Origin of the sequence: Arcicella sp. BE140 (assembly GCF_031456255.1) — a bacterium.
GTDB classification, from domain to species: Bacteria; Bacteroidota; Bacteroidia; order Cytophagales; family Spirosomataceae; genus Arcicella; species Arcicella aquatica.
On record NZ_JAVDUE010000003.1, the window covers coordinates 57,672 to 288,357 of the forward strand.

General features: G+C 35.0%; 203 protein-coding genes, 9 tRNA genes and 1 riboswitch (2 of these 213 only partly in view). Of the genes, 130 read left to right on the forward strand and 82 right to left on the reverse strand.

Annotation, left to right across the window (positions count from 1 at the left end; genetic code table 11):
* Positions 1 to 82: the start of a sigma-70 family RNA polymerase sigma factor gene (locus J2Y60_RS06125; protein ID WP_309914845.1), read on the reverse strand. 518 nt of this gene lie to the left of the window's left edge; only the first 82 of its 600 coding nucleotides appear in the window; the start codon lies at positions 80 to 82; its stop codon lies off the left edge, out of view.
* Between the two features lie 261 nt (positions 83 to 343).
* Here J2Y60_RS06125 and J2Y60_RS06130 point away from each other — a divergent pair, with 261 nt between their 5' ends.
* Together J2Y60_RS06130 and ppk1 are read left to right on the forward strand one after the other, a co-directional pair.
* The gene (locus J2Y60_RS06130; RefSeq protein WP_309914848.1) at positions 344 to 832 is read left to right on the forward strand and encodes a DUF6438 domain-containing protein; all 489 of its coding nucleotides are present in this window, start codon (positions 344 to 346) and stop codon (positions 830 to 832) included.
* 149 nt (positions 833 to 981) lie between these two features.
* A complete protein-coding gene (gene ppk1, locus J2Y60_RS06135; RefSeq protein WP_309914850.1) occupies positions 982 to 3,192 on the forward strand; it encodes a polyphosphate kinase 1 in 2,211 nt (736 codons plus the stop codon).
* 72 nt (positions 3,193 to 3,264) lie between these two features.
* Here the strand turns inward: ppk1 and J2Y60_RS06140 are convergent, their stop codons facing one another.
* The 5 genes from J2Y60_RS06140 to J2Y60_RS06160 form a co-directional block, all read right to left on the reverse strand.
* On the reverse strand, positions 3,265 to 3,558 hold the full coding sequence (locus J2Y60_RS06140; protein WP_309914853.1) for a hypothetical protein: 294 nt from the start codon (positions 3,556 to 3,558) through the stop codon (positions 3,265 to 3,267).
* Positions 3,559 to 3,812: 254 nt separating this feature from the next.
* The gene (locus J2Y60_RS06145) at positions 3,813 to 4,841 is read right to left on the reverse strand and encodes a PDDEXK nuclease domain-containing protein (protein ID WP_309914856.1); all 1,029 of its coding nucleotides are present in this window, start codon (positions 4,839 to 4,841) and stop codon (positions 3,813 to 3,815) included.
* A gap of 149 nt (positions 4,842 to 4,990) precedes the next feature.
* Positions 4,991 to 6,310 (reverse strand): Gfo/Idh/MocA family oxidoreductase, encoded by a 1,320-nt coding sequence (locus tag J2Y60_RS06150; protein WP_309914858.1) that lies wholly within the window; start codon positions 6,308 to 6,310, stop codon positions 4,991 to 4,993.
* Between the two features lie 221 nt (positions 6,311 to 6,531).
* Positions 6,532 to 7,470, reverse strand: a complete 939-nt coding sequence (locus tag J2Y60_RS06155; protein WP_309914860.1) for a formylglycine-generating enzyme family protein — start codon at positions 7,468 to 7,470, stop codon at positions 6,532 to 6,534.
* Positions 7,471 to 7,545: 75 nt separating this feature from the next.
* The gene (locus J2Y60_RS06160) at positions 7,546 to 8,451 is read right to left on the reverse strand and encodes an FAD:protein FMN transferase (protein ID WP_309914863.1); all 906 of its coding nucleotides are present in this window, start codon (positions 8,449 to 8,451) and stop codon (positions 7,546 to 7,548) included.
* A 192-nt stretch (positions 8,452 to 8,643) separates the two neighbouring features.
* On the opposite strand from J2Y60_RS06160, the gene guaB reads away from it, so the two are divergent.
* From guaB to J2Y60_RS06215, 11 genes are all read left to right on the forward strand, one after another.
* Positions 8,644 to 10,113: an IMP dehydrogenase gene (guaB, locus tag J2Y60_RS06165; RefSeq protein WP_309914867.1), complete on the forward strand. Its 1,470-nt coding sequence runs from the start codon at positions 8,644 to 8,646 to the stop codon at positions 10,111 to 10,113.
* A 60-nt stretch (positions 10,114 to 10,173) separates the two neighbouring features.
* Complete coding sequence (locus J2Y60_RS06170; RefSeq protein WP_309914869.1) at positions 10,174 to 11,130, forward strand: DUF3078 domain-containing protein; 957 nt, start codon at positions 10,174 to 10,176, stop codon at positions 11,128 to 11,130.
* A gap of 60 nt (positions 11,131 to 11,190) precedes the next feature.
* Positions 11,191 to 11,505: a large conductance mechanosensitive channel protein MscL gene (gene mscL, locus J2Y60_RS06175; protein WP_309914873.1), complete on the forward strand. Its 315-nt coding sequence runs from the start codon at positions 11,191 to 11,193 to the stop codon at positions 11,503 to 11,505.
* Between the two features lie 138 nt (positions 11,506 to 11,643).
* Positions 11,644 to 12,987: a UDP-N-acetylmuramoyl-L-alanine--D-glutamate ligase gene (murD, locus tag J2Y60_RS06180; protein ID WP_309914876.1), complete on the forward strand. Its 1,344-nt coding sequence runs from the start codon at positions 11,644 to 11,646 to the stop codon at positions 12,985 to 12,987.
* A gap of 32 nt (positions 12,988 to 13,019) precedes the next feature.
* Positions 13,020 to 14,165, forward strand: a complete 1,146-nt coding sequence (locus tag J2Y60_RS06185) for an FtsW/RodA/SpoVE family cell cycle protein (protein ID WP_309914879.1) — start codon at positions 13,020 to 13,022, stop codon at positions 14,163 to 14,165.
* Positions 14,166 to 14,275: 110 nt separating this feature from the next.
* Positions 14,276 to 15,370: an undecaprenyldiphospho-muramoylpentapeptide beta-N-acetylglucosaminyltransferase gene (gene murG, locus J2Y60_RS06190; protein ID WP_309914882.1), complete on the forward strand. Its 1,095-nt coding sequence runs from the start codon at positions 14,276 to 14,278 to the stop codon at positions 15,368 to 15,370.
* Positions 15,371 to 15,449: 79 nt separating this feature from the next.
* Entirely contained in the window at positions 15,450 to 16,181 is a 732-nt protein-coding gene (locus J2Y60_RS06195; RefSeq protein ID WP_309914885.1) for a hypothetical protein, read from the forward strand.
* A 196-nt stretch (positions 16,182 to 16,377) separates the two neighbouring features.
* Entirely contained in the window at positions 16,378 to 16,803 is a 426-nt protein-coding gene (locus J2Y60_RS06200; RefSeq protein ID WP_309914888.1) for a hypothetical protein, read from the forward strand.
* 189 nt (positions 16,804 to 16,992) lie between these two features.
* Positions 16,993 to 17,823, forward strand: a complete 831-nt coding sequence (locus J2Y60_RS06205) for a group 1 truncated hemoglobin (protein WP_309914889.1) — start codon at positions 16,993 to 16,995, stop codon at positions 17,821 to 17,823.
* Between the two features lie 512 nt (positions 17,824 to 18,335).
* A complete protein-coding gene (hemA, locus tag J2Y60_RS06210; RefSeq protein WP_309914892.1) occupies positions 18,336 to 19,622 on the forward strand; it encodes a glutamyl-tRNA reductase in 1,287 nt (428 codons plus the stop codon).
* 80 nt (positions 19,623 to 19,702) lie between these two features.
* Complete coding sequence (locus tag J2Y60_RS06215; RefSeq protein WP_309914895.1) at positions 19,703 to 20,314, forward strand: DUF4230 domain-containing protein; 612 nt, start codon at positions 19,703 to 19,705, stop codon at positions 20,312 to 20,314.
* 44 nt (positions 20,315 to 20,358) lie between these two features.
* On the opposite strand, the gene J2Y60_RS06220 is transcribed toward J2Y60_RS06215, so the two are convergent.
* Positions 20,359 to 21,027: a YggS family pyridoxal phosphate-dependent enzyme gene (locus J2Y60_RS06220; protein ID WP_309914897.1), complete on the reverse strand. Its 669-nt coding sequence runs from the start codon at positions 21,025 to 21,027 to the stop codon at positions 20,359 to 20,361.
* Positions 21,028 to 21,153: 126 nt separating this feature from the next.
* Between J2Y60_RS06220 and J2Y60_RS06225 the strand changes: the two genes are divergently transcribed.
* A complete protein-coding gene (locus J2Y60_RS06225; protein ID WP_309914899.1) occupies positions 21,154 to 22,122 on the forward strand; it encodes a hypothetical protein in 969 nt (322 codons plus the stop codon).
* Positions 22,123 to 22,172: 50 nt separating this feature from the next.
* On the opposite strand, the gene J2Y60_RS06230 is transcribed toward J2Y60_RS06225, so the two are convergent.
* A complete protein-coding gene (locus tag J2Y60_RS06230; protein WP_309914901.1) occupies positions 22,173 to 23,042 on the reverse strand; it encodes an AraC family transcriptional regulator in 870 nt (289 codons plus the stop codon).
* Positions 23,043 to 23,231: 189 nt separating this feature from the next.
* Between J2Y60_RS06230 and J2Y60_RS06235 the strand changes: the two genes are divergently transcribed.
* The 6 genes from J2Y60_RS06235 (at position 23,232) to J2Y60_RS06260 (ending at position 29,943) form a co-directional block, all read left to right on the forward strand.
* Positions 23,232 to 25,658: an outer membrane beta-barrel family protein gene (locus J2Y60_RS06235; RefSeq protein WP_309914903.1), complete on the forward strand. Its 2,427-nt coding sequence runs from the start codon at positions 23,232 to 23,234 to the stop codon at positions 25,656 to 25,658.
* Between the two features lie 115 nt (positions 25,659 to 25,773).
* On the forward strand, positions 25,774 to 26,580 hold the full coding sequence (locus J2Y60_RS06240; protein WP_309914906.1) for a crotonase/enoyl-CoA hydratase family protein: 807 nt from the start codon (positions 25,774 to 25,776) through the stop codon (positions 26,578 to 26,580).
* A gap of 72 nt (positions 26,581 to 26,652) precedes the next feature.
* Positions 26,653 to 28,317 (forward strand): DNA repair protein RecN, encoded by a 1,665-nt coding sequence (gene recN / locus J2Y60_RS06245; protein WP_309914909.1) that lies wholly within the window; start codon positions 26,653 to 26,655, stop codon positions 28,315 to 28,317.
* An 82-nt stretch (positions 28,318 to 28,399) separates the two neighbouring features.
* A complete protein-coding gene (locus J2Y60_RS06250) occupies positions 28,400 to 28,792 on the forward strand; it encodes a hypothetical protein (RefSeq protein WP_309914911.1) in 393 nt (130 codons plus the stop codon).
* Between the two features lie 21 nt (positions 28,793 to 28,813).
* Positions 28,814 to 29,473, forward strand: coding sequence for an SCO family protein (locus J2Y60_RS06255; RefSeq protein WP_309914914.1), 660 nt, complete (start codon positions 28,814 to 28,816; stop codon positions 29,471 to 29,473).
* Positions 29,474 to 29,496: 23 nt separating this feature from the next.
* Complete coding sequence (locus tag J2Y60_RS06260; RefSeq protein WP_309914917.1) at positions 29,497 to 29,943, forward strand: cytochrome c; 447 nt, start codon at positions 29,497 to 29,499, stop codon at positions 29,941 to 29,943.
* Between the two features lie 37 nt (positions 29,944 to 29,980).
* Here J2Y60_RS06260 and lptC read toward each other — a convergent pair whose 3' ends face one another.
* The 3 genes from lptC to J2Y60_RS06275 are packed head-to-tail and all read right to left on the reverse strand — an operon-like array spanning position 29,981 to position 32,685.
* Positions 29,981 to 30,589 carry an LPS export ABC transporter periplasmic protein LptC gene (gene lptC, locus J2Y60_RS06265; protein WP_309914921.1) on the reverse strand — a complete coding sequence of 203 codons (609 nt, stop codon included), beginning with the start codon at positions 30,587 to 30,589 and terminating at the stop codon, positions 29,981 to 29,983.
* 13 nt (positions 30,590 to 30,602) lie between these two features.
* The gene (locus tag J2Y60_RS06270) at positions 30,603 to 31,943 is read right to left on the reverse strand and encodes a hypothetical protein (protein WP_309914924.1); all 1,341 of its coding nucleotides are present in this window, start codon (positions 31,941 to 31,943) and stop codon (positions 30,603 to 30,605) included.
* 13 nt (positions 31,944 to 31,956) lie between these two features.
* Positions 31,957 to 32,685 carry a type III pantothenate kinase gene (locus J2Y60_RS06275; protein ID WP_309914927.1) on the reverse strand — a complete coding sequence of 243 codons (729 nt, stop codon included), beginning with the start codon at positions 32,683 to 32,685 and terminating at the stop codon, positions 31,957 to 31,959.
* A gap of 168 nt (positions 32,686 to 32,853) precedes the next feature.
* Here J2Y60_RS06275 and J2Y60_RS06280 point away from each other — a divergent pair, with 168 nt between their 5' ends.
* Positions 32,854 to 33,930 carry a mechanosensitive ion channel family protein gene (locus J2Y60_RS06280; protein WP_309914930.1) on the forward strand — a complete coding sequence of 359 codons (1,077 nt, stop codon included), beginning with the start codon at positions 32,854 to 32,856 and terminating at the stop codon, positions 33,928 to 33,930.
* 83 nt (positions 33,931 to 34,013) lie between these two features.
* Positions 34,014 to 35,027 (forward strand): SMP-30/gluconolactonase/LRE family protein, encoded by a 1,014-nt coding sequence (locus J2Y60_RS06285; RefSeq protein WP_309914932.1) that lies wholly within the window; start codon positions 34,014 to 34,016, stop codon positions 35,025 to 35,027.
* Positions 35,028 to 35,380: 353 nt separating this feature from the next.
* Here the strand turns inward: J2Y60_RS06285 and J2Y60_RS06290 are convergent, their stop codons facing one another.
* The 3 genes from J2Y60_RS06290 to J2Y60_RS06300 form a co-directional block, all read right to left on the reverse strand.
* Positions 35,381 to 38,008, reverse strand: coding sequence for a valine--tRNA ligase (locus J2Y60_RS06290; RefSeq protein ID WP_309914934.1), 2,628 nt, complete (start codon positions 38,006 to 38,008; stop codon positions 35,381 to 35,383).
* A gap of 237 nt (positions 38,009 to 38,245) precedes the next feature.
* The gene (locus J2Y60_RS06295; RefSeq protein WP_309914937.1) at positions 38,246 to 39,229 is read right to left on the reverse strand and encodes a ribonucleoside-diphosphate reductase small subunit; all 984 of its coding nucleotides are present in this window, start codon (positions 39,227 to 39,229) and stop codon (positions 38,246 to 38,248) included.
* A gap of 519 nt (positions 39,230 to 39,748) precedes the next feature.
* A complete protein-coding gene (locus tag J2Y60_RS06300) occupies positions 39,749 to 40,723 on the reverse strand; it encodes a hypothetical protein (protein WP_309914939.1) in 975 nt (324 codons plus the stop codon).
* A gap of 170 nt (positions 40,724 to 40,893) precedes the next feature.
* Here J2Y60_RS06300 and J2Y60_RS06305 point away from each other — a divergent pair, with 170 nt between their 5' ends.
* Both J2Y60_RS06305 and J2Y60_RS06310 read left to right on the forward strand, forming a co-directional pair.
* On the forward strand, positions 40,894 to 42,516 hold the full coding sequence (locus J2Y60_RS06305; RefSeq protein WP_309914942.1) for a sodium/sugar symporter: 1,623 nt from the start codon (positions 40,894 to 40,896) through the stop codon (positions 42,514 to 42,516).
* 122 nt (positions 42,517 to 42,638) lie between these two features.
* Positions 42,639 to 43,511, forward strand: coding sequence for an inositol oxygenase family protein (locus J2Y60_RS06310; RefSeq protein WP_309914944.1), 873 nt, complete (start codon positions 42,639 to 42,641; stop codon positions 43,509 to 43,511).
* A 56-nt stretch (positions 43,512 to 43,567) separates the two neighbouring features.
* Here J2Y60_RS06310 and J2Y60_RS06315 read toward each other — a convergent pair whose 3' ends face one another.
* Entirely contained in the window at positions 43,568 to 48,961 is a 5,394-nt protein-coding gene (locus J2Y60_RS06315; RefSeq protein ID WP_309914947.1) for a T9SS type A sorting domain-containing protein, read from the reverse strand.
* A 287-nt stretch (positions 48,962 to 49,248) separates the two neighbouring features.
* Here J2Y60_RS06315 and rpsA point away from each other — a divergent pair, with 287 nt between their 5' ends.
* From rpsA to J2Y60_RS06405, 18 genes are all read left to right on the forward strand, one after another.
* On the forward strand, positions 49,249 to 51,066 hold the full coding sequence (gene rpsA, locus J2Y60_RS06320) for a 30S ribosomal protein S1 (protein ID WP_309914950.1): 1,818 nt from the start codon (positions 49,249 to 49,251) through the stop codon (positions 51,064 to 51,066).
* A 221-nt stretch (positions 51,067 to 51,287) separates the two neighbouring features.
* Positions 51,288 to 51,358, forward strand: a tRNA-Cys gene (locus J2Y60_RS06325).
* A 708-nt stretch (positions 51,359 to 52,066) separates the two neighbouring features.
* Entirely contained in the window at positions 52,067 to 53,272 is a 1,206-nt protein-coding gene (locus J2Y60_RS06330; RefSeq protein WP_309914951.1) for a cytochrome c3 family protein, read from the forward strand.
* Positions 53,273 to 53,341: 69 nt separating this feature from the next.
* Positions 53,342 to 56,422 carry a TAT-variant-translocated molybdopterin oxidoreductase gene (locus J2Y60_RS06335; protein WP_309914954.1) on the forward strand — a complete coding sequence of 1,027 codons (3,081 nt, stop codon included), beginning with the start codon at positions 53,342 to 53,344 and terminating at the stop codon, positions 56,420 to 56,422.
* 105 nt (positions 56,423 to 56,527) lie between these two features.
* Positions 56,528 to 57,937, forward strand: coding sequence for an NrfD/PsrC family molybdoenzyme membrane anchor subunit (gene nrfD / locus J2Y60_RS06340; protein ID WP_309914956.1), 1,410 nt, complete (start codon positions 56,528 to 56,530; stop codon positions 57,935 to 57,937).
* 59 nt (positions 57,938 to 57,996) lie between these two features.
* Positions 57,997 to 58,521 carry a DUF3341 domain-containing protein gene (locus tag J2Y60_RS06345; RefSeq protein WP_309914958.1) on the forward strand — a complete coding sequence of 175 codons (525 nt, stop codon included), beginning with the start codon at positions 57,997 to 57,999 and terminating at the stop codon, positions 58,519 to 58,521.
* 56 nt (positions 58,522 to 58,577) lie between these two features.
* Positions 58,578 to 59,195, forward strand: a complete 618-nt coding sequence (locus J2Y60_RS06350; RefSeq protein WP_309914961.1) for a c-type cytochrome — start codon at positions 58,578 to 58,580, stop codon at positions 59,193 to 59,195.
* Positions 59,196 to 59,274: 79 nt separating this feature from the next.
* Positions 59,275 to 60,606, forward strand: a complete 1,332-nt coding sequence (locus J2Y60_RS06355) for a quinol:cytochrome C oxidoreductase (protein ID WP_309914963.1) — start codon at positions 59,275 to 59,277, stop codon at positions 60,604 to 60,606.
* Between the two features lie 92 nt (positions 60,607 to 60,698).
* Positions 60,699 to 61,805, forward strand: a complete 1,107-nt coding sequence (locus tag J2Y60_RS06360; protein WP_309914965.1) for a cytochrome c oxidase subunit II — start codon at positions 60,699 to 60,701, stop codon at positions 61,803 to 61,805.
* A 35-nt stretch (positions 61,806 to 61,840) separates the two neighbouring features.
* The gene (locus J2Y60_RS06365) at positions 61,841 to 63,724 is read left to right on the forward strand and encodes a cbb3-type cytochrome c oxidase subunit I (RefSeq protein ID WP_309914968.1); all 1,884 of its coding nucleotides are present in this window, start codon (positions 61,841 to 61,843) and stop codon (positions 63,722 to 63,724) included.
* Between the two features lie 150 nt (positions 63,725 to 63,874).
* Positions 63,875 to 64,858, forward strand: a complete 984-nt coding sequence (locus J2Y60_RS06370; RefSeq protein WP_309914971.1) for a COX15/CtaA family protein — start codon at positions 63,875 to 63,877, stop codon at positions 64,856 to 64,858.
* 38 nt (positions 64,859 to 64,896) lie between these two features.
* Positions 64,897 to 65,784, forward strand: a complete 888-nt coding sequence (gene cyoE / locus J2Y60_RS06375; protein ID WP_309914974.1) for a heme o synthase — start codon at positions 64,897 to 64,899, stop codon at positions 65,782 to 65,784.
* A gap of 30 nt (positions 65,785 to 65,814) precedes the next feature.
* Positions 65,815 to 66,408, forward strand: coding sequence for a heme-copper oxidase subunit III (locus J2Y60_RS06380; RefSeq protein WP_309914978.1), 594 nt, complete (start codon positions 65,815 to 65,817; stop codon positions 66,406 to 66,408).
* Between the two features lie 53 nt (positions 66,409 to 66,461).
* Positions 66,462 to 67,220: a cytochrome c oxidase subunit 3 gene (locus J2Y60_RS06385; RefSeq protein WP_309914981.1), complete on the forward strand. Its 759-nt coding sequence runs from the start codon at positions 66,462 to 66,464 to the stop codon at positions 67,218 to 67,220.
* A 27-nt stretch (positions 67,221 to 67,247) separates the two neighbouring features.
* The gene (locus J2Y60_RS06390) at positions 67,248 to 67,565 is read left to right on the forward strand and encodes a cytochrome C oxidase subunit IV family protein (RefSeq protein WP_309914983.1); all 318 of its coding nucleotides are present in this window, start codon (positions 67,248 to 67,250) and stop codon (positions 67,563 to 67,565) included.
* A gap of 101 nt (positions 67,566 to 67,666) precedes the next feature.
* On the forward strand, positions 67,667 to 68,392 hold the full coding sequence (locus J2Y60_RS06395) for an SCO family protein (protein WP_309914987.1): 726 nt from the start codon (positions 67,667 to 67,669) through the stop codon (positions 68,390 to 68,392).
* Positions 68,393 to 68,412: 20 nt separating this feature from the next.
* Positions 68,413 to 68,949, forward strand: a complete 537-nt coding sequence (locus tag J2Y60_RS06400; protein WP_309914990.1) for a DUF420 domain-containing protein — start codon at positions 68,413 to 68,415, stop codon at positions 68,947 to 68,949.
* Between the two features lie 21 nt (positions 68,950 to 68,970).
* Positions 68,971 to 69,240 (forward strand): hypothetical protein, encoded by a 270-nt coding sequence (locus J2Y60_RS06405; RefSeq protein ID WP_309914993.1) that lies wholly within the window; start codon positions 68,971 to 68,973, stop codon positions 69,238 to 69,240.
* Positions 69,241 to 69,277: 37 nt separating this feature from the next.
* On the opposite strand, the gene murI is transcribed toward J2Y60_RS06405, so the two are convergent.
* On the reverse strand, positions 69,278 to 70,084 hold the full coding sequence (gene murI, locus J2Y60_RS06410; RefSeq protein WP_309914996.1) for a glutamate racemase: 807 nt from the start codon (positions 70,082 to 70,084) through the stop codon (positions 69,278 to 69,280).
* 206 nt (positions 70,085 to 70,290) lie between these two features.
* Between murI and J2Y60_RS06415 the strand changes: the two genes are divergently transcribed.
* The 10 genes from J2Y60_RS06415 (at position 70,291) to nusG (ending at position 76,212) form a co-directional block, all read left to right on the forward strand.
* Positions 70,291 to 70,839 (forward strand): RNA polymerase sigma factor, encoded by a 549-nt coding sequence (locus tag J2Y60_RS06415; RefSeq protein WP_409014215.1) that lies wholly within the window; start codon positions 70,291 to 70,293, stop codon positions 70,837 to 70,839.
* Between the two features lie 26 nt (positions 70,840 to 70,865).
* Positions 70,866 to 71,663 carry a hypothetical protein gene (locus J2Y60_RS06420; RefSeq protein WP_309915001.1) on the forward strand — a complete coding sequence of 266 codons (798 nt, stop codon included), beginning with the start codon at positions 70,866 to 70,868 and terminating at the stop codon, positions 71,661 to 71,663.
* Positions 71,664 to 71,823: 160 nt separating this feature from the next.
* Positions 71,824 to 73,032: an outer membrane beta-barrel protein gene (locus J2Y60_RS06425; RefSeq protein WP_309915004.1), complete on the forward strand. Its 1,209-nt coding sequence runs from the start codon at positions 71,824 to 71,826 to the stop codon at positions 73,030 to 73,032.
* A 227-nt stretch (positions 73,033 to 73,259) separates the two neighbouring features.
* Positions 73,260 to 73,342 (forward strand) — tRNA-Tyr (locus J2Y60_RS06430).
* A 74-nt stretch (positions 73,343 to 73,416) separates the two neighbouring features.
* A tRNA-Gly gene (locus J2Y60_RS06435) sits at positions 73,417 to 73,489 on the forward strand.
* A 113-nt stretch (positions 73,490 to 73,602) separates the two neighbouring features.
* Positions 73,603 to 73,674: transfer RNA gene (locus J2Y60_RS06440), tRNA-Thr, on the forward strand.
* Positions 73,675 to 73,834: 160 nt separating this feature from the next.
* A complete protein-coding gene (tuf, locus tag J2Y60_RS06445) occupies positions 73,835 to 75,022 on the forward strand; it encodes an elongation factor Tu (RefSeq protein ID WP_309915007.1) in 1,188 nt (395 codons plus the stop codon).
* 121 nt (positions 75,023 to 75,143) lie between these two features.
* Positions 75,144 to 75,214, forward strand: a tRNA-Trp gene (locus J2Y60_RS06450).
* Positions 75,215 to 75,374: 160 nt separating this feature from the next.
* Positions 75,375 to 75,560 carry a preprotein translocase subunit SecE gene (secE, locus tag J2Y60_RS06455; protein WP_309915010.1) on the forward strand — a complete coding sequence of 62 codons (186 nt, stop codon included), beginning with the start codon at positions 75,375 to 75,377 and terminating at the stop codon, positions 75,558 to 75,560.
* 100 nt (positions 75,561 to 75,660) lie between these two features.
* The gene (nusG, locus tag J2Y60_RS06460) at positions 75,661 to 76,212 is read left to right on the forward strand and encodes a transcription termination/antitermination protein NusG (protein WP_309915013.1); all 552 of its coding nucleotides are present in this window, start codon (positions 75,661 to 75,663) and stop codon (positions 76,210 to 76,212) included.
* A 187-nt stretch (positions 76,213 to 76,399) separates the two neighbouring features.
* Here nusG and J2Y60_RS06465 read toward each other — a convergent pair whose 3' ends face one another.
* The 7 genes from J2Y60_RS06465 to J2Y60_RS06495 form a co-directional block, all read right to left on the reverse strand.
* The gene (locus tag J2Y60_RS06465; protein WP_309915016.1) at positions 76,400 to 77,278 is read right to left on the reverse strand and encodes a MerR family transcriptional regulator; all 879 of its coding nucleotides are present in this window, start codon (positions 77,276 to 77,278) and stop codon (positions 76,400 to 76,402) included.
* A 226-nt stretch (positions 77,279 to 77,504) separates the two neighbouring features.
* Positions 77,505 to 78,188, reverse strand: a complete 684-nt coding sequence (locus J2Y60_RS06470) for a carotenoid biosynthesis protein (protein WP_309915019.1) — start codon at positions 78,186 to 78,188, stop codon at positions 77,505 to 77,507.
* 53 nt (positions 78,189 to 78,241) lie between these two features.
* Positions 78,242 to 78,317 (reverse strand) — tRNA-His (locus tag J2Y60_RS06475).
* 97 nt (positions 78,318 to 78,414) lie between these two features.
* The gene (locus J2Y60_RS06480; protein ID WP_309915022.1) at positions 78,415 to 79,023 is read right to left on the reverse strand and encodes a superoxide dismutase; all 609 of its coding nucleotides are present in this window, start codon (positions 79,021 to 79,023) and stop codon (positions 78,415 to 78,417) included.
* 87 nt (positions 79,024 to 79,110) lie between these two features.
* The gene (locus J2Y60_RS06485) at positions 79,111 to 79,551 is read right to left on the reverse strand and encodes a nucleoside deaminase (protein ID WP_309915025.1); all 441 of its coding nucleotides are present in this window, start codon (positions 79,549 to 79,551) and stop codon (positions 79,111 to 79,113) included.
* A 6-nt stretch (positions 79,552 to 79,557) separates the two neighbouring features.
* Complete coding sequence (gene aroC, locus J2Y60_RS06490) at positions 79,558 to 80,667, reverse strand: chorismate synthase (protein WP_309915028.1); 1,110 nt, start codon at positions 80,665 to 80,667, stop codon at positions 79,558 to 79,560.
* 56 nt (positions 80,668 to 80,723) lie between these two features.
* A complete protein-coding gene (locus J2Y60_RS06495) occupies positions 80,724 to 82,178 on the reverse strand; it encodes a BatD family protein (protein WP_309915031.1) in 1,455 nt (484 codons plus the stop codon).
* Positions 82,179 to 82,333: 155 nt separating this feature from the next.
* Between J2Y60_RS06495 and J2Y60_RS06500 the strand changes: the two genes are divergently transcribed.
* Positions 82,334 to 82,552: a hypothetical protein gene (locus J2Y60_RS06500; RefSeq protein WP_309915034.1), complete on the forward strand. Its 219-nt coding sequence runs from the start codon at positions 82,334 to 82,336 to the stop codon at positions 82,550 to 82,552.
* 83 nt (positions 82,553 to 82,635) lie between these two features.
* Here the strand turns inward: J2Y60_RS06500 and J2Y60_RS06505 are convergent, their stop codons facing one another.
* Positions 82,636 to 87,351: a hypothetical protein gene (locus J2Y60_RS06505; protein ID WP_309915037.1), complete on the reverse strand. Its 4,716-nt coding sequence runs from the start codon at positions 87,349 to 87,351 to the stop codon at positions 82,636 to 82,638.
* A 1,049-nt stretch (positions 87,352 to 88,400) separates the two neighbouring features.
* Here J2Y60_RS06505 and J2Y60_RS06510 point away from each other — a divergent pair.
* The 4 genes from J2Y60_RS06510 (at position 88,401) to J2Y60_RS06525 (ending at position 95,144) form a co-directional block, all read left to right on the forward strand.
* A complete protein-coding gene (locus tag J2Y60_RS06510; protein WP_309915040.1) occupies positions 88,401 to 92,456 on the forward strand; it encodes an ATP-binding protein in 4,056 nt (1,351 codons plus the stop codon).
* A gap of 355 nt (positions 92,457 to 92,811) precedes the next feature.
* A complete protein-coding gene (locus J2Y60_RS06515) occupies positions 92,812 to 93,285 on the forward strand; it encodes a response regulator (RefSeq protein WP_309915043.1) in 474 nt (157 codons plus the stop codon).
* 111 nt (positions 93,286 to 93,396) lie between these two features.
* On the forward strand, positions 93,397 to 94,740 hold the full coding sequence (locus J2Y60_RS06520; RefSeq protein ID WP_309994571.1) for a PAS domain-containing sensor histidine kinase: 1,344 nt from the start codon (positions 93,397 to 93,399) through the stop codon (positions 94,738 to 94,740).
* On the forward strand, positions 94,737 to 95,144 hold the full coding sequence (locus J2Y60_RS06525) for a response regulator (protein WP_309915049.1): 408 nt from the start codon (positions 94,737 to 94,739) through the stop codon (positions 95,142 to 95,144). Before J2Y60_RS06520 ends, J2Y60_RS06525 begins: the two co-directional genes overlap by 4 nt.
* Positions 95,145 to 95,210: 66 nt before the next feature.
* Here the strand turns inward: J2Y60_RS06525 and J2Y60_RS06530 are convergent.
* The 3 genes from J2Y60_RS06530 to J2Y60_RS06540 all read right to left on the reverse strand — a co-directional run bounded on the left by J2Y60_RS06530 (position 95,211) and on the right by J2Y60_RS06540 (position 96,554).
* Positions 95,211 to 95,294: transfer RNA gene (locus J2Y60_RS06530), tRNA-Leu, on the reverse strand.
* Between the two features lie 66 nt (positions 95,295 to 95,360).
* Positions 95,361 to 95,433 (reverse strand) — tRNA-Gly (locus tag J2Y60_RS06535).
* A 347-nt stretch (positions 95,434 to 95,780) separates the two neighbouring features.
* Positions 95,781 to 96,554 (reverse strand): T9SS type A sorting domain-containing protein, encoded by a 774-nt coding sequence (locus J2Y60_RS06540; RefSeq protein ID WP_309915053.1) that lies wholly within the window; start codon positions 96,552 to 96,554, stop codon positions 95,781 to 95,783.
* 272 nt (positions 96,555 to 96,826) lie between these two features.
* Here J2Y60_RS06540 and J2Y60_RS06545 point away from each other — a divergent pair, with 272 nt between their 5' ends.
* The 3 genes from J2Y60_RS06545 to J2Y60_RS06555 all read left to right on the forward strand — a co-directional run bounded on the left by J2Y60_RS06545 (position 96,827) and on the right by J2Y60_RS06555 (position 100,018).
* Complete coding sequence (locus tag J2Y60_RS06545; RefSeq protein ID WP_309915057.1) at positions 96,827 to 98,578, forward strand: HAMP domain-containing sensor histidine kinase; 1,752 nt, start codon at positions 96,827 to 96,829, stop codon at positions 98,576 to 98,578.
* A 175-nt stretch (positions 98,579 to 98,753) separates the two neighbouring features.
* Entirely contained in the window at positions 98,754 to 99,437 is a 684-nt protein-coding gene (locus J2Y60_RS06550) for a response regulator transcription factor (RefSeq protein WP_309915060.1), read from the forward strand.
* A gap of 86 nt (positions 99,438 to 99,523) precedes the next feature.
* Positions 99,524 to 100,018 (forward strand): DUF456 domain-containing protein, encoded by a 495-nt coding sequence (locus J2Y60_RS06555; protein ID WP_309915063.1) that lies wholly within the window; start codon positions 99,524 to 99,526, stop codon positions 100,016 to 100,018.
* On the opposite strand, the gene rlmN is transcribed toward J2Y60_RS06555, so the two are convergent.
* The gene (gene rlmN / locus J2Y60_RS06560; protein ID WP_309915066.1) at positions 100,008 to 101,087 is read right to left on the reverse strand and encodes a 23S rRNA (adenine(2503)-C(2))-methyltransferase RlmN; all 1,080 of its coding nucleotides are present in this window, start codon (positions 101,085 to 101,087) and stop codon (positions 100,008 to 100,010) included. The two genes, J2Y60_RS06555 and rlmN, sit on opposite strands and share 11 nt — an antisense overlap.
* A gap of 286 nt (positions 101,088 to 101,373) precedes the next feature.
* Between rlmN and J2Y60_RS06565 the strand changes: the two genes are divergently transcribed.
* Positions 101,374 to 101,787 carry a hypothetical protein gene (locus J2Y60_RS06565; RefSeq protein ID WP_309915069.1) on the forward strand — a complete coding sequence of 138 codons (414 nt, stop codon included), beginning with the start codon at positions 101,374 to 101,376 and terminating at the stop codon, positions 101,785 to 101,787.
* Positions 101,788 to 101,853: 66 nt separating this feature from the next.
* Here J2Y60_RS06565 and J2Y60_RS06570 read toward each other — a convergent pair whose 3' ends face one another.
* The 5 genes from J2Y60_RS06570 to J2Y60_RS06590 all read right to left on the reverse strand — a co-directional run bounded on the left by J2Y60_RS06570 (position 101,854) and on the right by J2Y60_RS06590 (position 106,797).
* A complete protein-coding gene (locus J2Y60_RS06570) occupies positions 101,854 to 102,651 on the reverse strand; it encodes a (Fe-S)-binding protein (RefSeq protein WP_309915072.1) in 798 nt (265 codons plus the stop codon).
* Between the two features lie 173 nt (positions 102,652 to 102,824).
* Positions 102,825 to 103,709 carry a sterol desaturase family protein gene (locus J2Y60_RS06575; protein ID WP_309915075.1) on the reverse strand — a complete coding sequence of 295 codons (885 nt, stop codon included), beginning with the start codon at positions 103,707 to 103,709 and terminating at the stop codon, positions 102,825 to 102,827.
* Positions 103,710 to 103,785: 76 nt separating this feature from the next.
* Positions 103,786 to 104,778, reverse strand: a complete 993-nt coding sequence (locus J2Y60_RS06580) for an alpha/beta fold hydrolase (RefSeq protein WP_309915078.1) — start codon at positions 104,776 to 104,778, stop codon at positions 103,786 to 103,788.
* The gene (locus J2Y60_RS06585; protein WP_309915081.1) at positions 104,778 to 105,440 is read right to left on the reverse strand and encodes an NAD(P)H-binding protein; all 663 of its coding nucleotides are present in this window, start codon (positions 105,438 to 105,440) and stop codon (positions 104,778 to 104,780) included. Before J2Y60_RS06585 ends, J2Y60_RS06580 begins: the two co-directional genes overlap by 1 nt.
* A gap of 28 nt (positions 105,441 to 105,468) precedes the next feature.
* A complete protein-coding gene (locus J2Y60_RS06590; RefSeq protein ID WP_309915084.1) occupies positions 105,469 to 106,797 on the reverse strand; it encodes a (Fe-S)-binding protein in 1,329 nt (442 codons plus the stop codon).
* Between the two features lie 262 nt (positions 106,798 to 107,059).
* Between J2Y60_RS06590 and J2Y60_RS06595 the strand changes: the two genes are divergently transcribed.
* From J2Y60_RS06595 to J2Y60_RS06620, 6 genes are all read left to right on the forward strand, one after another.
* Positions 107,060 to 107,132, forward strand: a tRNA-Phe gene (locus J2Y60_RS06595).
* A gap of 1,126 nt (positions 107,133 to 108,258) precedes the next feature.
* Positions 108,259 to 109,992: a CFI-box-CTERM domain-containing protein gene (locus J2Y60_RS06600; protein WP_309915088.1), complete on the forward strand. Its 1,734-nt coding sequence runs from the start codon at positions 108,259 to 108,261 to the stop codon at positions 109,990 to 109,992.
* Positions 109,992 to 110,894 (forward strand): hypothetical protein, encoded by a 903-nt coding sequence (locus tag J2Y60_RS06605; protein WP_309915090.1) that lies wholly within the window; start codon positions 109,992 to 109,994, stop codon positions 110,892 to 110,894. The genes J2Y60_RS06600 and J2Y60_RS06605 overlap by 1 nt, the downstream gene beginning before the upstream one ends.
* Positions 110,895 to 110,914: 20 nt before the next feature.
* On the forward strand, positions 110,915 to 113,446 hold the full coding sequence (locus J2Y60_RS06610; RefSeq protein ID WP_309915093.1) for an Hsp70 family protein: 2,532 nt from the start codon (positions 110,915 to 110,917) through the stop codon (positions 113,444 to 113,446).
* Positions 113,447 to 113,501: 55 nt separating this feature from the next.
* Positions 113,502 to 114,317, forward strand: a complete 816-nt coding sequence (locus tag J2Y60_RS06615) for a KilA-N domain-containing protein (RefSeq protein WP_309915097.1) — start codon at positions 113,502 to 113,504, stop codon at positions 114,315 to 114,317.
* Positions 114,318 to 114,320: 3 nt separating this feature from the next.
* A complete protein-coding gene (locus J2Y60_RS06620; protein ID WP_309915100.1) occupies positions 114,321 to 116,099 on the forward strand; it encodes an AAA family ATPase in 1,779 nt (592 codons plus the stop codon).
* A gap of 299 nt (positions 116,100 to 116,398) precedes the next feature.
* Here J2Y60_RS06620 and J2Y60_RS06625 read toward each other — a convergent pair whose 3' ends face one another.
* The 7 genes from J2Y60_RS06625 to J2Y60_RS06655 form a co-directional block, all read right to left on the reverse strand.
* A complete protein-coding gene (locus tag J2Y60_RS06625; protein ID WP_309915103.1) occupies positions 116,399 to 117,997 on the reverse strand; it encodes an ISL3 family transposase in 1,599 nt (532 codons plus the stop codon).
* A 92-nt stretch (positions 117,998 to 118,089) separates the two neighbouring features.
* Positions 118,090 to 118,368 carry a transposase gene (locus J2Y60_RS06630; protein ID WP_309915106.1) on the reverse strand — a complete coding sequence of 93 codons (279 nt, stop codon included), beginning with the start codon at positions 118,366 to 118,368 and terminating at the stop codon, positions 118,090 to 118,092.
* Entirely contained in the window at positions 118,352 to 118,630 is a 279-nt protein-coding gene (locus J2Y60_RS06635) for a transposase (RefSeq protein ID WP_309915109.1), read from the reverse strand. Before J2Y60_RS06635 ends, J2Y60_RS06630 begins: the two co-directional genes overlap by 17 nt.
* 111 nt (positions 118,631 to 118,741) lie before the next feature.
* Positions 118,742 to 119,575 (reverse strand): hypothetical protein, encoded by an 834-nt coding sequence (locus J2Y60_RS06640; RefSeq protein WP_309915113.1) that lies wholly within the window; start codon positions 119,573 to 119,575, stop codon positions 118,742 to 118,744.
* 5 nt (positions 119,576 to 119,580) lie between these two features.
* Positions 119,581 to 121,572, reverse strand: coding sequence for a type IV secretory system conjugative DNA transfer family protein (locus tag J2Y60_RS06645; protein ID WP_309915116.1), 1,992 nt, complete (start codon positions 121,570 to 121,572; stop codon positions 119,581 to 119,583).
* A 4-nt stretch (positions 121,573 to 121,576) separates the two neighbouring features.
* Positions 121,577 to 122,392, reverse strand: a complete 816-nt coding sequence (locus tag J2Y60_RS06650; protein ID WP_309994574.1) for a hypothetical protein — start codon at positions 122,390 to 122,392, stop codon at positions 121,577 to 121,579.
* Between the two features lie 121 nt (positions 122,393 to 122,513).
* Complete coding sequence (locus J2Y60_RS06655) at positions 122,514 to 123,413, reverse strand: hypothetical protein (protein ID WP_309915120.1); 900 nt, start codon at positions 123,411 to 123,413, stop codon at positions 122,514 to 122,516.
* Between the two features lie 1,081 nt (positions 123,414 to 124,494).
* Here J2Y60_RS06655 and J2Y60_RS06660 point away from each other — a divergent pair.
* Entirely contained in the window at positions 124,495 to 125,274 is a 780-nt protein-coding gene (locus tag J2Y60_RS06660) for a hypothetical protein (RefSeq protein WP_309915123.1), read from the forward strand.
* Between the two features lie 411 nt (positions 125,275 to 125,685).
* Here the strand turns inward: J2Y60_RS06660 and J2Y60_RS06665 are convergent, their stop codons facing one another.
* From J2Y60_RS06665 to J2Y60_RS06690, 6 genes are all read right to left on the reverse strand, one after another.
* Positions 125,686 to 125,889: a hypothetical protein gene (locus J2Y60_RS06665; protein ID WP_309915127.1), complete on the reverse strand. Its 204-nt coding sequence runs from the start codon at positions 125,887 to 125,889 to the stop codon at positions 125,686 to 125,688.
* A 369-nt stretch (positions 125,890 to 126,258) separates the two neighbouring features.
* Positions 126,259 to 126,708, reverse strand: coding sequence for a hypothetical protein (locus J2Y60_RS06670; protein ID WP_309915130.1), 450 nt, complete (start codon positions 126,706 to 126,708; stop codon positions 126,259 to 126,261).
* Positions 126,705 to 127,700 (reverse strand): DUF6371 domain-containing protein, encoded by a 996-nt coding sequence (locus J2Y60_RS06675; RefSeq protein ID WP_309915133.1) that lies wholly within the window; start codon positions 127,698 to 127,700, stop codon positions 126,705 to 126,707. Before J2Y60_RS06675 ends, J2Y60_RS06670 begins: the two co-directional genes overlap by 4 nt.
* A gap of 244 nt (positions 127,701 to 127,944) precedes the next feature.
* Positions 127,945 to 129,219: a VapE domain-containing protein gene (locus J2Y60_RS06680; protein ID WP_309915136.1), complete on the reverse strand. Its 1,275-nt coding sequence runs from the start codon at positions 129,217 to 129,219 to the stop codon at positions 127,945 to 127,947.
* Positions 129,220 to 129,244: 25 nt separating this feature from the next.
* Positions 129,245 to 129,565, reverse strand: coding sequence for a helix-turn-helix domain-containing protein (locus J2Y60_RS06685; RefSeq protein ID WP_309915139.1), 321 nt, complete (start codon positions 129,563 to 129,565; stop codon positions 129,245 to 129,247).
* A 533-nt stretch (positions 129,566 to 130,098) separates the two neighbouring features.
* Positions 130,099 to 131,313: a site-specific integrase gene (locus J2Y60_RS06690; RefSeq protein ID WP_309915142.1), complete on the reverse strand. Its 1,215-nt coding sequence runs from the start codon at positions 131,311 to 131,313 to the stop codon at positions 130,099 to 130,101.
* A 527-nt stretch (positions 131,314 to 131,840) separates the two neighbouring features.
* On the opposite strand from J2Y60_RS06690, the gene J2Y60_RS06695 reads away from it, so the two are divergent.
* The 14 genes from J2Y60_RS06695 to prmA all read left to right on the forward strand — a co-directional run bounded on the left by J2Y60_RS06695 (position 131,841) and on the right by prmA (position 143,349).
* Positions 131,841 to 132,416 (forward strand): TerD family protein, encoded by a 576-nt coding sequence (locus J2Y60_RS06695; RefSeq protein ID WP_309915145.1) that lies wholly within the window; start codon positions 131,841 to 131,843, stop codon positions 132,414 to 132,416.
* A 42-nt stretch (positions 132,417 to 132,458) separates the two neighbouring features.
* The gene (locus J2Y60_RS06700; RefSeq protein WP_309915148.1) at positions 132,459 to 133,157 is read left to right on the forward strand and encodes an HAD family hydrolase; all 699 of its coding nucleotides are present in this window, start codon (positions 132,459 to 132,461) and stop codon (positions 133,155 to 133,157) included.
* Entirely contained in the window at positions 133,157 to 134,002 is an 846-nt protein-coding gene (locus J2Y60_RS06705) for a phosphoribosyltransferase family protein (protein WP_309915150.1), read from the forward strand. Before J2Y60_RS06700 ends, J2Y60_RS06705 begins: the two co-directional genes overlap by 1 nt.
* Position 134,003: 1 nt before the next feature.
* Positions 134,004 to 134,558 (forward strand): TerD family protein, encoded by a 555-nt coding sequence (locus J2Y60_RS06710; protein ID WP_309915154.1) that lies wholly within the window; start codon positions 134,004 to 134,006, stop codon positions 134,556 to 134,558.
* 16 nt (positions 134,559 to 134,574) lie between these two features.
* Positions 134,575 to 135,234: a TerD family protein gene (locus J2Y60_RS06715; RefSeq protein WP_309915157.1), complete on the forward strand. Its 660-nt coding sequence runs from the start codon at positions 134,575 to 134,577 to the stop codon at positions 135,232 to 135,234.
* Positions 135,235 to 135,256: 22 nt separating this feature from the next.
* Positions 135,257 to 135,706, forward strand: a complete 450-nt coding sequence (locus tag J2Y60_RS06720) for a hypothetical protein (RefSeq protein ID WP_309915160.1) — start codon at positions 135,257 to 135,259, stop codon at positions 135,704 to 135,706.
* Between the two features lie 86 nt (positions 135,707 to 135,792).
* Positions 135,793 to 136,431 (forward strand): VWA domain-containing protein, encoded by a 639-nt coding sequence (locus J2Y60_RS06725; RefSeq protein WP_309915163.1) that lies wholly within the window; start codon positions 135,793 to 135,795, stop codon positions 136,429 to 136,431.
* Positions 136,432 to 136,443: 12 nt separating this feature from the next.
* Positions 136,444 to 137,079, forward strand: a complete 636-nt coding sequence (locus tag J2Y60_RS06730) for a VWA domain-containing protein (RefSeq protein WP_309915165.1) — start codon at positions 136,444 to 136,446, stop codon at positions 137,077 to 137,079.
* Positions 137,079 to 137,333, forward strand: a complete 255-nt coding sequence (locus J2Y60_RS06735) for a hypothetical protein (protein WP_309915169.1) — start codon at positions 137,079 to 137,081, stop codon at positions 137,331 to 137,333. Before J2Y60_RS06730 ends, J2Y60_RS06735 begins: the two co-directional genes overlap by 1 nt.
* A 9-nt stretch (positions 137,334 to 137,342) precedes the next feature.
* Positions 137,343 to 138,434: a TerY-C metal binding domain-containing protein gene (locus tag J2Y60_RS06740; protein ID WP_309915172.1), complete on the forward strand. Its 1,092-nt coding sequence runs from the start codon at positions 137,343 to 137,345 to the stop codon at positions 138,432 to 138,434.
* 8 nt (positions 138,435 to 138,442) lie between these two features.
* Complete coding sequence (locus J2Y60_RS06745) at positions 138,443 to 139,867, forward strand: PP2C family serine/threonine-protein phosphatase (protein ID WP_309915176.1); 1,425 nt, start codon at positions 138,443 to 138,445, stop codon at positions 139,865 to 139,867.
* 190 nt (positions 139,868 to 140,057) lie between these two features.
* Entirely contained in the window at positions 140,058 to 141,566 is a 1,509-nt protein-coding gene (locus tag J2Y60_RS06750; protein WP_309915179.1) for a protein kinase domain-containing protein, read from the forward strand.
* A 22-nt stretch (positions 141,567 to 141,588) separates the two neighbouring features.
* Positions 141,589 to 142,383, forward strand: coding sequence for a DUF475 domain-containing protein (locus J2Y60_RS06755; protein WP_309915181.1), 795 nt, complete (start codon positions 141,589 to 141,591; stop codon positions 142,381 to 142,383).
* 132 nt (positions 142,384 to 142,515) lie between these two features.
* The gene (gene prmA, locus J2Y60_RS06760) at positions 142,516 to 143,349 is read left to right on the forward strand and encodes a 50S ribosomal protein L11 methyltransferase (RefSeq protein WP_309915184.1); all 834 of its coding nucleotides are present in this window, start codon (positions 142,516 to 142,518) and stop codon (positions 143,347 to 143,349) included.
* Positions 143,350 to 143,473: 124 nt separating this feature from the next.
* Here the strand turns inward: prmA and J2Y60_RS06765 are convergent, their stop codons facing one another.
* Complete coding sequence (locus J2Y60_RS06765) at positions 143,474 to 143,953, reverse strand: flavin reductase family protein (protein WP_309915187.1); 480 nt, start codon at positions 143,951 to 143,953, stop codon at positions 143,474 to 143,476.
* Between the two features lie 248 nt (positions 143,954 to 144,201).
* On the opposite strand from J2Y60_RS06765, the gene J2Y60_RS06770 reads away from it, so the two are divergent.
* From J2Y60_RS06770 to J2Y60_RS06785, 4 genes are all read left to right on the forward strand, one after another.
* On the forward strand, positions 144,202 to 145,410 hold the full coding sequence (locus J2Y60_RS06770; protein ID WP_309915945.1) for a 4-hydroxy-3-methylbut-2-enyl diphosphate reductase: 1,209 nt from the start codon (positions 144,202 to 144,204) through the stop codon (positions 145,408 to 145,410).
* A 379-nt stretch (positions 145,411 to 145,789) separates the two neighbouring features.
* Positions 145,790 to 146,311 carry a gluconate 2-dehydrogenase subunit 3 family protein gene (locus J2Y60_RS06775; RefSeq protein WP_309915190.1) on the forward strand — a complete coding sequence of 174 codons (522 nt, stop codon included), beginning with the start codon at positions 145,790 to 145,792 and terminating at the stop codon, positions 146,309 to 146,311.
* 81 nt (positions 146,312 to 146,392) lie between these two features.
* Entirely contained in the window at positions 146,393 to 148,108 is a 1,716-nt protein-coding gene (locus J2Y60_RS06780) for a GMC family oxidoreductase (protein ID WP_309915193.1), read from the forward strand.
* 296 nt (positions 148,109 to 148,404) lie between these two features.
* Complete coding sequence (locus J2Y60_RS06785; RefSeq protein ID WP_309915195.1) at positions 148,405 to 149,247, forward strand: sialate O-acetylesterase; 843 nt, start codon at positions 148,405 to 148,407, stop codon at positions 149,245 to 149,247.
* Positions 149,248 to 149,403: 156 nt separating this feature from the next.
* On the opposite strand, the gene J2Y60_RS06790 is transcribed toward J2Y60_RS06785, so the two are convergent.
* Positions 149,404 to 149,769 carry a helix-turn-helix domain-containing protein gene (locus J2Y60_RS06790; RefSeq protein WP_309915197.1) on the reverse strand — a complete coding sequence of 122 codons (366 nt, stop codon included), beginning with the start codon at positions 149,767 to 149,769 and terminating at the stop codon, positions 149,404 to 149,406.
* 160 nt (positions 149,770 to 149,929) lie between these two features.
* Between J2Y60_RS06790 and J2Y60_RS06795 the strand changes: the two genes are divergently transcribed.
* The gene (locus J2Y60_RS06795) at positions 149,930 to 150,805 is read left to right on the forward strand and encodes an SDR family oxidoreductase (protein ID WP_309915199.1); all 876 of its coding nucleotides are present in this window, start codon (positions 149,930 to 149,932) and stop codon (positions 150,803 to 150,805) included.
* Between the two features lie 131 nt (positions 150,806 to 150,936).
* Here the strand turns inward: J2Y60_RS06795 and J2Y60_RS06800 are convergent, their stop codons facing one another.
* Together J2Y60_RS06800 and J2Y60_RS06805 are read right to left on the reverse strand one after the other, a co-directional pair.
* Positions 150,937 to 152,223 (reverse strand): O-acetylhomoserine aminocarboxypropyltransferase/cysteine synthase, encoded by a 1,287-nt coding sequence (locus J2Y60_RS06800; RefSeq protein WP_309915203.1) that lies wholly within the window; start codon positions 152,221 to 152,223, stop codon positions 150,937 to 150,939.
* 136 nt (positions 152,224 to 152,359) lie between these two features.
* Positions 152,360 to 153,241: a fructosamine kinase family protein gene (locus J2Y60_RS06805; protein WP_309915205.1), complete on the reverse strand. Its 882-nt coding sequence runs from the start codon at positions 153,239 to 153,241 to the stop codon at positions 152,360 to 152,362.
* A 167-nt stretch (positions 153,242 to 153,408) separates the two neighbouring features.
* On the opposite strand from J2Y60_RS06805, the gene J2Y60_RS06810 reads away from it, so the two are divergent.
* Both J2Y60_RS06810 and J2Y60_RS06815 read left to right on the forward strand, forming a co-directional pair.
* Entirely contained in the window at positions 153,409 to 153,711 is a 303-nt protein-coding gene (locus J2Y60_RS06810; protein WP_309915208.1) for a (2Fe-2S) ferredoxin domain-containing protein, read from the forward strand.
* 58 nt (positions 153,712 to 153,769) lie between these two features.
* Positions 153,770 to 154,387 (forward strand): hypothetical protein, encoded by a 618-nt coding sequence (locus J2Y60_RS06815; protein ID WP_309915211.1) that lies wholly within the window; start codon positions 153,770 to 153,772, stop codon positions 154,385 to 154,387.
* A gap of 189 nt (positions 154,388 to 154,576) precedes the next feature.
* Here the strand turns inward: J2Y60_RS06815 and J2Y60_RS06820 are convergent, their stop codons facing one another.
* Positions 154,577 to 155,272 carry a YjjG family noncanonical pyrimidine nucleotidase gene (locus J2Y60_RS06820; protein WP_309915214.1) on the reverse strand — a complete coding sequence of 232 codons (696 nt, stop codon included), beginning with the start codon at positions 155,270 to 155,272 and terminating at the stop codon, positions 154,577 to 154,579.
* Positions 155,273 to 155,432: 160 nt separating this feature from the next.
* Here J2Y60_RS06820 and J2Y60_RS06825 point away from each other — a divergent pair, with 160 nt between their 5' ends.
* From J2Y60_RS06825 to J2Y60_RS06880, 12 genes are all read left to right on the forward strand, one after another.
* The gene (locus tag J2Y60_RS06825) at positions 155,433 to 155,756 is read left to right on the forward strand and encodes a DUF3467 domain-containing protein (RefSeq protein ID WP_309915217.1); all 324 of its coding nucleotides are present in this window, start codon (positions 155,433 to 155,435) and stop codon (positions 155,754 to 155,756) included.
* 177 nt (positions 155,757 to 155,933) lie between these two features.
* On the forward strand, positions 155,934 to 157,391 hold the full coding sequence (locus J2Y60_RS06830; protein ID WP_309915220.1) for a tagaturonate reductase: 1,458 nt from the start codon (positions 155,934 to 155,936) through the stop codon (positions 157,389 to 157,391).
* Entirely contained in the window at positions 157,388 to 158,395 is a 1,008-nt protein-coding gene (locus tag J2Y60_RS06835; protein WP_309915223.1) for a sugar kinase, read from the forward strand. Before J2Y60_RS06830 ends, J2Y60_RS06835 begins: the two co-directional genes overlap by 4 nt.
* An 8-nt stretch (positions 158,396 to 158,403) precedes the next feature.
* Positions 158,404 to 159,060, forward strand: a complete 657-nt coding sequence (locus J2Y60_RS06840) for a bifunctional 4-hydroxy-2-oxoglutarate aldolase/2-dehydro-3-deoxy-phosphogluconate aldolase (protein ID WP_309915226.1) — start codon at positions 158,404 to 158,406, stop codon at positions 159,058 to 159,060.
* 191 nt (positions 159,061 to 159,251) lie between these two features.
* Positions 159,252 to 160,277, forward strand: coding sequence for a rod shape-determining protein (locus tag J2Y60_RS06845; protein WP_309915228.1), 1,026 nt, complete (start codon positions 159,252 to 159,254; stop codon positions 160,275 to 160,277).
* 120 nt (positions 160,278 to 160,397) lie between these two features.
* Positions 160,398 to 161,246 carry a rod shape-determining protein MreC gene (mreC, locus tag J2Y60_RS06850; RefSeq protein WP_309915230.1) on the forward strand — a complete coding sequence of 283 codons (849 nt, stop codon included), beginning with the start codon at positions 160,398 to 160,400 and terminating at the stop codon, positions 161,244 to 161,246.
* Positions 161,247 to 161,302: 56 nt separating this feature from the next.
* On the forward strand, positions 161,303 to 161,809 hold the full coding sequence (locus J2Y60_RS06855; RefSeq protein WP_309915233.1) for a hypothetical protein: 507 nt from the start codon (positions 161,303 to 161,305) through the stop codon (positions 161,807 to 161,809).
* A gap of 166 nt (positions 161,810 to 161,975) precedes the next feature.
* Positions 161,976 to 162,593 (forward strand): sigma-70 family RNA polymerase sigma factor, encoded by a 618-nt coding sequence (locus tag J2Y60_RS06860; RefSeq protein ID WP_184129601.1) that lies wholly within the window; start codon positions 161,976 to 161,978, stop codon positions 162,591 to 162,593.
* Positions 162,594 to 162,752: 159 nt separating this feature from the next.
* Positions 162,753 to 163,019: a phosphohydrolase gene (locus tag J2Y60_RS06865; RefSeq protein ID WP_309994576.1), complete on the forward strand. Its 267-nt coding sequence runs from the start codon at positions 162,753 to 162,755 to the stop codon at positions 163,017 to 163,019.
* 109 nt (positions 163,020 to 163,128) lie between these two features.
* Complete coding sequence (gene gmk, locus J2Y60_RS06870; RefSeq protein ID WP_309915237.1) at positions 163,129 to 163,698, forward strand: guanylate kinase; 570 nt, start codon at positions 163,129 to 163,131, stop codon at positions 163,696 to 163,698.
* Positions 163,699 to 163,800: 102 nt separating this feature from the next.
* On the forward strand, positions 163,801 to 164,373 hold the full coding sequence (gene nadD / locus J2Y60_RS06875) for a nicotinate (nicotinamide) nucleotide adenylyltransferase (protein WP_309915241.1): 573 nt from the start codon (positions 163,801 to 163,803) through the stop codon (positions 164,371 to 164,373).
* Positions 164,370 to 165,179 (forward strand): SDR family NAD(P)-dependent oxidoreductase, encoded by an 810-nt coding sequence (locus tag J2Y60_RS06880; RefSeq protein WP_309915244.1) that lies wholly within the window; start codon positions 164,370 to 164,372, stop codon positions 165,177 to 165,179. The genes nadD and J2Y60_RS06880 overlap by 4 nt, the downstream gene beginning before the upstream one ends.
* 111 nt (positions 165,180 to 165,290) lie before the next feature.
* On the opposite strand, the gene J2Y60_RS06885 is transcribed toward J2Y60_RS06880, so the two are convergent.
* Positions 165,291 to 167,639 (reverse strand): prolyl oligopeptidase family serine peptidase, encoded by a 2,349-nt coding sequence (locus tag J2Y60_RS06885; RefSeq protein ID WP_309915247.1) that lies wholly within the window; start codon positions 167,637 to 167,639, stop codon positions 165,291 to 165,293.
* Positions 167,640 to 167,995: 356 nt separating this feature from the next.
* Between J2Y60_RS06885 and J2Y60_RS06890 the strand changes: the two genes are divergently transcribed.
* A complete protein-coding gene (locus J2Y60_RS06890; protein ID WP_309915250.1) occupies positions 167,996 to 169,786 on the forward strand; it encodes a hypothetical protein in 1,791 nt (596 codons plus the stop codon).
* 69 nt (positions 169,787 to 169,855) lie between these two features.
* On the opposite strand, the gene murC is transcribed toward J2Y60_RS06890, so the two are convergent.
* Positions 169,856 to 171,229: a UDP-N-acetylmuramate--L-alanine ligase gene (gene murC / locus J2Y60_RS06895; RefSeq protein WP_309915252.1), complete on the reverse strand. Its 1,374-nt coding sequence runs from the start codon at positions 171,227 to 171,229 to the stop codon at positions 169,856 to 169,858.
* A 112-nt stretch (positions 171,230 to 171,341) separates the two neighbouring features.
* Here murC and J2Y60_RS06900 point away from each other — a divergent pair, with 112 nt between their 5' ends.
* Complete coding sequence (locus J2Y60_RS06900; RefSeq protein ID WP_309915255.1) at positions 171,342 to 171,848, forward strand: PAS domain-containing protein; 507 nt, start codon at positions 171,342 to 171,344, stop codon at positions 171,846 to 171,848.
* 286 nt (positions 171,849 to 172,134) lie between these two features.
* Positions 172,135 to 173,610, forward strand: coding sequence for a pyruvate kinase (pyk, locus tag J2Y60_RS06905; RefSeq protein ID WP_309915258.1), 1,476 nt, complete (start codon positions 172,135 to 172,137; stop codon positions 173,608 to 173,610).
* 138 nt (positions 173,611 to 173,748) lie between these two features.
* Here pyk and J2Y60_RS06910 read toward each other — a convergent pair whose 3' ends face one another.
* From J2Y60_RS06910 to J2Y60_RS06960, 11 genes are all read right to left on the reverse strand, one after another.
* Positions 173,749 to 174,258 carry an NADH-quinone oxidoreductase subunit J gene (locus tag J2Y60_RS06910; RefSeq protein WP_309915261.1) on the reverse strand — a complete coding sequence of 170 codons (510 nt, stop codon included), beginning with the start codon at positions 174,256 to 174,258 and terminating at the stop codon, positions 173,749 to 173,751.
* 51 nt (positions 174,259 to 174,309) lie between these two features.
* A complete protein-coding gene (locus tag J2Y60_RS06915; RefSeq protein ID WP_309915264.1) occupies positions 174,310 to 174,828 on the reverse strand; it encodes an NADH-quinone oxidoreductase subunit I in 519 nt (172 codons plus the stop codon).
* A 66-nt stretch (positions 174,829 to 174,894) separates the two neighbouring features.
* Positions 174,895 to 176,088, reverse strand: coding sequence for an NADH-quinone oxidoreductase subunit NuoH (nuoH, locus tag J2Y60_RS06920; RefSeq protein ID WP_309915267.1), 1,194 nt, complete (start codon positions 176,086 to 176,088; stop codon positions 174,895 to 174,897).
* A gap of 38 nt (positions 176,089 to 176,126) precedes the next feature.
* The gene (locus J2Y60_RS06925; protein ID WP_309915270.1) at positions 176,127 to 177,143 is read right to left on the reverse strand and encodes a 2Fe-2S iron-sulfur cluster-binding protein; all 1,017 of its coding nucleotides are present in this window, start codon (positions 177,141 to 177,143) and stop codon (positions 176,127 to 176,129) included.
* A gap of 95 nt (positions 177,144 to 177,238) precedes the next feature.
* Positions 177,239 to 178,429 carry a glycosyltransferase family 4 protein gene (locus J2Y60_RS06930; protein ID WP_309915273.1) on the reverse strand — a complete coding sequence of 397 codons (1,191 nt, stop codon included), beginning with the start codon at positions 178,427 to 178,429 and terminating at the stop codon, positions 177,239 to 177,241.
* Positions 178,430 to 178,439: 10 nt separating this feature from the next.
* A complete protein-coding gene (gene nuoF, locus J2Y60_RS06935; protein ID WP_309915276.1) occupies positions 178,440 to 179,780 on the reverse strand; it encodes an NADH-quinone oxidoreductase subunit NuoF in 1,341 nt (446 codons plus the stop codon).
* A 154-nt stretch (positions 179,781 to 179,934) separates the two neighbouring features.
* Positions 179,935 to 180,429, reverse strand: coding sequence for an NAD(P)H-dependent oxidoreductase subunit E (locus tag J2Y60_RS06940; protein WP_309915279.1), 495 nt, complete (start codon positions 180,427 to 180,429; stop codon positions 179,935 to 179,937).
* A 24-nt stretch (positions 180,430 to 180,453) separates the two neighbouring features.
* The gene (nuoD, locus tag J2Y60_RS06945) at positions 180,454 to 181,689 is read right to left on the reverse strand and encodes an NADH dehydrogenase (quinone) subunit D (RefSeq protein WP_309915282.1); all 1,236 of its coding nucleotides are present in this window, start codon (positions 181,687 to 181,689) and stop codon (positions 180,454 to 180,456) included.
* A 12-nt stretch (positions 181,690 to 181,701) separates the two neighbouring features.
* Complete coding sequence (locus tag J2Y60_RS06950; protein WP_309915286.1) at positions 181,702 to 182,202, reverse strand: NADH-quinone oxidoreductase subunit C; 501 nt, start codon at positions 182,200 to 182,202, stop codon at positions 181,702 to 181,704.
* A gap of 53 nt (positions 182,203 to 182,255) precedes the next feature.
* Positions 182,256 to 182,804 carry an NADH-quinone oxidoreductase subunit B gene (locus tag J2Y60_RS06955; protein WP_309915287.1) on the reverse strand — a complete coding sequence of 183 codons (549 nt, stop codon included), beginning with the start codon at positions 182,802 to 182,804 and terminating at the stop codon, positions 182,256 to 182,258.
* Between the two features lie 152 nt (positions 182,805 to 182,956).
* Positions 182,957 to 183,346: an NADH-quinone oxidoreductase subunit A gene (locus J2Y60_RS06960; RefSeq protein ID WP_309915291.1), complete on the reverse strand. Its 390-nt coding sequence runs from the start codon at positions 183,344 to 183,346 to the stop codon at positions 182,957 to 182,959.
* Between the two features lie 393 nt (positions 183,347 to 183,739).
* Between J2Y60_RS06960 and J2Y60_RS06965 the strand changes: the two genes are divergently transcribed.
* Positions 183,740 to 184,216: a nucleoside deaminase gene (locus J2Y60_RS06965; RefSeq protein WP_309915295.1), complete on the forward strand. Its 477-nt coding sequence runs from the start codon at positions 183,740 to 183,742 to the stop codon at positions 184,214 to 184,216.
* 39 nt (positions 184,217 to 184,255) lie between these two features.
* A complete protein-coding gene (locus J2Y60_RS06970) occupies positions 184,256 to 185,125 on the forward strand; it encodes an SMP-30/gluconolactonase/LRE family protein (RefSeq protein ID WP_309915298.1) in 870 nt (289 codons plus the stop codon).
* Positions 185,126 to 185,281: 156 nt separating this feature from the next.
* Here J2Y60_RS06970 and J2Y60_RS06975 read toward each other — a convergent pair whose 3' ends face one another.
* The 4 genes from J2Y60_RS06975 to J2Y60_RS06990 form a co-directional block, all read right to left on the reverse strand.
* On the reverse strand, positions 185,282 to 185,803 hold the full coding sequence (locus tag J2Y60_RS06975) for an acyl-CoA thioesterase (RefSeq protein ID WP_309915301.1): 522 nt from the start codon (positions 185,801 to 185,803) through the stop codon (positions 185,282 to 185,284).
* Positions 185,804 to 186,022: 219 nt separating this feature from the next.
* The gene (gene nuoK, locus J2Y60_RS06980) at positions 186,023 to 186,334 is read right to left on the reverse strand and encodes an NADH-quinone oxidoreductase subunit NuoK (protein ID WP_309915304.1); all 312 of its coding nucleotides are present in this window, start codon (positions 186,332 to 186,334) and stop codon (positions 186,023 to 186,025) included.
* 30 nt (positions 186,335 to 186,364) lie between these two features.
* On the reverse strand, positions 186,365 to 186,886 hold the full coding sequence (locus J2Y60_RS06985; protein WP_309915307.1) for an NADH-quinone oxidoreductase subunit J: 522 nt from the start codon (positions 186,884 to 186,886) through the stop codon (positions 186,365 to 186,367).
* Positions 186,883 to 188,454: a 4Fe-4S binding protein gene (locus tag J2Y60_RS06990; protein ID WP_309915310.1), complete on the reverse strand. Its 1,572-nt coding sequence runs from the start codon at positions 188,452 to 188,454 to the stop codon at positions 186,883 to 186,885. Before J2Y60_RS06990 ends, J2Y60_RS06985 begins: the two co-directional genes overlap by 4 nt.
* 484 nt (positions 188,455 to 188,938) lie before the next feature.
* Between J2Y60_RS06990 and rplM the strand changes: the two genes are divergently transcribed.
* The 11 genes from rplM (at position 188,939) to J2Y60_RS07045 (ending at position 201,086) form a co-directional block, all read left to right on the forward strand.
* Positions 188,939 to 189,382: a 50S ribosomal protein L13 gene (gene rplM, locus J2Y60_RS06995; protein WP_309915314.1), complete on the forward strand. Its 444-nt coding sequence runs from the start codon at positions 188,939 to 188,941 to the stop codon at positions 189,380 to 189,382.
* A gap of 84 nt (positions 189,383 to 189,466) precedes the next feature.
* Complete coding sequence (gene rpsI / locus J2Y60_RS07000; RefSeq protein WP_309915319.1) at positions 189,467 to 189,856, forward strand: 30S ribosomal protein S9; 390 nt, start codon at positions 189,467 to 189,469, stop codon at positions 189,854 to 189,856.
* Between the two features lie 265 nt (positions 189,857 to 190,121).
* Complete coding sequence (rpsB, locus tag J2Y60_RS07005; protein ID WP_309915322.1) at positions 190,122 to 190,925, forward strand: 30S ribosomal protein S2; 804 nt, start codon at positions 190,122 to 190,124, stop codon at positions 190,923 to 190,925.
* 222 nt (positions 190,926 to 191,147) lie between these two features.
* Positions 191,148 to 191,981 carry a translation elongation factor Ts gene (gene tsf, locus J2Y60_RS07010; protein WP_309915324.1) on the forward strand — a complete coding sequence of 278 codons (834 nt, stop codon included), beginning with the start codon at positions 191,148 to 191,150 and terminating at the stop codon, positions 191,979 to 191,981.
* Between the two features lie 211 nt (positions 191,982 to 192,192).
* Positions 192,193 to 192,801, forward strand: coding sequence for a PepSY-like domain-containing protein (locus J2Y60_RS07015; protein WP_309915326.1), 609 nt, complete (start codon positions 192,193 to 192,195; stop codon positions 192,799 to 192,801).
* 326 nt (positions 192,802 to 193,127) lie between these two features.
* The gene (locus J2Y60_RS07020; RefSeq protein WP_309915330.1) at positions 193,128 to 194,177 is read left to right on the forward strand and encodes a hypothetical protein; all 1,050 of its coding nucleotides are present in this window, start codon (positions 193,128 to 193,130) and stop codon (positions 194,175 to 194,177) included.
* Entirely contained in the window at positions 194,174 to 194,713 is a 540-nt protein-coding gene (locus J2Y60_RS07025) for an SdpA family antimicrobial peptide system protein (RefSeq protein WP_309915333.1), read from the forward strand. Before J2Y60_RS07020 ends, J2Y60_RS07025 begins: the two co-directional genes overlap by 4 nt.
* Entirely contained in the window at positions 194,698 to 195,630 is a 933-nt protein-coding gene (locus tag J2Y60_RS07030; RefSeq protein WP_309915336.1) for a sporulation-delaying protein SdpB family protein, read from the forward strand. The genes J2Y60_RS07025 and J2Y60_RS07030 overlap by 16 nt, the downstream gene beginning before the upstream one ends.
* 151 nt (positions 195,631 to 195,781) lie before the next feature.
* Positions 195,782 to 196,984, forward strand: coding sequence for an exonuclease subunit SbcD (gene sbcD, locus J2Y60_RS07035; protein ID WP_309915338.1), 1,203 nt, complete (start codon positions 195,782 to 195,784; stop codon positions 196,982 to 196,984).
* A gap of 3 nt (positions 196,985 to 196,987) precedes the next feature.
* Positions 196,988 to 200,047: an AAA family ATPase gene (locus J2Y60_RS07040; RefSeq protein WP_309915341.1), complete on the forward strand. Its 3,060-nt coding sequence runs from the start codon at positions 196,988 to 196,990 to the stop codon at positions 200,045 to 200,047.
* Between the two features lie 187 nt (positions 200,048 to 200,234).
* The gene (locus J2Y60_RS07045) at positions 200,235 to 201,086 is read left to right on the forward strand and encodes a hypothetical protein (protein ID WP_309915344.1); all 852 of its coding nucleotides are present in this window, start codon (positions 200,235 to 200,237) and stop codon (positions 201,084 to 201,086) included.
* Positions 201,087 to 201,209: 123 nt separating this feature from the next.
* On the opposite strand, the gene J2Y60_RS07050 is transcribed toward J2Y60_RS07045, so the two are convergent.
* Entirely contained in the window at positions 201,210 to 202,010 is an 801-nt protein-coding gene (locus J2Y60_RS07050; protein ID WP_309915347.1) for a glycosyltransferase, read from the reverse strand.
* A 190-nt stretch (positions 202,011 to 202,200) separates the two neighbouring features.
* Here J2Y60_RS07050 and J2Y60_RS07055 point away from each other — a divergent pair, with 190 nt between their 5' ends.
* Positions 202,201 to 203,181, forward strand: coding sequence for a glycosyltransferase (locus tag J2Y60_RS07055; RefSeq protein ID WP_309915350.1), 981 nt, complete (start codon positions 202,201 to 202,203; stop codon positions 203,179 to 203,181).
* Positions 203,182 to 203,185: 4 nt separating this feature from the next.
* Positions 203,186 to 204,058 (forward strand): glycosyltransferase family 2 protein, encoded by an 873-nt coding sequence (locus tag J2Y60_RS07060; RefSeq protein WP_309915353.1) that lies wholly within the window; start codon positions 203,186 to 203,188, stop codon positions 204,056 to 204,058.
* Positions 204,059 to 204,160: 102 nt separating this feature from the next.
* Here J2Y60_RS07060 and J2Y60_RS07065 read toward each other — a convergent pair whose 3' ends face one another.
* The 6 genes from J2Y60_RS07065 to J2Y60_RS07090 all read right to left on the reverse strand — a co-directional run bounded on the left by J2Y60_RS07065 (position 204,161) and on the right by J2Y60_RS07090 (position 212,991).
* On the reverse strand, positions 204,161 to 205,096 hold the full coding sequence (locus J2Y60_RS07065; protein WP_309915355.1) for an ABC transporter substrate-binding protein: 936 nt from the start codon (positions 205,094 to 205,096) through the stop codon (positions 204,161 to 204,163).
* A gap of 140 nt (positions 205,097 to 205,236) precedes the next feature.
* Positions 205,237 to 205,830 carry a DUF6580 family putative transport protein gene (locus J2Y60_RS07070; protein ID WP_309915358.1) on the reverse strand — a complete coding sequence of 198 codons (594 nt, stop codon included), beginning with the start codon at positions 205,828 to 205,830 and terminating at the stop codon, positions 205,237 to 205,239.
* Between the two features lie 61 nt (positions 205,831 to 205,891).
* Positions 205,892 to 206,995 (reverse strand): DUF5074 domain-containing protein, encoded by a 1,104-nt coding sequence (locus J2Y60_RS07075; RefSeq protein WP_309915361.1) that lies wholly within the window; start codon positions 206,993 to 206,995, stop codon positions 205,892 to 205,894.
* 121 nt (positions 206,996 to 207,116) lie between these two features.
* A complete protein-coding gene (locus J2Y60_RS07080; protein WP_309915364.1) occupies positions 207,117 to 209,066 on the reverse strand; it encodes a TonB-dependent receptor plug domain-containing protein in 1,950 nt (649 codons plus the stop codon).
* A 109-nt stretch (positions 209,067 to 209,175) separates the two neighbouring features.
* Positions 209,176 to 209,493: riboswitch (cobalamin riboswitch) on the reverse strand.
* Between the two features lie 107 nt (positions 209,494 to 209,600).
* Positions 209,601 to 209,987, reverse strand: a complete 387-nt coding sequence (locus tag J2Y60_RS07085) for a response regulator (protein WP_309915367.1) — start codon at positions 209,985 to 209,987, stop codon at positions 209,601 to 209,603.
* Positions 209,974 to 212,991 (reverse strand): PAS domain S-box protein, encoded by a 3,018-nt coding sequence (locus tag J2Y60_RS07090; RefSeq protein ID WP_309915371.1) that lies wholly within the window; start codon positions 212,989 to 212,991, stop codon positions 209,974 to 209,976. The genes J2Y60_RS07085 and J2Y60_RS07090 overlap by 14 nt, the downstream gene beginning before the upstream one ends.
* 418 nt (positions 212,992 to 213,409) lie before the next feature.
* On the opposite strand from J2Y60_RS07090, the gene J2Y60_RS07095 reads away from it, so the two are divergent.
* From J2Y60_RS07095 to J2Y60_RS07105, 3 genes are all read left to right on the forward strand, one after another.
* Positions 213,410 to 216,259 carry a TonB-dependent receptor domain-containing protein gene (locus J2Y60_RS07095; protein WP_309915375.1) on the forward strand — a complete coding sequence of 950 codons (2,850 nt, stop codon included), beginning with the start codon at positions 213,410 to 213,412 and terminating at the stop codon, positions 216,257 to 216,259.
* Positions 216,260 to 216,319: 60 nt separating this feature from the next.
* On the forward strand, positions 216,320 to 218,053 hold the full coding sequence (locus J2Y60_RS07100) for an Ig-like domain repeat protein (protein WP_309915379.1): 1,734 nt from the start codon (positions 216,320 to 216,322) through the stop codon (positions 218,051 to 218,053).
* 85 nt (positions 218,054 to 218,138) lie between these two features.
* On the forward strand, positions 218,139 to 218,687 hold the full coding sequence (locus J2Y60_RS07105) for a hypothetical protein (RefSeq protein ID WP_309915382.1): 549 nt from the start codon (positions 218,139 to 218,141) through the stop codon (positions 218,685 to 218,687).
* Between the two features lie 95 nt (positions 218,688 to 218,782).
* Here J2Y60_RS07105 and J2Y60_RS07110 read toward each other — a convergent pair whose 3' ends face one another.
* The gene (locus tag J2Y60_RS07110) at positions 218,783 to 219,295 is read right to left on the reverse strand and encodes a hypothetical protein (RefSeq protein ID WP_309915385.1); all 513 of its coding nucleotides are present in this window, start codon (positions 219,293 to 219,295) and stop codon (positions 218,783 to 218,785) included.
* Between the two features lie 232 nt (positions 219,296 to 219,527).
* Here J2Y60_RS07110 and J2Y60_RS07115 point away from each other — a divergent pair, with 232 nt between their 5' ends.
* Positions 219,528 to 220,313: a DUF3050 domain-containing protein gene (locus J2Y60_RS07115; protein ID WP_309915388.1), complete on the forward strand. Its 786-nt coding sequence runs from the start codon at positions 219,528 to 219,530 to the stop codon at positions 220,311 to 220,313.
* 100 nt (positions 220,314 to 220,413) lie between these two features.
* Here the strand turns inward: J2Y60_RS07115 and J2Y60_RS07120 are convergent, their stop codons facing one another.
* Positions 220,414 to 220,860, reverse strand: a complete 447-nt coding sequence (locus J2Y60_RS07120; RefSeq protein WP_309915391.1) for a DoxX family protein — start codon at positions 220,858 to 220,860, stop codon at positions 220,414 to 220,416.
* Between the two features lie 165 nt (positions 220,861 to 221,025).
* Here J2Y60_RS07120 and J2Y60_RS07125 point away from each other — a divergent pair, with 165 nt between their 5' ends.
* Genes J2Y60_RS07125 through J2Y60_RS07135 form a run of 3 tightly spaced genes read left to right on the forward strand, consistent with a single transcriptional unit; the run spans position 221,026 to position 222,574 of the window.
* Positions 221,026 to 221,481: a YHS domain-containing (seleno)protein gene (locus tag J2Y60_RS07125; RefSeq protein WP_309915394.1), complete on the forward strand. Its 456-nt coding sequence runs from the start codon at positions 221,026 to 221,028 to the stop codon at positions 221,479 to 221,481.
* Positions 221,482 to 221,485: 4 nt separating this feature from the next.
* On the forward strand, positions 221,486 to 221,881 hold the full coding sequence (locus J2Y60_RS07130) for a DoxX family protein (RefSeq protein ID WP_309915395.1): 396 nt from the start codon (positions 221,486 to 221,488) through the stop codon (positions 221,879 to 221,881).
* A 9-nt stretch (positions 221,882 to 221,890) separates the two neighbouring features.
* Positions 221,891 to 222,574, forward strand: a complete 684-nt coding sequence (locus tag J2Y60_RS07135) for a Crp/Fnr family transcriptional regulator (RefSeq protein WP_309915398.1) — start codon at positions 221,891 to 221,893, stop codon at positions 222,572 to 222,574.
* Here J2Y60_RS07135 and J2Y60_RS07140 read toward each other — a convergent pair.
* Entirely contained in the window at positions 222,571 to 223,206 is a 636-nt protein-coding gene (locus tag J2Y60_RS07140) for a LysE family transporter (protein WP_309915401.1), read from the reverse strand. The genes J2Y60_RS07135 and J2Y60_RS07140 overlap by 4 nt on opposite strands.
* Positions 223,207 to 223,386: 180 nt before the next feature.
* Here J2Y60_RS07140 and J2Y60_RS07145 point away from each other — a divergent pair, with 180 nt between their 5' ends.
* Both J2Y60_RS07145 and J2Y60_RS07150 read left to right on the forward strand, forming a co-directional pair.
* Positions 223,387 to 223,770: a RidA family protein gene (locus J2Y60_RS07145; RefSeq protein WP_309915403.1), complete on the forward strand. Its 384-nt coding sequence runs from the start codon at positions 223,387 to 223,389 to the stop codon at positions 223,768 to 223,770.
* A gap of 191 nt (positions 223,771 to 223,961) precedes the next feature.
* Positions 223,962 to 224,222, forward strand: a complete 261-nt coding sequence (locus J2Y60_RS07150; protein WP_309915406.1) for a hypothetical protein — start codon at positions 223,962 to 223,964, stop codon at positions 224,220 to 224,222.
* A gap of 168 nt (positions 224,223 to 224,390) precedes the next feature.
* Here J2Y60_RS07150 and J2Y60_RS07155 read toward each other — a convergent pair whose 3' ends face one another.
* From J2Y60_RS07155 to moaA, 3 genes are all read right to left on the reverse strand, one after another.
* On the reverse strand, positions 224,391 to 224,846 hold the full coding sequence (locus J2Y60_RS07155) for a GNAT family N-acetyltransferase (RefSeq protein ID WP_309915408.1): 456 nt from the start codon (positions 224,844 to 224,846) through the stop codon (positions 224,391 to 224,393).
* 12 nt (positions 224,847 to 224,858) lie between these two features.
* Positions 224,859 to 225,848 carry a bifunctional ADP-heptose synthase gene (locus tag J2Y60_RS07160; RefSeq protein ID WP_309915411.1) on the reverse strand — a complete coding sequence of 330 codons (990 nt, stop codon included), beginning with the start codon at positions 225,846 to 225,848 and terminating at the stop codon, positions 224,859 to 224,861.
* A 106-nt stretch (positions 225,849 to 225,954) separates the two neighbouring features.
* Positions 225,955 to 226,938, reverse strand: coding sequence for a GTP 3',8-cyclase MoaA (gene moaA / locus J2Y60_RS07165; protein ID WP_309915948.1), 984 nt, complete (start codon positions 226,936 to 226,938; stop codon positions 225,955 to 225,957).
* A 139-nt stretch (positions 226,939 to 227,077) separates the two neighbouring features.
* On the opposite strand from moaA, the gene J2Y60_RS07170 reads away from it, so the two are divergent.
* Positions 227,078 to 227,320, forward strand: coding sequence for a MoaD/ThiS family protein (locus J2Y60_RS07170; RefSeq protein ID WP_309915414.1), 243 nt, complete (start codon positions 227,078 to 227,080; stop codon positions 227,318 to 227,320).
* Positions 227,321 to 227,372: 52 nt separating this feature from the next.
* On the opposite strand, the gene J2Y60_RS07175 is transcribed toward J2Y60_RS07170, so the two are convergent.
* Positions 227,373 to 227,912 (reverse strand): hypothetical protein, encoded by a 540-nt coding sequence (locus J2Y60_RS07175; protein ID WP_309915417.1) that lies wholly within the window; start codon positions 227,910 to 227,912, stop codon positions 227,373 to 227,375.
* 749 nt (positions 227,913 to 228,661) lie between these two features.
* Here J2Y60_RS07175 and J2Y60_RS07180 point away from each other — a divergent pair.
* Positions 228,662 to 230,686: the 5' portion of a prolyl oligopeptidase family serine peptidase gene (locus tag J2Y60_RS07180; protein WP_309915420.1), read on the forward strand. 354 nt of this gene lie beyond the right edge of the window; 2,025 of the gene's 2,379 nt are visible here — the first part of the coding sequence; its start codon is at positions 228,662 to 228,664; the stop codon falls past the right edge of the window.

Sequence of the window (230,686 nt, forward strand, 5' to 3'; positions counted from 1 at the left end):
ATAACTGTTCAAAATAGCTGTTGTTTTGACTTTCTATAAACAGGGAAACTAATCGTTCGTCACTTAATTTTTTAAGGCTCATTAATACTAAAGCTAAATGCTATAAATGAATTATTAATCGTATTTGGTGACTAACCAATGCGATTGTTGGTCTTATACTTTAAGGAAGAATTTTGGTGGGCAGTGACGCTATGTGTTATTGGAATACGAAAATAACAAAAAATATTTACTTTCTATTATATATTTAAAAAGCGAAAAGCCTTAAATTAGCTAAATCGCAAGGTTTTATATAATATTTTTAATACCAGAGGCGTTGAAATTTATATGATAATACCTACAGCACATGAAATTATTCTTAAGTTTTTGTTTATTAAGTGCCTTTTTTCTAGGAGCTTGTAAAGCTACACAAAAAAGGACATCGTCAGATACTGAGCAATCGTCTTCAAATACCGATTTACCAGTCAAAATTATTTTTACTTTAAGTAAAACTCCATGTTATGGAACGTGCCCAGTATTTAAAATGACTGTATTTGAAAATGATAGCTTAGTGTATGAAGGTGAAAGATTTGTTGATAAAATAGGCGTATCTTCAAAGTCTTTACCAAAAGGAAAAGTAAAAGAGCTTGTTAGTAAATTTAAAGCCGCTAATTTTTTTGAGTTCAAAACTGAATATAGCGCTCCTATTACCGATATGCCTACTACATATATTTCTTTTACTGATAAGACCAAGACGCTGAAAATTAAAGATTATCATGGAAGTCCAGAGGAACTAAAGCAATTAGAACAACTGCTTGTTGATTTAGTATCTGACGAGATAAAAGTTAAAAAATAGATAGCGTGAAATTTAATGATTTTATAATAAGGATATCTTCTTATTAGATTTAACTTTGTTGAGGCATGAGTGTAATTCCCAAATACAGAAAACGCAGTAGAGTAAAGGATTCTCTTGTGGGGAATCTTTTTTCCTTTCTAAACAATTTTATGAATACAAAGCAAACACCCGAAGAGAAACGTCGTCTCGAAAAGGTCATTAATAAGTCATATGACGTTATTGAGAAGTCTGACTATATCAGCCGTGATTTAAGTTGGTTGAAATTTGATGAAAGAGTACTTGATCAAGCTAGAGATACACGTAGAAATATTTTCGATAGATTAAAATTCTTAGCGATTACAGCTTCAAACCTTGATGAATTTTTTACGATTCGTGTAGGGTCATTGTATAACTATATCGATTACGGTAAAGAGCGTACAGATTATTCGGGTCTGAGAGAATTGCCTTTCAAAAAAACGTTAATGGCTGCCACACAATCTTTTGTATCAGAAACACAAAGGTTGTATAACGAGGAATTGTTCCCAGAATTTGTGGAAAATGGTTTTAGAGTAGTCGGACTGAATGACCTCAATGATGAGGAAATGGAGCAAGTCCTTGATTACTTTAATCGTACTATTTACCCAATGCTTACGCCTATGGTTTTCGACCATACGCATACTTTCCCGAGTTTACTTGGTAAAACCTTGATTTTCGGAGTAGTTACTAAAAGTGAAGGGGAACGCACTGAAAGCAATATTAACGAAAGCAGAAAAATAAGTTTTGTTCAGATACCACAAAACCTAAAACGTTTTTATGTGGTAGAGCGCGAAGAAGAAGTATTGTTTTTGCCTATTGAAGAAATCATCCGTCACGAAATCTGGAAACTCTATAAAAACGTAGAAATTGAATCAGTTGCTTTGTTCAGAATTACGAGAAACGGTGATTTTGATGTAGTAGAACATGAAGACTCTGAAACTGATTTTATCGACGAAATCAAGAAGAAAATCAAAGACCGTCGTTTGGGTAGAGTTACCCGTATCGAAATGGAAGATGGTTGTTCAGAGTGGATGTTGCAAATGATGCTAAAGCGTTGGAAGCTAGAAAAGAACGATATATTTTTTAGCAGTACGCTAATTGACTTTACAGCCTTCTGGCAAATTATTAAGCATAGCGAATTAAAGTCGAGACAAGATGTTCAAAGAGCGTCTGTTCCAGCGTTGGGTCAACTTACCCAAAAGCCAGAACATATCTTTGAAACGATGAAACAAGGGGATATCCTTTTGCATCATCCCTTTAACAACTTTGAGCCAGTCCTTCAGTTATTAGAACAAGCCGCAGAAGACCCACAGGTATTGGCCATTAAAATAACGCTTTACCGAATTTCAAAACATTCGCGTATTGCGGAGGCACTATTACACGCCGCTGAAAATGGCAAACACGTGTCGGTATTATTTGAAGTAAAGGCACGTTTTGATGAGGAAAATAATATTCGTGAAGCCCTCCGCTTACAAAAAGCAGGTTGCTTTGTGATTTATGGAATACCGGGACTTAAAACCCATACCAAACTGTTGCAAGTAATCAGAAATGAAGGTGACAGAGTAAAAAGCTATGCCCATTTGTCTTCAGGGAATTATAATGAAGATACTGCTAAGCTTTATACTGATATTGGCTTATTAACTACTGACGAAGTATTAACAAGAGATATTTCAGAATTCTTTAATGTTATTACTGGTCATTCGCAACCGCACTCTTATGAAAGATTGATTACTGCTCCTAGAGATATGCGTAAGCGTTTGGTAGAAATGATTCAGCATGAAGCTGCTAATGCAAAAGCTGGTTTGCCAAGTGGAATTTGTCTGAAAATCAATTCATTACAGGATAAAATTACGATTGATGAATTATACAAAGCGTCGCAAGCGGGTGTGAAAATTCAATTGATAGTAAGAGGGATTTGCTGTTTGCGTCCACAAAGAAAAGGGTTGTCTGAAAACATTACGGTGCGTTCTATCGTAGGAGATTTCCTTGAACATACCCGTATTTATTATTTCCATAACAATGGCGAGCCTAAAGTATACGGAGGTTCAGCAGACGTAATGGTAAGGAGTTTTGACAGAAGAATAGAATCTCTTTTTGAAATATATGGGGTTCAAGTAAAACAACAAGCCATTCATATTTTAGATTGGAACCTGAAAGACAATGTAAATGCTTATACCATGCAAGAAGATGGGTCGTATATGCGTTGTGCCTCGCCAGCAGAATGTGGGGCTAAGGAGTTTGATATTCATAAAAAATTCTTTGAAGTAAGTATGGCAGATGTAATGGAAGCCAAATTGTTTCAAGAAGAAGAGATAATTGAAGAGGAAGTAAGTACTGAAGTTTAATTCAGGTTATATCAATAATAGATTAAAGGCGACTATTTGATAAAAATAGCCGCCTTTAATTTTACTTGAAAATTAATTTAATGAACCCTTATAAAAAGGTTTTAAAAGTTTTGATGTTTTTGATGAAAGTAAACGGTATTGCTCCATTTTTACTTGAGAAGGCGTCTTTTCTAGTTTTCGGATGATAAATTTTAAAGGAGTTTCTCTAGAAACAAACACCAAAGAAATCAGCCAATCTTGTGTTTGTGATTCTACTAGATATCCAACTAAAGATTCTCCTAGCCATTTTTCTTCTAATAATAGTAAATCATTACCTCCTCCTTGGGAGTTTTCCTGAAAATTATAGTCAAAATCAAAAATATCCATAGTTTTATTTTTTCAAGATTATTTATAAATATAACGATATTTTTAATTGATTGTTATTTTTATAAAAAAAATGCAAAAAACTACATCCATTTTAAATACTGATTTATGAAGGTATTGATGCTTATTACCTTTTAAGATAATAAGACTATTTAATTTATAATGTACGTGCAATGGTAAAAAGTACTATGAAGAATTTGTAAGTGTAGAAAATGCTTTTTATTTATAAAGTCGGGGACTATTAAATACTTGGATCTCTATTTTTTTTCTTTGTCACTATCAAATAGTTCGTGTAATTTTTGTTGCAAGAGTTTTTTGTCAGGAAGTTGAGTTTTGTATTCAGAAACCATTGTTGGTGAAAGACTTCTACTTAAAGCATACTCTACGACTTCAGTATCTTTGTCTTTGCATAACAAAATTCCAATACTAGGATTTTCATTTTGCTTTTTAACGTCTCTGTCCAAGGCTTCCAGATAAAAATTCAATTGCCCCAAATGTTCAGGCTTGAATTTATCTGTCTTTAATTCAAAGGCTACCAAACATTGTAAACCACGATGATAAAATAAAAGGTCAATGTAAAAATCGCTATAGCCAACTTGTAACCTATATTCTTCTCCAATAAAAAGGAAGTCTTTCCCAAGTTCCAGAATAAAGTTTTTCATTTGTTTTACAAGTCCATCTTGCAAATCGCTTTCACTGTGTTTTTCTGGTAAACTCAAAAATTCAAATACATAGCTATCTTTAAAGGCATTTGAAAAATCATGGTTAGATTCACTTAGTGTTGTTGAAAACTTTGAGTTTCCTATCATAATCCGCTCAAAAAGACTAGCTGATATTTGTCGTTCGAGTTCTCTAAAACTGTAATTTTCTTGTTTTGAAAACTTTAAATAAAATTCTCTTTCTTCAATCGTCTTACATCTTGAAAAGATAGCTAAATTGTGAGACCAGCTAATTTCTCTCAACAGTGTTGAGAGTTTTGGAAAGTCCTTGTAAGCTTCGTAAAATTGTTTCATCCTCCAAATATTCTTATTGGAAAAACCTTTTAAGTCTGGTTCGTTTTGTTGGATGTATTTTGCTAATTCAGTAACTACAGAGTCTCCCCATTCAGATTGTTCAATTTTACTGCTAATATATTCTCCAATGTTCCAATAAAGATTTATCAATTCAGCATTGACGGCTCTTATTGCATTCGCCTGAGATTGTTTAATTAGTTGTATAATATCAGTAAACCGATTGTCCATATTTTTCTTGTATGCTACAAATTTATAAATTAATCCATTGTTCATTAGCTTGTTGGAATTAATTATATAATAGCGATGATAAGTTCAAAGGAACAAAATAGCAAGACCAGCAACTTATGCCATGAGTTGCTGGTCTGAACATAATTGTTTCTAAAAATAATGATGCTTTAATCTACACTTTTGCACTTGTTATATTATGAAAAATACTTCGTTTTCCCCGGAATAGCTACAGGATAATTTCCATTAGCATCTGGTTTCAAAGGCATATCAGCATCCCATGCCAAAGTTTTTGGCATAATATCAATCCCTGAATTAATGGCTTTGTCCCATTCAATCACTTGTCCTGAATAAGTAGCCATTCTGCCTAAAATAGAAGTCATTGTTGACTTCGCACCGTTTTCGGCATCAGCAAATTTGTATTCACCTTTAGCAATGGCTTCAAACAGTTCATCATGTTCGGTTTGATAAGGTTGATTCTCCTTATTTTTCTTATCAAATGCATATAACGAGTTGCCTTTATGGTCCGTGATTTTAGCGGCATCAAACTGAATTTTACCTTTAGTTCCTACCACCAATTCATCTACTTTAGCCCAAGTGCCTTTCATGTGACGGCATTGAGAATTCAAAATAGTGCCATCGGCATATTCAAATTCTACCAAGTGGTGGTCAAATATTTCACCAGTATCTTTTCCTTTACGTACTTCTCTACCACCAGTACCCCTTGCTCTAACTGGATAACCATTTTTTGCCCAATTGATTACATCAATATTATGGATATGTTGTTCAGTAATATGGTCGCCACAAAGCCAGTTGAAATAATACCAGTTGCGCATTTGATAGTCCATTTCAGTTTGCCCAGGTTTGCGAGGATTCGTCCAAACGCCATCATTATTCCACCAAGCAGAAGCCGAAACAATATCTCCGACCATGCCATCTTGCAGGCGTTTCATCAATTCGCGGTACGAATTCTGATAATGTCTCTGTAAACCAACTACCACATTTAGCTTTTTAGCCTTTGCTTTTTCGGCAGCGGCTAATACTCTTTGGATACCCGCAGGGTCTGTAGCCACAGGTTTTTCCATGAAAATATGTTTTCCTGCATTTACGGCTGCTTCAAAGTGCATCGGACGAAACCCTGGAGGCGTAGTAAGAATCACTACATCAGCCAAAGGAATAGCTTTTAGATAAGCATCGAATCCCGTAAATTTATGGTCTTCAGGTACATTGATTTTTGCTTTTAAATGCGCTTGGTCATCACTCGTTATATTTTCATAACACTGATTCAAGCGGTCTTTGAAAGCATCGGCCATCGCTACTAGCTTAACATTCTGCTTAGTGCTTAATGCCTGAACTACTGCTCCTGTGCCTCTACCTCCGCAACCAATGACAGCAATTTTTATGGTATCATCCGAATTGCTATTGAAGAATGAAGCTTCAGATAAAAACGGAGTGGTTAATAATCCACCAGTTATGATGGAAGTACTTTTTACGAAATCTCGTCTATTAAAATTCATAGTAAATAAGAGTTGTGAATTGTGAATGATGAATTTTGAGTGATGCTTTAATTTACTCAATAAAGTCGTTTTATATATTAAATGCTTTTTTGGTTTAGTTAGTAAGCTAAAAATATATTTCCCGCTGATTTCCGCTGAAAAAAATACGCTGATTAATACTTAAAAAAATCTGTGTAAATCAGCGGTTTAAAATCTCTAAAATCTGCGGGTAAATCTCTTCCTTACTTCAATACACTTTCAAAAAAAGCATCAACCTCTTCCTTTGTTGGTTGTTTTACAGGTCTGATGATTCTGAAACCTACGAAGGGAGAATCAGCATTCCACCATTTACTTTTTGGAATTTGTGGGTCTCTTCTGTTCCAAATGGCATCAGATTTCAGACGGTTGGCACTACGCAATTGTATGGCTTCATCTTGATAATTCCCCCCTTTCACAGTGCTTGGATAACGTTTTAATTTTGTATTATAAGGATTAACCTCATTCGCTTGTATCTTCTGATAAAAGCTTTCATCGTATTGATCAAGCGTCCACTCCGCTACATTGCCTAGCATATCATATAATCCCCAAGCATTAGGCTTTTTCTCGCCTACGTGATGGTATTTATCCTCTGAATTACTTTTAAACCAAGCATAATCTCCTATTTTAGCAGCATCATTGCCAAAGAAATAAGCTGTATTACTTCCAGCCCTACACGCATATTCCCATTCGGCTTCCGTTGGTAGTCTGTGAAAAATACCTGTTTTATAATATAACCATTTGCAATACATCAATGCGGCGTATTGTTGCATAGAATTAGCAGGAAAGCCTCCTACTTTTCCCATACCCAAAGTAAAATCTATATAAGGTGGACTAGGACGAGTAATAGCATCTGGTTTAGGCTCTGGGTCTCTTTCCTCCTCAAAAAATAACTGATATTCGTCGTAAGTTACTTCATATGCTCCCATCCAAAAGGGCTCAATTTTTACTTTTACTTGTGGACTTTCATCGGCTTCGTGTCCTTGTTCTGACGCTGGACTTCCCAAGGTGAATGTTCCCGCAGGAATAGGCACCATTTTATATTTTACGGTAGTGTTCGGAATAGTTTGCTCGTAAGGCTTAAAATCTTGAGCAACAGTTTCTTGAAAAAGAATAATTAAAAAGATTAAGAGTGTTTTTTGCATAGTATGTTTAAAGTAAGCTGTGGTAAAATTAAAAAAAATATTTTTTGACCATATCCTGTTTAATCTGTGCAAAACTTATTGGGCAAAGTAGGCATTAAAGCCCTTTGATTGCCATTTCAAGATTTTTTCATCCTTTATTTCAGCAATCATTACTTCACAATGGGGCATGGCTTTTATCAGTTTCAACGCCTTTTTTATACTTAACACACTACAAGCAGTAGCCAACCAGTCGGCAGTTGCACCATCTGGAGCGATGACTGTTACATTTTTGCGTTCGGTTAAGCCCATTCCAGTAGCAGGATTTACGATATGGGAATAATACTTTCCATTGAATGTTACATATTGATACATATCGCCAGACGTAGCTACGGCTTGATTTTGTAGCACTAAATATTGTTGTATTAGCTCTTCTGAATTGGGGACATTAATCCCAATTTTCCAGCCCGATGTGCCTTCCCAACTCATGGCTAAATCTCCTCCAGCATCTACCAAAACTTTTTTAAATCCTTTTGCTCGATAAAAATCTACAATTACTTGCGCAATATATCCTTTGGCAATTCCGCCTAAATCTAATAAAGTATTAGGATTTGATAGTCTGACACTTTTATTAGCAGGGTTCATCTGGATAGCACGATAGCCTACCGTTTTAATGGCCTCTTGCAAAACTATAGGTTGGGGTAAAATTTTATCTTTTCTGGTTTTTCTCCATAGCTTTACCACCCTACCAATACTAATATCAAAAGCACCATTGCTTTTCTGAGAAGCTTGTACTGATTTTTGTAAAATATCCCACAAGGCAGGCGTCACCTGTGTAAAAGATTTTTGTCCTGCTTTTGTACTCAATTTTGAAAGCTCACTATTTTCAAGATAATCGCTATAAATAAGGTTGAGCGAATCTACGAGCAGATAAGCCTGTTTCGTAACTTCTTTAATTTGGATAGAGTCGTTTGCGTAAACAGTAATGTTAAAAGGAGAGCCCATTTTGGGCTGTGAGAAATTAAATTTTAGTGACTGACCAAACGAATATGTTAGTGGAAATAATAAAAAAATAAAAAACAGTTTCATGAATTGGAATTTTACAATCATTTAATAAGAATTTTTATCGAAATCTTTTAAAAGTACAAAAAAGATAGTAATTTTGTCTTGCAAATAACAATATCAACGATATTTGCCATGTTAGATACATCCAAGTTCCTTTTCGAAGCCCTCACATATGACGACGTGCTTCTTCTTCCTGCTTATTCAGAAGTTCTTCCACGAGATACAAGTACGCAATCAAAACTTACTCGTAACATTGTTTTAAATACCCCAATTGTTTCCGCTGCGATGGATACTGTTACCGAAGCTGATTTAGCCATTGCTATGGCACAAGAAGGTGGTATCGGAATCATTCATAAAAATATGACTATTGCCCAACAGGCTGCCCAAGTAAGAAAAGTAAAACGTTCGGAATCTGGAATGATTATAGATCCGATTACCCTTACTGAAGGACAAACCTTAGGTGATGCACATCGTATCATGCGTGATTTTAAAATTGGTGGTATTCCAGTAGTTAACGATGGCGGAAAACTGATTGGTATCCTTACTAACAGAGACTTACGTTTCCAAAAAGATTTGACAAAATTGGTTACAGAAATAATGACCAAAGTAAATCTTATTACTGCCAAAGAGGGGATTTCATTAGAAGATGCTGAAAGCATTTTACAAGAATATAAAATTGAAAAATTACCAATCGTTGATGCCAACCAAACATTGATTGGATTGATTACGTACAAAGATATTTTGAAGAGAAAAAGTCACCCAAATGCTTCAAAAGATTCTTTAGGTCGTTTAAGAGTAGGTGCTGCTGTAGGCGTAACAGCAGATTTATTAGAAAGAGTAGCTGCTTTAGTAAAAGTTGGCGTAGATGTAGTAAGTATTGATACTGCCCACGGACATTCTAAAGGAGTAATTGATGCGTTGAAATCAGTAAAAGCGACTTTCCCTAATTTAGATGTTATTGTAGGTAACGTTGCTACTGGCGACGGTGCAAGAGCGTTAGCGTTAGCTGGTGCAGATGCTATTAAAGTAGGAGTAGGCCCAGGTAGTATTTGTACAACGCGTATTATTGCTGGCGTTGGGATGCCACAATTAACCGCAGTTTATGAAGCAGCCTTGGCTGTTGCCGACTTAAACGTACCTATTATTGCAGATGGTGGTATTCGTTTTTCAGGTGACATTGTAAAGGCTATTGCTGGTGGAGCAAGTACTGTGATGATTGGTTCGATGTTAGCAGGCACAGATGAAGCACCGGGCGAAATAGTACTTTTTGAAGGACGTAAATATAAAACTTACCGTGGTATGGGTTCTGTTGAAGCGATGGAGGATGGTTCTAAAGACCGTTATTTCCAAGATGCTGAAGACGACATCAAGAAATTGGTGCCAGAAGGTATTGTAGGCAGAGTACCATTCAAAGGAGCAGTTTCTGAAATCATTTATCAGATGGTAGGAGGATTGAAGGCTGGAATGGGCTATTGTGGTGCTGGCAACATAGAAGCGATGCAAAAAGCAAAGTTTGTAAAGATAACAGCAGCAGGTTCAAGAGAGAGCCATCCACACGATATTACTATTTCAAAAGAGGCACCTAACTACAGTGCCAAATAAGAATAAATTATTTTAGTCCGTTATTTGTAAAAATTAATAACGGACTAAAAATTATATTATATGAAGAAACAACATTTGCTATTCATTATTGTAAGCCTACTTTATTCATTGAATACTTTTTCACAGGATAAAAAAAACCAAGAAACTAAACCTCAGGAATCAAAGCCTCAAGAAGTAAAACCTCAGGAAATAAAGCCTAAAGAAATAAAAAAAGATACTTCGTACTGGAAGAAGAAAACACAATATGGTGCTAATTTCAGTAATGCAGGTTTTAGTAATTGGAGCCCCGGAGGACAAAATGCCACAGGTTTTACGGTTTTTTTCAATACAAAAAGAGAATACGCCAGAGATAAAACTACTTGGGTAAACGATTTGCAAATGCAATACGGCTTACTTGATAATGGAAATGGTTTTAGAAAGAGCATCGACCGTTTGTTCTTTGATTCTAAGGTTGGTCATAAATTATCCACACACTGGGCTTTGGTAGGTGTGTTTAACTTTCAGTCGCAGTTTACTTCGGGTTATAAATATGGAGATGTAGCAGCGAATGATATAAAAATCTCTAATTTTTTATCACCTGCGTATATTACCGAATCGATAGGGTTTGAATGGAAGCCCAAGCCATATTTTGGAATGGTATTTTCTCCTGGTGCTATCCGTCAAACAATCGTTACTGATGATGGTGTAAGAGAAAGAGACCCCGTAACGGGTGCTTTGCAAGTAGCTTATGGTGTTCATGTAGGTTCGAAATTTAGAAATGATTTTGCCCTTATCCAAATTGTCTCGAATTTTGATAAAGACATTGCCAAAAATATCAATCTAAAATTACGTCATCAGGTTTTTATTAATGCCAACTCTTTGGTGCATATTGATAACAGAATAGATGCGAAAATAGCAGCAAAAATTAATAAATATTTTAGTGCTACTTTTGATTTAATTGTATTGTATGACGACGATTTGAGTACGAAAATCCAACAGGCAAGAAATTTAGGGCTTGGCTTTTTGTATACATTTTAAGAATTTTCACCATATTAGCATTGTTAACTCATTTCATAGTTTTCAAAAAACACTCAGACAATGCTAAAAGAATTTAGAAAATTTATTGCCCAAGGAAATGTTCTTGATTTGGCAATAGGAGTAATTATCGGAGGTGCTTTCGGTAAAATTGTTACTTCATTAGTAGATGATATCCTAATGCCATTAATTGGAATAGCAATGGGAGGAGAAGATTTTGCAAAACTATCAGTCATGGTAGGCAAAGCCGAGGTAAAGTATGGAAGTTTTATTCAAGTTGTTGTGCAGTTTTTGATTATTGCTTTTGTGATTTTTATGATTGTAAAAGTTGCGAATAAAGCTGGATTGACTGATAAAACGACAGAAGAAAAAGCATAAAATGATTTAATATCATTCAATGAAGCCCAAAGTGTAATAACTTTGGGCTTTTATTTTTCCGATGGAAATAGTAGAAGAGGGCAGAGATTTTGGTTACTTTGCAAATTGAATTTTTAGAGATTAATAAAAGGCTGTAATATGAAAAAAATCGCAATCTTGGGCGGAGGAGAAAGTGGCGTTGGGGCAGCATTATTGGCAAAAGCAAAAGGCTTTGAGGTTTTCTTGTCAGATAAAGGTATTTTATCAGATAAGTACAAAGAGATATTGAATCAGAACGAAATTCCTTTTGAAGAAGGAGAACACACTGAAAGCAGAATCCTGGATGCTGATGAAGTAGTAAAAAGCCCTGGTATTCCAGACAAAGTAGCATTAATTCAGAAGTTAAAATCACTCAGAATCCCTATTATTTCTGAAATAGAATTAGCCTCTCGTTATACCAAAGCAAAAATTATCGCTATTACAGGGAGCAATGGAAAAACTACAACTACACTCTTGACCTATCATTTACTGAAAAATGCGGGCTTGAATGTTGGCTTAGCTGGAAATATAGGCGAAAGTTTTGCCAAGCAAGTAATTGAAGATAAGCTTGATTATTTTGTGCTGGAACTTAGTAGCTTCCAGTTAGATAATTGCTTCGAGTTTAAGGCTGATATTGCTATTTTGTTGAATATCACGCCTGATCATTTGGATAGATATAACTACGAATTTCAGAACTATATTGATTCTAAGTTTAGGGTATTACAAAATATGACGCCAACGGATAATTTTATTTTTTATCAAGAAAGCGAAGCACTGGCCAATGAACTGACTAAAAAAACATTTCCGATAAATTATCTACCAGTTTCATTACAAGAAGAAGTAGCTGAAGGAGGTTATTTTCTGGATGAAAACCTAGAAGTTACTTACCAAGGTAATCATTTTTCATTTCCTCAGGCAGACTTACCTATCAAGGGTTCACATAATGCGATTAATGCGATGTCTGCTATATTAGTAGCCAAGGTATTGGGTATAGCAAACGATAAAATAACTGAAGGGCTGAAGAGTTTTAAAAGCGTTGAACATCGACTAGAACCTTGTGGCGAAATAGGAGGCGTAAAATTCGTGAATGATTCAAAGGCAACTAATGTAGATTCTGTTTTTTATGCTTTAGGAAGTTTCAACGAGCCAATCGTGTTGATTATGGGTGGGGTTGATAAAGGAAATGATTACAGGCAGATTGAAGCGTTGGTAGAACAAAAAGTAAAGGCTTTAATCTGTATGGGTACGGATAACCAGAAACTATTAGATTTCTTCGGAAAAAAAGTACCCTTGATTTTTTCGGTGGATAGCCTAATAAAAGCCGTAGATTTAGGACAAGAACTTGCTAGTCAGGGAGACGTAGTGTTGCTTTCGCCAGCTTGTGCTAGTTTTGATTTATTTAAAAATTATGAAGACCGCGGTCGTCAATTCAAACAAGCTGTAGCAGCCCTGACAATTGCTTAAAGAGAAATTTCATTCAAAAATATTAGTGACAAATGGTGACAAATTGGTTAAAGGATAACCTAAAAGGTGATCATCAAATATGGACGATTGTGGCTACCTTATCAATGATAAGTATCATTGTAGTAGCAAGTGCTTCGGGAAAGTTAGCGGTGATGGTTAATGGCGGAGGTATTTTTTATCATATTATCAAGCATATTATTCTGGTATCATTGGGGCTTGGGTCTATGTGGTTTTTTCATCGATTAGACTACCATCGTTTTGCGATGTATTCCAATGCAGGCGTAATTCTGTCTTTTGTGCTATTGATTTATGCTTATAAATTTGAACAAGGAATCAACCATGCCAATCGTTGGATTCACGTAGGAGGATTAACTTTCATGCCCTCCGATTTAGCCAAATTGTCTTTAATCACCAACTTGGCAGCCATGCTAGCCAAGCGACAGCACGTTAATTATACTTTCAAAGAAATTTTACCAATGATTATCAAAATCATTTTGGTATGCTCGGCCATTGCACTTACTAACGTTTCTACGTCTTTACTTTTATTTACTACTTGTTTCTTATTGATGTTTTTTGGGCGAGTTCCCAGTCAATATTTGCTCATGGCCTTAGTAGGTATTTTTATTACCGCTACTTTGCTGGTCATGACAGGAACGGGGAGTCGTATTGAAACGGCTCGAAATCGTGTGATTAACTTTGCCAGTAATTGGAATGGTAGTAAACGTAAAGATGCTTCACAGACTACCGACTATCAAATAGAGCGGAGTTTCTATGCGATTGCTAACGGAGGAATAGTAGGAAAAGGGCCGGGAAAAAGTCAGCAACGATATTTTTTGACAGAATCTGAATCTGATTTTATTTATGCCATTATTATTGAAGAATGGGGCATGATTGGTGGAGTCGTTGTGTTGGGACTTTACCTCTGGTTTTTGTACAGAGGCATGAAGGCCGTAGATAGTTCTGGACGAGCCTTCGGTGGATTGCTTTCAGCGGGACTAACCTTTAGTTTAGTCATTCAGGCCATGGTACACATGGGCGTTGCTACAGGACTTGGGCCAGTAACAGGACAAAACCTACCTTTATTAAGTATGGGGGGTAGCTCGTTGTTATTCACTGGGGCAATGGTAGGCATTATTATTGCAGTGAGTAGAGACAAAGTGAAAAATCCAATTTTATAGGGTAACTAAACTATTTATGTTTAGTCAACAACTTATATTTTAGCATACAGTTGCCTAAAAAGGGATTACCCAACCATAACTTTTTAAGCACATCATTAATAAACATTCAAATGACAAAAGTCATCATCTCTGGTGGAGGAACAGGCGGACACATATATCCAGCCATTGCTATTGCTAATGCATTAAAAGAAATAAATCCTGACATTGAAGTTTTGTTCGTAGGAGCAGAAGGAAAAATGGAAATGGAAAAAGTCCCTAAAGCAGGTTATCCCATTATTGGTTTACCTATTGCAGGCATCAACCGTTCTAATGTATTGGCTAACCTTAGTTTTCCACGGAAATTAATAGCCAGCTTAAGCGAAGCACGAGACATCATCAAAGATTTTAAACCTGATGTAGCGGTTGGTGTAGGCGGATATGCCTCTGGACCTTTGCTATTGGCAGCCTCTATGATGGGGATACCTTACCTGATTCAAGAACAAAATTCTTATGCGGGTGTTACTAATAAATTTTTGGCTAAAAAAGCCCGAAAAATTTGTGTAGCCTATCCAAAAATGGATGCCTTTTTTGCAGCTGAAAAGATAAGAATGACGGGTAACCCTGTTAGAAAAGATATTTTGGAGGTAAGTTCTAAACGAGACGAAGCACTAAAACACTTTGGACTAGATGCTGATAAAAAAACAGTATTGGTGATAGGTGGAAGTCAAGGAGCAAGGACAATTAACGAAGCGATTGATGCAGGCTTGACCAACTTGGTGGGTGCAGGCTATCAGGTTGTGTGGCAAACTGGCAAACTTTATATAGAAAGAGCCAAAACCACTGCTAGTGTTTTTAAAGGACAAGTATATGTGTCTGACTTTATCTATGAAATGGATTTAGCCTATGCTGTGGCCGATGTAGTAGTTTCTAGAGCAGGGGCTTTGTCGGTTTCTGAATTATGTTTAGCGGCTAAACCAGCTATCCTAGTGCCTTTGCCTACAGCCGCTGAAGACCATCAGACGATGAACGCCATGAGCTTGGTAAACAATGATGCCGCTATTTTAGTGAAAGATATCACCGCCCGAGAAACCCTTGTGAAAGCAACCATAGATTTGCTTCAAGATGTAGAAAAGCAAGCTATTTTGAGTAAGAATATTCATCAGCTAGCCAAACCAGAGGCCGCCAAAGAAATAGCAGGAGAAGTATTAAAGTTAATTAAAAAGTAAAAGCCGATGAATGTTTTATGCGAAAGTCCATTCAACCTTCGTTCATTACTTAATCGTAATTCATATCCTGAACATTTCAATGAATAGAAAAATATTATTGTTCATTTTAGGCTTTTGCTTATGTATCAACAATTTTTTGAACGCCCAGTCGATTGCGGGTGTATGGCAACAAATAAATGCGAGTGGTAATACAGCGACACTGATTTGCACTGAAAATTATTTGATGTTTGCTGTGTATAAAATAAGCGACAAAAAACTTGTCAGTAGTGGCGGAGGGAGCTTTGAAATATTGAAAGCTGATGCTAAAACGATTTTGTCTTACAAAAGAGACTTCAACACAGAAGATTCTACGTTGGTTGGTTTAACAGTAGCGAATATATTTTCTATTGACAACAAGAAGTTGACAGTTGCTCAAGGCCCTCTAGCAGGTACTTGGTCTCGCATAGAAGAAAAAGCTAATCCAACGCCTCTTTCAAATGCTCTGTGGCGATTACGTGCGAAGGAAGATAAAGACTTTAAAATGCAAACCGTATTTAAAGGACCTTTTAAAACAATAAAAATATTATCAGGTCAATACTTTCAGTGGGCGAGTTTCAATATTGATACTCATCAATTTTTTGGCACTTTTGGAGGTGTTTTTAGCAAAAACAAAGAGAAGTATACTGAAAAAATCAATTTTTCGTCTAACAATATCAAAGTAATAGGTACTTCATTTGAATATGATTGTGTATTAAATGGCAAAGACTGGATTCATGCTGGACAAACGTCAAAAGGTGAAAGAACACATGAAATATGGGAAAAAGGCTATTAATCATTAAGCTAATCATTTAAGCTTTAAACATTAAAAAAGGGATAATGTCTAATCAGACATTATCCCTTTTTTAGTTTAGACAAAAAAATAATGCTCTATGCAATCCAAGCTTAAATGTATTGCGTAGATATGTTTGAAAGCGTGAAAGAATTGAATGATTAAAACGATAATGATTTTTAAATAAATAAATGCCGCCATGCAAAAGTTAACAAAAATATTCAGAATAACGGGCATAATCATTTTAAGCCTTTTTGTAGGTTTCGTTGTGTATGCAAATTGGGAAGAACCCCCATTATCAGACCGCCTCAATCTAAAACCAATTTCTCTAGCTGTTTTTAACCTCAATCGTGAATTGTCTGAACATGATAGTTTAAATATCGCCAATAAACTATCCACTAACACAGGTATTACTGCTGCCACAGTAAATCGTATGGGAAGAACAGTTAGTGTTACTTTCCACGGAGATGAAACCTCAGAAGAAGCGCTCAATAAAGCGATTACTTCTGAGGGCTTCAGTCCAATGAAAGTAGATTTTACGGCTTTTAAAGGGCCACAATGCCCCGTACCGACCGAATACATTGATTTTATTTTAAATGCCAAGAAAGCTTTATGCTTTAGATAATGCATTTATTCCATTATCCATCCCATTTTAAACGATATACTTCGTCTATAGTTACGTCAATTATTATTACTCACTAGTTGTTTTAATTACTCAATGCTCTTTTTGCTCGTATATTTCTAAAACTAATCGTAAAAGTTAGGCATCTCGAGCGTGCACTACTTTTGCAATCATCGGTAAAATTTTAATAACATGAAAAAAACAATGCAACTATGGGGGGCTTTCCTCATGGCAGGGATACTTGTGTTTACATCTTGCAAAAAAGATGAAGAAGTAGTAGCTCCAAAATCTCTGTATGAACGCCTAGGTGGAAACGCAGCTATATCGGCTGTTATCGACCAGTTTATTGCCAATGTAGCTGCTGATGCTAGGATTAATGCTTTTTTTGCAGATGCAGCGGCTGACCCTGCACGTTTGACTAGATTACGCAATAACCTGATTAATCAAGTTGGAATGGCTACGGGTGGGATGGAAAAATACACAGGACTTGACATGAAAACAGCTCACAAAGGGATGGGAATAGAGGAGGTACACTTTAATGCTTTGGTAGAAGATTTATCTTTATCATTGGATAAATTCAAAGTGCCTTCTACTGAAAAAACAGAGTTGTTAACTGCTTTAGCAGCCCTTAAAGGTGATATTGTCGAGGGTTCTACGAGTGTTTATACACGTTTAGGAGGAAATGCCGCAATTACGCTAGTTATCGATGATTTTATCGGAAAAGTAGCTGCAGATGCTCGTATTAATTCATTTTTTGCTGCGGCAGCAGCTGATCCAGCTCGTTTGAATCGTTTGAAGATGAACCTAGTCAATCAGGTTGGACAAGCTTCTGGTGGACCGGAGAAATACACAGGCAAAGATATGAAGACAGCCCACAAAGGCATGAATCTAACAGATGCTCATTTTAATGCATTGGTAGAAGACCTGACGGCATCTTTGGTGAAATTTAAAGTAGAGTCGAGGACTAAAATTCAGTTATTGACAGTTTTAGCAAGTTTAAGAGGCGATATTGTAGGACAATAATTTTACGGCTAAAGGGTAAAGGGTTTTCTAGCATAGAATATAGTATTCCATCTTAATAATCCCTTTACCCTTTTTTTAAAGTATTCTATAGTTAAAAACTATTATTATATATAAATTATCAATTTTTACTATTGAAAATCATTCTGTAATTTTGTTTCAGGTTTATATGGAAGAGTAAATTGCTAATGAATATTAACAATAAAGTTGACAAAAATCAGTTTCGAATATTTAAAACAAACCTACCTTTCGGGCAGAATTTAAAAGGCTTAAAAATTGTTTTTTTTTTATAAATGAAGCCAAAGAATGGGCTTGTTATTTATAAGTATTCTAAATTATTGATAAGTATAAATAATTAGCCGTTATTAGAACCAATCATAATCATTCGTGTTGTAATTTTACACAATTATTCAATTTGTGAAAATATGGCACACAGCATTACAAATTGTTTAATTATATAGCGACCAACAGAGGTAATTAAACCTCATTGAAGCGAATCGGAATTGTAAGGAGTCATGGAAAATATTTTCAAAGCATTAAGTTTATCATATAAGTCTGCCCCTTTAGCGGTGCGAGAACAAGTAGCTCTTACTGAGGAGGAAATTAAAAATTTCTCACTTAAAATCAGAGATTTATTTGGCATTCAAGAAAGCCTTGTTGTTTCTACTTGCAACCGTACAGAAGTATACTACGTATCAGAACAGAACATCACGGCGGCATTAATCAAAGTGTTATTAATCGAAAAAGGGATTACTGATACTGCTTTATATTTTGATTATTTCCATCAACTAAATACACAATCAGAGGCTGTTCAGCACCTTTTTGAAGTAGCAACAGGTTTGCATTCAAAAGTAGTTGGTGATTTACAAATACCTAACCAAGTTAAACAATCTTATCAAATCGCTGCTGATTTGAATATGGCTGGCCCATTCCTTCACCGTTTGATGCACACTATCTTTTTTGCAAACAAACGTGTTGCACAAGAAACATCTTTCCGCGACGGGGCAGCTTCAACATCGTATGCTGCAGTAGCTTTAACAGAAGAAGTAACTAGGAATATCAATAATCCCAAAGTATTAATTTTAGGGTTAGGCGAAATAGGTATTGATGTTTGTAAAAACATGGCGGACCAAGAATTTGCAGAGATTACGGTAATGAATCGTACGCTTGCGAAAGCAGAAAAAATTGCAGCTGGTCGTAATTTCAGAGTTGCAGATTTTGCTACGTTAGAAAGAGAAATTAAAAGAGCTGATGTAATTATTTCTTCTGTAATGATTGATAAACCAATCGTTACCAAAGAATTGATTGAAAAAATAGGTATCCTTACGTTTAAATATTTTATAGATTTATCAGTTCCTAGAAGTGTAGAAGACAACGTAGAGGATATTCCAGGAGCATTAGTATATAACATCGATAGCCTTCGTGTACGTGCTGATGAGGCATTGAAAAGTCGTTTAGCATCAATTCCTCACGTACAACGTATTATTGCAGAAGCCATCGTAGGATTTGATGATTGGTCGAAAGAAATGGTTGTTTCGCCAACGATTAATAAATTGAAAAATGCTTTAGAGCAAATTCGTAAAGAAGAGATGGCTCGCCATTTAAAGAATCTTTCACCAGAAGAGTCTGAGAAAATCGAGAAAATCACGATGGGAATTGTTCAGAAAATCATGAAGCTACCTGTACTTCAATTAAAGGCAGCTTGTAAACGTGGAGACGCAGACCAATTAGTAGATGTCATCAATGAATTATTTGATTTGGAAAAACAATCAGATACTTCAGGTTATAGTCACAGTCACTAATAGGAGAGATATAATACTTTGAGAACCTGCGAATTATTTCGCAGGTTTTTTGTTTTTAGGTAAATATACATTTCAACACTATGCTTATAATTCGCAGATTTGTTCGTATTCTTCCTTTTGTATTGCTGATATTATTAGCGATATGGGCTTGGGAGAAATTTAAAAGTTTAAAGAATCCTTTTGGTGATACTGAGCCCGAGGTATCGCATAGCGTATTGCTACAAAAAATAACCTCGATGGGTAAATTGGAGTTGGTAAAATATAACTTTAGAGATGTGGTTGAAAGTCGTATTAAAAAGAATTTTTTACCAGATGCCAAAGTATTACTAATTGTAACGGGCGAGGCCACAGGGTGTTTGGATTTAACTAAGATTAGAGTAGCTGATATTACCGAAGAGGATAGTGTGCTAGTAGTTCATCTGCCAGAACCAGAGATTTGTAATTATAAAATCGACCACTCTAAGTCAAGGGTTTATAATACTGAATATGCTTTTATGGACGAAGCAAAGCTAGTAGATGATGCTTTTAAAAAAGCAGAGGTACAAGTAGCACAATCAGCCAGAGAAATGGGGATTTTAGACCAAACAAAAAAATCGGCAGAACAGATTTTAAAACCATTTTTGGAAACAGTATCGAAGAAAAAAGTGATTTTGAAATATTCGATGAAAGATAAAAAAAGAGAATTGGGTTAAAAAAATAGTGGATTAGTCGTCAACAACTAATCCACATGAAATTATTATCTATGCCCGAAAATAGCAGAGCCTACTCTTACTAAAGTAGCTCCTTCTTCTGCAGCAATCAGAAAATCACCTGACATTCCCATAGAAATTTCTTTTAACTGAAAGTTCTCTGTTTCAGGAGTTTGTTGTTTTAGTTCGTCAAAAAAAGTCTTTAAACTTCTGAATTCTAACCTGATTTGATTTTCGTCATCGGTGTTAGTAGCCATGCCCATTACACCCACAATTCTGATGTTGTTCATGCTGTGGAATTCATCGGAATTTAAGAGTTCTTTGGCTTCATCTTGTGATAATCCAAATTTTGTTTCCTCCTCAGCAATATAAATTTGCAATAAACAGTCAATTATTCTATTATTTTTAGTAGCTTGTTTATTAATTTCCTGAAGTAGTTTTAAAGAATCAACAGAATGTATCATTGTTACAAAGGAAGCCATATACTTTACTTTATTGCTTTGTAAATGACCAATCAGATGCCATTCAATATCTTTAGGCAGTATTTCCCATTTTTCAACCATTTCTTGGACTTTGTTCTCACCAAAGATTTTACAGCCAGCTTGATAGGCTTCTTCCAAATCAGCAATAGGTTTGGTTTTAGTAACAGCTATCAAACGGGCAGATGTGCCTTGTAACTGAAACTTGATATTATCTAAATTTTTTGCGATGCTCATTCTTCAAAAATTTTGGTAAATACTTGTATTTTTGTGTTATCGGGGGTAAACACTTAGTTTTACAAAATTAAACCAAACTTATAACGTTTAAAGTTAATACAACCATAAATTATCAAATACTAGCCAATGGAGGAGTATAATCCAAATAGACAAAGTGAACAGAAACTTAAAATCGCCGTTGCTGTATTGATTATTTTAGTAACAGCACTAGGGTTTTTATATTTCAGAGAACGACAGTTTAATAAAAGAAATGAAGAACTAGGTATTTTACACGCAAAGGACTTATTAGTCGCCACTACTAAATTAGACTCTATTGAAAACCAATTAAATACCAAAATAATTGAGATTAAACGGTTAGGAGGTGACGTAAGCGAGCTAGTTCGTGCTAAAGAACAATTGCAAAAAGACAAAATAGCCTTACAAAAATCAGAAGGATTTTCGATGAAAAGGTATGAGTCTAAAATCAAGAAGTATCTTACTTTACTCGGCGAAAAAGATAATGAGCTAATCAACCTAAGAAAAGAGAATGGTATTTTAGCAGCCATGAACGATTCGCTCAGCAAAGAGGCTCAGGCATTACTTCAAGACGTTACTTATGCCCAAAAAGCGCTGAACGATTCTGCCATCAATTATACGCTTCGCCAAAAAGAATTATCAGAAAGAAATAGAGAGTTATCCGAGAAGGTTTCGCAAGCATCTGCTTTGCATGCTGAAAGCATTAATGTGTATGCGATTTCTACCAAAGGAAAAGAAAGCGACGGGGGTGTATATAAATCAAAGAAGGTTGATAAAGTAAGAATCACCTTTTATTTGCAAGAAAATCCTTTGACAAATCGTGAAGCAAAAGTAATCTTTTTAAGAATTATCGACCCACAAGGACAGTCAATTGCTGATATGAGCACTGGTTCGGGGAGCTTTACTTATAAGAATAAAGAGGTTACCTATACTGCTAAACAGAAAATTGTTTACGATAATAGTCACCAATCTGTTGAGTTTGTATATAGCCGTGGACAAGCCTATAAAGAAGGCAGACACATCATAGAACTATACGCTGAAGGCTATAAAATAGGGGATGGCTTCTTTGAAGTAAAGTAATGAATAAAGGGATTTACTACGGTGAATCCCTTTAATTTTGGTATATAATATCATTTCTTCAAAGCCGAAGGCGTATAACCATATTTCTCTTTGAAAGCTTTGATAAAGTGAGACACACTTTCGTAGCCTATTTCCATACTGATTTCCGACACATTCTTCTCTGTTTTTTCAATCTGCAAACAAGCGTATTCTAGTCGTTTATTTTTTATCCACAAAGCAGGAGTCGTATTGAACTCTTGTTGAAAATCTCTTTTAAAAGCAGATAAACTTCTTCCTGAAAGCCTTGATAGTTCCTCTAACGACAGCGGTTTTAGATAATATGAATTCATCAAAAACGCCAAATCAGGCTTTTCCCCTTTATACAAGCTAAATAGGATAGATTTAAACTGTTTGGAATGGTCTATTTCTAGGATGTGCAAAAGTAACTCTTGAAGTTTTAGCCGTAAGAAATGATTCAAATACTGGGTTTCATGATGAAAATAAGGAAAGATGGATTCCGTAAATTTATCCAAACTCTCCGTGATTTCTAAGACCAATAGTTCATTAGTGTTGTTCCACATTCCTTGCAAAGTTTGGCTACGCTGATATTCTTCAAAGAGGTCTAAGTGTTGACTAACAAATTCCTTCAGAAGTTTTTCATTAAAGAAAAACACTAAGCTCCTATAGCTTGCGTCAATCGTTTCTTGCATCAGATAATACCCCCTCGGAATAAAAACAACACTGCCCTTGCGGACAAGGATAGTTTGGCTAGGTAAAGTAAAACGCTTTTCGCCATCTAGTACAAAAATCATGGCGTGTTCTTCAAAAAACACTTCGTTTTTTAGCGGTGGGTCTTGATCGCGATAAGCAACGAAGGTCATATCCTGAATTTTCAAGGACTGAAATTCACCAGCATGTATAAGGGAAGGGACTCTAATCATAGCAAAAATTTATACATTTCTTTTGGTATTTCAATGGTATTTAGACAGAAAAATTGCATCGCTATGACGCATTTTTTGCAATGTCCTGTCCTGAGGTTCAATCTTTGTTAATAGTTTTTAACTTTTTGAATGCAACATTCTGCATAAACTTTGCATCTTCTTAAAAAAATCATCAAAACACTAAACGCTATGATCTTTAAACCTACGTTATTTGTATTATTCCTACTTATTACCATTCAGACCTTCGGACAGTCAACTATCTCAGGAATAGTAGTTGACGAAAAAAAGCAAGCTGCTTCTTTTGCCAATATATTAATTTTGAACGAAAAAGATTCTACGATGCTAAAGGGAGCTGTGGCAGACGTCGATGGCAATTTTACCGTTTCACAAATCCCTCATAATTCCTATTTGTTATCTATTACGGCAATCGGATACAAAAAATATTATCAAAAAATTGATGTACGTGCTAATCTGAATGTTGGAAGTATTCAACTGGCGTTAGAGTCTAAAAACCTTGCAGAAGTAGAAGTAACCGTTAAGAAACAATTAATAGAACGAACGGGCGATAAAATGATTATGAATGTGGATGCTAGTCCTGTTACTTCTGGTTTGAACGGTTTAGAGCTGATGGAAAAAGTGCCGGGTGTTACGGTAGATAGAAATGCAGAGACGATTAAAGTAAATGGCAAAGCGGGGGTCATGGTGATGATTGATGATAGAAAAACCTATCTAAGCGAAGAGCAATTGGCCAATTTCTTGAAAACATTAAAAAGTGACGACATTGATAAAATAGAAGTAATCACAAACCCATCAGCCCGTTACGATGCCTCAGGTACTACGGCCATTATCAACATCAAAACCAAGAAAGGAAAGAATTTTGGGACTAATTACATCATTGATATGGGTGTTGGCTATAGTAATTATAAAGAATATGGTAGTTTCCCTAAAAACAGTCAGGGAATTACGATGAATGCTAAAAAAGGAAAATACACCGTTTATGCCAATCTTAGCCGAAATTATATGACTTGGCTAAATGCCGCCAATGAATACCAAGAATTATTTAAAGGAGACCAAGTTGTTGAAACACGTAAAAACGTTGGTAAATCTTTAGGAAGTGGCGAATCGTGGTCATCTAAATTTGCCTTTGACTATGACTTTAGCAAGAATACAAGCCTTGGCGTATCGTTACAAGGAGCTATTTCTGATAACCCCCTAGACAGAACGACCAACCAAGTTAATAAGCAAGAGAATGTAACTCAGTTGATAGAAATGATTCGTAACAGAGATTATACTAATAAAAACTTCTTGATTAATACCCATTGGAAACAAAATTTTGATACATCAGGAACAGTGCTGAATGTTGATTTTGATATAATTGTAAACAGAACAAAATCCAATGATCGCTTTCAAACATCTACGGTATTTGAAAGTCAAACAGATTTGGTGAAAAACCAAATTATTGCTCCTGATAACGCATTGACTTATGTTTTTAAAGCAGATTTTGTTAAAAACCTTACTAAAAAAGTAAAGCTAGAGACTGGGCTTAAAACAAGTTTTTCGGATAATGAAAAAGACTTTAACGACAATTTTAGAGATAATGGCACATTAGTAAACTCTTATTTCCGTTTTAGACAAAATATCTATGCAGGGTATTTTATGCTAAACGCTGAACTAAGTAAAACCCTGAACTTACAACTAGGTTTAAGAGGAGAACAAACTGATAATTCAGGAAAAGATAGAGATGGAGTTCAGCTTTCAGCACAAAATTATTTTAACCTGTTTCCTACTCTTTCATTAAATAAAAAAGTAACGAAAGACTATGCCATTTCTTTTGGGTTTTCTAGAAGAATTAACAGACCAGATGCTAACAATTATAATACATTCAATCGTTTCTTTTCGCCACAACAATATTCAAGAGGTAATCCAAATTTGTTACCATCTATCCAAAACAAAGTTTCTTTGACACACACTATTAAAGATGCTTTTAGCTTTAGTTTTGATTATGTAAAGATAGACCAGTTTTTTTCAGATGTTTATGACCTCGATACTACTTTTATTACAGGACGCAGGTATATCCGCGAATCTGTTGAAAACGTAAATGGGAAAATATCATGGTGGAGTTTCAGTACATCATTACCATTTAATTTGACCAAATGGTGGAATGTTAATATCAACATTTGGAGTGGTATTAATGTGTATAATTATCAAAGAGAAAAGGCTGTAGTAGATGTCAATCAGTTTTATAGCGGGATTTATCTTCAACAAACATTTACGCTTAATAAAACACTTTCTGCGGAAATTTCAGGTTATATAAATTCAGGTGAAACATGGGGTTTTGAAACTAGCAAAGCTCAAGGTGCTTTCGATTTAGGTATCAAGAAATTCCTGTGGGATAAAAAAGGTACCTTGAAGATTTCTATCCAAGACCCTGCTGACTTGAACCGTTATAAAAATGTAGCCCGCACGACCGAGTTGACTTCTGCAGGGGAGTACCGTTGGGATAACCGTAGACTAAGAATCAATTTTACGTATAATTTTGGTAATACCAATGTAAAAGTCAATCAGCGCCCAAGCGATAATGGTAATGATGGGGGTGGGTCTAGAGGCAGAAATTAATCGAAATATTTTGCTTTAATCTTGCGTTCCCAATCTATATCTTCTAACTTCAACATTCACAGAGAAATTGCTGATTTTCAGTTTTTTCTCTGTGAATTTTTTTATACTCAAAGCTATGGAAACTCTTCAATTAACCATCCAGCATCATATTGCTCATCTTGTTATCAATCGTCCAGATAAAGCCAATGCACTCAATCAAACGGCGTGGAATGAAATTTTGAATGTATTTACTGAACTCGATGAAAACCCAGAAGTAAGGGTGATTGTCTTGGAAGGAGGTACAAGCAAGCATTTTTGTGCAGGAATTGATTTAAGCTTGCTAATGTCAGTTACGCAAACACAAATACCTTGTGATGCTCGGCGAAGAGAAAAAATACGTAAAGATATTTTAAGCCTACAAGCACCTATCAATGCCATTGAAAATTGCTCAAAACCAGTTTTAGCAGCTATTCACGGAGGTTGTATTGGCGGAGGAGTAGATTTGATTTGTGCGTGCGATATGCGCTATTGTACAGATGATGCTTTTTTCACGATTAAAGAAATTGACATGGGGATGGTAGCAGATTTAGGTACTTTGCAAAGATTGCCCAAACTCATTAGTGATGGCTTAGTACGAGAAATGGCATACACAGGTAGAAATGTAGACGGCAAAGAGGCTAAAGAAATTGGGATAGTAAACCGCACCTTTGGCGATAAAGAAACGATGTTGGTGGAAGTAATGAAATTAGCAGAAACAATAGCACAGAAATCTCCTGTTGCTATCAGAGGAACTAAGCATATTTTATTACATACGCGTGACCATTCAGTAGCCGATGGACTAAATTATATGGCTACTTGGAATGCAGGAATGTTACTTTCTGCCGATTTACAAGAAGCTTTTGAGGCTAAAATGACAAAAAGAGCGACGAAATTTGAAAATTGAATAATAATGTACTCCATATACCTTAGTATATTTGTGAAGAATTGACAGACAAGGCTTTTACGCCAACAACTTATGCTAACGAAGTTACAAATAAAAAACTATGCTTTAATTGAGCATCTCGTACTAACCCCTGATGTTGCCTTGAACATTGTTACAGGCGAAACGGGTGCGGGAAAGTCTATTATGTTGGGTGCCATAGGATTGTTATTGGGCAATCGTGCTGATACTCGTACACTTTTTAATCCTAACGAAAAATGTATCATCGAGGGCGAATTTGATGTTTCTGGCTATATTATCAAGAATATTTTTGAAGAAGAAGAGTTGGATTATGATGAACATTGCGTGATTCGCCGTGAGATTTCCCCACAAGGCAAAACCCGCGCTTTTGTCAATGATACGCCTGTAAATTTGGAGACACTTCGCAGAGTAGCCACCCAATTGATGGATGTGCATTCACAACATGATAATTTACTATTGGGTGCCAACGACTATCAGCTAGAAATTGTAGATACTTTTGCACAAAATCATGAATTGCTAGATACCTACAAAAAGGATTATCAGGCTTTTTATAAGGCACAAAGAGTATATGACCAACTGAAAATTGAAGCGAAAGAAAGTAAAAAAGAGTTTGACTATAATGCATTCCTGTTAGATGAATTGCAAAAAATCAAACTAAAAGCTGGCGAATTAGAAGTATTAGAACAAGAGTTAAATAAGCTAGAGAATGCGGAGGACGTAAAGTCAAAGTTACTATTATCAGCCGAGTATCTTAATGCAACTGAACAATCAATCATTCCATTGTTGACTTCAACGTTAGCGAATTTGAATAGCATCAGTGCTTTTGGGGAACAATATTTACAATTAAAGCAACGTCTGCAAAGTTGCTTGATTGAGCTAAAGGACATAGCAGTAGAAGTAGAAAATGAGGCAGAAGAGGTAGAATTAGACAACGAAAAAATTGCTACTATTCAGCAACGCCTTGATATTATCTACAACCTTTTACAAAAGCATCAAGTAAAAACAGATGTTGAATTGTTGATTATTCAGAAAGAGTTAGAGCAAAAAGTAAATAAGGTACTGAATATCGACGAAGCCCTTGAAACGGCAAAAGGCGAGGTAGAGAAAACGGAAAAACAAGTATTAAAAAGTGCTGAGGCTTTGTCAGCATCAAGACTTTCGGCTTTGCCTATCATCGAAAAACAAATAGCTGATTTGTTGAAAGACCTAGGAATGCCTAATGCTAGCTTGAAAATAGAAAATGAAATCATCAAGCCTTCGCCAATGGGGATTAATGTGATTAATCTATTATTCTCAGCCAATAAAGGCGTTAAGCCACAACCTATCAAAAATGTAGCCTCTGGTGGGGAATTTAGCCGTTTGATGTTGGCGATAAAATATATATTGGCTAATAAACGAGCATTACCAACGATTATTTTTGATGAAATTGATACAGGAATCTCTGGTGAAGTATCCATAAAAGTGGGTAATATGATGCGGGAAATGAGCCGGAATCACCAATTAATAGCCATTACCCATCTTCACCAAATTGCAGCACAAGGGTCAGCACACTATTTTGTGTATAAAGATAATTCTTCAGACAGAACCGTTTCAAGAATTAGAAAATTGACTAGCGAGGAGCGAGTAATGGAAATAGCCCAAATGATTGGAGGCGAAAACCCATCCAGAGCAATTGTTGAAAATGCTCGTGAAATATTAGGCAAACACCTTGTCAGCTAAAAATATTGACACAACTAAACGTTAAGACTTAAAAGTTTGTTATAAAAATATCGCATTTCATACTAAACTGAAAACCATCAATATGAAGAAAATACTGTTGCCAATTTTAATGCTACCGTTTGTTTTTGCCTGCTCGAAGTCAGAAGACAAACAAAAAAAGATGATTGATGAAGTAATGGCTGTTCATGATGAAGTAATGCCCAAAATGGATGAAATTATGACTTTAAAAGGACAGCTAGATTCTGTTGCCAAAGTATCACCTGATTCCCTAAAAGCAAAAGACCTGTATGTAGCCTTGGATTCTGCGGATGTGCAGATGATGAATTGGATGGAGAAATATAACCCAGAAGAGGTAAAAGGTAAATCGGAGGAAGTAGTAGTAAAATATTACGAGGAAGAGAAAAACAAAATTATAAAAGTAAAAGAGTTAACTAATGCTAGTATAGAAGAAGCAAAAGCTTTTTTGAAAAAATAGCACTCGTGCTTGCAAATTATTATGAAGGTAAATGTTGTTCAGTCTTTGTCAGTAATCTTTTTAATTGTGGCTTTAGCGAGTTGTAGTAAAGCGCCTAAAGAATTACCTTATTTAGGTAATAAAGAACCTATTAAAAAAGTGGTTGATGGTGGTAAAGAAGTAGTTGATACGCTTTATCATACCATTCCAGATTTTGAATTTATCAATCAAGACTCTGTGAAAATTACACAAGAGTTTGTTGCAGGCAAAATTTATATAGCAGATTTCTTTTTTACGACTTGCCCTACCATTTGCCCAAAAATGAAAACGCAGATGTTAAGGATTTATGAAAAGTATAAGGATAATCCTAACGTAGTATTATTGTCGCATTCTATTGACCCACGTCATGATACCCCTGCTGTTTTAAAAGAGTTTAGAAGTAATTTAGGCATCAAAGGCAATAGTTGGCAAATGGTTACGGGCGATAAAGCTAAGATATACGAAATCGGACAAAAAAGCTATATGGTATCAGCCGCCGATGACCCTACACAGCCCGGTGGCGTAGTACATAGCGGAGCCTTCATTTTAGTAGATAAAAATCGTCATATTCGTGGCCTTTATGATGGAACTGTCGCTGCAAAAGTAGATAATTTGATGGAGGATATGGAGATACTTTTAAAAGAAACAAGTTCAAATAAATAATTACATTATTGAAACACATTTTGATGTCAACCCGATATATTACCCATAAATTAGGTTTTGCTTTGTGCTTAATTACCTTGTTTGCCATGACTGCTTGTGATAGCAAAGAGGAGATTAAACGAAAACAGTATTTTGTTGATGGACAGGCTTTGTATAAAATGCACTGTGCGAACTGTCACCAAGAAAAAGGAGAAGGCTTGGCAGGATTGTATCCGCCGATTGCAGGTTCTGACTTTTTGACCAAGAATAAAGAATTAGTACTGTGTTCGATGCGAAATGGTTTAATGGATACCATTGTAGTAAATGGCAAAACTTATCATCAACCAATGCCTGCTAATACGCAATTACAAGCACTAGATGTAGCCGAAATAGCAACGTTTATTTATAATGAATGGGGTGGCGAAAAAACGATAACTAATGTAAAAGATGTTGAGAAGATATTAAAGACCTGTAAAAATAAGGTAGAATAAACAAAAGAGGCGATGTTCAATACATCGCCTCTTTTGTTTATGGCAAACTATTCACCTTAACTGTACCAGTTACTTTTCTAATAGTATATTCTGTAAAATCCTGATTTGAATCCATTCCTATGCCATGTAATATATTTTCAGGGGTTTTTACATCAACGGGCTTATCTGTATAAATCCTCTTGGTATCTGGGTTCCAGTATAGTTCGTCGGTAGCTAAGGTCTCGTGTTTTATCTGGTTGTTGATTAGTACCCTTCCCATGATGTGGTACACATTCCTAATACGAATATACCTTGCTGAATCACTCCTCAAAGTAGTACTATTATTCCCCAGTTTATCAAAAAAGAAAACCCTTACTTCATTAGGATACACCTTATCTTCATTCGGCATTGTTAATTGACTTTCTGTTGACATTCTAACAACTAATCTGGCAGAATCTGAATAAACCATGTTTACACCATATATTTCAGACAGAGGGCCATTATACAGCTTTTTGACGATTTCTTTTTTCTCTTCATAGCAAGCTGTTAGGAAAATACTCAATAAACCAATAAAGACGAATAAAAATGGGCGTAAAACAGATTTGACAACCCTTGTCTGAGTTGTCAAATCTGGAAATAGCTTCATGTATATTTTTAATTGATTCATACAATTAGAATAATTAATCAATTTTTGGTTTACGGAACCAGTAAAAATCACCTAATGAGAAGCCAACAACTACTTTGCTATATTGCTCTTCTAAGCCGTTACTCGAAAGTACTCCTCTTTTCCCTCTAACAAAAGCAATGTTTACGTAAGAAATAGTACGCAAAGGCAACGATACTCCTACAGAAAAGCTCATGTCTTTGGCCGCTTCATTACCATTATAGCTATAAGGAGATTGTGTATAGTTAGCTCCTACACGATACATTACATGATTGAAATAACCAGAAATAGCATCAAACTTTGGAATATACTCAGCACCAACAGCTACAGTATAAGCATCTCTAAGACCTTCCGATGAGCCATTTAAGTTTTTATAGCCAGTCCATTTTGTAGTAGAGTAATCTAATGAAACCACTAATTTTCCTGGTTTTTCAAGGCTAACACCAAATTTATAATTGGCTGGAAGCGTTATACTTGCATTCGGGTTTGATAGGGTATCAGCATTAATAAGGGTAATGCCCGTGGCATCATAAATATCGAATCCTCCAAGATTCTTTAAACCAATCTTTTGGGCAAATTCAGCTGTTGCTCCCACATTCAAAAAATACTCTTTGCTGATTTTTGGTCTCCAAAGGTAGCCTAATTTAAAGTGGACACTTGAGTAATTAGAACGGTTAAAATATTTTACCTGATAATTTTGTCCGTCAGTAAGATTTTGTGTAGTAATATCCCGGTTGATTACACCGAATAAATAAGAGGTTTCAAGCCCCACATACATATTTTTAGTAATCCTTACACCATTGCTAACAATCGCTTTATTAAGACCACCATCACCATTGTAAGTAGTTGTCGAGCTGTCTGTTCCAATTACGTTAAGTTTTCTAGAAGTAACAGTTTTATACTCTACGTTAGAGTAAGGTGTTAAACCCAATGCTAATGTCCAACGTGGTGAGGCAGGTAAAGATAACATTACAGGGCCTAAAGTTCCGTTATAGGTATTAGAACGTTGTTTGCCATCTTGCATCGCTTTGAATTCGGTATTTACACCCATTTCAAAAACAGTATAGCGGTTTCGTGCTAACATGGCTGGGTTCAATGTATTTACATAAATACCATTAGAACTAGCAACACCTAAGCCACCCGACATTGAACTTACTGCTGTTCCACCATTGTAAACCTCACCAATTCCTAAGAATGAAAATGGAGAATTTGTTTGTTGAGCTTGTATTGAATGAAATGCCAAAAGGCAAGAAACAGCCAAAAATAAACGAGAGAACGACTTGAATAGGAACTTAGCAGAAAATGCTTGATTGTAACTTTTTCTATTTACAACCCTTGAAGGGATTGTTGCTCGCATAAAATTTGAAATACTATTTATTTTGTTCGACATTATATTCTAAAATTCTGTTAAGTCCAATCAGCACCAACTCTGGAATTACAAAGTTCGGGTATTTTATGCGGTTTGCAAAGAATGTAGCATCTCCGCCACATAAAATGACGTTAATTTTTGTTAAAAGCTTGTTATATTCTTCAATAAATCCATTAATCTCAGCAGTTATGCCGTTCATTACGCCACTTTGCATGGCATGGGCTGTACTTTTTCCCAAAATAATAGGGGCTTCTGCTGGTTCTAATAACGGCAAACGTTTCGTAAAAGTATTCATAGCAGTAAAACGCATCCGTACGCCAGGAGAGATAATGCCGCCATGAAAATTTTCTTCAATATCAACCAAATCGTAAGTAATACAAGTCCCCATGTCGATAATCATGGCATTGTTTTCAGGGAAAACCACTCTGGCACCAATCGCCGCAGCAATGCGGTCGGCTCCAAGGGTTTCGGGCGTATCATACAATTTAGTGATGGGTACAGGCGTGGTATTTTTTAAAAATAATAATTTAGCCTCAATATTATCAAAATCCTGCCTTAATTGCTCCTCTGAATAACTAACTGTTGAAATAATAATATTGCTTGGCTTCAAGTGTGTTACATATTCCAATAATGCCTGATATGTAAAAGAGCCTTTTGTTTCTATCAGTTTTCCTTGTTCAAAAAGACCAATTTTAGCAAAAGTGTTTCCTAAATCTATAGCTAAATTCATATAAAATAGAAGGTAAAAAATTGCCTTAGGAATAATTTTTTCACATAAAAGTGAAAGTACATCGTTTAAAATAAAAGCAAATTTTACAATTTTGGGAACGAGTTTTTAAAATTCTTGTGTTCACTCCAAAAGATGATTACCATCTTTGCAGAAAAAAAAATAAATATTATGGAATTCTTAGAGTCTGAAATTCTTGAAAATAAAGTTAATGATATTCTCTGGTTTATTGGAATTATAATTGTTGGCCTATTAATAAAGCGTTTGTTGTCCATATCGTTAAGTAAAATACTTTATCGTTTTATTAGGCACGATAAAGTATCTTTTCATACTTGTATTGAGATGCTCAGAAAGCCCGTCGAGCTTTTTATCATTCTATTGATGGTTTATATTGCTTTTCAATACCTACACTTTCCTACTTCTTGGAATTTGGTTGCTAGAGAAACATTTGGACTGAGAATGGTAGTATTGAAATGTTATCAATGTATCCTGATTTTCTCTATTTCTTGGATTCTGATTCGATTGATAAAATTCATTGCCTTGATTTTTCAAGAACGTGCCGCACTGACAGAAACTAAGCTAGACGACCAGTTTGTGCCTTTCTTCAAAGATTTGGCCATTGTGACGTTATCTGTTACTACCTTCTTTACCATGCTCGGGATTGTCTTCAAGATAGATGTAGTGGCTTTGGTTACAGGGCTTGGTATTGGGGGGTTAGCTATTGCCTTGGCAGCCAAAGAAACCTTGGAAAACTTGTTTGCGTCATTAATGCTTTTTATGGATTTGCCTTTTGTGGTTGGCGATAATATCCAAATAGATAAGGTAACGGGTGATGTCGAAAAAATTGGCTTTAGGAGTACTCGAGTAAAAACGGTAGACGGTAGTGTCGTTACGATTCCTAACCGCCTACTTACTGCTCAAGCGTTAGAGAACATGAGTACCCGACAATTCCGCAGGGTAAAATCATCAATCAGACTTCAACAGGATACGCCTGCTGATACCATTCAAAAAATTGTATCTGAGATTCAGGAAACAGTAATGGCTCATAAAAATATCTATACTCCAGACCCTGGCGTTACTCGTTTTGATGGTATTGGTGATGGTTCATTAGACATTCAGGTGGCTTACAATGTTGATAGCAACAACGTGGTTATTTTAAACACTACTCGCGAAGAAATTAATTATAAAATTGTAGATATCGTAGAAAGAAACGGAGCAAAGTTCGCTAATCCTGTTGGCAGGCTATAATTTGGAATAATATTTTTTATAGATAGCATTGTGTTTTTTGTATATTTGCACAACTAACTGTTTATAAATAATATACTATCTTAATGAAAAAAAAATTAACCACATTGCTTACCGTTGTTACAATGTCAACAATTCATGCCCAAAAAGTTTATCCAACACTAGGAAAAATCACTCAGTTTGATGCCACACTTGGAAGTTTACTTCCAGTGGATTCAAGAATTGAAATTTTGTCATCAGGCTATGTCTGGTCTGAAGGACCTATCTGGAATAAAAAAGGTAAGTATTTACTATTTTCAGATGTTCCTGCTAATACTATTTTTAAATGGGATGAATCAGAAGGAGCGACAGTTTTTTTATCGCCTTCTGGCTATACAGGCTTAGGAGAATATAGTGACGAACCTGGGAGTAATGGATTGACGATTAATAAAAAAGGCGAATTAGTAGCCTGTGAACACGGTGACCGCAGGGTATCATCAATGTCGCTAACTAAAGGTGGTAAAAGAACATTGGCTGATAATTATCAAGGGAAAAGGTTTAATAGTCCTAACGATGTAGTACAGCATTCAGGCGGAGCTTATTATTTTACAGATCCCCCTTATGGATTGGCTAAAAAAGATAAAGACCCAAGTAGAGAACTTGAATTTGGCGTCTATCGTATTGGTACAGATGGTGAAGTAACATTGGTCGCTAATGATTTGATTAGACCAAATGGTTTAGCATTTTCGCCAGATGAAAAGACTTTATATGTTGCACAGTCACATGAAGACAGTGCCATTTATATGGCTTATCCAGTAAATGCAGATGGAAGTTTGGGCAAAGGGAGCATCTTTTTTGATGCAACCTCGATGGTGAAAAATGAGCAATTAACAGGTCTGCCAGATGGCATGAAAATAGACAAAAAAGGTAATTTGTTTGCTACTGGCCCTGGTGGAGTATTGATTATATCTCCAGCAGGAAAACTGTTGGGAAGAATAGAACTGGGAGGTGGTATCCCTACATCCAATTGTGCTTGGGGAGACGATGGCTCAACGCTTTATATTACAGCAGATATGTATCTATGTAGAGTGAAGACCTTGACTACAGGAGTTGGGTTTTAGCTCTTTAGCTGTGAGCTTTGAGATTTTTTAAGCTGTCAGCTTTCAGATATCGGGCTTCGGTTATAGGCTTTTTACTTTGGCTTTTTTTAAATCAGTGTGAATCTGCGTATCAAATCAGCGTAAATCAGCGGGTAAAATCAAGCTTTCAGACATCGGATTTCGGTTGTCAGCTTTTTTTGCCTTTTTAAAAAAATCTGTGTGAATCTGCGTATTAAATCACCGTAAATCTACGGGTGAAATAAAGCTTTCACACATCATTCAATGCCAATAAAACAAAAAGACTCAGGACAAATCCCGAGTCTTTTTATTTAATAAATAAATCTCAAAGCTAACAGCTCATTGCTCACAGCGAATTACTTACTCAAACTAGCAATCATTTCTTCCAAAGCCTTTATTTTCGATTCAGCATCAGCCAATTTTTGGCGTTCTCTTTCTACTAATTCTGGTTTGGCATTGGCTACAAAGCGTTCGTTTGCCAATTTAGCTTCGGTTGATTTTTTGAAGCCTAAATTATACTCCAATTCTTTTTGCGCGTTGGCTAATTCAGCCTCAACGTCTATTTCTCCGGCAAGATTAATAAAGAACTCATCAGCTTTTACGACAAACGAAAGAGCTCCCTCTACCTTATCACTTACATATTCAATCGTTTCGGTATTTGCCAACTTTTGAATAATACCTTCTAACGTTTGATAGCGTGCTTTATCATCAGTTTTGATAGATAATGGTAAGGCTGTTTTAGGCGAAAGTTGCTTAGCATTACGCGTTTCGCGGATTTTGGTAACAATGGTAAACATTACCTCAAAATCACCTAAAAGCTGGGTGTTTACTTCGCCCGCTATTGGATAGCTTGCTCTACAGATACTTTCAGTTTCTCCACGTTGACTAATCGCTTGCCAGATTTCTTCTGTGATAAATGGCATATATGGATGAGCCAAACACATCAATTTTTCAAAGAGCGTAATTGTAGCTTCAAACGTCGCTTTATCAATAGGCTGTTCGTAAGGAGGCTTAATCATTTCAAGGTATTTACCACAGAAATCATCCCAAATCAAATTATAAATTGACAAAAGAGCATCAGAAATACGGAATTTCACAAAATGCTCTTGAACATCAATAATCGTCTGATTCAAACGTGATTCAAGCCATTGAATGGCTAATGAATTTTCCTGTGGTTGTGAAATATCTGTTGCATTCCAACCTTCTACCAAACGATAAGCGTTCCAAACTTTATTACAGAAATTACGCCCTTGTTCTACAAGTTTTTCATCAAACATCAAGTCGTTTCCAGCAGGAGAACTAAAAAGCATCCCTGTACGAACGCCATCAGCTCCGTATTGAGCAATCAAGTCTAATGGGTCTGGTGAATTACCAAGTGATTTAGACATTTTACGACCTAATTTATCCCGAACGATACCTGTTAAATACACATTTCTGAAAGGCAATTCGCCTCTCCATTCGTATCCAGCAATAATCATACGAGCTACCCAGAAGAATAAAATTTCTGGAGCAGTAACTAAATCGTTGGTTGGATAATAATATTTAATATCCTCGTTATCAGGATTTTCGATGCCATCAAATACAGAAATTGGCCATAACCAAGATGAGAACCAAGTATCCAAAACGTCTGGGTCTTGTGTCAAATCCTCTTCAGTCAAAGCAAACAGTTGTAATTCGTGTTGTGCTTTACGCAAGGCTTCACGCTTACTTTTTGCCACGATAACAGTGCCGTCTTGCAAGTAATAAGCAGGAATCTGTTGCCCCCACCAAAGTTGTCTTGAAATACACCAATCTCTCACATTTTCCATCCAAGACGAATACATATTCTTGAATTTCGGTGGATACAATTTGATGTTATCATTCATTACGTTTTCTAACGCTGGCTGAGAAACCTCCTTCATCTCTAAAAACCACTGTAGCGACAACTTAGGCTCGATAACTGCCCCAGTACGCTCAGAAGTTTTAACGATAGATTTGTATTCTTCTACCTTTACTAAATGCCCCGCTTCTTCTAACTCTTTAACAATATTTCTACGCGCTGCAAAACGGTCTTGACCTACAAATAATACAGCTTTTTCATTCAAGAAACCTGCATCATCCAAGATGTCGATTACTGGTAATTTATGTTTTAAGCCTAATTCGTAGTCATTTAAATCATGAGCAGGCGTTACTTTTAAACAACCCGTTCCAAAATCCATCGTTACGTATTCGTCTAAAATGACAGGAATAGCACGACCTAATAGTGGAATCGTTACTGTTTTGCCATGAAGATGAGTATAGCGCTCGTCGTTCGGGTTAATACAAACAGCCGAATCCGCCATGATAGTTTCAGGGCGAGAAGTTGCAATCGTTAAGCTTCCTTCTTCTCCAACAACATTATAAGTAATGTAATATAATTTTGCTTGAATATCTTTGTCAATTACCTCTTCGTCAGATAAAGCAGTTTTCCCTTGTGGGTCCCAGTTTACCATTCTTACGCCACGGTAAATTTTCCCTTTTTCATACAGACGCACGAAAGTATCAATTACAGCTTGATACAATGATGGCTCCATCGTAAAACGAGTTCTGTCCCAATCACAAGAAGCACCTAGCTTTTTTAATTGTTCAAGGATAATTCCGCCGTACTTATCTTTCCATTCCATGGCATAAGCTAAGAATTCGTCACGTGTCAAATCCTTTTTCTCAATACCTCTTTCTTTCAACATCGCTACCACTTTCGCTTCTGTGGCGATAGACGCATGGTCTGTACCCGGCACCCAACAAGCTTCCTTACCTTCCATTCTAGCCTTACGAATCAATACATCTTGAATAGTATTGTTCAGCATGTGTCCCATGTGGAGCACACCCGTTACATTTGGCGGAGGAATTACAATAGAATAAGGTTCTTTGTCTGGATTTGGTTTTGAAGCAAAGAATTTATTATCGAGCCAATACTTGTACCATTTGGCTTCAATGTCTTGTGGAGCGTATGTTTTTGAAATCATTTTATAAGAATTGTGAGTCAGCCTTTCTACCCTGACGGAAATTTGTTGCAAAGATACGGATTTTGAAGGAAAGGACTCAATTGAACGGAAGGAGATATTAAAGAGAATCAATGACAAACTTCATTAAATTGGTCATATTCTTCTAAAGTACTATTAAGTCATGCCATGAGTAACAAACAAAAAGCCCTCAAAACAATGAATGTCTGAGGGCTTTGTCGTTAATGCTAGATATATTGACTAAAAGTCCTCATCCAAAGAGAATGACATTGATTCTTTTTCAGACATGACGCCTGATTTTTGATATTCTGCCACTCGTTTTTCAAAGAAGTTAGTTTTTCCTTGCAATGAAATCATCTCCATAAAGTCAAATGGATTGGTTGCATTATATTGTTTTTGTAAGCCCAAAGCCAATAATAAACGGTCGGCTACGAATTCGATGTATTGACACATCAATTCAGCATTCATTCCGATTAATGAAACTGGTAAAGCGTCCGTTACAAATTCTTTTTCAATAGCAACCGCATCCATGATGATTTTATATACTGAATCTGGCTCTAATTGATTTTTGATATGTTCGGTATAAAGCAAACAAGCAAAGTCGCAGTGAAGACCTTCGTCTCTTGAAATCAATTCGTTCGAGAACGATAAGCCAGGCATTAAACCACGTTTTTTCAACCAGAAAATTGAACAGAAAGAACCCGAGAAGAAAATACCTTCTACCGCAGCAAAAGCAATTAAACGCTCAGCAAAGTTGCCATCGTTAATCCAACGCAATGCCCAGTCTGCTTTTTTCTTTACGCATGGAATAGTATCCACAGCACGCAACATTTTATCTTTCTCTACAGGATTTTTAATATAAGTATCAATCAACAATGAGTACGTTTCAGAGTGAATATTTTCCATCATAATCTGAAATCCATAGAAACATTTAGCCTCTGCGTATTGTACTTCAGAAAGGAAGTTTACTGCAAGATTTTCGTTTACGATACCGTCTGAAGCAGCAAAAAATGCCAATACGTGTGATATGAAGTGTCTTTCTCCATCATTTAAACGATGTTCCCAGTCTGCTAAATCTTGTTGAAGGTCTATTTCCTCGGCAGTCCAAAAAGAAGCTTCCGCTTTTTTATAGAATTGCCAAATATCATTTTGCTTAATAGGAAACAATACAAAGCGGTTTGGATCTTCAACTAAAAGGGGCTCTATTTGCGTAATGTTTGTCATGGTTTTTAAGGGAATTTTCTGTTCAGCAATTCAGTATCTGAACAATTCTTTTATATAAAAATCTTTGTTTTTCTATTGTAATATTTAAAATTATTGGACGTCAGGTACTTAGTGTCTTTCACACTTATTAATCCAAAGCTTTAAGCTTAAATTCTGCTAATCTCTACTTACCGCAACATCAAAAGTAGTTAGGAAGTTATATTTTCAGGAAAAAAATCTGCTGTTTTTGATAAGCACTCCTTTTTGCAAGACGAACGCTTAATGTGTAAAATTAATCAGATAAAAATTTTAGTGGGCTATTAGGCAGGTACAAAATACAATTCACTAGAAGCTTCAAGCCGATATGAGTGCCGAGCTATCTTTTTCAAATTTAGAAAGGTTTTAGCTCAATAACTAAGAAATATTATTGAATTTTTAGAAATATTATTCAGCCCTTAAAATCGCAATTTAAATACTATAAAGTATTTATTTGTTAGGATTAATTGATAGTATTGTTTATCAGAATGTTACAGAATAGTATTAAAAATCTATGCCAGTACTTTTCAAAAATTTTGATGAAATCTTAGATTTACTGGTAATATATCTTATACTTAAGCCAAGATAAGGAGCTACAGGCAAACTAGAAGTGCTTAAATTTTCGTTGGCTGAATTAAACGTCTTTACTTTTCGGAAAGCAGTTAATCCGCCCTCCACTCCAAGGTTGAAAACATTTAATACATGAGCATTGGCTGATAATGTAAACCTAACCTGTTGATAGTTTTGGCGACGAATCATCTTTTCGGGAATAGCATATTCTTGATAACCAGCACTGTATCCGTCATACACACTATTGAAGTCCAGATGAAGCCAAGGTTTTGCTTTATACCCTAAACTAGCCCTAAATGGCAATATACCCGAAACCTTCCAGTCATCGCCGAGTGCTTTTGTAAAACCAAATACAGGAATAATTCTAAACTTTTGATTATAGATAATGGCAGTTCCATAAAGTATCTGAGTTCGTAAACCCAAAATCCGTAGTCGGGCAGCACCACCATAAAAATAAGGTTGCGGATTCAAGAAAGTTTCATTCGTTTGTGTGATACCTCCACCTACAGCATATACCCACAGTTTTTCACGTAAACTAGCTTTCAATTGTACATAAGTTACCCCTAAGGTTTTGTAACCACCATCGGGCTGGTCTTTGCCGTCAATCGTTGTATTTATTTGTGCAAGGTTCGCAATTAACAAAGAATGCTTTGCTTGAATATCTGCTTTTTTACCAAAACCAATTCCTGCCTGAATTTCTGTACTCAATGGCATAACTCCTACTGCTGTTGTTCTATTAAACCCAAACCTTTGTCCGTTAGACAAAGAAGTTTCAGGCATAAACTCTGCGCGTAAAGTAATATTTGGGTAAAACAGTTGACTCAAAGACGGCGTTTGAGCAACACTTTTTGAGCATAAGCCAACTACAAAAGCTAGAAAAAATATGGAAGCGTTTTTATAAAGCATCATGGAGCAATGTTAATATGCTAGTAAACGACTTATTCAATTAGAAAGTATTTATGAGGGAATCCTATTCAGGATACAAACCGATTTATATAAATATTCAGTAAAATGAGTAAAAAATAACAATATATACTTTTAGATATATCTTAGAATTTATTAGATTTTATCCATTTAATATGAATAGCCTTCAACAGCTCGACTACGTCGTATTTTTACTTTATTTAATCCTTGTTGCTTCGTATGGCTATTGGGTATTTCAACGAGACAAAACTAAAAACACCACTACCCAAGGGTTTTTCTTAGCCGAAGGGTCGCTCACTTGGTGGGCTATCGGAGCATCATTGATTGCCTCTAATATTTCGGCAGAGCATTTTATCGGCATGTCGGGTTCTGGCTTTGCCATAGGCTTGGCTATTTCTTCGTATGAATGGATGTCAGCCGCTACCCTTATCATTGTAGCAGTGTTTTTTATACCTATCTATCTAAAGAATAAGATTTACACCATGCCTCAATTATTGTCTTTACGATATAATGATACCGTAGCGACAATCATGGCTGTGTTTTGGCTTTTGCTGTATGTGTTTATTAACCTTACTTCTATATTATACTTAGGCTCATTGGCTTTAGAAACCATTACAGGAGTAAGATTTGAATACTGTATGGGTGCTTTATCTATTTTTGCTATTCTCATTACGTTGGGAGGGATGAAGGTGATTGGCTATACAGACGTAATCCAAGTAGTAGTACTGATTTTAGGAGGATTAGCCACGACGTATTTAGCACTCAATATGGTCTCGGATAAGTTTGGCGGAGAAGGTATTTTTGATGGATTGTCTTTGCTGAAAACAAAAGCTGATGATCATTTTCACATGATTTTTTCAAAAGGTGACAAGCATTATTACGAATTACCCGGATTGTCTATTCTGATAGGAGGGATGTGGATTAACAACCTTAATTATTGGGGATGTAATCAATACATCGTTCAAAGAGCCTTGGGGGCAGACTTAAAAACGGCAAGAAGTGGAATTATCTTTGCGGCTTTCTTAAAGTTATTGATTCCATTAATTTGCGTTATTCCGGGTATAGCGGCCTACGTATTATACAATAATGGTTCTTTACAACAGGAAATGGTAGATTTACACGGTGTCGTAAAGCCCGACCATGCCTACCCGTCGTTGATGAACTTATTGCCACAAGGTTTAAAAGGCTTGGCTTTCGCAGCCCTTACGGCTGCCATTGTAGCTTCTTTGGCTAGCAAGTGTAATAGTATCGCTACGATTTTTAGTTTAGATATTTATAAAAAGATACTAAATAAAAATGCGACCGAAAGACAAACCGTTTTAATAGGTAGATACGCCGTTTGGGTTTCCTTTGCGATAGCCTTGATTGTTACGCCACAGCTTCGCCACCTCGAACAAGCATATCAGTTTATTCAGGAATATTCAAACTATATTACCCCTGGTGCTTTTGCTTTATTTTCGCTGGGCTTGTTCTGGAAAAAGACTACTTCAAATGCTGCAATTATTGCTGCTGTATTGACTTTACCGCTCTCGCTGTTATTCAAAATATTACCTGATTGGATGCATACAGACCCTATCCCTTTTCTAGATAGAACATTATGGGTATATCTGATTTTAGTAATTTTGATGATAACCATTTCGTTGATAGAAGACAGAAAGAAGAAGGAAACAAAAGGGTTTGAAGTAGATACGAGTATGTTTAAGGTATCTAGTTCTTTTGTAGTTATTTCAATGCTGATTTGTGGCGTTTTAGCAGCACTTTATACCGTGTTTTGGTAAAATCAAAACCTATTGTATCAAAAGTATGCAATAAAATTTATACTTTTGATAATACAATTTTTAAGTACAATTATCTAATATTCAATATCATTAATTTATACAATTTAATCTGTTTTGGTCTCATGGAATTTTCAGAAAAAGAAATCGCTCCCTTAGCGAGCTTGGATGTATGGGAAGACGATGTTTTACAGCGTTATCCCGAAGAAGATACTACCTTTACAAAGACAAAAGAAGAGTATCGCAACTACGACAACCCCGAGAGAGATACCGTTCGGGAGTTCTATCGTTTGAATCATAAGTACCAAACTTATGACTTTGTCAAGCAAAAACAGGCTGAGTTCTTGAAATTCGATAAAAAAGAAATGCCTATTTGGGATGCCTTTGATTTCTTAAACTCGTTGGTAGATGATTCTGACCCTGATACTTCATTAGACCAATGGCAACATTTATTACAAACCTCTGAGGCTATCCGTGCAGACGGTCATCCAGATTGGTTTGTATTGACGGGTTTATTGCACGATATGGGTAAAGTACTTTGCCTATTTGGTGAACCACAATGGGCAGTAGTAGGGGATACTTTTCCTGTAGGGTGTAAACATTCAGATAAAATTGTTTATTCAGAATATTTTGAAGCTAATCCAGATGCTCACGACGAACGTTTTAATACTAAATATGGTGTTTATTCACCAAACTGCGGTTTAAGAAATGTCGATATGTCGTGGGGACATGATGAATATCTATATCAAATGGTAAAAGATAATTTGCCAGAGCCAGCCTTGTACATGATTCGCTATCACTCATTTTATTCACAACACCGTGAAAACGCGTATGAGCATTTGATGGATGAACATGACCATGAAATGTTTGAATGGGTAAAGAAATTCAATCCTTATGATTTGTATTCAAAACTTCCTGTACCTCCAGATACAGAAGCCTTGAAACCATATTACAAAGAGTTAGTAAAAAAATATTTACCAGCTAACTTGAAGTTTTAATTAATACAAAAGCCATCCAGATTTCTGGATGGCTTTTGTATTGTTAAGGATAAAGATTAATACTTAATAATTTTTCGAGTAATGATTTTGTTGCCAACATCAATTTTTAAGAAATAAGTACCAGTATTAATTTTAGAAAAGTCAATCGCTCCAGAATGGCTTTGAGTATTTTTATCAGAAACTTGTTCTAATAATATCTGACCGCTTATATTATAAAGGGTTAGATATACTTTTTCAGGTTTATCGGTATTTACTTTCCAGTTACAAATTTCGGCAGTAGGAATAGGATACACCTCTACATTGATATTTTTCTCAATATCGTTAGCCAAAACAAGCACTTCTATTTTAGCAGAGCCTTCTGTTGTACCAATTCCACAAAGATTTTTCACTTCGCTAATGGTATAAGTAGTAGTAAATTGCGGTTTTACGGTGACTTCAAAAGGCGAGGTAGTAGCCGTAAATGTTTGTCCATCCGATAATTTAAAAGTCCACGGGGCGTAAGAGTTGAAATTGACAGCTATTTTAGCTTCCTTGTCATAATCAATGTTTTGATTACCCGATAGCGTCGCTTTAGGTAAAATAGTAGGCAAGGCAATTGTTTTTACTTTCTCTGAATAATCCCAACATTCACCTTTTCTGAGCAAAGCCCTGTAAATCCCTGAGCTATTAGTTTTTAAGGTGGATGTATTAGCGTCTTTGATTCCTACATTATTTAATTCCCATTGATATTTTAAGCCACTTTCGTTACTAGCAATCAGTTCAACGGTTGAGTTATCACAGAAAGTAATGGAGTCTTTAGGGCTAATACTAGTTGGGATTTTAACGAAATTCACCTTAATGGTTTCAGAAGTTCCTTCACATTTGCCCTGACTCACTTTTAATTGGTATGATCCAGCTTTACTTGTGGTTATGTAGGATAAATTGCTAAGACTAACGCCATCTTTGAGCCATTTGTACACTATTTTATTCGTGTCAATAACACTAGTTGAAGCCATGCCATAGAAAGTGATTTTGTTACCCTCACAAATGTTATTGTCATAAGAAGTTTGCCTATCCATCGACACTACCAGTTTCCCTAAGGAGACTTTATAAGGTTGTGAAAGAGAAACACAGCCACCTTTGTATTGGGTTTCTAATACATAAGTACCTTCTTGGTTAGTGGTAATAGATTGTGTATTTTCTTGATTATTCGATGGCTTAAATATTTGTCCATCTTTTTTCCAAGTATACCCAATGGCTCTTTGGCTGTTCATAGCTCCATCATAACTATTTATAGAAGTTGAGGTTGAATTCCCCAGAATCGTTACAGAATCTTGACAACTTACAATAGGTATATATTTCAAATTTTTATCATAAGCATAGTCATTTACTAGTTGTACTCGCTTACTAAACTTAATGTCAACAGTGTCGGTTGATGATTGACATTCTTCTCCATTTTCGTAAAGAGCTTTGATAACTGTATAATATTTTCCTGAGGTTTTGCTTGAGAAATTAGCATAGTTAATACGTTTACCATTTTCAGAATAAAAAGAAATATAATCATCACCCTTTTCCGTATAGACACTACCTGATTTTGATGGATATTCTATCTCGTTGATTTGCTTACCGTCTCGATACCAATAGATTGTATTTTTAATAAGGGGGAAATTAGTTTGAGAAGAGTCACTGGTAAATTCATTTGATATTGAGGTCGGTAAAAAATTGTTAATATTTAATCTTATAGTTGACCCTTCACAGTAATCTGTTTCTATATCACCATAATACGATTTTGCATAGCTTGCTTTTTGTATAACAGGATTATTGATAATAACTTCTTCTGAAAAACCTTCACATATACCATTACTTATTTTGACCGAGTATTTCCCGCTTTCAGTTGTACTAAAAAAGGAGTCATTTACATTCGGAATTTCAATACCATTTTTGAACCATTGATACTTTAGTTTTTTACTTGAATAATCTGTTGAGGCGTATAAATCAGCTTTGAATTTAGAGCATCCAACCGTCCAGTAACTATATGAAACTTTTGCCTTTAACTTATCTTTAATAGGACTTTTTGTAATTTCAAAGGTATCCGAAATGGCTAAACATTGGTTTTTTTGAATGGTGGCTACATATTTCCCTTCTTGATTTGTTGTAAGTGTACTACTGTTTTTACTTGCAAGTAATATTCCATCTCTTTTCCATATAATATTCCCATCAGAGAAATAGGCATTAATATCAATTGTTTCTTGTCCACATAAAAATTGATTATTCCCACTTATTATTGGTTTGGGTAATTGTCCAAGCGTTACTTTAATTGGTTTTGTTTCCCAAGTACACCCAAGGGATGTTTCATATTTTAGTGTATAACTCCCACTTTGATTAGCTTGTAAGTCGGGTTTATTAGAGTTCTCTATTCTTATTTTGTCTTTAAACCATTGATAGTTTTTGAATTTTTGAGAATAGTAAACATGATTGAAAATGTAAATATGGGCACTATCACATGCAATAATATCCTGAGTGTTATAATCTCCAGAATATAGCGTGCTGCTTACATAACTATCATCAGGTAAGCTCATTTTTAGTTTAATTCTGGATGAAATAGAACTTACGGTCTTATCTTCTGTAATAATCCTAATTTCAAAATTACTAAAAGACTGTGGCACTTTGATTTTGATTGGACTTGTAGTACCTTCACCCAATACATAATTTTCAACAGTAATTACTTTAAATTTTGTTCCAATAGGGAAAACTCCTGTTGTGTTAAATGGAATCTCAATTTCACTATTTATACATACACCAGTTGTTAAATAACTTGGATTAAGATTACCTAATGAAATACTTCTGCATTCTGCGGAATTTACTACCGATAATTGTGTAGTGCTTGTTACAGAACATCCACCCTTATCTGCAAAGCCTTCAACTTTATAAGTCCCCGCATTTTTGGAAGAAATGTTTTTAAATTGAGGCATAGAAGTTGAAGTGCCTGATATCATACTTGATTGTGTGCCATTTATAAAAGTAATGGTAAAATAATCGGCTGTTTCGGTACTATCAGTTAAAATTGATATTGGGCGAGGAAACTCAAAGTCTGAACCTTCACAAGCAATTATTGTTTTTGGTAGATTCATTGTGGGTAACTCATTTACTATCACACTACTTTGGGTAGAAATATTACAACCACTACTGGTTTCTCCTTTTAACGTATAAAGACCAGACATTGCTGTTGTCGACTTTGGTATTTTAGGATTTAGAATCTTAGCATTAAAATTATTTGGACCAGTCCATTCTACATTTTTAAGGTTCCCTTGAGTTGAGAAAATAATAGAATCACCCTTGCAAATATTTTGTGTAGCAGGAATGGAAATACCTAGTGTAAATTCCTTAGACGAATAAACACAATTATTTTTAATTACCTGTAAATAGTAATTTCCATATTGAGTTGTATTGAGGCTATTGGATGTAGCATCCTTTATTAGTTGCTTATCTCGATACCACTGATATGTTGCATCAAGAATGGTATTTGTGTTTAACGTAAATGTATTATTTGCAGAACATGAATCTTTTATAGAGATATTAATCTGTTTTTCAATTTTTACTTCGATAGTATCCGAATAATAAGTGTAAGAATCTTGAGTGAATTCATAACTGTACTTTCCTTCTTCATTCACTGTAATGTCACAACCACCACGGAGGTTAGGTATTTTTTTTCCGTCTTTTTTCCAAACGATTTGATTGTTATAGCAAATGTTTGGTGTTAATGTATGTAAACTACCTTCACAGAGAATTGTCGTTTTTGGACTATTGATTGTGAATTTTTGAGCTATGATAGGGTTGTCAATTTTAATAATTCTTGATTCTCCAACACAATCAGTTTGGCTATCTGTATATTTTAACTGATAATTTCCAGAGATAAGTGGTGTGAGCGTTGATTGTTGTATGTACAATTTATCATCATTATACCATTTGAAACCATTATTTGACAAAAAACTTGAATAATTGTAATCTGGGTAATAATAAGTATTACTAACTGTTGGGCTATAATAATAAGAAGGAAGTGTAACAACTTGGTACAATGGGATAGTGAAGGATTTACCCATTGTTATTTTTAGACTGTCTTCAGCAGTACATTTTCCTTGTGTTACTTTTAATTTATAAGTACCACTTTGGGTAGCTATACGCACATTATCATTACTATTGGCGCTTATAGAGCCATATAGTTTTCCATTTAAATATATTTCTTGATTTCCAGTGGACTGAGCAATTAAGTTGAAATTTATAGGAGTAATTGAGCAAACTTTCATTTCTCTTATTTCAGACATATCCGACGTAACTCCATAGGAGTCACTATAAGAATTCGCCCAAAATGATAGTTTAGCGGATATGTTATCTGTACTGATAATTTTAATAGGAGAAGAAACCCCTACACACAAGCCCGTTTTTCCAATAACTTTATATTCTCCCTCTTCTTTTGCTAAATAACCTGAGCTGGTTGCACCGTCTATAAATTTATCATTTTTTAACCATTGATAAGTATAAATATTAGGTGATAAATATTCTGTAGAAGCACTCAAGTAAGCTTCTCCTTGATTTTTACAAATAGAGATTGTTTTTTCATTGGAACTTGAAGAAATAGAGACATTGGCAGATGTTTTACTAACTACCTCTAATTTAGGACTATGATATTCACATGTCGTATTGGTGATTTGTGCATAGTAAATATCATCTTCTGTGATTTGTAATTTTACACCACTCTCTCCAATTAACAATTGGTTGTTTTTATACCATTGTACTTTACATTTCCCCAAGTACGTGGTATCAACCCTTAAATTAGTAGGTGTTTCTTTACAAATTTTTATAGAGTAAGTATCATAGTCATTGATATAACTATAATAACTACTATTATTTCCTGATTCTATGTACAATCTCGTTGAATAGGGACAGTCTGGTGTTTTGAAGGTTACTATAGTCGATGTTTCCGAGGTACATCCAAAACCATCAGTCATTGTAGCAGTGTATGTACCTTGAGCTCTTTTGTCGAATCCGTTAATGGTCGGAAAGGCTTCTTGAGAAGTAAAATTATCAGGGCCAATCCAAGAATACCTAAATGCCACATCACTAGCACCAGAAGGCTGTGTGCCAAGTACAAGACTGGTCCCGCTAACAAAGTTGTATATTACTTGTTTGTTAAAATAGGTTTTCCCAACTTTCACATCAACAGATAATGTTGTAGTGCCATCAATAGTAACACTATAATTACCACCGTTCTCTAATATAGTTTTTTCGATAATTGGGTTCTGTAAATTTGAAGTAAAACCATTTGGACCTTTCCAGACAAACGTTTTTCCACCACTTGCTTTGAGTTCTAGGGTATTGCCTAGACAAATAGGAGAATTAGAGGATACCTGTTGGCTAAATGTAGTGTAATTGATACAAAATAATAGTGTAATGAGTAAGTAGAAATGCTTCATGTGTAGGCAATTGTTTGAGTTTATTTTTTACAAATAAAACAGAAAGAAAGATGTATTTGAAATTAAAGAATTAATAAATAATTGCTTTTATAAATTTTGGACAATGAGATTTTGAGGAAGAGTTAAGATTTAAGTATCAAAAAAAATATTTTTCCTCCTCATTATCAAATCATTACAATTTTTTTCTATCTTTGCACCCCCGTAAAGTAACACTTTTAGGGGATTTAACTTAATTTCTTCGCATTTTGCCCGTGGCGATGATGTATAAAGGGCTTTTAATCAAACACATGGCTAACCAATTAGCAGATTTCGACTGGGATTTAGTCGGCACAAAAGGTATCGGTGGAGGTTATTCTGCTGAGCAAAGAGCTCAAATGGAGGCTCTAATCGAGGAAACTTTAAATTTAGTTACTGAGAAACAAGTAGTAAAAGGAACAGTCGTAGGGATTACTGACCGTGAAATTATCTTGAATATTGGTTTCAAATCAGATGGTCTTGTACCAACCTCTGAATTCAGAGATATGCCTGATTTGAAAGTAGGTGATGTAGTAGATGTTTATGTAGAAAACCAAGAAGACAAATCAGGTCAATTGATTCTTTCTCGTAAACTAGCTAAAGTAATGACAGCATGGAAAAACATTGAAGATGCTCTTGAACAAGACATCGTTATCGATGGTTTCGTGAAACGTCGTACTAAAGGTGGTTTGATCGTGGATATCTATGGTGTAGAAGCATTCTTACCAGGTTCACAAATTGATGTGAAACCAATCCGTGACTTCGACATCTTTGTTGGAAAGAAAATGGAAGTGAAAGTGGTTAAAATCAACCACGCTAACGATAACGTAGTTGTATCTCATAAAGTATTAATCGAGAAAGACCTTGAGCAACAACGCCAGTCTATCTTGACTAACCTTGAAAAAGGACAAGTACTTGAAGGTGTAATCAAAAACATGACTAACTTCGGTGTGTTCATCGACTTAGGTGGTGTAGATGGTTTACTTCACATTACTGACATTTCATGGGGTCGTATCAACCACCCACAAGAAATGCTTAAACTTGACCAAAAAATCCAAGTGGTTGTTTTGGACTTCGATGAAAACAAAAAACGTATTTCATTGGGTATGAAACAATTACAAGCTCACCCTTGGGATGCTTTAGCAGAAACTACTGAAGTTGGTTCTAAAGTAAAAGGTAAAGTTGTAAATGTTGCTGATTACGGTGCATTCTTAGAAATTACTCAAGGAGTTGAAGGCTTAATCCACGTTTCGGAAATGTCTTGGTCTCAGCACTTGCGTAACCCACAAGATTTCTTGAAAGTTGGTGATAATATCGAAGCAGTTGTGTTAACACTTGACCGTGCTGAACGCAAAATGTCATTAGGTATCAAACAATTGACTGAAGATCCTTGGACTAAACAAGATTTGTTAGCTCGTTATGCTATTGGTTCTAAACATACTGGAACTGTTCGTAACTTAACAAACTTCGGTTTATTCCTTGAGTTAGAAGAAGGTATTGATGGTTTAGTTCACGTATCTGACTTGTCTTGGACTAAGAAAATCAAACACCCATCTGAATTCGTTAAAGTTGGCGAAAAATTAGATGTTATCGTGCTTGAATTAGACGCAGAAAACCGTCGTCTTGCTTTAGGACACAAACAATTGGAAGAAAACCCTTGGGATACTTTCGAATCAATCTTCACAGTAGGTTCAGTACACAAATCTACAATCGTTGCGAAGAATGATAAAGGAGCTACTTTAGAGTTACCTTACGGAATCGAAGGATTCGCTCCATTGAAGCAGTTGACTAAAGAAGATGGTTCAATCGCTGAAGTAGGTGAGCAATTAGATTTCAAAGTAATTGAATTCCAAAAAGAAGACCGTAAAATTGTTCTTTCTCACGTAAGAGTTTACAACGATGCGAAAGAAGAAGCGGTAGTTGAAGAGAAAAAGAAAACAGCTAAAGACGTTCAGAAATTAGCTGATAACACTGAAAAATCAACGTTAGGTGATTTAGATGCTCTTTCAGCATTGAAAGCTCAAATGGAAGATTCAGCTCGTGAAGAAGCAAAAAAGAAATTAGATAAAAAAGCAAACACTGCTGAATAATCAATTTCTTGATAGTATAAATTTAAAAAGCGTTCTGGAAGTCTTAGGATTTTCAGAACGCTTTTTATTTAAAATATATCAAGTAATTTCTTGTTGATATAACATAATTTTATAGAAGAAATTAAGCATATTCTCACCTTTTTATAAAAAGATTAAAGAATAAATATGACATACTCTTTTGTTTTAAATATTTTTCTATTAATTTTGCACTCCAATCAAATGGTCTTGTGGCCGAGTGGCTAGGCAGAGCTCTGCAAAAGCTTCCACAGCGGTTCGAATCCGCTCGAGACCTCAGAGTTACATCTGATAACTCAGGGAAAACCAAAAAAGTCTTTCAACAACTGTTGAAAGACTTTTTTGGTTTATGACTCTTTCGTTCTAAACAATATTAATAATTGTTAATAAACAGATTGACATAGTTTAAGCTGTTTTAGGAGACTATTGGCGTTATGTTAGAAATCTTAAAGAGTGCCTTCCTACTAAATAAATTATTTAATAACTTTACTTCCGCTTAACATCTTTTTTCCTCTGCTGGAAACTTAACAAATGTTCAGTCTTTTATTTTTAATAATTGGAAATTTACTTGATATTATGTTATGTAAAATCAATCTAAATATTGTTTTCATACTGCAAAAATTTAATTCTTTAGTACCTTTATGAGCGGTTAATTTATAGCGTAGAGCGGTCTTGATATTGTACAAACGAATCAAAGTAAATTTCAATCAAGAAAAAGAGGGAAAATGACACCTTGATTAGAAAGATTCTAAATTGGTATTAGCGATACGAAATTTGCAAAAAATGCACATTAAATTAATTGGTTCATAAATAATCCAATTGTACTTTTGTGACCCGCAAAAGTGTCTAAATAGTAATTTTGCTGAAAAAAATAATTTTGTTCCTCTTATTTCTAGAGGAGTAGTCGAGTTTAGATAATTGAAGAAATTGAATTAAATCTTGTACTTTTATATAAATGTTCTGTTATAAAACGATTATGATAACCATGAAACGCTTGAAAATTGTTGCACTAACGGCAGTTTTAGGCTTCTTCGCCGCAACTGTGAATGTTAACGCACAAGACGTAGCCGAGGGTGAACAAATTTTCAAAAACAACTGTGCTGCTTGTCACAATACAAGCGATGAGACCTTAGTAGGTCCGGGCTTGAAAGGAATTAGCGATAGAAGACCTCTGGACTGGATTGTAAAATGGGTACACAACCCTCAGGCAGTTATTGCTTCTGGCGATAAATATGCTAACGAACTTTATAAGAAGTTCAATCAAGCTCAGATGACTCCTTATCCAAACTATTCTGAAGCTCAAATCAAAAGTGTTATTGCTTACATTGATGCTCAAGCGGCTCCAGCTGCTCCAGTAGCAGGTGCAGCTCCAGTAGCAGGCGCACCAGCGGCGGAAGGTTCTTCAAATGGTGGTATGATGGAATACATCCTTATCGCATTGTTGGGTGTAATGATTCTTGTTTTAGTAGCATTATTATCAGTAGTTTCTTCTCTTACAAAATTAGCAACAATTGATCCTGAATCTGATACTGCTAAAAATGCACCTTTTTTCCAGAAAATTGCTGAAAACGGGAAAAAGTTGGCAGGTAACAGTGCATTCAAAACAGGAGCTGCATTATTGATTACTCTTTTGATTGGTAAAGCAACTATCGATACTGCTTATGGCGTAGGTATCCACCAAGGATATGCTCCAGAACAACCTATTCAATTCTCTCACAAATTGCATGCTGGTCAATACGAAATCAACTGTAATTACTGTCACACAGGTGTTTATAAAGGAAAAGGCGCAAACATTCCTTCTGCAAACATTTGTATGAACTGCCACAATACTATCAAACGTGAATCTCCTGAAATTCAGAAAATCTATCGTTCTTTAGAAAACGACGAGCCTATCCAATGGGTTAGAGTTCACAATTTGCCAGATTTAGCATACTTCAACCACTCTCAACACACAAACGTTGGTGGTTTAGAATGTAAGAGCTGTCATGGTGAAATCAACAAAATGGAAGTGGTAGAACAACGTTCATCATTGACAATGGGTTGGTGTATCGACTGTCACAGAAAGACAGAAGTAAATACGAAAGACAACGCTTACTACGACAAGCTAGTAGAATTACATAACAAAACTAACAAAGAGCCTTTGAAAGTTCAGAACATCGGAGGTTTAGAGTGTTCTAAATGTCATTATTAATCATAATGATTTTTCATTACTGACATTTTAAGTTTATAATCAAGATATTTCGTTATACATATTACATATATGGAAAATAATACAAAACGATATTGGAGAGGGATTGAGGAATTAACTAATGAAGCAGATTTTGTAAAATATGCTCATCGTGAATTTGGAGATGCCCCTACAACAGATGAAAAAGGAAAAGCTATTATTGATGGTACAAATACCAACCGCCGTGACTTTTTAAAAGTACTTGGTTTTGGAGTATCAGCAGTTACTTTGGCAGCTTGTGAAGCGCCAGTGAAAAAAACTATTCCTTATTTGAACAAACCTGAAGATGTAGAACCTACTATTGCCAACTGGTATGCATCTACTTTTACTGATGGAGGTGACTATGCTTCTGTTTTAGTAAAAACACGTGAAGGTCGTCCTATCAAGATTGAAGTAAACCCTCAGTCATCTCTTACAAAAGGTATTTCTGCTCGTATTCATGCTTCTGTTTTGAGCCTTTATGATAACGAGAAATTAAAAGGAGCTTTAATAGCAGGTGCTAGTGCAGACTGGAAAGTAGCAGATAAAGAAATTATAGCTGAGCTTACGAAAGTAGCTGCTAAAGGTGGCCAGATTAGAATTGTATCGAATACAATTTTATCTCCAACTACTAAAAAAGTAATTGCTGAATTTATTGCAAAATATCCTACTACTCAATTAGTTACTTACGATGCTAATTCATTGGCAGGTTTAGTACAAGCTAATGGTGGTATTGCTCCAAGTTTTGATTTCAGTAAAGCAAAAACAATCGTTTCGATTGGTGCTGATTTCTTAGGAACTTGGTTGTCAGGTGATGAGTTTTCAGAGCAATGGGCTAAAACTCGTAGAGTAAGCTCTGCTGAAGGTGGTAATAAAGAAATGTCTCGTCATTATCAGTTCGAAACAATTATGTCGATGACTGGTGCTAACGCTGACTATCGTGCAACATACAAACCATCGCAAGAAGGTTTAGTAGTAGCTTCACTTTATAATGCAGTAGCTTCTAAATTGGGTGCTGCAACGATTGCCACTTCAGCCGTAAAAATTGACCATTTAGATAAAGCTGCTGCTGATTTAGTAGCCACTAAAGGTGCTTCATTAGTAGTATCAGGTTCTAATGACCCTGCTGTTCAATCAATTGTTGTAGCTATTAACAGCTTATTAGGTTCTTATGGCGTAACGATTGATGCTGGTTCACCAGTAAGTTACCGTTCAGGTTCTGATGCAGCAATGAATTCATTTATTTCTGAAGCTAAAGCTGGTCAAATTGCTGCAGTAATCTTCTACAATGCTAACCCAGTATATAACCACCCACGTGGTGCTGAATTGGCAGAAGCATTACCAAAAATTGGATTAACGATTTCAACAAACGACAGAGCAGACGAAACAGGTTCGCTTTGTAAATATAACACTCCTGACTCTCACTACTTAGAGTCTTGGAATGATTCAGAACCTAAAAAAGGTTACTTCTCATTCACTCAACCTACTATCTCAACAATTTTCAAGACTCGTCAGGCACAATCAAGCTTCTTAACTTGGGCTGGATTGAATGGAGACTATGCTACTTATCTTGAAAATAGCTGGTTAGGTACCTTAGGCGGAAAAGTGGCTTGGTCTAAAGTATTACATGATGGCGTTTACGAAATAGGTTCTCCTGTATCGGCTGCAACACCAGTTGTAAATATTGCAGAAGCTGCTGCTTCAGTAGCTAAGAACTACAAAGCTACTTCTGACAAAATGGAATTGGCTGTTTACGAAAAAGTAATCATGGGTTCTGGTTCACAGGCAAACAACCCTTGGATTCAAGAATGTCCTGAGCCAGTATCTAAAGCATGTTGGGGCAATTATGCAACAGTATCTTTAGCAACTGCTAAAAAATTAGCTTTAGAACAAGAAGTAGAATTAGATACGCTTGAAGTGGAAGTATTAGTAAATGGTAAATCAGTTGTGTTGCCATTTATTGTTCAGCCTGGTCAGGCAAATGATACTGTAGCGATTGCGATTGGGTATGGCCGTACTAAAGCTGGTAAATCAGCTGATGGTGTTGGTGTTAATGCTTATCCATTGACATCAGTAGTTAACGGAAACATTGCTTACTTTAATACAGGCGATGTACAAGTAAAACCTACTGGTAAAACAGCTAAAATTGCTCGTACTCAGACTCACAACACTGTAATGGCTCGTGAAGCTGTCGTACAAGAAACAGTTTTAGGTGCTTATAAAAAGAATGTTGAAGCTGGACGTTTCAAACCAGAAATTTCAACAGCTGAAGGTAAGAAAACAGCAATGGACATTACATTATGGAATGGACATAAGTATAATAACCACGCATGGGGGATGGTCATTGACTTGAACACTTGTACAGGTTGTTCAGCTTGTGTGGTTTCATGTAATGCAGAAAATAACATTGCAGTAGTTGGTCGTGAAGAAGTAATTAACCGTCGTGAAATGCACTGGATGCGTATCGACCGTTATTATTCTTCTGATGCAGATGTGGAAGATGTAAAAGGATTGGAACATGCTTCTGAAAATCCAGAAGTTGTATTCCAACCAATGTTATGTCAACACTGTAATAATGCTCCTTGTGAAACAGTTTGTCCAGTATTGGCAACTACTCACTCTACAGAAGGGCTTAACCAAATGACTTATAACCGTTGTATTGGTACACGTTACTGTGCTAACAACTGTCCATATAAAGTTCGTCGTTTCAACTGGTTCCGTTACTACCAAACAGACGAGTATGATTTCCACTTCAACAACGATTTAGGTCGTATGGTGATTAACCCAGACGTAACAGTTCGTTCACGTGGTGTTATGGAAAAATGCTCAATGTGTGTTCAACGTATCCAAGCTGGTAAATTAGAAGCGAAGAAAGAAAAGAGAAGACCAAAAGATGGAGAAATCCAAACTGCTTGTTCTCAGTCTTGTCCTACTAATGCCATTACTTTTGGAGATATGAATGATGAAACATCAGAAATCTCTAAATTATTAGCAGTAGAACGTAAAGGCCGTGCATTTGGTGTAATCGAAGAAATTAATGTTAAGCCAAGTATTTCTTATTTAGTGAAAATCCGTAACAAGGAGGAAGTAGTTAAAAAAGAAGAGGCTAAAGCTGAACACAAAGAACACGCATAATATTGTAGAGAATGATACATTGAAGAGTAATTTTACGAATAGATTTTACTCTTCAATCATTTTTTTTGATCCATCATTGAAATTAAAACTATCAAATATTAAAATATGTCGCACGTAGTATCACCCATAAGAGAAACCCTCGTTTCAGGCGGTAAATCTTATCACGACGTTACAAATGATATTTGTAAGCAAGTAGAAGGGGCTCCAACAAAAGAATGGAAAATTGCTTTTGGAGTATCTCTCGTAGTTTTTGCTTACGGTGCTTATTGTCTATTCTGGACATGGTGGCAAGGAATCGGAGTTTGGGGCTTAAACAAAACAGTAGGCTGGGCATGGGATATTACCAACTTCGTATGGTGGGTAGGTATTGGTCACGCTGGTACGTTGATTTCAGCTGTATTACTATTATTCCGTCAAAAATGGAGAACATCTATTAACCGTGCTGCGGAAGCAATGACAATCTTTGCCGTACTTTGTGCTGCATCATTTATCTTGGCTCACATGGGTCGTCCTTGGTTATTCCACTGGGCATTACCACTACCAAATACATTTGGTTCTCTTTGGGTAAACTTCAACTCTCCATTAGTTTGGGACGTTTTCGCTATCTCAACTTACCTTTCTGTATCTTTAGTATTCTGGTATTTAGGGCTTGTACCTGACTTGGCTACTATCCGTGACAGAGCACAAACTAAAGCATCAAAATTCTGGTACGGTTTGTTTAGTTTAGGTTGGAATGGTTCAGCAAAAACTTGGGCACGTTATGAATACGTTTCTTTGATTTTAGCTGGTATCTCTACTCCACTTGTACTTTCAGTACACACGATTGTATCAATGGACTTTGCAACATCAGTAATTCCAGGATGGCATACTACTATTTTCCCTCCATACTTCGTTGCGGGTGCTATCTTCTCTGGTTTTGCCATGGTACAGTCTTTATTGTTGATTACTCGCGTAGTATTTAAATTAGAAGATTATATTACGATTGAACACATTGAAATGATGAACATCATCATTACAGTAACGGGTTCTATTGTAGGTATTGCTTATTTAACAGAGTTCTTTATCGCTTGGTATTCAGGTGTTGAATACGAAAGCTACTGTTTTATTAACCGTGCTACTGGGCCTTACTGGTGGGCATATTGGATGATGATGAGCTGTAACGTAATTTCTCCACAACTTTTCTGGTTCAAAAAATTACGTACAAGTATTCTTGTATCATTCATATTATCTGTGATTGTGAATATCGGTATGTGGTTTGAGCGTTTTGTAATTATCGTTTCTTCATTACACCGTGACTACATCCCTTCTTCTTGGGCTATGTTCTCGCCAACAATGTATGATATTGGTGATTATATTTTCTCATTCGGTTTATTCTTTACGTTGTTCTTCTTATTCGCGAAATTCTTGCCAGTAATTAATATGTTCGAGGTTAAGTCAGTAATGAAAGGTGTTTCTACTAACTATCCTTTCAAGAAGAAACCAGACGGAGAAAAATCTAAAGAAAATGTTCATTAGTAATTAGTTAATCATTTTACTAAAGTACAAATCACAATAACAGAATAACGATTCAAACAATGGATTCAACAGAAAGATATTTAGTAGGAGTATATGATGATGACGAAGAGGTCTTACATGCTGTAACCACAGTAAAACAAAGCGGTGTAAAGATTGAAGAAGTTTATACTCCATTTCCAATTCACGGACTAGACGTTGCAATTGGTCACCCTCGTACTCGTATTCCAATAGCAGCCTTTTTGTTCGGCTGTTTAGGATTAACATGTATATTCTCTTTGATAAACTATACAATGGTTTTCGACTGGCCAATGATTATTGGTGGTAAAGACTTCTTTGCTTTGCCAGACTGGATTCCAGTTTCATTTGAAGGTACTGTATTGTTTACTGCCTTTGGTATGGTGGGTACTTTCTTGGTATCAAACAGCTTATGGCCAGGTAAAAAACCAAGAACTTTCGATTTAAGAAGCACAGATGATAGATTTATTTTGACTGTTAATATGGCAAATAATAAAAAGTCAGAATCAGAAATCGAATCAATTTTGAAAGCAACTGGTGCAATCGAAGTGAACGTTAAGCAATTTTAGTTTATGTCACTTGAAATGATTTTTAAGTGATTGACGAAAAAAATATTTCTAAAATTATGTTTACTAACAAAACAAAAAGTCTTTTAGTAAGTGGGGTCATCGCATTATCACTAACTGCTTGTAAAGACAAACATAACGATCCAGGGACTGAGTTTGCTCCAAATATGTATCATTCGGTAGCATATGAGCCAATGTCACAGTCTGAAGGAGATACAAACCATATCAACCCTTATGGAATGAATATGCGTTTGCCTGTAAAAGGAACTGTACCTCGTAGTAATTTTGGTAAAGCACAAAGCGATTCTGTGAATGCTAAATTACTTCAGATGGATTTGATTGCTCGTAATATCAAATCTGGAGATATGGCTTCTTCTGAGGCTCTATTATCAAACCCATTTGCTCCTACAGAAAAAAACATTGAAGCTGGTAAAGAACAATATGAAAGATTCTGTCAGCACTGTCATGGTGAAGCTGGAAAAGGTGATGGCCTTGTAGGTAAAAAGTATGCAGGGGTACCTGTATATTCATCTGATGCTTTGAAAGGTGTAAATGATGGACATATTTATCATACAATCACGCATGGAAAAGGTAGAATGTGGGCTCATGGTTCACAGATTTCTTCTGCTGACCGTTGGAAAATTGTATTGTATGTTCATGAATTACAAAAGCAATAGTATTTGCTAAAAATCATTTCGGAGTTTCAGGGTAAACTCTTTAAAAGTATAAAATCAAACTTACAAACTTTATAGTATAATGGCGGGACATTCACATTTTTCCCCAGCTAACGTCGAAGAATATTTTGAGTTCACGGCGGAGGGTCGCAAGAGAATCATTTATGCTTTTGTGGCTGGAGTTGTAGCTCTACTAGTTGGAATTTATTTGTTATCACGTGGTGAAGGGCACGAAGTAGTTCAAGCAGCTGCTGAACACGGTGCTGAGCACGGAGAACACCTTTCTGGCGGAGCAGTTTCTCATCATGGAGATTACGATTGGACAAACCGTATCTGGGCAAATCTTTGGTTGAACGGAGTATATTTTACAGGTATTGCTGTAATCGGTATGTTCTTCGTTTCAATTCAATACCTTGCTAAAGCAGGTTGGTCATCAGTATTAAAAAGAGTACCTGAGGCATTCCCACGCTTCTTGATGATAACAGGCCCAATCTTGATTTTAACATTCCTTTTTAAAGGAGACGTTATTTTCCACTGGATGCACCATGGAATTACTGACCCTGCAAGTGAACACTATGATAAAATTATTGCTGGTAAATCAGGATATTTGAATTTCGGGTTCTTTTTAGGAAGAATGGTTGTATTCTTTGTGCTTTGGCTAGTTCTTTGGAACTGGATGCGTAAAAAATCGATTGATGAAGATTTAAACGGTGGTACTACTAATTTTTACGATATGGTAAAAATTGCTACTGGATTCATTGTAGTAATGGGTATTTCAAGTTCAATGTCTGCTTGGGACTGGGTTATGTCTATTGACACTCACTGGTTCTCGACGATGTTTGGTTGGTATATGTTCTCTTCATGGCACGTTACAGGCTTAGCTACGATTACTTTAACGGTATTGTTATTGAAAGATAAAGGTTATATGCAATATGTGAACTTTAACCATTTACACGATTTGGGTAAATTCATGTTTGCTTTCTCTATCTTCTGGACTTATGTTTGGTTCGAGCAGTTCTTGTTGATTTACTATGCTAACTTCCCTGAAGAAACTATCTATTTCTTAGAACGTTGGGAAGGACACGACAAGCTTTATAAAGCTACAGAAATTTTGAACGTTGTATTCAACTTCCTTTTCCCATTCTTAATAATGATGACGCGTGATGCAAAAAGAACAGCTATTTTCTTGAAAATCTGTTGTTGCTTCATCTTAGTAGGTCATTATTTAGATTTCTATCAAATGATTATGCCAGGAGTACTTGGCCCACACGGTGGATTTGGACTAGTAGAATTTGGAATGGTTACAATGTTCGCTTCTGCATTCATTTACATTGTATCAAATGAATTAACAAAAGCATCTTTGATTGCTAAAAACCACCCATTCTTGGAAGAAGCTCTTCACCACGATATTTAATTTTTTTGATTTTAAAAAAAAATGTTTTATCACAGAAAACATTTTTGATAAACATTTTATTAAGAATTTATAATTAAAATTTGTTTACGAACATGACGTATTTAATAGGACTTTTGTCAGTAATATTCTTGATTTTGGCAATTATGATTGTCAGCAAGAGTATGGCTTTATCAAAAGGTATCAAAGGAGAAGATATTGACTCTGATGTACCAGTTGATGGCGCTAACAATCTAAATGCAATTGGGTTCATTATATTCTTGGTTTTAGGTTCTATTGGTGCTGCATGGTCGTTTTTCCACGCAAGACCAGACTTTTTACCAGTTGCCGCATCAGAGCATGGTGTGAAAACAGATAGTATGTTTTGGATTTCAATGGGAGTAATTACTTTCGCATTCTTTGTTACGAATGCACTTTTGTTTATCTTCCCATTTATCTATCGTTACGAAAAAGGAAAGATTGCTACTTTCTATCCTGTTAACCATAAACTTGAACTTATTTGGACTGTAATTCCAGCTATCGTAATGGCTGTATTAGTATTTACAGGCTGGAGAACTTGGAGAGACATTACTTCACAAGCACCAGATAATGCTGTAGTGATTGAAGTGACTGGTCACCAGTTCGGATGGTATGTTAGATATGCAGGTAACGATGATAATAAATTAGGAAATAATAATTACAAATTAATTGACAATACAAATAGCATTGGGATTGACTTTACAGATGAGAAATCATTTGATGATTTTACTGCCAATGAAATGCACATTCCTAAAGGAGTACCAGTATTATTGAAAATCAAAGCTCAAGATGTATTACACTCAGTGTATTTACCTTATCAAAGAGTTAAAATGGATGCTGTGCCTGGGATGCCTACAAAATTCTGGTTTTTACCTACGATTTCTACAGAAGAGATGCGTTATAAAACAGGAAATCCTGATTTCAACTATAAGTTAAACTGTACTGAAATTTGTGGAAGTGGTCACTTTGGGATGTCAATTACAGTTTTTGTAGATGAGCCAGCTGATTATGCTGCATGGTGTAAACAACAAAAGCCGTTTTTAACACAAAACCCAGATTATTTAGCTAAAGTACCTGAAAAATTCAAAGCAAAAGCTCAAAAATACATTGAAGCTCCTGCTGCTGAAGCAGACAGTACTACAGCGACAGAAACAGCCACAGCTGGAACGGCATCTTTACGTTAAACTACTTATTCAAAAAGAATAAATTTTCATTAATTATGGCAACTGCGACACTAAACGCTACAGACGCTCATGCACACGAGCATGAACATGAGCATCACGAGTTAGGCTTTGTTCAAAAATATATTTTTTCAGAGGATCACAAAACGATTGCTAAGCAGTACTTAATTTCAGGTATTATCTGGGCTTTCTTTGGTGGTGCTATGTCAATCATCTTTCGTTTGCAATTAGGCTTTCCTAATATGGATTTAACTTGGTTGAAGCCTGTGTTAGGTCAGTGGATTGTAGATGGAAAATTAGAAAAAGAATTCTACTTAGCACTTGTAACAATGCACGGAACCATCATGGTATTCTTTGTATTAACAGCAGGTTTATCAGGTACATTCTCAAACTTTTTGATTCCTCTTCAAATTGGAGCAAGAGATATGGCTTCGGGCTTTATCAATATGTTATCATATTGGTTCTTCTTCCTAGCATCTGTTATCATGTTTGCTTCATTGTTTACTGAAACAGGTCCTGCATCGGGCGGTTGGGTAATTTATCCACCACTAAGTGCATTGCCACAAGCAATGCCTGGTTCTGGTTTAGGGATGACATTATGGTTGACAAGTATGACGTTCTTTATCGTTTCTCAGTTAATGGGCGGTATTAACTACATTTGTACTGTTATTAACCTTCGTACTCGTGGAATGTCATTTACTAAATTACCTTTGACTATCTGGGCGTTCTTCTTTACAGCTATCTTAGGTCTTTTATCTTTCCCTGTATTATTATCAGCAGCGTTATTATTGATTTTCGACCGTAGCTTTGGTACATCATTCTACTTGTCAGAAATCTATATCGGTGGTGAAGCTTTACCAAACGTAGGCGGTTCGGCTATTTTATACCAACACTTATTCTGGTTCTTAGGTCACCCTGAAGTATATATCGTATTACTTCCTGCTTTAGGTATTACTTCTGAAATTATTGCTACTAACTCTCGTAAGCCAATCTTTGGTTACCGTGCGATGATTGGTTCAATGATGGGTATTACAATGCTTGCATTTATTGTATGGGCTCACCACATGTTCGTAACAGGTATGAATCCATTCTTAGGTTCAGTATTTATGTTCCTAACATTGATTATTGCAGTACCTTCAGCAGTAAAAGCATTTAACTATATCACAACACTTTGGAGAGGTAATATCATCTTTACGCCAGCGATGTTGTTCTCTATTGGTCTAGTATCATTGTTTATCTCAGGAGGTTTAACAGGTATCATTCTTGGTAATGCTGCTTTAGATATTAACTTACACGATACTTACTTTGTAGTGGCTCACTTCCACTTAGTAATGGGTGCTGCATCGTTCTTCGGATTGATGGCAGGTGTTTATCACTGGTTCCCTAAGATGTTCGGAAAAATGATGAACAAAAACATGGGTTATGCTCACTTCTGGGCAACTTTCATCGGTGTTTATTGCGTATTTTTCCCAATGCACTATGTAGGTTTAGCAGGTTTCCCACGTCGTTATTATTCATTTACGGCATTAGGTAATGGTAGAATGGAAGCATTTGTTGATATGAACATGTTTATCTCAATCGCTGCTATCTTAACATTTACAGCACAAGTGATATTTGTAATCAACTTTGTATATTCTATCTTCAAAGGGAAAACAGCTCCTCAAAACCCTTGGAATTCAACAACTTTAGAGTGGACTACTCCAGTTGTTCCAGGACATGGTAACTGGGAAGGTGAGATTCCAGCAGTATATCGTTGGGCTTACGACTATAGCAAGCCAGGTTCAGCAGTAGATTTCATTCCTCAGAACGTTCCTTATTCAGCAACACCTGAATCTAACTTGCCAGAGGAAAATGAAGAAATTGCGCATGAAAAGGATATTGAAGATTTATTAGATATTCAAAATTCATCTTACAGTCACTAAGATGTAAAAAACCTCTAAGATTGAGAATGTGTTAATTTAGGTCGCCTTAAATTAATATATTCTCAATTTTTCTTTTTAGAAGAATCATTCAGTCGATGCAATAATCACGTTGAATGAATTTGTTTTATCAATGTCATAAATATTCTAATAATGCTTTTTAGAAAATTAGGGATATTAACAATCATTACTATTTATCTGTTAGTGTTGGCAGGTGGAATTGTGAGAAGTACCGGTTCGGGAATGGGTTGTCCTGATTGGCCAAAATGTTTTGGCATGTTAGTACCACCAACAGACGTAAGCCAATTACCCCCTAACTACCAAGAGATTTATGCCGAAAAGTTGCATGGTGAAGTAGAATTTAATGCAACAAAAACATGGATTGAATATGCTAATAGATTAGTAGGAGCGTTTACGGGATTAGTCGTATTTGCCACATTTTTAGCATCAATTTATTATTATTTCAAGAAAGATAGAGTAATCGTTTATTTATCATTTTTAGGAGTTATTTTGATAGGAGCTAATGGCGCATTAGGAAAATACGTAGTTGATTCATTTTTAAAGCCTGGTGTAGTAACTTTGCACATGTTATTAGCAGTGCTAGTAGTATTTGTATTGTTGTATTCGATTGCCAGAGCATGGTCTGAGGTTATTAAAGTTGAAAAAATTGAAAACAAATCAACCTTAAATCGTCTATTGATTTTGACGTTGGTCGTTTCAACCTCACAGGTATTATTAGGAACACAAGTACGAGAGGCAATAGATAAAGTAATTGCTAATCCTTTGTTTGGTTATGATAGAAATACATGGATTGAGCAAATGGGCTTACCCTTTATGATTCACCGCTCATATTCATTGCTCATTCTGGCGTTGCATGTGTATTTAATTGTTTATTTAAAGAAGAATATTAATGCAGAAGGACTGATTTACAAATTCATGATAACATTGTTGGTTATCGTTGTTATTGAAGTGCTATCGGGTATTATTATGGCTTATTTTGGTGTACCAGCATATATTCAGCCCATTCACCTTACGCTTGCGATATTGTCTTTAGGTATTCAATTTATCATTTACTTGTTAACAAATTCAGAACGTGTTTTCAAAGCAAGAACTGAACTAGGCGTAGTAAAGAATTAATTATATTAAAATGAATATTTGATATTCATGCTAGTAAAATGATCTCAAAAGAAGAAAATATTCCAATAGGAATAGCTTTAAAAGTAAAAGCTTATTACGAGTTATTAAAATTTAGATTATCTGCTTTAGTAGCCTTTTCGGGAGCCTTTGGATATTCTTTGGCAGTAGACCATATTGATTGGCAAAAAGTAATAGCGATTAGCTTGGGTGGTTTTTTTATTACTGGTTCTGCCAATATTGTCAACCAGATTAAAGAAAAAGAACTGGATAAGCTCATGAAAAGGACACAAAATAGGCCTTTACCTACAGGAAGACTGTCGGTAAATGAAGCTACTGTGTTTTGTATTATTTTGCTCATTATTTCATGCTATATCCTATTTATTGAATTTAATTACAAAGCAGGCTTACTGGGCTTACTAAGTTTTCTATTATATGGATTTGTGTATACTCCCTTGAAAAGAGTGGGCCCAATCTCTGTATTTGTAGGCGCTTTTCCGGGAGCTTTTCCTCCGATGATTGGATGGGTTGCTGCTACTAATCATTTCGGTTTAGAGCCAGGTATTTTATTTGCCATTCAGTTTTTTTGGCAGTTTCCGCACTTCTGGGCTATTGCTTGGGTAGCCGATGAAGACTATCAAAGAGCAGGCTTCAAGATGTTGCCTAATAACGGACACAAAGACTTAAGAACGGCCTTAACAATGATGATGTACACCATCTTTTTAGTGCCTTGTGGGTTTGTTCCTTATCTTTTGCACATGACGGGCATCAATTCTGCTATGGTAGCCGTATTGTGTGGTGTATTGTTTTTATCTCAGACATTCTATTTGATGTCTAAACCAACGGATAAAGCCGCTTTGATGATGATGTTTGGCTCATTTATATATTTGCCAATTGTGCAGATAGCTTTTTTGATGGACAAGGTATAATTTTGATTTAGAATTGACATTTAATAAATAATGACACAAGAACATTTAGCCAATATAAAGCTAGGAGAGCCCGAAGAAACGCTCTCGATGAACCCAAAGAAATTTATGCTTTGGTTAGCGATAGTTTCCATAACGATGATGTTTGCAGGTTGGACATCAGGTTATTTAGTAAGAAAAGCAGAAGGAAGATGGCATGAGTTCGAATTGCCTCAAATCTTTTGGTATTCAACAATTATTTTGTTTGTAAGTAGTATTTCGATGATTTTAGCAGTGAGTGCTGCAAAAAAAAATAAATTCAGTACACTCAAAACAGCAATTTCTATTACTTTTGTGTTCGGGTTGACGTTTTTAGTAACCCAAGTAATTGGTTTCTCGGATTTAATTAAGAATCAATTATATTTTGCTGGAAGCGATGTAGCGTCTTCATGGATTTATGTTTTAGTGGGCTTGCATGGCTTACACGTATTTTCTGGCTTAATAGTATTATTAGTATCTTTGATTTCATCGTTCAAGTTTACTGCTGAATCAAAAAACCTTACTAGAATCCAATTATGTGCTACTTATTGGCACTTTTTGGATATCCTATGGTTGTATTTATTCTTTTTCTTGTATTTTAATCGTTAATCTGTTTAAATTAGCGAACTTTTAAATAATTAATAAACCCCAAATTATAAAAGATGTCTGCATTACACGCTGCTACTGCCGTTCCTGAAAAATTGACATGGTCGGGTGGTTCAGAACCTTTGAAAGCTAGTTACGGAAAACTAATGATGTGGTTTTTCTTACTTTCAGATACGTTCACTTTCTCAGCCCTATTGGTAACTTATGGTATGATTCGCTTTAGTCAGCCAGCATACACTGGTGAGCATGAAAAGTTCTTCTTTTCTACTGCACACTGGCCAATCCCAGACAAAGTATTCGAAGCTGTTCCATTCTTACACGGTACTGAAGCTCCATTAGTTTTTGTTGGAATCATGACATTTATTTTGATTTTCAGTTCTGTAACAATGGTATTAGCAGTAGAAGCTGGTCACCGTGGCGACCGTGCTGATGTTGAGAAATGGATGCTTTGGACAATCCTTGGAGGTTTTACTTTCTTAGGATCTCAGGCTTGGGAATGGACGCACTTTATTCATGGCCCTGCGGACTTAGCTTTAGCGGCTAAGGATGCTTTAGGAAACCCTATCGAAGGTGCTAACCTAACACGTAACCCTTATGGCCCTCCTGCATTCGCAGATTTATTTTTCTTTATTACTGGATTCCACGGAACACACGTATTTTCAGGTGTTATTTTAAATATCTTGATTTTCTTTAATACGGCAACAGGTTTATATGAACGTCGTGGACATTACGAAATGGTAGAAAAAGTAGGTCTTTACTGGCACTTTGTAGATTTAGTTTGGGTGTTTGTATTTACATTCTTCTATCTAGTATAATTCGATAACTGTTAATCTAATAATATAATGGCATCACATGATCATTCATCACATGCAGATGAAAAAGTAATTCCACCAGCTCAAACAGGAGCTATCTGGAGAACGTTCTGGATTCTTCTAATCCTTACAGCGATAGAATTCGTTATTGCATTTACTTTACCAGCTAACCATTTTAGAGTTGGTATCTTCGTTGTAATGACAATTGTTAAAGCATTTTTCATTGTTGGAGAATTTATGCACTTAAAGCACGAAGTAAAAACGCTTATTTGGTCTATATTGATACCTACCGTATTCGTGGTTTGGTTATTAACAGCGTTGATTTACGAAGGTGGTCACCTTTATTGATATAACAAATTATGGTGGATAATTGCTTGAAAAAGTGATTATCCACTTATGTTTTAGGTTGACTCAACCCTAAACATGGAGAATGATTAAAGAAAACAATCATGCAAAAGTCTATAAAAGCTGGAATCCTAATCACTGCGTTAGTTGTTCCAGCTTTAATTTTTTTATATTTAAAAGGTTTTGGGGAAAACCATTATGAATTGCCCTATATGATTCCTCTAACGGATTCTACCACAGGCAATGTAATGTTGAAGAAGAATCCGAATCCACGTTGGAACCAGCCAGAAATGGATACTGTATTTCATACGATACCAACTTGGCAATTGATAGATGAAAATGGAACAGCTTTTTCAAGCGAAAGCCTAAAAGGGAAAATATATGTTGCAGATTTTTTCTTTACTAGATGTACTTCTATTTGTCCTAAAATGTCAACCCAACTTACTAGAGTACAAGATACATTTTCGCAGAATGATGAAGTGAATTTTGTTTCTATTTCGGTTGACCCCGAACACGATGAACCAGAGAAGCTGAAAAAATATGCCCAAGAGTATGATGCTATCAAGGGTAAATGGCACTTTTTGACGGGTGAAAAAAAAGTAATATATCCGTTGGCTGTAAAAGGATATTTTATTCCAGTAGCGGATGCTTCAGAATATGATAAAGCCATCAAAAGTCCAGATGAAACATTTATCCATTCTGAAAAGTTAATATTAGTAGATAAAGAAGGGCATATCAGAGGATTCTATGATGGTACTGATAAAAAAGATGTAGATCGCCTAATTTTAGAAATGAGAGTACTATTAAAAATATACGAAACAAATAGCTGAATTAGAAAATCTATAATACAATGAGTTTAGTGATAGAAAAAAACGAAAAGAATGAGAAGCTTGTGAATATTTTGTCGATTGCTATTCCCGTAGCAGTTGCACTGCTTATTGGAGTAAGGACAAAAATTAATTTAGGTGAATGGACAAAAATATTACCACACGTAATAGGTGTGCTAAATACAACTACCTCTATTACATTAATTATTGGTTTTATCTTTATTAAAAATAATAATATAAAATGGCATCGAAAAATGATGACTTTGTCGTTTATACAAGGTTCTTTGTTTTTGGTTTTGTATATTTTATATCACATATCTAATCCTTCTACACCTTTTGGAGGCGAAGGATTTATTAGACCTATATATTATTTCTTTTTACTTTCACATATTGGTTTATCTATTAGTGTAGTATGGTTTGTTCTTAGAGCGATGTATTATGCCTTGAGTAATCAGATTGAATTGCATAAAAAGATTGTGAAGTTTACTTTTCCAATGTGGTTATATGTTTCAGTAACTGGTGTGATAGTTTACTTAATGATTTCACCGTATTACAAGTAATTGTTATTACAGAAAAAACTTATGAAAAAATTCGTTTTAACTTCAGTTATATTTTTGGTTTCGGTATCAATGAGTTTGGCACAATGTGCTATGTGCAGAATGACCGTAGAAAGTACCGTTTCAAATGGTAGAAGCCAAATAGCATCAAACTTAAACTTTGCTATTTTATACTTGCTTATAGCCCCCTATTTATTAGTGGCAGTAGTGGGTTATTTATGGTGGAAGAGTTCAAAGAAGAATATGTCGCCTCAAACTATTTTGAGACAACGATTAAGAAAAGCTTTTAGTTAATAAAAAATGGTTTCAGAACACATTCTGAAACCATTTTTTATTCCCAAAGAGGATAATATTCTAAGCGGATTTGCTCACCAAAAAATATTTTAGTTGATGTTTCAAACGATTGTGTATAATCTGAAACATAAAAATGTTTGATGTATGCATTTAAGCCATTCAACGCATGATTGGTAGATAAAAACTCTTCAACAGATTTAGCAACGATTTCAGAAGTATCCAACACAGTTACAGAATCTTTATAATAATGTTCAATCTGTTTTTTAATTAAAGGATAGTGGGTACAACCCAAAATTAAGGCTTCGATATCAGCTAATTCATCATTTTTAAGATATTCCTGAATAATACTTTCAGAAATATTATTGTTAAAAAAGCCTTCTTCAATCATCGGAGCTAGCAAAGGCGTAGCCAATGATTTTAGTATAATATCTTTTTCAAGGGCATCAGTTTTTTTTCGATAAATATTAGAATTCACGGTTTGTTTAGTGCCAATCAAGCCAATGGTTTTTCCAGCATAGTTTTCTGATAAATAATTGACGACAGGGTCAATTACATTCATTACCTTAGCCTTGCTACCAACATATTCTTTTACAAGTTCGTAAGCAGCGGCAGAGGCTGAATTGCAGGCAATTAAAATGATTTTACATTTTTGTTGCAACAAGACATTACAAATTTTGATAGAATAAGCCTGAATGGCTGCCGCAGATTTATCGCCATATGGTAAATGTGCAGTGTCGCCGAAGTAAATGATATTTTCGTTAGGGAGTAACTTGGTTACAGCATGAGCCACCGTTAAGCCACCAATACCGCTATCAAAAATGCCTATCGCAGCAGAAGAATTCATAGAAAAAAGATTAAAAATAAAGAAAATTATGGGCTATAAGCTACTTATGAATAATATCTAGTAAAGAAAATCAATTATTGTTTACAAATTTGAATATTCAATATTTATCGTGCAACCTTTCATTAGTATATTTCATCTTGAAAGTAATTAAGTAAACAAATTGCTCTGAACCGCAGATTTATAAAAAAGCTAAACCAGAACCTTATATCGTGAAACTGATTACTTTATTTCAAACTGAAGAGGCATTAGTGAAAGCTTGTCAAAAAGGCGACCCAAAGGCCCAACGAAGAGTGTACGAGAAGTATTCCCCAAAAATGTTGGGGATATGCTTTAGGTATGTACACGATGAGTTTGAGGCGGAAGAAATAATGATTGAAGGTTTCGTGAAAGTATTTGATAAAATTAATAGTTTTAAATTGGAGGGAAGCTTTGAAGGATGGATTCGACGGATAATGGTGAACGAATCATTGATGTATATGAGAAGTAATAAAAAAGCCCAATTTGAAGTAAGTTATGATCAAATTCTTTACGAACCCGAACCAGAACAATTTAGAACAGACCTTGAAACAAAAGATTTACTAAAGTTAATTGAGAAGTTGCCGACAGGCTATAAAACAGTATTTAATTTGTATGCGATAGAGGGGTATTCTCATGCAGAAATTGCGGAACAATTGGGAATTACGGAAAGTACTTCAAAATCGCAACTATCAAGGGCAAGAGTAATTTTACAAAATGCAGTAGTTCAAACGATTTAACTCGATTTTGATTAATCGAAAATTATATGAAAAGTCAAGAAAATATCGATAAGTTTTTTGCCGAACGACTACAGCAATACGAGCGTCAGCCACGTACTGTTGCATGGGAAAAACTACAAGCAAAGCTAGATAAACAAGAAAGCAAACTGATACCATTGTGGTGGCGGTATGCCTCGGCTGCTTCAGTAGCATTATTGCTGGCTTCGGGCATTTATTGGATGAATGCTCCGAAAGATTTGGATGCTATTAAGATGGCTTCTAACCCAACAAAAACAATTTCAACAGAAAAGAAAACGGGTGAAATTGCGAAAGATATAGCTTCGCCAATTGCTCATGATAATATTTCGATAGCAAGCAATGCTACAGAAAAGTCTAGAACAAAGATAGTGCCTGATATTAGCACCGAAAAGGCTATTAAAACAGGTAAGGCAAGTGCTGAGAAAAATTTAATTAGCACTAAGGATGAACCAATATTGGTGAAAAATATAGCACCAATACAAATGCCAAAACCTGAGATAGCACCTAGCACAATTGTTTTAGTAGTAGAGAATACTCCGAAAGTGAATAAAGAGGCAGAGAAAGAAACGATTGTGTTGAATCTGATAGAAACACCAACAGACGCTGTAGCGGAAACAACGCCATTGGACGAAAGTGCTAACAGAAAAACTAGCAAGTTTAATAGAATCTGGCAACAGTTGAAAAGAGCTAAAAATGGTGAGAATGTAGATTGGAAAGAAGTTGGATTTAAGCCCCAAAAGCTATTGGCCAGAGCAGATGCTAAAATAGAGAATGCACTGACAAAAGGAGAAGAAACAGAAAAATAAAAAAATAATTGATGCAACCAGAACTTATGCAATTGCATCTTAAATACAAACAACAAGTTTTTAGAATAACTACTAATTTAATTCAAAACCAGGGCATGCGGGGATAAGAATTAAGAGTAAAGAAATCTCTAAAAAACCTAAAACAATAAATAAAATCGCCATGGAAACGTACCAAATGAAGAGAGTGATGAGCAAAATTACTTTTTCAATAATCGTATCATTTTTTGTTATCTCAATAACAAGTTTTAAAAGTTTGGCTAACTCGAACGAAAAGGATTCAACCGTAATAAATATCGATAAGCGTAATCAAACATTATTAAACAGTAAAAATCCGAACAGGTCTTTAAAAGAAGATTTACAGGAGTTGTTTCAAAAGAATGGAATGAACCTTGACGATGAAACATGGAAAGGAATCCGTAGAGTAGTAAATAGCGAATTGAATAAAGATACAGTATTGGTAATTGTCCAAAACAATAAGAGTATCAATGTGGCGATTAATGGTAAAACAGATGATACTGCAAGAAATAGCAATACTAGCGTTAATCAATCATCTAATAGAAATGTATCCAATGGAAATAGCGGTGCTAATGTAAAAATAGGGTTAGGTGGTGTACACGTAAAAGATGGTAATGAAGAAGTACATGTAAGCTGGAACGGAGTACTGGTGAAAGATGGTGATGACGAAGTAAAAGTGATGTTGAAAGATACAGCTAAAGTTAATAGAAGAGAACAAGGTTTTAGTAGTCGCTCAGGATTCAATATTTACTTTGGCTTTAATAGCTTTGCTAACACTGGAAGTATCTCTGGAATATACAATACTAAGGATTTTGAATTAAGCCCATTCGGTTCAAGATACTTTGGCTTTGGCTGGACAAGAAGCGGTATGATTAGTAAGGGTACAAAAGCGGCATTGAAGATAAGCTATGGCCTTGAAGTATCCTGGAACAACTATATGTTTGAAAACAATAACTATTTAGTGAAAGGAGCGAACAATATAGAGTTTGCCAACTATAAAGATGCTGCAGGTAATGTAATTCCACTTTCAAGAAATAAATTAACAGTGGCTAATATCAACATTCCGATAATGCCCTATGTGGCTTTCAGAAAGAATAGTGTAGTTACTTACATTGCTGCTGGTGGATACGTAGGTTATAGAATAGACAGCTATACAAAAACGAAAGAAGAAGATAGTGGTGCTAAGAAATGGAACCATAGTAGCTTCTATTTGAATAATCTTCGTTATGGTTTGGCTTTTGAATTAGGATTGAAAAATTTCCCTGATTTGTTTGTAAACTATGATTTAAACAAATTGTATCAAGATGGCAGAGGCCCAGGGATAAGTGGCGTAAGTTTTGGAATAAGATTATAAGTTAACGAATATAATTAATTGAGCTTGGCATTTATTGGATATTTTAAATCAAAAATATTCAATAAATGCCAATTTTGTAACTGTCGAATTATCAATGAATTAGAATTTTTTGCGAAAAAAAAGTGAAATTTTTTTTATTTAACGTTTGACAAAATAAAAAATAAACTTACCTTTGCACACTCTTTCACCAGAACGCTAAACGTAAGCAGTTCAAAAGTAGAGAAAATGGGGGTGTACCAGAGTGGCCAAATGGGGCAGACTGTAACTCTGCTGGAGTATTCCTTCGGTGGTTCGAATCCATCCGCCCCCACGATTTGAATGAGTGAATATTTAAATAAACGTTTAAAATTCAATACTCAATCATCTTCACTATTATAAGAGTAAGCGGGAGTAGCTCATTTGGTAGAGCGATAGCCTTCCAAGCTATAGGTGGCGGGTTCGAGCCCCGTCTCCCGCTCATAGGGAACAATAGTAAGTGGTTAGTTGTTAATTAGTTAATAGTTATTAGTTTAGCTAAAAACGATTAACAATTAACCTCTTATAATTTCTAAGGGTTAGGTTTCTGAAAATGCCTTTGTAGCTCAGTGGTAGAGCACTTCCTTGGTAAGGAAGAGGTCGGCAGTTCAATCCTGCTCAAAGGCTCGAATCAATTTGAAGATTGTTTTAATTTGAAGATTTGAAAGTTATTTTGTTGTTTTTACAGAATAAGTTAAAATGTTTTCAAATATTCAAATCCTCAAGTTTTCAAATGTAAAAAGTATCAAACAATTATTTAAATAAAACTAATTAAGAACTAAATATCATGGCAAAAGAGAATTTTGACCGTAGTAAGCCCCACGTAAACATTGGTACAATCGGTCACGTTGACCACGGTAAAACTACATTGACTGCTGCAATCACGAAAGTATTGTCAGAAAAAGGACTTGCTGAGAAAAAAGATTTCTCATCAATTGACTCGGCTCCTGAAGAAAAAGAGCGTGGTATCACTATCAATACTGCTCACGTAGAATATTCAACAGCTAACCGTCACTATGCACACGTTGACTGTCCAGGTCACGCCGATTACGTGAAAAACATGGTAACTGGTGCTGCTCAAATGGATGGTGCTATCATCGTAGTTGCTGCAACTGACGGTCCAATGCCACAAACTCGTGAACACATCTTGTTGTCTCGCCAAGTAGGTGTACCTCAATTGGTTGTATTCATGAACAAAGTGGATATGGTTGACGATCCAGAATTGTTAGAATTAGTAGAAATGGAAATCCGTGAATTGTTATCATTCTATGAATTTGATGGAGATAACATTCCAGTAATCCAAGGTTCTGCATTAGGTGGTTTGAACGGTGAGCCGAAATGGGTTGCTACTATCGATGCATTAATGGATGCAGTTGATAACTGGATTCCACTTCCTAAGCGTGATGTTGATAAGCCTTTCTTGATGCCAGTTGAAGACGTATTCTCGATCACAGGTCGTGGTACTGTTGCTACTGGTCGTATCGAAACTGGTATCATCAACTCTGGTGAAGCAGTAGATATCTTAGGTATGGGTGCTGAAGGCTTGAAATCAGTTGTAACTGGTGTTGAGATGTTCCGTAAAATCCTTGACCGTGGTGAAGCTGGTGATAACGTAGGTTTATTGTTACGTGGTATCGACAAAGAATCTATCCGTCGTGGTATGGTTATTTGTAAGCCAGGTTCTGTGAAGCCTCACACTAAATTCAAAGCTGAGGTTTATATCTTGTCTAAAGAAGAAGGTGGTCGTCACACTCCATTCTTTAACAAATATCGTCCACAATTCTATTTCCGTACAACTGACGTAACAGGAGAAATCATGTTGCCAGAAGGAGTAGAAATGTGTATGCCTGGTGATAACTTAACTATCTCAGTAACTTTATTGAACAAAGTAGCGATGGACAAAGGTCTTCGTTTCGCTATCCGTGAGGGTGGACGTACAGTAGGTGCTGGTCAGGTAACTGAAATTTTAGACTAATTTTTAGCTAAAAATAGATTGAGAGCGTTGCAAATATGTAACGCTCTCTTTTTTTAGAATAAATTTGTCAGTATTTTTTTTGCAAGTTTAGGATAAACAACTATCTTTGCAGTCGATTTACACGGGAATAGTTCAATGGTAGAATGCGGGTCTCCAACACCCTTGATCAGGGTTCGAATCCTTGTTCCCGTGCTTAGTTTAAGTTCCAAGTTTTAGATTTTAATTTTACTTACATTGTTTATAATGTACTAAATTTAAAGCCTAAAATATTGGAACTTAAAAGTTTATAAGCACCATATTTTTGCTTTATAAATAGTATAAATTATTAGCTTAATTACGAACAATAGAAACCATGAACAAATTACAACAACTTGTTAAAGAGTCTTGGACAGAAGTTACAGAAAATGTAACATGGCCTAAATTTTCAGAATTACAGGCAAGTTCAACACTTGTATTAGTGGCATCTTTAATTTTTGCATTGGTGGTTGGTATGATTGACTTTCTTTTCAAGTCTGGATTAGAGTATTTCTATCAATAATTTTAATTGAAGTTTCGGAATGCGGATTTAGCGATAAATCTGTTGGGATGTTACATCAATTCAAAATCTATCATGGCAAACCGAAATTTATACTCATACAATGGCAGAGACTAATTGGTACGTTCTGAGGGCAGTTTCAGGGCAAGAAAAGAAAATAAGGACTTATCTCGAAAATGAAATTACGAGACAAAGTCTTCAGGATTATATTCCACAGATTATTATTCCAACAGAGAAAATATTTGAAATGCGTAACGGTAAAAAAACCGTGCGTGAGAAAACTTTGTTTGCTGGATATATTTTTGTTGAAGCAGATATTAAATATGGTGAAGTAGCCCACTTAATTACATCAATGCCGGGTGTTATTGGCTTTTTAAGCTGGAATGATGGTAAGACATCAAAAACACCTATCCCATTGCGTGCTGGCGAAATAAAACGTATTTTAGGTAAAATGGATGAGGCTGTGGCTGTTGAAGAATTAGCACCAACGTCGTTCTCTAAAGGCGAAACTATCAAAGTTATCGATGGACCATTCTCAGGATTCGAAGGTTCTGTGGAAGAAATATTTGATGATAAGAAAAAATTAAATGTTATGGTTAAAATATTTGGCCGTAATACTCCAGTTGAATTGAACTATTCTCAAGTAGAAAAATAATCAATATCAGCATAAGCAAAAAGAGGAATATCTATCATAGATATTCCTCTTTTTGCTTATGCTGAATGTCAGGAATAAAACAACCTCGACAATATACCCAAATGGGCAATTGTCGAGGTTGTATCGTGAATGATAATACTAGAGGGTATTCTTACTAAGAAAAGGGCGTAAAACACCTTTAAAAGCCTTATTCCGAAGCTATTGCTATTAGATGATGAATCTGAGGTAAAACATCTACATTATCTGGACAAATAATGTCTTGTGCTACTACCTGCTGACCTGATAGTAAAATCTTTGAATCAGGAAATTCTTTGGCTAATTGGTACACATATTTCTGAACTTCGTCTTGTGAAGGTACCGCTGTTATTATTGTTAATAAATAATCTGGTTTATGTACCTTATGGGCAAAAATAAGTTCGCTAAAAGGCAAACTTTGACCAAGGTAAATAACTTTGTTATGTCTGGAACGAATGATATAGTTAGCAAATAATAAACTAATTTCGTGCATTTCTCCCTCAGGTAAAAAAAGCAAGTATTTTTTTGCTCCAACCCTTAATGAAGGCAATTGCCCATCAATTGCAACGATAAGCTTTTGACGGATTAGATTAGAAATGAAATGCTCTTGTGCAGGATTAACAGAACCCGTAACCCATAAGGTGCCAATTCTACTTAAAAAAGGAAAGATGATATTAATCATCATGTTTTCAAAACCAAATTGGAGCGTATTGGTACTGATAATTTTTTCAAACCTTTCTTCGTCCAAATCAAGCATAGAGATAGTCAGTGCATGAATCTGTTCTGGATAACTCAGTTGTTTTTCTGAAATCAATAATACTTCTTTTGACATATCGTCGGAAGCCATTTTTGAAATCTCAGAAATTTTATGACCATGTGCCTTCAATAGCGCAATATTCAGAACCAACTTAAGATCATTGTTATCATAAGTTCGAATGTTAGTGTCTGTTCTCTCTGGTTTTAAAATATCATACCGTTGCTCCCAAATCCTCAGGGTATGAGCCTTGATTCCAGATAACTGCTCAAGGTCTTTTATAGAATAAATGCTCATAGTGTTGGCTAAATGGCTTGATAACTTACTACAATCGAAATTCAAATCAAACAATCACATTGCTTAAAAACCATTGGCATTCAATAATTTTATAATGTCTGACTAAAGCTTGAATGGTATAAATGATGTGATATAATTGAATTTTATGAAATAATGCCAGTGTCTAGGGTATAAACGCCTTGTTTAAAAAAAGGTTTACAAAACTATACAAAAAAATTAAAGTAGTCTAGGTAGAGAATATAGAATGAAGTAGAAAAAAGATAAATTGTAGACAAAAAAGTAAGGGTGCTAATGCATTGTTTTTAAGGAATTTACTACTGATAAAATAATATTGTAGCCCAAATGAAATAATGAACCAACCAACGTAATTTTGAATTGGTATTTTGTTGAAGTTCCACTGCCAAAAATCTAAACGTATGGCAACAGGCTCAATTATTAAATCTAAGCACACCATCAGGCTAGCAGCTAAGGCAGATAGTAGAATATTACGTCCAAAGAATGGGTTTAAATCTTTGAATAATTTTTCAATGATATGCCCCGAACTGTAAACTAAAATAAACCAATTGGCACCAATTACGATAGGAACGTCAAATAGTTGAATCCCCAATGTTTTCCCATAATAATATTGCCCGAAAATAATACCTGTATGTACGCCCAAAACTTCAACAAAAAAGCCTATCAGAAAAGTGATGATGGTGAAAAGAATAAATTTTAACTGAAAGTCTTGTTGAAAAAAGAGCAAAAGAATTAACGAAATCCAAAGATTGAAGGGTGATAATAGTTTGAAATATTCGCGGGTTAAGGGAATCATTAAACCGATAAATCCGACAAGATACATCAATGACAATATTGTAAAAACAATTTTGCGATAGCGCGTATTAAGCAAGGTTTGGATTGTTGAAAGGTTCATTAGTGATGAAGGATTGCCTAAAAAAAAAGGTCTTGTCGTATTGACAAGACCTAGGGAGGAAGATGGGGCTCGAACCCACGACCCTCGGAACCACAAACCGATGCTCTAACCAACTGAGCTACAACCTCCGTGTTGTATTGGGACTGCAAAGGTAGTAGTTGAATTAATAAATAACAATTTTTTTGAAGAAATTCTTACAAAAAAATTGTTATTTATAGCTAACTAATTAAGCTTTAGCAGCTTTATAACGGCTTTCAGCACCTTCCCAATCTACCAAATTCCAGAAAGAATCGATATAATCAGGACGTTTGTTTTGGAATTTTAAATAATATGCGTGTTCCCAAACATCAAGACCGATGATAGGAGTACCTTTTATCTCAGCAATATCCATTAATGGATTGTCTTGATTAGGTGTTGAAGATATCGCTAAACCATTAGCAGTAACTACTAACCATGCCCAACCTGAACCAAATCTTGTTAAACCTGCTTTTTTAAATTCGTCTTTGAAAGCTTCGAATGAACCAAATTTTGTAGTGATAGCTTCCGCTAAAGTACCTACTGGCGCACCACCACCATTTGGAGAAAGGATATTCCAGAAAAATGTATGGTTCCAGTGGCCTCCACCGTTGTTACGAATTGCAGGAGAGTACTTGCTTACGTCAGAAATCAATTCTTCGAGTGATTTTCCTTCTAATTCAGTACCAGCTACAGCACCATTTAGGTTAGTAACATAAGTGTTATGGTGACGATCATGGTGAATTTCCATTGTCAACGCATCAAAATGAGGCTCTAAAGCATCATTTGCATAAGGTAAAGGGTCTAATACGAATGCCATTTTTTTAAGGAGTTATTTAATTATTATAGTTAAGGAGTTAGAGAGAACTCTCTACTCATGTTGTTTCAAAAACTATCAAAATTGTAATTAAGTTCTTAATTGGGAAAAAAATCTCTTCAATAAGAGCGTTGAGTCTTCTTGTAAAACGCCAAATGAAATGGTTGATTTAGGATGCATAATGGAAGCACCTATTTTTTTAAAACCCCGTTTGTCATCTGAAGCACCCCATACAATTCTACTTAGTTGAGACCAAAAAATCGCACCACCACACATTACACAAGGCTCTAAAGTGACATATAATGTACAATCTTTGAGATATTTTGAGCCTAAAGTTTGTGCAGCAGCCGTAATGGCTAACATTTCAGCATGTGCAGTTACATCATTTAATTTCTCTGTTTGATTATAAGCTTTGGCAATTACTTGGTTCTGACAAACTATGATTGCACCCACAGGAATTTCCCCTTCATCAAAGGCTATCTCTGCTTGTTGTAAAGCAATTCTCATAAAGTATTCATCAGAAAAATACATAATTTGCTAAGCAATATCAGATGAAATTTTTTCAGCAACTTTATGGGTAGCTCTATTTCTTAAATAAAAATCTACCAATACCAAGGCTGCCATTGCTTCAACAATAGGTACTGCACGAGGCACCACGCAAGGGTCATGGCGACCTTTACCAGACACTACAACCGCATTGCCATCAGCATCTACGCTGTCTTGGTCTTGCATAATCGTAGCAACAGGTTTGAAGGCCACTCTAAAATAAATATCTTCACCGTTAGAGATGCCACCTTGAACACCCCCTGAATAATTTGTTTTGGTTTTCACTCGGTTCTGTTCATCCAAAAACATTTCGTCATTATGTTCAGAACCATACATCTCTACGCCTTCAAAGCCACTGCCATATTCAAAACCTTTTACAGCATTGATACTGAGCATCGCTTTGCCTAATTCTGCATGAAGTTTATCAAAAACAGGCTCGCCTAAACCCACTGGAGTACCCGTAATTACACAGTTTACTACGCCACCAATTGAATCTCCTTTTTTACGGGTTTCATCAATCAAATCAAACATTTGTTGCGCAACGACTGGGTCTGGACAACGAACGGCATTTTCTTCCGCCAGATTCAAATCCAATTGCTGATAAGGTGTCGATAACTTTAACTTTCCTACTTGTGAAACATAAGATTTAATATCAACGCCAATTTGCTTTAAAACTAATTTTGCTAAAGCACCTGCTGCTACTCTCGCAACGGTTTCACGGGCAGAGCTACGACCACCACCACGATAATCGCGATTACCATATTTGGCTGTATAAGTATAGTCTGCGTGCGAGGGGCGAAACTGTTGTGCGATGTGTGAATAATCTTTTGAACGTTGGTCGCCATTTAATACCATCATGGCTATGGGTGTGCCTGTAGTTTTGCCTTCAAAAATGCCAGATAATACTTGAAACTCATCGGCTTCACGGCGTTGAGTAGTAATTCTGGATTGCCCCGGTTTACGACGATCTAATTCGCTTTGGATGAAAGCTGTATCGAAATCAATTCCCGCCGGACATCCATCTACAATTACGCCAACTGCTGTTCCGTGCGACTCGCCAAATGTACTAATCTTGAATAATTTACCGTATGTACTGCTCATGTGAGTGATATAAGAAATAACGAGAACTGTTACTTCATTTTTTGATTGCTCTTAACTTATTTCCGCTTTTTATTGGGTAATAAAATATACACCATACCTATCAACATAATGGTGATAAGAATATTCGCTTCGTCTTTTAAAAATTTACCAAAATTATTCGGTGCATCAGACGAATCTTTATCTTTCAAACCATCATAAACTGACACTACAGTTAGGGGAGTATCGGCTGTTTTAATGGTTTGCCCACTTACTTTTAGTTGAAGTTTTGATTTTAAGGTATCATATTTCTCGGTTTTAGTATTAAAATATACCCATTTAAAATACTTATCGAGTGCAAAGTTACCAGCCTGTTTTGGAATTATCAGAAAAGTAAAGGTTTTTGTGCTAACAACTTTTCCATTTTCTGGATAAGCACTAGAATTTATTTCTGGAGGGAAAAAGTCAAAAAGGTTATCATTCTTCATTTCGGGTAGTTTGATGTTATAACCATCCCCTGTAATCTGAATGCGATATTGGACTGATTTGCCAGTATTAATGCTATTTTTATTGATGACTTCTTTTAACGAAAAATCTCCTACTGATACTTCCTGCTTAAGAGGATGGTTAGGCAAATCCTTCGTTTTTATGGCCAATACTTTGGTCTTGAAAGTAATTGCCTCAGGTATTTTCTCCCCATTTTTCCCCACTGTGTATTTTATCAATTTTAAACTAACCGATGGGAAAATAATTTCTTTGTTATTTAATGGATAAAAAGTGGCTTGATAAAATTTGTACTGTGTGTAAGTTTTGCCGTTTAAAACCAACTGTCCTTCTTGTGTTTCTGTGATACCAAAACTTTCTTCCCAACAGTTTTCAGGTTTTAATTTTTTCGTAATTTCTGGAATTTGAATATTATTATTATCAAATTCCATTTCAGTTCCGTTATTATCAGCCACATAAAATGCCAAGGTAACAGTGAAGCCTTCACCAACGAAAAGACTACTTTTATTAGTGCTGAGTGTTAAAAAAGCATCGTTTTTAGCATCTTTTATTTCCGATTGAGTGCCTTCGATAAAATCAGTAAAGTCTTCATTACCTACTGAAATGTCTTTTTTTTCAGGGTTAGATTGTTCTTGGCTCGCTTTTTTTACCTTCACTGTAAAACCATCTGCCTTTATATTGAGCTCATTGACATTTACTTTGAAAGAAGGAACTTTAAACGTGCCTATTTTTTGTGGAGAATAGTTTTGAGTGATATTACAAGTAGAGATTGCTTGTCCATTTACAAAAGAATGTGAGGTTGATTTTGAAAAACCTTTTTTTGTAAAATTGGGTAAGTCGGGAAATTTGCAGGTCGGTATTTGGGCTTCGCCAGTATATTTAACTACTACGGTAAGCACAAACGGATCATTCATAGAAATATTTTTTTCTCCTATTACCAATGATACATCATTATCCTGACCCTTAGAGAGGAAACACACTAAAGAATAAAAAAATATTGAAATAATTATATAATATTTTTTTTGTTTCACCGTTGTCTAAATAAACGTTCAAAAAATTAATACATTAATGATATAAAAAAAATATCATTTATTTTTACTAAAACACTTGATTTTCAGGTGTTTGTATGATAAATTTGATAGAGATTTGTTTTGTATTGTTACTTTATTAAATCCATTTAAAAGCTATGATTACCTTAAACTATGTCAAAGTTATTTTGGAAAAAGTTAGTTTTGATGCAAAGTTATTCGAGAAAGAATTAAAAAAAGCAATCAAGACACTATTATCTGATGAAGTAAGTGAGTTGCAAGCATGGTGTTATGATAAATTTGGGAAAATCTACAATCAAGTTATCGAAAAATGTTTTAACAGACTACGTCGAAAAATGAATGTATTGGCTCAGTAAAGTTTCCTAAACACCGAATTCTAGACACCAAAAAAAGATTAATAAAGCCCTGTTAATTTTCAATTAGCAGGGCTTTAGTTTTATTAGAAACCTTCTTTCGCTTCTTCTTTCTTCTTCTCAACTTTAGGTTTTTCGTCTTTTTTATTAACTATTTTCTTGCCCTTTTCTACCCTGGTTCGATAGTTATCTACGAATCTTTCTGAAAAAGCAATTTTTTCCTCAGCACCTACGCCTAAGAATGCATAGGCATTTTTACCACTCCCTTTTTTAACTCCTTTTGATTTGGCGGCGACGGCATTATTAAATTCACCATCAGATGAAATTACGCCCATCTCGTTTTTCAAGTAACCCATAAAATACCAAATATCTTCTGAAGGTTCAAGATAAAGATAGAACTCATCCCCCTCATTGGTTTTTTTAATTTCAAGCATTCCTTCAATCTCGGCATTAATATCTGTTCCTCCAATATTTGCAATCGCCAATTTGCCAACACTATAAAAAGAAGCATGTTGGTCTGAATACCGTAAATTAGCTTTTGAAATAACCATCGTCGTATTCAGTTTAGACGAAATTGAATAAAGAGGTACGTGTTCATTTTTTACACGTCTTTCAAATGAAGCGACGGTTTTCCCACCCAAAATATTAGCGAGTTTCGATAAGTAATGTTCTTTATCATCAGGGTCGTCGGCACTAACATTATCACGAGACTCTAAATTTATTTTTACAATCTTATCAGCCATTGCTTTTAGTACTTCGGCGGGCATCGGGAAATTAACCACTAACATTTGGTCGAACTTGTATTTCCCGCTATCCACCCTCATTTCAGCAAAGCCAGCAGTCTGTAATAACGTACTAGGATTAAAGAAATTAAATGACCCTTCGAGTTTTAGCGTCTTTTTAGCATCATCAAAAATATAACGATTGGCTTCATAAGATTGAGCTTTATCATCGGCACCGATTTCAAAACGAGATGTCTTTGCAATATCTCTGAATGCTCCTTTTGCTACAAAAATATCTTCGTCTTTAGCATCCTCTTTGTTCGATAAGAACGTAGAATATAAACCACTTGAAGCTGTTCTGAAATGTAGTCCTGCAAACAATGGAGTATTGCCTTCTCCTAGTAAAGTAGGTTGTACATCAATATTCACACTATCGCGACTATTACCTTTATAGACTATCCAATTGGTATCATACTTTTTGGTTTTGGTATCAGGACGCACAAAACCATTTAAAGTAAGGTTTTTGTCATTCGAAATCATGCTGATTTCTCCGCGGTAAATCAATTTAGGTGATAGATAAAACTTATTACTTTGCTCGATGTTCGCTTTGGCAGTAGTAATATATCCCTTAGTTTTCTTACGGTTGTCTAGCACCACTTCTTTGAAATCAAAGTTACCCATCTTGATATTCAAGCTATCACCCGCTGAATTGACGTATCGATAGATTGCGTCACCTTCAAACTTGAATCTTGATAAAATCTTAATATTTCCATTCACTAAACGATGATAAGAATTGATAGTATCCAAGACGATTTTTGCCTGATGAAAATCTTTCATTTCGGCATCTTTACTCACAACAACCGCTCCTTTGTCTGGAATAATTTTAGCATCGGCAGATTTAATAAAAGGAACACCATTGATGTTCAACGATTGTTTTTCGATGTTATACAAAGCCTCTGAACCATTAAATGATAATCCTTCTTGGCTTGGCTCCATTGATGAGAACGTAGTATTACGCACATCCCCCTTCATCGTGATTAGTTTCTTGTTAATATCCCATTCGGCACTATTGATAGAGGTTTGATAGGCAGTATAAGGGAAATACAAACTAGTAGAATCTTCCAATTTCAGGTTCGTAGGGGTTTTGATACTCACTAACCCTGTCTGAATATTAAAATTGATGTTCATCTTTTTACCTAGAAGAGCAGGTTTTGCTACACTCAAGTTGTTTCCAACAAATAAATCAGCCAATTCGGCAGTAAAGACACCTTTGCCAAATTTGAAATTATTTGAACCTATTTCAGAGTCTAGCCTTTTTACTTTACCAAAACCGAATAAACCAGTTTGACGAACCAAGAGTTTACCTTCCAATTTAGAGCTTCCTGCATAAAAGTCAAAAGTGTTTTTCTGCGTTTCAATCAACATACTATCTACCTTAGGTTGCCATTTCAATTTAAAGTTATTGATGGCTACTTTGGTAAAATATGCCTTGCCAAACTCTCCTTCATTAATAATCCCCGTCGTACCCGTAGCAGTAACCGAATCAGGCGTAAACAAGGCCTCTTTCGCTTTGATTTGTGCAGTCAGGTGGTTTATTTCTCCTTCAGTATGCAAGCCTCTGCTATCCATCAATAAATTTGAACTGAATTTTACAAAGGTTTTACTATTGTATAAATTGTATTTCCCCTCAGGTACTTTATGACTAAAGCCCAAAGTATTATCAGGCATTGAAATAAGGGTCTCTTTGAAAGGAGGGAAAATGCCATCTGAATAAAAAGTACCTACGAAATTGATGTCTTTGATATTCAAACTATCAAAATCGATGCTTGGTACTTTAAAGTATATTTTTTGGTTATAAATACCATTCAATCTCCAAGGATGGTCGAAGTAGGCAGTTACACCAGTAGGCACAACCAAACGAGGATACTCTAACATTCTTTGTCGCCCAGACTTATTATCAGGTTTGTTGATATAAATTACGCCTGCTTCATACTTTAAATCTCCCCCAATTTCTGTGTGTCCTTTTTTGGCTAATTCTTTTTGTGGGATAAAAGTGATAGAATCTATCTTATCCAACTTCACACTAAACTCATTGTAATTAAAGGATAAATCCCTTCCTCTAAACCTAAAATTTCCTGTTTTAAGCTCACCACTAATCCCAAAGTTACGGTCTTTGTTTACCTTAATGATGTTGTCATAAGGAGCCATGTAAACATTCAGCGAATCTGAAAGATAGAATTGTTTTACCCCTCTAATGATTAATTGATTGTTGTTCAAATCTAAAGATGCATTGGCCGTAGAGTCTTTCGAACTTGATGCATAAAAAGAAGGAATCAAAAAGTTGTCATAATCTTTTTTAGCCGTAAAAACCGCCAAATAATGTTGTCCTTTTCTGGAAATTTTGAGTTTTTCTACATCAGGGTCATAGTCAAAATATCCCTTTTGCATCATCTCCAAAAACACAGGCTTTAGGGCTGCTGCATCTTTTTTGTAGGCAACGGCAAGGTCACTAAGAGTAGTAGCTTGAAGATTATTTTTCTTAATATAGTTGGAAACCACTAATAATGGATTGAAACTATAATTAGCAGATATTTTAGCAAAACGTTCAGGATTGAAATAATCGTAAGACTCAAACAAGGCAGGAACGATGTTCTTTGCAGTAACAATCATGAAATCCATTTTCTTATCTTTCAGATTCCAACGCATTACATCCGAGGTAATGTCTAATTTATGGTAACTATCTGAATAAGAAGATTCTCTGAAACCACCTTCGTCTACCTTATTAAGGCGTAAGTATTGTGATTGACGATTGTAATTAAATTTGACGGAGGGATGATAAAGAGAATCCTGAGAAGCAAAGTATCCAGTAAAAATGGCTGAGGGAGCAGTAATCAAAGAATCGCTGATGTCGAATCTTTTACTGATAACCTTAAAGGCTGTTTTACCATCTTTTTTGACCAAGATAGTAGCATATTTCGACTGCACAGAAGCACTGGATATTTTAGTACCCACAATCGTAAACCCACCCGTATAGGCAATATCATTACTGTTTTTTAAGGTAACATCATTTTGTAATGACATAAACCTTGGATAAATAGCGGAGGAGTTCTTAGTTCTCTTTCTACTCTGAAACTCAAAAATCCCTTTGATAGGAGTCGTCAATTTTTCAGGATAGTTTAATGTTGCCAAATCAGCATTAAGCTTAGGGTTTCTGATAGCCATGCTATAATTATCTAAGTTGACAAATATCTCTGGCACACCAACTGTCTCCCAAGAGAACTTGCCACCACTACCTATCAAAACGCCTTCTTTTACATCTAAAAATGCTTTGGTATTGACTAAGATAGCTGAATCGTTCGCAGTAACTATTGCCAGATTAATGGCATTGAATTCAATACTAGGTCCAGGATTTAAGAATTGAGCAACTGGTTCGTCTAACGGAGGGGTTGTTGCACTACCGTTATTAGCTGGGGCTGGTGTATCCCAATCATCAAAAGCCGCCTTCTTAGCCGCATCAGAAGTAGTACTCGTAGGCGAAGTAGTTGCTTTCTCAGTTTTAAAAACTTCTGTCTTCTGGTCGTTATATTTAAAACTTACCGTACCGTTATAAGCATACAAACGGTTGAAATTGGTAAAATAAAGGCTGTTGTTCTTGAAAAATAGTCGACATACATCAATGTATTTTGTAGTAGTTTTTACATCTCCTGTTTCTACAGATTTTTGTAGGGTATTTAAATAATTATCAAAACTGGCTTGTGTGAGTATCCCACTTGAAAGACCGAGATTGGTAGCATCAAAAAATGGAATAAACTGAGGCGATTTGTAGCCTTTTTTTAACATAAAACTGGCAGTTTTTGCCAAAGCTGCTTTTTGCGTTTCTGACAACTTATCAGCGTTCCAGTTTTTTTCCAGATTTTGTATAATATATGCTGCCTGAGGATTTCCAGAAGCCATTAAAACATTTTTGGCGTCTGCTAAAAATTCTTCTGGCTTTTCAGAGAGCTTTAAGGCTTGTGTATGAGCCGTTAAGCAACATAAAATAAGTCCAAAAATTAAATAAAAGCGTTTTATTGTCATCATTGTAGGAGTTAGCTTCAAAGAAATAAACGAAATCACTACGTATAGTATTTCATTACTAAACGAAGTATTCTTATTAAGGTTTCAGAAAGAAAAGAATGCACAAATATCAACATTTCAGATGAAATAGGAGGAAGGGTATACAAGGAAAATAAATAAGGAGATTAAAATATGTAATGGAAAAATAGCAATAAAAGAAGAAAAGGTAAATGCGCTATCTTAATCTGTTATTGTAATTTATTCTCCTTGTAAATTTACACCACATTTTCAGACTGCTTTATCAAGTGTAATAGCTGTATTAGTTGTCGTCTAAGAAGGAAAAGGACAGTTTTTGTCAATTGATAAAACGGATGGAAATGTTATGCTAACAAGCAGGAAAAAGGCTTTTTGATACTAAAACTGGCTTGAGAGGGGTACGTATATGTATATGGGTACTTATCTTTGATGGTGATAATTACGAGCATACAGCGAGATAAATAAGCTGCCTTCTTTTATAAAGAAAACCCCGATTATCCTTCGCCAAACATCAATCTGTGTCATATATAAATTTCCTGTATTTATGGGGAAATAGTACACCCGATTTTAGGAAAAGACATATAATGGCTACAAAATTATTTAACGAGTTTATGGATGTCCCATTTACCACAGAATTAACATCATATATATTGATGTGTGTTAAAGGGATAAAATGTTTAAAAGAAAAGACTCAACATGTTATCAAAAAATGAAAAAGCTTTGTTAACTTCAATAATAACTCTAATTGTTAATAACATACCAAAATCACAGAATATGATATGTCACATCAATATTAGCCTAAAAGGACAGTCGGGAGTATCGGGTACCGAGTATAAGTCGTGATGCCACCAAAATTACTACAGACCTTGTTTTATCGATTAATTGAAAACAGGATTTTGACGAATTATTACTCATTAAAATAGTATTATTTATTAAACCCTTATGCTAAGATAATTTTAAAAGCTTTAGATAATAGGTTAGTTATATTCTGCCTTTGTCATTAAAATTGGGTCTTTCTACCTCTGATATCATTACCTATGATAAAAACTATTCCATACCGCCACATGGATGCGTATTTCTTGTTGAAAACGCATATAAATAAAGCTATTCTTATCATTGCGTCATTATTGTTATTGACGAGTTCTGTCGTTGCACAAAAGGCTACTTTCGAATTTTTTAGCACTGATAACGGACTTGCTGGAAACCACACTTCTTCAGTAACACAAGATGACCAAGGTTTTATTTGGTTTATAAATGATGGGAAAATCCACCGCTATGATGGATATAATTTTTTAATCTATCCAACTCCTGATGTATTAACAGCCAAACAGGAGTATATATCAGGGTTGACTTTGTACCAAGATTCTTTATTATTTGTGTGGAGTGAACACCATCATTTTTTATTTAATCCCAAAAAAGAGCATTGGCAACCTATCAATCTAAAAGTAAAGAATACCCCAGGAGGTAGGCTTAGATTTTGGCCAATTGATGGGCAAAATACTAGGCTAATGACCAAAGTAAATGTGGGTTCTGAGCGAGCTTGGCCGTGTAAAATGGACAAATCGGATGCTATTGGGGGCACACAATATCCTGACTTGTTAAGTGACTATTATTGGCGTAATGTTAACGATTATGATTATTCTTTAGCATATGTAGACACAGTGTATCAAGTAAATAAAGCTGGTAAAATCACTACAGTAACGCCATTAGATAATATATGTAAGTATTGTGGTGATATGTGGTTTCAACCTTATATGAAGGGGTCGGTAGCTCTTTTATCAAATACGCTTTTTTATCAATTGGATAAAAGTAAAAATAAATTTTTACCACACCCTGTCAATCGACTACTGAAGCCTAACAAAATTAATATAAGGAGATTTATTACAGAAAAAAATGGTAGTATATGGGCATGCGGTTACGACAGAAGTCTTATTTATTACGATGCTCGTGCAGATAAGCTATACAATTTTCATGAAGAACTAAAACGATTGTTGCCGAATAATAACGACTTTTTAGGATTGTTTCAAGATAATACGGGAATAGTATGGGTAGAAACCAGACTGGGCTTGCTAAAAGTAAGACCGTGGCCAAATCCTTTTGATACTTATTTCAGTGGTATGAATAATATTAATGCTAATTATAGTTTTCGTGGATTGACAGAAGATGCACAAGGCATGATGTACGGCGTATATTATACTGGAATCGCCAAATTTGACCCTATAAAAAAACAAACACTACGAACATATTCATTCCCTGGTACTGTAAAGTTGTATGATTTATATACCGATGGAGATATCATCTGGCTTAATGGCTTTCAAGCATTAGAACCGAATTCTGGCAAAATAATAGAAGTTCCGAGCCCATTTAAGGAAAAAACATTTCAGGATAACGGTTTTTTTACTAAAGACAAATACGGAACGCTTTGGTGGGTAACGCATTACACATTATATCGTTTGAATAAAGCGAATAATCAAATAAAGTGGGAGAAAGAATTTGACTTACCCGACAAGTTATTAAATGCAACTGAAGCTTTGCAGGCAGGTATGAAAAGCGGAAAAATATGGCTGAGTTTTAAAGGTAGATTATTACAGTATGACCCCAAAACGAAAGTACAATACTGGTATGATCCTAAGACTTGGAGATTGCCTATATCTCGTATATTGGCAATTGAGGAGGACGGTAAAGGCAATCTTTGGTTAGGTACAGATGCTGGCTTAGTATGGGTAAATCCGTTTAATGGCTCTCGCCATCAATATACTATTTCTGAGGGTTTACCCAATAATTTTATCAGTGGGATGTTGATGGAAGGAGATTCGTGCTTGTGGCTAAGTACTAACCATGGGCTATCTCGTTTTCATTTACCCACCAAAGTTTTCAATAATTTTCTAGAGGAGGATGGACTAACTTTTAACGAATTTAATCGTAAGTCATTTTTCAAAGCTAAAAATGGTCGGATGTTTTTCGGTGGAATGCGCGGGGTGAATGCCTTTTTTCCAAAAGATTTGATGCAATCTTATATCACCAGAGTAGATAGAAACCATAAGGCAAAGCTTGTACTTACTGCTTTAGAATATACAGATGAAAAACGGGATACAGTACTGAGGAGAACTTCATTCGCTAGTCAGCCAGAAATACATTTCAATGATTGGGATTGGTCTTATACCTTTGAATATACACTTACTGACTATGACAACCCCAAAGAAGTATTTTATAGTTATAAGATTGATGGTTATAAAGACAGTTGGTCATCTCCTTCCAAATTCAATTTTACCCATTTTAATAGCTTGCCTAGCGGAGAATATACTTTAAGGGTAAAAGCACGAGACAGCAGAGGACGGTGGCGCTCAAACGAAATGGCGGTAAAAATAATAGTCTATCCACCTTGGTGGGCATCTTGGTGGGCATATACTATCTATATTATCCTGTTTTCGGCTTTTTGCTTAGTGATGTATAATATTTTGAAAAAGAGATTGATTCTGCAAAATGAGCTGAAGATGAAACAACAGGAAGCCCAACGGCTGAAAGAACTTGATTTGTTCAAAAACCGTCTTTATACCAATCTCACCCATGAATTCAGAACACCACTGACTGTAATTCTGGGTATGGTAGATCAAATTCGAAATCAACCCGAGAAATATCTTGAAGAAGGGGCGCGACTTATCCAAACCAATGGTGAAAACCTGCTTAGACTCATCAACCAGTTGCTCGATTTATCTAAGCTTTCTGACAACTCATTTCAGTTATATTTCCAACAGGCAGATATCGTTTCTTATTTACGCTATCTCACCGACTCTTTCCAAGCCTATGCCAACAGCCAGAATTTATCGTTGCGATTTTTCAGTACTTTGAACATACTGGTAATGGATTATGACGAAGAGCAGATAAAACAAATATTGACGAATCTTATTTCTAACGCAATTAAATTTACACCGTCAGGAGGAGAAATTACGATTAGATTAAAGCAAGAAGATAATAGGTTGAGTATCGAAGTACAAGATACAGGTATAGGAATCGCTAAAAAAGAACTGGCATATATATTCGAGCGTTTCTATCAAATAGATAATTCACATACGAGACAACGAGAGGGAACTGGCATCGGTTTGGCACATGCCCATGAGATGATTAAGCTGATGAATGGGGAAGTCTTTGTAGAGAGCGAATTGGGAAAAGGGTCTACGTTTATCGTTAAATTACCCATCACCAACAAAGCACCTATTGTAGTGAGCCCTCCGAAATTAGAAAAACATATTTCTTCTGTGAATTTTATTAACCGTGAAAGTATTACCTCTATATCCTCGTCGGTAATTGATAATTCCTTGCCCCATCTTCTTATTATCGAAGACAATGCCGATTTGGTTACTTTTCTTAAAACTTGTCTGTACGGATTATACCAATTGGATGTAGCGTATAATGGTATAGTTGGCATTGAAAAAGCCATAGAACATACTCCAGATATTATCATCAGTGATGTGATGATGCCTGGAAAAGACGGTTATCAGGTATGTGAAACCTTAAAAAGTGATCAACGTACAAGCCACATTCCAATAATTCTGCTAACCGCTAAAATGGATACTGATTCTAAAATAACTGGACTAAAGCATGGTGCAGATGTTTATATGGCCAAGCCTTTTAATAAGGAGGAGTTGGTCGTACAACTGGAAATGTTAGTGCAAAAACAAAAGCGTTTACAGGCATATTTCTCTCAAAATAACCCTATAGCCAAAGTCATTAATACTGATATTGTTACAGAAGACTTACCAGAGGAAATTTATGAATTGGAACATACTTTTGTTAAAAAGGTGACATCAATTGTACAAGAAAATTTTTCAAATGAGAATTTTGGACTATCTCAACTCTGCCAAGAAATAGGTATGAGTCGCTCACAACTGTTTCGAAAAATGAAGACTTTGATGGGCGTTTCTCCTTCTGACTTTATACGTTCTTATCGACTAGCCCAAGCCAAAATTATGCTAGAGACTAGTAGTTTCAATATCTCAGAAGTAGCTTGGAAAACTGGTTATAAAAATGCTGGACATTTTTCTACTTCGTTTCAGGAAGAGTTTGGGTTTTCTCCAAGTGCAATGAATAAGTGATTGATTATTAGTGGATAAAAAAAAGGTATAGCATTGTTGTATACAATAATGCTATACCTTTTTTTATCTGATGCAACCAATAGAAACATATTTGCAACCAATCGAAAATCCTATGGGTAACTTATTTCATACTTTTGTAAGTACTAGGGACATAATTAAGTAACGATTACCTAACCAATAATTGAATGAAGAAATTATTTTGAGATTCTGCTTAAGTATTTCAAAACGTAGATAATTATTTATAAGCAGAGCATCAATAATAGTTCAAAATCCCTACCTGATAAAGTAGAATCTTATTTAGTTTAGTTGTTATACCATTATTCAAAATCAATCTAATAATAACTCTATAATTAATATGTTTACTCCATATTCAATCGCCATAGTAGATGATAATTCTCTCGTCCGAACATTAGTGAGTGCGGAACTAAGAAAACACAAATGTAATATTTCTTTCCAAGCCGAGAATGGGGAAGAATGTATTAGTAAAATCAAGCAAAGTAATTATTTGCCTGATATGATAATTCTTGATATTGAAATGCCAAAAATGGATGGCTTCACCACGGCTCATATCGTAAGAAGGAACTGGCCTTCGATAAAAATAATTGCGATGTCTACTTTGGAGGATGAAACCTCCATCAATCGAATATTAGAAGCAGGGGCAGATTGCTTTTTATCCAAAGCAAGTAATATAAAAACTGACTTAGTCGGTCTGATTCAATATATGCTCACTTTAAATAGTTATGGTGATAGTAATAAAAATTTGAAACCATTAGTCCATCATGGTTTTAATAAGCTAAGCTTTCCGATGTTTAAACAACATTGTATTTAAAATCAGTTTCTGTCATACACTACCTCTCAAGTTTATTGCATGCATTTAAGTAATCCACAGAATATCCTCAACTCATCAATATTATATCTGCTTACAGGCATAAGTGTGATAATGTCGGGCACCATCGGGCTACTAGAATGGATATTGGGCATTAGTATCGTTGAAATACTAATGCCACAGTATATCACATCAGCGTTCGGAACCGTACTGTTTACTGTTTTATTTGTTTTGCTAGGAGTGTTAGTGATTCGGAAAACGTTACAGGAAAGTGAGCAAAAAAAAGTAGTAGCAGAGCAAACAACCCTAGAATTGAATAAACGGATTGAAGAAATGGTGTTACACCAATCACCAGATATTCAATATTCCCATGAGTTGTTTGTTAAATTGTTTGAATCTAATCCAACAGGTATAGTTATCAGCAAATTTGAGAATGGCGAATATATAAATGTTAATCAGGCCGTATTGGATATGTTTAAATATACGCACGAAGAAATGATAGGGCATACAGCCACTGAGTTGTCAATACTAGATATTCCGACGAGGCAAAAACTGATTAACTTATTAAATCAACAAGGACGTATCCTCAATACCGACATAACGCTAAGAAATAAAGATGGAATGCCCAGACATTGTATTTTCTCAATGGAAAAATTAATAATGGGTAATGAACAATACCTGATGTCGTTCATTTATGATATTACAGACAGGAAAATCATTGAGAATAATTTAGTAGAGGCACACCAAAAACTGGAAATATTAACTAAAAAGTTAATAAAACAGAATCAGCAATTGCGTGCTTTTGCACATATTACTTCACACAACCTACGAGCCCCAGTTAGTAATTTGAATCTATTGTTGCAATTCTATAAAGAAAGCACTACTGTAGAAGACAAAGATGAGCTAGTAGGAAATTTAGATACTGTAGTCGATAATCTCACGGATACGCTTGATGAATTATTAAAAACAATTAGTGTGCAAGAAGACACCACAAAAGAACGAATGGAATTAAGTTTCGAAGATGTCTTTGCTTCTGTAGAAGGTATGTTAAAAGAGCAATTAGCGGAAAGCAAAGCCATTGTCAGTACCGATTTTTATAAGGCGCCTATTATTAGCTATCCTAGAGTTTATCTGGAAAGCATTTTGTTTAATCTATTATCTAATGCTCTTAAATACAGCTCGCCTGACCGTGTTCCTGAGATACGATTGAAAACAGAAAATAATCATGGAGAAATAATCTTAAAAGTAGAGGATAATGGGCTTGGAATAGACTTAGCTAAACACAGAAGAAACATATTTGGGATGCACAAGACCTTCCATCGCCACAAGCAGGCCAGAGGTATGGGTTTGTTTATGACTAAAACACAAGTAGAAGCTATGGGAGGAGAAATCACCATAGAAAGTGTAGTTAATGAAGGTTCTATTTTCACCATAATTTTTAATAGTACAGCGCAATGAAAAAGTTATTAAGCCTATGTTTTATTGACGATGACCCTATCTATCAATATATGATTAAGCGGATGATTAATAAAGATTATCAGGTAAATAAAATGTGGAATTTTCTTAATGGAGAAGAAGCAATCAATTATTTTGCTAGCCATTATATGGAGATGGAGAATATTCCAGATATTATTTTTTTAGATATCAACATGCCGCTCGTAGATGGATGGCTGTTTTTAGAAGAATTTAGCACTATCAAACCACAGATTAATAAACCTGTTACTATTTACATAGTTACGTCTTCTACAGATCCCGAAGACATTCAACAGGCTAATAATATTAAAGAAGTTGCTGGTTATCTGGTCAAACCTTTTGATTCAGCCAAACTAAAAGAGATACTTGATAACCATGAAGAATCTTAACAGAGAGATTCTATATCAAATAAAAGAGGGTTCTTACATGTTACTGTAAAAACCCTCTTTAAAATGTACCGGGGACGGGAATCGAACCCGTACGAACTTGCGTTCACAGGATTTTAAGTCCTGCGTGTCTACCAGTTCCACCACCCTGGCATGAAATTAAAGTATTACCCTAACTTCTTAAACTTAAAAAGCACCTTACGGTGCTTCGATAAGCTGAGCGAAAGACGAGGTTCGAACTCGCGACCTCAACCTTGGCAAGGTTGCGCTCTACCAGCTGAGCTACTTTCGCTTATAATTCCGTTGAATTGTGGTGCAAAATTATGCCTTATAAATCACCTGTGCAAGCTTTTTATGAAAAAAAATAACAAAAAATTTTCAAAAAGTTTATAAATCGCTGATTATGTTTGGATTAAGTCCTAAACTTTTTTTTAGGTTTTTATGCATCTGAATGCATTATAGGGCATAAAACTAAGAAGTGAATTATTATTAGGGTAATTTATCCTACTTCAATTGTTATAAACTGTTCAACATAACTTTTTCTGCCCTCTTATTTTATCAACTATTATAAACAAAAAGAGTAATTACCATTTCTGACAATTACTCTTTTAAAAACAAAACCTGACCAATCAATTATATTTATTCGATAACTACTCTTTTTGCAGTGCCGTCTTCACCTTGTGTTACGGTTACAAAGAGTGTTCCTTTCGTGTTTTTCTTTAATTCTACTTGTCCCATGAAGTCTCCTTGGAAATCCTTAAATTTCTGCGTACCTACTTCTTTACCATTTACATCTGTCACGATTACGTTGACATCACCTTTTTCAGGTGTGTAAAATTTAAGATTCAGCTTGTTGTCAAAAGGCTTGTTAGGATATATTTTTAATGCTTTTACTGTTTTTGATTCATTGAATGGTTCAAAATCTTTAAAGTCATTATCAATTTTAAAATTGAATTCCTTCATGGCAGGTTTTAATGAACCTATCAGCTTGTCATGGTCTAAATTCTTGAAATCGAAATTAAATGCATGTACATCATTATCATTGAAGTTTTTATCAAGGCGTTTTCCATCTTTATAGATTTCGATGCGTTTAGAGTTTCTTGGCATCTGTATAGCTCTATCACTATTTCTATCTACTTTAATTCTAATCTGTTTTCTGGTATGATTGCCCGATGCCGAAAATAATGAATCTGTAATGTTATTGATTAAGTTCTCTTTTTCTTCAGCATTCAAACCTTCAGCATTATAAGTACGGTCGAATACTTGTTTTTGTCCGTTTTCTGTAGTTTCTACATGGATTTTGATTTTCCCATCTTTTTCTTCAATATTTTGCGAAGTACTTTTTTGAGCCATTGCTGTTATACTTACAGCAAATAAGATGGCTGTCCCGAAAATTTTGATGTTCTTTTGCATAGTGAATGTTGGGTTTTGATTAAAAAAACATTTAAAATTTATATAAAACAAACTTAATCAACCTATTCTATATCAAACCTTTAAACTTTGTTAAAAGATGTTAAACGAAATAAATTGCATAAGATTTAGTTTAATTTTGTTGCTCTGAAACAGACACACTAAAAATGAAAATGTTGCAAAGTCAATTTTCGAGTATATTTTTTTTGCATGAAAATTATTTGAAACTAATTTAGGTGTAGTAAAAAGAGTATGATTAATGCTAATTATTAAGAATGACTAAGCGAAAAATACAATATATTATTGCTTTGATGGCTTTTGCACTGTTAGGTTTAATCGCCTTTCAAATGTATTGGTTGGGTTTTACGGTTCGCTCCAAAAATGATCAGTTTGGAAGTGATGTTAGAGACGCCATGCAACAAGTGGTGCGGAAGCTTGGCAAACAAGAATTCTATTACTTTGTCCAAAGGAAAGTAGAGGCAGAAGAAAAACAAAAGCAACTGTTGGCGATAGCAAAGCCTGTAGAAGAAAAGGTACAGGAAGCACCTAAACAGAAAGTGCCTGCACAAACCACTCCTAACCAATCAACAATTGGGTTGGATAAAGTAGCACGTACACCTTTCCCTTCAGATATTCTGGTATCAAAGGGGACGGAGATTTTGCCAAATGGAGAGATTAGAGAATATCAGGAATTTTCAATGAATATTGATATTCAAGATTTTCAGAATCGATTGAATGAACATAAGCAATTAGACGAGATTTTTTCGGAGGCACTTCAGCAACATCAGAATAGTTTACAGAAACAAGATTCTATGCGAAAGGCTGATTTGCTAGCAGCAAAAAGGAAAAAACTTGTAAAAAAACATGTTGACAAAATTATTGAGCCATTAAAAACCGAAGATAAGGTAATGAACAAAGCCGAAATGGCTAAGGAGGTTTTTAATGATTTTCTGTTCAAAAAAAGGAGTATTTATGACAGAATCAATTATATGGTATTGGATTCTCTGTTGAAATATGAAATAAAAATGAAGGGGATAGAAATCCCTTTTGAATATGGTATCAGCAGTCAGGAAGAACCAAACTATTTGCATTATGCTTCTTCGATGAAATACAAAATGACGGGCTTGAAAAACGATAAGGATACGTATACTGTTAATTTGTTCCCGAACGATTATGCCAATTCTGAAAATTATTTAAGAGTATATTTCCCTAATCAAGACCGTTATATTATCCGCAACATCTGGGTGATGTATGCTACTTCCTTGCTGTTGATTTTGGTAGTATTAAGTTGTTTTTATGTAGCTGTTAGCACGATTGTCAAACAAAAGCAATTAGCAGACATTAAAAATGATTTTATCAATAACATGACTCACGAGTTTAAAACGCCAATTTCTACCATTTCATTGGCTACTCAGATGCTCCAAGACGAAGCTGTAGCGGCTAGTCCATCTATGTTTAAGCGATATTTAGGGATTATTCGCGACGAAAACAAAAGGCTAGGCTCACAAGTTGAGAAAGTATTGCAAACTGCACAAATGGAAAGAGGGGACGTACAATTGAAGCTAAAAACGGTAGATGTGCATGAAATTATTGAGAAAGTATTAGAAAATATTAGTCCGCAGATTGAACTTCGAGAAGGTACGATTGATTTAGATTTACAGGCTGAAAAGACAGAAATTGAAGCGGATGAAGTACATTTGACTAATATTATCTTTAACCTATTGGATAATGCCAATAAGTATTCACCCGAAAAGCCTGAAATTACCATCGTTACTCAAAATACTGAAAAGGGAATATCAATTATCATAAAAGATAAGGGTATTGGAATGAGCAAAGAGTCGATAAAGAATATTTTTGAAAAATTCTATCGCGTTCCTACTGGTAATTTACATGATGTAAAAGGTTTTGGCTTAGGCTTGAGCTATGTGAAAAAGATGGTAGAGGAACATCATGGACGTATAAATGTAGTGAGTAGATTTGGTGAAGGAAGTGAATTTGAAGTGATTTTGCCAATAAGAGTGTTGTAATAAAGTATTATGTACTGATGATAGTATTGTTTTTATTTTGATAGCTCACCGCAAGGAAATTTATAAGTATTTCCCTTGAAAACATGTAGATAATCTCCATTATTGAAAGATGTATTGCTATGAATAGCGATATCGAAACACCAACAAATTAAAGATTAAAATCAATTTAACTGAAATGACAAAGATTCTCCTCGCCGAAGACGACCCCAATTTAGGTACATTGCTACAAGAATATTTAACGATAAAAGGCTATGAAACCATTTTGGCTAAAGATGGTGACGAAGCCCTGACAAAGTTTGTACAGCAAGATTATGACCTTTGTATTTTTGATGTAATGATGCCTAAAAAAGACGGTTTTACGTTGGCTAAAGAAGTTAGAATGTCTGATAAAGATACGCCTATCATTTTCTTGACGGCCAAAGCGATGAAGGAAGATACTTTGCAAGGCTTTAAGCTAGGAGCAGATGATTATATGACCAAACCTTTTTCGATGGAAGAATTGCTGGCGCGTTTGCAAGCAGTTTTACGAAGAAGTCAGAAGTTAGAGTTACAAAATGAAAAAATATCTCACTTTACAATCAGAGGTTTTGCTTTTGATACTGAAAAGCAAGTCTTAGAAAGAAATGGTGAATCTCAGAAATTAACGGCAAAAGAATCTGCTTTGCTGAAACTATTATGTGAAAACATGGGAAAACCCGTTAGTAGAAGTTTTGCCTTGAAAATGGTTTGGGGAGATGACACATACTTCAATGCCCGAAGCATGGATGTATATATTACCAAATTAAGAAAATTCTTGAAGGAAGAACCTGAAATTCAGATTTTGAATCTTCACGGAGAAGGCTTTAAATTAATGGTATAAAATTAATAAGTTGTTAGGCTTAAAGTACTGTATATCAATTTTAAGCCAATATGGTAGACAACTCACAACTCATCACTCAAAACTAAATGGATATAGTTCTCTTGATTGGTTCAATAATATGCCTTTTTGTAGGTTTGGCGGGTGCGGTTTTACCTCTACCAGGACCACCACTCAGCTTGATAGGCTTATTTATGTTGCATTATTCCAAATATGTAGATTTTGATAAGAAAACACTGACTTTCTTTACCTTAGTTACTATTGCTATCAGTATTTTCGATTATTATGCACCTATTTGGGGAACAAAAAAGTTTGGTGGAACTAAGTATGGTGCTTGGGGTTCAACGATTGGCTTACTGGTAGGTTTGTTTGTTATTCCAGGCTTTGGCTTATTCATTGGCGCTTTTGTGGGAGCATTTTTAGGTGAAATCCTTGGGAAAGCAGCTCCTGAAAAAGCCCTAAAAGCGGCTCTTGGCTCATTTTTAGGGCTTATTGCTGGTATGGTAGGAAAAGTGATTCTTTGTTTGGCAATGTTGATTTTGGCCATTATGGCTATTGCCGAATATTTTATGATTATGCTGTAACTTCCTCTTTTACTACTGGCGGTTTTTTTCCTGCCAATTGTCCACAAGCAGCATCAATATCTTTTCCTCTTGAGCGACGCACGTTTACTACCATGTTTTTACTTTCTAAAAACTGAGCAAATTTGGATAATGTCTGTGGGTCGGTATTGGTATAATTAGCCTCTGCAATGGGATTATATTCAATAATATTGATTTTACAAGGAAACTGTCTGGCAAACTCCCAAAGCTCTTTAGCATCTTGTAAACTATCATTAAAGCGATAGAAAAGAATGTATTCTAGCGTAATTCTACTACCTGTTTTCTTGTAAAAATGCAATAAAGAATCCTTCAACGCTTCTAATGTGTTCGATTCGTTGATGGGCATAATCTCGTTACGCTTTACATCGTTGGCAGCATGAAGTGAAAGCGCTAAATTGAATTTTACTTCATCATCGCCCAATTTAGTAATCATCTTTGCAATCCCAGCCGTTGAAACCGTAATGCGTTTTGGAGACATTCCTAGACCTTCTGGCGAAGTAATATAGTTGATTGATGACAATACATTGGCATAATTCAGCAAAGGTTCGCCCATACCCATGTACACAATATTGGTAAGAGGAGTTTGATAATGAGATTCTGCTTGGTCACGAATCAATACTACTTGGTCATAAATTTCCGCAGGGTCAAGGTTACGTTTCCTGTCCATGTAACCCGTAGCACAGAATTTACAGGTCAACGAACAGCCAACTTGTGAGGAAACACAGGCCGTCATCCTATCGTCAGCAGGAATCAATACCCCTTCTACTAAATTATGGTCGAATAATTCAAAAGATGATTTGATAGTTCTGTCTGAACTTACTTGTTTTTCGGATACTTTAACCGCTCTGATTTCAAAGTTATTTTCTAACAGTTCACGCGTTTTCTTAGAAAGGTTAGTCATTTCTTCGAAAGTCAGCACTGATTTTTTCCAAAGCCACTCATAAATTTGTTTAGCCCTGAATGCTTGTTCGCCATGCTCAGTCAAGAAATCTTTGATTTGAGCGAGCGATAGTTTACGTATATCTTTTTTGGTGATTTTTACTGTTTCCATGTATTTGGTAATCTTAGCTTTCAAGTGTCAAGTAAGATTATTTTATATCGACAAAAAAAGAGCAAAGATTGGCGTCTTTACTCTTTAGGTTATTTTTGCAAAGTTAAGGATAAAATTAAATCAAACCAAGATGTTGGTATGATATTGATAATCAAATGCTTATAAAGTTGAATATTGTGGCTTTAAAACTATTGCTCACATTAGTTGAAGTCATGCTAGCAATTTTATCAATAAAGAGAAATATTGGCTCTAAAGACTTAAATTAGATATTTAAAACCTTAATCTTATGTCTAAAAAACAATATATTGGAGCAAGAGCTTCAGTATGGATGTACCGAATTATATTTTTTGTGTTTGTTTTACTTTTTATGATTGAATCAGTATTCTTTTTTATATCTGATTTAAGTGTTTATATATACCTCATTTCAATAATAGGATTGATGTTTTTTATGAACATAAATTCCATTTCTTACAATGAAAAAAATATTTATATATGCAATTATAAAGGCAAAAAAACTTATTTACGCTCGGTTGATTTTAGTATTGAACCAATCGTTTTTTTCTTAGATTTTTATTGGGTAAAGTTTTCAGAAACAAACGAGAAGTACTTATTTTCACCGCAAATCGGTCAAATTTTTGGAACTACTGATAGTGGCTCAACTGCTAAAGAAATTGAAAAGATGTTAAAAACGGAAAGTTAAACCTATTGATGGCATGACTTCAAGTCATGCCATCAATAAAAATCAGTAATTCATAAGAATAATTCCTTACTTCATTCCCTCCAATAACAATTCAGCCAAATCATATACTTTCACAGAATCTTCTTTTTCCTTGTTTTTTACTCCATCCGACATCATTACCATGCAAAATGGACAAGCTACGGCAATGGTGGTTGCTCCTGTAGCTAAAGCGTCTTCAATGCGTTCTACATTAATATCCTTTTTGCCTTTTTCTGGTTCTTTAAACATTTGTCCTCCGCCAGCACCACAGCATAAACCTTTGGTTTTGCAACGTTTCATCTCCACTAAATCTGCATCCAACGCTTCTAAGACCGAACGTGGCGCTTCATAAATATCATTAGCACGACCTAAATAACAAGAATCATGGTAAGTTATTTTTCTACCCCTGAATTCACCCCCACCTTGTAACTTTACTTTGCCAGCATCAATCAGTTGTTGTAAAAAAGTAGCATGGTGAATTACTTCATAGTTTCCTCCTAACGCTGGATATTCATTTTTTAAAGTATTAAAGCAATGTGGACAAGCCGTTACGATTTTTTTTACACCATATCCGTCTAATACCTGAATATTCATCGTGGCTTGCATTTGAAATAGAAACTCGTTGCCTGCTCTACGAGCAGGATCGCCAGTGCAAGATTCCTCTGTGCCGAGTACGGCAAATTTTACGCCTACATGATTGAGTATTTTAGTAAATGCAATGGTTACTTTTTTATAGCGGTCATCAAAAGAACCTGCACAACCTACCCAAAATAATATTTCAGGTGTTTCACCAAGGCTCATCATTTCTGCCATGGTAGGCACTTTATATTCTATTTCTTTTAACATATCTTTATTGATTTTCTTCGTTATTTCACTGGACAAATCATGATTTATTTATTATCTTTGTAATGAACAAAAACGTTTAGGACGTTAGGAGGAGGGATAAAATTAATTTTTAGGCACTCGCTCGTTGTTTTTAAAAGGAACTGTCAGAAATGATGGTTCTTTTTAAAAAACTATCATCCTTGTTTTTGATTTAGAATCTCTTCTTGCATTTGCTTCGCTGTTTTTCTAGAACCATCGTGGCTCCAGCCCGGAGGAGCGAAAACATAATTAAAAGCATTCTTTAATGAACCAGCCTTCCAAACGTCTTTAGCAATATCAATCCATTCGCTAAAGGCAATTTTTACAGGATTATAAGTTTTTAAATTAGTAGTCAGTCCATAAGTAGGTCGTTCCTCTTCTTCTATAAAGGTGCCAAACATTCTATCCCAAATAATCAAAATGCCCGCATAGTTTTTATCTAAATATTTCACGTCCGAACCATGATGTACCCGATGGTGCGAAGGGGTATTAAAGATAAATTCAAAGGGTTTCCACATTTTACCAATCGTTTCGGTGTGAATCCAATATTGATACAACAAACTGATTTGTTGCATAATCACGATAACTATCGGATGAAAACCTACGATAGGCATCCATAAGTAAAAAACGAATGAGCCCGAAATATTGCCTGTCCACGTTTGACGAAGCGCCGTTGCCAGATTATACTTTTCAGAAGAATGATGCACTTTATGCGAAGCCCAAAAGTATCGAATCAAGTGTGCTTCTCGATGAAACCAATAATAGCTAAAATCGTCAGCAAAAAATGCCAAAACCCACATCCACCAAGCAGTGCCATCTAAAGTAAATACCCGAAAATTGTCATACAAATACAAAAAGATAAAAGCAATGGCCGTTTTTGTAATCAAACCAGTCAACAAATTACCAATCCCCAACGCCATAGATGTAAAGGAGTCTTTGGCTTCTAAATAATCTTTTTGTTCGCGTGTAATAAATATTGCCTCTATAATTACAGTCAATATAAAAAACGGAACAGCATATAAAATAAGATTCGGTGCCATTGTGATTAATTTGAGAATTTGAAAATGAGCTAAATTTGAAAATGACTGACAGTCGAAATCTAATTGCTCAAAGCCTTTACTTCAAAACCTTATCTAAAAACACTTCAGTCTTTTGCTGAACATGCTGGTAGTCTTTTGATAAAACATAAGAGCCAATTACATGATTTCCCGCATTTGGAAAAACAACTTTTTGTTTTTCGTTGGCAGGTACTCCCAATTCGTCATACATTTTTAACATGGCTGGTACAGATACTACTTTGTCTTGCTCTTCTTCATTTTTGTAGTAATAGCCCATAAAGGTTGGACATTTTACTTTTTCAAACGTTGCTGGCGTCATGATATTCGTCAAGAAATTTTGCAAAGCAATTACGCCATTGATATGATAATGTGTACTCCAATACCTGCCATGAATAGGGTTGTGCGGAGGGAAATCTCGTATTTCAGAACCTGTGACTAACTTCGCCAAAGTCCGCCCCCAATGATTATCCAATAACTCAGCATTATTGTCAAAAATTTTAATACAAGGCGAATACAATACAATCGATTTAATTTCGGGATGTTGCGAAGCCAAATACAACGTCAAAGCTCCACCAAAAGACGTTCCTACTACAACTACCTCATCCCCCAGTTTTTTGCCAATGGCTAAGGCTTCTTCGGCTGATTGAATAAAATCATCTGCCGTGACATTTTTCATAGTAGAATCGCCCAAATCGATACCATGCCCAGCCAGACGAGCCAAGTATAGATTCGCACCATATCTTTTTGCCAAATTAGTATGAACAGGGTCGCCTTCTTCCTGACTTGCCGAAAAGCCGTGGATATATACAATTGCTAGTTTAGTCTTTACCTTTTTGGCAGTATCAGCCCAGATGATACGAGCTTCACAGTCTGGGCGAATCCCCACAACTGCTTTTTCATCCGTATTGATTTTTGTTTCCAAGTCGGTTAACGAACTAGGTAGATTAAAACTATAAGTTTTGATGATTGGAGCATCTGGCTTTGGACCCATTAAATAGCCAAAAAAGCAAATGACAATTAATATGATAAATACCTTAAATAATGGTTTCATTATTCAGAAATTGTTAATATTTGATGGATAAATGTTTTTGTTTCTAAAATATCAAGCATGAAGCTCGCCACGTTTTTTCTACTAATGAACAAACTGGGTTTAGATATACTATTTGAGCTAAAGTGTACTTTATGTTGTTTAGTGAAATTGGTTAAAACCACAGGACGAACTATTGTCCAATTTAAATTAGAGGATTTAATTAGTTTTTCTTGCTGTTCATGTGCTTCATAACCAAACTTAATATTGCTATAATCTATCATTAATCTAAACCACCATGGGATATCATTTCTTGTTTCCGAAACACCCCAAGCTGAAATAACAATAAGTGACTTAATAGGATATTGATTACTCAAACAAAGAATATTTTGAATTGATTTTTCAATGAAATCTTTGGGGGTACGTAACTTAGCCCAAGGAAAATCAGACTTTCTTGAAATATTTAATGCACTAATTACAATTGAACAATTCTCAATAGCACTTGCCAATACTGTTAAATCGCTTGGTGTTCCTTCAAAGACTTTTAACCTATCAGATTGGATTTTTATTTTTTGAATATCTCGTACTAAAATATTTACTTCGTATCCTCTTGCCAAAGCAAGGCTTAAAAGATGCTTTCCCGTTCTTCCAGTTGCACCTAGTATTAGTATTTTATTGTTATTCATAACTAATTAGTACACCTTAAATCACTAGTTACTTTACATCATTTGCCCAGTTGAATCTATCAGAAGGAGAAAACTTCCAAGGAGCTTGGTTCGTTTCCAAATTAGAAAACATAGCATTCCATGAGGCAGGTGCACTAGACTCCTCCATGATTTGGTATCGACGTAATTGCAGGATAATATCTAAAGGCGAAATATTAATAGGGCATTCTTGCACACAAGCATTACAAGTGGTACAAGCTCGTAATTCCTCTGAAGAAATATAATCTCCGTATAAAGCCTTTCCATCCTCTACAAAGATTCCTCCATTTATCGATAGATTTCTACCTACTTCCTCCAGACGGTCGCGGGTATCCATCATGATTTTACGAGGAGACAAAGCTTTGCCTGTAATGTTAGCAGGACAAGATGACGTACAACGACCACACTCTGTGCAGGAGTAAGCATCCATCAGGTTTTTCCAAGACAAATCCTTAATGTCTTTTGCTCCAAAACGAGCAATTTCTGTACTAGCCTCGGCATCAGGTTGTGCTAAGCCTAACATGATTTGTACTTCTTTTGTCACTTCTGGCATATTCGACATTTCACCTTTAGGCTTTAAATTCGAAAAGTAAGTATTCGGAAAGGCCAAGAAAATATGTAAATGTTTAGAGTAAGTAACATATAAAGCAAAACCCAAAATACCCAGAATATGCAACCACCAAGCTGTGCGCTCATAAACAATGAGGAATGTTTCATTCCAGTTTATAAAGATTGGCTTCAAGAAAGAGCTAATCACAAAAGAGCCTACTTGATGATAATGCTCGTTGCCACGTTCTTGTAATATACTATCGACAGCATTCATGCTTAGTAGGGCAGTCATTAATATAATTTCGGCAAATAAGATAGTATTAGCATCGATTACAGGAAAACCATTGAGTTCACGGTGGCGTGTAGCTTGCAAACGTTCTACTTTGGTAATATTTCTACGGATTAGAAATATAAGACAAACCGAGAATACGCCAAAAGCCAGTATTTCAAAGAAATTAATCAAGATAGGATAGAGGCTTCCTAATACTGGAGCAAACACACGGTGAGTACCCAAGATACCATCTAGCACAATTTCCAATACCTCTACATTAATTAATAAGAAACCAGCATAAATGACAAAGTGCATAATACCGACGATGGGGCGGTCAAACATTTTCTTTTGTCCGAAAGCTATTCGTAACATTGTCTGTAAACGTTCAGAAGGGTTATCCGAACGGTCTTCAGCTCTGCCCAATTGAATGGTCTTTTTAATGGTTTGTATGCGTTTTGAAATAAAATAAGCTGCCAAACCGAAAGCTGCTACAAAGAGAATTTGTTGAATGATTTGCATAGTTCAGAAAAATAAGCCTGTTTAGCTTACTTAATATTAAAATGTATCAGAACCTCTTTTTGATGATTTTAAAGAAAACCTGGTGATTTTTTTAACAATTTACTGAATTAATTGTGTGTTACAAAGATGTGGGTTTTCTATTTGTTATGCAAGCATACTATTTGAAAAATAATTTTAAAATTTTTGAAATTATTTTTAGAAAATGTTTGGTGCTAAAAAAAAGTTTCCTACCTTTGCAGTCCCGAAACACAGGCGGGATTCAGGTGAAGTAGCTCAGTTGGTAGAGCATCGGACTGAAAATCCGTGTGTCGGCGGTTCGAGTCCGCCCTTTACCACAAAAAACCCCTTAGACGTAACGTTTGAGGGGTTTTTGCTTTTGTGGGGTAGTAAATGGGAGAGTGAAAATATTTTAAGTTTCATTGATTTTTTTATAAACTTTTTCTAGCATCCATGCTTTTACTACTATTCCAAAATCCTTGTCATCTAATATCTTATTGAAAATATCTTGGTTCTGCTCCATTCTTCCAATTAGTTTTTGAACGAATGTTTCATCAAATCCGTATTTAAAGTTTTCTAATGAGTTATTTTTGGCTTGGCTAATAAAGTTAAGTTTTCATCTACAATCCATTGTGCTTCTGTCTGGTCAAATCAATTAAATAAAAATATTTATAATAGTTTTTCCCAGCTTTCTTCTACGATTGGTATTTATTCTTCTATTTTCTGGATTCTATTCAAAGTAAAGTCATGACTATGATTTGAGCTGTAAGAGTATGAATGGTTTCCCCTCTAAGCTAACCAAAGTAAATAGTGCTGAAATCAGGAAAACTTAAATGAGATAGATAAATTAAATAATTAGAAAAACTGACCAGAGGCTCTATTAAAAAAATATTCACCCAAAAACTTGAAGTCAAACTTTATGATACTTGTTAATCTTAATTTGTTTAATGAAAACTCAAGATTTTAGTTAAAGTCAGCCAAAAAATAATTAGTTAAATGGTCTTGCGTAAGTATATTAATGAAAATAATTATATTTTTACAATAATATATATTCGTACAACTGTTAAGCCTAATAGTCATTATATTTATTGATTAATCTGTAATAGAGGATTCAGTATAACTATCTTTCCTAGTTATTCAAATTCAAAAAATTAATAGATTTCACCTTATGCCTCTTACCTTATTGGATATAAATACAATGCCTAAAATTAGAATACAGTTAGAAGCCAATATAGAGACTTATAAGGTCTCTGTTTTTGAAAGTAGTATAATTATCAAAGTTCATAATCACAATATGAATTTTCAACTCTTCTCAATAATTCCGAGCGTTTGTATATCTACCTTCATTCAGTACATCAGTATTGGCAGAATCTCTGCTTCTTTATTTCTATCATATTTATAAAACCCTAACTACACTAGTTACTCAAAATTATTAGATTATTGCCTAGATATTTATAGAGAGAAATGCAAATAATACAGAACAATCCATATCGAGTAATTGGGTTACTTGTTGGAACTACAGCAGCAGAGCAAAGAAGACAATTAACACGCCTTCAGAGATATTTAGAAGCAGAACAAGAACCTGAGACAGACTTTTGTTTTCCTATACTTGGAAATTTACACAGAACAACAGATAGTGTAATTGAGGCAGCATCTAAGTTGAACCTAGACAATGATAAGATGAGTGCTGCTCTTTTTTGGTTTTATAAGGGAAATGATATAACAGACGAACCAGCTTTTGAAGAGTTAAAGGTGGCTAATCAACAGTCTTGCTATGAGATTTGGATAAAGTTGACTTCCTCTGGAGAAGTTACAAAGCGTAATAGTTCAGCTTATCATAACCTCTCAACATTATTACTTTTGCATGCCTTTAATACATCAAAAATAAAGTTGAAATTATTAGAACAAGGGATTTCTTTAAAGCTAAAGTATCTTGAGAGCAATTATGCAAAAGACTTAAAATTACTTGCAACAGATGAAACATACAAAATAACTAATGCTGGGCTTCAGCGTTTGTTTCTTAATGAAATACAGTTAGAACTTGAAAGATTTGGCGTAACATTTTCTGAAAAATTCCTTAATATATTGACTAAACAAGAATTTTCAGCAAAAGAAGATTTCTTGAAAGGTTTTGTTCAAAAGCCAATTCAAGAGATTGAAAAGAAAATAGAGGAAGCTAAAACTAAACGCAAAGCGAATAAAGCTAATGCAGTTAATATTGGTAACGCTTTGTATGAACAAATTGCTGAAAAGATAAATCAACTCAAATCCATTTTAGGAACTTCAAATCTTGAATTTTCTTCAATATCTGACAAGGGTTCAGATGAGATACTCCAATGTGGTATTGACTATTTTTTACATTACAAAGATTCAAGCACAGACCCAGGGAGTGCTTCGATGGATTTGTTCCGTAAAGCCGAAACCTTAGCAATTGGAAACATTGCCAAACAAAGATGTCAAGAAAATGCTGAAAACTTACAGGAATGGATAGATGATAAACCCGAAAGAGATAAGCAAGGGAGAATTTTAGTTGACTTAGGAAAACTTAAAAATCTAATTGATGAGTATGAAGCAAGAGATGAAACAATTGCAAATGCGAAACAACTTTTGGCAAGTGCAAGACAGTATTTAAACAATCTAAAAAACATATTAGGTAGTACAGATGAATTATACCTAGGATTTAGTTCAAGAATTGCATCAGATGCACAAGGAATGTGTGTTTCAGAAATTAATAAACTTCAAGAAAAGTTTTCTAATACATATGACGATGCAATTAAAGTAGCTGCAATCCTTTTGTTAAAGGAAAGAGTTAATGAGGCTTGGGATATAACAACAACAATAGGTTCAATGGATATGAGACAAGATTTTAGAACAAGATATATTCAGAACAGAACTTCGCTTTCTAACTTAAAAGCCCAATTTGAAGCACTAAACATAGCCAGGGAAACAAGTAGTGGAGGAAGTAGCGGTTCAGGTTGCTATATTGCAACAATGGCTTACGGTTATTATGATCATCCACAAGTAATTATTTTGAGACAATTTAGAGATGAAGTATTAGATAAATCAGCTTTTGGCAAGTGGTTTATTAAAACATACTATAACTATTCACCGAAACTAGTAGAAAAACTACGAAACAAAAAAGTGGTAAACAGCATAATTCGCAAAACATTGAACCAGTTTATAAAACTTATCAAATAATGAAAAAAATAGCATACGTCATACTTATATTTTCTTCATTGGGAACATTTGCCCAAAATGTGACCCCTGAAAATTTAGACAAAGAAATAAAGCCCTTGACTGAAAAGATTAAAAGATTTCAATCAGAAAACTACAAGCTGAAATCTGAAATTGGAACTTTGAGTTCAACACTCTCAAAGGCTAACAATCGCATTGATAGTCTGCAAATCCAAATGCAAGCCAATAGCAATAAAATTAACGAAACTGCAAATAAACTTGATATAAAAATTAAGGAAATTGGCGAAAAAAATGAAGGTAAAATCACCCAAGTTTCAGAATCGTTAAGCAAAAATTCTCTTTACGGAATTATCGGAGTGCTTTCAGCAATCCTGCTTTCAGGCCTTTTATATTGGCTATTGAGCAAACGACAACAAACCGATAAGACAAATTTTATTGACCAGTTGAGCAAAACCAAATCATCTATTGAGGAAAGTTTGGTAAAAGAGTTTGGCAAGCAAACCGAATTGATGGATTCTCAATTGCATTTAATTGAGCAACAGAAAACCACTTTACAAGCCACGCCCAACGCAGAGCCTGACCATTCATTAGCGTTGAAAGTTGCAAGTGAAATCAATCTGATTGAAAGAAACATCAATTTGATGGATTCAAAAACAAAAGGTTTGAAACAGTTACAAGCATCAGTTGGCAAATTGAAAGACAATCTTTCTGCCAATGGTTATGAAATGCCTGAATTGTTGGGCAAACAGTTTCATCAAGGATTAAAGGTTATAGTTACAAGTTCTATTCCTGATGAAAACTTGGAAAAAGGTCAAGAAATAATCTCAAAAATCTTGATACCCGCAGTAATGTATAACGATAAAATGATTCAAACAGCCCAAATAGAAGTTTCTGTTGGCTACTAAATAAAAAACAATTTCAAAGTATGAGAAATAAAATTGACTACGGCATTGACTTAGGAACAACCAATTCAGTTATTGCGAGAATGGAAAACGGAGTTCCCACCATTAAAAGATCAGACACATTGAAAGATACTTTTCCATCGTGCATTCATTTCAATAAGAAAAAAGATGTCATCGTTGGTGATGCTGCTTACAACACCATGAAAAATGACAACGCCAGGGCGTTAAAGACTTTTGAAACTGGCAAGACAAATACTTTTATTGAGTTTAAAAGAACTATGGGAACGACTCATAAATATGAAAGTTCCAATATGGGAAGGTCTTTTACTTCAGAAGAGTTGTCGGCTGAAATTTTAAAAACACTAAAATCAGTTGTTAAAGACGAAAATATTAATTCAATAGTAATTACTGTTCCTGCAAAATTTTTAAACCCTCAAAATGAAGCAACAAAAGAAGCTGCCAAACTTCTTGGTTTTAAACACATTGAACTACTACAAGAACCAGTGGCGGCAGCCACTGCGTATGGTCTTGGTTCAAAAAGTAAAGACGGTTTTTGGCTGGTTTTTGACATTGGAGGCGGAACTTTTGATGCTGCATTGATAAAAGCGGAAGAAGGAATTTTAGCTGTTAAAGATACCGATGGAGATAACTGGCTTGGTGGTAAAAACTTGGATGAAGCCATTGTTGACCAAATTATCATTCCAAATCTGCAACAGAATTATGCTATTGATAGTGTTTTAGAGGATACCGATAAAAAGGAAATTTTACGAAACGCAGTTAAATTCTTTGCAGAAGAGGCCAAAATTCAGTTGTCATTCAAAGATTCGCATAACATTCTTTCAAACTTAGGCGATTTGCCTTTTGAGGACGATAACGGAGACGAGCCTGAAATTGATGTTTCGGTAACTCAAAAGGATATGGAAAATGTTGTTGCTCCTATTTTTCAGAAAGCCATTGACATTACAAAGGAGTTATTAAAGCGTAACAACTTAAAAGGTTCAGACCTTGGGGCATTGATATTGGTTGGTGGTCCGACTTATTCGCCAATCCTTCGCAGAATGCTCAAAGAGCAAATTACAGATAAAGTTGATACTTCTGTTGACCCAATGACAGTAGTAGCAAAAGGTGCGGCTTTATTTGCTTCTACAATTTCAGTATCAGACGAAGTAAAAGAAACCACAAGAGATAAAACCAAACTTCAATTGGATATTAAATACGAAGCTACGACCGTTGAATTAGACGAAATGGTAAACTTGAAAGTGCTAAAAGAAAAGACAACAGGCACTTTCCCTGAAAAAATTTATGCGGATGTGGTTCGTTTTGATGGATTATGGTCAAGTGGTAAAAAACTAATTGGCGAAAAAGCAACCATTGTTGATGTGCTTTTGGTTGAAGGTCGTTCCAACTCTTTTGAAATAAATGTTTATGATGAATCAGGTAATAAATTAGAATGCCAACCACACCAATTTAGCATTTTACAAGGTATTGGTGGACTTGATAAAATGCAAGTATTACCTTATAATATTGGTATAGGAAAATACTTTCAAGAATTTGAAGAAGATAGATTTGCTTGCGTAAAAGGTTTAGAAAAAAACAAATCAATTCCAGTTACGGGTGTTAGAAATGGTTTAAAAACAAGAAGTGCTATTAGACCTGGGATGGTTAAAGATGTTATTAGAATTCCAATCTACCAAGGTGACTACAATTCTGAAGGAACTACACCATCGCTTAATAATTTGGTTAACGAATTAATTATTACAGGAGAAACAATGCCAGCATTACTTCCAGAAGGTAGTGATGTTGACATAACGATTAAAGTTGATGGCTCACAATTAATGAAGTTTACAGCTTACTTTCCTTTATTAAACCACACAGAGGAGTTAGAAATTGAAATTAAGCAAACTCCACCACCAAGTGAAGAGTTCTTATCTAAAGAAATTTCAAAAGCTAAACGCACGGCACAAAAAGTTAATGCTGATGACGTTTCTAGAAGACTAGAAGAATTAGAAACACAATTAGAAAACGAAGGTGTAACTGCTGATGGTAAATTAAAGATTCAAGACGGCTTACGTAAAGAACTTTTAAAATTGGACAGTGCTGAAAAAGTTGCTGAATGGCCAAAGGTTGAGCAAGAACTAAAAGACGCTTTCTTTGAATTAGAAGATTTGATAGAAAAGATAAAAATTAATGGTGATGATGAGGATTTGAATATGGACAAAATAGAAACTCATATTCAGGAATACAAGAAAACGATTGAGCAAATAATCAAGGATAAAAATATTAAACAAGCTAAGGAGCTTACACGTGATATAAACTCCTTTAAGTTCCAATTGGTTAGTGAATTAACAGACAATGCACAAGATGCTCAATTTGTAAAACAGCTTAGCAATGAATTTTCAAGTATTAAATGGAAAGATGCCAACAAAGCTCGTCAACTATTAAATCAGTGTTTGCAATTAGCAAATGATGGAAAGACCAAAGCAATCCGACCAATACTTTTTCAGGTTATTGAGCTAATGCACGATGATGAAAAAAGAAAAGACACTTTAGTATAAAAACGATTCTAAAACTATCGAGTTAAGCAGGTTTAAAATTGCAAAGTTGTGAAATATGAGTAAGAACAAAAAAATACAAGTTGAAGGTAAAGAAATAACAATTCTTGTTCAGAATGAAGAGGAATATATTTCACTTACTGATATGCTGAAAGCCAAAGACGGTGATTTTTTTATTTCGGACTGGCTTCGCAATAGGAATACGATTGAATATTTAGGTATTTGGGAATCGGTTTACAATCCCAATTTTAATTATGGCGAATTCGCCATAATTAAAAGCCAAGCAGGGTTAAATAGCTACAAGTTAAGCATTAAAGAATGGGTTGAAAAGACCAATGCCATTGGTTTAAAAGCAACAGCAGGGCGTTACGGTGGCACGTATGCACATCCTGACATAGCGTTTGAATTTGGAATGTGGATAAGCCCGCAATTCAAAATTTACTTAGTAAAAGAGTTCCAACGCTTAAAAGCAGATGAAAACAACCGTTTGCAATTAGAATGGAATTTGCAACGAACCATTTCAAAAATAAACTATCGAATTCATACTGATGCTATCAAAGAAAATTTGATACCCAAAGAAATTACAAATCAACAATCGAGTTTGGTTTATGCCAACGAAGCTGACTTATTGAATGTGGCACTTTTGGGAATTACTGCAAAAGAATGGAGAGATACTAATAGCGATAAAATAGGAAATATAAGAGATTATGCAAGTTTGGAGCAGTTAGTAGTATTGAGCAATATGGAAAGTATAAATGCTTTGCTTATTCAACAAGGTTTATCACAAGTAGATAGGCTTTTTCAGTTAAATAAAGTTGCTATTGCTCAAATGAAATCATTAGTGGAAAGTAGTATAATTAAAAAAATGAAATAAAAAATGGACAATTACAAAGGCATATTACCAAAGAACTTTTCAGTTAATGAGAAGTATTCTATTATGCTTTTTATTAAGCAGGGTAACAATGCCGAAACATATAGAGTAAGAGGTGAAGATGGTAAACTTTATTTTTTCAAACTTTTTAATTATACTAAACTTCATCGTTCGGCATTTGATAGTGAAAATAACTTGCTTGAAATAGAATTTCTAAAATCAATTAGTAATCCTAATATTGTTGCTTACAAAGACAGTGGGGAATTGATTTTTGAGGGCAAAAAATTTGGTTACTTAGTACTTTATTTCATTGTAGGTGAAACATTATCACAAAGAATTTCAAGAGAGCAAATTTCATCATTATATGATTTAAAGCAAATTATATCAGGCATTTTAAATGGGCTAAACTATTTACATGGTTTGCCCAGCCCGATCATTCATAATGAAATTACACCACAAAACATAATGCTTGATTTATCGGATGACATTCCCCAAGCAAAAATTATTGATTTTGGTTTTGCCCGTTCTTTTCACCAATCTTCAAAGTCATTTTCAAAAGAAGGGCTGAATTTAAACTATGTAGCTTCTGAATGTTTCAATAATTTCTATTCTCCTCAATCTGATTTGTTTTCAGTTGGTGCAGTAATGTATCATTTACTTTTCGGAATGCCACCTTGGTTTAAAGACATTTCAAAATTCAAAGCCGATAGAACAAAAGCAGAAGATGTAATAATTGATGAACGCAAAAAAAAACTTTCATTTCCAAAAATTTCCAGCGATGTAATTGACTTTGATGAAGCTGTTTTGAAAGTCTTAAAAAAAGCATTACAGCAAGACCCTGAAAATCGATTCCAATCTGCTAATGAATTTGCACAAGCTTTAAATGGTGAAATTGAAATTGAGGATGTTGATGCGGTTCAAAAAGTAAAGTCAAACAGCAATGACGATAAGAAAATAAAAACACAAAAAACAAAAGGAAAGGGATTTGCTGCGATTGCAGGAATGAAAGAGTTAAAAGAACAATTGCAATTAGATGTTATTGATGCTTTGCTTAAACCTGAAGAATACGTAAAGTATGGTGTTACCATTCCTAATGGAATGCTTTTATATGGTCCTCCAGGTTGTGGCAAAACTTTTTTTGCGAAACATTTTGCCGAAGAAGTCGGATTCAATTTTATGTTGATAACTCCTTCAAACTTAAAAAGTAGGTTCATCAATGCCACGCAAGAAAACATTGCTAAGATGTTTGAAGAAGCCGAGAAAAATGCTCCAACAATCATTTTTATTGATGAAATAAATGAACTAATTCCAAGCCGTGATAGTGATGCACACGAAATGGCAAAAAGTGCTGTGAATGAAATGTTGGCTCAAATGGACAGAACAGGAGAAAAAGGAATTTTTATTATTGGTGCAACAAATTATCCAGATATGATAGACCCTGCAATGTTAAGAACAGGACGTTTAGATAAGAAATTCTATTTACCGCCTCCTGACTTTGAAACAAGGAAAATGATGTTTGAAATGTATTTAAAAAATCGACCTTTAGATTTTGGAATAGACTTTAATACGTTATCAACACTAACTGAAAATTATGTTTCTTCAGATATATCGTTTTTAGTAAATGAAGCTTCCCGAATGGCTTTGAAAACTAAAGAAAGAATTTCAATGACAATATTAGAGAGTGTCATAAAGTCAACAATGCCTTCTATTCCTGTTCATGAATTGAAGAAATATGAAAAAATCAACAATGCAGTACAAAAAGATAGGCCACGAATAGGTTTTTAATCAATAATTAAATTAGATTCTGAATATTTGATTGGGTAGATTTTTCTTATTTATAGATATTAAAATGTAAGGATACATGTATTTGTCTCACACCTAATTTATCAACAGATATACTTTTATATTTCTCTGAAAACGCCCTAAATTTGGTTTTTTAGAGCGTTTACAAAAAAACGCTTTTGCAGAATAGTAAATTTTACCATGTCGGACGGTCTTGTCCGACGTATTTGTCTGACAAGAACCCTTTCAAGTAGAATTGTATATTCCAGCCAATAAGGTTCTTCGTCAATTTTGGTGAAAGCCTATCTTTTGCTGGTTACTACCACTCGTTTTCTGAGTAGTTCAAAGCTCGCACGTCCGTACATTTGTCGCTTAATATTTTTGAGCCTATTGACTTGGCCTTCGACTGGTCCGTTACTCCAATTTGATACAAACCCTTGGTAAACGGCTTGAAAATCCCTTAAAATACCTCTGGCAAACCCTTTGATATTTTCGTTTTCATCATTGATGACTTCATTGCACCAGGCGGCCAATTTATCTCCTTCTTTCTCTTTCATCAGCCTTCTAAAATTTAAAACAGTATTTCGTACCTTCTTAATAATTGGATTGTCTTCTAATAATTTCGCTAAATATGCCCTTGGTAACTCCTCTGACCAATCTTTACGGAAAGTGCTTAACCAAATACTGAGTTGTTTTGAAGAGTAATATTTTACTTTCGCCGCTTCTGGTAAAATTTCAACGATTGTTTTGGGATACTTTTTTACAAAATCATAGACCAATTTAATACTATGTTTGAAGCCTTGCTCTTTAATTTCTTCAAACAGAACTTTTACTTTTTGCTCTCCTTCTTGCCAACGTTTGATGAGATAGTCTTCAAAATCAAGAAGATTACTCTTTTGATGGCTAACTTTTTGAAGAAACGATGTTCGATTCCAATATCTGTCAATCGTATGGCGAGACATTTTAAGCATTTTAGCGATTTTACGTTTACTAACTCCCTCACGTTGTAACTCCTTTACTTTTAGAAAGTTATCATGGTATCGTCCTGTTATTATAATATCTTTTTTAGCGATTTCTATTATTTCTGGTACTATACTTTCTAATACTAATTGTTGCTCTTCACTCAATTCAGCAGAAATGTCTCTCAAACTTTCACGCTGAGTATTCAAAAATCCTTCAAAACCTTCGGTAAGGTTTTTCAAAATATGCCAACGATCGGCTATTTGCACAATCTTTTCATCTGCTTCCGTCGTGGCACTCGCATAGGTTGAAGAGCGGTCTCGGCTAACCGTTTCAATGGATGGATACTGTTTCAGCCAATCTGTGAGGGTTTCACCTTCTCTGTCGGGTAACAAATCAATCACTTCATTCTTCTCTAAATCAACGATTATCGTCCCATATTTTAGTCGCTTTTTAAATGCCCAGTCATCCACACCAATGATTTTTGGCAATTGAATGATTGGAATGGGACACTTAAGAACTAATCTGAGAATGGTAGAAGCACTAATTTTTACATAACACAATTTGCCAATTCGATGAGCCACATTACCGCCTAATTCAAGCCCCATGGACGATATTAAGTTGTTGAGGCGCTCAAAACGTCTTGAATATGCGCTAAGTTGTTCTTTAAATCGTTCGGTAAAAATTTTACGGGCGCAGTCAGAGTTCTCGCAAAAGAACTTACGAACTTGAAGTTTTAACTTGGCAAGTTTACCAGAAACAGGCAAATCTCCAATCGTTCGTGCGTATCTACTATGAATTTTAAAGCTAATGGTCTGACACAGAGGACAACAACTGGAGATTTGACAGCTGCACACCTCGAAATCAATATTTGTGGTAGTATTATGAAATTTGAGTAACGTAAAATCCAGCTCAGATGGCAAAAATAGTGATTGTTTCATGCGCCAAAACTAAGCTAAAAATACAGCTTTCACCAAAATTGACGAAGAACCACATTCGCTACATTATACAAGAATTGTTGGGAGCTAAAAATTCAAGCATAAATTTTAGCCAATCTGAATAGGAAGAGCTTAACATCTCTCACACCTCCTGAAATAGCTCTGAAAGCTTTTATCTTTGCGTTGAAAGATTCTGCTGAAGCATTGGTACTTCGGTTAATAAAGAAATTCAGGATAGAAAGGTAGTGAATCTGGATAGATTTGGATACTGTGCTGAAGGAATCTATATTGGAGCTTTCTATATCATTATACCATAGAACTAGTTTTTTAAATGCTTCTTCCTTGCTTTTACATAGTTTAAATATCTCTCCCAATCAATTGATAACTATAAACCTTTTCAAGTTCTGAGTAACGCTCAAACAATAATTCTGCTCGTTGCTTCTGTAGATGTGTCCATTTACTATAATGCTTGAATAACAAATACCTACTTCTAGCCAATAATTGTTTAAGTGTATCTCCATTAGAAAGTACTTCAGCTACAAAAGTAGTTTTACTTTTCTTTGCCAAACTAATGATTTCATTTTCCTCGTCAAGTGCTTGCCAATGCCGAGCCGAGTACAAGTCGTCATAAGCCATTCTTAAGCCAAGACAAGTAAATCATTATGTTAAATTTTCACATGACATAATCTAGAGAATAAACTTTGACCAATACAATTAATTAAATAGAATATTTTAAATTACGTTAAATTATTTCCTTTGATTGTTGTAAACATTTATTAACTCGTTTTCTTTTAGACGTTGTTTTTCTTCTCTTAACTCCTTTTCTTCTATTTCCTTATATTTTTGAACTGCTTCCCTGCTATGATTTTTATTTAACTCATTTTTAATTTCCTCTCTTACTTGACTATGATTTAACTGAAAGTCTTCGTTACTTACAGGTTTAAGTTTTGTAAGCATGTTTTTATCGGCCTGTTGAGTTGCTTCCTGAATAGAACTACCAGAACGTACAGCTTTTCGAATTTGGTCTTTCCTTTCTTTGAGTAATTCGTCAACACCTTTTTTGTTAGGGGTTGATGAATTATTATTACTGTTTTTTTGAGTTTTCTTCTTATCGCTTTCTAATTCATTAAGCTTTTTATTAGCGAGATAATCCTTTATATTGTCACTATAATCAGCTGCTTTTTGAATATTTTCATAAACAGGTTGATTCTGAAAGTTAAGTATAGGTTGAGCTGTAATTACTTGTTGTACAACACTTGCTGCCTCAATTACATTTTTAACATTACCAGTTGCTTTAACTATAGTTTTTGAGGTTGTTTTGATATCATACCCCATTTTTTCTTTAATGGCTCTCGAAATTTGGTTTGACTGAATATTTAAACTTTCAAGTGCTCTCTTACTTTTTGAGATTTTCTGTTCAATTAACCTGATACGTTGATTATATCTAGGGGACTTTTCATCTATCTTTTTCTTTACATATACAGCTTTTAAATAAGTATTGTGAGTTATTTCTTTTTTTAGAATTTTGACCTGCTTTTTAACAGTCTGTAACTCAGTAAATAATTCACGGTAATTCTTCATGATAATTAGTCTGTTAATACTGGCATTTTAAAAGGATATAATTTAAAATAAGGTTTTTCAGATTCTTCATAGTATCGGATTTTCTTTGCTCTAATTGGATATAGATCATCTGCAATAATAATCTGAAAATCAATTCGCCTTATTTGATCAGGATATATCAAAGGTTTAGCCGCAGATGAAATAGTTTGAGAACTGCCTTTTGATGTCCCCCAGCTGGAATTACTTTTACTAGAGCCAGTTGAGTCTGTATCACTTCTTAATGTCATCGTTGTTTGTCCAGTTAGTTTTGAAACATATTCTGCTGTTTCATTATCTGTTATTCCAAAATACTGTTGTATTTTGCAGTTAGCGATAAATGTTTGCCATTTTTCATTATAAATTGATTTGATTTGAGGTATATCTTGAAAAATCATCCAAAGATTCATTCCATACCCTCGCATAAGGCTGACTGCTTGAATTAAAGGTTCCATATAACCAAGTTGAGCCATTTCATCAAGCATAAACAACACTCTATTTTTTGAATAAGAAGTTTCATTAGATAGTGATTGTATAATACAAGAAATCCATAGTCTAGCCAATCGGCTATAAGCAAATAATTTACTTGCAGGCAAAACTAAATATATACTCTTTTGGCTATCTTTTAAATCATTCAATTCAACACCATCTTCTGAAAGAGATTTGGCTACAAGGGGAGAGTCAAGAAATTCTGTATGTCTTAATACATTTGATAAAACACTGTTTCTCTCATCGCCTGCAATTAAGGAGAACTCACCCGCAACACCTTTTAAATAATTGTTTTCTTGACATTCTTGAATGGTAATCTCTAGATTTTCTTTATTCTTGAAAATTGAAAATATACATTCTCTTACTGTTAAAAGGTTGTTAGATCTATCTTTGTATTCATCTGAAAAAACTACGTATAAAATTGCTCCTCTGATAAAAGATTTTGCTTTTTCATTCCAATGCGGATCTGATTCATTTCCCGATTTTACCACCATCATATCAGCTAGTACATTAGCTTCATCAAAAATCTCATCGTACCGAGACTCCTTATACATTCTATTTATCACTTGCATAGGATTTAGACTAGATAAGTAGTGATTCGGGTGGTAATTACTAACTTTTTTTAAGGTTTCCTTGAAAAAGGTAATTGCTTTTGAATTTTCTACATTTTCAGTTTTTTCTGGTAATGCCTCTAGTCTAGCAATCATCTTTTTTAATTGCTTTGAAACTTCCATAAATGGATCAACAAGTACGATGTCTTGTTTGAGAACTCCCTCACCCCGATGATAGAATGTTTTAATGAAGTTTTCTCCCTTTGGATCAAAAATGATAGATGTGCCAGAGTACACAAATAAATTAGGTATAACTACTCCAGTTCCTTTTCCTGACCCTGTTTTTGCTATGGTAATCATGTGTCCTTCTCCTTCAAACTTTATAGATTGATTAGAGTCGATTGTTCTTCCCAGTATAAATGATGGCGGTTGGTTTAAGGTTGTTTTCGGAAGAAAATTTGCTTTTGATAAATCATAATCATTTGCCCATCTGGAGTCACCATATGGATTAAAGGTGTAGTCATAATCTTCCATTTCATCTCCCCTGTACCCTTTCCACAATAAGAGAAGTAACACAACAATCCCAATAACCATAGGAACAAGGATTGGAAGAAAATAGATTATGAGCGTGAATAATATTAACGATGATATAGCATTAATAAATTCTTTATTTAGTCCATTTAATGGTGTTTTAGTGAATAAAAGAGAGAAAAATAATACTATTATTGTCAATAAAACCATCCTTGTAAAGAAGGATATTATATCTTCATAAGAAAAAAATGAAGCGACTAACTCTTTAAAAGAGCTAGCCTCTATTTGAAAGAATGTTTTGTAACCATATAAACATAGGAGTAACGAAACTAATATTGAAAGTGCTCCGACTTTCCATAAAAATACAAATGGGATGGCTAGATTCCTAAAGAACTGATCAATTCGTGTCATGACTTTATTTTGTTACATTATTTAAATGACTCTTGATATCATGCACGGCATCTAACCTATCATAAACGATTGGTTCCTTTGCATTGGCATAGGCCTTCGAAAAGTAAACTCTCCAAAAACTTTCTATATTACGGAGTGCATTATCTGTTTGAACGTTTCCAGAGGTTGCCTTTCCGATTACGATTACTGCGCTGTTACTGAAATCTGGAATTTTGCCATTTCTTTTTAAGTTATTTAATGCATGGTCTCCTTCTTCCAACTCTATACCATAACCTTTGTTGAAATTATATCCACCTTTAGTATCATTAATCATATCAGAGAAAATGACAACAATGTTAGTAGTAGAAAAATTATCCCCTCCAAAATCAAAATCCTCTGTATCTTTTCGAAATTGTGTAGGCACGTGAGATAAAGAAAATATTAAGTCTGTATTGAGCCCAAGATTATCTTTTTTTATCCTTGACGAGTATGATCTATTAAGATAGTCTTCAATAAATACACCAGCTTTCTGAACATACAGTTGAACCCTCTTTGTTTCCATTTTAGAGCGTTCTAATTCCTTGTCATTTTTTCTTCTGAATGGTGGCGCAAATGAATCAATTGTTGAATCTGGAAGTGTTTTAAGCTCTTCATAAAAAGGTAACTGTTCAAATTTGTTGAATTTAGAAAAATCAAATTCTAATAGTCTCTCTGAATTGTCAGAAGCAGCATTATCTATTGGAAATACTATTAATCTATCATGTGAATTCAAAGAGAGTAAAATTTCTTTTATCCCGTCTATATATCGAGCTAATGCTTTTTTAGAAACACTTTGCGACATATCCACTAAACAAATAATATTTTTACGTTGAGTGTAAATGTTTTTTTTGATGTCACAGCTTGGACAAGTCAAGAGAGTTAGTATTATTATAGTACTAATTCTCTTGTTGAAAAGTATGTATTTAGATTTTATATAATTCATCTTTGATTTTTTGTCTATAGTTTGCTGACTCTATTATATATTCTATTTCATTAAGTGATTCGTATGCAATTTTTCGTTGCTTGTTATAAATGTTTTTAACAGTTTTGAATTTGGATATCTTGTTCCAGTATTTAGAACAAATATTTTCAAATAATTTATCTGTTTTTGATTTGCTTGTTAACTCACCCTTGGTAGTATTTATGTTACTTTCTTTCGTTAAAAATATGAACTTCCTGTTGTTAACATAAGCTTCACAGATTTTGCTACTTCTTGCTCTTTGCATTCCAGCAAATCCACCAATCATGGGTAAACATAGAGCCATCAATATAAAAACAAAGTATGCAAACCCTTTAGTAGATTCAAGCTGATCTGCACGAGCATGAGCTACGATACCAATTATAATTTCAAGGATAATCAATAATGTTCCCAGAAGGATAAACGATTGTTTATTGTCAATCTTTTTTATCTCAAAATTATATTGTTTAGAATCGGCAATAAACAGGTCTCTGAAATACATTACAAAAACAGGTTTTGCTAAAAGAAGTGTTAATGTTAATGTTAAGGTAAGAACTACCCTTAATACACTTATTTCAGTTCCAGTTTCTCCCTGTCCAACTAATATCAAAAAGGAATAATAGTTGAGACCTAGTTCACATAGGAAAGGAACGCAAATGAACCATAGCCAAAATCGTTGGTTTTGTATTTCTGAATCGTACGTAGGTTTCGTGACTGTTGAGTTAGCATAACCTTTTAGCTCTTCAATTTTGTTCGCCTGAGAATTGTTAGCAGTTAATGGATTTATTTTGTTCCTCAGCTCTTTAAGGTTTGCTTCAACTTGTCGGCGGGAAAATTCTTTTATCCCATTTTCGTCATCGGACATCAGTGTTGGGTATAGCAGTTTATACCATAATACAAGAATCATAGAAATTTATTTAAGATAAATGAGGGTGAAAAATGAAAGTATTACTAATTAGAGAAATGCAATTTATTGATATTTTTTAGATGAAATTTTCTATGTTATGAAAAGACATTGCTGTCTAGAAATAAGTTACATTAAAGATCTTTCCTCATATAGCGATTCTTTATAAGAATAAGAAATAATTCCTTTTATTTACCTTAGTTTTGAAATAGCTCAAATATCTATTTATATAATTAGATTTGTTTTTTTTTCAGAGTATTGTTTCATCAACCATAACTTTAATAAAGGGTTAAAGTATAAATACATCCACAGGTTAGATAGATTAATAGGCGTATTAATATCTATCAATAGTCAAAAATTCAATTCTTTTATAGTGTTCAGCTTAAGATTAATTAATGTTGTTTTATGTGTAAATAATTTGATTGACACAGTAGCTATTATCATATGACAGTCTATAATTTTAGAAAAAACATATAGTAATATTATCTTCTCCTCTATAAAAAAGTAAATATATTTTCACTTTTTAACAATGACCTTTTCTGTCAAAATACTATCTAATATAAGAGTGTGCAAACCGTTAATTATTGGACACCTAAAAGCGATAAAGTTAAATCCCATCTATTTTTATTCTATCATAAGCGGTTGTTTCTCTATTGTTTATATTTTTTTTAAATACTTTATTTCGCTAATGAAGATAATAGCACTATAATTATTAAGAATCCATTTCCTCCCCTTTAATGAAAGGCAAAAAACTTCGCTCTTTATCTTAATCGGGAAAAATCGTATTTATTTTAACTTCATCTTTCTCGATATCAAAGCTGAATATAGTTATCATTGTTAATCAAATTAGATAGTATTCTTGATGTCATAAAAAAATCTGTTTAAGAAGTGACAACGTAGTTTTTCATTTTAGTAAAAAATAATTTATTTTTATAAAACATAGTATTGCAAATTTTAAACAACTTAAATTAAAAAGCAATTGAATGTCTTTTCATGTCTCAACGATGTCCTCTAGGACATCCTCATAACTTTTTTATAAAACATGGAGCTGAATAAAAAAACATACAGATTAGCATTTTCCTTTTATTTATTAGACCAAATAAAAAAAGCAATTGACCCATTCACTGCTGAAAAAATTGATGATTACCATAAAAATGGTCTGAAATTAGAAAAATCTGAGCGGGTTTCTGGAAGACACATAATTAGGCTATTAGATAGTAAAAAACTAGAGACTATAATAGATTACAAATTATTAGTACTTGGAAAAATTTATGGAGGGAATATCACGAATCCAGTTATTTTCGAGGATAAATACAGAAAAAACGCAGATGGCAGAATGCTTGACGAATATGTCCAAAAAGCATTACGTTACTTTTCTCCTAAACCACAAAACCACTCTAGTAGAGAAGGTAGTGCATTTTCAGGGATATGGAAAGGACACTCCAAAGAGAAGAAATTCACTATAGAGAATAATGAATCTGTTGAGAAAGAGAAATCTATAGAATATGAAATTTATTTTGAAATAAATGCTAAAAAAATATCAGAGGTAACAGGAACTATTGAAATTTTTTATCATGACCAACCAATAAAGAGTCATCAGCATCAAACTTTCACTTTTTCAGGAAAGGTAATTTCTAATAGCTTATTATTTATCGAATATAAGAACAAAAAGTCAAGTGCGTTCCATTTTGGCTCTATTCTATTTAAACTTAATGCCATTGGAGATACATTAAATGGTGCATTTGTAGGGTATGGAATAACCGCTGAACGAATTGTGCATGGAGAAGTCACAGTACGTAAAGATGTATCAACACACTCATAATCAGAAACCGTACTGGTGCCACAAAATAGTAGCGTATTATTATCTATTTTAGATTTCATTCACATTATACCATTCTCTATTTTGATTTACTCTTTTATAATTACTTGATTTAAAATCACCTTCATACATTAACAGTGAAATCACCTTGACTTTTTAAATTTCTTAATTGCCATGATAATAAAAGCGATAAAGTTAAACCCCATCCAACTTGTAAGCGTTTTATCAAATCGATTTAACAAAGACTTAAAACTATCTATTCATGCGTTAGTGCTTTCAATAGAATATCTCTCTTTGTAGAGTTCTTTGTCCATGATGCGAGACCAATTATCGTCAGTATCATTCCTTTTATTAGGAGTGATATTGGCGATAATTTGTTTTTGATGACAACATAATCGATGTAAGTTTTCTGCGTCAAATCGCATCGGCGAACCATCCTGCGTCGGCATTCATAAATAGTCCATCAACCGAAATATTAGCATCCTCCAACATCATAGTGAGTTCTTCAAAAGAAGACAAAACTCTGTGCGTAAAGTCTCTAACTTTCTCTCTTTTAGGTGTCCAATAATTAGCGATTAGCACACTTAGTTGGAATAGAGAGATATATAAATGTTCCATTTTGTTTAAACTTGAAATGATGTAAGTATAAGAAGACGAATCTATGAACTTATTAATAAGGGTTTAAATATAGCTTAAAATTATAATCAAAAATGGTTTTTTTGAAGCTGTTTAAAATTTTATTTTTTACTTGTAGTGCGTTTTTGGCTAGTCTAAGTATAATAAATATCAAATCAATATTTACTATATTTTTGTGTGGTATTCTTTGTCTCACACCTTATTTATCACCAGATACACTTTTATATTTCTCTAAAAACGCCCTAAAATTGGTTTTTTAGAGCGTTTACAAAAAAACGCTTTTGCGGAATAGTAAATTTTACCTTGTCGGACGGTCTTGTGCGACGTATTTGTCTGAAAAGAACCCTATTATTAGTTGTTGCTAATATTATGATAGGCTGAAGGATAAGCCGTCTTTATTTTAGTGAGTATTTTCTGTAGTTTAAGGTTCTTAAACATCACATAAATAAGAGCAAGTCCTAAAATTAATATTACCGTAAAATGAAATAATGAGTCTTCGTCACCTTTTTTACTTTCGATTTTATTAAGCTTTGACTTCTCGCCATCTTCCAATCTTAATTTTTCAGCATTCAGTTTTCTTTGCTTTTTTGCTTCCAATGCCAAGGCTTGTACTTTCTTTTCTTGTTCAAAATGTTCAGACAGAAGGTTGACAATAAATTGACTGATTTTTTGACCTTTCTGGGTTGCTCTATCAGAAATCAGGGATTTCATTTCTGATGGAAGTCTAAAATCAATCTTATCCGTTTTAGGAATATGGATTGTGTTGGTTTCTAAAGTATTATTTTCGTTTTCCTGATTCATGAATTTGTTATTGTTTTAAAATCCCAAAATAGTGGATACAGACTTTCTGTTAAAGCCAATCCAGTAATATTATCCTTTTTAACTAAGTAGTCCGCTAAGTCATAACCATTGACTCTCTGTTCGTGTGTAGCGGACTTTTCTATCAAGGTTGATACACTAATATCAAAACCTAATAATTTAAGTATTTCGGCTTTATCTAACCATTTTTCATAGGGAGTTTGCCCTTTATTACTCAAGCCAACATCTGGATAAAGTATAATTTTCCTATTTTTAAGAGGCTCAAAATTCTGGATAGACAAACTTATACCACCAGAGGCTAACCAAATCATTTTGGGATAAATAACTGTTAAAAGAATAGCCGTTTTCTCAGATTCCACAATTGCTACTGGCTTATCTAAATTATCATTGATTTGATGTAAGCCATAAAAACATTGTTGTAAATTGAAGTCCTTCAATTTTGCCAATGAGTGTACCCAATTTATATGATTTTTGGGCTCTTTTACTCTTTTTCCTGTCAAAGGATTGTAGAGCATAATTTTCCCAGTTCGTACTCTCATTTCTTCGTCAATTTGCCAAAAAATCGTAGCTCCATGCCAGTGAGTAGATGGTGCAATCTTAAATATTTCAATTAAGTTATTTGTTATTTCATCCTTAAAAAGACTTCTTAAGTAGCCAATAAAATGGTTAGTCTTTTTTCTTGAAAGTGATTTTTCTAAAAAACTATTTGGAATATACGTTGGTTTGATTTTGGGTAGTGCCAACTCAATTTTATCTAGCTTAATTGGTACGAACTCTATTTGATTATCATCATAATATTGTTTAGGAGTATAATGATACCCACAGTTAGATTCTCTATTACAACGTCCCACATTATCATTAACATAATTATTTAATTCTCCATCCCAATATCTTTTCAATGCCTTTTTGAGGCATTGAGGGCATATAAATAACTTTGTTGGTCTTATTTTATCCAGATAAAAACGATAATTCATACTATTTAAAAATTTTTTCGATTTTAAGTTACCTACTTACCTATTGGTATTTAAGGTGTTGATTAATAGTGGATTAAGGTAGGTAGGTAAGCTGAGAACTAAGTTGCCTATCTTACCTACTGATAATATTATTAAATTAGGTAACATAGGTAACTTGATTTTTAACCTACCTACCTAGTTTAAGTAATTGATAATCAGTATTTTTGGGTGAAATAGGTAAGTAGGTAACTTAAAACTATAAAATCTAAATATTTTTTATTACTAAATACCCATACCGTTGCATGCCTTCCTTTACTTTTTTTTCTCTTTTAAAGTATTTATTTAAAATTTTGCCGATTTGAATATTATTGATTTTACTGATTCCTGAAGAAATCTGTAAATAAGTTGTGATTTCGGTAGCTTGAAGAAATTCAACTCCAACCTGATTAGTTTCTTTCGGAATGCTCAAATATCTTAAGACTAATTCTTCCTCAATTGATATAAGTTGGAATTGGGCATTTCTAAGTTCATTTTCTTGTATTTCTTCTGTAGTTAAATCATGCTTAAAACCAGATAAATATAAATGGTATGCCTGACGCCATACATCATTAATATTGATTTCTTTAGAGTAATTCCAGTCGATGGAATTGATTGTAAAACATAGCCATCTTACTGAGCCAGTTTCATCTGTTAAAAATTGAGCTAGGTTTGTCGAACCAATGAAGGATGCTCTTCGAAAAATATTACTGTTTTTAGCATCATAAGGTAATCTGACATTGATTGATGCTTTACTAAAATAGGACTTTAATGCATTAATTTCGGATTTGTGTAGGGTGCTAAGTTCATCTAAATTAATAAGAATATTAGTTGCTAGAAGGATTAATCCATCTTTATCTGTAGTTATGTCCTCAGCATAGTATTTTAAAAGCTCTGGAGGACATAAAGATCGACAGAAGGTCGTTTTTCCAGTGTTTTGTCCAGACTGTACTAGAATAAAGGCTTGTTTGTTGAAATAATCTTCTTTTAATGCACACCTTATTGTTCTTACTAAATGCTTTTTGAAATGCAGATTAAATTGTTGTTGATTGTCTGCGGAAACGTAACTAGCAAGTTTCTCGATGTAATCTGGTTCATTAGTTCTATATGGGACTAAGTTTTCAAAATACTTTAGAAAAGGGTCAATTTTTTCAACGAAGTCCGATTTCAGAATTTCCCTAAAATCAGATTTAGAAATTTTGATTCCATCTTCTCTAATGAATACATAAAGATTAGAATCATTTAACGGCTCGAAGAGTTTTTTGTCTTTTGCTGAAATTAAAAGCTCAAGTTTAACTTTATCAAACTGCAAATCGTAATGCTTATTAATTAACGCTTTTGTTTGATGGAAGAGAGTCGTATTATCATTCTTATTCGTTTCATGAGGATTTGTAGTTATATTTAATTTTATCTCATGTGAGTTTTGAATAATAACATTACTTAGCTCATCTTCTAAATCAGATAGACACACGTCTCCCTCACGGACTCCTTCGTGTTGTTTCATTTTTTTTATTTAAAATGTGTTGAAATTATTCGTGGTTACTTTGAAGATAGCTTTCTAATTCTGAACGATTAAACAATATACGACGTTCGCCAACTCTTACTCCTTTGATTTTACCTTCTTTACGAAGTTTCACAAAAGTAGGTTTACTGATTTGCAGGAAATCAACAGCTTGATTAAAGTTTAATCGAACCTCTTGTGCTGAAGGCGGGATTTGCGACATGATTTTTAGCCCATCTAATTTAGCTTCTATCATTGAGCCAAATATAGACATAAGCTCTTCCACCGTTAAAAATACAGCAGGTTTCTTTGCATTCTCATCTGAGTATGCTAATTTTGAGTTAAACATAAGATTCTTTTGTTTTACGGGCAATTATCAGTTTAAGGTTTCCAAGCGAATAACTGATGATGCCCTTTTTTTGTGTTTTTTTTATAAACTACATGCAAATATATGTTTTTTGAAATTGAATTTTCATAGAAAACTTCTTCTTTTTTTCTCCATTCCTTCCCACTCAATTTGAAATATTTATACTTTTTTTAGTTTTTTAGGTGCTTATTTTTATAAAAATCTAATTTTTGTATAAAGAATACATAAAAATCAATTAAAAAAAATATAAGGATTAATCACTAATAACATACTCATAGCATATTTATAGATTATTAATACATTATTGATGCATTGAATTTATTTTTATTATTGTTGTTTTAGTTGATTGTCACCTTTTTTTGTTATTCATGTAAAAAGCTAACTTTTTTTTATTTGCTTAAAATTTGAGCCTGCTTTTAGAGGTGTTTTAGGATGTATGTTATAGTTTTTTTGAAATTGTATTATTCTAATATTTTCAAGCTAAAAAATATTTATTTTATTTTATCAAAAATAGATTAATTGTCCCATTTGTCCATCTCTGAACGTTTATCCTTATCAGTTATCTTGATATATTTTTGAAAAGATTTTAAATCCTTATGACCAGTCATAGACCTAATTACGGGTATAGGTAATCCCCTAAGAATACTTTGAGTAATAAAAGTTCTTCGTCCTGTATGGGAAGTTATTAATTCGTACTTAGGTACTGTTGTTTCAAACCTAATCCCTTTCTTGTAGGTAATTACTTGTTCAGGTGTATCAATTCCTATTTCTTTAGCTACTTCTTTAATGTAGTCATTGAACTTTTGTTGAGAATATTTAGGTAGATTATTATTATATTTCTCAAGCACTGCTCGCGAGTATGTATTTAATGGAATAACTAAAGGGTCAGCAGTTTTAATTGTTGTCAGATGGATGGAGCCGTCTTTAATATTTTCAGGTTTTACATTGGAAAAGTCAGATTCCCTTAATCCTGTAGAACATGCAAAAACAAATAAGTCTCTTACTCGTTCTAATTTATCACTTTTAAATTCGTGCATCCATATAATTCTTAATTCTTCCCGTGTGATATAGACAATATGAGTTTCATATTCTTTCAATCGTTCAAAGTCCTCTAAGATTATGGCATTATAAAGTTTTAACTTAGAAGCATATCTTAGAAACCCTTTGAGATAGTCGAATTGCTTATTAACACTACTATTAGCTAACTCCACATCCTCAAGTAACCAGTTTCTGAATTCAGAATAGAACTTGTAATTAATATCTTCAAAAGAGGGTATTTTTTTTCCAAAGAATGCCTTTAATTTATTTAGTGAAGTACGTCGGTGTTTAGCGATTTCAACTGATTGGAAAGTCCCTCTTTCTTTAATATATTCTTCATACCAATCGTATAAGTTTTTAGTTGGTTGATTTAAGGTTTCGTCAGTTTGTTGAGTTTTATTTAATTGTTCCTCAATCATCTGGAATGTGATTGATTGACTTGATAACATCGCTGAATCAATAATGTTGTTAATTATTAATCTACGCATGTTTATTTTAGCAAACTCCTTTTCATAGCCATATCCCCATGATTTTTTAAGCCTCTGACTCTTCTCATCCCAATGCTCTGGCTTTACTTTGATTCCTGTGGTATAAAGTTTAACTTTGCTGTCTATACATACTTGCACATATACTGTTGTGCTTTCATAGTTGTTTTTTCTATCAGAACGTAACTTTAACTTAGTTGTCGCCATACTTGTGCTTTATTTACATTTGCAAATATATTGGAAAGTTTTTGTAAAGCAAGTGGGTAAGTAAAATGACTATTGTTGCATATTTTTTGATACTATTGAAATATAAAAATGCCTTCCAGATTCATTTAAAGGGGTTTTTGTGTAATTTAAGGAGTACTTTGTATTAATATATAGTGTTCCGCCCTTTACCACAAAAAACCCTTTAGACGTAACGTTTGAGGGGTTTTTTATTGAATTTACGTTAACTATCAACTGTACTCACAAATGCTGTGTAACGATTCTTCTAGTGTTATATCTATCAACTATCATAGATGTTAGCTTACAATCATCCTAATTTAAATACCTTATCTCCTGATTCTATATCAAACAATTTCTTAGGAAAATATGCCGGCAACTAGGGCGAAATAATACTCAAATTAGAGAAAATAGAGTCTAATATTAAACGAAAAATATTTTTCATCGAAAAAATAAAGTAAAAAAGAAAAATTGTTATATTTGAAATCTTCAAATAACTAAGTAGTTCAACTATGGCAATAAGTTTAGTAAAAGGACAAAAAATAGATATTGGATTGTCCAAAATTAGTGTAGGTCTTGGCTGGAATCCTAATGAAGGAACAGGAGAGAGCTTTGACTTGGATGCGTCGGCTTTCATGATAGATGCCAATAGAATTATTCCTGCTGATGATTTTTTTGTATTTTATGGGAACGTAGATTCTCCTGATGGAGCTTTGCACCACACTGGCGATGACCCTACTGGAGGAAATAGTGAACATGGAGATGATGAGACTGTGCAAGTAGATATTGCTAAAATTGACCCAAATATTCAAGAAATTCTTTTTGTTGTAACCATACACGAAGCTTCAGCTCGTAAGCAAAACTTTGGGCAAGTCAGAAATTCATATATTAGAATTGTTGATGAAGATACAAAACAAGAGATTGCAAAATATGAATTGGATGAAGATTTCTCAGTAGAAACAGGAATCGAATTTGGAAGACTTTACAAAAGGAATAATAGTTGGAAATTTGAAGCTTCAGGCATTGGATATAAAGAAGATTTGGCTTTCTTCTTGTCTAAATACTTTAAAGGACAAATTATTAAATAATCCTTTGTAAATTTTTAAAAAACTACCCTAATTCTACCCTTTATGAAAACATATAAACATTATTCGTTCGACCTTTGGCTTACACTTATTAAATCAAATCCTACCTTCAAAAAAGAAAGAGCACTTTTCTTTTTTAAACATTTTAATGCTTCAAAAAAAACCTTAATAGAAGTAGAAATCATTTTTCGTCGTATAGATTTAATGGTTAATGCTGTCAATCAGAAAAGTGGTGGAAATATTAGTGCAGAGGAGATGTACTTGATGGTTGTTTATGAGATAAACGAATCTGATTGTATTTTCCATAATCTTGATATAACATGGCTCCTTAATGAAATGGAGTTACTTTTCTTTCAATATATTCCTGTAATTTATGATGAAAACACACTAAATGCATTAAAAACCATTAAGGAGAATAATGAGACCTCAATGAGTATTTTGAGTAATACTGGATTCATCAAAGGCTCAACATTAAGAGTTGTATTAGAAAGATTAGAATTAGCGCATCTTTTCGATTTTCAACTTTATTCTGATGAAGAGGGATTATCAAAACCTAATCCCAAATTTTTCGAATTGATGCTTGATAAAGTCTCGACGCTAAAAGAAAATAGACCAATAAATTCAAGTGAGATTATTCATGTTGGTGATAATTTAGTAGCAGATATTTATGGCGCAAATTTTATAAAAATTAATAGTTTTCAAATAAACTCAAATAAAAATACAATTTCTGACTTATTAAAATAATGCAAAATACTTATTCGCTACATAAAATTAATAGTATCGAAAGCCTAGGGTTTAGTCCTACTCATTATAGCAAATTCAAATATGGAGATGATGCAATAGCCCAAGAATTTGGTACATGTTTGGCAGAAGGTTTTATTAAGGACCATTTAATGAAATATCCAATTCATACTCAGATAGTGGTTATCTCTAGTCCATTTGCTTTTATTCCTACAGCTACATTTGCAATGAAAAACTATTTTGTATTTCGTTTGAACAGATGGCTAGCATCGAATAATTTCCAAGTTGTCCAAGAAACAAAAGTTACTCGTAGTATTACGTATAAGGAAGATTATGGAGAGTTGGATGAAATACAACGTATGAAATTAATTGGTAATGATAAATTTCATATAGATAAAGATTTCCTGAGAGATAAAGTGTTAATTTTCTTGGATGACATTAAAATAACTGGTAGTCATGAAAAGATGATTACAAAAATGCTAAGGGAATATAATTTAGAAAACGAAACCCATCTTTTATACTTTGCCGAATTATCTAACCGAAATATCCATCCTAATGTAGAAAACTTTTTAAACTACTATTGTGTAAAATCTATCTTAGATTTAGATGGCATCATCAAAAATGAAAGATTCGCCATTAATACTAGGATTGTAAAATATATTTTAAGCGGAGAGAGTACTATATTCAAAATATTTATCCAAAATCATCATAATAGTTTTCTTGAATTACTTTATGATATGGCCATTGGCAATAGCTATCATACAATTGAGGCCTATCGAGAGAATTTGACTACATTAGAATCACACATTCAAAAAATAACTCAAACTCAAAATATAATAACTATTTAACATGGCAATTAATTTACAAAAAGGACAGCGAGGGTCTCTGACTGCTCCTAAATTTACAATTGGTTTAGGTTGGGATACTAACAGTTCTTCAACAGGAAAAGATTTTGACTTGGATGCTTCAATTTTTGTAATGGGTGCAAACAAAAAAATCTTATCAGACAACCATTTTGTTTTCTATAATAATTCAAAAACACCTGATGGTGCTGTGGAACATTCTGGTGATAATTTAACAGGAGATGGAGATGGAGATGATGAACAAATTAAAATAGATCTTTCTAAAATAGATATTAATGTTACTGAAATTTGTATAGTAGTAACTATTCACGAGGCAGAAGATAGAAAGCAAAATTTTGGACAAGTGCGCAATTCATACATTAGAGTTTTTGATTCGACTACTAATATCGAAATACTAAAATATGAGTTAGAAGAAGACTTTTCAATTGAAACCGCTATTGAATTTGGTAGAATTTATAAGCGTGGTGATGAGTGGAAGTTTGAGGCAGTCGGTTCTGGAATGAAAGGAGGCTTAGAAGATTATCTAAATAAATATAACTAAAATAAACACTAATACTATGGCAATTAATTTATCAAAAGGACAGAAGATTGATTTAAGAAAAGAATCTGGAACGGAACTTACAAATTTTTGTGTTGGAGCTAACTGGGGAGCAATAGAAACAAAAGGTTTTTTGGGATTATCGACTAACAAACAAAATATCGATTTAGATTTAAGTTGTGTTTTGATTGATGATAAAAACAATTTGTGTGATCATATTTATTCACCGCTTTATAAAATAGATTTTTTACAAAAATTCGGTTTGCCAAAAGGGAAATTAAATACGATTGATAATGCACTGAAACATACTGGAGATGATTTGAATGGTGATTCTGGTGGAGACGATGGCTTAGATAATGAAATTATCACAGTAGATTTAACGAAAATTAATCCTAATGTTTCAAAGATATTTTTCTTCTTAAATAATGCAGGTAAAGAAGATTTTTCAATGATTCCTTATGCTAAAATTCGTATGTTTGAAGGTACGTCTACTAAAGTTTCTTCTGTTTTTGCATCATACAATATCGCAGCAGAACCGCAATTCAGAGGGAAAACATCATTAATATTAGGTAAGCTTTATAAAAAAAATGACAAGTGGAAGTTTGATGCTATTGGTGATCCAACGGACGACTCATTTTTAGGACAAACTATTCACAGAATCATTCAGTCATATTTATAGATTTATAACTATACCTAATCATATGGAAATTAATACTAATGGCTTAACACCTAATGAACTTAGAGATGGTGTAGCACAAGGTGGTAAATTTGTATTTTTTAAATATACCATTTCTATTATTATCATGACTTTCAGACGAACATCTGATATTTATTATATTGAACCTGGGGGATCAACCTTTACCCATTCATGGAGTAGTATATTAATAAACCTGTTGTTGGGTTGGTGGGGTCTTCCATGGGGACCTATCTATACTATTGGTGCTCTCTATAATAATTTTAGTGGTGGCGAGGATGTTACTGGAATAGTGATGTCACAGATTAATGATAACGATGCATCATATGGTACAGGAACAAACTATAATATTCCTGGACAAGGTACCAACACTTCCACTAGTAGCCAACCTACTTACAACATTCCCAATAATGGTGGCAACAATGATGGGAATACCTACAATATTCCACGTAATTAATTGTAAATTGTCGATAATGATGGATAGATTAAAAATCCATTATTATCGACAATTTTTTAAACAATCATCCACAAAGGATTAAGCATATGAGAAGACTACCCGTTTACTTAGTATTAGATACTTCTGGCTCAATGAATGGCGAACCTATTGAAGCCGTTAAAAATGGTGTACAAGTAATGATAAGTTCATTACGGCAAAATCCTCAAGCTATTGAAACAGCTTTTATTAGTGTAATTACTTTTGATACTAGTGCACAGCAAATTATTCCATTGACAGATTTAGCCTCTTTTCAGATGGTTGATATAAAAGCCTCAGGAGTAACTGCTTTAGGAGAAGCCCTTAAATTAGTGAGTAATTGTATTGAGCGAGAAGTTGCTAAAACCACTATGGAACAAAAAGGTGATTGGAAGCCTTTGGTTTTTATTATGACTGATGGTGTTCCAACAGATAACTGGCAACATGGATTAACGGAGTTTAAAAAGCATAAAACTGCTTTTACAATTGCTTGTGCTGCTGGTAGTGGTGCAGATACTTCTATTTTGAAGCAAATCACGAATGATGTAGTTAGCTTAGACACGGCAGATAGCGCTAGTATTTCAAAATTCTTTTTGTGGGTTACAGCCTCTATCGGTGTATCATCAACCAAGGTAGAAGACAGCGGTAAAGAAGTGCAAGGCTTAAAAGAATTGCCTCCGCCACCATCAGAACTGAATATTGTAGTTTAATTGACCCCTAAGATGAGAAGATTACCCGTTTATTTTCTATTAGATACTTCTGGTTCAATGTATGGCGAACCCATCCAAGCATTAAACAATGCCCTGAGCGGTATGATTAATACCCTCAGAATGGATGCTCAGGCACTGGATTCGCTGTGGATATGTATTGTGACTTTTGATAGAGAAGTAAAAGAAATAGTACCCCTTACTGAATTAGCCTCTTTTCAGTTGCCCGAAATCACCTGTCCACAGAGTGGGCCTACCCACACGGGCAAGGCATTGGAGATGCTGTACCAAAAAGTAAAAACGGATATTATCAAGGGCAGTCCCACCCAAAAAGGCGACTGGAAACCCCTATTATTCCTTTTTACAGATGGCAAACCCAACGATTTGCAACTATATAGAGAGATGCTTCCGCAAATAAAGTCCCTTAATTTTGGAGCGATTGTATGCTGTGCCGCAGGCAAACTAGCAGACGATAGCCTCTTGAAAGAATTGACTGATAGCGTAATTCATTTAGACAATGCCGATAGCACTACCTTGAAGCAGTTTTTTAAATGGGTTTCAGATACCATAGAACAAGGAAATAAAAGCCAAGGTACGGGCGAATCTGTCGCTTTACCTCCTCCTCCAAGCGAAATAAATATTGTAATATAATGAACCTAATACTCCATATTTTAATCAATATCCTTATCGTTGGTTTATTCCTTTATTCAAAACTTTTGCCTTATAAAGATAGACTAGGCGGTCAGTTCAAAAGTGCTTTTGATTTTTTTAGTAGCTTATTTACCCCTATTCTCAACGGACTAAAATCTGCCTTTAAACCCTTTGAGGTTGGGCAAGGTTTGTCTGTCGATATGTCACAAATTGTATTATTAATAATTCTACTATTGTTGAACCGATTATTTTAATGTAAAACAATGAGACGACTCCCTATTTACTTCTTGATTGATGTATCCGAATCAATGGTGGGCGACCCAATCCAGCAAGTAGAAGATGGTATCGCTACCATCATCAAAGCCATCAAAACCGACCCTTACGCTATCGAAACCGTTTGGATTTCGATTATCGTCTTTGCGGGACAAGCAAAAACCTTAGTACCCTTACAGGAAGTAGTAAGTTTTTATCCTCCCCGATTCCCGATAGGAGGAGGTACTTCGCTTAGTAACGGACTCGGGCATTTGATGTTTGAATTACGCCGAAACATCGTAAAAACAACTATGGAGCAAAAAGGCGACTGGAAACCCATTGTATTTTTATTGACAGATGGAGTTCCAACAGATGATACCAAAGCCGCCATAACAGAATGGAAACAGCATTGGGGCAAAACTGCCAACATGGTAGCCATTTCTTTTGGCAATGGGACAGACTTATCCTTGTTAAATGAATTGACCGACAACGTCCTGACGTTCAACAATGCGACTCCCGAAGATTACCGAAAATTCTTCAAGTGGATTACAGACTCTATCAAAACGAGTAGCATCAGTGTAGAAAACAATAATAGTGGTTTTGAAATGGCGAAGCTAGACGATAGCTCGCTTACCAAAATTGATTTTAGCAATGCTAAAGCCAAACCCGTAGAACAATATATTGATAATAATTTTGTAGTATTAGCAGGAAAATGCCAAAATACTAAAAAACCATATCTTATCAAGTACAAGAAGTTTTTGAGTAATGCTAATACAATGGGCTTTAATTATCAAAGCCTTTCATACAGACTTGTAGGAGCCTATAAAGTAGATGATACGTACAACGAGTTAACAGACATCAACGGTATCTCTGCAAAAATCAATACAGAAGAACTGGTAGGGATGCCCGCTTGTCCATGCTGTGGCAACCAATATGCGTTTGCGATGTGTGCCTGTGGAGAACTACATTGCGTTGGTACACAAAATATTAACGAAAATGATAAAAATGAAGCTGAAATAAGTGCAACTTGCCCTTCGTGCGGTGTACACGGAAGTTATGGATTTAGTAGTGGCGGATTTGATGTAAACAGAACCCAAGGATAATACCTACCATGAACCAAACAACGAAGCAGTACATAGATACCTTTTTTGGACAAATAAGCATAGTAGTTCCTGCCCACAGAAAACAACTTTTTGAGGAGTTTGTTCAAAATGAAACCAATATTAAAGCGGTAAAAATCATACAGGAAACCCAGAAAACGATGACAGAGCAATGGAGAATAAAGAATATCATACAGGACATCATTGATACCCCTCTTGTTATACCCAATGCTACCGTTGGCAAACCCTATAAAGCCATTTTAGATTTGTGCAAACTTGGCGGTATGGAGGAAGACAACATTGTTTTTACAGAATTTGAAAATTTAGAACACCTAGGTTTAGCTTACGACAACGAGTCTGAAAGCATTAATGGAATGCCTACCCAAAGCGGAGATTTTAAAATCTCCATGAAATTCAGGGTGAGGGACGAAGCCGACGATTCAGTATTGAACGAAAAACGCATTCCATTGATTATCAACGCCGACCCAAAGTCGCTCTGGAAAGATATACCCAGCACCCAACAAGAGGATAACTATTGGAAGGAAGACAAGGCGGAGGCTTTTGAAAAACTTGGCGACAGGTACATTGTTGTGGCATCTAAAAGGGGGCGTTCGCATGCCAATGTAGGTTCTTTTAGGGATGATGATTTTGCTTTTAAGCATTTTCCAGATACAGGCTGGAACCTAGTATGCGTTGCGGATGGTGCAGGCAGTGCCAAGTTTTCAAGAAAAGGCTCAAAACTAGCCTGTGATGGTATCATCGACTATTTCTCTGGAAATTTAACGGCAACATCCTTTGCTGAGTTTGATAATCTACTGCTGGAACATAACGCTGGCACTGGCGAAGATACTCACAAAAAGATTAATCTTTTTCTGTATAACAATTTAGGAAATGCTGCCTTTACTGTTCATAAACAGCTAGAAGCTTTTGCTACAGATACCCAAGCAAACCTCAAGGATTTTCATACTACCCTGATATTTGTTTTATTCAAGAAGTATGACTTCGGCTATGCCATCCTGTCGTTTGGGGTGGGCGACTGCCCAATAGGACTGTTGAACAAAGACTTGACAGAGATTAAATTAATGAATTGGCTAGATGTAGGTGAGTATGGTGGAGGGACAAGGTTTATCACAATGCCCGAAATATTCAGTAGCAATAAATTCAGCACCCGTTTGGGCTTTAAATTAGTAGATGACTTTTCGTATTTAATGCTAATGACCGACGGTATCTACGACCCTAAGTTTGTGGTAGAAGCCAATCTAGAAAAAATCGAAAATTGGCAAGCCTTTTTGGATGATTTAGGCGGAAACAACGAAGAAAAAATTACTGTAGCCTTCAACCCCGAAAACACCAAAATAGCCAATCAACTATCGTCATGGATGGATTTTTGGAGTTCTGGCAATCATGATGACAGAACATTGGCAGTTATATTTTAAGTAATTGAGTGATTTAATGAATGAGCGATTTAGTGATTACAAATTTAAACTGCGGCGACAGACTGCTCATAAATTACCAATTGTTAAAGTAGTACGTTTAAAACAAACGACGTTGTTTTGTGAATTAAAGTGCTCACTAGCAATATATCAAATTCAAAACTCATCGCTTACAACTCACAATTCCTAAATAATGGGTGTAATTACAGTAAAATCCATCATCAACGATTCCACTTATCAATATGTTGATAACGGAAACCCCAAGAGTGGCACGGCAAAAAATGTGTATTTTAGCCCTGACAAAAAATACGTAGTCGCTATTTTTAAAGACAAACAAGACTTTAACCAAAAGGAAAGACTTACGAAGATTGTAACCCAGTATTACAATGCCATAAAAACCAAAGAAGCAGGAGATTATTACCTAGAAGAAATATATCGTTGGCCTACTGATGTGATTGAAATTGAAGGCAAAACGGGTTTAATTGTACCAATATATAATTCAAAATTCTTTTTTAAGAAAGGCTATGCTACCAGTGATTTAATTCAAGGCGAAGAAAAAAATGGAAAGTGGTTTGCTGCTTCTAAGTTCAGAAATAAGCTTTTCCCTTTGCGTTTGGACGAAAGCGAATTGGGTAACTGGTTGGGGTATTTTCAGATTTGTGTCAATTTGGCTAGGGGCGTAAAAAAAATGCACCAAATGGGTTTATCGCATTCGGATTTATCATACAATAATGTCTTAGTTGACCCAGTTACTAAGTCTGCCTGTATGATTGATTTAGACGGTTTAGTAGTGCCGGGGCTATTTGCAGCAGAAGTAATTGGCACAGCCGACTTTATCGCTCCAGAGGTACTAGCTACCAAACATCTGGGCAGAACAGACCCAAACCGCAAGCTCCCCAATCGTTTAACTGACCTTCACGCCTTGGCGTGTTTAATCTATATGTATCTGCTACACAGGCATCCGCTAAAAGGAGGCAAAGTGCATGATTTAGATACAGAAAAGGATGATTTGCTTTCAATGGGCGAAAAAGCCTTGTTTATCGAACATCCCACAGATGCTACTAACAGGCCTAAGATGAACCAAATATCTAAATGGGATACCTATTGGGCAGATGTGAATAAGCTACCTTATACCCTAACGGGACCATACCTAAAAGAGCTATTTAACCAAGCCTTTATCAAAGGGCTACACAATCCCAGCGAACGCCCAAATGCCGATATGTGGGAACAGGCACTATTAAAAACTACAGACTTGATGCAGCCCTGTAGTAATACAGCCTGTGAACAAAAGTGGTACGTTTTTGATAATACCACCACGCCCAAATGTCCTTTTTGTGGTACTCCCCACAAAGGAACACTCCCTGTATTAGATCTATATCACCAATTTAAACCAAGTGTGTGGCATCCAGAAAACCATCGACTGATGGTTTACAACAATCAATATTTATTTCAGTGGCATGTAAATCGTAACATAACCCGAAACGAACGCCTGACACCTGCCCAAAAAGAACCCGTTGGATACTTTACTTTTTATAATAATGCTTGGGTTTTAGTGAACCAAAAACTAACAGGGCTCAAGGATTTAACAGAAGATAAAATGATAGGTATTAACGAAATGGTGACATTGACTAATGGGAAAAAACTATTACTATCAAAAGAAGACGGTGGAAGAGTAGTAGTAATCACGATGGCAAATCAATAATTTAAAACTTAACTCATTTAAAATGAATTCGTTAATTCAAGATATTAGCATCCTTTGGCAAGATGTAATCAACCATCCTGGCAATTCACTTGCCATCATTGGAAATTTAATCATTATCGAAAGTTTACTATCGGTTGATAATGCGGCTGTTTTAGCTACTATGGTAATGGACTTACCCCAAAATCAGCGAGATAAAGCATTAAAATATGGTATTTGGGGCGCATACTTTTTCAGAGGAATAGCCATGATTTTCGCTTCAATTCTCATTAGTATTTGGTGGCTAAAGCCAATTGGAGGGCTTTATCTTTTATACCTAGTTTTTGACTGGTGGAAAGGCAAACAAACTGAAACTACCGAAGATGATTTAATTGATAAAAAAAGCAATTGGCTTTATAAATTAACTGTTGGTTCATTAGGTACTTTTTGGGCTACAGTAGCTTTGGTAGAATTAATGGATATGGCTTTTTCAATCGATAATGTTTTTGCGGCTGTAGCGTTTACACCCAATATTATTTTGGTTTGTATAGGGGTATTTATTGGTATTTTAGCCATGAGATTTATCGCACAATGGTTTGTTAAATTGATGGAAAAGTACAGTTTTTTAGAAACTTCGGCTTTTATTGTCATCGCTATTTTAGGGTTAAAATTATTATTGTCATTATATGAATATCTTTATCCAGATAGTGGTTTTAGTCAGTTTCTAAAAAGCCATATTGCAGATATTGTAATTTCAGGACTGACTGTTGGTATTTTCTTTATTCCTATTATTACCTCTTTACTTTTCAATTTTCCGAAAGCAAATAATAAAGAAGTCTGATACAATCTATTTATTTCATTACAATCTATGTTGTTTGTATGTTCATAAATTTGTTACATCCCAAAATATTAAGATTAAGCCATTGGAAAATATTATCTTTGGGGCTGCAAACAAGCAAATCAAAATTTAATCATGAACTACATAGAAGTAAAACTAAACATCAACCCAGAATTTTCGGATATTTTCATGGCTGAGCTAGGTGAAATTGGCTACGAAACTTTTACCGAAGAAGCAGAGGGTTTGAACGCCTATATTACAGAAGATTTGTTTTCGGAAGAGCAACTGGATGAAATTATGGAGCGATATTTAGCGATGACTCCTATTAGTTATAGCTACTTGACTTTAGAAAAAAAGAACTGGAATGAGGAATGGGAGAAAAACTATGAGCCTATCTTAGCAGCAAACGGTCGTGTGAGAGTACGTGCTAATTTTCATGAGCCTGACCCAACTATTCAATATGAGTTGTTGATTAATCCTAAAATGTCTTTCGGAACAGGACATCATGAAACTACTTCGATGGTGTTGAGTTTACAAATGGAGATTGACCATCAAGGCAAAAAAGTATTAGACGTAGGTTGTGGAACAGGGATATTAGCCATTTTTGCTTCAAAATTGGGGGCTTCGGAAGTAGCAGGTTTTGATATTGAAGAATGGGCTGCCGAGAATTCGCGTGAAAATGTACAATTGAATGATTGTGATAACATCGTAATTCGTCAAGGTACCATCGAAGATGAACCTGCTGACCAATACGATATTATTTTGGCGAATATCAACCGAAATATCCTGATGCGTGATATTCCAAAATATGTAGAATTTATGAAACCCGCTCCTTCAAAATTGATTGTAAGTGGTTTTTATCAACATGATATTGAGGACATAGAAAGAGTAGCAAAAGAAGCTGGACTAATAAAAACACATACTGAAAATAAGAACAATTGGGCTGCTGTCATTTTTGAAAGAAAATAATTGGCTTCGGCTTTTGGATGTCAGACTTTGGTTTTCAGATTAACATAAATATAGCGGCAATCTTCACGATTGCCGTTTTTGTTTTCTCAATACCGATAGCTGACAGCCGAAATCCGAAAGCCATTTACCCCCTCACCAACCCCTCGGCTCTTAAATAATTGTTGGTCAATACCTCTTTGTCTGGATTCAGAACTTTTTGTGTTAATACTTCACAGACAAATAATTCATGGTCGCCAGAATCTATACTTCCCACACACCTACATTGCACATAACCTATGGCTTCCGTAAGGTAGGGGCAACCCCTTTCGTCTATCTCAAAAGGCAAGTTTACAAATTTGTTAGATGTCCTACCACTTTTTCTGCCCAGTTTCGTAATGAGCTTTTTGGCTTGGTCTTTCGCCAAAAGATTTACATTCAGTATCATACTTTCTCGTACCAATTCAATGGTATAGTCCGTTTTGTATAAAGCCACTGTAATAAACTTCCCCTGCATAGCACTTTGCATAACCCAAGTGGCAATGTTAGCATTTATTTTTCCTAATGCCGAAACAGTTGTGATAACATGCACATCGTAATTTTTGTATTTTAATAAAGACTTACCCATGTTCAATTTTATGAAATTTTTAAATTACAAAACAGATTATTAGAAAGAAATAAAACTTTTACTTTAGTGACCCATTGCGCAATTACTAATAATTATTTGGCCTGATTTTACACTTTTCGTGTAACTTTGAAAACTGTTAATCAAAAAAGTTGTTTAAAGAGATGGAGGTAATTAGTAATTCTTCTGATATTGAACTGTTTCGGGTGGAAGCTCCTTTAGAAGGAGATGCTCGAAGAAAAATGAAGAAAATGAAATCATTTCAGATTCCTGATCTATACAAGAGTACTATTATCGGCGGTATCAAGGAGAAACGCCGTGTTCAAGATAAACTCAAAAAAGACTTTACACCCACAGTCTTAGACTATGGCTCCGTAAAGTTCTTGATTTCTAGGCATTTTGGCTTTTGTTATGGTGTAGAAAATGCAGTTGAAATAGCATACAGAACGATAGAAGAAAACCCTGATAAAAGAATTTTTCTATTATCAGAGATGATTCATAATCCTGATGTAAATGCTGATTTATTAAGTAGAGGGGTTAGTTTTATCATGGATACTTCTGGTAAACAATTAATCCCTTGGGTTGAACTGACTTCAGATGATGTCGTAATTGTACCTGCTTTTGGTACGACGATTGAAATACAACAACGCCTTTCTGAAATAGGTATCAATGCTTATCAATACGATACTACTTGTCCTTTTGTAGAAAAAGTTTGGAACCGTGCTACAGCAATTGGTCAGAAAGATTATACGATTGTAGTGCATGGGAAACCTGCGCATGAGGAAACCAGGGCTACATTTTCGCACGCCAAAGAAAATGCTGCCACAGTGGTTGTAAAAGACATGAAGCAAAGCATTGAATTGGCAAAGTACATCACAGGCGAAAAACCAGCAGAACAATTTTATGAAGAATTTAGCGGACAGTTTTCAGAAGGTTTTGATGTTACTAAAGATTTACAAAGAATCGGTGTAGTAAACCAAACTACAATGCTAGCTTCTGATACACAGGGAATTGCCGATTATTTAAAGCAAATAATGGTTCAAAAACATAATATTGAAGGGAACGATGTAACAGCCTATTTCGCAGATACCCGTGATACCCTTTGTTATGCTACCAACGATAACCAGAGTGCTACTTATGGGCTATTAAAAGAAGATGCCGATTTAGTAATAGTAGCGGGGGGGTATAATTCATCAAATACCTCACATTTAGTAGAGCTTTGTGAACAAAAACTACCTACTTATTTTATTTCCTCTGCCGATAAAATATTAACAAAAAATATCATCAGTCATTTTGATTTACATTCAAAAACTGAAAAACATACGAGTGATTTTTTACCCCAAAAAGAACAAGTAACGATTATGCTTACTTGCGGAGCATCATGCCCTGATGCAGTGGTTGAATCTATCTTATTGAAATTGCATTCATTTTTCCCTGATGCACAGCCTGTTCAGGGCTAAATTTTTGTTGAATTGTGATTCTATCACAATTCAACAAAACACATTGCTCAACATTTATGTAGCTTAATCTTCTCCTCTTCCTATCTTTATTACCCTTTTTTTATGGGAAATTTATAAGGTTAGACAGTTTTACAATAAATAGGTATTATTTACGTAAAGCTATCTTTACAAAATACAGTTTGCCCTAAAATAAAATTATATATTGTAACTTAAAGCCTTGATTTTTATTCCAAAAAGAGTAAATGATAAATTGTAGCCGTAAGCTATTGAAAATCTCTTTTTCTAAGTTGAATTTTAACAGGTGATAAAACCACATAACTCAGTCTAATCCGTAGGGTAAAAAATCTTTTATTTGTATTCATAAATTAACCTTAACATAATGCAAAGACGTTCGGCAATCAAAAACTTGGCTCTTACGATTGGGGGAACAATCGTTTTACCAGCTTGGGCAAATGCTTGGAGTAAAGAATCACTTCAAAATAATACCTTTAAGATTAGCTATTCCCAAGAGGCTTTATTGGCAGAAATCGTAGAGACTATTATTCCTAAAACAGATACACCTGGTGCAAAAGAACTTGGTGCAGATAAATTTATCTTGAAAATGGTAGCAGACTGCTATGATAAAAAGTCGCAAGATATTTTTGCAAAAGGGCTTGTTTCTGTAGATGAATTATCAAAAAAGGAATATGCTAAAACCTTTGTGGAGAGCGATTCAAAACAAAAATTAGATATTCTAAAGAAAATGAGTACGTCACAAAACAGTGATGATAAAGGATTTATTCAATTAGTAAAAGGGCTTACGATTGATGGATACTTGGTTTCTGAATATGTGATGACTAATCTAAGAATTTTTGAAATGGTTCCGGGGCGTTATCACGGATGTGTACCAATTAAAAAATAGTATCAAAATTTAGCTTAAAAGTATAAGCAATCTGTTGCCGTATTAATTATTACTACTCTCAAATTTTATTTTAAAAAGATTATGTCCAATTTAAATATAGATGCTATAAAGAACCAAACTTACGATGCCATCGTGATTGGTTCAGGAATAAGTGGTGGCTGGGCTGCTAAAGAACTTACAGGAAAAGGATTACGTACACTAGTACTGGAGCGAGGAAGAGATGTAAAACACGTAATCGACTATCCAACTACTTTGATGCAACCTTGGGAATTTGAACACCACGGGCGTATTAAAAAAGAAGTAAAAGATGCCAATCCAATCGTGAGTAAATGTTATGCCTTTTATGAAGGTACGGAACAATTTTTTGTGAAAGATGCCGAACATCCTTATGTACAAGAAAAACCCTTCGATTGGATTCGTGGCTACCAAACTGGTGGAAAGTCGTTGCTATGGGCTCGTCAAACACAACGTTGGTCTGAATACGATTTCCAAGGGCCTGCCCGCGACGGCTTCGCTGTAGATTGGCCAATACGCTATGCAGACATTGCTCCTTGGTATAGTTATGTAGAAAAATTTGCTGGAATTTCAGGCAATAAAGATAATCTGGCTAGTTTGCCAGATGGTGAATTTTTAGCCCCACATGAATTAAATTGTGTTGAAAAATACTTTAAAGAACAAGTAGCCAAAAACTACAAAGACCGTCATATTATTACAGGACGTTGTGCGCATCTTACATCACCTAAACAAGTGCATTATGACCAAGGACGAGCACAATGCCAGAGCAGAACGATTTGTGAACGTGGGTGTCCTTATGGTGGCTATTTCAGTAGTAATTCATCTACGTTGCCTTGGGCTGCCAAGACAGGTAAACTAACATTACGTCCGAATTCAGTAGTGCATTCAATCATTTATGATGAGAAAAAAGGCAAGGCTACAGGCGTAAGAGTAATTGATGCTACTACCAAGGAAATGATGGAGTTTTATGCGAGAATTATTTTTGTAAATGCGGCCGCTTTAAATTCAAACTTGGTATTGTTGAATTCTACTTCACATCGTTTCCCGAACGGATTAGGAAATGATAGTGGATTATTAGGAAAATATGTAGCCTTCCATAATTATACAGCAACTATCAATGCGGAATACGAAGGATTCTTGGATAGTACAACCGATGGGCGTAAACCGAATTCAGCTTACGTTCCTCGTTTCAGAAACGTTGAAAAACAAGAAACGGATTTCTTGCGTGGTTATGCGGCTGGGTTCTCGGCAGGTCATTATCAGCACGATGATAGAAGTGGCTTAGGGGAAGATTTGAAAAAAGCTTTATTAAATCCAGCATATAACAATGTATGGAGTGTTGGCTCACACATGATGGGCGAAACTATTCCGAAGGAAAGTAATTATGTAGCGTTGGATAAATCGAAAGTAGACCCTTGGGGAATTCCTCAACTGAGAATTTCGGTTGATTATGATGATAACGACCGCAAGATGGTGATAGATTTCTTTGAACAATTCACGGAAATGTACACTAAAGCTGGATTCACTAATATTAGAACGAACGATTCAAACCGTACACCTGGCTTAGATATTCACGAAATGGGTGGTGCAAGAATGGGAAAAGACCCTAAGACATCTATCTTGAATAGATGGAATGCGATTCATAGCTGTAAAAATGTATTCGTAACAGATGGCGCTTCTATGACGTCAACATCTACTCAGAATCCATCGCTTACGTATATGGCAATGACGGCTCGCTCTGTTGATTATGCTGTAAAAGAAATGAGAAAGGGAAGTTTATAGCGTTGAGTAATGAGCTATTAGCTTTGAGATTTAAGAAAGAATAAAACTGAAAAAGGGTAAGTATCCAATTGGATGCTTACCCTTTTTTAATTAATAAAATATATCAATGGTAAATAAAAGCTCAAGGCTGAAAGCTTATAGCTCAAAGCTAATCCCAAGCTATAATGCTATAAAATTAGCTTTTGTTTAGAGGGAATTGAACATTTTAGATATATATATGTTAAAATGTGCTAATGAAACAAAAACTAAATGGCTTACTTTATATCCTTAAATATTGATAGATTTTAATAATAACCATGAAACAAAATCCTTTTAAGTACGCATTACTACTAAGCTTCTTTTTATCGTCGTGTATTACCGCTTTTGGTCAAGACACAAACTTTCACATTTACTTAAGTTTTGGGCAGTCGAATATGGAAGGAAATGCTCCTGTGGAAGCCCAAGATACCATTAATGTTGACCCTCGCTTTCAAGTAATGGAAGCTGTTGACTGCCCTAATTTGGGTAGGAGCAAAGGGCAATGGTATACTGCCATTCCACCTTTGTGCCGTTGTCGTACAGGAATTACCCCCGGAGATTATTTTGGTAGGACTATGATTGAAAACCTCCCTAAAAATATAAAGGTGGGTATTATCAATGTTGCGATTGGTGGTTGTAAAATCGAATTATTTGATAAAGACCATTTTGAAACTTATACGAGTACTGCACCGTCTTGGATGAAAAACATGATAAAAGAATACGACGGAAATCCGTATGGTCGTTTGGTAGAAATGGCTAAGTTGGCACAGAAGGATGGAGTTATTAAAGGTATATTGTTGCATCAGGGAGAATCCAACACAAATGATACGCTTTGGACTAAAAAAGTAAAGATAGTGTATGATAACCTTATAAATGACCTTCATTTAAAAGCAGAGGAGGTACCATTGCTGGCTGGAGAAACAGTTAATGCAGACCAAGGAGGCATTTGTGCTAGTATGAACAAAATCATTGCTACGTTACCACAAACCATTCCAAATGCTCATGTTATTTCTTCTGCAGGCTGTACTGATGCAGCCGATAATTTGCATTTTAATGCGGCAGGTTATCGCGAATTAGGCAAAAGATACGCTACTAAAATGCTTACCTTGATTCAACATTAAATTCCTCCGTAAAAAATACTGTTACCTTATCAAAAGGTCAATTAAACAAGAGATTAATACCCTTCTTTTAAACAAAGGAAATTAACGATTCATAAATTTGTTGTATTGTAGATTTACTCCACGCATTTTGTGTGGAGTAATTTGTTTATGATGCCATTACACCTTAAACTTCTCTCTAGAACTCTTAATTTCTACAATATGCTCATTTGCCCATGTGGCTAAATTATTAATATGTGGAACAAGGCTAAAGCCTAAATGAGTCAATTGGTATTCTACCTTAGGAGGAATCTCAGGAAATACTTGTCTTGATATCAGTCCATCGGCCTCTAAAGTCCTCAGGGTGACAGTCAGCATTTTTTGTGAAATATCTCCAATTGTCTTATTGATTTCATTAAAACGCATTGTTCCGTTTTGTCCTAAAACAATCAAGATAAGTATCGACCACTTGTCGCCAAACCTGTCCAGCACATTCCTTACAGGACAATTGGCTGAAATTGTAAAATTATCTATTATTTTTTCCATCCTAATATGTTGATTCTCAGTAATACTTACTTTGAAGTAAGTGCCTAACTTTTTAGTGCCTTCTTGATTTGTTATTAAAGAGAAACTACTTTTACTCTCCAAAAGTAACTTAATTACTTTTAGTATGCAATAAGGCTTTTAAAAATAAACAATCAAAAAAATGAGCAAGATATTAGTAACAGGCGTAACAGGTGGGTTAGGTAGTGCAGTAGTAAAATTTTTATTAGAAAAAACAGCGGCTTCAAACATTTCAGTATTGGTAAGAGATGCTGGCAAAGTTGAAGACTTGAAAAGCAAAGGCGTAAACATCATCGTTGGAGATTATAACAATTATGATTCATTGGTTGCTGCTTTCTCAGGGATTGATAAATTATATTTTGTGTCAGGAAATGATATTGCTAATCGTATTCCTCAGCATGAAAATGTAGTAAAAGCAGCTACACAAGCAGGCGTAAAGCATGTGGTGTACACTAGTTTCCAACGTAAAAATGAAACAGCTACTTCGCCAATTGCTTTTGTGGCGGAAGGACACCTAAAAACAGAAGAATGGTTAAAAGCATCTGGACTGGCTTATACTATTCTAAAACATGGTTTGTATACCGACTTATTACCAATGTTTGTGGGTGAGCAAGTACTTGAAACAGGCGTAATTTATCAACCTGCTGGTGATGGAAAAACCGCTTTCGCTTGGCGTGAAGATATGGCAGAAGCAGGAGCAAACGTTTTAACCAGTGAAGGACACGAGCATAAAATCTATGACATTACAGGTGCAAAAACTTATTCTTATCAAGACATTGCCAATATTATTTCGGCAATATCAGGCAAGCAAATTGTGTATGTTTCTCCAAGTATAGAAGAATTCACCAAAACGCTTACTGAGGCAGGTGTACCAGCGCAATACATTGGTTTATTTGCAGGCTTTAGTAGAGCAATCAAAGATGGTGAGTTTGATGAAGTAAGTTCTGATTTAGCAGATTTATTAGGCAGAACCCCACTAGATGTTGAAACTTTCTTGCAGGGAGTTTATGGGAAATAATTTGAAGATTTGAAAAGGTGTTAATTTGAAAATTGATGCTTTAATACAAAAACAAAACCAGTTGTTGACGTTTCAACAACTGGTTTTGTTTTTTCAAAGAAAATTAACAACAGACAGCTCATAGCTCACAGCTACAATGCCGCCAAAGCCTGCTCAATATCCGCTTTTAAATCATCGATATGTTCAATACCTACCGAAATTCTTAGTAACGTAGGCTCAACACCTGCTGAAATTTGTTCTGCTTCCGAAAGCTGTGAGTGCGTCGTTGAAGCAGGATGAATAATGAGTGTTTTTGCATCACCTACATTCGCCAAATGACTAATTAATTGTAAGCTATTTACAAACTTTTCAGCTTTAGCTTTATCGCCTTTTAGTTTGAACGAGAATACTCCGCCAAAACCACGCGTAAGGTATTTTTTGCCTAATTCATGATATGGACTATTTTCTAAACCTGGATAATTTACGTGTTCTACTTCTGGATGACTTGATAGCCAATTTGTAAGGGCTAAGGCATTTTCTCCAATTCTTTCTACCCTTAATGTCAATGTTTCTAAACCTTGAATCAGTAAGAAAGAGTTGAACGGACTTTGAGCAGGACCCCAATCGCGCAAGCCTTCTACTCTGGCACGGATAATAAATTGAATATTTCCGAATGGTCCGCCAATACCGAATACATCATTCAATACTAAGCCATGATAACTTGGCGAAGGTTCTGTAAACTGTGGATATTTTCCATTGCCCCAGTTAAAAGTTCCTGCATCTACAATTACACCACCCATCGTTGTACCATGTCCACCAATCCATTTAGTAGCAGACTCAACAATGATGTGCGCACCATGTTTGATAGGCTGACAAATAGCACCACCTGCCCCGAAGGTATTGTCTACAATAATCGGCAAATCGTATTTTTTAGCTAATACAGCAAATGCTTCAAAATCTGGGATACTAAAGCTTGGGTTTCCGATAGTTTCTAAATAGATGGCTTTAGTTTTATCATCAATCAGGGCTTCAAAAGAAGATACATCATCACCGTTGGCAAAACGTGCCTCAACGCCGATGTTTTTAAATGAATTTTTGAACTGATTGTACGAACCACCATATAAAAATGAAGTAGTCACAAAGTTATCACCGACAGTAGTAATATTATTGATAGCAATAAACTGTGCTGCATGACCTGATGCTACCGCTAAAGCTGCCACACCACCCTCAAGAGCCGCCAAACGTTTCTCGAAAACATCACTGGTTGGGTTCATGATACGGGTATAGATATTGCCAAATTCTTTTAAGGCAAATAAATTAGCACCATGTTCAGCATTTTTGAATTGATAAGCTGTTGTTTGATAAATAGGTACTGCACGAGCATTGGTTGTAGGGTCTACTTCTTGCCCAGCGTGCAGTTGGAGTGTTTCAAATTTCATGAGATTGTTTGTTAAATTAGTCTGAGTATATTCTATAAAATCTATAGGCAAAGTTATAATATATAATTTAAGTATAATGAATAGGAGAACATATTTTTCTGAAATATCAAAAGAAATTAATAATAGCGTTTTATGATTAATACTTCTTCAAAATCTTTTCAACGGCATCGAGATAACCACCACCAAAAAGATTGACATGTACCATTAAGGGATATAAATTATAAAGAGGAATTCTATCACCAAAACCATTCTCTATCGGATACACTTCGTGATAGGCTTCATAAAAAGTAGGTTCAAAGCCACCAAACATGGTTGTAAAGGCCAATTCAGCTTCGCGCAAGCCATAATAACAAGCAGGGTCTACTAAGGCAACAAATCCTTTGCTATCGGTCATTACATTACCAGACCACAAGTCGCCATGCAATAAAGCCGGTTTTTCGTTAGGAATAAGGCTAGGGATTTTTTCAAAAAGCGATTGAAATTTATCATACACTTCCTCAGAAATCTTACGGTCGTACAGGGCTAAACCTGCTTGTACTTTCAATCTTTTTTCAATAAAAAACTGCACACCATCTTCCATCCATTCATTACTTTGACGTAAGGCGCCGATATAATTATTGAAATCTAGTCCATGACTATGGTGTGTATGTGTATGAAGTTTCGCTAGTTTTTGTCCGAAATCTTGCCAGTAGTTTTCTTGCTTATAGCCTGCCGTCAAGAATTCAATCATCAAATATTCTTTATCTAAAATCTTCCCGTAATTAATTACTTGAGGAATAGAAAGCACACCCGTATCCCGTAAGACTTGTAAACTTTTTGCCTCAGATTCAAACATACCATCATGGTCGCCCTGATTCCATTTAATAAAGTAATCGCCTTCTGCTACTTTTACTTTTACAGCAAGATTGAAGTTTCCGCCATAAAAAAACTGGAAATCAAGCACCTCTGGGTTATGTCCTAAGTTTTCAAAAAGAATACTTTCTATAAATTGATATTGTTCCTGCGTCTGAAAAGTCATACAAATATTGATTACGGAATGCGAAAGTCAGATTAATTTATCGACTGTCTGCCATGGTTTATTCCAAAATTACTAGAAAACCATTAAATTGCATTGGTTGAACGATTTTATCAAAAACAAATTGTTAAAATCTATTCCAAAGATGTCAGCAAAATTTAAAAAACAAAATGAAATACAAGAAACACGTTTTTATTTGTACTAACCAAAAAGATGCACCCAAAAAAAGCTGCGGCGTAGAAAGAGGAGGAGCATTAGTTGATGCTTTCAAGGCATCACTGAAAGAAAAAGGCCTTTTGAGCGAAATCAGAGCACAAAAAACAGGCTGTTTAGATGTTTGTGCTTTTGGTCCGGGCATGGTGGTATATCCAGAAGGAGTATTTTATGGCAATGTACAATTATCTGATGTTGAAGAAATTGTAGAGAGCCATTTAATAGGCGACAAAGCCGTTGAGCGTTTAGTAATCGGATAATTGATGATACCCATTAGAAACGGACTTGTCCGTTTCTAATAAAAAAATTAACACTCAGATGTACAGAATCTATCCCACATTAATCAATTCATTTGTTTTGTATGAGCAACAAGTATTAGATGCTCAGGGAAACATCCTTGTAGACTTGTGGGAAATGATAGACCGTATCAATAGAGTAAAAAAGCCAACCACTGAAGCTCAACAAAGAGGAATTGATTTTGAAAAGGCCGTAATTACAGGCGAAAACGAGGAGCTATTCGGTGAAGGAATCATTGAAAAGGCGCGTGAATTATTACCAACCAAATACAAAACGCAGTTTTATACAGAAGCGAAGTATAAAAATTGCTTAATCTATGGCTTTGTAGATTTAGTAGGAGGAGACCGTGCTGTTGATTTAAAATCTACCAGATTATACCAACCCAATCGTTTTGAGTTCAACCATCAAAATCTGTATATGTTAGGGTTACAGAAGTGGGGCGTCAGAACCTTGGATTATATCATTACAGATTTTAATGATGTATATCAAGAAAGCTATGATGTAAAAACCTATAATTTTACTCCGCTGTATCAACAAATAGATGCTTTTGTTGCCTTCTTAGAACAACACCGAAAGCTAATTAAGGATAAAAAGATTTTTGATAAAAAAGGAGATACCAACCAGTTGTCGTTGTTTTAAATAGCTTTGAGCTATGAGCAGTAAGCTTTGAGCCTTTAGTCGTAAACTTTGAATAATTTTAAAATGGCTTTAGGCTTTAAGTAGTAAGCTTTGAGCCATTTTAGGCTAAATCTCAAAGCACATAAACTCCTCAAATCTCAAAAACAAAACCTCCTCCAGTCCTAAAGTCCAGCATCTTTCAGTCCAAGACTAAAAAATCCCCTTCAACTCAATCAAATCCTTCACCTCATGTTTAGGCTTTAATGTAAGCTCCTGTGCTCTTCCATCAGGATTAAAGAAAATCGTGTCGATACCCGCTTGATAAGCCCCCACAATATCGCTTTGAAAGCTATCACCAATCATAATACACTCAGAAGGCTTCGCCCCAACCAAATTTAAGGCATATTCAAAAATACCCACCTCAGGTTTTTTATAGCCAGAATTTTGGAAAGTGATAATCTCTTTGAAATAATGTTTAATTCCTCCAGCCGTCATTTTTATGTCTTGTACCTCCATAAAACCATTGGTGATAATGTGCAGAGGATACTTTGGAAATAGGTATTCTAGCACGACTTTGGCATTAGGTAATAAATTAGGTTTGCGGACTGAAATATTGATATATTTATCTGAAATTTCATCACACAGAGAATAGTCGTAACAGCCTAACTCGCTGAAAATCATTCTAAAACGTTGATGGCGTAATTCGGGTTGACCAATCTTTCCTTGCTCATACAAATCCCATAGCTGATGATTTATTTTATTGAAGATAATATAAAATTGTACAGAAGAAGGAATGCCATATGTATGTAAATCAAAGTGCTGATACACATCGTCTAAAGCCAATTTAGAATTCGTGTTATGGTCCCAAAGAGTATGGTCGAGGTCGAAGAAAAGATGCTTATACATAATTTTTTTATACAAATATGATAGGAGAAACCTTTGAAACAAAAAACTAAGCGTTTATTTTTAAAGGATAAAACCTGAATTAATTTGCATCAAGATATTCTTTTATATAAATTCATAGTTTGTAAAAAACAATTTTAAGAAATCTAATTTAACCATAAAAATGGCTAGTCAACCCACAGAAGAAAACCAGATAAACGTAGAATTAACAGAAGCAATGGCAGAAGGAGAATACGTTAATTTGGCGATGATTGCACATTCTCAGAGTGAATTTGTTATTGATTTTATCAAAATGATGCCTGGAATCCCTAAAGCGAGAGTAAAATCAAGAGTAATTCTTACACCTGATCATGTTTATCGTCTTTTGAATGCCCTCAAAGAAAATATTCAAAAATATGAAGAGGCCTATGGCCCGATTACTGAAGATAAAAACCAAAATGGCTTTCAGTTCCCAACCAATTATCGTGGTCCTATTGGGGAAGCCTAATATCCACAGTAGGTTTTTACAAATAAGATAATACATTCAGAATTTTCATCAACAGAGCGTAAATGTAAGTAAATAGAATATTCTATTGCTCATTTACGCTCTATTGTTGAAATAACAATGAGTAGATAATCAGTGCCTACGGGCTTTAAAATAAATAAATATAAATATTGTGAGACAATGAATCAAAAACTGACCAGAGAATATTTAGCGGCTAATGCTGAAAATTTGAGTAAACTTGTTGAGTTACCTAGTGATAAAATTTTTGAACTTCCTGAGAAAGTACTTCAATTTGGTACTGGTGTTTTATTAAGAGGACTTTGTGATTATTTTATTGACAAGGCTAATAAAAAAGGTATTTTCAATGGTCGTGTAGTAGTAGTTAAATCTACAGATAAAGGGGGTACAGATGATTTTAATGAACAAGACGGACTTTTTACCCATGCCGTAAAAGGATTGGAAAATGGGCAGAAAGTAGAAGAATATATTATCAATGCGTCTATTTCTCGTACTATTTCGGCACGTTCACAGTGGAAGGAAATACTAGCTTGTGCTAAAAATCCTGAAATGCAAATAATCATTTCTAATACTACTGAGGTAGGTATTACTTTATTAGAAAACGATAAGATAACAAATAATCCTCCACAGTCATTCCCTGTAAAACTATTAGCGTTTTTATACGAGCGTTGGCAAGTATTCAAAGGTTCGGCTAAAAGCGGGATGGTAATTGTTCCAACTGAATTAATCGTTGGGAATGGAGATAAGTTACAGGAAATTGTATTGGAACAAGCACATCGCAACGGACTTGAACCAGAATTTATCGAATGGCTTGAAAACCACAACTATTTCTGTAATTCATTAGTCGATAGAATTGTACCGGGAAAACCTGACCAAGAGATTTGTAAAGAAATAGAAAAGAAATTTTCTTATCAAGACGATTTGATGATACTTTCAGAAGTGTATCGTCTTTGGGCAATTCAGGGAGATGAAAAAATCCGAAATATCCTATCATTTGCTGCTGCTGATCCGGGAGTAATTATCGAAAAAGACATTGAAGTTTATCGTGAATTAAAGCTAAGAATGCTTAACGGAACACATACTTTGACATGCGGAATGGCATATTTGCTAGGGTTCCGTTTGGTAAAAGATGTAATGAGTAATAGTTATTTAAGTAAAATTATTACAAATATGATGTTAGGGGAAGTATCTTTAGCAATTCCTTACAAGATTGACCCTAAAATCAGAGACCGTTTCGGTAGAATGGTGTTAGACCGTTTCCGTAACCCTTTCTTACAACATAAATTATTAGACATTACCGTTCAGTATACTGCCAAAATGAAAATGCGTAATGTGCCTATTCTTTTGCAATATTATCGTGAATTTGGTAAAGCACCCGAATTGTTTGCCATGGGCTTTGCCGCTTATTTACAGTTCATGAAAGCTGAAAAAGAAGTAAATGGTAATTATTTCGGTGAATGTAATGGTGAATATTACCCAATCAATTGTAATTTCGCACCATACTTTTACGAAGCTTGGGAAAACTTTGATTTAGACAAAGTATTATCTAACAGAAGCTTGTGGGGTGAAGATTTAACACAGTTAGAAGGATTTTCAGACGCAGTGAGGAAATATTTATGAAAAAAGTAGTCACTTTCGGTGAGATAATGATGAGGCTCAGCACGCCACGTCATACTCGCTTTCAACAGGCGACAAGTTTTGATATTAATTTTGGTGGGGGCGAAGCGAATGTTTCGTCCTCATTGGCTATTATGGGGGTTCCAGCTAGCCATGTAACCCGTTTCCCTGACAATGATTTGGGCAATGCCGCCATCAATACTTACCGACGGTATGGGCTTAGTATGGATGATGTTGTAAAAGGGGGCGACCGTATAGGCATTTACTATGTAGAACAGGGAGCAGCCATGAGACCAAGTAAGGTAATTTATGATAGAGCCGATTCAGCCTTTGCCACTCTGAAGCCTTCGGAATTTAATTGGGAGCATATCTTTGAAGATGCCCAGTGGTTTCATTTCACAGGTATCACTCCAGCTATTTCAGAAAGCGCCGCTCAGGCCTGCTTGGAGGCCGCCCAAACGGCTAGTCGTTTAGGATTAAAAGTCTCCGCAGATGTGGGGTATCGTTCTAATTTATGGAAATGGGGAAAAAGGCCCAATGAAATAATGCCAGAGCTGATTGAAAATTGCGATGTAATTATTTGCAGTAAAGGTGATGCAGAAGATATGTTTGGAATTGTCCCTAACGACGACAAGAGAAGTTTTAAATCGGTTTGTCAACAATTGACCGACCGTTTTCCGAAATTAAAAAAAGTATTAACTACCAAACGAGGTCAAATTTCGGCTTCACACAATACTTTAACAGGAAAATGCTGGAACGGATTTGAAATGTTAGAAACTAAACAAATAAATATTCCTGATATTGTTGATAGAATTGGCGGAGGAGATGCCTTTATGGCAGGGTTTATTTTTGGCGAAATCATCTATCAGAATACGCAGAAAGCAATAGAGTTTGGAGTAGCAGCTTCTGCTTTAAAGCATACGATAGAAGGCGACTTTAACCTATCTTCAGTCAGCGAAATTGAAGCAGTAATGAATGGCGATGTCAGTGGAAAACTAAGAAGATAAAACCGATTATGAAGTTTTCAAAAACACTACTTTATACAAAACTAAGCGAAACCCCTATTATGCCTCTTTTCAATCACCCTGATGTAGAAAAGAGCAAGGCCGTAGTAAAAGCCTGTTATAATGGCGGTATCAGGGTTTTTGAATACACAAATCGTGGAGTGGGTGCCGATAAAGTTTTTGGTGAATTGGTAAAATACATTCGCACAGACTTTCCAGATATGGCAATCGGTATCGGCACTATCTTCAATGCTCAGGAAGCAGAGTATTTTGTCAGTTTAGATACTGACTTTATCGTTCAGCCAACGCTAGACGCTGGCGTAGCTAATGTTTGTCAACAAAATAACATGGCTTGGTTTCCAGGGGTACTTACGCCCAACGAAATTTATAAGGCTAATCAGTTAGGAGCAGACATTGTAAAAATATTTCCAGCCAATGTTTTAAGTCCTTCTTTTGTAAAATCAGTCAAGACAGTAATGCCTCAGGTAGAAATGATGATTACTGGCGGCGTAGAACCCAACGAACAAAGCCTAACTACATGGTTCAACGCTGGTGCTAAAGCGGTTGGCATGGGCGGACAGTTATTTCCGAAAGCAATTTTAGACGATAATAATTTCAATTGGATTGAAAATACTGTTAAAGAATGCCTCAGTGTTATTAAAAACTAGGGCTATTCATCATATTTTATCTTCTTCGCTTTAATTCCTACTAATTTTTCCGCATGGTTTTAAGGTAATCTCTTACATTCTCATTAATTTTGTACTTTTACAAGAATATCCGACAGCAGGTAGTTTAAATTGACTAACTTTACACAATACCTGTTCAAAAGAAATATAAAAATAAAGAACAAATTCACAAAATGGGATTATTCAATTTCCTGACTTCAGACATTGCGATTGACCTTGGTACTGCCAATACGTTAATTATCCATAAAGATAGAATTGTGGTTGACGAACCATCAATTATTGCCCTTGATAAAGCCACCAACAAAGTTTTGGCCATTGGTAACAAGGCAATGCAGATGCACGAAAAAACCAACGAGAATATCAAAACGATTCGTCCTTTAAAAGACGGAGTGATTGCCGACTTTACGGCAGCCGAATTGATGATTCGGGGAATGATAAAAATGATTGATACGGGAAGTCGTTTCTTTACGCCATCTCACCGAATGGTGATTTGTATTCCTTCAGGTATCACAGAGGTTGAGAAAAGAGCGGTAAAAGATTCAGCAGAACACGCTGGAGCGAAAGAAGTGTATATGATTCATGAACCTATCGCTGCGGCAATAGGGATTGGAATAGATATTGAGCAGCCAAACGGTTCAATGATTGTGGATATTGGCGGTGGTACTACTGAAATAGCAGTAATTGCGCTTTCAGGTATTGTTTGTGAGGCTTCAGTACGTATTGCTGGAGATGTATTTACACGTGATATTGTTGATTATATGCGTCGCGAGCATAATTTATTAATTGGTGAGCGTTCGGCAGAATTAATCAAAATTGAAGTAGGTTCAGCATTGCCAGAATTGGAAAATCCACCAGCAGATTATGAAATCCGTGGACGTGACTTAATGACTGGTATCCCTAAAGAAATTAAGGTTACTTATTCAGAGATTGCTTATGCCCTAGATAAATCAATTTCTAAAATTGAAGAAGCCGTAATGAAAGCCCTAGAGGTATCACCTCCTGAACTTTCGGCAGATATTTATCACAATGGTATTCATTTAACAGGTGGAGGAGCGTTGTTGCATGGTTTAGATAAGCGTTTAGCGAACAAAACTAAATTGCCTATTCATATTGCTGATGATCCATTAAGAGCTGTAGTGCGTGGAACAGGTGAAGTATTAAAACACCTTGACCATTTCAAGCCTATTCTCATCTCTTAATTAACTAGGCTAAGGAATGAGTAAATGAAAGAATGATATTTTTATGTTCTTTCGTTTACTCATTTTTACATTATAGCCTTTTCTGTCAAATCAATTATTCCAAGATTCTTCTTTTAATAAATGTATCAGTTAATCCAATTTATATCTAGGAAACGAGCCTTCATTTTGTTTGCATTATTGGAGGTACTGAGTCTGTGGTTTTTTTATTCATACAATAATTACCCCAGTGCTATCATGTTCAACACTACGAACTATTATGCGGCACAAGCCTTGGATATTTCTAATAGCATCGTAGAGTATTCCAACCTGAGCAAAGTAAATGAAGATTTAAGCTCAGAGAATAAAAGACTTTATGAGTTAGTAGAGAAGCTACAAGCTCAACAAACGCCTATCACTCACTCTATCATCAATTACAAAGCCGATTCTGCTGTGGCAGCTCGCTTTAAGTTTACGGTAGCCAAAGTTACTAACCTAAGCGTAGCTCAGTTTAATAACTATATTACGATAGATAAAGGTACGGCTGATGGTTTAGCTCCGGGTATGGGGGTAATTTCTTCAACGGGAGTAGTAGGTAAAATAAAATCATGTTCGGAACATTATTCAAGAATAATCTCTATTCTGCATTCAGAATATACTGTTTCCGCTAAGATTAAAAGTAACAATGAAATCGGCTCTATCAAATGGGATGGACTGAATCCTTCTGTTGTAGAAATGACAGATGTTTCAAGGTACAAAAATGTGAGAGTAAAGGATACCGTAATGACGTCTGACTTCAATTATGTTTTCCCGTCGAACATCGTGATTGGTTACGTTAGCAAAGTAGGCTTAAAGCCTGATCAAACTTTTCATGACATAAAAGTGAAATTGGCCACAGACTTTAGTACGCTTTCGTATGTGTATGTCATTAATAACAAACTAGAAAAAGAACAAAGAGCTTTAGAAAGTACTGATAGTGAAGTAAAAAAATAGCGTACTATTTCCCAATAATTTGCATAGCCACTATAAACTCGGCAATCTAATTAATAATGACTCCAAGAAATATTTTTCCTCAAATACTTACTTTTATATTTTATCTTTTGTTGCAAATTTTCTTTGTTAGACAATTGGTATTCCTCAATCACGCGTTTTGTTTTGTTTATGTAGCTACGGTCATTTTGCTCCCTTTTGATATTAATAGAGTACAATTGATTTTCTTAGGTTTTATTGCAGGAATGTTTGTTGATATATTTTATAATACCATTGGTGCTAATGCAGCAGCCATGACATTCATCGCTTATATTCGTACACCAATTTTGGCTTTATTGGTGCCTCAGAGAGGCTATGATGAACGCCAAATACTGAGTTTGAAATCAATGGGGGTATCTTGGTTTCTGACTTATGTAATGATATTAACGGTTATTCATCACTTTATTTTGTTTTCATTAGAGGCATCTAATTTCGGGCTAATTCTCCCCATCTTAGCAAAAGTAATAGCTAGCACGATTTTTACTACATTAGTAATTGTAATTATCCAGTTATTTAGAAAAGATTAAAATAAAAAAAGTTTTACGCCTTTTTGTCAGGAAAAAAGTTCAAATCATGCTTGGCAAGTTGTTTGTTTATAGAAATTATCTAAAACAATGTAATGTAGATTCAATAAATTACTTGATAATTACGGTATCATTTTCTATTTTTATCAAGTGATATTCAGCAGCAATCATGGACGAGCAAGAAGAAATTAAAATAACTCAAACCTATACTGAAGTAGAAAAACACAGAGTTTTCGAAAAAGAGTTTATGCCGTACATTGACTCAATGTACAACTTTGCCTTCCGTCTGACAAACGATGAGGATGATGCTAACGACCTTGTTCAAGACACATACCTGAAAGCATTTAGATTTATCAATTCATTTGCCGAGGGAACTAATGCTAAAGCATGGCTGTTCAGAATTCTGAAGAATAGTTTTATTAACGATTTTAGGAAGAAATCTAAAGAGCCGTCGAAGGTTGATTATCAGGATGTTGAAACAACTTATAATTCAGAGGAAGACGCAGAAACTACTCAAACAGTTGATTTAAGAGCAGATACTGTTCAAGATTTAATTGGAGATGAAATTGCCAATGCACTAAATGCTTTACCTGTTGATTTTCGTACTGTTATTATACTATGTGATGTTGAAGGGTTTACTTATGAAGAAATGGCGAAGATATTAGATATACCTATAGGAACCGTACGTTCTCGTTTACACCGTGCCAGAATGTTGTTAAAAGAAAAATTGAAATCATATGCCAAATCTTTGGGCTATGACGTAAATGCTGACAGCATGGCAGAATAGACAACTATTGATGAAAAAATAATTATAATCAAGAAATTTTTTATATTTTTTAGCATATGGGAATTTTTTTTACAACCTTCCTGTTCAATAACTACTTGATTATCATAAATAGTAACCCCAATACAACGCCAAATTAAATTTGTTTAATCCAATAGAATAATGGTTTCCGAGGTTGAAAAAATTCAAAAAAAAACAAGCTGTGAGCATCAATCTGAATGCATGAAATTAGTTCAATTAATTGTGGACGGTCAGGCATCAGAAGAGCAAATAGCCCAATTTAAACAGAACATGGATAAATGTTTGCCGTGTGAGAAAGGATATGAATTGGAAAAGTGTATTAAAGAAACAATGCAATTAAGATTGGAAAAGAAATGTGTTCCGACGAGTTTGATTGATTGTATCAAAAAGAAAATAAGTGCATTATAATTGAGTATTTAAGCTCAAAAAATAAAGGTTATTAAGTTGGTCGTTTTGTTTACGATATACTTAATAGCCTTTTACTTTTAATTAATTAGGGTATTTTACTTGTTGAAAATTGGAAAACGGAAAACTTATTATCTTCTCTGCCCCTTCTGGTTCGGGCAAAACTACTATTGTTAAGCACTTGCTTGCCAATAATGCTAATCTTGGATTTTCTATTTCTGCTTGCACGCGTGACAAGCGTGGACGGAATGAAGAAAATGGTAAAGATTATTATTTTATGACGCCAGAAGAATTCAAAACTAAGATTGATAATGATGAATTTGTAGAATGGGAAGAAGTTTACCCTGGAGCTTATTACGGTACGTTGAAATCAGAAATTGAACGTTTATGGGCATCTGGTAAACATGTGATTTTTGATGTAGATGTTCGTGGAGGAGTAAAATTAAAGGAATATTACAAAGAACGTGCATTGTCTATCTTTGTAAAAGTGCCAAGCGTACAAGAGTTAGAAAAACGCTTGCGTGAACGTGGTACAGATTCGGAAGACTCTATTTCTAAGAGAGTATTCAAAATGAATTTTGAAATGTCATTCCAAGATAAATTTGATATTGTATTATTGAACGATGATTTAACAGAGGCATTTAGAAAAGCTCAAAAACTATTTGATGAATTTATAAACTAAGCTTTAAAAGCTGTGAGTATTGAGCTATGAGCTTATCCATTTGTTAATAGCAATAATAATTGTTCATAGCTTGTTGCTCAAATCTTAAGAGCTCAGAACTATATGAAAATAGGCCTCTTTTTTGGTTCTTTCAATCCCATCCATATTGGGCATTTAATAGTTGCCAACGTAATGGCAACTACTACCGACTTAGAACAAGTTTGGTTTGTAGTGTCACCACAGAATCCATTTAAAAAGAATAAATCGTTATTACACGAATTTGATCGTTTGGATATGGTAGAAAAAGCCATCGCAGATAATCCTAGATTCAAAGTAACTAATATCGAATTTTCGATGCCCAAACCTTCTTATACGATTGATACACTAATCCGTTTACAAGAGAAGTATCCACAGCATGAATTCAAATTGATTATTGGAGGGGACAATTTGGCTCAATTTCCAAACTGGAAAAACCACGACAAAATTTTAGAATACTTCGGTTTATATGTTTACCCCCGACCCAATGCTGAACTGAGTGATTTAGAAAAACATCCCAACGTTCGTTTAGTAAAAGCCCCTTTATTGGATATTTCTGCCACCTTTATTCGAGAATGCTTAAAGAATGGGCAATCAATCAGTTATATGATTCCTGAGGCAGTAGAAGAGTTTATTTTGAGGAAAAAGTTTTACTTATGAAAATTAGCATTTTAGGTTGCGGTTGGCTAGGCTTGCCTTTAGGCAAGTATTTAGTAGCACAAGGACATCAAGTAAAAGGTTCTACTACCTCTGAAGCTAAATTCCCATCATTGCAAGCTGTGGGTATTAGTCCTTTTGTGCTTAAATTCTCTCCCGAAATTGAAAGCGATAATCTTGCAGCGTTTCTGAATTCAGATATCTTAATTATTTGCATTCCTCCTCGTGCTGGCAAATTTGGTGAAGACTATCATGTGCAACAAATACAATCATTAATTACCTCTCTTTCTTTATCCAGTATTCAATCTATTCTCTATACTTCATCTACTTCAGTATATCCAGATTTGAATAGAGTAATCTACGAAGACGACGAAGTAATAGCGTCTTCTACGTTGATAAAGGTAGAGAATCTGTTAAAAGGATTGGACTTAGCAACAACAATCTTGCGTTGTGGAGGGTTGATGGGACAGGAAAGAATAGGGGCAAAGTATTTTGCTGGTAAACGTATTAATACGGGACAAATTCCTGTCAATTATATCCACCAAGACGATGTAATAGGTATAATTGCGATGATACTTGAAAAGGGCTTTTGGAATGAGACTTTTAATGCCGTTTCGCCAGAACATCCCGTTCGTGAAGCCGTTTTTTTAAAGAACTGTGAAGAATATGGTTTTGAAAAACCTATTTTTGAAGAAGCTACTGAGGCTATTCCCTTTAAAATTATCAGTCCTCAGAAACTCATACAACAAACTGGCTATCAGTTTAAATATGCTAATCCATTGGAATATCTTTATTTTCTTAGTGAATAGTGATTAGAAATTGGTGAATAGTAATTGTGCTTTTTTCTCCCGAAAAATCTCCAAATTTTATTTTTTGAAAAAAAAGGATATTCTAATCACTATTCACCAATCACTAAAAAACTATTTAAGCGTTCTTTCAAACAGTTTAAAAATACGCTTGTATTCATCTATCCATGACGTAGGTTCTACAAAACCATGGTCTTCCATCGGATAAGATGCCAATTCCCAATTATCTTTTTTCAATTCAATCAGCCTTTGAGCCAAACGAACAGCGTCTTGATAATGCACGTTTACATCTATCATACCATGACATATCAATAGATTTCCCTTCAATCCATCTGCATAATATATTGGTGAGCTTTTGCGATATGCAATAGAGTCAGTCTGTGGTTCATTCAGAATGTTTGCCGTATAAGGGTGATTATAGGCTGCCCAGTCTGTTACAGGTCTTAGTGCAGCACCCGCAGCAAATACATCTGGCGTAGTAAACATTGCCATCAAAGTAATAAAACCACCATACGAACCACCATAAATACCGATTTTTTTAGGGTCTACCCCTTGGTTTTCAACCAGCCATTTTGCTCCATCTACTTGATCAGTCAAATCTTTACCACCCATAAAACGATAAATACCTGTACGCCAATCTCTACCATAACCTGATGAACCACGATAATCAATATCTAAGACAGTATAGCCGTTATCGACCAACATATTATGGAACATATATTCACGGAAATACTGGCTCCACCATTTATGTACATTTTGTAAATACCCCGCACCATGTACAAAGATTACTGCTGGCTTTTTCCCTTTCTCTCCTTTGGCTTCATATAAACGAGCATATACCTCAGCACCATCCTTTGCACTAAAAGTAATGATTTCAGGCTCACGCCATTTGTATTCTTTAAACTGCTGACTTTGTGATTTAGTAATCTGGGTAGGGGGAGCATTTACAATATTGTCTTGAATATACACTTCCCAAGGACGATTTGAATAAGAATTCAAATAGGCTAATTTGGTTTCATCGGGTGAAAGCACCACTTGATTCGAGCCTGTCATTTTTGTTAAACGTATTCTATCCCCACCTGTTACAGCCATTTTATAAAAATGCTGTTCTCCCGGATGTACCTCGTTTGAAGTAAAATAAAAAGATAGTTTGTCTTTTGATAGTTGAAGGCTCTGTACTTCAAATTTACCTTTTGTTAATTGTTTTTTAGCCCCAGTTGCTAAGTTGGCAGTGTAAATATGAGAATAACCGTCTTCTTCTGATTGATAGTATAATGTTTGATTATCCCCTAAAAAACCAATATTTCCGAAATTAATCCCCGGTCCGCCAATCCAAGCCTCGTCTCTTTGTCTGTCGATAGTCTTCAGTTTTCGGGTAGCAACATCCAATTTCAAAATCCAACGGTCTTTGTTATCCTGACTTCTTACAACCAAGACACAATATTTACCATCCGCTGACCATATTACTTCGCTAAAGATTACCTTTCTAGGTTCTACCTTTTTATTTTTGGTCGTATCTTTTTTAGCATAATCTTTTAAATAATCAGGTTGGTCATAAATTCCTTCAATATCCTTCGTAGAAACCTGTAAAGCAGTATCCTTTTTGATGTCATATACCCAAAACTCATAACTTGGCATCGGCGCACCTACTTTTGTTCTAGCAGGCAAATCTTCGGTAAAGCCCGATTCTGTTACGTAGCTTGGCACAATGGCATTTTTAGCACCCGTCGCCGATTTAGTTAAGCGATAGGTAATATAATTTTCATCAGGACTCAAAGTCTGAATATCTACTCTTTTATCATCAATATAAATCTCTTTGGCACGTTTAGGCAAATCAGCTTTAGCAATTATATCTCCCTGCTTTTTCTTATCAGCACGTTCTTTTAATATTTCAAAAAGACTTAGTTGATCTGTTTTTTGCCATTTTTCTTGTTCATTCAGCTTTGCTTCAGCTTTTTTAGTTCCAGTTAAAAAATTGCTTAGTTGTTCTGTTTCACCTGTGGATAAATCAAAGCTAAACAAGTTGCTGGCTTTGGTATAAATGATTTTGGTTTCCTTGCCATTAAAATTAGGGTTACTTTCTGTTTCAACAGTATTAGTAATCTGGCGAACGGCCATTGTTTTGCAGTCTAGCAAAAACAAATCGCCATTTTTTGTATAGATTTTTTTAGAAAAGTCTCGACTATATACCCCCGAAAATGAAGGTAAAGCTCTACGTGTTTGAGGAGGTATTTTAAATGGTTTTTTTTCAGTGACAGAAGCCCCATATAACGAATCCGCCTTATTTCTGAATGGATTCCAATTAAAATAAACCATTCTACTATCCTCCGACCAATTGATAGCAGAAGGCAAAGCTCCAATGGTAAATTTAGGGTCTTGCATAATATGTTCAACACTCAATTGTTGAGCATACAGTGTAAAACAAAAACAAGTGGTAATAATTAAGGTAAAGACTTTTTTCATGTTGATGAGTTTTGTTTTGAAACACAAGCAATCCATTTCTTTTTTTAGTGAATTTAAAAGTTAACAAATCTTATTCACAAATCTAAATAAGGATAATGATTTTGAACATATAAAGATTAATTTATTAATAAATCATTTAACAATAATAACCCCTTTGCATAGAAAGAAAAGATAACATTTGAAATATCCTGATAAAATATATTGAGTTTTACCATATAATAAATAAAACAATGATTAATTGTGTTTTAATTTTAAAGTTTTGTGTAAGTATTATAGATTTAAGTAGTATAAATCATTGATAATTAAAAAGATATATTTTATAAAGAAAATACATTTACATATAAACACTTTTAGTCATGAAAAAATATAAATTATTAATACTATGTTTTTTTTTAACACTATATTCTCAAATAATAGTTGGTCAAGCACAGAAAGTTACTGTTGGTTTTCAGAAGGATACAATTTCTATTCAAGAGGGAGATTCTTGTTTAGTGGCTATTCAGTTATTAGGTATTATTCCAGAAGGGAAAAAAATCAAAATTGAATTTAAAGTTACAAAATCTGATGCTACAGAAACAAAAGATTATTTGTTACCAAATAAAGACCCAATCGATTTTTATACATCGCCTTCTTCTTCTCAAAGTCAGATACGTTATTTTCAACTAAAAACAGTATCTGATATGAATCAAGAGAATGAACAAATGACAATAAGCCTCAGTAGTCCTGATAGTAGTATTTTTAAATTTGAAAAAAAAGAAATCTTAGTAATTATTAAAGATTATAAAACAAATCAAGAGCTACAACTAGAAGAGTTTAAAAAAGAAATCACAACAGCAATAAATAAAGTTACTAATATTGTTAACAATGACAGAGATACTAGTGAAGTAATAGGTGTATTAAGAATAAAGAATTTTCATCCTAAAGTATATACTTGGAATATGAATAAAAAAGATACGAGTGAAAAAAAGGATTCTCTGTATGAAGAATTCAAAAATAGTAACGGGTTAATAGATCCTATGATTGAAGAAAAAATACAAGGTGACACAAACTTAAAAGCAAGTATTAGCAAAGTAGACATTTTTTTTACTAATGGAATTGCTACAGAAATTAAAGCTTATGATGAAAATTCCAAAGATATTTATCGTAATCTTTGGAATAAAGGATATAAAAGATGGAAACAGAGATTTGGTGTTTCTTTTAGACATAAGATATTTATAGATAGATATAAGTATTATCATTTAATTAGTGATAACGAAAGTTTAAAAACGATTAAACTTTTAGATTTACTTGATTATGATGCTGAAACACAAATAAACTTTGCTCCTAATGATGGAAAAATAACATTAACTAAAGAACACTCAAATAAAAAACTAACTGTAAATACTTCATTAAATTCATATATTAATTTGAATATTTATAGTGATTTACTATCCTTATTAAAATCAGATAGAAGCAATGGTTTAGTTCAAACCGAAGCCTCTGCAAGAATATTTTTGAACACTATGCCCTTGCCTAAAAGTGTTTTTTTATTATTTAATTATTTTGAACCTTCTTTAAAATATAGCAGATTTGACAACGGGTATGAAAGTATTATTCCTACAAAGCTAAACAAATCGTTAAGTACGAAAGATACATTTAGTATAGATAGGATGTCAGTCAATCAAAGAAAATTCCTAGAAATCGGAGGTAAAGTCAATGTTTTTAAAAAAATGGGTAGATTTTATAATAGTTATGAGTTGAACGTATTTTCAAATTTTGGCTGGTTTAATTTGCAAGGAGAAAAACTAAAAGATAGCTTGAATAGTAACGTTCCTTTATTTCAAACAAGCACAGGAAATACGTTAGATTTTGGAGCAGAAGTTAAAGCTACTATCTTACAATATAGAAACTTTGGACTTAATATTGGCGGATCTGTACGTTATCAAAAGATTTGGAATAACAAAGACCAATCCTTTGTTAACGGTGGTTTTCAATGGTTTTTTGCTCCAGAATACGAATTATTTTATTTTCCTATTGCTAACAGCAAAGATAAAATTTTTCTAAGGGCAAAATATCTTTCTAATACAAATGAAAACGAAAGAAATTTTGTCCAACTTCAATTTGGATATAAAGTTGAATTTAAATTACCAAATTCTAAATTGAAATAATAATGTGTACTTTGGTTTTAGATTTAAAAGTTGTATAATCTTAGCCTTTTAAATCTAAAACCAATCAATCTAAACCAATCCCCATTCCTTAATCTTAGGAATCAACGTATCAATATCACCAGCGCCAACGGTTACTATTAGCTCAGGTTGTTTGGCCTCTAATAAGTCTAATACTTCTTCTTTGCTACAAAGTGTTTTGATAGGCGATGTTACCTTGTCGAAAATAATTTCAGAGGTAACACCTTCGATAGGTAATTCCCTCGCTGGGTAAATATCCAATAAAATTAAATCGTCAGCCAGGCTCAGGCTTTCTGCAAAGCCTTCTTGGAAGTCACGGGTACGGGTAAACAAATGTGGCTGAAATACTACCGTTAATTTACGCTTTGGATACAAAGCCTTTACAGAAGATAGAAAAGCCTGTATTTCGGTAGGATGATGGGCGTAATCATCGATATAAACAATTTTCTCTGAACGGATATGATATTCAAAACGGCGTTTTACACCACCAAAACTACAAATACCCTGTTTGATTTGTTCAGCCGTCAATCCTGCTTCTAAAGCTACGGCCGTAGCCGCCAAAGCATTTTCTACGTTATGAAAACCAGGCGTCAGCAAAGTACAATCTTTAATAATTCCATTTGGATAGATAATGTCAAATATCATTTCTGCATTTTCAATCCTAAGGTTTTGTGCATAAAAATCACCTTCATTCAAGGAATATTCTGCCGATTCATTTTTGGTAAAACCTGCTAAATTTAATCCTTTGCGTTGATATAGTTTCCCACCATCTTTCAACTGAGAAACGAATAATTGGAAAGACTCTAACAGCTGACTGTGGTCACCATAAATATCTAAATGGTCGGCGTCTGTTGAGGTAACGATAGTTAGATTTGGATATAGTGTAAGAAACGAACGGTCGAACTCATCAGCTTCTACCACACAAATTACATTATCAGGAGATTCATTGATTAAAAAATTGGTACCATAATTCTGTGTGATTCCGCCTAAAAAAGCGGTAACGTTTTTACCAGCCTGTTTTAGAATATGCGATACCATCGATGAAGTAGTGGTTTTGCCATGTGTACCAGAAACTGCAATGGTATAGAAGCTTTTGGTTAATAACCCCAATACTTGCGAACGCTTCATTAATGTAAAACCATTATCTTTTAAATAATTAAACTCAAGGTTATCCTTAGGAATAGCGGGTGTATAGACGATTAAAGTTTCTTCTTTATTCGCTAAAAACTCAGCAGGAATCAAATTGATGTCATCAGAGAAATGAACAGGGATTCCTTCGGCTTGTAAAGCATTGGTCAAGGGGGTAGCGGTTTTGTCATAGCCTGCTAACGAATATCCATTGGCAATAAACCAACGTGCAATTGCCGACATACCGATGCCTCCTATGCCAAGAAAATAAATGTGTTTTAGGACTTTAAGATTCACTTTTATCAAGGGTTAAATTTCATTAGAACAAAGATATTTTAAAAAAATTAAAACAAAATGATTTTACAAAGTCTTACTATCATCAATAAGTGTAATATTAATTTTTTGTAAAATGACAAATCTTTCTACCAATGTCCATTGTGATACTTTTAAGGGAGTTCGTGTGGTAAGTCCACTATTGCATGCCTTTGAATTTATGAGTATTGTTGGTAATGGTACTAGCGAATATGATTTTTTGAAAGAGTATGCTAAAAATAAAGCTTGGGATTTTGATTTAAATATGGTTCTTGACTTTATAAAACTTCGGGAAAATACTGTTGTCATAACTTGTCCAAATGAAAAAATTCAATGGGTAAATAAAGGGTTTACTAGAATGACTGGCTATGGCTTTAATGAAGCAGTTGGTAAATCTCCGAATTTTCTTCAAGGTAAAGAAACATCTTTAGTTACAAGGCAACTGATTAGAGAACGGCTAAATCTCAGAGCTCCATTTTCTGGACAAGTAATCAATTACCGAAAAGATGGAGGGGCTTATGTATGTAGGGTTGATATTTTACCCGTGTTTAACCAAGATAAAGTATTAAGTAATTTTATAGCCTTAGAACATGAACTAGTTTAGTATAAATGATGATGACTAATCCCATGAAGCAATTGTTTTGTGGGATTTTTTATTGAAAGAATAATCATTTGAAAAAATAGATGAAGACAAAATATTATTATTGATATTTCTTGAAATATATACTGTAGATTTGGTTACTTATTTTCTTGATAAAATTATATTTGTAAAATAAAAATTAAACTTCTCGAAGAAAACACATAAAATTAATTCAAAGTATAAATAGTAAAATGTAATTTCGCAGTATATTATCTAATTGAACTATCAAGATTGAATAATTAACAGAAATATGTCTTATCAAAGAAAAACTAAAATCGTAGCAACAGTAGGTCCGGCGTCTGATTCAAAAGAAATGCTGGTTAAGTTTGCTAAAGCAGGTGTAAATATTTTCCGACTAAATTTTTCGCACGGCTCACACGAAGATCATTTACAAAGACTAAACACAATCAGAGAAATAGCTGATGAATTAGATATAAATCTTGCAGTGCTTCAGGATTTACAAGGTCCTAAAATTCGTACACAACTTGTTGAAAACAATGGTGTAACTATTAAGGAGGGTAATAAATTGACATTCGTAATGGATGAAAATTTAATGGGAACTTCTGAGCGTGTTGGTACAACTTATACTTCTATGTATTTAGATGTAAACGTTGGAGAAAGAATTTTGATGGATGATGGAAATTTAGAAGTTAAGGTTTTAGAAATTGATAAAGTAAAGAAAGAAGTAATTACAGAAGTTATTTACGGTGGCGTATTAAAATCTAAAAAAGGTATTAACCTACCTGGTACTAAGGTTTCTTTACCATGTTTAACTGAAAAAGATCTTAAAGATTTATATTTTGGCTTAGATAATGGCGTAGATTGGATAGCTCTTTCATTTGTTCGTACTGCTGCTGATATTCATGATATCAAAGATAGAATTAAGGCTTATGGTAAAAAGAATACAAAGGTTATTGCTAAAATCGAAACTCCATTTGCGATTGATAATTTAGATGAAATCATCGAAGCTACTGATGCTATCATGGTTGCTCGTGGTGACTTAGGCGTTGAGATTGATGGTGCTAGAGTACCACATTTACAAAAATTGATGGTTGAGAAGTGTACTTTGGCTGGAAAACCAGTTATCGTTGCTACTCAAATGTTAGAATCAATGATTTCTAATCCAGTGCCTACTCGTGCTGAAACTTCAGATGTGGCTAATGCTGTATTGCAAGGAGCTTCTGCTACCATGTTGAGTGGAGAATCTGCATCGGGAGCATATCCTTTGAAAGCTGTTCAAACGATGGCTCATATCCAAGAGGTCGTTGAACAACAGCAAAATGAGATTAAAATCGTAAAAGGTGACGAGGCTTCAATTTACTTCAAAAACCACTCACTAAGTAAAGGTGCTATTGAATTCCCTTTAAACGACCGTATGATTGCTGGTGCATGCCGTTTGGCACGTGATACTGAAGCAAAAGCAATTTTATGTATTACAAACAGTGGTTATACAGCCTTCCGTTTGTCTGCTCATCGTCCTAAAGCAGGTTTATATATCTTCACTGCTAATAAAGCTGTTCAGCAAGAAATGGGGTTATTATGGGGAGCAAATGTTTTCTATTATGAAACCACAGGAAATGATGTTGAAGCAACTGTAAAAGGAATGACTGACTTCTTGAAGGAAAAAGGTTTGTTAGCAGTTGGTGATACTTTCGTATCAACATTAAGCATACCTTCTGATAAAAAATTGAAGACTAATACCGTTCAATTAGGAATTGTTGAGTAATCAATTGTTCAGACAATAGAAAAAGGGTTAAATCCATAGGATTTAACCCTTTTTCATGCCTTATGATTTCGAAACTGGGCAAATAAAAAAGCCTGATAAATTCAATTTTATCAGGCTTTTTTATGGGATGCTATTTCCTTAGAAATTACGCTCTCCAGCTTCTCTCTTTCCTAACATTACTGCACCTACCATCGCTACAAAAAATAGTACTGAAACCAATTCGAAAGGAAGTACATAATCACGGTATAAGATTTGTCCTAAGCCCTCAACCATTCCAGTTTGAGCATCGTATGCTTTTACTCCTACAGCGTTCTTTAAATCCATTTTACGGGATGCTGCAATGATGATAACTAATATCGTCCCGCCGAGTATCGCTCCTGCTAGTTTAGTCAATGTATTTTTTGAATCAGGAGCATTTTTACTTAAATCCATCATCATAATTACAAAAAGGAATAAAACCATGATGGCTCCTGCATACACCACAATATTAACTGCCATCAAAAACTGAGCATTCAATAACACATAATGGCCAGAAATACAGAAGAAAGTGAAAACCAAATACAATACACTATGTATTGGGTTTTTAGATAATACCACCATCGAAGCACTTAGGAGTGTCAAAGCAGTTAGAAAGTACCAAAAGTTCATATTTTTAATGAATCGTTATCAGATATTACAAATAATTTATTTACAAAATGGTTATTTCCAACCTTCTCTTAAATAGCGGTTATCCATTTTTTCAACCAATTTATCTTTTCCAAAAATCACTTCAGAGCGGTCTTCAAATACAGGAACCATTTTGTCGTGTTGTAGATAGATAGCTTGTTTAGGACAAGCTTCTTCGCATAAGCCACAGAAAATACAACGAAGCATATTGATTTCATACACGCTTGCATATTTTTCCTCGCGATACAAATTCTCTTCGCCTTTTTTACGTTCAGCAGCAACCATCGAAATCGCCTCTGCTGGACAAGCTACTGCACATAGTCCACAAGCAGTACAACGTTCAGCTCCTTCTTCGTCACGTTTTAGGATATGATGTCCACGAAAGACAGGTCCTAAATAACGTTTCTCTTCTGGATAACGAATGGTTACTTTTTTAGAAAAGAAGTGCTTTAGCGTTGTTGCCATACCTCCAACGATAGCAGGGAGGTAAATGCGTTCTGCAAAAGTCATTTCTTCTTGCTCTAAGACTTTGGATTTATTTGATAATTTCATAATAGTCTTCAAACCTTAAAGGAAAGATTTTAAATTTTATTTGAAAGCCTGCTTGTGTTAATCAAACTAAGCTGTTGCTAATTTTGCTGATTTCTTTTTCTTGTATTTCATTTCGCTGAAAGTAAATGTTACAATCAACATGATGATAACACCTGCCCACGATGCGGCAACTGTCATCCAGTTTGAACCACCTTCGTTTACAGTAAACAACATCGATGCACCTGTCAACACAACATTGAACATAGATAATGGAATTAAACCTGTCCATCCTAAGCCCATTAATTGGTCATAACGGAAACGAGGTAAAGTCCAACGCACCCACATAAATACAAAAACAAATAATAATGCTTTTCCGATTAATGCACCTACACCTACTAAGGTAGCGATGTTTGCTCCAACAGTAGCACCGAATTTTTCTGAGGCAAAAGAAGCTACGAAGTCATGCCCTGGATAATCATAACCACCAAAATATAAAGTAGCCATTACTGCACCAGAAATAAACATATTGATGTATTCTGCGAATAAATAGAAGCCTAATTTCATTGATGAATATTCAGTGTGGTATCCACCAATCAATTCAGTTTCACACTCAGGTAAGTCGAAAGGAGTACGGTTACATTCTGCAAAAGCACAGATAATGAATATTACAAAACCAAGTGGTTGGTAGAAGATATTCCAATGTCCATTTTGCTGCGTCTCTACAATAGATTTTGTAGACAAAGAACCAGAAAGCATCAAGATAGCAATGATAGAAAGCCCCATTGCCAATTCATAAGAAATGTTTTGTGAAGCCGCACGGATAGCACCAATCAATGAATACTTGTTGTTTGAAGCCCATCCTCCAATTAAAACGCCATAAACACCTAAAGAAACAATACCAAATACCCAAAGAATACCCACGTTAACATCAATTCCCTGTAGGTCTAAGATGATACCATCTCCTAAGTCTAATTTATCTCCAAATGGTACTACGGCTGAAGTCATCAATGCCGTAAGCATTGAGATACATGGGCCAGCAATAAAGAGCCATTTGTTAGATTGTGCAGGAATAAAATCTTCTTTCATGAACATTTTTACAGCATCAGCAAGAGGCTGTAAAATCCCAAATGGACCTGCTCTGTCTGGTCCTACGCGGTCTTGCATAAAAGCAGCAATGATACGCTCAAAGTAAGTAGAATAGGCCGCTACACCAAGGGTGATAGCGAAGATGATTCCTACATAAATGGCTTTGGCCGTAAATAATGTTGATGTAATTTCCATATATCTAAATGTGTAAATAGTAAACTATCTACAATCAATTAATTTAATTGCTTTTGTGGGGCTAAAAATGAACGATCACGATTATCGTCAATCTTTTTATACTGTTCTGCTGCTTGTTTCAATGGAAATGCTGGCGTTATTTTGTTCGCACCATATTTGTTCGCAGAAATCACCGAGTTGTGTGCTATTTGGGTTGGTCCTTCGATAGTCCAATCAGATGTATTTTTGCGTTCAAAACGGCATGTATTACAGATAAATTCTTTTACCTCACCCCATTCGTTTTTGCGTGCTGTTACCCTGATTACCTCGTCACCTCTGTACCAAAGGGTTACTTTTCCTGAGCATTTTCCACAATCGCAACTTGCATCTACTGGTTTCGAGAACCACACACGGCTTTTGAAACGATACGTTTTATCAGTTAAAGCTCCTACTGGACAAACATCGATGATGTTTCCAGAAAAATCGTTATCAATTGCTTTTTCAATGTAAGTACTAATCTCAGCATGGTCACCACGATTCATTACGCCATGCACACGTCCGTCTGTAATTTGGTCAGCTGTGTACACACAACGGTAACACAAAATACAACGATTCATGTTTAGTTTAATATTTGGCCCTAAATCTACAGGGTCAAAAGTATTTCTTTCTTCTACCGTACGTGTTTTAGATACACCGTGTTCAAAAGTAAAGTTTTGCAAATCACATTCCCCAGCTTGGTCACAAATTGGGCAATCTAATGGGTGATTTAACAATAAAAACTCAACAATGCCTTTTCTTACCTCTAATACTTGCTCGTTGATTGTATTTTCTACAACCATACCTTCTTGAATTTGCGTAATACAAGCAGGTACTAGTTTCGGCATCGGACGTGGGTCTTTTTCAGAACCAGCTGTTACTTTAACCAAACAACCACGGCATTTACCACCCGAAGCCTTTAGTGGTTCGTAATAACACATGGCAGGAGGTGCTATATGGGGCCCAATTTGACGAGCCGCCTGCATAATGGTTGTACCTGGGGCTACGTCAACGGTGATGTTATCTATTGTAACTTTCATATAAAAGCTTAATATTTAATTTTGTCGATTAAAACACGGTTTTTCCTAAGAGCAACCTAATTATTAACGATTTGAAGAGTACCTTATCTCAACAATTAGGCAATACTTTCATGCTCGTTTATTTCTTCTAAAATTTGTAATATCTGCGGAGCTATCACAGAAGCATCATAATTTAAGGCTTTCTGATACATCTTTTGCCCAATTTCTTCTCTGAGTAATTTATTCTCAATCAAGGTAATCAATTTACTTTTAGCACTAACGATGCTTCCGTAAGGAATGATTACTCTTTCATCTTTATCCACATATTCAGGAGCACCCCCAGCTTTGTCAAAACACACGACAGGAATTTTATTCAAGCTTGCCTCAATCATCACTAATGGATGAGGGTCTTCTCTTGAAGAAAGAAAGAATATATCAAAACAAGCCATGTAATCGATGTTGTCTCTGGTAGGAGCAATGACATGCACGTGATTTTCAATACCCATTTTTTCCAAATCATACAAAATGTTTTGGTGTTCAACAGAGTTTTTTTGAATACCTATCCACAAAAAGTGAACATCTTTCTTTTCACTAAAAACAGCATTTGCTACTGACAAAAATGTATCAACGCCTTTTCTCCATTCAAAATTTCCGCATCCTCCAATCACTAAAGCATCATTAGGAATATTCAGGCGTTTTCTGATACCTGTTCTGTTCGCGTAATGCAACTTATTGAGGATACCATTTACTGAGATAAATGGATTCACAACCGTTACTCTATCTTCAGCAATTTGATGGTTTTTAAACAGATTACTTTTAATCTCTTTTGAGGCGGCTAAAAAATGAGTACAGTTTTGTACTTGATATTCCAAATCCTCAGGTAACGTATATTTCTGTATAGAATTTTCAAGTTCATGTACATATACTACAAAGGGACATTTCAAAAACTCTAGACTTCGCAATAAGCCACCATTGGCAATGGTATTCGAAAAAATCAAATCAAACTTTAGCTCGGCTAACTCTTTATATTTTTCCTGATAAAAGTTCAGTTTACGAATTTTGTTTAATTTAAAAACTTTATCGTAAATAATTCTTGAATAAGGATTTCTTTTTGAGGATTCTTCATTGTATTCCCAAAGAATCACATTAGCTACTTTATTAAATTCAGCCAATAAAGTCCCGCCTTTTGCTAATAAAAGATATATTTCTAACCCTTGATTTTTTAAAGATTTAAGTAAATCAAGTAGTACATATTGTGCACCCGCAACATTGGCGTCGTGACCAATAAATAATATCTTTTTTTGCATATCTTTTAAATTATAAACTCCAACTTGCCCCTTCACGCATAAATACGGCTCCTTTTTGTGTGGCTTTTTCAGGGAATTTAATGTGCCATTCAAACTCATCACGGAAATGACGAATAGCAGCAGCTACTGGCCAAGCGGCAGCTTCACCTAATGGGCAAATCGTATTACCTTCAATTTTCTTAGCTACATCAACTAATAAATCAACATCTTCCTGACGGCCCTTTCCGTGTTCTATTCTATAAAGGACTTTGTCCATCCAGCCCGTTCCTTCACGACATGGCGAACATTGTCCGCATGATTCATGGTGATAAAAACGACCAAAAGTAAGTGTATTGTGAACAATGCAAGTAGTTTCGTCCATTACAACAAAACCACCAGAGCCAAGCATAGTACCTGTAACAAAACCTCCATCAGAAAGCGATTCATAAGTCATCAAACGATTTTCACCATTTACAGTTTTAAGAATCAACTCGGCTGGAAGAATAGGTACTGAAGAACCACCCGCTACGACAGCCTTTAATTTATGTCCGTCTCTAATACCTCCGCACCATTCGTCTGCATAGATAAAATCTTCAACAGTAATACCCAATGGAATTTCGTACACACCTGGCTTACGAACATGACCAGAGGCTGATATTAATTTGGTTCCCGTACTTCTACCGATACCAATTTTAGCGTACTCATCGCCACCATTGTTAATAATCCAAGAAGTAGCAGAAATAGATTCCACATTGTTAACCACAGTAGGACATTGCCACAAACCTTTTACCGCTGGAAATGGAGGCTTATTACGAGGATTTCCACGTTTACCTTCCAAAGATTCCAACAAGGCAGTTTCTTCTCCACAGATGTATGCACCCCCACCAGGCTGAACAAAAAGGTCAAGGTCATATCCAGAACCCAAAATGTTTTTACCTAACAATCCTTTGTCATAAGCCTCTTGAATGGCTTTTTCAAGGATATTGACAACATACATTAATTCTCCTCTTACATAAATATAAGAAGTATTAGCACCTAAAGCATACGACGATACAATCATTCCCTCAATTAAAGTATGAGGCGACTTCATCATCAAATAGTGGTCTTTGAAAGTACCGGGTTCTGATTCATCCGCATTACAAACTAAATAACGAGGAATACCTTCTGGCTTAGCCAAAAATGACCATTTCATACCCATCGGAAAACCAGCACCACCACGTCCACGAATACCAGATTTTTTTACTTCTTCAGTAACCTCATCAGGAGTCATCGTTTTCAAAGCTTTCTCTACTGCTCTATATCCACCATTTTTACGAAAAACATCAATAGTGTCAATGCCTTGTACGTCAATATGTTCAGTTAATATTTTCATTTTTCTATTAAATTTGATTAGCGATACTTCGCATCGAATTCAGATAAAGTATATCAATAAATTACTTTTAAAAGTAGGTTTAAGTAGCTTATGTGAATTAAAGAGATGTTAAAACTCACAACTCATCACTCACAACTATTACTTTGCATCATTACTATTTTGACAACTCATCAATGATTTCATCAACCTTCTCGTTGGTCAAATTCATATAATATTTTTCTCGAATTTGAAACACAGGTCCCCAACCACAGGCTGCCAAGCATTCTACTTCTTTGATGGTAAACTTGCCATCTGGCGTAGTTTCACCAGTTTCAATTCCTAGTTTTTTCTTTAAGTGGTCATATACTTCAACGCCGCCCATTAAACAACAAGGCCCCGTACGACAATACTCTATTACATGTTCACCCACTGGTTCAAGGTGAAACATTGTATAAAATGAAGCCACCTCATAAACTTCAACAGGCTTTATTTTTAGCAAATTAGCCACATAATCCATTACTTCTGAACTACACCATCTCCACTCTGCTTGAGCCAAATGTAAAATTGGAAGTAAAGCTGATTTTTGCTTACCTTCTGGGTAACGTTTAATGATTTTATGAACTAACTCCAACGTATCAGCTGGAAACTGTATGGTTTGTGTATTTGTCATGTTTTATTCTGAATTAAGCAAAAATTACGCGTCTAATTCCCCTGCAATCACATTCATTGACGACATCGTAACGATGGCATCAGAAAGTGTTGAACCTTTAATCATTTCAGGAAATGCTTGATAATAAATATAGCAAGGGCGACGGAATTTCAAACGATATGGTGCACGGCCACCATCTGAGACTAAATAAAAACCAAGTTCGCCGTTACCACCTTCTACAGAATGATATACTTCTCCGACAGGAGCATCAATTTCGCCCATCACAATTTTGAAATGGTAAATCAAAGCTTCCATATTGTTATAAACCTCTTTTTTCTCAGGTAAATAATAATGCGGAGCATCTGCGTGGAATGGGCCTTCAGGCAAATTATCTAAGGCTTGTTTAATGATTCTTAAACTCTGCCACATTTCTTCACCACGAACCAAGAAACGGTCATAAGTATCTCCTTTGGTTCCTACTGGAACTTCAAAGTCAAAATCTTCATACGACGAATATGGATTCATGGCACGAACGTCATAATCAACACCCGCAGCACGTAGGTTCGGACCAGTAAATCCATAATTTAAAGCACGTTCAGCCGAAATAGCCCCTACATCTATGGTTCTATCCATAAAGATACGGTTTCGTTTTACTAGGCTTTCAAATTCACGAAGTACAGGAGGAAAATCATCAAGAAGTACTTGAATTTTACGGATAGCTTCTTTAGAAAGGTCTCTTTCCATCCCTCCACAACGACCCATATTGGTCGTTAGGCGAGCGCCACACATTTCTTCGTAGATTTCGTAAATGTGCTCTCTCCACTGCATTACATACAAGAAGCCTGTTAAAGCACCTGTATCAACAGCAAGAATAGAATTACAAATGATGTGGTCAGCAACACGGGCTAACTCCATCATGATTACACGGATATATTGTGCTCTTTTTGGTACTTCAACACCCAACAGTTTTTCTACCGTCATGTGCCAACCCATATTATTGATTGGCGATGAACAGTAGTTCATACGGTCTGTAAGCGTTGTGATTTGATAAAGAGGACGACGTTCAGCAATTTTCTCGAATGCACGGTGAATATACCCTACTGTCTGTTCTGCATCAACAATGGTTTCTCCGTCCATCGTCAAGATGTTTTGGAAGATACCATGCGTGGCAGGGTGAGTTGGCCCTAAGTTTAGGGTAGTCAACTCATTGACATACTTTTTATCTATTTGTGCTTTCTCTAAGCCTACGAAAGGGCTTGATACTAATGCGATTTCAGACATATTTTTATAAATTTATCTACCAAATAAGGCATCAATTTTGTCTTGACGAGTGGCGTCTTCTAATGGATATTCTTTACGCATCGGATGATAATCCATTGCTTCATCGTTCAGAACACGTTCCATTTTTGGATGTCCTAAAAACATAATTCCAAAGAAATCAAAGGCTTCTCTTTCCATCCAATTGGCACACGCATACAAACCTGTGATGGTTGGTACTACGATGTTTTCTCTAGTAACGTACAATTTAATAATCAACCTTACATTGTTTTCTAAACTATGTAGGTGATAAATAACGCCAAATTCATGGCTTGGAACGTCTGGGAAATGGATACCGCCTAAATCTGTTAAAAATTGGAATTTGAAGGTCGGATGTTGATATAAGTAATGCATCAACGGCACAATGGTGTCGGTTGTAGTTGTTACGTTTAATAAACCGTAATTTTCTACAATTCCAAAAATATTATCTTCGCCAAATTGTGCGACTAAATCTTGTGCTATTTGTTCGTTTGTCATTGTTAGCTTATCTGTTAATCGTCGTTACTAAAACTTAGTAAAACGGATAACTGTTACTCTATTCCGTAAGATGCTAAAAGTGCTTTGTATTCAGGAGATTCTCTACGACGGCGTTGCTCTGACTTTGCAATTTCTTGAATTTGCATAAAGCCATCCAATATTTGTTCAGGGCGAGGTGGGCAGCCTGGTACATAAACATCAACAGGAATGATGCGGTCTATACCTTGTAAAACAGAATAAGTATCAAAAATTCCACCCGAACATGCACATGCACCTACTGAAAGCACCCAACGAGGCTCTGCCATTTGAAGATACACTTGTTTAAGAACTGGTCCCATTTTTTTAGAGATAGTTCCCATAACCATTAAGATGTCGGCTTGGCGGGCTGAAAAAGACATACGTTCAGACCCAAATCTTGAGATGTCGTAGTGTGAGGCCATTGTAGCCATGAACTCGATACCGCAACATGAAGTAGCGAAGGGAAGTGGCCAAAGTGAATTTGCACGAGCAAGACCCACTAGATCATCTAATTTGCCAGCGAAGAAACCTTGTCCTTCAATTCCTTCTGGAGCATCAACTGTTTTTATTATTCTATCGCTCATTGTATCTATTTGTGAATCCAATTACCAGAAAAGTCCTTCGAGACCATCTATTCAATAGTCAGAAACACAATATATTATATATTCAACTTATGTGATAACACTGTGAATGAGGAAAGGTTTGTTTATAGAAAAACCTATTCTATTCAACGATACTATTTCTCCCAAGTCAAAACACCCTTCTTGATAACATAAATAAAGCCTACTAATAATAATCCCATAAATACTAACATTTCAAGAAACATAGTAATGGCTACATCAGAAGATGATTTTACCCATCCCATAAAGTTTACAGCCCAAGGATACATAAAAATAATCTCTACATCAAATAACACAAAAAGAATGGCTACAAGGAAGTATTTAACAGAGATAGGCGTGCGGGCATCACCAACTGATTCGATACCACATTCAAACGCATCATCTTTAAGTACACTATGACGTTTAGGCCCTAGCCAGTGTGTTGCAAGCATTGTTGCAACAATAAATGCTAAAGCAGCCCCTAATTGAACAAGTATTGGAAGGTAATCTGACGGTTGATAGTTCATTGTTGATTTTTTGAGTTTTAGGTTTTGATTTTCAGATGTTTACATCTTCGTCTCCAAACCGATACGTTATTTGACTAGTATCTTTTCAAAATTTATCTGCAATTTACTGATAAAATTTTGTTTGCGACATTTTTTTAATGCTAAAATTAGAGGGAAATGCCAAAGAGAATACAGAAAGCCATGTTATAATCTGTTATATGGATTCATACTAAATAAGACATCCGTGTTTTAACATTTAATAGCTTTATATGAATCAGTATCAGAAGCATATCTGCTCGTTAATTTCTGATTTTTTATGTCTAAAAACTTTATTGAAAAAACAAATGCAAGGCTAAGATGATGTTAGTCGTTAGAGTTTTGATTGTGTTTATTAACTTGCTAAAAATATTCATCATGGAACAAGACAACATAAAATTTATGAAGAGAGCCATCGAATTATCCATTAAAGGAAGTTCGGATGGAAAAGGAGGACCTTTTGGAGCGGTGATTGTAAAAAACGGAGAAATTGTAGGCGAAGGTTATAATCAAGTGACCTCTACGAACGACCCAACGGCTCATGCGGAGGTAATGGCTATCAGGGATGCTTGCAAAAACTTGAATACGTTCCAATTGGCAGATTGTGAGCTGTATACTTCATGCGAACCTTGCCCGATGTGTTTGGGAGCAATCTATTGGGCACGTCCTTCAAAAGTATATTTTGGCAACACGCGCGACGATGCCGCAAAAGTGGGTTTTGATGATGCCTTTATTTATGACGAAATTCCCTTGCCTATTTCTGAACGCCAAATCCAGATGATTCCTTTGGGAAGAGAGGAAGCTCAACAAGCTTTTGATTTGTGGCAAAACATGAATAACAAGATTGATTACTGAATCCAATTTAATTTTATATACTATTTTCAATTAATATTCATGAAAAAAACAATGACACGCTACTCGTTGAATCTTGTAGCCCTTTCCTTACTCTCGTATCAAATTTCTGCTCAGCAAAAAACTAAAGTAGAAGATTTTACGGCAGAAAACCTATTTACCAATAATATAGAAGGTCCTAATTTTGACAAAGTGGGAAATCTATATGTAGTTAACTTTAAAGAAGATGGCACAATTGGTAAAGTAAAACCTGATGGAACTTGTGAATTGTTCCTAACTTTGCCGAAAGGGAGTACCGCCAATGCCATTCAATTTGATAAAGCAGGTAATATGTTATTGGCTGATTTTTCTGGTCATAATATATTAAAGGTGAATATGAAGAATAAGGCAATCTCTACGTATTGCCATAATGATGCCTTCAATCAGCCCAATGATATTTGTATTACCCAAAAAGATGTCATTTTTGCCTCAGACCCCAATTGGAAAAACTCAACTGGAAAAATTTGGCGCATAGATAAAGGAGGAAAAGAAACCTTATTAACAGACCAAATGGGAACTACTAATGGTATTTGTTTGAGTCCAGATGAAAAAACGTTGTATGTCAATGAAAGTGTTCAGAAAAAAGTTTGGGCTTTTGATGTTGACCTTGCAGGAAATATTTCCAATAAAAGACTATTTACTTCTTTTGAAGATGGGGGTTTAGATGGAATGAAGTGTGACAATAAGGGAAATTTGTATGTTTGTCGCTGGGGACTAGGTAAAATCCTCGTGTTTACTAAAACAGGCAAACTGTTGAAAGAAGTACAACTGAAAGGCTTGCAGAGTAGTAATATCGTATTCAGCCCAGATAAAAAATATGCTTACGTAACCTTACAGGATAGAAAAGGGATGGAGCGTTTTAATTTAAAATAATGCTTTTTTAGCTATAAGCTGTGAGAAATGAGCTTTGAGCTGTTAGATTAGAATCTATTTTAAACAATCAAAACTAACAGTTCAAATCTCATTTCTCACAGCTCAAGTCTTATTTCTCACAGCTTATTGCTCATAGCTCACAACTCAAAGCTTAAATCATTCTCCCCCATTTAAAAACGATTTCAATTCAGTCGCATCTGATGGCTTCATCCTGCCTGCTAAAACCAAACGTAATTGTCTTCTGCGTAATGCACCGTCATAAAGTCCTTTCTCTTCTTCGGTTTCTGTTAATGAAATAGGAACATCTATTGGGCGACCACTCTGGTCAACCGCGACAAAAGTAAAAAAGGCCTTGTTGGTACTTACTCGTTCTTGTGCTGGAATATTTTCTGCCCAAACATCTATTACCACTTCCATAGAAGAACTAAAAGCACGGGTAACTTTGGCTTGAAGCGTAACTACGCTACCCAGTGGGATAGACTCTTTAAAAGATACATTATCTACAGAAGCAGTAACTACAATACGGTTTGAATGTTTCTGAGCACAAATAGCACCCACAACATCCATCATGCGCATAAGGTTACCACCCATCAAATTGCCTAAAGTATTGGTATCGTTCGGAAATATCATTTCCGTCATAGTAGTAAGAGATTCTGAAACGTATTTAGTTTTTGTCATTTTAATTGGATGAAGGTTATATTTTTGGTTTTCGGCTATCGGCTTTCAGTCGTCGACTTTCGATTATCGGTTTTGGAGTGTTGGTTTTTGGTCGTTAGCTTTATATAAATAAAAAATAAAATATTAGCAATCTGATAAGCAATGGCTAAAATCCTATACTCAGCATCCGATGACTGAAATCTGACAACCGATAGCTGAAACCCGAAATCCGACAGCCATTTACTCTTCCGAATTAGTACTTATTTCATCAAGATTGATGGTATTGAAATGTTCGTGAGCTTTTAAAACAATTGCCAAGGCAACAACAGCTTCGCAAACGGCTACTACAATTACAAAGAGTGCAAACATTTGTCCTTGCAAATCAGGGTCATTTTTACTGAATGCTACAAGGTTTAGGTTTACAGCATTGAGCATCAATTCTATTCCCATCAACACTACGATAACATTTCGTTTAGTAACTACAACAGCCAAGCCTATACTGAATAGTAAAGCACCAGTGAGTAAATAATATGAAAGAAAACTATTGTCCATGTTGAAAATATCTACAGCGTTTATCAATATTTAAACTTTAGATTTATTACTTAGATATGCCGCACCAATTAACGTTGCCATTAATAAAACACCCGAAACCTCAAAAGGTAAGACAAAATCGGTCATTAATAAAATACCAATATTTTGAGTAGTAGAAAAAGTCTCGGCGGTTTCGAATAAATAAGATTGTATTTTGATGAAATCAGCCCTTGCAAAAGAGTAGAAAAGTAGCCCGAATAATCCGATGGCGACTACAAATCCAATTAATCGGTTAGTATTTGTACCAATAATATCATTCTTGCCATTCTCCTTACTTCCTTTTTGGTTGGTAAGCATTACCCCAAAAATCAATAGAACTAAAATTCCTCCTACATATACTAAAAGTTGAGTAATAGCCAGAAAGTCTGCACCAATCAATACATATAGTGCCGCAATACCAAAGAAAGTAAGCAAAAGGCTGAATGCAGCATATAATACATTTTTACTCCACAAAACAACACTTGCAGAGACGGCTATTAATAAGATAAATGCTATAAAAATAAAAGGTATCAATTGTCAGTTTTTGGTTTAGGTTTAAACGAAGGTTTAAAAACAGGTTTCGGTCTTGGAGTAGGAACAACTTCCTCAGCTTTTATCTCTTCAACTTCCTTTTTTACTTCTAGTCCAGCGTCTTCTAGTCCTGTGTCTTGCTTCTTAAACGAAGGTTTAAACACAGGCTTCGGTCTTGTGACAGGAGTGGTTTCCTCAGCTTTTATCTCTTCAACTTCTTTCTTTACCTCCAGTCCAGTGTCCTCCACTCCTTCTTCTTTTTTCTTAAACGAAGGTTTAAAAACAGGTTTCGGTCTTGGAGCAGGAGTGACTTCTTCTGCTTTTATATCTTCTACATCTTCTTTCTTTACCTCCAGTCCAGCTTCTTCTAGTCCTTCTTCTTTTTTCTTAAATGAAGGTTTAAAAGTAGGTTTCGGTCTTGGTGCAGTAGTAGCTTCTTGAGCTTTAATTTCTTCTAGTCCAGTATCTTCCAGTTCTTCCTCTTTTTTCTTAAACGAAGGCTTGAAGGCTGGTTTCGGTTTTGGAGCAGTGGAAACATCTTCTACTTTAGTTTCTTCTAGTCTAGCGTCCTGTGTCTTAAGTCCTTCTAGTCCAGTATCTTCCAGTGCTTCCTCATTTTTCTTAAACGAAGGTTTAAAAACAGGTTTCGGTTTTGGAGCAGTTGAAACATCTTCTACTTTAGTTTCTTCTAGTCTAGCGTCTTGTGTCTTAAGTCCTTTTAGTTCAGTATCTTCTAGTCCTGTATCCTTTTTCTTAAACGCAGGCTTGAAGGCTGGTTTCGGTTTTGGAGCAGGAGTTTCCTCTGCTTTTATTTCTTCAATTTCTTCTTTCTTTACCTCTAGTCCTGCGTCTTCTAGTCCTGTGTCTTGCTTCTTAAACGCAGGCTTAAAGGCTGGTTTTGGTCTTGGAGCAGGAGCAATCTCTTCAGCTTTATTATCCTCCAGTCTAGTGTCTAGCGTCTTAAATTCTCCTTCAGTCTTCTTCGTTTTCAACCCCTTCATCGCTTCTTTTTCAAGCATGAATTGGTCATAAAGCTCACGTTTCTCTTGGGCTTGTTCAGGAGAAAGATTTCCAAATGCAAAATTATGTTTGGTAATATCAAATACAGAAAAATCGTACTCGTGTGTCATTGTCAAACATTCTGTCGGACAAACAGTAGTACATAAACCACAGAAACAGCATTTTGCCATATCTATATCAAACTTTGCTGCATACAATCGAATCGCAGAACCATCAGAAGCATACCCAGCAATGCCCGTAGCCTTGATAGGCTCTATTTCGATACAATCAACAGGGCATACCTTTGCACATTTATCACAGACGATACAATCGTCCATCTCATTATGTAGTTGATAACGACCATTGTCAGGTAATGGAAGCTTCTCATGGGGGTACTGTAATGTAACAATACCTGTCTCTTGTTTGAAGTAGTCAGGATTATTTACAAAAATTGGTTTTCGGCTTTGGCGTGCTTCTTTCAAGTGTCTCCACGATAGCGAGAGCCCTTTCAACGAAGATTTGATACCTTCTTTGATATTGCCGAAGTATGTATTGTTTGCTCCTTTATGCACAGCTTTAATAAATTTTCAATTATTGGGTCACTAAATGAATCCTATACTTAACTATTTTTTGCCAATAATTAAACACAAAGGTACGTTCTGGTGATTAACAAAAGAAAGAACAATTGGCTTTTCTCTTAGTTACTTTGTTCAATTGACCTTATTGTCTGAGATTCTGAGGGTTATTTTTTAGAAATACTTTTTATTTAAGAGAAAAAAGGTAAAAATATTTAAGAAAATCAGCGAAAACAATGTAAAACTTTTTGCATATACCAAAACAACTCCGTAATTTTGCGTTCCCAATTTTTAACTGGATGCCCGTTCAGAAAGAAAATAAGGCAAAATCATTGAAAATCAGAGTCGTTCCAACTTTGATTTACCGAAAATACTTTCACAGCAATTAATAAGAGTCCACCGTGAATATATTTTTTGTAACACCTTATGGCAGAGGTGCTTTCTTTGAGAAAACATTTAGGACTTTTAAAATCTTAATAAAGTGGATACTTTAAGTTATAAAACCATCTCAGCCAACAAGGCTACCACAGAAAAGGGATGGGTTATTGTAGATGCAGAAAATCAGATTGTAGGTCGTTTGACTTCTGAAATTGCAAAAATTTTACGTGGAAAGCACAAGCCTTCTTTCACTCCGCATGTTGATTGTGGTGATAACGTTATCGTTATTAATGCTGATAAAATTCGTTTTACTGGCAAGAAAATGACTGATAAAGTTTATATCCGTCACACAGGGTATCCAGGTGGACAGCGTTTTGCAACGCCAAGAGAAGTGTTAGCGAAAAATCCAAAAGGAGTAGTGGAAGCAGCCGTTAAAGGTATGTTACCTAAAAACCGTTTGGGAAGCCGTTTGTTCACTAACTTGTATGTATATGCAGGTACAGAACATCCACACGCAGCTCAACAACCAACTGAAATTAAATTCTAATAATCGTTATTTGTTATTCGTTATCCGTTATTCGTCTTTACGAATTAACCATTAACAGATAGCTGATAACTTCTCTATAAAAAAATGGCAGAAGTAACTAATACATTAGGAAGAAGAAAAACAGCTGTTGCCCGTCTTTATATGACTCCAGGTAACGGTACAATTCTTGTGAATGGTCGTGCTTTGAATGAGTACTTTCCATCTGAAATTTTACAAATTATCGTTAATCAACCATTTGCATTGACTAAGACTGAAGGTGCTTATGATATCAAAGCAAATCTTGATGGCGGTGGAATCAAAGGACAAGCAGAAGCGCTTCGTTTAGCTATTTCTCGTGCTTTACAAGAAATCGACCCTGAGCGTCGTCCAGCTTTGAAAAAAGAAGGATTCTTAACACGTGACCCTCGTATGGTAGAACGTAAGAAACCAGGTCGTAAGAAAGCTCGTCGTAAATTCCAGTTCTCGAAACGTTAATATTCGTTGTAATTTGGAAATCTGGCAATTTGAAAATTGGAAAACAATATTTTCAAATCTCCCGATTTTCAAATTACTTCTTCACTAATACTTGCAGTGACCGATGTGTTAGTGATATATTTTTCATATTTTTTCATTTAAAAAATTGGTCGTACAGTTCTTAATATCAGAAAAGGATTAGGTTTTATAGTTTGAGATGTTAATACATTTTCAAATTTTCAAATCTACAAATTTTCAAATTCTTAAGGCTGATGACTGTCAGAAAATGGCACAATTAGAATACAAAAACCTTTTGGATGCTGGTGTTCACTTTGGACACATGACACGTAAGTGGGATCCAAGAATGGCTCCATACATCTTTATGGAGAAGAATGGTATCCACATTCTTGATTTGAACAAAACTTTAGCTTGTTTAGACGAAGCTTGTACTGCTATCAAAGCGGTAGTTCGTTCAGGTCGTAAAGTAATGTTTGTTGCTACAAAGAAACAAGCGCAAGAAATTGTTTCTGAAGAAGCTCGTCGTTTGAAAATGCCTTACGTAACTGACCGTTGGTTAGGTGGTATGCTTACAAACTTCGCTACTGTACGTAAATCAATCAAAAAGATGTCAACTATCGACAGATTATTGAAAGATGAAGTAACCGTAAAAGCTTTAGCAAAACGTGAGCGTTTGATGATGTCTCGTGATAAAGAGAAAATGGAAAGAGTATTAGGCGGTATCACTGACCTTACTCGTTTACCAGCAGCTCTTTTCGTAGTTGACGTTAAGCGTGAACACATTGCAGTAGCAGAAGCAAAAAGATTAGGTATTCCAGTTTTCGCAATGTGCGATACTAACTCGAACCCTGATTTAGTTGACTATCCTGTACCAGCTAATGATGATGCTTACAAATCAATCGCTTTGATTACTTTAGCAATTGGTAAAGCTATCGAAGAAGGCTTAATGGAGCGTAAACAAGATAAAGATGATGCTCGTTTAGCAGAGGAAGAAGAAGCGAAGCGTTTAGCTGACGAAGAGGCAGCTAAAGAAGCAGCGAAAGTTGCGGCTAAATACGAGAAAGAAGATTAATAATAATTTGAAGATATGATAATCTGAGAAAGTCATAGGAACTATCTTTTTGTCATAACTTTACCATTATAATTTATCAAAATTGAAGCAGCCCATGGAATTCTATGGGCTGTTCCTTTAAAAATTAACATTGAATTAGCGAATGCGGATTGCGATTTTAACGTAATAAAAGCCAGTTCAATTTAGCAATCCGTAAATCCAAAATCTAAAATCAATAAAACGATGGCTATTTCAGCAGCAGACGTTAATAAGTTAAGACAAATGACCGGTGCGGGCATGATGGATTGTAAGAAAGCCCTTACTGAAGCAGGTGGTGATTTTGAAGCCGCTATTGATATTCTTCGTAAAGCAGGCCAGAAAGTGGCTGCTAAACGTGCAGACAATGCTACTAACGAAGGTGTAGTATTAGTTGCTATTAGCGAAGATGGAACAAATGGTAAATTAGTTGCTTTAGCTTGCGAAACTGAACCAGTTTCTAAAGTAGCAGATTTCAATGAATTAGCTGCTGCTTTATTAGCATCAGCAGTTGCTATCGATGCAGCAGATAAAGATGCTTTATTAGCTTCTACTTTAGCTGACGGACGTAACGCTCAAGAGGCAATGGTTGAATTAACTGGTAAAATTGGTGAGAAAATCAATGTAGCTGGTTATGAAAATATCACTGCTGATAAAGTTGTTTCTTATATCCACTCTAACAACAAAATCGGTGTTTTAGTAGCATTTACAAATGTAACAGGAACTGATGTTACTGAAGTTGGTAAAGATATCGCTATGCAAATAACTGCAATGAAACCAGTTGCGTTGGATAAAGACGGTGTTGATGCAGCTACTATCGAACGTGAAATCGAAATCGGTAAAGACCAAGCTCGTCAAGAAGGAAAACCAGAAGCAATGTTAGAAAAAATTGCAACAGGTAAATTGGAGAAATTCTACAAAGAAAACACTTTGTTGAACCAACAATTTGTAAAAGACGGTTCTATCAATATCAAACAATTATTAGAGCAAACTCAAAAAGGATTAACTATCAGTACTTTCAAACGTATTGCTTTAGCATAATTTACTTTCGAGTAATAATATTAAGAAAAGGCTTCCAGCAATGGAAGCCTTTTTTGTTGCTATAATTTTAATATAATTATGTTTTTTCATAATAAGATTATATTTAAGTGGAATAATAAGTATTTTTACCTGCTATGCAACGCTTATGAAAATAGGGCTGTCTATGTAGTTGTTAAGATCAAATTAATTTAAACTTAAATACCATTACACAATGAAAAAATTAATGTTTATAATGACAGCGTTTATTGGTGTCATGTTAGCGAGTTGTTCAAAGCAAGAGGATTTATCGGCTTCGGATGATAATTATTCAGCTTTAGAAGTGTCTGCTGCCCGTACGGCTGCTGTGACTGATACGGTAACCAAACAAAAATGTAAAGGAAATATTACGAGTATTGACCCAGCGGCTTTGCCAGCTACTATCACTACTTATATTTCTACCAATTATGCGGGAGCAACTATCAAGTATGCTGGTAAAGATGCCCAAGGGCAGTATGTAGTAGGTGTTTCTTTAAATAATGTTGAAACAGGTCTATTGTTTGATGCCAATGGTGTATTTGTAAAAGCATTGCAGCATTATGCTAGAAAAGCGAAACTAACAGAAGTAGATATTACTACTTTGCCAGCTACGCTAACAAGTTATATTACTACTAATTACGCAGGTTATACTGTAAAACGTGCTGGTAAAGATGCTGATGGAAATATTTATGTAGCTATTAGTGACGGAACAAACCGTAAAGTACTTTTATTTGATGCGACTGGTGCGTTTAAACAAGCGTTAGAAACGCCATTACATAAAATTGTAAAACTTAAAAAACACTAGGATTTTAATAAGATACAATTCCTATAAGCAGAATAAATAATGCGACAGAAGAGGCTTTCAGCAATGGAAGCCTCTTCTGTTTTTTTACGAGATTCCAACAATTCAATCATGATTATGTACTTAAGAAATGCAATCAAGAATCATAAATATAAAATTATTAAAGATGAATAAAAGTATTAAAAGCGTAATAATTTATTTGAAAAAATATACCGTTAGATAAATTTAGATACCGCTCAATAATTTTCAGATTGTTCTACATCCATTTATTTACAATTTTATACCTAGTAAATATTACTAAACAACAATTTATCTAAATCAATTAAATGATGAAAACAATCAAATCTGTAGTCCTTTATTGGGCGCTAGTCACATCGCTTGCGATAGTTAGCGGTTGTGAAAACAAAGGAAACTCCAATAATACCACCAAAGTGGATGGAGCTAAACTCTTTTCTGATATTATGTTTATCGAAGGAGACGCGAGTGTGAATATTCCTGAATTGAAAAAGATTAGAGATTACGCTGGTATTGACAAGTTTAACGCTGCTCAAAAGAAAACGTATGATAAATACAAGGAATTTGTCATTGCAGATATTAAGAAGCAATCCCCCGAATTTTTCGAGGAATTCAGAGCAATGGTACAAAGTGGTGACCCCGTGTTAGTTCAAACAGCTTTAAAATATGCAGGCGAGAAAATACTTGGTTCTACAAGTACCCTTATGCCTCTGCTTATTCTAAAAAGAAACCCCGAGCTAATAGATAGCCTTTATTCAAAAGAAGATAAGAAGAAATTAAGAGAATTGGCTGAAGTATCTGATTTTGCCAAGTTAAAAGAACTTCTTAACGTGCCTGACCCAGAAGGTAGGTTATTAAAAGGGCTTATGACAAATAGGGTTACAAATCTCCAGATTAATCAGAACAGAATGGTGAATTTATTTCCCGGACCAAATACAAATAGTATGTTGGCTGTGAATAAAAACAGAAACTTTGATTTGAATTTTGATAGAGACATCAATTTCAATTTGAACACCAATAAAAACTTAAACTTACAGCTTGACCGAAACCTCAATCGTCTTCAAAATCTCAATTTTAATAGAAATATTGATGTCAATTTTAACAGATTGGCTGATATAGGAGCAGGCAGTTGGTTTAATGTGAACGAAAATGTGAATGAAAACAAGAATGTCAATGTGAATGAGAATGTAAATATCAATCAAAATGTGAATGTGCACGAAGCTGTTAATATAGCAGTAGCGGTAAATGTTGTATTATTTGCGATTGATAATACCCCTATGCCATCTGATCTTTTTGGAAAAGAGGTTTTATTTCAAGAGCAACTAGTGAAATCAATCACACAACAATATCAATTCAGAATATGAGGGCCTTATATATCGTGGGGCAACTATTCGTGGTTGTATTTGTGATTCTGACAATGACAATTTCTTTGCCCCATAATCCATTGTCGATTTACAATACCGAGGTGACAAGTACTTTCCAGTCGTTTTTACCCGAAGGATGGGCTTTTTTTACCAGAAATCCAAAGGAAGAGGAAGTGATAATTTATTATAAAGAAAATGGTAAGTGGATCCAAAATCCACTTACCCCACTTTCAAAACCGGGTAATTCGTTTGGATTAAATAGGCTTGTTAGGGCTCAATCTGTTGAAATGGCTATGATTATTCCTCAGCCATCTGAAAACGACTGGCAGCATTGTAATGGAAATTTTGTTGATTGTATCAAAAAAGATACTACCAAAGTAATAGAGGTTAGGAATATATCTCCAATGCCTATTTTGAAAGATACAATAGCAATAGTAAGTTATTCTCCAGTACCTTGGGCATGGTCTGAACTTAAAAAGAGTGAAGAAATGCCAGCTAAATATGTAATTCTAAAAGTGTTATGTGGCAAGAAATAGATAATCAAATCGAAAGAAAACTAAGCCTCAATATTTGGAGTAATGTTTATGGCTTAGGCAGGTCGCTTATTGCGTTGAGTGTTTTACTTACCTTATTAATGAATGATGTAAGTACGCTATTCAGACCAATATTGGGCGTTGATGATATACCCATGTGTAATGGATTAAGTGGAAAAATTAGTCTTTTTTGCCTATTATCCAATAACCTTGAATTAGCAAGATGGATTAGTATCGTCATTTTATTTGTAGTAACAATCGGTTGGAGACCTAGAATCATGGGGGTGTTACATTGGTGGATAAATTATAGTTTAATTTCATCAGCTCCATTGGTAGATGGTGGTGAACACGCCGCTACAGTGATTAGTTTTTTATTAATTCCAATTACTTTAACAGATAGTCGTTTATGGCATTGGGAAACTGCCGAGAATCCGAAGGTTAGTGCTAAATATAGATATAAGCACTTAGTGGCTTCTATTTTTTATGATTTAGTGAGAATACAAGTAGCAGTTATTTATTTACACTCGGCCGTTGGCAAATGTAGTGTATTAGAATGGCAAAACGGAACAGCGCTGTATTATTGGTTTACAGACCCAATGTTTGGAATGGCGAATTGGCTTAAACCTATCGTACTACCATTGTTACAAAATCCGTTCTCATTAACGATTATCAATTGGTGGGTAATTATCCTAGAATTTTTGCTTTTTGCAGGATTATTCATGAGTAAAAATAATAGAGGTACTTTATTATTTCTAGGAATATTATTTCATGTTTTAATAGGCTTTGTACATGGCTTAGTAAGTTTTGCTTTAATCATGATTGGTGCGCTAATCTTATTTTTACGACCTTTTGAGCATGAGTTTTCATTTAAATTTAGCAAAATCAGCTTTTTCAAGCTCTTTAATTTGAGTAATACATAAGGTTTTTAAGGCAAACTGATTTTTATAAACCCCACAACTATTGAGCATTTCAATATCGTGGGGTTTATGCTTTTGTAAAGCCTATTGATTTTTAAGCTATAATTCAATTAAGAGGCGTATTTTTGCATTCTTTAAATAAGAATGACATTCCATGAAAATTCTGCATACTGCCGATTGGCATTTGGGTAAAAAACTTCATAAATACGACCTTCACGAAGACCATAAATTGTTTTTGGACTGGCTGATAGCCACTATCCAAGAACGAGAGATTGATGTCCTATTAATTGCTGGGGATATTTTCGACCTTGCCAATCCTCCAGCCGAAGCCAGAATGCTATATTATTGGTTTTTACGACAAATGATTGTACAGAAATGTAAAATCATTATTACAGGAGGAAACCATGACTCTGTGTCGATGCTGAATGCGCCAAAGGATATTCTGGCGATGTTGGATGTTATCGTTATTGGCGGTGTTACACCTGATATTGAAGACCAAATAATTGATTTAAAGGAGGTAATTGTTTGTGCTATTCCTTATTTGCGAGATGCCGATTTGCGTCAGCCAGTGGAGGGGGAGACACCCTCAGGACGTATTGAAGCGGTGCGAAATGGTATTAAAAACCATTATGACCAGTTAGCTAATATCTGTCATGAACGTTTCCCAGGGATACCTGTTATTGCCATGGGACATTTATATGCCAATGGTTCTATCGGGTCTGAATCTGAACGAGAAATCCAGATAGGTAATCTGGCTTCGTTTGAAGGAAGTGATTTTTCTGAGCTACTTGATTATGTAGCATTAGGACATATTCATCGACCACAGAGGGTGTCAGGGAAAGAGCATATTCGTTATTCTGGCTCGCCGATAGCGTTGAGTTTTAGTGAAAAAAGTGATTTGAAGGTTATTACTGAATTAGAAGTGAAACATGGTAAAATTACGCGGATAGAAGATATCCTTATTCCTAAAAACAGGTTATTAAAGAAAATAAGTGGTGATTTTGAAAAGGTGAAAAGCCAACTGAGTAGTTTTCAAAACGAATGCCTTTTGAAAGCATTTTTAGAAATAGAAGTAATTGAAGAATTGCATAACCCGCTTTTAACAAGAGAGTTGAATGATATTATAGCAGTTTTTGAAGACGACAATGCCATTGTGCTGAAACATAGAATAAGCTTTAAAAATGAAGTACAAAGTACCGAAGAGCTTTTTTATGAAGGAGAACACATTGATGATATCAATGAAACCGAGATTTTAAAAAGAAGATTGGAAAAAGAAAGCGGACTTTCAGAAGAACATCAGGCTTTATTGATGGAGGCTTTTACGGAATTATTACAAAAAGTTAAAGAGGAGAATTAGGCGATGAAAATCAATAAAATATATTTAAAAAATATCAACTCTTTTAAAGGAGAGCATAGTATTGATTTTACGGCAAGTCCACTATCAACAGCTGGGCTTTTTGCCATTGTTGGGCCTACTGGTGCAGGAAAATCTACCTTGCTTGATGCCATCACTTTGGCATTGTTCAACCGAGTGCCAAGATTTGACAAAAAGATTTCTAAGGATTTAGTGGGTTCTGGCGGGTCAATTCTGACTCGTGGTGAAAAAGAATGTGTTGTTGAAGTAGAATATGTTTGTAAGTCGGGTGTATATGTGTCTAAATGGTGGATAAATGTCAATAGAAACAATAATCTGAATGATTATGGCATGGAGCTAATTGATAAAGTCAAAGACCAGATTATTACCAATAAAAAAACAGATGTACCGGATAAAAATCAAAGCCTGATAGGATTGAATTATGATCAATTTGTAAAATCAATTTTGCTTTCGCAAGGTGAATTTTCAAAGTTTTTGAAGTCTGGGAAAGACGAGCGGGGAAAATTACTGGAAGATATTACGGGTATGCAAATTTATCGCTTATTAGGTAAAAAAGCATTTGAAATTAATAATGAAAAAGGTGGAGAATTAAAGCTTAAGCGTAATCAAATAAAAAGTGTTTCAGATAAATTAGTAGCCAAAGAAATTGCTGAAAACTGGGAAAAAGATTTACTTGAAAAAGAATTATTGATTAGTCAGGCGAATGAAAATATTGAAAAAACTTCAGAAAGTATTCGAGTAAAAAATGCCTTGGCAATCATCAATCAAGAAATATTTCAGAAGGAAAAAGACTTTGTTACTACAAAGGCTATTTGGCAACAATTTGAAACGGAGAAATTACCAATATTACAGCAACACCAACTTGTTGAACCTTTCAGAGAGCAGATTGCACAGGTAAAGAATGATGAAAGAGAACTTGTAAATCTGCAAAATAGGCAAGAAACTCAAACGAAGGATTTACTTAATAATCAAGAGGCATTTAAACGAAACCTAGAAGCCATTGCAACGCTGACTAAACAAGAAGTAGGAGCTGAAAATGCACGTGAGGTATTGTTAGAGTATCGTAGAAAAGTAACGGAATTAATGCGTGAGTTGAGCGAACAAGAAGGTACATTGAAAGCTAAGCAACAGCAAATTAACGAGTCAATATCCTTCCTGAGAATTCCTCAATTAAGTAGTTTATCAGTCAATCAATTGGCTGATAATTCGTTAGTGCTTATCCAATCGGTAGCACAAGCACAGAAAGTACAGATGGAAAAATGGTATGAAATTGCTGAGATTTCATCACCAGAAGAAATAGAAGAAAAAGGATATCGGTTAGAGTTTGAGGTGAAATTGTACCATCAACTAAACCAATTGATTAGCGAGTATAGTAATCTAAAGACGCTTTTTAATGAAGCTGAAAAAGAGGAGAAAATTCAGCTTGAAAGCCAAAATTCTAATACCCTTGTTCTTGAAAAAAAACAAACCTTATTAGCTACTCTTATTAAGAAAATAGAGCAGTTAGAAAGTGAAAAAGAACGTTTAGGAAAGTCTTATAATTTTGAAAAAGATAGGGCTACGTTGTTGAAAAAAGACGAAGCTTGTCCGCTTTGTGGTTCATTAGAACATCCTTTTCTAAGCCACTATGCTAATAATTATGTGGAGATAGACCAAGACTTAAAAGCTCAGAAAATAGCAGAAAAAGAATTAAGTAATGAAGTGAATATTTTGACAACACAAATCGCTTCAGCACGACAAATTGAAATAAAAGAACAGCAGAAAAAACAAGGATTTCAGGATAAACTAACTGAAAAGCATGTAGAAATAACTGATATAAAACAGAATTTACAGCTAGATAAAGTAGGGAACAGGGCGTGGGTGCAAGACCAAATAAAGTTGAAAGAAGGGCAAACAGAAGCTTTAAACCTTTTGATAAAGTCTTCTAAAGTATTAGAAGATTTAAGAGTGTTACACAAAATTGTAAAAGAAACAAAAGGTTTTCAAGAACAGAAAAATACCCTTCTGGATACTATTAAAGGTTTATATGCTGGCAAGAATATCAATAATGATTGTGATATACTACAACAACAATTCTCTGAATTACAAACAAAAATCACTGCTAATCAACATATAATTCAGCAACTTCGTACAGAAATTAAAGAAAAGAGCGAAGCGGTAAAAGAAGTACAAAATGAATTGTTGAAGGCTTTGCAAAGTTTAGGTTTTACTGATGTAGAGGAAGCTCAAAAACAATTGCTTTCTGTAGAACAAAGTAAAAGCTTGCGTGATGAACAAGAAAAACTCAGAACAAGAATAACCGTTTTAGAAAATGAATTGAAAAGTAAAAAAATAGAATTTGAACTAAAACAGCAAGAAGATAACCCAAGAATAAGCTTGGAAGAGCTTATAGAATTCAGTAAAACTTTACAAGAACAGCGGAAGGCAGTGGCTGATGAAGTGGTAGATTTAAGGGTAAAAATACAGTCTCAGAACACGCTTTTCAACGAAGTGTCAGTTTTAACACAGGAAATTGCGTTCTTAGAAAAATCTAATTTGAAGTGGGAATTATTAAACCGATATATTGGAGATGCAGAAGGAAAAAAATTTAGTACATTTGCACAAGGCTTGACATTAGCGAGACTGGTGGCTTTATCTAATCGACGATTAGCGGAGCTGTCAGATAGGTACTTATTGGACAAACCCACTGAGAATGAGGATGATGAACTCATGATTGTTGACCAGTATATGGGAAATGAGCGTCGTTCGGTAAAAACACTTTCGGGTGGAGAGACCTTTATGGTAAGTTTGTCATTGGCATTAGCCTTATCAGACTTGGCCTCTAAGAATGTAAAACTTGAAAGCCTTTTTATTGATGAAGGTTTTGGAACCCTCGACCCTGAAACGCTTGATTTGGCGTTGAGTACTTTAGAAAAACTACAGCAAGAAGGACAAAAGAATATAGGGATTATTTCACACGTAGAATCAATCAAAGAAAGGATTTCAACCCAAATAAAATTGGAGAGAAATAATAGAGGTTTTAGTAAAATAGAAATAAAAAGTTAGGTTTTTGTAAACTTAAATACGCATTTAATTTATATAAAAAATAACATAAAGACTGATTTTATCCAATGTTTCACTAAAATCCAAGCGTATTCTTCAAAATGCCTTATCAACCCATTGCAGAAGAAATTAAAGAGAAATATCATTTGAAGTCTTTTGTAAAAAGCATCCTGAGTAATCTTAATTAGTTATGAATATTTTATACTTGGTTTTTGGTGAAGAGCAGCGAAACCATACGCAAGCTTACTTTTCCATTTGCTCGTTTCTAGGGCAGATGGATAATTCTGATAGAATTTATATTTTGACTGATGCACCAAGATTCTATCAGCGTGTAGCCGAGCGAGTAAATATTGTAGAAATTAGTAAAGGGTTGTTAGAAGAATGGGAGGGGGAATATAGGTATTTTCTAAGAGTAAAAATCAAAGCTATTGAATATATTTGTTCGATTCACCCTCATGAAGATGTGCTTTATGTGGATGCAGACACCTTTTTGTATTCAGATATTAAAGCAATAAAAACGATTTTGGATAACCCTTTGATGCATTTGAATGAAGGAAAGCTTTCTGCCCTCAAGAGCAAACCTGAAACAATAATGTGGAAGCAAGTAGCTAAAAAATCTTTTGGAGGAATCGTCATTAGTGCAGACCATTGTATGTGGAATGCTAGTGTCGTAGGATTACCTAGTAAAATAGGGATGAATATAGTAAAACTGGCCTTGATTATCTGTGATAATATGCTGTTGGCAAAAGTAAATAAAAAGTTAATAGAACAGTTTGCCTTGTCAGTAGCGATGGCTGAATTTGGAAATGTAAAGCCAGCAAGTGAAAATATTGGGCATTATAATAGGAATAATATAGAGTGGAATGCAGTAATAAATCGTTTTTTACAAGAGTCTTTGCTGTGTGTACGCCCACTTGATCAAGATATAGAGATTGTTAGAAATTGGGACTTTACTGCAATCAGTGTACAACAACGTGTTGCTGTAAAGCGAATTAATCTAAAACGATACCTGAGACACTTTTCATTGTTGTTCAAGAAGTAAAAGCAAGTTTACTTTGCTTGAACAGGCTTTCGCAATCATACTTAGCTACATTCAATTGAGAATAATAGGATAGAACCATCAATCTATGAGTTAATCAAAATAGCTGTTTTTGAGAAACCGATTTTATTTTTTTACAATTCCAAAGGGCGTAAATGGGTTCGTTTCTGCTTGTGTTACTTTCTGCAAATCCCAAGTTTCTTGTGGAATTTTAGTTTCTTTATGATGCAGATGGTAAACTAAAGCCGACGAAGCTACAGATTTTGTTGATTTCCCAATTTGACGAAGCCTTCTATAAACATCTAAATCTTCGCCCACACCAGGCCAAAGGAAACGCTCATCAAAACCATTAATACTTAGCAAATCTTCTTTATGAATTGAAAAATTACAGCCTAAAATATCACGATGTTTGTTGTTAATCATTCTAGCAAAAAATGGGACTCTTGCATAAAGCATTTTTTCGCCATGACGTGTTTCACCTGATAATAATAAATACAAAAAATTCTTTTTGAAATAGCCTTTTTTGATGCTTTCGGGAGTCAATTTTTTAGAAATTTTATCTGATAAATATACCCTTCTGCCTGACAGTGCAAATCCTTTTTCTTTGGCTTCTAAATGAGCTTCCACAAATCTATCGTCTGGAATACAATCACCATCAATAAAAATAATATAATCAGACTTCGCACTCATCACAGCTTTATTGAGCATGATATTTTTTTGCCAGCCATTATCTTCTTGCCAAAGGTGGTTAATATGGAGTGGTGAATGTTTTTGAATTTCTTTGATTTGCTTAACTACCTCTTCACGAGAACCATCATCTGAAATAATCACTTCAAAATCTTTAACCGTTTGGCGTTCTAATGCTGCCAAAATGAGTTTTAGATGATCAATTTTATTGTAAAAAGCGATATTCACTGAGCAACGCATAAACTTCTATCTTTAAAATGTAATGATTTTCAATTAAAGCCTCAAAATTACGCTTATTTCTTTGAGTATAGTCAAACTACACAGACAATACCTTAAATTTGTAGCATTAAATATGATTTTTTATTAAGAAAACAATCTTGAAATCTTTTAAATTTTGTCTCTTCAATAGCTTTTGGAGGAACAATGTATAATGAATATACTTCTTCAACATAATGCGATACTTCCTGTAAATCAATATGGTGGAACAGAACGAGTAGTTTGGTGGCTTGGAAAATACCTTAGTTTATTAGGACATAACGTAACTTTCTTAGTAAAAGAAGGTTCGCAATCGCCTTTTGCTAACATTATTCCCTATAATGAGAATGAACCATTAGACGGACAAATTCCTGATAACATTGATGTGGTTCATCTCAACCAAAAACCGCAAGAATATATTCGCAAACCTTTTGTAGTAACTCAGCATGGGAACAGCTCACAATTAGATTCTTTACACCAGAATACCGTTTTTGTATCTAAAAACCATGCAGAACGCCACGGTGGAGAAGCATTTGTATATAACGGAATCGACTTTGATGAATATGGAAAGCCAGATTTAAACCTTCCACGAAAACATCTTCATTTTTTAGCAAAAGCCGCTTGGCGTGTGAAAAATGTAAAAGGGGCGATTGAGATTGCCAAACGGAGTCATCATAAATTAGTGGTAATGGGTGGCAGTCGCTTAAATTTCAAAATGGGTTTTCGCTTCACGCCCGACCTCAATGTACGGTTTCATGGAATGATAGGAGGACAAGAAAAATTACAAATATTGAATCAATCCAAAGCCTTGCTTTTCCCAGTTTTATGGCACGAGCCATTTGGTTTGGCCATTGTTGAGAGCCTTTATATGGGTTCAGCGGTGTTTGGTACCACTTATGGGTCATTACCAGAATTGATTCATCCGGAGGTAGGCTTTCTGTCAAATCATAAACATGAATTGGTAGAACAACTCAAGAATGTTGATCATTTTTCGCCTAAACTTTGTCATGAATATGCGCAAGATGTATTTTCGGCAAAGGCAATGACTGAGAAGTATATTATGTATTATGAAACAGTTTTAGCTGGAAAACCACTTAATTCACAAATACCGAAGGCTTTGGAGAACTATCCAAAATTTCTGCCTTTTTCTGAATAACGTTATGAAAATATCTGGATTTACTTTTGTTAGAAATGCTATAAAATTTGATTATCCCATCGTGGAAGCCATTACTTCAATATTGCCAATTTGCGATGAAGTAGTGGTAGCCGTGGGAAATTCAGAAGATGCCACATTAGCGTTGATACAAAGTATAGATTCGCCAAAAATAAAAATAATAGAAACCGTTTGGGATGATTCGCTTCGCAAAGGTGGACAAGTACTTGCCGTTGAAACAGATAAAGCCTTAGCTGCTGTTTCACCTGATGCTGATTGGTGCTTTTATATACAAGGGGATGAAGTAGTACATGAAAAATACCTGCCTGTTATTAAAAAAGCCATGCAGGATAATTTGCATAAAACTGAAGTAGAAGGTTTGCTGTTTAACTATACACATTTTTATGGTTCTTATCGCTATGTAGGTAATGCACATCGTTGGTATCGACGAGAAATCAGGGTGATTAGAAATACAGGTAAAGTTCATTCCTATAAGGATGCACAAGGTTTTAGAACGGCAGATAATCAGAAATTAAAAGTAAAATTAATTGATGCCTATATCTATCATTATGGTTGGGTAAAACCCCCAGAAATCCAGCGTGAAAAAATGAAAAGCTCGATTAATTTTTGGGGAGAGGGGCACGATGTTGATAAAATCAAGGAAGTGCTCGAAGCATTTGATTATTCAGAAATAGATTCATTAACACTCTTTGATGGTATTCATCCCAAAGTGATGCAAGCCCGTATAGATAGCGTAAATTGGATGTTTGACTATGATATTCATGAGAAAAAATTATCATTCAAAAATAAATTAAAGATGGCAGTTGAGAAACTGACAGGCTATAGAATAGGAGAGTATAGGAATTATAAATTGCTGTGAAGATTTATAAAGCATAGACCACAAAAAAAGCCTGAAACTTTCGTTCCAGACTTTAGATAGATTAGAGGGAGTTTTCTTAGATGAAGAAACATAATTCAAAAATTATGTAACTAGAGTTTGATTAAAAATAGGGTAAACTTTATGAACTAGGTGTTGGGGAATTGTGAAAAGTGTAGAGTGAAATAATGCTGCCAAAATTTCAATACCATTTACTAAGGTCGATGCACTGGGCTGGGTAAACAAATCATAATCAAGTACAAAAACGGCTTTATTTTGAACTGCCCTTAGGTTTTCCCAACCGCTTTTTATGGTTAATAAATGCAATTCTTCTATACTTCTTTGCGTATCAAAACCGCAAGGAGCAATGATTAATACTTCGGGGTCGTACTTCAATATTTTTTCCCATTGGGTTACAATACTGTCTCCCGAAGGATTACTTAACATATCCACTCCACCTGCATAGGCAATTTGATGAGGAATCCAGTGTCCGCAATTATATATTGGTTCTATCCATTCCAACAACATTACTCTTTTGGGTAAAGCTCTATGTTCTCTGAGTTTGTCAATAACATTATCAATTCTCAATTGAAGATTCGCCAAGTGCTGATACGCAGCTTCTTCTCTACACAACGCTGTAGCAATGGTAATTACTGTCTGAAAAACATCTTCTAAGCTCTGTGGGGTAAGGGTAACAACCAGAGGTGTTTTCTCAAGATTATCAATTACTGCTTGCGTACATTTTGTATCAATCTGGCATACTTCACAAACATCTTGCGTAATTACTACATCGGGAGCTATGGCTTGTAATTTATCTTCTTCTACATAATACAAGCTTTTCCCTTGAGCCTTAGACGCTGAAAAAATCTTATCAATTTCAGTACTCGAATAGTCTTTCCCTTCTAGCACACAACGCACCAAAATTTCATTTTCAGTTCTTGAAGTTGGCGGACATTCAAAGGTTACGCCATAGAGTAAGTCTTGCAAACCCATGTCGTAAATCATTTGCGTTGCGGCTGGAAGAAAAGAGACAACTTTCATAATGATAGCTTTCGGCAATCAGCTTTCAGAAGTCAGCAATTGCCATTATTGATAAAGAATAAATTACAAATGATAGCTTTTAGAAGCTTATCATTAAACAAAAAATATACAAGATAGCCGAAGTCCGAAGACTGATAGCCTCAAGCTTTAGTCTGTGCTAAGCTTGGGAAACGTACTTGTAGTAGCTCAAAACTGCCAAAAAGCAAGGCTGAGTAGGCAAGTGTTCCTACCAAAAAGTTTTTCATAAATGGAAAACCTTGTACAAGGCATTGTTGTAAGCCTGCCCAATCCCGCGTTAATGGTAGGTTTGTTCTCAAGTCTGTACCTCCGCCAATCCAAACGGTTAAATCTGCCAAAACCCAATGTGAAACAGAAGCAATCACCGCTGCTAATACAATATTCTGCACATTGATTTTCTGAAGGATTATTTTGCCGAACAATACAATGATTGCAAAAATGCCGTAAATCCAATACCAACCTTCGTACATGATACCATATTTACCTTGAAAAATTACCTTATTGATTACAATATCGCTTACTAATATTGTAAGAAGAGGAAATGCAAATGCCTTCCATCGACTAGTAAAATATGCTCCGCCAAAAAGCCCCATAGCACCTAGTGGCGTATAGTTTGCAACAGGCGTAAGCTGTGCCGAATTGGCAATTCTTAACAAGGCAATGGCTAGAATGAAGCAAAGCAAGGTTAAAAAGCGAGGATTGATAGTTTGTTTCATACTTGGAAAGTTGTTTCATACATTGGTCAACTTTTTAAAGGTTGACCAATATGAAGATGAATTATTTTAAAACAAATCCTACAGGATTTATTTCAGCTTTTAAAGAATCAATTAATGTTCCATTTGGTTGGTATCTGAATACATACCCCGCTTGCTTATAAGAAGGTGTAAAACCAGCGTAAATGTTACCCGTAGCAGGGTCAGTTGTTAAACCTGTAAATAGTTTATTGATGAATGGCTTTGCTGTAGAAATACTAGCATCATTAATATTAAAACTATAAGTTTCTCCTTTACTTACATTATTAGCATAGTCGTAATAAGAATAGACAAAGAAAATAACATTTTTATCTTTATTGAAAGTAAAACTGTTAGCCGATTGATCAAGAGTACTCTCTGTAGCAAAAGCAGTACGACTTTCGACTGTTTTAGTACTTAGGTTGAATTTTACAAATTTTTCATCTGCATAGAACCATAATTTACCGTTTGCATCTGTACCAATCAAGCGAGGGTTAGAACCTATTTCTACTGTTTGAGAAACAGCATCTGTTTGAGTATTGATAATAGAAATATTTTTTGTGCCACTGTAAGTGGTTGACGAAACAATCACCTCATTGCCAATAGCAACCATTTTGTCTGCACCTTGTTGAACCGTAATTTTTTTGGTTATTTTATTTTTAGTCAAATCAACTACTAATACAGTACCAGGCTTATAAGAATAATCAGCATTAAAAGTATCCCAACAAGAAATATATGCTTTATTAGTACCTGCCTTTATAACAGCACTAGGGTTTTCAACCATATTAGAATCTATTTTTGCGATAGCTTTGAAAGTACGAGCATTTACGATTTGGATATAGTCTTTTCCAGCAGTTTGATTATCTACTAAGATTACCCCTGAACCATCAACATCTGCGTAGTCAGCTACTCCGCCAGCCACTGAATTAAGATTTTCCTTCTGGAAAATATCAAAACTACTAACTTTGGTAGTAGGGTTGATGAATGTGATTGAGCCATTGTTATCTGAGAAATTGCCTCTGTTTACTACAAAAATACCAGTATCATAAGGTTGAGAAGGTTCAGGTTCTGAGGTTGAATTACAAGCATTTAATGACAAGAACAACGTGCTTGCCACTAATGAGCGAATGATAATAGAATAGAATTGCATTGTTTTAATGGATTAAAATTGAAAAAATATTTTTTTGGGACTTCAGCTTTCGGTCGTCGGCTATCATTATTAATGCTTTCATCTGAAAGCTGATAGCCGATGACCGAAAGCCTATCAGATGCTAAATATTAAAAACTAACCCTAGTGAAAAGCCTCGTCCGGGCATGGCTTTTTTCTTCACACTTGGGTACACAGTGTCTGTCAAGTTATTCATTTGGAAAAGCAAATTAGCTTGTGTTTTCCCTACTTGTATTTTCCCTGAAATAGTAGCATTCAATATAAAATATGGAGGAAAAGGGCGACCAGAATGATCAAAAGTGATATAACGTTCGGAGTTATATAAGCCTTGAAAATTTAATGTCCAGTTTCCTTTACCTACATAGGCAGTCCCCGAAACGGTATGTAGAGGCACATAAATCATTTGCTTGCCGATAATGTCTTCGGTATAAGCAGCATACATTTTTTGTTGAGAAACATGGGTATAAGCATAAGTAGTGGTAATACCCGCTAGCATTCTCCCTTTGAGGTATTTTATATTGCCCATAACTTCAAATCCTTTTGCTAGTACCTGCTGTAGGTTTTCCACACGATATCCTTTGTCAGGGTTCCAGTAGGTCCAATTATCAACTAAATTATGATAGGCATTTACGCCTAGTGAGGTATTAAGTTCTTCGGAAATTACTTGTTTCCAATTAATACCTACTTCTTTGTTGAAACCACTTTCGGGTTGAATATTTGGATTCCCAAGTGTTTTCCAGTATCGCTCATTAAGGGTCGGTAAACGATAACTTCTTGCTACATTACCTGTGACCACTATTTGGCTTTTCTTGGCAGAAAGCAATAGGTACTCAACCCCTAGCGAGGGTGTAAAGGGAGCTTGATAACGATTAGAAAAAGCTTGACGAAGATTAAGTGAAGCCGTTAGCTTGTCGGAGAATTGATTACGGATGAGTGCAAATATATCTTGACGGTTTTCGCTAATGGCACCACTGTCATAGCCATCGACATGGGCAACATAATGCACAAATTCGCCACCTATTTTAATATTTGTGTTCCATACTGAGTTGGCTTTTTTATAACTAATTTCATGTTCGGCACGAGCAATGTAACGATCTGTTTCAGAATGACTAGGTGCTGAAAAATCGCCAGTGCCATAGTCAATAATGTCTTTTACAAAGCCCATTTTTACATTCGTATTACCGAATTGATAGGAAGATAGAAACCGCGAAGCTTTGGTTTGGGTAATTTCCCTAAATGCAATTATATCAGGTTGAATACTTAGTTTATTGTCGGTCAACCAAACATTGAAAGCAAACAAGTTTCCGTTCTGTTGTTTCAAATATAAATCTTGGATAAAGCCTTTTTGAGCAGTTTCCGAAGGCTCAATCTGATATGTTCTTCCTGCATTATCTGTTCTTTCGGTTTCTGAAAAATGATTATTATACTTACTGCCATAAAGCAAAGTTTTCCCTGAGAACTGTAAACCTTTCTTTGTATGATGGGCAAATCTTAATCCTATTTGTCCATTATAATTATCAAAACTTCCGTATTGACCACCAACTGTAAGATTTACGCCAGGTTTTTTCCATTGTGGAACAGAACCCAATAATATACTCCCACCTACAGCATCAGAACCTACGCAAGAAGCCGCCGAACCGTATTGGATAGCCATTTGGTCGAAGCCTAAGAGAGGCACAGTAGAAAAATCTGTTTGCCCAGCCATAGGGTTATTAATGTTCAGACCGTTCCAAAGTACGGCTGTATGCATGGCAGAAGTGCCTCTGAAAGAAATACTAGTTAACTGACCATTACCATAACTTTTGAAAGTAATGGGCGATTGGTATTGCAGGAAATCTGCTAAGGTTTGGTATTGAAAACGAGCTAAAGTAGTTGAATCTATTTTTTTAACTTTCAAGCCAGCCATAAAATGCTCGTTTGAAAAGCCTGTTACTTTTACTTCATCAATCTGTCTGTTAGAAATTTCTTGGGCATAGCAATGTAAGGATACAAATATCCCGATGAGCGAAAATATAGGCTTACAACGTAACAAATACGTGAAAACAGCAGACATAACCTGAATAGTTAGGTCTTGACCTACGGAAATAAACCGAAAAAATTGACCAAGAAAGTTTAAAAGAAATAATCGAACGCTCAATGATGCTTATCCTCCGTAAGCAAACAATTAAGAATGATTTAATGGCAGGTCTCCTGACTTGTTTCATCATTACCTTGACCTTCCCAATTTATTTAGTGATTTAGTGATTTCGCGATTTAGTGATTAATAAGCCAATTGATTATTAGGATTATTTTTGAATTTCTTCATTCACTCAATCATTCATTCACTCACTCACCATTAAACCAGTGGTTATCGAAGAATGGTAATAATTGTATTGAAACTTACAGTTGCGGGGACAGTTCAGGACTTAAGACCTGATTCCCTATTAAGCCTTAAACTCATATAGAAACGAGCCTAATGCACCATAAACTGTTGCAAAGGTAGTAGAAAATTTATTTGTATGATATAAAAATTAGATTTAAACTGTAAAATGTTTTACTTTATAACTGGTTAAATGGCTGAAATACAGTTGATTGTTTAGTATTTAGCTTATTCCATTAATTTTTTGAGATCCTCCATCTTAATAGGTTTAACCAAATAATTACTAACGATTTCGTAGGCTTCTGCTTTTTTAACATCCTCAGGGTCTATCGAACTTGTTACTATGTAAATGGTAGTGATTTTTTCATTAGGAATCTGGATAAACTCATCTAAAAACTGCCAACCGTCCCATATAGGCATATTCAAATCTAATAAAATTAAATCTGGAAGTTTTTCTCCGCCAATGATAATCGCTCTCAAGCTCTCGTATGCCTCTTTCCCGTTGTGAAAAACTAAAAAGCCGTCACAAAAATTTGCAAGTTGCATGATTCTTTTTGTACCAAAAATAAAAATGGGGTCATCATCAATGATGCAAGCAATATTAAATTTTTTCATGTTTAAAATATATACTAAATGTCGTTCCTTTGTTTACTTCACTTATCACGTCTATTTTCCCTCCCATTGCTTCTATTTGGTTCTTTGTAATGAATAAACCAATCCCACGAGCATCTTTATGTGCATGAAAGGTTTTATACATACCAAATAATTTTGCACCATGGCGTTTTAAATCAATGCCCAGTCCGTTATCTTCTATTGTTAAAACCACGTGCCCTTTATCGATAAAGGTCGATAATTTAACATAACTATCTCTCTCCTCTGTGCTGTACTTTATTGAATTTGTTAAAAAATTTAAAATGATACTATCTAAATAAGCAGGAACAGCCAAAACTCGTTCATCTTTACCAATAGTATTTTTAATATTTACATTTGAATCTTTTGCAAAAGCCGAAACATTTTGAATAGCATTTTCTATCGCATTGTACAGATTAACACTTTTCAAATTGTCAATAATAGTGGTATTCATCAAAACTACTTCATTTAAATGAACGATAGTTTCTTTAAGATTTGTAGATGCCGCTTTTAATAAAGTGATGTATTCGTTATCCAATAATGCTGGGTATTCTTCCAATAAGATATCCATCATCATGGAAATATTCCCTGAATGCGACCTCAAATTATGCGAAACTATATGTGCAAAGTTTTTCAGCCTTTCGTTTTGGTCTTTTGTAACATCTAAAAGAGCCTGAATTTCTGCCTCTGCCTTCTTTTGCTGAGTAATATCTATTATTTGAGAAATAAAATAGAGCGGTTTCCCAACCTGATCTCTTGCTAATGATGCCGCCAGAATAGCATGCACTACATTCCCTTTTTTATGGAAATATCGTTTTTGCATGTGGTAATATTGTCGCTCGCCATTTACTAATTCATTCAGTAAGTGTAAATCTGCTTCAAGGTCTTCTGGATGAGTAATATCCTGAAAGGTTAATGAGAACAGTTCCTCCTCTGTATAACCAACAATATTACAAAGTGTTTGATTAACCTTCATCCATCGTCCATCAGGCTCTAGTAGGGCCATTCCAATAGCAGCATTTTCAAAGTTTCCTCTAAAAGATTCTTCACTAATCAACAGCTTCTCTAAAGCCTTTTTTCGCTCTGTTACATCATGCATCGCAACAACAGCACCAAATAGTTCATTATTTGGCCCTCTGAGCTGAGCACCAAAAGTAGAAACAATATGTGATGTACCATTGGTAGACGAAATTAATATTTCTTGATTTTCTACTTTATGACCTCTTAAAGTTCTGATGAGGGGTATATCTTCAGTCAGAAGTGGGTTTCCGTCTAAATCATAAAGCCCATAATATTTTGAAAACTCGGATGGATGTACGTCGTCCAAGGGTAATCCATGCCAGCGTTTGGTAGTGCTATTGAACAGCGTAAGCGCACCATTTTGGTCGCAAGCTACAATCCCGACATCAATGCTTTCAAGAATTGTTTCCAATAAAGTATGTTTTTCCAGAAGACTCTGTTCAATTTTCTTTTGTTCAGTAATATCATCGGTATACATAAGTAGCCCGCCTATGGTATTATTATCATTATACCACGGCTTTATTTCCCATTTTAGCCATTGAACAGTGCCATCTATTCTGACAAATTTATCTTCGTTTCTTTTGATAGATTTCCCCTGTAAGCATTCTTGATGAATATTCTTCCAATCGTCGCCTATTTCTGGAAAAATCTCATAATGTGTTTTGCCGATTAAGTTGATGCCTTCTAAACGATAATCAGCCCTCCATTTTTCAGAAACCGCTAAGTATTTTAGGTTATTATCAAACATCGCTATGGCAGTAGGGGTATGTTCAATAAACACCTTATTTCTTTCAACGATTTGCTTTTGCTCGCTAATGTCAGAATGTGTTCCATACATCATCAAGGGCTGTCCATCGCTTGTCCACGTAACTACTTTACCTTTATCGTGTATCCAAACCCAATGCCCATCCTTGTGTTTCATTCGGCACTCACAACGGAAGAATTCTATTTTCTTTTCAAAACAGTCGAGTATCTTTTGATTAGAAATCTTTAGGTCTTCGGGGTGGACTAGGTTTTCCCAAGTCTCATGGCTTATCGGAGCCAACTCCTCTAGCGTATAGCCAATAATTTCTGCCCAACGTTCATTATAGACTGTTTCTCCCGTTTGTACATTCCATTCCCACGTACCTACATTAGTACCTTCAATAACACTTTGAAGCTTTTGTTTTTCTTTGATTATCTCCTCTTTGGCTAGGGTCTCAGTATTGATATCTTGAAAAGTACCAAACAGCCTAACGCATTTACCGTCCAAGAACTCCACCTTACCGATACTCCTAACCCATTTTAGATTATTGTTAGCCGTAATTATTTGTAAGGTTAAATCATAATTTTCTCCGTTTTTAATAGCATTATCTATCGCTTCTATAATCTTTTCTCTACTTTCACCGTCCTTATAATAATCAATGGCAGTAGTTAAGTCCGGTTCACAATCATCATCAACCTTATGGATAGATTTAGTCGTCTTGCTCCAATATAGTTTCTGAGTCTGCAAATCCAATTCCCAATAACCAATCATTGCCGCCGTATTACAGCGTTCCAGAAATTCCTCTTTTCTTTTTTGTTCCGTAATGTCTATATAAGTACAAAGTATTTTAATGTCTTTGGTTTTATCATTCTCAATGGCTATTGCCCTACAGTGAAGCCAAACAGTAGAATCATTTTTATGCTTGAATCTTATAACTTGATCATACGGTTGATTATGGGTTTGATGATGTTGTAGTTGTAAGAAGTTTTCAGTTAATTCTTTTAAATCATCGGGGAAAATGATGGTTTTCCAGGCAGCTAAATCCAAAGGTATATCTGTAGCCTTATACCCGAGCGTAGCCCAGAACTTAGTATTTATCCATCCATTACTAGGAGACTCTATATTCAAATACCAAAAGCCATCCAAAGCGAATTCTTGGATAAAATCAAAAATTGCAATATCACTTTTTATTAGTTCGTATAACTCTTCTTTCAAATTACTCATTTATAAATATTTTAAAATCGCTAAAAAAGCAGTAAGGATTAGTCTTTAGCTTTAGTTGTACATTTATCAAACTACCTATTTTCATTTAGAACGTTCAAATGAAATTTTAAAGATAAATGAGTCACTATATCTAAACATAATTAACATTTGGTAAATAATGAAATTTTTACCGTAAAAATGAAAAAAATAATAAACTATTACAGCTAAGGATAATAGTTGCATGGAGAGCAATGAGGTTTTGTATACAAATCTGTTTAGATATATTAAAAATTAAGCTACCCGCTATGTTTAATAAAATAAAAGACTTTTTGAATTACATAACATTACGGTAACATAAACATAACTTAAGCATAATACAAGCGTAATACTGTGGTTAAATAGCCGACCTAATTTTGTGCCATCAAAAAAACAAACCAGTATGATGAGGCACAAATTACTTTACACATTAATTATTCTATTTTCTTCACTTTCATTCACTTTCGCTCAGGAAGGAACTATTCGCGGTACAATCAAAGATGCAGTAAGCAAAGAAGACTTAGTAGGAGCCACTGTTTTCATTGAAGGAATCAACAGAGGAGCGGCCGCTGACATTAACGGGTTCTTTTCTTTCAATAAAATTCCAGTTGGAAACTATAAACTTAAAATTTCTTTTGTAGGCTATAAAGTAAAAGTTATCGAGAACGTAAAAGTAGTAGAAGGAAGCGTTACTGAAATTAATACTTTTATTGAAGAAGACCAAGCCACTACATTAAATGAAGTAAGAGTAGTAGCTAAAAAACTTACTAATACTGAAGTTTCGGTAATCTCAGAAATTAAAGCTGCTCAACAAATTGTAAGTGGTATTTCAGCTGCTCAAATCGGAAAAACATTAGACCGTACTGCTGCTGAGGTAGTTAAACGTGTTCCTGGGGTCACTATTTTCGGTGATCGTTTTATCAATATTCGTGGTTTGAACGAACGTTATAACACAGTAATGTTGAATAACGTATTTACACCAAGTATGGAATCAGATGTACGTTCATTTTCATTTGATGTAATCCCTTCAGGACAAATAGACCGTATTTTAGTATATAAATCTCCAGCAGCTGAATTGCCAGCTGAATTTGCAGGAGGTGTTGTGAAAATCTTCACGAAAAGTATTCCTGATGAAAATTATTTGACTATCGACGTAAGCGGAGGATACCGTGACGGAACAACAGGTAAAGAATTTTTCCGTCCGCAAACAGGAAAATATTCTTATACAGGTTTTAATAATGGTTTTTCAGACCTTCCTAAATATTTCCCAACTACCAACGAACTAAAACAAATTGCTACAACAAATCAGGCTGCATTAACGCAGGCGGGACAAATGTTAAGAAACACTTGGACGCCAGAATCTTCAAACGCTATTCCTGATTTACGTTTCTCAATTACTGGTGCTTATAAATTCATTGATAAAGAAGATTTGAAATTGGCAAATATTACGGCTGTTAACTATAGTAATACCCGTACAATATTTGAAATGGCAAGAAGTGATTTTGGTTATTCTGTAGACCAAACAAATGTTGAGACGATTAATGAAGATACAAGATTCAAAGATTTACAATATAACAACTCTATCAGAGCAGGTTTCTTACACAACTGGGCTTTGAGATTGAACGAGAAGCACACATTTGAATTCAAGAACTTGTATAATCAAATGAGCAATGCTCAGTATGTAAACAGAAATGGTTTAGAAAATGGTGGTACTTGGAATATTCGTTCTTTAGACCAAGTATATCGTGGAATTTATACAGGACAGGTTTTAGGTCGTCATAGTTTTAACGATGATAAAACAAAAGTTGACTGGGTTGTTGGATATAATAAATCAAATAGTGACCGTCCTGATTATAAGCGTTTTAGGTATTCAATTGATGGTGGTAACACGCCAGTATTATTAGTGCCTTTTGGTGCAGCACAAACTGTAAACTTAGGTAGAACAAACATTGTATTAGATGAACATGCAATTTTAGGAGGAATTAATTTAGTACAGAAATTAACATTAGTAAAAGGTACAACACCAGAAGGAAATAAAGAATTAGAATTGAAAGCAGGTGCTTTTTATGAAGATAAAGAACGTACTTTCAAAGCTCGTAACCTTGGTTATGTACGTGCTAATAGCTCATTGTTTGATATTGGTAGCTTACCAATTGAACAAATTTTTGCACTTCAAAATATCAATAGTACAAACGGTGTGAAAATAGATGAGCAAACAAATGCTTCAGATTCATACGATGCAAGCAATAATCAAATAGCAGGTTATGTTTCTGGAAACTATTCTTTCACGAAAAAATTAAACTTAATTGCTGGTGTACGTGTAGAGAAGAACGTTCAGAAATTGAACAGCTACGACATCAGTAGAAATGCGCCAGTAAATTATAAACGCGACCTGACAAACATATTACCTTCAGCGAACTTAACGTATAATTTCTCTGAAAAAGCCTTGTTACGTCTTGCTTATGGTAAAACATTAAATCGCCCTGAATTCCGTGAAGTTGCGCCATTCTCTTTCTATGACTTTGTAAACAACCGCGTAATAACAGGTAATCCTACATTGAACAATGCAGAGATTGATAACTACGATTTCCGTTATGAATTCTACCCAACGCCTGCTGAAGTAATCTCAATTGCAGCTTTCTATAAGAACTTTAAAAACCCAATTGAAGTAATTTTTGATGGTGTTAACAATGCTAACTTAACTTTTGGAAATGCTGAAAGTGCTTATAGTGCAGGTTTTGAAATAGAAGTTAAGAAATCGTTAGATAAATTAACGGCATCACCATTATTAAGTAAAATAAACCTTGTATTCAACGGAGCATTTATTTACAGCCGTGTGAAACTTGGTGCTGCTTCGCAAAACCAGTCAGACAATCGCCCATTACAAGGACAGTCTCCATACATCATCAATGCAGGTATCAATTATAACGATGCTAAAAAGAATACACAGATTAGCTTATTATTCAACGTAATCGGTAAGCGTATCTATGCGGTAGGTAACTCATTTGCAGCAGGTTATCCTGACTGGTACGAGATGCCAAGAAATGTAGTTGACTTTACATTCTCTAAAGAAATTGCAAAAAATCTTATGCTGAAAGGCGGTATTACAGATATCCTAAACCAAAGAAACTTAATTATTCAGGACGGAAACAAGGATAATACTTTTGATAGTAATGTCGATCAGATTATCCAAGCTTATTCTCCAGGAAGAACTTACTCTTTAGGATTGGTTTATACGCTTAGAAAAAATTAATAACCCATAGATACATTTCAATTTCTAAAACATTTTTTTCTTAATCTAAAAATTAAATCAATGAAATTTTTAAACATGAAAGCTACTCGAATTATTGCTTTGTTGCTATCAATGGCGACGGTATTTCAGGCTTGTAAAGACGATACAGCTGAAGTTGTTCCTTTACCTACTATTTCAGTTTCAGGAACTTTGGCAGGTGTTCCAGGAGCAACAGTTCAATTAAAAGCTTCAATCAATGCACCAGGTGGGGTTAAATCTGTAGTAGTATTGAAAAATGGTGCTGCTTTTGATACAAAAACTGGTACAGGCGAAAAAACACTTGATTATACAAAAGACTATGTAATTGATAACGTGACTGCTGGTACGGTTGTAAACTTTACAGTTCAAGTAACAGACCAGTCAAATCAAGTTTCTGCTTTAACTACTATTCCAGTAACAGTTTCGGCAGTGCCTGCTCCTACAGTTGTAACTGTTGAAGGTGTCATTGAAGGTAATGTAACTTGGACTGCTGACAAAATCTACAAATTGAAAAGTTTTGTTCGTGTAGGTCAGGAATCAGTTTTCGGAACAGTTACTAAAACTGGTACTTTAACAATTCAACCAGGTACTATCATTATCGGTGACCGTGCTACTAAAGGTACATTGGTTATTCAGAGAGGTAGTAAAATTATTGCTGAAGGTACTGCTGCTAAGCCTATTATCATGACGTCTGAACGTGCAGTTGGTGAGCGTGAGCCAGGTGACTGGGGTGGATTAGTTATTTGTGGTCGTGCAGTAAACAACTTGCCAGATGTACAAGCTAGCCGTGAACTTGAAGGTGCTTATGGTGCATTCCACGGAGGTAATGATAATACTGATAACTCAGGTTCATTGAAATATGTACGTATTGAATATGCAGGTATTCCAATCAACCCAAATCAAGAAGTTAACTCATTCACATTTGGTTCAGTAGGTTCAGGTACAACATTAGAATATCTTCAAGCTTCATTTGGTTTGGATGATTCATTCGAATGGTTCGGTGGTAATGTAAACGCTAAATATTTAGTTGCTTACAAAGGTTTAGATGATGATTTTGATATGGATAATGGTTTCTCTGGAAACATTCAGTTCGGTATTTCTGTTCGTGGAGCAACTCAAGCAGATATCTCAGGATCAAACGGATTTGAAGTTGATAATGATAGCAAAGGTTCAAGTAACACTCCTTTTACATCTGCTACATTGGCTAACATGAGTATCATCGGACCAAAAGGAAGCTTGACTACTACTATTAGTACACAATTCCAAAATGGTATGCAGTTACGCCGTAACAATAAATTGAAAGTTTATAATACAGTTGTTACAGGATTCCCTTACGGTGTTTATATTGATAGCCAATTAGGTGATGCAAAAGGTAATGCTGAAAGAGGTGAGTTAGTACTTAACAACGTCGTATTAGCTGGATTAGAAGGATGGGGAACAGGTGGTTTCGGTACTAGTGCTGTTTCTGAAAAAGAACAAGGTGGTGCTTTAGCTGAAATTTTGATTGGTGGAGTGAAGCCTTCAGCTTGGTTTGCTGCTCAAACAGGAAACAAAATATTAGCTACTTCTTCAACTGTTGGTTTAAGTCCTTCTTTATTCTTAACTGGTCGTCCTACATTTACTTTAGCTACTGGTTCTAGTTTATTAGGTGTTAATCTACCAACTACTTTACCTGCATTCTTTGTTAAAACTGACTACGTTGGTGCATTCAAAGATACAGACTGGACAGCTGGCTGGACAGAGTTTAACCCACAAGGTGTTACTTACGTTAAATAAAAATACTTAGTACAATTCAATACTTCAGTCTGTATATTTTTAAAATATCAGACTGAAGTTTATTAAGATTGCATCAACTACCAATATGAAAAACATACTTATCATTCTTTCTGTTTTTGTGTTACTTTTTTCTTGTAACTCAAAAAAATATCAAACCAGTGAATACTTTTCTAGTATCGAACAAGATACACTTTTAACAAACATCATTACTTATATCTACTTACCTGCACCAGGTGCTAATAATACCACAAAATTTGAAACACGTTTCAGAAGTTTCTACGTTAAAGCCTTACCTTTTTTTAAAATCCAAAATTATTATCAAACAGAGGATGGTTGGAATTACGTTTTCTTAATTCGTCCTGTATCTTCTAGTCCTGTATTCAGAAGAGGAGTATTGGCAAAATTTAAGTTGAAAGAAGGGTCATTAATGCCCGAATCTTTTGAAGAAATCATTAACACGCCACATTTAAGAGAAGAACTTGTGAAAGAGCGAGGTGGCTTTTTATTCAGAGAATTAATTAAAGATGGGAACGTAGATAAATACTTACCCATGAAACAATATATAGAATGGCCCGACGACCATTTGCAATACAACAAAGTTACTCATGAGTGGGTAACAGTCAAGCCTTACTAAGGTTTTCTCTCCGTTGAGAAACGGGGAGAAAGTCCGAAATGGATTTTCATATTGGTGTAATTATGCAAAAGCCGAAGCGTATCGCTTCGGCTTTTCTATTGTTTAGCCAAGGTATAATTATAAAGTTCTGCAACCCTAACTACATGGAAAGGAGGAATCTTTTCTTCCAAACTCAATCGCCAATTGATACTGTTTAGTAATTCTATGAAATAGGGATTATCAGCATATACTTTTCTTAAATTCCTTCTAGACAAAGTTATTAACTCTCCGTCTGCTTCTTTACTAAAGTAATAGAGTTGCGTAGAGATGTCGTTACTAATGTCTAAGCGATAAATGTATATACCCTCACTGTTTATTATTTCATAGGATTTATTTCCTACAAAACGCCAATCTTTACCACCTTTGTGGTAACCAAACGCATTTTTAAAATTGTAAATACTGCTAGTATCATTTTGTACTTTAACACTGCTATATCTTTCCTTCAAAATTCCCGAATTGGTCACACTAAGTTTATGGGTTTCAAAGTCGTGAGCAGTTAGGTAAATACCATCTTGTGCGGTGCTTTCTATATACCAGAAACAACATAAAATACAGTATATCTTTTTCATTTTGTAATAGTTTTGTACTATACAAAAATCAGATTTAGATATTAATACATGATTAATGGTATGTTAAATGAAAGTTATCATTATTAAATTTTATGTTTTATATTTTTCAAAATCAAATGGACACCTGAAAACATAATGAGATAAACTAAACTTTATGCTTTAATTTTGAGTTGCAATAAAACCGATAGCGCCATAAAATCCGTAAATATTAAAACCATTAAAAAAATAGCGAATGAACCCCAATATTATAAAGATTCAATCAGCAATAGACCCCATCCGTCAACAAATTACTTCACATTCAGTTTATAAACATATCCATGAATTAGAAGATTTACAGCTTTTTATGCAAAACCATGTTTTTGCAGTGTGGGATTTTATGTCTTTACTAAAAGGCTTGCAACGCCATCTTACTTGTGTAGATATTCCTTGGGTTCCTGTAGGCAATGCAAGTACTCGTTTTTTAATTAATGAAATTGTGATTGGTGAAGAAAGCGACACTGATACCGAAGGCAATACCATGAGCCATTTTGAGCTTTATTTAAAAGCAATGGCACAGGCAGGAGCAAATACTGAACAAATCAATCAATTTATTCAGTTAATCACTCAGAAAACACCTGTACTGGAAGCATTGACGGAGGTAGGAGTATCTGAAAGCATTCGTCAGTTTGTAGCTTTTACATTTGAAGTAATCAACACACACAAGCCACACATTATGGCAGCAGTATTTACTTTTGGTCGTGAAGATTTAATCCCTGATATGTTCGTATCGATGGTGAAAGACTTGAATCAAAGTATGCCTGAAAGAATTTCGATATTCAATTGTTATTTAGAAAGACATATTGAAGTAGATGGCGACCATCACAGTCATTTGGCATTAAAAATGGTTGAGGAGCTTTGTGGAGATGATGCCGAAAAATGGCAAGAAGCCGAAGCATATTCACTAAAATCATTAGAAGTAAGAAACCAGCTTTGGAGTGGGGTAGAAGCCAAGGTAAAAGCGTTAACAGAAAGCGTTTAGCGATATTGAGTATTAATGTTAAGAAGAGGAGTCTCAGTGTTATTCATGCTGGTACCCCTCTTTTTTATTTTCAAATTCATACCTCTTCCAATTCAACAATCTACTTCATTTTATAAGCAGGATGATTTTTTACGTATTCATCAAACGAAAATTTACCAGAACCAATTAACCAAAAAAGACAAAGCAATAGTAATACAACGACTGATAACCAAAGCTCAGAATTGACGAAAGTAAAGCCATTACTGATATTGGCAAAAAACACTGCTACAAACAAAATCGGTACTTGGAAAGCCGCTGCTAATCGGGTAAGGCATCCTAAAGTAATCAGCAAACCACCAACCAAATGGGCGAAGGCCACATAATGTACCGCTACGAAAGTCCATGCATTAAAGTGCAGTCCTTCAACAAGCGTTGATAAATAGGAAGTATCGCCTATGAAGCTCATTCCTTTGAAAAATAGCAACAACCCCAACCCAATCCGAATAATGTCAAGCCATGCTGGATGATGTCTATCACCCCAATTTTCTATGCTTTCAATTGTAGTCATATTGATAATTGTTTAGTTTATTGAATTTATAATAAAAATATAATATTGTCAATATTATATAGAATTATTTTGCGTAATAGCTAAAAAATACAAATAGGTAAGTTAGCTGACAATTCGTGGAGAGAAGAAATGCCAAATTTGTAAGGTAATCAAACAAAAAGCACAATGAAATTTCTAGTTATTCTATTCAGTATCATTAGTTTAAATGTTTTTTCGCAAGATATTGCTACTCGAAAAAAACATTATTTAACAGACAAAGGCATCGCCATTAATGGGTATGACCCAGTGGCTTATTTTCAAGGAAAACCTCAGCAAGGGAAAAAAGAGTTTTCGTATAATCAAGAAGGGATTATCTACCAGTTTGTTAATGCTAGTAATCTTGAAAACTTCAAAAAAAATCCTGTAAAATACGAACCGCAGTATGGAGGTTGGTGTGCTTTCGCTATGGGAAGTAAGGGGGAGAAAGTAGTAGTTGACCCAGAAACATATAAAATTAGCAATGGCAAATTATACCTGTTTTATCATACCTTTTTTAATAATACCCTAACAGATTGGAACAAAGATGAGGCTAATTTGAAAGCCAAAGCAGATATTAATTGGGAGAAAACCTTAAAAAAATAAAAATATGACTAGTCAGAAAAAATATATTAGTTGGACAGCTCAAATCATTGCAGCAGTGATTTTATTCCAAACACTTTTCTTCAAATTCTCAGGTGCAACCGAAAGCGTACATCTTTTTACCAAATTAGGAGTTGAACCTTTCGGGCGTTATGGTGCTGGCATTACAGAGCTAATAACGGTTGTTTTATTATTGACTCCAAGAAAGGCATGGTTAGGAGCTTTTTTAGGGATAGGAGTAATGTCGGGCGCAATTTTGGCCCATCTTACAGTATTAGGTATAGAAAGCGACGGAGATGGTGGATATTTGTTTATATTAGCATTGATTACGTTGCTTTGTTGTTCTGTAGTAGCATACATCCGAAAAGGTGATTTTTTCGCCTTTTTCTATACATTAATCTAATTAATAACCATGCAAGAGGAAGCAAAATATTGGTATCTCCACGACCATCAGTTGTTCTCAGTATTAAGCAGAGAAGAAAACCGTGCTTTGTGTTTGATTCCAAATTTTAAGACGGTTAAGAAAAACGAAATCATCTATTTTTCGCATGATGATGAGCAAAGACTTTATACCATCAAAAGCGGAACATTAAAGATTGTTTCAGTAGATGCTGAAGGAAATGAAACAGTAAAGGAAATTTTAAGGTCTGGTGATTTATTTGGGCAATATACTTTTGATGAAGTAGATGAAAACGAAGATGAATATGCAATAGCGATTTCAGAAAAGGTAGTAATATGTAGTTTTAAAATAAATGATTTTGAGAACATTGTGAAGAGTAACCCACAATTGGCCATTCGTTATACCAAGTTAGTAGGTTTTAAACTTAAACGCATTACCAATAATTATACGAATCTAATGTTTAAAGATGTACGGACAAGGTTTGTGTTATTTTTAAAAGATTGGGTGATGAAAGAAGGCAAGGGACAAACCAAGGATATTGTTGTAAAGAATTATCTTACCCACAGCGACATCGCAGGCTTAATTTGTAGTACCCGTCAAACCGTAACAATGCTATTTAATGAATTAAAGAATGCGGGCTTAATAGATTATACACGCAGCGAAATCATCGTAAAGGATGTTCATCAACTAGCTTAAAGACTCATTAGTATGTTGGTCAATTGCAAAAGAGCAAGACCAATAAAAATACAGGCAATCAGTTTATTGAGGCGTTCGTCGGTTATGTATTTAAATATCAAATCTCGTTTCCAATTGGCCAAAAAAGCATAGGTGTACACCAATAAAAAAGTGCCAGTACCAGCACCCAATACGAAACTTATTTTTTGTATTGGGGAATCAATCTTCAACCATTCGTACTTATCAAAAGCAAGCAGTACTACAACCCAAAATGGCAATAAAGCAGGATTGAACAATGAAAGCGATATACCTTTGATGAATGAAAAGAAAGGGTTTTTCAATGATATGCTTTGGTATTCAATCTCCTGTTTTTGCTGAAAAAAAGTAAACAAACCTACTGTAAATAAAAGTACTATAATAGCCCATTGCATCCAATGTGCCAGCATGGGGTATTTATCAAAAATCACTAACCCTTTTATCGCCAAATAGGCATAGGTACTTTCGCATAAAACTCCACCTACAGCTACTGTAATGGCAACGTTGATATTTTTCTGTAAAGTACTATGTACTACATAAACACTGAGTGGACCAGGTGGAATAGTAGCAACGTAACTTATTAGAGCAGTGATGAAATAAATGATGACTGTTTTCAATGTGTGGAGATTTGGAGATTTCTTAGCTAAGTTATCCTTTAAATAAATACTAGTTGGCAATCTTTACGACAAATGTTGTAATGAAATCAAATATGGTCTTTTATAAAATTGAATACAAAAGCATTAGTATTTTGAGGTGCTAAAATTATCTTTGTAGCTTAACCAAAAATAATACAAAAAATGTCAAGACAAAATATCCTTACAGGTTCACCTTGGGAAGATAAAATGGGCTATTGCCGTGCCGTAAGAATCGGAAATATTATTGAAGTATCAGGAACGGTAGCTATCGTTGATGGCGAAAATGTAAAGGCTGACGACGCTTATGCACAAACCAATAATATCATTGAAAGAATTGCAAAGGTATTAGAAGAAGCAGGATCGAGTTTGAGCGATGTAGTAAGAACAAGAATTTTTACGACAGACATTACTCAGTTTGATAATATCGCGAAAGCACACGGTGCCTATTTCAAAGACATTAAACCAACTACAGGTATATATGAAATCAGCAAATTGGTTTCACCAGATTACTTAGTAGAGATTGAATTTACGGCTATTGCTCAATAATAACTTGGGTGGAATAGACATAAAAAAAGCCTCGAAAATAATCGGGGCTTTTTGCTTTATTGAAGCGTATGATAGTAAAACGCTGAACGTTTATGAAAAGTTTTACGTTTGAAAAATAGTCTGATTATTTTTCATTAAAATTTATGAAACAACAAACTATTTATTAAGTAGCCGTAATCCCGATTGGGTCATTGAATGCTATTAGAGAAAAAGAGACTGTTGTAAGCTATTTCTCGAACCTCAGTAAATGTTTAGACCAAGTGATAACATCACTAGTGATTAATGGATGGGAAAGTAAAATAAATTATACAGCTGTATATAGAAGTTTGAAAGAGAAGGGCAAATACACCACAGAGTTTAGAATAGCCAACAATAAGGTTTTTAAAATAGTAATTACGCCCAGAACGATTAATCCATCTTTGACGATGTTGGGGATAGAAGAGAAACCTTGAATATTTAGTTGTGAGTTAGTGATTGATTTTAGTTGTGATTTAGTGAATTGTGAATTAGTGATTATTTTTTCTAATTGTGATTGAGTCGTCTATTATTGCAGTTGTGATATAGTGAATAATTTTATAAGGATTTGCCATTAAAATGACTCACAACTCACTAACTCACAACTAAAATACTCCATACGGGTTTACGGCTTTTATTTGCATGAAATTTTCTGGTTTGTCTAGGGCTTCAAAACCATATTGTGCATAAAGGCCGTGAGCATCCCAAGTAGCCAATATCCATCTGCGTAGTCCTTGTAAATCAGGATGTTTCAGCACAGTTTCAACCAAGAACTTAGATAGCCCATTGCCACGGTATGCTTCCAATACAAAAACGTCGGCTAGGTAAGCAAACGTTGCCAAATCGCTGGTGACTCTACAAAACCCTACTTGCATCCATTGGTTCTCTGTTTGATGATAAATGCCAAAAGCCATTGAATGGTCGATAGAACGTTGAACGATTTCGAGAGGAATACCTTTAGCCCAATACGAGTGGTTGCTCAGGTAGTCATGAATGACATTGAGTTGCAATTTTGATTTATCCGTAGAAATCAAAAAGTTATTCTTTTGTACTTCAAACATGATTGGAAAATGCTAAAATTTGTTTTCAAAATTTATACTAGCCTCTTTTTGTAACAAAGCTTTGTCAATCGGCACCACGCCTAATGATTCGCACACTAACCCACCGCCTAGATTAGACAAACCTGCCACTAGCTGTGGAGTTAACCCCAACGCTATACAACAAGCTGCAATGGAAATAACGGTATCGCCAGCCCCAGAAACATCGGCAATTTTACGGAAGTAGGCAGGGTAATGTTTTTTCTCGTCTTCAAAGTCAATATAAACACCTCTTTCGGAAAGCGTGATAAACGCACCTTTTAACTGCAAAGTATCCTTTAGTTTACTAACAGCATTTTCTAGCTCTTCGGTTTTCTTTACATCAAAAGTGATATCCAAGCCCTCGCGCAATTCTTTTAAATTGGGCTTGAAAAGAGTCGCCTGTTGATAATGAAGAAAATTGCGTTTTTTAGGGTCGACTACAGTAGGAATATTGTGACTATTGGCAAAATCAATGATGTCGGCAATGAGCCTTTTGGATAAGACTCCCTTGTCGTAATCTTCAAAGATGATTACGTCGGCATCTTTGGCCAATTCTTTTATTTTCTCTGTGAGTAATTCGTTCTCAGTGTCATTAATCAAAGCATCCGTTTCTGTATCAATGCGCACAATTTGTTGCGAACCTGCTATGATTCTCTCTTTTACAGTAGTGATTCTGGTGTCAGATTGAATAATCCCTTCTGTTGATAAACCTTGTTCTTTCAAAAGATGGATTAAATCGTTGCCATAAGCATCGTTGCCAACTACCGAGCAAATAATCGCTTCAGCACCCAGACTTTGTACATTCATTACAACATTGCCAGCTCCACCTAAGCGGACCTCACGATTCAATACATTTACTACTGGTACGGGAGCTTCTGGTGAAATACGTTCTACTTTTCCCCACGTGTAAGAATCAAGCATTACGTCGCCGATAATAAGAACTTTTAATTGATTAAATTGATTGAATATCTCAGAGATTGTCATAATAACAAGGAAATAGATTCTAGTTGTACGAGTAAAAGAAAAGAAGTTTCTTGCCTACAAAATTAGGGCATTTTTAATAGAATCAAACGGAAAAGGATTTTTCGGTTTATCCACCAATAGTAGTCATTGATTCAGTAATGATACTTTTACGATTGCGTTCGGCCTCAAAACCATCTTTAGGGCGATTGCTAAAAACATGGATAAAAGTATCTTTGAGGTCTGTATCAGAAATGCCATTTCTTAGTAAATCTCTGATATTCAATACACCATCATCGTAAAGGCAAGTTTTCAACTCGCCCGTTGCGGTTAGGCGAATGCGGTTGCAAGTGCCACAAAAGGTACGTGAAAATGCCGCAATAATTCCGATATTACCTTGATGATTCGGAATTTGATAATTGTATGAGGTTGAGTTGGGAGCATCAACCAATTTTTGTAAATCAGGATATTCGCTTCTGATTTCTTCTAAGATACGGGTAGCATTCCAATGAAGTTTTGGATAGTGGGCACCCTCGCCATTAAAAGGCATTTCTTCAATGAAACGGATGGAAACGTTATTATCTTTCGTCAACGCTGTTAGTGGAATAATGTCTTGAGTATTTTGCCCGTCCATTACTACAGCATTTACTTTTACTTCAAAACCAGCGTCTAATAATTGAAAAAGCGTTTCATATACTTTGTCGAATTCATCTCTGCGGGCAATTTCAAAAAACCGTTTTTTATCTAAAGTATCCAAACTCAAATTGATAGAACGAACGCCTATTTCTTTCATTTGGCGAATGTACTGTCCCGTAAGAATACCATTCGTAGTAATATTAAGTTCATTAATGCCTTCAATTTCAGAAAGCATATACATAAAATCAATCATATTATGGCGAACAAAAGGTTCGCCCCCAGTGATGCGTACTTTTGAAACGCCTAATTCAGACAACACAGAAACGGTTCGATGCATTTCTTCATAAGTCATCAATTTTGATTTATGAAGATACTTCACACCTACTTCAGGCATACAGTAAAAGCAACGCAAATTACAACGGTCGGTTACGGCCAAACGCAAATACGTAATTGGCCTACCGTGATTATCGTAAATCAAGGTTTGGTTGGGTTGCTTTTTGTTTTGAGTGATCATTCCGTAAATTCGTCTCTTTGTTGAACAAATTTAAGTAAATAACCTTAGCGAATATAAAAACATTCAATTGTTATAGGATAAAAGGTAATATTTAGCAAATAATATGAAGTACAGTATAAATCTTTTCGGTATTACTAAAGAAATAATTGGTAGTACATTGATTGAAATAGAAATGGAGGAGTCTGTTAAAGTAGCACAACTGCTGGAAAAGCTAAAAGACGATTATCCAAAGCTGAGGGCGATAAAATCGCTATTGGTTGCCGTAAACAGCGAGTATGCAGAGCAGGATTTGGCCTTGAATTTCAGAGACGAAATAGCATTGATTCCGCCTGTAAGCGGAGGGTAATAAAACAGCCTTTGATTTTGAATATAATTGCAAAACCAAAGGCTGTTTTAGTTTAAATACCATTAGAAGACTTTATAGTAGCATTCAAATTTTTGATTCTTCTTTCGTAACGATTAATAATTTCACGTTTCTGACTAGCGTGAAGTCTACGCTCTTTCATTATTTTGCTAGATAATAGTTGAATATTTTTATCTTGCTTTTTGATATAGGTATTTAGGGTACTTACTTGAGTTTCATAGCCTTCAATTTTTTTCTGAGTTTCTGCTTTATAAGCCTTAAACTCTTCAACTTTTAAGTCTACGTCTTTAAACATATTTACCATTTTTAAAGAATCTTGCTTATAATTGTTTCTGATATTGCCTATTTCAACGAAATAAGAGCGATATCTTTTCTCTTGGGCAAGCAACTCATCAGAAAGTGTTAATGTTCTAGCCCGTAAATCTCTTACTTCAACTTGTGAGCGTTTAAAGTTTTCATTTAATCTACTTTTAGATCCGTCAAGTTCTTTGTACTTTTTACTACTAACACAAGAAGATTGACTTACAATAAGGGCAATCATAACTACAGAGGCCGGAATAATACTTGTTTTCATGTGTTTTAAAATTGATGGCGATTTTAGGTTAAAAACAATTTTTTAGTTTAATAATAGCAATGGTACATAAATGCATTCATTCTTAATATGAATGAAAGATGGTAAATGGCTATTCAATTTTTAAACGAATTTGTTTAGCCTTAAAATGCTTATTTATGTAAATAAACTTTACAAAAGTTTATTTTGTATTTAAAATAAAGTGGGTAAGGTATTAAATGATACTTAAAATATCTAACTATGAATAAATCAAAATTAGTATTAAGCAATAGCTAGTAACGAATGGGAAAAATGATATATGCAAAATAAGGAAAATATAATTTATTCAACAAATATTTTACATAAAAACAATCATTAATCATCAAAAAATGCACTTTTCAAAAAATAAAATGGTTAATCACTGAAGCAAAATATTTACTAAATACCTATGTTTATGTATTGTCATATGTTAATTTGTCGATTCAAGTTTTAAAATTGTTACATATTTATTATACTCTTCCAGAGTATAATAAATGACGAATATGAACATACGATGTATAATTGCAAAGTATTATGGATACGGTCATGTCCTTTTTTTTCTAAAAAGGTACTAATATTATTTATTCATGGAATTTTGACGAAGATGCTATTTTAAAGCATTGTAAGCTTTGATAAAGAAAATAAAATTTTATTTGTACATTCATAGATTAACCTAACAACTAATAAGTGAGTTGTTTTAATAAACTTTACACTTTTCAACACTTTGTGACGATATGGATATTTGTGAAAATGAGGGCTACAAAATGCCACCAAAAGTTATTGCAGATTTAGTGACTGCAAACGTTACACCCAGTGTAAGTGTTGATTCAAAAGGAGAATGGATGGTGTTGCTTCAACGTTCGGCTCAGCCATCGATAGAACAATTAGCTCAACCCGAACTTAAATTAGCAGGACTGAGAATTAATCCGACCAATAATGGGCCAAGCAGAACAGCTTATTTTGTGAGTATCAAATTAAGGAAAGTGCTAGGGACAGACGAGGTAATGATTAAAGGTTTGCCTGAAAAACCATTATTAAGCTATGCAAGCTGGTCGCCAGATGATTCTAAGATAGCTTTTTGTAATTCAACACCTGATAAGATAGAGCTTTGGGTGCTCGATATTACCACGGCAACGGCTAGAAAAGTCTCTGATTTAGGAATGAATGCTGTTTTTGGGCATCCGTACGTTTGGCTATCTGATGGCAAATCTTTGATAGCCAAAACTGTTGACCCAAATCGAGGAAATCCTCCTCAGAAAAACGCAATACCTACAGGGCCTACCATTGTTGAAAATTTAGGGAAGACCAATCCGAGCAGGACCTATCAGGATTTACTTAAAAATGAAAGTGACGAAAAGCTTTTTGAGTTTTATGCTACGTCTGTGGTCGTGAAGATAAACCTTGAAGGAGAAACCGAAACAATCATTAAAGCAAACATTATTCGGACGGCCAGTACTTCACCAAACGGGAAATATATTTTGGTGAAAACTATTCATCGACCTTTTTCTTATCTTGTTCCTTACAATCGTTTTCCTCAAAAAATAGAAATTTTTGGAATAGATGGTGTATTGGTAAAAACTTTGGTAGATAACCCACTGATAGAAAACGTTCCGATTTTATTTGATGCCGTTCAGAAAGAGCCTCGGGGATTCAACTGGCGAGCCGACGTACCAGCTACCATATATTGGATTGAAGCCCAAGATGGTGGCGACCCTAAAAATGAAGTAACTATTCGGGACAAAGTATTTGCCTTATCAGCACCCTTTACGGGAAACTACAGTACAATTGCTGAAACGAATTATCGCTATACGGGCATTATTTGGGCTAACGAAACATTAGCCTTGATGGAAGAATATTGGCATAAAACCAGAAGAGTAATTACAAAAATTATTGACCCCAGCGGACAACACGAAGCTCAAATTTTATTCGATCGTTCTTCTGAAGATAAATACAATGAGCCGGGTAATCCATCTACGAAAAAAAACCAGTATAGTAAATTGGTGATGGATGTACAGAAGGACAATACCGTATTTATGACAGGCGACGGAGCATCTGCGGAGGGAGATAGACCTTTTGTGGATATTTTAAACCTAACTACTAAGGAAACAACTCGGTTGTGGCGTTCAGAAGCACCGTTTTATGAAAGACCCATTGCTATTCTGGATAATGACAAACAAATTGTGCTGACTGTGAGAGAGTCCAAGCAAGATAATCCCAATTATTTTGTCAGAGATTTGCTTAATAAAAATATCACTCAGCTAACTTTTTTCCCGCATCCTTATCCAGCATTAAAAGGGGTAGCCAAACAAGTATTAAAATACAAGCGACCTGATGGAGTAGAGCTTACGGCTAATCTTTATTTACCAGCCGATTATCAAAAAGAACAAGGAGCCTTGCCTTGTTTGTTAGAGGCTTACCCCTTAGAATTTAAGGATAAAAGCAATGCTGGGCAAATTTCAGGTTCGCCTTATGAATTTACCTCTATTTATTGGGGCTCGCCAATCTTTTGGGTAACACAAGGCTTTGCTATTTTAGAAGGAGCTTCGATTCCGATTGTGGGTGAAGGAAATGTAGAACCCAATGATACTTATCTGGAACAATTAGTCGCAGGTGCAAAAGCAGCTATTGACGAAGGGGTTAGGTTAGGTGTAGTGGATTCAAATAGAGTGGGCGTGATGGGGCATTCCTATGGAGCTTTCATGGTGGCTAATTTATTATCACATAGTGATTTGTTCAAAGCTGGAATTGCTAGGAGCGGG

Excerpts from the sequence above, each read along its gene's own strand:
- J2Y60_RS06130 (WP_309914848.1), top strand. The coding sequence starts at position 344 with ATGAAATTATTCTTAAGTTTTTGTTTATTAAGTGCCTTTTTTCTAGGA.
- ppk1 (WP_309914850.1), top strand. The coding sequence starts at position 982 with ATGAATACAAAGCAAACACCCGAAGAGAAACGTCGTCTCGAAAAGGTC.
- J2Y60_RS06140 (WP_309914853.1), bottom strand. The coding sequence starts at position 3,558 with ATGGATATTTTTGATTTTGACTATAATTTTCAGGAAAACTCCCAAGGA.
- J2Y60_RS06145 (WP_309914856.1), bottom strand. The coding sequence starts at position 4,841 with ATGAACAATGGATTAATTTATAAATTTGTAGCATACAAGAAAAATATG.
- J2Y60_RS06150 (WP_309914858.1), bottom strand. The coding sequence starts at position 6,310 with ATGAATTTTAATAGACGAGATTTCGTAAAAAGTACTTCCATCATAACT.
- J2Y60_RS06155 (WP_309914860.1), bottom strand. The coding sequence starts at position 7,470 with ATGCAAAAAACACTCTTAATCTTTTTAATTATTCTTTTTCAAGAAACT.
- J2Y60_RS06160 (WP_309914863.1), bottom strand. The coding sequence starts at position 8,451 with ATGGGCTCTCCTTTTAACATTACTGTTTACGCAAACGACTCTATCCAA.
- guaB (WP_309914867.1), top strand. The coding sequence starts at position 8,644 with ATGTTAGATACATCCAAGTTCCTTTTCGAAGCCCTCACATATGACGAC.
- J2Y60_RS06170 (WP_309914869.1), top strand. The coding sequence starts at position 10,174 with ATGAAGAAACAACATTTGCTATTCATTATTGTAAGCCTACTTTATTCA.
- mscL (WP_309914873.1), top strand. The coding sequence starts at position 11,191 with ATGCTAAAAGAATTTAGAAAATTTATTGCCCAAGGAAATGTTCTTGAT.
- murD (WP_309914876.1), top strand. The coding sequence starts at position 11,644 with ATGAAAAAAATCGCAATCTTGGGCGGAGGAGAAAGTGGCGTTGGGGCA.
- J2Y60_RS06185 (WP_309914879.1), top strand. The coding sequence starts at position 13,020 with ATGGTGACAAATTGGTTAAAGGATAACCTAAAAGGTGATCATCAAATA.
- murG (WP_309914882.1), top strand. The coding sequence starts at position 14,276 with ATGACAAAAGTCATCATCTCTGGTGGAGGAACAGGCGGACACATATAT.
- J2Y60_RS06195 (WP_309914885.1), top strand. The coding sequence starts at position 15,450 with ATGAATAGAAAAATATTATTGTTCATTTTAGGCTTTTGCTTATGTATC.
- J2Y60_RS06200 (WP_309914888.1), top strand. The coding sequence starts at position 16,378 with ATGCAAAAGTTAACAAAAATATTCAGAATAACGGGCATAATCATTTTA.
- J2Y60_RS06205 (WP_309914889.1), top strand. The coding sequence starts at position 16,993 with ATGAAAAAAACAATGCAACTATGGGGGGCTTTCCTCATGGCAGGGATA.
- hemA (WP_309914892.1), top strand. The coding sequence starts at position 18,336 with ATGGAAAATATTTTCAAAGCATTAAGTTTATCATATAAGTCTGCCCCT.
- J2Y60_RS06215 (WP_309914895.1), top strand. The coding sequence starts at position 19,703 with ATGCTTATAATTCGCAGATTTGTTCGTATTCTTCCTTTTGTATTGCTG.
- J2Y60_RS06220 (WP_309914897.1), bottom strand. The coding sequence starts at position 21,027 with ATGAGCATCGCAAAAAATTTAGATAATATCAAGTTTCAGTTACAAGGC.
- J2Y60_RS06225 (WP_309914899.1), top strand. The coding sequence starts at position 21,154 with ATGGAGGAGTATAATCCAAATAGACAAAGTGAACAGAAACTTAAAATC.
- J2Y60_RS06230 (WP_309914901.1), bottom strand. The coding sequence starts at position 23,042 with ATGATTAGAGTCCCTTCCCTTATACATGCTGGTGAATTTCAGTCCTTG.
- J2Y60_RS06235 (WP_309914903.1), top strand. The coding sequence starts at position 23,232 with ATGATCTTTAAACCTACGTTATTTGTATTATTCCTACTTATTACCATT.
- J2Y60_RS06240 (WP_309914906.1), top strand. The coding sequence starts at position 25,774 with ATGGAAACTCTTCAATTAACCATCCAGCATCATATTGCTCATCTTGTT.
- recN (WP_309914909.1), top strand. The coding sequence starts at position 26,653 with ATGCTAACGAAGTTACAAATAAAAAACTATGCTTTAATTGAGCATCTC.
- J2Y60_RS06250 (WP_309914911.1), top strand. The coding sequence starts at position 28,400 with ATGAAGAAAATACTGTTGCCAATTTTAATGCTACCGTTTGTTTTTGCC.
- J2Y60_RS06255 (WP_309914914.1), top strand. The coding sequence starts at position 28,814 with ATGAAGGTAAATGTTGTTCAGTCTTTGTCAGTAATCTTTTTAATTGTG.
- J2Y60_RS06260 (WP_309914917.1), top strand. The coding sequence starts at position 29,497 with ATGTCAACCCGATATATTACCCATAAATTAGGTTTTGCTTTGTGCTTA.
- lptC (WP_309914921.1), bottom strand. The coding sequence starts at position 30,589 with ATGAATCAATTAAAAATATACATGAAGCTATTTCCAGATTTGACAACT.
- J2Y60_RS06270 (WP_309914924.1), bottom strand. The coding sequence starts at position 31,943 with ATGCGAGCAACAATCCCTTCAAGGGTTGTAAATAGAAAAAGTTACAAT.
- J2Y60_RS06275 (WP_309914927.1), bottom strand. The coding sequence starts at position 32,685 with ATGAATTTAGCTATAGATTTAGGAAACACTTTTGCTAAAATTGGTCTT.
- J2Y60_RS06280 (WP_309914930.1), top strand. The coding sequence starts at position 32,854 with ATGGAATTCTTAGAGTCTGAAATTCTTGAAAATAAAGTTAATGATATT.
- J2Y60_RS06285 (WP_309914932.1), top strand. The coding sequence starts at position 34,014 with ATGAAAAAAAAATTAACCACATTGCTTACCGTTGTTACAATGTCAACA.
- J2Y60_RS06290 (WP_309914934.1), bottom strand. The coding sequence starts at position 38,008 with ATGATTTCAAAAACATACGCTCCACAAGACATTGAAGCCAAATGGTAC.
- J2Y60_RS06295 (WP_309914937.1), bottom strand. The coding sequence starts at position 39,229 with ATGACAAACATTACGCAAATAGAGCCCCTTTTAGTTGAAGATCCAAAC.
- J2Y60_RS06300 (WP_309914939.1), bottom strand. The coding sequence starts at position 40,723 with ATGATGCTTTATAAAAACGCTTCCATATTTTTTCTAGCTTTTGTAGTT.
- J2Y60_RS06305 (WP_309914942.1), top strand. The coding sequence starts at position 40,894 with ATGAATAGCCTTCAACAGCTCGACTACGTCGTATTTTTACTTTATTTA.
- J2Y60_RS06310 (WP_309914944.1), top strand. The coding sequence starts at position 42,639 with ATGGAATTTTCAGAAAAAGAAATCGCTCCCTTAGCGAGCTTGGATGTA.
- J2Y60_RS06315 (WP_309914947.1), bottom strand. The coding sequence starts at position 48,961 with ATGAAGCATTTCTACTTACTCATTACACTATTATTTTGTATCAATTAC.
- rpsA (WP_309914950.1), top strand. The coding sequence starts at position 49,249 with ATGGCTAACCAATTAGCAGATTTCGACTGGGATTTAGTCGGCACAAAA.
- J2Y60_RS06330 (WP_309914951.1), top strand. The coding sequence starts at position 52,067 with ATGAAACGCTTGAAAATTGTTGCACTAACGGCAGTTTTAGGCTTCTTC.
- J2Y60_RS06335 (WP_309914954.1), top strand. The coding sequence starts at position 53,342 with ATGGAAAATAATACAAAACGATATTGGAGAGGGATTGAGGAATTAACT.
- nrfD (WP_309914956.1), top strand. The coding sequence starts at position 56,528 with ATGTCGCACGTAGTATCACCCATAAGAGAAACCCTCGTTTCAGGCGGT.
- J2Y60_RS06345 (WP_309914958.1), top strand. The coding sequence starts at position 57,997 with ATGGATTCAACAGAAAGATATTTAGTAGGAGTATATGATGATGACGAA.
- J2Y60_RS06350 (WP_309914961.1), top strand. The coding sequence starts at position 58,578 with ATGTTTACTAACAAAACAAAAAGTCTTTTAGTAAGTGGGGTCATCGCA.
- J2Y60_RS06355 (WP_309914963.1), top strand. The coding sequence starts at position 59,275 with ATGGCGGGACATTCACATTTTTCCCCAGCTAACGTCGAAGAATATTTT.
- J2Y60_RS06360 (WP_309914965.1), top strand. The coding sequence starts at position 60,699 with ATGACGTATTTAATAGGACTTTTGTCAGTAATATTCTTGATTTTGGCA.
- J2Y60_RS06365 (WP_309914968.1), top strand. The coding sequence starts at position 61,841 with ATGGCAACTGCGACACTAAACGCTACAGACGCTCATGCACACGAGCAT.
- J2Y60_RS06370 (WP_309914971.1), top strand. The coding sequence starts at position 63,875 with ATGCTTTTTAGAAAATTAGGGATATTAACAATCATTACTATTTATCTG.
- cyoE (WP_309914974.1), top strand. The coding sequence starts at position 64,897 with ATGATCTCAAAAGAAGAAAATATTCCAATAGGAATAGCTTTAAAAGTA.
- J2Y60_RS06380 (WP_309914978.1), top strand. The coding sequence starts at position 65,815 with ATGACACAAGAACATTTAGCCAATATAAAGCTAGGAGAGCCCGAAGAA.
- J2Y60_RS06385 (WP_309914981.1), top strand. The coding sequence starts at position 66,462 with ATGTCTGCATTACACGCTGCTACTGCCGTTCCTGAAAAATTGACATGG.
- J2Y60_RS06390 (WP_309914983.1), top strand. The coding sequence starts at position 67,248 with ATGGCATCACATGATCATTCATCACATGCAGATGAAAAAGTAATTCCA.
- J2Y60_RS06395 (WP_309914987.1), top strand. The coding sequence starts at position 67,667 with ATGCAAAAGTCTATAAAAGCTGGAATCCTAATCACTGCGTTAGTTGTT.
- J2Y60_RS06400 (WP_309914990.1), top strand. The coding sequence starts at position 68,413 with ATGAGTTTAGTGATAGAAAAAAACGAAAAGAATGAGAAGCTTGTGAAT.
- J2Y60_RS06405 (WP_309914993.1), top strand. The coding sequence starts at position 68,971 with ATGAAAAAATTCGTTTTAACTTCAGTTATATTTTTGGTTTCGGTATCA.
- murI (WP_309914996.1), bottom strand. The coding sequence starts at position 70,084 with ATGAATTCTTCTGCTGCGATAGGCATTTTTGATAGCGGTATTGGTGGC.
- J2Y60_RS06420 (WP_309915001.1), top strand. The coding sequence starts at position 70,866 with ATGAAAAGTCAAGAAAATATCGATAAGTTTTTTGCCGAACGACTACAG.
- J2Y60_RS06425 (WP_309915004.1), top strand. The coding sequence starts at position 71,824 with ATGGAAACGTACCAAATGAAGAGAGTGATGAGCAAAATTACTTTTTCA.
- tuf (WP_309915007.1), top strand. The coding sequence starts at position 73,835 with ATGGCAAAAGAGAATTTTGACCGTAGTAAGCCCCACGTAAACATTGGT.
- secE (WP_309915010.1), top strand. The coding sequence starts at position 75,375 with ATGAACAAATTACAACAACTTGTTAAAGAGTCTTGGACAGAAGTTACA.
- nusG (WP_309915013.1), top strand. The coding sequence starts at position 75,661 with ATGGCAGAGACTAATTGGTACGTTCTGAGGGCAGTTTCAGGGCAAGAA.
- J2Y60_RS06465 (WP_309915016.1), bottom strand. The coding sequence starts at position 77,278 with ATGAGCATTTATTCTATAAAAGACCTTGAGCAGTTATCTGGAATCAAG.
- J2Y60_RS06470 (WP_309915019.1), bottom strand. The coding sequence starts at position 78,188 with ATGAACCTTTCAACAATCCAAACCTTGCTTAATACGCGCTATCGCAAA.
- J2Y60_RS06480 (WP_309915022.1), bottom strand. The coding sequence starts at position 79,023 with ATGGCATTCGTATTAGACCCTTTACCTTATGCAAATGATGCTTTAGAG.
- J2Y60_RS06485 (WP_309915025.1), bottom strand. The coding sequence starts at position 79,551 with ATGTATTTTTCTGATGAATACTTTATGAGAATTGCTTTACAACAAGCA.
- aroC (WP_309915028.1), bottom strand. The coding sequence starts at position 80,667 with ATGAGCAGTACATACGGTAAATTATTCAAGATTAGTACATTTGGCGAG.
- J2Y60_RS06500 (WP_309915034.1), top strand. The coding sequence starts at position 82,334 with ATGATTACCTTAAACTATGTCAAAGTTATTTTGGAAAAAGTTAGTTTT.
- J2Y60_RS06505 (WP_309915037.1), bottom strand. The coding sequence starts at position 87,351 with ATGATGACAATAAAACGCTTTTATTTAATTTTTGGACTTATTTTATGT.
- J2Y60_RS06510 (WP_309915040.1), top strand. The coding sequence starts at position 88,401 with ATGATAAAAACTATTCCATACCGCCACATGGATGCGTATTTCTTGTTG.
- J2Y60_RS06515 (WP_309915043.1), top strand. The coding sequence starts at position 92,812 with ATGTTTACTCCATATTCAATCGCCATAGTAGATGATAATTCTCTCGTC.
- J2Y60_RS06520 (WP_309994571.1), top strand. The coding sequence starts at position 93,397 with ATGTCGGGCACCATCGGGCTACTAGAATGGATATTGGGCATTAGTATC.
- J2Y60_RS06525 (WP_309915049.1), top strand. The coding sequence starts at position 94,737 with ATGAAAAAGTTATTAAGCCTATGTTTTATTGACGATGACCCTATCTAT.
- J2Y60_RS06540 (WP_309915053.1), bottom strand. The coding sequence starts at position 96,554 with ATGCAAAAGAACATCAAAATTTTCGGGACAGCCATCTTATTTGCTGTA.
- J2Y60_RS06545 (WP_309915057.1), top strand. The coding sequence starts at position 96,827 with ATGACTAAGCGAAAAATACAATATATTATTGCTTTGATGGCTTTTGCA.
- J2Y60_RS06550 (WP_309915060.1), top strand. The coding sequence starts at position 98,754 with ATGACAAAGATTCTCCTCGCCGAAGACGACCCCAATTTAGGTACATTG.
- J2Y60_RS06555 (WP_309915063.1), top strand. The coding sequence starts at position 99,524 with ATGGATATAGTTCTCTTGATTGGTTCAATAATATGCCTTTTTGTAGGT.
- rlmN (WP_309915066.1), bottom strand. The coding sequence starts at position 101,087 with ATGGAAACAGTAAAAATCACCAAAAAAGATATACGTAAACTATCGCTC.
- J2Y60_RS06565 (WP_309915069.1), top strand. The coding sequence starts at position 101,374 with ATGTCTAAAAAACAATATATTGGAGCAAGAGCTTCAGTATGGATGTAC.
- J2Y60_RS06570 (WP_309915072.1), bottom strand. The coding sequence starts at position 102,651 with ATGTTAAAAGAAATAGAATATAAAGTGCCTACCATGGCAGAAATGATG.
- J2Y60_RS06575 (WP_309915075.1), bottom strand. The coding sequence starts at position 103,709 with ATGGCACCGAATCTTATTTTATATGCTGTTCCGTTTTTTATATTGACT.
- J2Y60_RS06580 (WP_309915078.1), bottom strand. The coding sequence starts at position 104,778 with ATGAAACCATTATTTAAGGTATTTATCATATTAATTGTCATTTGCTTT.
- J2Y60_RS06585 (WP_309915081.1), bottom strand. The coding sequence starts at position 105,440 with ATGAATAACAATAAAATACTAATACTAGGTGCAACTGGAAGAACGGGA.
- J2Y60_RS06590 (WP_309915084.1), bottom strand. The coding sequence starts at position 106,797 with ATGCAAATCATTCAACAAATTCTCTTTGTAGCAGCTTTCGGTTTGGCA.
- J2Y60_RS06600 (WP_309915088.1), top strand. The coding sequence starts at position 108,259 with ATGCAAATAATACAGAACAATCCATATCGAGTAATTGGGTTACTTGTT.
- J2Y60_RS06605 (WP_309915090.1), top strand. The coding sequence starts at position 109,992 with ATGAAAAAAATAGCATACGTCATACTTATATTTTCTTCATTGGGAACA.
- J2Y60_RS06610 (WP_309915093.1), top strand. The coding sequence starts at position 110,915 with ATGAGAAATAAAATTGACTACGGCATTGACTTAGGAACAACCAATTCA.
- J2Y60_RS06615 (WP_309915097.1), top strand. The coding sequence starts at position 113,502 with ATGAGTAAGAACAAAAAAATACAAGTTGAAGGTAAAGAAATAACAATT.
- J2Y60_RS06620 (WP_309915100.1), top strand. The coding sequence starts at position 114,321 with ATGGACAATTACAAAGGCATATTACCAAAGAACTTTTCAGTTAATGAG.
- J2Y60_RS06625 (WP_309915103.1), bottom strand. The coding sequence starts at position 117,997 with ATGAAACAATCACTATTTTTGCCATCTGAGCTGGATTTTACGTTACTC.
- J2Y60_RS06635 (WP_309915109.1), bottom strand. The coding sequence starts at position 118,630 with ATGGCTTATGACGACTTGTACTCGGCTCGGCATTGGCAAGCACTTGAC.
- J2Y60_RS06640 (WP_309915113.1), bottom strand. The coding sequence starts at position 119,575 with ATGAAGAATTACCGTGAATTATTTACTGAGTTACAGACTGTTAAAAAG.
- J2Y60_RS06645 (WP_309915116.1), bottom strand. The coding sequence starts at position 121,572 with ATGACACGAATTGATCAGTTCTTTAGGAATCTAGCCATCCCATTTGTA.
- J2Y60_RS06650 (WP_309994574.1), bottom strand. The coding sequence starts at position 122,392 with ATGTCGCAAAGTGTTTCTAAAAAAGCATTAGCTCGATATATAGACGGG.
- J2Y60_RS06655 (WP_309915120.1), bottom strand. The coding sequence starts at position 123,413 with ATGTCCGATGACGAAAATGGGATAAAAGAATTTTCCCGCCGACAAGTT.
- J2Y60_RS06660 (WP_309915123.1), top strand. The coding sequence starts at position 124,495 with ATGGAGCTGAATAAAAAAACATACAGATTAGCATTTTCCTTTTATTTA.
- J2Y60_RS06665 (WP_309915127.1), bottom strand. The coding sequence starts at position 125,889 with ATGGAACATTTATATATCTCTCTATTCCAACTAAGTGTGCTAATCGCT.
- J2Y60_RS06670 (WP_309915130.1), bottom strand. The coding sequence starts at position 126,708 with ATGAATCAGGAAAACGAAAATAATACTTTAGAAACCAACACAATCCAT.
- J2Y60_RS06675 (WP_309915133.1), bottom strand. The coding sequence starts at position 127,700 with ATGAATTATCGTTTTTATCTGGATAAAATAAGACCAACAAAGTTATTT.
- J2Y60_RS06680 (WP_309915136.1), bottom strand. The coding sequence starts at position 129,219 with ATGAAACAACACGAAGGAGTCCGTGAGGGAGACGTGTGTCTATCTGAT.
- J2Y60_RS06685 (WP_309915139.1), bottom strand. The coding sequence starts at position 129,565 with ATGTTTAACTCAAAATTAGCATACTCAGATGAGAATGCAAAGAAACCT.
- J2Y60_RS06690 (WP_309915142.1), bottom strand. The coding sequence starts at position 131,313 with ATGGCGACAACTAAGTTAAAGTTACGTTCTGATAGAAAAAACAACTAT.
- J2Y60_RS06695 (WP_309915145.1), top strand. The coding sequence starts at position 131,841 with ATGGCAATAAGTTTAGTAAAAGGACAAAAAATAGATATTGGATTGTCC.
- J2Y60_RS06700 (WP_309915148.1), top strand. The coding sequence starts at position 132,459 with ATGAAAACATATAAACATTATTCGTTCGACCTTTGGCTTACACTTATT.
- J2Y60_RS06705 (WP_309915150.1), top strand. The coding sequence starts at position 133,157 with ATGCAAAATACTTATTCGCTACATAAAATTAATAGTATCGAAAGCCTA.
- J2Y60_RS06710 (WP_309915154.1), top strand. The coding sequence starts at position 134,004 with ATGGCAATTAATTTACAAAAAGGACAGCGAGGGTCTCTGACTGCTCCT.
- J2Y60_RS06715 (WP_309915157.1), top strand. The coding sequence starts at position 134,575 with ATGGCAATTAATTTATCAAAAGGACAGAAGATTGATTTAAGAAAAGAA.
- J2Y60_RS06720 (WP_309915160.1), top strand. The coding sequence starts at position 135,257 with ATGGAAATTAATACTAATGGCTTAACACCTAATGAACTTAGAGATGGT.
- J2Y60_RS06725 (WP_309915163.1), top strand. The coding sequence starts at position 135,793 with ATGAGAAGACTACCCGTTTACTTAGTATTAGATACTTCTGGCTCAATG.
- J2Y60_RS06730 (WP_309915165.1), top strand. The coding sequence starts at position 136,444 with ATGAGAAGATTACCCGTTTATTTTCTATTAGATACTTCTGGTTCAATG.
- J2Y60_RS06735 (WP_309915169.1), top strand. The coding sequence starts at position 137,079 with ATGAACCTAATACTCCATATTTTAATCAATATCCTTATCGTTGGTTTA.
- J2Y60_RS06740 (WP_309915172.1), top strand. The coding sequence starts at position 137,343 with ATGAGACGACTCCCTATTTACTTCTTGATTGATGTATCCGAATCAATG.
- J2Y60_RS06745 (WP_309915176.1), top strand. The coding sequence starts at position 138,443 with ATGAACCAAACAACGAAGCAGTACATAGATACCTTTTTTGGACAAATA.
- J2Y60_RS06750 (WP_309915179.1), top strand. The coding sequence starts at position 140,058 with ATGGGTGTAATTACAGTAAAATCCATCATCAACGATTCCACTTATCAA.
- J2Y60_RS06755 (WP_309915181.1), top strand. The coding sequence starts at position 141,589 with ATGAATTCGTTAATTCAAGATATTAGCATCCTTTGGCAAGATGTAATC.
- prmA (WP_309915184.1), top strand. The coding sequence starts at position 142,516 with ATGAACTACATAGAAGTAAAACTAAACATCAACCCAGAATTTTCGGAT.
- J2Y60_RS06765 (WP_309915187.1), bottom strand. The coding sequence starts at position 143,953 with ATGGGTAAGTCTTTATTAAAATACAAAAATTACGATGTGCATGTTATC.
- J2Y60_RS06770 (WP_309915945.1), top strand. The coding sequence starts at position 144,202 with ATGAAATCATTTCAGATTCCTGATCTATACAAGAGTACTATTATCGGC.
- J2Y60_RS06775 (WP_309915190.1), top strand. The coding sequence starts at position 145,790 with ATGCAAAGACGTTCGGCAATCAAAAACTTGGCTCTTACGATTGGGGGA.
- J2Y60_RS06780 (WP_309915193.1), top strand. The coding sequence starts at position 146,393 with ATGTCCAATTTAAATATAGATGCTATAAAGAACCAAACTTACGATGCC.
- J2Y60_RS06785 (WP_309915195.1), top strand. The coding sequence starts at position 148,405 with ATGAAACAAAATCCTTTTAAGTACGCATTACTACTAAGCTTCTTTTTA.
- J2Y60_RS06790 (WP_309915197.1), bottom strand. The coding sequence starts at position 149,769 with ATGGAAAAAATAATAGATAATTTTACAATTTCAGCCAATTGTCCTGTA.
- J2Y60_RS06795 (WP_309915199.1), top strand. The coding sequence starts at position 149,930 with ATGAGCAAGATATTAGTAACAGGCGTAACAGGTGGGTTAGGTAGTGCA.
- J2Y60_RS06800 (WP_309915203.1), bottom strand. The coding sequence starts at position 152,223 with ATGAAATTTGAAACACTCCAACTGCACGCTGGGCAAGAAGTAGACCCT.
- J2Y60_RS06805 (WP_309915205.1), bottom strand. The coding sequence starts at position 153,241 with ATGACTTTTCAGACGCAGGAACAATATCAATTTATAGAAAGTATTCTT.
- J2Y60_RS06810 (WP_309915208.1), top strand. The coding sequence starts at position 153,409 with ATGAAATACAAGAAACACGTTTTTATTTGTACTAACCAAAAAGATGCA.
- J2Y60_RS06815 (WP_309915211.1), top strand. The coding sequence starts at position 153,770 with ATGTACAGAATCTATCCCACATTAATCAATTCATTTGTTTTGTATGAG.
- J2Y60_RS06820 (WP_309915214.1), bottom strand. The coding sequence starts at position 155,272 with ATGTATAAGCATCTTTTCTTCGACCTCGACCATACTCTTTGGGACCAT.
- J2Y60_RS06825 (WP_309915217.1), top strand. The coding sequence starts at position 155,433 with ATGGCTAGTCAACCCACAGAAGAAAACCAGATAAACGTAGAATTAACA.
- J2Y60_RS06830 (WP_309915220.1), top strand. The coding sequence starts at position 155,934 with ATGAATCAAAAACTGACCAGAGAATATTTAGCGGCTAATGCTGAAAAT.
- J2Y60_RS06835 (WP_309915223.1), top strand. The coding sequence starts at position 157,388 with ATGAAAAAAGTAGTCACTTTCGGTGAGATAATGATGAGGCTCAGCACG.
- J2Y60_RS06840 (WP_309915226.1), top strand. The coding sequence starts at position 158,404 with ATGAAGTTTTCAAAAACACTACTTTATACAAAACTAAGCGAAACCCCT.
- J2Y60_RS06845 (WP_309915228.1), top strand. The coding sequence starts at position 159,252 with ATGGGATTATTCAATTTCCTGACTTCAGACATTGCGATTGACCTTGGT.
- mreC (WP_309915230.1), top strand. The coding sequence starts at position 160,398 with ATGTATCAGTTAATCCAATTTATATCTAGGAAACGAGCCTTCATTTTG.
- J2Y60_RS06855 (WP_309915233.1), top strand. The coding sequence starts at position 161,303 with ATGACTCCAAGAAATATTTTTCCTCAAATACTTACTTTTATATTTTAT.
- J2Y60_RS06860 (WP_184129601.1), top strand. The coding sequence starts at position 161,976 with ATGGACGAGCAAGAAGAAATTAAAATAACTCAAACCTATACTGAAGTA.
- J2Y60_RS06865 (WP_309994576.1), top strand. The coding sequence starts at position 162,753 with ATGGTTTCCGAGGTTGAAAAAATTCAAAAAAAAACAAGCTGTGAGCAT.
- nadD (WP_309915241.1), top strand. The coding sequence starts at position 163,801 with ATGAAAATAGGCCTCTTTTTTGGTTCTTTCAATCCCATCCATATTGGG.
- J2Y60_RS06880 (WP_309915244.1), top strand. The coding sequence starts at position 164,370 with ATGAAAATTAGCATTTTAGGTTGCGGTTGGCTAGGCTTGCCTTTAGGC.
- J2Y60_RS06885 (WP_309915247.1), bottom strand. The coding sequence starts at position 167,639 with ATGAAAAAAGTCTTTACCTTAATTATTACCACTTGTTTTTGTTTTACA.
- J2Y60_RS06890 (WP_309915250.1), top strand. The coding sequence starts at position 167,996 with ATGAAAAAATATAAATTATTAATACTATGTTTTTTTTTAACACTATAT.
- J2Y60_RS06900 (WP_309915255.1), top strand. The coding sequence starts at position 171,342 with ATGACAAATCTTTCTACCAATGTCCATTGTGATACTTTTAAGGGAGTT.
- pyk (WP_309915258.1), top strand. The coding sequence starts at position 172,135 with ATGTCTTATCAAAGAAAAACTAAAATCGTAGCAACAGTAGGTCCGGCG.
- J2Y60_RS06910 (WP_309915261.1), bottom strand. The coding sequence starts at position 174,258 with ATGAACTTTTGGTACTTTCTAACTGCTTTGACACTCCTAAGTGCTTCG.
- J2Y60_RS06915 (WP_309915264.1), bottom strand. The coding sequence starts at position 174,828 with ATGAAATTATCAAATAAATCCAAAGTCTTAGAGCAAGAAGAAATGACT.
- nuoH (WP_309915267.1), bottom strand. The coding sequence starts at position 176,088 with ATGGAAATTACATCAACATTATTTACGGCCAAAGCCATTTATGTAGGA.
- J2Y60_RS06925 (WP_309915270.1), bottom strand. The coding sequence starts at position 177,143 with ATGAAAGTTACAATAGATAACATCACCGTTGACGTAGCCCCAGGTACA.
- J2Y60_RS06930 (WP_309915273.1), bottom strand. The coding sequence starts at position 178,429 with ATGCAAAAAAAGATATTATTTATTGGTCACGACGCCAATGTTGCGGGT.
- nuoF (WP_309915276.1), bottom strand. The coding sequence starts at position 179,780 with ATGAAAATATTAACTGAACATATTGACGTACAAGGCATTGACACTATT.
- J2Y60_RS06940 (WP_309915279.1), bottom strand. The coding sequence starts at position 180,429 with ATGACAAATACACAAACCATACAGTTTCCAGCTGATACGTTGGAGTTA.
- nuoD (WP_309915282.1), bottom strand. The coding sequence starts at position 181,689 with ATGTCTGAAATCGCATTAGTATCAAGCCCTTTCGTAGGCTTAGAGAAA.
- J2Y60_RS06950 (WP_309915286.1), bottom strand. The coding sequence starts at position 182,202 with ATGACAAACGAACAAATAGCACAAGATTTAGTCGCACAATTTGGCGAA.
- J2Y60_RS06955 (WP_309915287.1), bottom strand. The coding sequence starts at position 182,804 with ATGAGCGATAGAATAATAAAAACAGTTGATGCTCCAGAAGGAATTGAA.
- J2Y60_RS06960 (WP_309915291.1), bottom strand. The coding sequence starts at position 183,346 with ATGAACTATCAACCGTCAGATTACCTTCCAATACTTGTTCAATTAGGG.
- J2Y60_RS06965 (WP_309915295.1), top strand. The coding sequence starts at position 183,740 with ATGGAACAAGACAACATAAAATTTATGAAGAGAGCCATCGAATTATCC.
- J2Y60_RS06970 (WP_309915298.1), top strand. The coding sequence starts at position 184,256 with ATGAAAAAAACAATGACACGCTACTCGTTGAATCTTGTAGCCCTTTCC.
- J2Y60_RS06975 (WP_309915301.1), bottom strand. The coding sequence starts at position 185,803 with ATGACAAAAACTAAATACGTTTCAGAATCTCTTACTACTATGACGGAA.
- nuoK (WP_309915304.1), bottom strand. The coding sequence starts at position 186,334 with ATGGACAATAGTTTTCTTTCATATTATTTACTCACTGGTGCTTTACTA.
- rpsI (WP_309915319.1), top strand. The coding sequence starts at position 189,467 with ATGGCAGAAGTAACTAATACATTAGGAAGAAGAAAAACAGCTGTTGCC.
- rpsB (WP_309915322.1), top strand. The coding sequence starts at position 190,122 with ATGGCACAATTAGAATACAAAAACCTTTTGGATGCTGGTGTTCACTTT.
- tsf (WP_309915324.1), top strand. The coding sequence starts at position 191,148 with ATGGCTATTTCAGCAGCAGACGTTAATAAGTTAAGACAAATGACCGGT.
- J2Y60_RS07015 (WP_309915326.1), top strand. The coding sequence starts at position 192,193 with ATGAAAAAATTAATGTTTATAATGACAGCGTTTATTGGTGTCATGTTA.
- J2Y60_RS07020 (WP_309915330.1), top strand. The coding sequence starts at position 193,128 with ATGAAAACAATCAAATCTGTAGTCCTTTATTGGGCGCTAGTCACATCG.
- J2Y60_RS07025 (WP_309915333.1), top strand. The coding sequence starts at position 194,174 with ATGAGGGCCTTATATATCGTGGGGCAACTATTCGTGGTTGTATTTGTG.
- J2Y60_RS07030 (WP_309915336.1), top strand. The coding sequence starts at position 194,698 with ATGTGGCAAGAAATAGATAATCAAATCGAAAGAAAACTAAGCCTCAAT.
- sbcD (WP_309915338.1), top strand. The coding sequence starts at position 195,782 with ATGAAAATTCTGCATACTGCCGATTGGCATTTGGGTAAAAAACTTCAT.
- J2Y60_RS07040 (WP_309915341.1), top strand. The coding sequence starts at position 196,988 with ATGAAAATCAATAAAATATATTTAAAAAATATCAACTCTTTTAAAGGA.
- J2Y60_RS07045 (WP_309915344.1), top strand. The coding sequence starts at position 200,235 with ATGAATATTTTATACTTGGTTTTTGGTGAAGAGCAGCGAAACCATACG.
- J2Y60_RS07050 (WP_309915347.1), bottom strand. The coding sequence starts at position 202,010 with ATGCGTTGCTCAGTGAATATCGCTTTTTACAATAAAATTGATCATCTA.
- J2Y60_RS07055 (WP_309915350.1), top strand. The coding sequence starts at position 202,201 with ATGAATATACTTCTTCAACATAATGCGATACTTCCTGTAAATCAATAT.
- J2Y60_RS07060 (WP_309915353.1), top strand. The coding sequence starts at position 203,186 with ATGAAAATATCTGGATTTACTTTTGTTAGAAATGCTATAAAATTTGAT.
- J2Y60_RS07065 (WP_309915355.1), bottom strand. The coding sequence starts at position 205,096 with ATGAAAGTTGTCTCTTTTCTTCCAGCCGCAACGCAAATGATTTACGAC.
- J2Y60_RS07070 (WP_309915358.1), bottom strand. The coding sequence starts at position 205,830 with ATGAAACAAACTATCAATCCTCGCTTTTTAACCTTGCTTTGCTTCATT.
- J2Y60_RS07075 (WP_309915361.1), bottom strand. The coding sequence starts at position 206,995 with ATGCAATTCTATTCTATTATCATTCGCTCATTAGTGGCAAGCACGTTG.
- J2Y60_RS07080 (WP_309915364.1), bottom strand. The coding sequence starts at position 209,066 with ATGTCTGCTGTTTTCACGTATTTGTTACGTTGTAAGCCTATATTTTCG.
- J2Y60_RS07085 (WP_309915367.1), bottom strand. The coding sequence starts at position 209,987 with ATGAAAAAATTTAATATTGCTTGCATCATTGATGATGACCCCATTTTT.
- J2Y60_RS07090 (WP_309915371.1), bottom strand. The coding sequence starts at position 212,991 with ATGAGTAATTTGAAAGAAGAGTTATACGAACTAATAAAAAGTGATATT.
- J2Y60_RS07095 (WP_309915375.1), top strand. The coding sequence starts at position 213,410 with ATGATGAGGCACAAATTACTTTACACATTAATTATTCTATTTTCTTCA.
- J2Y60_RS07100 (WP_309915379.1), top strand. The coding sequence starts at position 216,320 with ATGAAATTTTTAAACATGAAAGCTACTCGAATTATTGCTTTGTTGCTA.
- J2Y60_RS07105 (WP_309915382.1), top strand. The coding sequence starts at position 218,139 with ATGAAAAACATACTTATCATTCTTTCTGTTTTTGTGTTACTTTTTTCT.
- J2Y60_RS07110 (WP_309915385.1), bottom strand. The coding sequence starts at position 219,295 with ATGAAAAAGATATACTGTATTTTATGTTGTTTCTGGTATATAGAAAGC.
- J2Y60_RS07115 (WP_309915388.1), top strand. The coding sequence starts at position 219,528 with ATGAACCCCAATATTATAAAGATTCAATCAGCAATAGACCCCATCCGT.
- J2Y60_RS07120 (WP_309915391.1), bottom strand. The coding sequence starts at position 220,860 with ATGACTACAATTGAAAGCATAGAAAATTGGGGTGATAGACATCATCCA.
- J2Y60_RS07125 (WP_309915394.1), top strand. The coding sequence starts at position 221,026 with ATGAAATTTCTAGTTATTCTATTCAGTATCATTAGTTTAAATGTTTTT.
- J2Y60_RS07130 (WP_309915395.1), top strand. The coding sequence starts at position 221,486 with ATGACTAGTCAGAAAAAATATATTAGTTGGACAGCTCAAATCATTGCA.
- J2Y60_RS07135 (WP_309915398.1), top strand. The coding sequence starts at position 221,891 with ATGCAAGAGGAAGCAAAATATTGGTATCTCCACGACCATCAGTTGTTC.
- J2Y60_RS07145 (WP_309915403.1), top strand. The coding sequence starts at position 223,387 with ATGTCAAGACAAAATATCCTTACAGGTTCACCTTGGGAAGATAAAATG.
- J2Y60_RS07155 (WP_309915408.1), bottom strand. The coding sequence starts at position 224,846 with ATGTTTGAAGTACAAAAGAATAACTTTTTGATTTCTACGGATAAATCA.
- J2Y60_RS07160 (WP_309915411.1), bottom strand. The coding sequence starts at position 225,848 with ATGACAATCTCTGAGATATTCAATCAATTTAATCAATTAAAAGTTCTT.
- J2Y60_RS07170 (WP_309915414.1), top strand. The coding sequence starts at position 227,078 with ATGAAGTACAGTATAAATCTTTTCGGTATTACTAAAGAAATAATTGGT.
- J2Y60_RS07175 (WP_309915417.1), bottom strand. The coding sequence starts at position 227,912 with ATGAAAACAAGTATTATTCCGGCCTCTGTAGTTATGATTGCCCTTATT.